Source organism: Prosthecobacter sp., from assembly GCF_044227185.1.
GTDB lineage: Bacteria > Verrucomicrobiota > Verrucomicrobiia > Verrucomicrobiales > Verrucomicrobiaceae > Prosthecobacter.
The window spans coordinates 517,327-744,700 of sequence record NZ_JBGAFO010000002.1 but is presented as its reverse complement, the minus strand read 5'-3'; the positions used below and the strand labels follow the sequence as shown (position 1 = coordinate 744,700).

185 protein-coding genes, 2 pseudogenes and 1 riboswitch (1 of these 188 cut by a window edge) are annotated in these 227,374 nt (G+C 62.3%); of the genes and pseudogenes, 71 read left to right on the top strand and 116 right to left on the bottom strand.

Annotated elements, in window-relative coordinates:
- The 3 genes from ACILSQ_RS07475 to ACILSQ_RS07465 all read right to left on the bottom strand — a co-directional run.
- A protein-coding gene (locus ACILSQ_RS07475; protein ID WP_395742969.1) for an FAD-dependent oxidoreductase crosses the window boundary here: on the bottom strand, nt 1-1,410 show its 5' portion. The gene continues 624 nt to the left of window position 1, outside the view; only the first 1,410 of its 2,034 coding nucleotides appear in the window; its start codon is at nt 1,408-1,410; its stop codon lies beyond the left edge, outside the window.
- Between the two features lie 77 nt (nt 1,411-1,487).
- Nucleotides 1,488-2,462 (bottom strand): PmoA family protein, encoded by a 975-nt coding sequence (locus ACILSQ_RS07470; RefSeq protein ID WP_395742968.1) that lies wholly within the window; start codon nt 2,460-2,462, stop codon nt 1,488-1,490.
- 50 nt (nt 2,463-2,512) lie between these two features.
- Nucleotides 2,513-3,304 carry a TatD family hydrolase gene (locus ACILSQ_RS07465; protein ID WP_395742967.1) on the bottom strand — a complete coding sequence of 264 codons (792 nt, stop codon included), beginning with the start codon at nt 3,302-3,304 and terminating at the stop codon, nt 2,513-2,515.
- 87 nt (nt 3,305-3,391) lie between these two features.
- On the opposite strand from ACILSQ_RS07465, the gene ACILSQ_RS07460 reads away from it, so the two are divergent.
- The 4 genes from ACILSQ_RS07460 to ACILSQ_RS07445 all read left to right on the top strand — a co-directional run bounded on the left by ACILSQ_RS07460 (nt 3,392) and on the right by ACILSQ_RS07445 (nt 7,297).
- Nucleotides 3,392-4,870, top strand: coding sequence for a hypothetical protein (locus ACILSQ_RS07460; RefSeq protein ID WP_395742966.1), 1,479 nt, complete (start codon nt 3,392-3,394; stop codon nt 4,868-4,870).
- 69 nt (nt 4,871-4,939) lie between these two features.
- A complete protein-coding gene (locus ACILSQ_RS07455; protein WP_395742965.1) occupies nt 4,940-5,752 on the top strand; it encodes an MlaE family ABC transporter permease in 813 nt (270 codons plus the stop codon).
- Between the two features lie 70 nt (nt 5,753-5,822).
- On the top strand, nt 5,823-6,548 hold the full coding sequence (locus ACILSQ_RS07450; RefSeq protein ID WP_395742964.1) for an MIP/aquaporin family protein: 726 nt from the start codon (nt 5,823-5,825) through the stop codon (nt 6,546-6,548).
- Between the two features lie 71 nt (nt 6,549-6,619).
- Nucleotides 6,620-7,297, top strand: a complete 678-nt coding sequence (locus ACILSQ_RS07445) for a hypothetical protein (protein ID WP_395742963.1) — start codon at nt 6,620-6,622, stop codon at nt 7,295-7,297.
- 17 nt (nt 7,298-7,314) lie between these two features.
- Here ACILSQ_RS07445 and ppk1 read toward each other — a convergent pair whose 3' ends face one another.
- The 4 genes from ppk1 to ACILSQ_RS07425 form a co-directional block, all read right to left on the bottom strand.
- Nucleotides 7,315-9,468 (bottom strand): polyphosphate kinase 1, encoded by a 2,154-nt coding sequence (gene ppk1 / locus ACILSQ_RS07440; RefSeq protein WP_395742962.1) that lies wholly within the window; start codon nt 9,466-9,468, stop codon nt 7,315-7,317.
- Nucleotides 9,443-10,999: a hypothetical protein gene (locus ACILSQ_RS07435; protein WP_395742961.1), complete on the bottom strand. Its 1,557-nt coding sequence runs from the start codon at nt 10,997-10,999 to the stop codon at nt 9,443-9,445. The genes ppk1 and ACILSQ_RS07435 overlap by 26 nt, the downstream gene beginning before the upstream one ends.
- A 34-nt stretch (nt 11,000-11,033) precedes the next feature.
- Nucleotides 11,034-12,059: an ROK family protein gene (locus ACILSQ_RS07430; protein ID WP_395742960.1), complete on the bottom strand. Its 1,026-nt coding sequence runs from the start codon at nt 12,057-12,059 to the stop codon at nt 11,034-11,036.
- 72 nt (nt 12,060-12,131) lie between these two features.
- On the bottom strand, nt 12,132-13,385 hold the full coding sequence (locus tag ACILSQ_RS07425) for an acetylxylan esterase (protein ID WP_395742959.1): 1,254 nt from the start codon (nt 13,383-13,385) through the stop codon (nt 12,132-12,134).
- A gap of 77 nt (nt 13,386-13,462) precedes the next feature.
- Here ACILSQ_RS07425 and ACILSQ_RS07420 point away from each other — a divergent pair, with 77 nt between their 5' ends.
- Nucleotides 13,463-14,839: a lysostaphin resistance A-like protein gene (locus tag ACILSQ_RS07420; protein ID WP_395742958.1), complete on the top strand. Its 1,377-nt coding sequence runs from the start codon at nt 13,463-13,465 to the stop codon at nt 14,837-14,839.
- 127 nt (nt 14,840-14,966) lie between these two features.
- Here ACILSQ_RS07420 and ACILSQ_RS07415 read toward each other — a convergent pair whose 3' ends face one another.
- From ACILSQ_RS07415 to ACILSQ_RS07405, 3 genes are all read right to left on the bottom strand, one after another.
- On the bottom strand, nt 14,967-16,535 hold the full coding sequence (locus ACILSQ_RS07415; RefSeq protein WP_395742957.1) for an ammonium transporter: 1,569 nt from the start codon (nt 16,533-16,535) through the stop codon (nt 14,967-14,969).
- Between the two features lie 193 nt (nt 16,536-16,728).
- Nucleotides 16,729-17,256 (bottom strand): hypothetical protein, encoded by a 528-nt coding sequence (locus ACILSQ_RS07410; protein ID WP_395742956.1) that lies wholly within the window; start codon nt 17,254-17,256, stop codon nt 16,729-16,731.
- Nucleotides 17,257-17,292: 36 nt separating this feature from the next.
- Nucleotides 17,293-17,760 carry a plastocyanin/azurin family copper-binding protein gene (locus ACILSQ_RS07405; protein ID WP_395742955.1) on the bottom strand — a complete coding sequence of 156 codons (468 nt, stop codon included), beginning with the start codon at nt 17,758-17,760 and terminating at the stop codon, nt 17,293-17,295.
- A 155-nt stretch (nt 17,761-17,915) separates the two neighbouring features.
- Between ACILSQ_RS07405 and ACILSQ_RS07400 the strand changes: the two genes are divergently transcribed.
- The gene (locus tag ACILSQ_RS07400; RefSeq protein ID WP_395742954.1) at nt 17,916-19,274 is read left to right on the top strand and encodes a DUF1552 domain-containing protein; all 1,359 of its coding nucleotides are present in this window, start codon (nt 17,916-17,918) and stop codon (nt 19,272-19,274) included.
- Nucleotides 19,275-19,297: 23 nt separating this feature from the next.
- Here ACILSQ_RS07400 and ACILSQ_RS07395 read toward each other — a convergent pair whose 3' ends face one another.
- The 3 genes from ACILSQ_RS07395 to ACILSQ_RS07385 all read right to left on the bottom strand — a co-directional run bounded on the left by ACILSQ_RS07395 (nt 19,298) and on the right by ACILSQ_RS07385 (nt 23,357).
- Nucleotides 19,298-21,313, bottom strand: a complete 2,016-nt coding sequence (locus tag ACILSQ_RS07395) for a hypothetical protein (RefSeq protein WP_395742953.1) — start codon at nt 21,311-21,313, stop codon at nt 19,298-19,300.
- Between the two features lie 230 nt (nt 21,314-21,543).
- Entirely contained in the window at nt 21,544-22,707 is a 1,164-nt protein-coding gene (locus ACILSQ_RS07390) for a hypothetical protein (protein WP_395742952.1), read from the bottom strand.
- Nucleotides 22,704-23,357 carry a TPM domain-containing protein gene (locus tag ACILSQ_RS07385; RefSeq protein ID WP_395742951.1) on the bottom strand — a complete coding sequence of 218 codons (654 nt, stop codon included), beginning with the start codon at nt 23,355-23,357 and terminating at the stop codon, nt 22,704-22,706. Before ACILSQ_RS07385 ends, ACILSQ_RS07390 begins: the two co-directional genes overlap by 4 nt.
- A 187-nt stretch (nt 23,358-23,544) precedes the next feature.
- Between ACILSQ_RS07385 and ACILSQ_RS07380 the strand changes: the two genes are divergently transcribed.
- Nucleotides 23,545-25,116, top strand: coding sequence for a hypothetical protein (locus ACILSQ_RS07380; RefSeq protein WP_395742950.1), 1,572 nt, complete (start codon nt 23,545-23,547; stop codon nt 25,114-25,116).
- Between the two features lie 100 nt (nt 25,117-25,216).
- Here the strand turns inward: ACILSQ_RS07380 and ACILSQ_RS07375 are convergent, their stop codons facing one another.
- The 3 genes from ACILSQ_RS07375 to ACILSQ_RS07365 all read right to left on the bottom strand — a co-directional run bounded on the left by ACILSQ_RS07375 (nt 25,217) and on the right by ACILSQ_RS07365 (nt 28,154).
- Nucleotides 25,217-25,702: a Fur family transcriptional regulator gene (locus ACILSQ_RS07375; protein ID WP_395742949.1), complete on the bottom strand. Its 486-nt coding sequence runs from the start codon at nt 25,700-25,702 to the stop codon at nt 25,217-25,219.
- A gap of 39 nt (nt 25,703-25,741) precedes the next feature.
- The gene (locus tag ACILSQ_RS07370) at nt 25,742-26,695 is read right to left on the bottom strand and encodes a prolyl oligopeptidase family serine peptidase (protein WP_395742948.1); all 954 of its coding nucleotides are present in this window, start codon (nt 26,693-26,695) and stop codon (nt 25,742-25,744) included.
- A 325-nt stretch (nt 26,696-27,020) separates the two neighbouring features.
- Nucleotides 27,021-28,154 carry a leucine-rich repeat domain-containing protein gene (locus ACILSQ_RS07365; protein ID WP_395742947.1) on the bottom strand — a complete coding sequence of 378 codons (1,134 nt, stop codon included), beginning with the start codon at nt 28,152-28,154 and terminating at the stop codon, nt 27,021-27,023.
- 77 nt (nt 28,155-28,231) lie between these two features.
- On the opposite strand from ACILSQ_RS07365, the gene ACILSQ_RS07360 reads away from it, so the two are divergent.
- Nucleotides 28,232-28,513, top strand: coding sequence for a putative quinol monooxygenase (locus ACILSQ_RS07360; protein WP_395742946.1), 282 nt, complete (start codon nt 28,232-28,234; stop codon nt 28,511-28,513).
- 1,194 nt (nt 28,514-29,707) lie between these two features.
- Here ACILSQ_RS07360 and ACILSQ_RS07355 read toward each other — a convergent pair.
- Nucleotides 29,708-30,766, bottom strand: coding sequence for a methyltransferase (locus ACILSQ_RS07355; RefSeq protein WP_395742945.1), 1,059 nt, complete (start codon nt 30,764-30,766; stop codon nt 29,708-29,710).
- A gap of 794 nt (nt 30,767-31,560) precedes the next feature.
- Here ACILSQ_RS07355 and ACILSQ_RS07350 point away from each other — a divergent pair.
- Nucleotides 31,561-32,721, top strand: coding sequence for an ISAs1 family transposase (locus ACILSQ_RS07350; protein ID WP_395742944.1), 1,161 nt, complete (start codon nt 31,561-31,563; stop codon nt 32,719-32,721).
- Between the two features lie 203 nt (nt 32,722-32,924).
- Here ACILSQ_RS07350 and ACILSQ_RS07345 read toward each other — a convergent pair whose 3' ends face one another.
- The 5 genes from ACILSQ_RS07345 to ACILSQ_RS07325 form a co-directional block, all read right to left on the bottom strand.
- The gene (locus tag ACILSQ_RS07345) at nt 32,925-34,133 is read right to left on the bottom strand and encodes a TolC family protein (protein ID WP_395742943.1); all 1,209 of its coding nucleotides are present in this window, start codon (nt 34,131-34,133) and stop codon (nt 32,925-32,927) included.
- Between the two features lie 374 nt (nt 34,134-34,507).
- Nucleotides 34,508-35,488, bottom strand: coding sequence for an efflux RND transporter periplasmic adaptor subunit (locus ACILSQ_RS07340; RefSeq protein ID WP_395742942.1), 981 nt, complete (start codon nt 35,486-35,488; stop codon nt 34,508-34,510).
- Between the two features lie 236 nt (nt 35,489-35,724).
- Entirely contained in the window at nt 35,725-38,901 is a 3,177-nt protein-coding gene (locus ACILSQ_RS07335) for an efflux RND transporter permease subunit (RefSeq protein WP_395742941.1), read from the bottom strand.
- Nucleotides 38,902-39,041: 140 nt separating this feature from the next.
- Nucleotides 39,042-39,359 carry a PadR family transcriptional regulator gene (locus ACILSQ_RS07330; protein ID WP_395742940.1) on the bottom strand — a complete coding sequence of 106 codons (318 nt, stop codon included), beginning with the start codon at nt 39,357-39,359 and terminating at the stop codon, nt 39,042-39,044.
- 259 nt (nt 39,360-39,618) lie between these two features.
- Nucleotides 39,619-42,444 carry a PSD1 and planctomycete cytochrome C domain-containing protein gene (locus tag ACILSQ_RS07325; protein WP_395742939.1) on the bottom strand — a complete coding sequence of 942 codons (2,826 nt, stop codon included), beginning with the start codon at nt 42,442-42,444 and terminating at the stop codon, nt 39,619-39,621.
- Nucleotides 42,445-42,691: 247 nt separating this feature from the next.
- On the opposite strand from ACILSQ_RS07325, the gene ACILSQ_RS07320 reads away from it, so the two are divergent.
- A complete protein-coding gene (locus ACILSQ_RS07320) occupies nt 42,692-43,828 on the top strand; it encodes a M20 family metallopeptidase (RefSeq protein WP_395742938.1) in 1,137 nt (378 codons plus the stop codon).
- A gap of 196 nt (nt 43,829-44,024) precedes the next feature.
- Here ACILSQ_RS07320 and tnpA read toward each other — a convergent pair whose 3' ends face one another.
- The 5 genes from tnpA to ACILSQ_RS07295 form a co-directional block, all read right to left on the bottom strand.
- Entirely contained in the window at nt 44,025-44,471 is a 447-nt protein-coding gene (gene tnpA, locus ACILSQ_RS07315) for an IS200/IS605 family transposase (protein ID WP_395742937.1), read from the bottom strand.
- Between the two features lie 590 nt (nt 44,472-45,061).
- Entirely contained in the window at nt 45,062-46,480 is a 1,419-nt protein-coding gene (rpoN, locus tag ACILSQ_RS07310; RefSeq protein ID WP_395742936.1) for an RNA polymerase factor sigma-54, read from the bottom strand.
- 169 nt (nt 46,481-46,649) lie between these two features.
- Complete coding sequence (locus ACILSQ_RS07305; RefSeq protein ID WP_395742935.1) at nt 46,650-47,702, bottom strand: hypothetical protein; 1,053 nt, start codon at nt 47,700-47,702, stop codon at nt 46,650-46,652.
- 420 nt (nt 47,703-48,122) lie between these two features.
- A complete protein-coding gene (locus ACILSQ_RS07300; RefSeq protein WP_395742934.1) occupies nt 48,123-50,090 on the bottom strand; it encodes a phospho-sugar mutase in 1,968 nt (655 codons plus the stop codon).
- A gap of 130 nt (nt 50,091-50,220) precedes the next feature.
- Nucleotides 50,221-50,799: a hypothetical protein gene (locus ACILSQ_RS07295; RefSeq protein ID WP_395742933.1), complete on the bottom strand. Its 579-nt coding sequence runs from the start codon at nt 50,797-50,799 to the stop codon at nt 50,221-50,223.
- Between the two features lie 193 nt (nt 50,800-50,992).
- Here ACILSQ_RS07295 and ACILSQ_RS07290 point away from each other — a divergent pair, with 193 nt between their 5' ends.
- The gene (locus ACILSQ_RS07290; protein ID WP_395742932.1) at nt 50,993-52,078 is read left to right on the top strand and encodes an SPFH domain-containing protein; all 1,086 of its coding nucleotides are present in this window, start codon (nt 50,993-50,995) and stop codon (nt 52,076-52,078) included.
- A gap of 219 nt (nt 52,079-52,297) precedes the next feature.
- Here ACILSQ_RS07290 and ACILSQ_RS07285 read toward each other — a convergent pair whose 3' ends face one another.
- The 3 genes from ACILSQ_RS07285 to ACILSQ_RS07275 all read right to left on the bottom strand — a co-directional run bounded on the left by ACILSQ_RS07285 (nt 52,298) and on the right by ACILSQ_RS07275 (nt 76,241).
- Complete coding sequence (locus ACILSQ_RS07285) at nt 52,298-52,864, bottom strand: hypothetical protein (RefSeq protein ID WP_395742931.1); 567 nt, start codon at nt 52,862-52,864, stop codon at nt 52,298-52,300.
- Nucleotides 52,865-53,005: 141 nt separating this feature from the next.
- On the bottom strand, nt 53,006-75,520 hold the full coding sequence (locus ACILSQ_RS07280) for a beta strand repeat-containing protein (RefSeq protein ID WP_395742930.1): 22,515 nt from the start codon (nt 75,518-75,520) through the stop codon (nt 53,006-53,008).
- A gap of 10 nt (nt 75,521-75,530) precedes the next feature.
- Entirely contained in the window at nt 75,531-76,241 is a 711-nt protein-coding gene (locus ACILSQ_RS07275) for a PEP-CTERM sorting domain-containing protein (RefSeq protein ID WP_395742929.1), read from the bottom strand.
- Nucleotides 76,242-76,526: 285 nt separating this feature from the next.
- On the opposite strand from ACILSQ_RS07275, the gene ACILSQ_RS07270 reads away from it, so the two are divergent.
- Nucleotides 76,527-77,192 carry a hypothetical protein gene (locus tag ACILSQ_RS07270; protein ID WP_395742928.1) on the top strand — a complete coding sequence of 222 codons (666 nt, stop codon included), beginning with the start codon at nt 76,527-76,529 and terminating at the stop codon, nt 77,190-77,192.
- A gap of 6 nt (nt 77,193-77,198) precedes the next feature.
- On the opposite strand, the gene ACILSQ_RS07265 is transcribed toward ACILSQ_RS07270, so the two are convergent.
- From ACILSQ_RS07265 to ACILSQ_RS07240, 6 genes are all read right to left on the bottom strand, one after another.
- Complete coding sequence (locus ACILSQ_RS07265; RefSeq protein ID WP_395742927.1) at nt 77,199-78,281, bottom strand: SAM-dependent methyltransferase; 1,083 nt, start codon at nt 78,279-78,281, stop codon at nt 77,199-77,201.
- Nucleotides 78,282-78,352: 71 nt separating this feature from the next.
- On the bottom strand, nt 78,353-79,051 hold the full coding sequence (locus tag ACILSQ_RS07260) for a response regulator (RefSeq protein ID WP_395742926.1): 699 nt from the start codon (nt 79,049-79,051) through the stop codon (nt 78,353-78,355).
- Nucleotides 79,048-80,301: a PAS domain-containing protein gene (locus ACILSQ_RS07255; protein ID WP_395742925.1), complete on the bottom strand. Its 1,254-nt coding sequence runs from the start codon at nt 80,299-80,301 to the stop codon at nt 79,048-79,050. The genes ACILSQ_RS07260 and ACILSQ_RS07255 overlap by 4 nt, the downstream gene beginning before the upstream one ends.
- Before the next feature lie 10 nt (nt 80,302-80,311).
- Complete coding sequence (locus ACILSQ_RS07250) at nt 80,312-80,965, bottom strand: hypothetical protein (RefSeq protein WP_395742924.1); 654 nt, start codon at nt 80,963-80,965, stop codon at nt 80,312-80,314.
- A 24-nt stretch (nt 80,966-80,989) separates the two neighbouring features.
- Nucleotides 80,990-81,211: a hypothetical protein gene (locus tag ACILSQ_RS07245; protein WP_395742923.1), complete on the bottom strand. Its 222-nt coding sequence runs from the start codon at nt 81,209-81,211 to the stop codon at nt 80,990-80,992.
- The gene (locus tag ACILSQ_RS07240) at nt 81,208-81,591 is read right to left on the bottom strand and encodes a DUF2934 domain-containing protein (RefSeq protein WP_395742922.1); all 384 of its coding nucleotides are present in this window, start codon (nt 81,589-81,591) and stop codon (nt 81,208-81,210) included. The genes ACILSQ_RS07245 and ACILSQ_RS07240 overlap by 4 nt, the downstream gene beginning before the upstream one ends.
- Nucleotides 81,592-81,753: 162 nt before the next feature.
- Between ACILSQ_RS07240 and ACILSQ_RS07235 the strand changes: the two genes are divergently transcribed.
- Nucleotides 81,754-82,827, top strand: coding sequence for a nucleoid-associated protein (locus ACILSQ_RS07235; protein ID WP_395742921.1), 1,074 nt, complete (start codon nt 81,754-81,756; stop codon nt 82,825-82,827).
- Nucleotides 82,828-82,844: 17 nt separating this feature from the next.
- Here the strand turns inward: ACILSQ_RS07235 and ACILSQ_RS07230 are convergent, their stop codons facing one another.
- Nucleotides 82,845-83,177 carry a type II toxin-antitoxin system RelE/ParE family toxin gene (locus ACILSQ_RS07230; RefSeq protein WP_395742920.1) on the bottom strand — a complete coding sequence of 111 codons (333 nt, stop codon included), beginning with the start codon at nt 83,175-83,177 and terminating at the stop codon, nt 82,845-82,847.
- Nucleotides 83,174-83,404, bottom strand: coding sequence for a type II toxin-antitoxin system ParD family antitoxin (locus ACILSQ_RS07225; RefSeq protein WP_395742919.1), 231 nt, complete (start codon nt 83,402-83,404; stop codon nt 83,174-83,176). The genes ACILSQ_RS07230 and ACILSQ_RS07225 overlap by 4 nt, the downstream gene beginning before the upstream one ends.
- A gap of 99 nt (nt 83,405-83,503) precedes the next feature.
- On the opposite strand from ACILSQ_RS07225, the gene ACILSQ_RS07220 reads away from it, so the two are divergent.
- On the top strand, nt 83,504-83,791 hold the full coding sequence (locus tag ACILSQ_RS07220) for a translation initiation factor (RefSeq protein WP_395742918.1): 288 nt from the start codon (nt 83,504-83,506) through the stop codon (nt 83,789-83,791).
- A gap of 4 nt (nt 83,792-83,795) precedes the next feature.
- Here the strand turns inward: ACILSQ_RS07220 and ACILSQ_RS07215 are convergent, their stop codons facing one another.
- From ACILSQ_RS07215 to ACILSQ_RS07205, 3 genes are all read right to left on the bottom strand, one after another.
- Complete coding sequence (locus ACILSQ_RS07215; RefSeq protein WP_395742917.1) at nt 83,796-84,737, bottom strand: glycosyl hydrolase family 18 protein; 942 nt, start codon at nt 84,735-84,737, stop codon at nt 83,796-83,798.
- Between the two features lie 6 nt (nt 84,738-84,743).
- Complete coding sequence (locus tag ACILSQ_RS07210) at nt 84,744-85,463, bottom strand: class I SAM-dependent methyltransferase (protein WP_395742916.1); 720 nt, start codon at nt 85,461-85,463, stop codon at nt 84,744-84,746.
- A gap of 134 nt (nt 85,464-85,597) precedes the next feature.
- Nucleotides 85,598-86,845 (bottom strand): hypothetical protein, encoded by a 1,248-nt coding sequence (locus tag ACILSQ_RS07205; RefSeq protein WP_395742915.1) that lies wholly within the window; start codon nt 86,843-86,845, stop codon nt 85,598-85,600.
- A 158-nt stretch (nt 86,846-87,003) separates the two neighbouring features.
- Between ACILSQ_RS07205 and fabV the strand changes: the two genes are divergently transcribed.
- A complete protein-coding gene (gene fabV, locus ACILSQ_RS07200) occupies nt 87,004-88,197 on the top strand; it encodes an enoyl-ACP reductase FabV (RefSeq protein ID WP_395742914.1) in 1,194 nt (397 codons plus the stop codon).
- Nucleotides 88,198-88,353: 156 nt separating this feature from the next.
- On the opposite strand, the gene ACILSQ_RS07195 is transcribed toward fabV, so the two are convergent.
- Together ACILSQ_RS07195 and ACILSQ_RS07190 are read right to left on the bottom strand one after the other, a co-directional pair.
- Nucleotides 88,354-89,598 (bottom strand): lactonase family protein, encoded by a 1,245-nt coding sequence (locus tag ACILSQ_RS07195; RefSeq protein ID WP_395742913.1) that lies wholly within the window; start codon nt 89,596-89,598, stop codon nt 88,354-88,356.
- 8 nt (nt 89,599-89,606) lie between these two features.
- Nucleotides 89,607-91,253, bottom strand: a complete 1,647-nt coding sequence (locus tag ACILSQ_RS07190) for a CocE/NonD family hydrolase (RefSeq protein ID WP_395742912.1) — start codon at nt 91,251-91,253, stop codon at nt 89,607-89,609.
- Between the two features lie 197 nt (nt 91,254-91,450).
- Here ACILSQ_RS07190 and atpD point away from each other — a divergent pair, with 197 nt between their 5' ends.
- Genes atpD through ACILSQ_RS07145 form a run of 9 tightly spaced genes read left to right on the top strand, consistent with a single transcriptional unit; the run spans nt 91,451 to nt 98,170 of the window.
- Nucleotides 91,451-92,911 (top strand): F0F1 ATP synthase subunit beta, encoded by a 1,461-nt coding sequence (gene atpD, locus ACILSQ_RS07185; protein WP_395742911.1) that lies wholly within the window; start codon nt 91,451-91,453, stop codon nt 92,909-92,911.
- Nucleotides 92,908-93,297, top strand: coding sequence for a F0F1 ATP synthase subunit epsilon (locus ACILSQ_RS07180; protein WP_395742910.1), 390 nt, complete (start codon nt 92,908-92,910; stop codon nt 93,295-93,297). Before atpD ends, ACILSQ_RS07180 begins: the two co-directional genes overlap by 4 nt.
- The gene (locus ACILSQ_RS07175) at nt 93,290-93,640 is read left to right on the top strand and encodes an AtpZ/AtpI family protein (RefSeq protein ID WP_395742909.1); all 351 of its coding nucleotides are present in this window, start codon (nt 93,290-93,292) and stop codon (nt 93,638-93,640) included. Before ACILSQ_RS07180 ends, ACILSQ_RS07175 begins: the two co-directional genes overlap by 8 nt.
- Nucleotides 93,633-93,932 (top strand): ATP synthase subunit I, encoded by a 300-nt coding sequence (locus tag ACILSQ_RS07170; protein ID WP_395742908.1) that lies wholly within the window; start codon nt 93,633-93,635, stop codon nt 93,930-93,932. The genes ACILSQ_RS07175 and ACILSQ_RS07170 overlap by 8 nt, the downstream gene beginning before the upstream one ends.
- The gene (locus tag ACILSQ_RS07165) at nt 93,916-94,605 is read left to right on the top strand and encodes a F0F1 ATP synthase subunit A (protein WP_395742907.1); all 690 of its coding nucleotides are present in this window, start codon (nt 93,916-93,918) and stop codon (nt 94,603-94,605) included. The genes ACILSQ_RS07170 and ACILSQ_RS07165 overlap by 17 nt, the downstream gene beginning before the upstream one ends.
- Before the next feature lie 14 nt (nt 94,606-94,619).
- Complete coding sequence (locus ACILSQ_RS07160; RefSeq protein ID WP_395742906.1) at nt 94,620-94,901, top strand: F0F1 ATP synthase subunit C; 282 nt, start codon at nt 94,620-94,622, stop codon at nt 94,899-94,901.
- Between the two features lie 4 nt (nt 94,902-94,905).
- A complete protein-coding gene (locus tag ACILSQ_RS07155) occupies nt 94,906-95,700 on the top strand; it encodes a F0F1 ATP synthase subunit B (protein ID WP_395742905.1) in 795 nt (264 codons plus the stop codon).
- On the top strand, nt 95,697-97,256 hold the full coding sequence (locus ACILSQ_RS07150) for an alternate F1F0 ATPase, F1 subunit alpha (RefSeq protein WP_395742904.1): 1,560 nt from the start codon (nt 95,697-95,699) through the stop codon (nt 97,254-97,256). The genes ACILSQ_RS07155 and ACILSQ_RS07150 overlap by 4 nt, the downstream gene beginning before the upstream one ends.
- Entirely contained in the window at nt 97,253-98,170 is a 918-nt protein-coding gene (locus ACILSQ_RS07145) for a F0F1 ATP synthase subunit gamma (protein ID WP_395742903.1), read from the top strand. Before ACILSQ_RS07150 ends, ACILSQ_RS07145 begins: the two co-directional genes overlap by 4 nt.
- Here ACILSQ_RS07145 and ACILSQ_RS07140 read toward each other — a convergent pair.
- The gene (locus ACILSQ_RS07140; RefSeq protein WP_395742902.1) at nt 98,167-99,561 is read right to left on the bottom strand and encodes a sugar transferase; all 1,395 of its coding nucleotides are present in this window, start codon (nt 99,559-99,561) and stop codon (nt 98,167-98,169) included. The genes ACILSQ_RS07145 and ACILSQ_RS07140 overlap by 4 nt on opposite strands.
- 60 nt (nt 99,562-99,621) lie before the next feature.
- On the opposite strand from ACILSQ_RS07140, the gene ACILSQ_RS07135 reads away from it, so the two are divergent.
- The 4 genes from ACILSQ_RS07135 (at nt 99,622) to ACILSQ_RS07120 (ending at nt 104,797) form a co-directional block, all read left to right on the top strand.
- Nucleotides 99,622-100,332: a type I 3-dehydroquinate dehydratase gene (locus ACILSQ_RS07135; RefSeq protein WP_395742901.1), complete on the top strand. Its 711-nt coding sequence runs from the start codon at nt 99,622-99,624 to the stop codon at nt 100,330-100,332.
- A complete protein-coding gene (locus tag ACILSQ_RS07130) occupies nt 100,333-101,400 on the top strand; it encodes a D-alanyl-D-alanine carboxypeptidase family protein (protein WP_395742900.1) in 1,068 nt (355 codons plus the stop codon).
- A 138-nt stretch (nt 101,401-101,538) separates the two neighbouring features.
- Entirely contained in the window at nt 101,539-102,282 is a 744-nt protein-coding gene (locus ACILSQ_RS07125) for a platelet-activating factor acetylhydrolase IB subunit (protein ID WP_395742899.1), read from the top strand.
- A 31-nt stretch (nt 102,283-102,313) separates the two neighbouring features.
- The gene (locus tag ACILSQ_RS07120; protein ID WP_395742898.1) at nt 102,314-104,797 is read left to right on the top strand and encodes a c-type cytochrome; all 2,484 of its coding nucleotides are present in this window, start codon (nt 102,314-102,316) and stop codon (nt 104,795-104,797) included.
- Nucleotides 104,798-104,868: 71 nt separating this feature from the next.
- Here the strand turns inward: ACILSQ_RS07120 and ACILSQ_RS07115 are convergent, their stop codons facing one another.
- Nucleotides 104,869-105,123 (bottom strand): hypothetical protein, encoded by a 255-nt coding sequence (locus ACILSQ_RS07115; RefSeq protein WP_395742897.1) that lies wholly within the window; start codon nt 105,121-105,123, stop codon nt 104,869-104,871.
- 94 nt (nt 105,124-105,217) lie between these two features.
- The gene (locus ACILSQ_RS07110; RefSeq protein WP_395742896.1) at nt 105,218-106,486 is read right to left on the bottom strand and encodes a Gfo/Idh/MocA family protein; all 1,269 of its coding nucleotides are present in this window, start codon (nt 106,484-106,486) and stop codon (nt 105,218-105,220) included.
- A gap of 129 nt (nt 106,487-106,615) precedes the next feature.
- On the opposite strand from ACILSQ_RS07110, the gene ACILSQ_RS07105 reads away from it, so the two are divergent.
- A complete protein-coding gene (locus tag ACILSQ_RS07105; RefSeq protein WP_395742895.1) occupies nt 106,616-107,776 on the top strand; it encodes a C2 family cysteine protease in 1,161 nt (386 codons plus the stop codon).
- A gap of 81 nt (nt 107,777-107,857) precedes the next feature.
- Here ACILSQ_RS07105 and rplQ read toward each other — a convergent pair whose 3' ends face one another.
- From rplQ to ACILSQ_RS07090, 3 genes are all read right to left on the bottom strand, one after another.
- Nucleotides 107,858-108,352: a 50S ribosomal protein L17 gene (rplQ, locus tag ACILSQ_RS07100; protein WP_395742894.1), complete on the bottom strand. Its 495-nt coding sequence runs from the start codon at nt 108,350-108,352 to the stop codon at nt 107,858-107,860.
- 48 nt (nt 108,353-108,400) lie between these two features.
- Nucleotides 108,401-109,522, bottom strand: a complete 1,122-nt coding sequence (locus ACILSQ_RS07095) for a DNA-directed RNA polymerase subunit alpha (protein WP_395742893.1) — start codon at nt 109,520-109,522, stop codon at nt 108,401-108,403.
- A gap of 358 nt (nt 109,523-109,880) precedes the next feature.
- A complete protein-coding gene (locus ACILSQ_RS07090; protein ID WP_395742892.1) occupies nt 109,881-111,197 on the bottom strand; it encodes a Trx7/PDZ domain-containing (seleno)protein in 1,317 nt (438 codons plus the stop codon).
- A gap of 127 nt (nt 111,198-111,324) precedes the next feature.
- Here ACILSQ_RS07090 and ACILSQ_RS07085 point away from each other — a divergent pair, with 127 nt between their 5' ends.
- Genes ACILSQ_RS07085 through ACILSQ_RS07065 form a run of 5 tightly spaced genes read left to right on the top strand, consistent with a single transcriptional unit; the run spans nt 111,325 to nt 116,322 of the window.
- Nucleotides 111,325-112,395, top strand: coding sequence for a zinc ribbon domain-containing protein (locus ACILSQ_RS07085; RefSeq protein ID WP_395742891.1), 1,071 nt, complete (start codon nt 111,325-111,327; stop codon nt 112,393-112,395).
- 5 nt (nt 112,396-112,400) lie between these two features.
- Nucleotides 112,401-113,525, top strand: a complete 1,125-nt coding sequence (locus tag ACILSQ_RS07080) for a sugar ABC transporter permease (protein ID WP_395742890.1) — start codon at nt 112,401-112,403, stop codon at nt 113,523-113,525.
- A 5-nt stretch (nt 113,526-113,530) separates the two neighbouring features.
- Nucleotides 113,531-114,418: a uracil-DNA glycosylase gene (locus ACILSQ_RS07075; protein ID WP_395742889.1), complete on the top strand. Its 888-nt coding sequence runs from the start codon at nt 113,531-113,533 to the stop codon at nt 114,416-114,418.
- A gap of 15 nt (nt 114,419-114,433) precedes the next feature.
- Nucleotides 114,434-115,060 (top strand): hypothetical protein, encoded by a 627-nt coding sequence (locus ACILSQ_RS07070; protein ID WP_395742888.1) that lies wholly within the window; start codon nt 114,434-114,436, stop codon nt 115,058-115,060.
- Between the two features lie 41 nt (nt 115,061-115,101).
- Complete coding sequence (locus tag ACILSQ_RS07065) at nt 115,102-116,322, top strand: molybdopterin-dependent oxidoreductase (protein ID WP_395742887.1); 1,221 nt, start codon at nt 115,102-115,104, stop codon at nt 116,320-116,322.
- Between the two features lie 5 nt (nt 116,323-116,327).
- Here ACILSQ_RS07065 and ACILSQ_RS07060 read toward each other — a convergent pair whose 3' ends face one another.
- Both ACILSQ_RS07060 and ACILSQ_RS07055 read right to left on the bottom strand, forming a co-directional pair.
- On the bottom strand, nt 116,328-118,511 hold the full coding sequence (locus ACILSQ_RS07060) for a response regulator (RefSeq protein ID WP_395742886.1): 2,184 nt from the start codon (nt 118,509-118,511) through the stop codon (nt 116,328-116,330).
- Between the two features lie 10 nt (nt 118,512-118,521).
- Nucleotides 118,522-120,924, bottom strand: a complete 2,403-nt coding sequence (locus ACILSQ_RS07055) for an ATP-binding protein (protein ID WP_395742885.1) — start codon at nt 120,922-120,924, stop codon at nt 118,522-118,524.
- Between the two features lie 241 nt (nt 120,925-121,165).
- Here ACILSQ_RS07055 and ACILSQ_RS07050 point away from each other — a divergent pair, with 241 nt between their 5' ends.
- Nucleotides 121,166-121,495 (top strand): H-type lectin domain-containing protein, encoded by a 330-nt coding sequence (locus ACILSQ_RS07050; RefSeq protein WP_395742884.1) that lies wholly within the window; start codon nt 121,166-121,168, stop codon nt 121,493-121,495.
- Between the two features lie 2 nt (nt 121,496-121,497).
- On the opposite strand, the gene ACILSQ_RS07045 is transcribed toward ACILSQ_RS07050, so the two are convergent.
- Nucleotides 121,498-122,295 (bottom strand): phthiotriol/phenolphthiotriol dimycocerosates methyltransferase, encoded by a 798-nt coding sequence (locus ACILSQ_RS07045; RefSeq protein WP_395742883.1) that lies wholly within the window; start codon nt 122,293-122,295, stop codon nt 121,498-121,500.
- A gap of 104 nt (nt 122,296-122,399) precedes the next feature.
- Here ACILSQ_RS07045 and msrP point away from each other — a divergent pair, with 104 nt between their 5' ends.
- Together msrP and ACILSQ_RS07035 are read left to right on the top strand one after the other, a co-directional pair.
- Nucleotides 122,400-123,365: a protein-methionine-sulfoxide reductase catalytic subunit MsrP gene (gene msrP, locus ACILSQ_RS07040; protein WP_395742882.1), complete on the top strand. Its 966-nt coding sequence runs from the start codon at nt 122,400-122,402 to the stop codon at nt 123,363-123,365.
- 5 nt (nt 123,366-123,370) lie between these two features.
- Nucleotides 123,371-123,988 carry a sulfite oxidase heme-binding subunit YedZ gene (locus tag ACILSQ_RS07035; protein ID WP_395742881.1) on the top strand — a complete coding sequence of 206 codons (618 nt, stop codon included), beginning with the start codon at nt 123,371-123,373 and terminating at the stop codon, nt 123,986-123,988.
- Between the two features lie 19 nt (nt 123,989-124,007).
- Here the strand turns inward: ACILSQ_RS07035 and ACILSQ_RS07030 are convergent, their stop codons facing one another.
- Nucleotides 124,008-124,751 carry a hypothetical protein gene (locus ACILSQ_RS07030; protein ID WP_395742880.1) on the bottom strand — a complete coding sequence of 248 codons (744 nt, stop codon included), beginning with the start codon at nt 124,749-124,751 and terminating at the stop codon, nt 124,008-124,010.
- A 101-nt stretch (nt 124,752-124,852) separates the two neighbouring features.
- Between ACILSQ_RS07030 and ACILSQ_RS07025 the strand changes: the two genes are divergently transcribed.
- From ACILSQ_RS07025 to ACILSQ_RS07010, 4 genes are all read left to right on the top strand, one after another.
- Nucleotides 124,853-125,194 carry a zinc ribbon domain-containing protein YjdM gene (locus tag ACILSQ_RS07025; RefSeq protein WP_395742879.1) on the top strand — a complete coding sequence of 114 codons (342 nt, stop codon included), beginning with the start codon at nt 124,853-124,855 and terminating at the stop codon, nt 125,192-125,194.
- Nucleotides 125,195-125,227: 33 nt separating this feature from the next.
- Nucleotides 125,228-126,247: an SAM-dependent methyltransferase gene (locus ACILSQ_RS07020; protein ID WP_395742878.1), complete on the top strand. Its 1,020-nt coding sequence runs from the start codon at nt 125,228-125,230 to the stop codon at nt 126,245-126,247.
- An 80-nt stretch (nt 126,248-126,327) separates the two neighbouring features.
- A complete protein-coding gene (locus ACILSQ_RS07015; protein ID WP_395742877.1) occupies nt 126,328-127,806 on the top strand; it encodes an efflux RND transporter periplasmic adaptor subunit in 1,479 nt (492 codons plus the stop codon).
- Nucleotides 127,806-129,392 carry a DHA2 family efflux MFS transporter permease subunit gene (locus ACILSQ_RS07010; protein ID WP_395742876.1) on the top strand — a complete coding sequence of 529 codons (1,587 nt, stop codon included), beginning with the start codon at nt 127,806-127,808 and terminating at the stop codon, nt 129,390-129,392. The genes ACILSQ_RS07015 and ACILSQ_RS07010 overlap by 1 nt, the downstream gene beginning before the upstream one ends.
- An 11-nt stretch (nt 129,393-129,403) precedes the next feature.
- Here ACILSQ_RS07010 and ACILSQ_RS07005 read toward each other — a convergent pair whose 3' ends face one another.
- Entirely contained in the window at nt 129,404-129,862 is a 459-nt protein-coding gene (locus tag ACILSQ_RS07005) for a DUF5069 domain-containing protein (protein WP_395742875.1), read from the bottom strand.
- Nucleotides 129,863-129,885: 23 nt separating this feature from the next.
- Between ACILSQ_RS07005 and ACILSQ_RS07000 the strand changes: the two genes are divergently transcribed.
- The 3 genes from ACILSQ_RS07000 (at nt 129,886) to ACILSQ_RS06990 (ending at nt 131,070) form a co-directional block, all read left to right on the top strand.
- Nucleotides 129,886-130,128: a hypothetical protein gene (locus ACILSQ_RS07000; protein WP_395742874.1), complete on the top strand. Its 243-nt coding sequence runs from the start codon at nt 129,886-129,888 to the stop codon at nt 130,126-130,128.
- Nucleotides 130,129-130,216: 88 nt separating this feature from the next.
- Nucleotides 130,217-130,429 carry a hypothetical protein gene (locus ACILSQ_RS06995; protein WP_395742873.1) on the top strand — a complete coding sequence of 71 codons (213 nt, stop codon included), beginning with the start codon at nt 130,217-130,219 and terminating at the stop codon, nt 130,427-130,429.
- Entirely contained in the window at nt 130,426-131,070 is a 645-nt protein-coding gene (locus ACILSQ_RS06990; RefSeq protein WP_395742872.1) for an SGNH/GDSL hydrolase family protein, read from the top strand. Before ACILSQ_RS06995 ends, ACILSQ_RS06990 begins: the two co-directional genes overlap by 4 nt.
- Here ACILSQ_RS06990 and ACILSQ_RS06985 read toward each other — a convergent pair.
- Nucleotides 131,067-132,011 carry a class I SAM-dependent methyltransferase gene (locus ACILSQ_RS06985; protein WP_395742871.1) on the bottom strand — a complete coding sequence of 315 codons (945 nt, stop codon included), beginning with the start codon at nt 132,009-132,011 and terminating at the stop codon, nt 131,067-131,069. The two genes, ACILSQ_RS06990 and ACILSQ_RS06985, sit on opposite strands and share 4 nt — an antisense overlap.
- Before the next feature lie 103 nt (nt 132,012-132,114).
- On the opposite strand from ACILSQ_RS06985, the gene ACILSQ_RS06980 reads away from it, so the two are divergent.
- On the top strand, nt 132,115-132,579 hold the full coding sequence (locus tag ACILSQ_RS06980; RefSeq protein ID WP_395742870.1) for a hypothetical protein: 465 nt from the start codon (nt 132,115-132,117) through the stop codon (nt 132,577-132,579).
- Nucleotide 132,580: 1 nt separating this feature from the next.
- Here the strand turns inward: ACILSQ_RS06980 and ACILSQ_RS06975 are convergent, their stop codons facing one another.
- Genes ACILSQ_RS06975 through rlmN form a run of 3 tightly spaced genes read right to left on the bottom strand, consistent with a single transcriptional unit; the run spans nt 132,581 to nt 134,149 of the window.
- Nucleotides 132,581-132,751, bottom strand: coding sequence for a hypothetical protein (locus ACILSQ_RS06975; RefSeq protein WP_395742869.1), 171 nt, complete (start codon nt 132,749-132,751; stop codon nt 132,581-132,583).
- Nucleotides 132,744-133,043: a cupin domain-containing protein gene (locus ACILSQ_RS06970; RefSeq protein WP_395742868.1), complete on the bottom strand. Its 300-nt coding sequence runs from the start codon at nt 133,041-133,043 to the stop codon at nt 132,744-132,746. Before ACILSQ_RS06970 ends, ACILSQ_RS06975 begins: the two co-directional genes overlap by 8 nt.
- Complete coding sequence (gene rlmN, locus ACILSQ_RS06965) at nt 133,040-134,149, bottom strand: 23S rRNA (adenine(2503)-C(2))-methyltransferase RlmN (protein WP_395742867.1); 1,110 nt, start codon at nt 134,147-134,149, stop codon at nt 133,040-133,042. Before rlmN ends, ACILSQ_RS06970 begins: the two co-directional genes overlap by 4 nt.
- 120 nt (nt 134,150-134,269) lie before the next feature.
- Here rlmN and ACILSQ_RS06960 point away from each other — a divergent pair, with 120 nt between their 5' ends.
- On the top strand, nt 134,270-134,941 hold the full coding sequence (locus ACILSQ_RS06960) for a hypothetical protein (RefSeq protein ID WP_395742866.1): 672 nt from the start codon (nt 134,270-134,272) through the stop codon (nt 134,939-134,941).
- 69 nt (nt 134,942-135,010) lie between these two features.
- On the opposite strand, the gene ACILSQ_RS06955 is transcribed toward ACILSQ_RS06960, so the two are convergent.
- The 14 genes and pseudogenes from ACILSQ_RS06955 to thiC form a co-directional block, all read right to left on the bottom strand.
- Complete coding sequence (locus ACILSQ_RS06955; protein WP_395742865.1) at nt 135,011-135,481, bottom strand: FKBP-type peptidyl-prolyl cis-trans isomerase; 471 nt, start codon at nt 135,479-135,481, stop codon at nt 135,011-135,013.
- Between the two features lie 122 nt (nt 135,482-135,603).
- A pseudogene (locus tag ACILSQ_RS06950) lies at nt 135,604-136,376 on the bottom strand (zinc-dependent peptidase).
- A gap of 219 nt (nt 136,377-136,595) precedes the next feature.
- Nucleotides 136,596-137,360 (bottom strand): SDR family oxidoreductase, encoded by a 765-nt coding sequence (locus ACILSQ_RS06945; protein WP_395742864.1) that lies wholly within the window; start codon nt 137,358-137,360, stop codon nt 136,596-136,598.
- A 115-nt stretch (nt 137,361-137,475) separates the two neighbouring features.
- Nucleotides 137,476-137,961 (bottom strand): VOC family protein, encoded by a 486-nt coding sequence (locus ACILSQ_RS06940; RefSeq protein ID WP_395742863.1) that lies wholly within the window; start codon nt 137,959-137,961, stop codon nt 137,476-137,478.
- 197 nt (nt 137,962-138,158) lie between these two features.
- Entirely contained in the window at nt 138,159-138,743 is a 585-nt protein-coding gene (locus tag ACILSQ_RS06935; protein WP_395742862.1) for a hypothetical protein, read from the bottom strand.
- A gap of 596 nt (nt 138,744-139,339) precedes the next feature.
- The gene (locus ACILSQ_RS06930) at nt 139,340-139,702 is read right to left on the bottom strand and encodes a hypothetical protein (protein ID WP_395742861.1); all 363 of its coding nucleotides are present in this window, start codon (nt 139,700-139,702) and stop codon (nt 139,340-139,342) included.
- A gap of 226 nt (nt 139,703-139,928) precedes the next feature.
- Nucleotides 139,929-140,510 carry a hypothetical protein gene (locus ACILSQ_RS06925; RefSeq protein WP_395742860.1) on the bottom strand — a complete coding sequence of 194 codons (582 nt, stop codon included), beginning with the start codon at nt 140,508-140,510 and terminating at the stop codon, nt 139,929-139,931.
- 275 nt (nt 140,511-140,785) lie between these two features.
- The gene (locus ACILSQ_RS06920) at nt 140,786-140,935 is read right to left on the bottom strand and encodes a hypothetical protein (protein WP_395742859.1); all 150 of its coding nucleotides are present in this window, start codon (nt 140,933-140,935) and stop codon (nt 140,786-140,788) included.
- Nucleotides 140,936-141,166: 231 nt separating this feature from the next.
- Entirely contained in the window at nt 141,167-141,592 is a 426-nt protein-coding gene (locus ACILSQ_RS06915) for a hypothetical protein (RefSeq protein WP_395742858.1), read from the bottom strand.
- 38 nt (nt 141,593-141,630) lie between these two features.
- A complete protein-coding gene (locus tag ACILSQ_RS06910; RefSeq protein WP_395742857.1) occupies nt 141,631-142,731 on the bottom strand; it encodes a YhcG family protein in 1,101 nt (366 codons plus the stop codon).
- Between the two features lie 21 nt (nt 142,732-142,752).
- Nucleotides 142,753-143,007 (bottom strand): hypothetical protein, encoded by a 255-nt coding sequence (locus ACILSQ_RS06905; RefSeq protein WP_395742856.1) that lies wholly within the window; start codon nt 143,005-143,007, stop codon nt 142,753-142,755.
- Between the two features lie 75 nt (nt 143,008-143,082).
- Nucleotides 143,083-143,820: a hypothetical protein gene (locus ACILSQ_RS06900; RefSeq protein WP_395742855.1), complete on the bottom strand. Its 738-nt coding sequence runs from the start codon at nt 143,818-143,820 to the stop codon at nt 143,083-143,085.
- Nucleotides 143,817-145,160, bottom strand: coding sequence for an AAA family ATPase (locus ACILSQ_RS06895; RefSeq protein WP_395742854.1), 1,344 nt, complete (start codon nt 145,158-145,160; stop codon nt 143,817-143,819). The genes ACILSQ_RS06900 and ACILSQ_RS06895 overlap by 4 nt, the downstream gene beginning before the upstream one ends.
- 36 nt (nt 145,161-145,196) lie before the next feature.
- On the bottom strand, nt 145,197-147,107 hold the full coding sequence (thiC, locus tag ACILSQ_RS06890) for a phosphomethylpyrimidine synthase ThiC (RefSeq protein ID WP_395742853.1): 1,911 nt from the start codon (nt 147,105-147,107) through the stop codon (nt 145,197-145,199).
- A 61-nt stretch (nt 147,108-147,168) separates the two neighbouring features.
- Nucleotides 147,169-147,280: riboswitch (TPP riboswitch) on the bottom strand.
- A 238-nt stretch (nt 147,281-147,518) separates the two neighbouring features.
- Between thiC and ACILSQ_RS06885 the strand changes: the two genes are divergently transcribed.
- The 3 genes from ACILSQ_RS06885 (at nt 147,519) to ACILSQ_RS06875 (ending at nt 150,979) form a co-directional block, all read left to right on the top strand.
- On the top strand, nt 147,519-148,877 hold the full coding sequence (locus tag ACILSQ_RS06885) for a vanadium-dependent haloperoxidase (RefSeq protein ID WP_395742852.1): 1,359 nt from the start codon (nt 147,519-147,521) through the stop codon (nt 148,875-148,877).
- 29 nt (nt 148,878-148,906) lie between these two features.
- Nucleotides 148,907-150,094, top strand: coding sequence for a serine hydrolase domain-containing protein (locus tag ACILSQ_RS06880; protein WP_395742851.1), 1,188 nt, complete (start codon nt 148,907-148,909; stop codon nt 150,092-150,094).
- Nucleotides 150,095-150,166: 72 nt separating this feature from the next.
- Nucleotides 150,167-150,979 carry a superoxide dismutase gene (locus tag ACILSQ_RS06875; protein WP_395742850.1) on the top strand — a complete coding sequence of 271 codons (813 nt, stop codon included), beginning with the start codon at nt 150,167-150,169 and terminating at the stop codon, nt 150,977-150,979.
- 52 nt (nt 150,980-151,031) lie between these two features.
- Here the strand turns inward: ACILSQ_RS06875 and ACILSQ_RS06870 are convergent, their stop codons facing one another.
- The 4 genes from ACILSQ_RS06870 to ACILSQ_RS06855 are packed head-to-tail and all read right to left on the bottom strand — an operon-like array spanning nt 151,032 to nt 155,064.
- Nucleotides 151,032-151,607, bottom strand: coding sequence for a hypothetical protein (locus ACILSQ_RS06870; RefSeq protein ID WP_395742849.1), 576 nt, complete (start codon nt 151,605-151,607; stop codon nt 151,032-151,034).
- Between the two features lie 13 nt (nt 151,608-151,620).
- On the bottom strand, nt 151,621-152,670 hold the full coding sequence (locus ACILSQ_RS06865; RefSeq protein ID WP_395742848.1) for a hypothetical protein: 1,050 nt from the start codon (nt 152,668-152,670) through the stop codon (nt 151,621-151,623).
- Nucleotides 152,670-154,280, bottom strand: a complete 1,611-nt coding sequence (locus ACILSQ_RS06860) for a hypothetical protein (protein WP_395742847.1) — start codon at nt 154,278-154,280, stop codon at nt 152,670-152,672. The genes ACILSQ_RS06865 and ACILSQ_RS06860 overlap by 1 nt, the downstream gene beginning before the upstream one ends.
- 10 nt (nt 154,281-154,290) lie before the next feature.
- On the bottom strand, nt 154,291-155,064 hold the full coding sequence (locus ACILSQ_RS06855; protein ID WP_395742846.1) for a metallophosphoesterase: 774 nt from the start codon (nt 155,062-155,064) through the stop codon (nt 154,291-154,293).
- A gap of 83 nt (nt 155,065-155,147) precedes the next feature.
- Between ACILSQ_RS06855 and ACILSQ_RS06850 the strand changes: the two genes are divergently transcribed.
- Complete coding sequence (locus tag ACILSQ_RS06850) at nt 155,148-155,909, top strand: ABC transporter ATP-binding protein (protein ID WP_395742845.1); 762 nt, start codon at nt 155,148-155,150, stop codon at nt 155,907-155,909.
- 327 nt (nt 155,910-156,236) lie between these two features.
- On the opposite strand, the gene ACILSQ_RS06845 is transcribed toward ACILSQ_RS06850, so the two are convergent.
- The 4 genes from ACILSQ_RS06845 to ACILSQ_RS06830 form a co-directional block, all read right to left on the bottom strand.
- Nucleotides 156,237-156,650 (bottom strand): endonuclease domain-containing protein, encoded by a 414-nt coding sequence (locus ACILSQ_RS06845; RefSeq protein ID WP_395742844.1) that lies wholly within the window; start codon nt 156,648-156,650, stop codon nt 156,237-156,239.
- A gap of 308 nt (nt 156,651-156,958) precedes the next feature.
- Nucleotides 156,959-157,486, bottom strand: a complete 528-nt coding sequence (locus ACILSQ_RS06840; RefSeq protein ID WP_395742843.1) for a DsrE/DsrF/DrsH-like family protein — start codon at nt 157,484-157,486, stop codon at nt 156,959-156,961.
- Nucleotides 157,487-157,508: 22 nt separating this feature from the next.
- Nucleotides 157,509-157,820: a TusE/DsrC/DsvC family sulfur relay protein gene (locus ACILSQ_RS06835; RefSeq protein ID WP_395742842.1), complete on the bottom strand. Its 312-nt coding sequence runs from the start codon at nt 157,818-157,820 to the stop codon at nt 157,509-157,511.
- 21 nt (nt 157,821-157,841) lie between these two features.
- Nucleotides 157,842-159,071, bottom strand: a complete 1,230-nt coding sequence (locus ACILSQ_RS06830) for an NAD(P)/FAD-dependent oxidoreductase (protein ID WP_395742841.1) — start codon at nt 159,069-159,071, stop codon at nt 157,842-157,844.
- 86 nt (nt 159,072-159,157) lie between these two features.
- Between ACILSQ_RS06830 and ACILSQ_RS06825 the strand changes: the two genes are divergently transcribed.
- Nucleotides 159,158-159,616: a thioredoxin family protein gene (locus ACILSQ_RS06825; protein ID WP_395742840.1), complete on the top strand. Its 459-nt coding sequence runs from the start codon at nt 159,158-159,160 to the stop codon at nt 159,614-159,616.
- Between the two features lie 4 nt (nt 159,617-159,620).
- On the opposite strand, the gene ACILSQ_RS06820 is transcribed toward ACILSQ_RS06825, so the two are convergent.
- The 5 genes from ACILSQ_RS06820 to ACILSQ_RS06800 all read right to left on the bottom strand — a co-directional run bounded on the left by ACILSQ_RS06820 (nt 159,621) and on the right by ACILSQ_RS06800 (nt 162,195).
- On the bottom strand, nt 159,621-160,304 hold the full coding sequence (locus ACILSQ_RS06820) for a class I SAM-dependent methyltransferase (RefSeq protein ID WP_395742839.1): 684 nt from the start codon (nt 160,302-160,304) through the stop codon (nt 159,621-159,623).
- Nucleotides 160,305-160,386: 82 nt separating this feature from the next.
- Nucleotides 160,387-160,731, bottom strand: coding sequence for a hypothetical protein (locus tag ACILSQ_RS06815; RefSeq protein ID WP_395742838.1), 345 nt, complete (start codon nt 160,729-160,731; stop codon nt 160,387-160,389).
- A 183-nt stretch (nt 160,732-160,914) separates the two neighbouring features.
- On the bottom strand, nt 160,915-161,397 hold the full coding sequence (locus ACILSQ_RS06810; RefSeq protein ID WP_395742837.1) for a DsrE family protein: 483 nt from the start codon (nt 161,395-161,397) through the stop codon (nt 160,915-160,917).
- Nucleotides 161,394-161,819, bottom strand: a complete 426-nt coding sequence (locus ACILSQ_RS06805) for a rhodanese-like domain-containing protein (protein ID WP_395742836.1) — start codon at nt 161,817-161,819, stop codon at nt 161,394-161,396. The genes ACILSQ_RS06810 and ACILSQ_RS06805 overlap by 4 nt, the downstream gene beginning before the upstream one ends.
- Before the next feature lie 25 nt (nt 161,820-161,844).
- Complete coding sequence (locus ACILSQ_RS06800; protein WP_377163073.1) at nt 161,845-162,195, bottom strand: ArsR/SmtB family transcription factor; 351 nt, start codon at nt 162,193-162,195, stop codon at nt 161,845-161,847.
- Nucleotides 162,196-162,306: 111 nt separating this feature from the next.
- Here ACILSQ_RS06800 and ACILSQ_RS06795 point away from each other — a divergent pair, with 111 nt between their 5' ends.
- The 4 genes from ACILSQ_RS06795 (at nt 162,307) to ACILSQ_RS06780 (ending at nt 167,123) form a co-directional block, all read left to right on the top strand.
- Entirely contained in the window at nt 162,307-162,513 is a 207-nt protein-coding gene (locus ACILSQ_RS06795; protein ID WP_395742835.1) for a DUF2892 domain-containing protein, read from the top strand.
- A 69-nt stretch (nt 162,514-162,582) separates the two neighbouring features.
- Complete coding sequence (locus tag ACILSQ_RS06790; RefSeq protein WP_395742834.1) at nt 162,583-163,599, top strand: efflux RND transporter periplasmic adaptor subunit; 1,017 nt, start codon at nt 162,583-162,585, stop codon at nt 163,597-163,599.
- Entirely contained in the window at nt 163,596-166,883 is a 3,288-nt protein-coding gene (locus tag ACILSQ_RS06785; RefSeq protein WP_395742833.1) for an efflux RND transporter permease subunit, read from the top strand. Before ACILSQ_RS06790 ends, ACILSQ_RS06785 begins: the two co-directional genes overlap by 4 nt.
- A 6-nt stretch (nt 166,884-166,889) precedes the next feature.
- Nucleotides 166,890-167,123: a DUF2892 domain-containing protein gene (locus tag ACILSQ_RS06780; protein ID WP_395742832.1), complete on the top strand. Its 234-nt coding sequence runs from the start codon at nt 166,890-166,892 to the stop codon at nt 167,121-167,123.
- A 73-nt stretch (nt 167,124-167,196) separates the two neighbouring features.
- Here the strand turns inward: ACILSQ_RS06780 and ACILSQ_RS06775 are convergent, their stop codons facing one another.
- Both ACILSQ_RS06775 and ACILSQ_RS06770 read right to left on the bottom strand, forming a co-directional pair.
- Nucleotides 167,197-167,559, bottom strand: a complete 363-nt coding sequence (locus tag ACILSQ_RS06775) for an RNA recognition motif domain-containing protein (RefSeq protein ID WP_395742831.1) — start codon at nt 167,557-167,559, stop codon at nt 167,197-167,199.
- A 197-nt stretch (nt 167,560-167,756) separates the two neighbouring features.
- Nucleotides 167,757-168,695, bottom strand: coding sequence for a glucosamine-6-phosphate isomerase (locus ACILSQ_RS06770; RefSeq protein ID WP_395742830.1), 939 nt, complete (start codon nt 168,693-168,695; stop codon nt 167,757-167,759).
- Nucleotides 168,696-168,836: 141 nt separating this feature from the next.
- Here ACILSQ_RS06770 and mazG point away from each other — a divergent pair, with 141 nt between their 5' ends.
- The 6 genes from mazG (at nt 168,837) to ltrA (ending at nt 175,389) form a co-directional block, all read left to right on the top strand.
- Nucleotides 168,837-169,628: a nucleoside triphosphate pyrophosphohydrolase gene (gene mazG / locus ACILSQ_RS06765; RefSeq protein WP_395742829.1), complete on the top strand. Its 792-nt coding sequence runs from the start codon at nt 168,837-168,839 to the stop codon at nt 169,626-169,628.
- A gap of 30 nt (nt 169,629-169,658) precedes the next feature.
- A complete protein-coding gene (locus tag ACILSQ_RS06760; RefSeq protein WP_395742828.1) occupies nt 169,659-169,904 on the top strand; it encodes a ribbon-helix-helix protein, CopG family in 246 nt (81 codons plus the stop codon).
- Nucleotides 169,901-170,296 (top strand): PIN domain-containing protein, encoded by a 396-nt coding sequence (locus ACILSQ_RS06755; RefSeq protein WP_395742827.1) that lies wholly within the window; start codon nt 169,901-169,903, stop codon nt 170,294-170,296. The genes ACILSQ_RS06760 and ACILSQ_RS06755 overlap by 4 nt, the downstream gene beginning before the upstream one ends.
- Before the next feature lie 4 nt (nt 170,297-170,300).
- The gene (locus ACILSQ_RS06750; protein WP_395742826.1) at nt 170,301-173,027 is read left to right on the top strand and encodes a DEAD/DEAH box helicase; all 2,727 of its coding nucleotides are present in this window, start codon (nt 170,301-170,303) and stop codon (nt 173,025-173,027) included.
- Between the two features lie 168 nt (nt 173,028-173,195).
- A complete protein-coding gene (locus ACILSQ_RS06745; RefSeq protein ID WP_395742825.1) occupies nt 173,196-173,549 on the top strand; it encodes a hypothetical protein in 354 nt (117 codons plus the stop codon).
- A gap of 529 nt (nt 173,550-174,078) precedes the next feature.
- Nucleotides 174,079-175,389 carry a group II intron reverse transcriptase/maturase gene (ltrA, locus tag ACILSQ_RS06740; RefSeq protein ID WP_395742824.1) on the top strand — a complete coding sequence of 437 codons (1,311 nt, stop codon included), beginning with the start codon at nt 174,079-174,081 and terminating at the stop codon, nt 175,387-175,389.
- A 32-nt stretch (nt 175,390-175,421) separates the two neighbouring features.
- Here ltrA and ACILSQ_RS06735 read toward each other — a convergent pair whose 3' ends face one another.
- Nucleotides 175,422-177,011: an MFS transporter gene (locus tag ACILSQ_RS06735; RefSeq protein ID WP_395742823.1), complete on the bottom strand. Its 1,590-nt coding sequence runs from the start codon at nt 177,009-177,011 to the stop codon at nt 175,422-175,424.
- Between the two features lie 3,168 nt (nt 177,012-180,179).
- On the opposite strand from ACILSQ_RS06735, the gene acpP reads away from it, so the two are divergent.
- Nucleotides 180,180-180,551, top strand: a complete 372-nt coding sequence (gene acpP / locus ACILSQ_RS06730) for an acyl carrier protein (protein WP_395742822.1) — start codon at nt 180,180-180,182, stop codon at nt 180,549-180,551.
- Nucleotides 180,548-180,991: a hypothetical protein gene (locus ACILSQ_RS06725; RefSeq protein ID WP_395742821.1), complete on the top strand. Its 444-nt coding sequence runs from the start codon at nt 180,548-180,550 to the stop codon at nt 180,989-180,991. Before acpP ends, ACILSQ_RS06725 begins: the two co-directional genes overlap by 4 nt.
- 1,536 nt (nt 180,992-182,527) lie before the next feature.
- Here ACILSQ_RS06725 and ACILSQ_RS06720 read toward each other — a convergent pair.
- The 8 genes and pseudogenes from ACILSQ_RS06720 to ACILSQ_RS06685 form a co-directional block, all read right to left on the bottom strand.
- Nucleotides 182,528-183,760 (bottom strand): integrase core domain-containing protein, encoded by a 1,233-nt coding sequence (locus ACILSQ_RS06720; protein WP_395742820.1) that lies wholly within the window; start codon nt 183,758-183,760, stop codon nt 182,528-182,530.
- A 91-nt stretch (nt 183,761-183,851) separates the two neighbouring features.
- Nucleotides 183,852-184,715 carry a hypothetical protein gene (locus tag ACILSQ_RS06715; protein ID WP_395742819.1) on the bottom strand — a complete coding sequence of 288 codons (864 nt, stop codon included), beginning with the start codon at nt 184,713-184,715 and terminating at the stop codon, nt 183,852-183,854.
- A gap of 27 nt (nt 184,716-184,742) precedes the next feature.
- Nucleotides 184,743-185,732: a BsuBI/PstI family type II restriction endonuclease gene (locus ACILSQ_RS06710; RefSeq protein WP_395742818.1), complete on the bottom strand. Its 990-nt coding sequence runs from the start codon at nt 185,730-185,732 to the stop codon at nt 184,743-184,745.
- Entirely contained in the window at nt 185,722-187,119 is a 1,398-nt protein-coding gene (locus ACILSQ_RS06705; RefSeq protein ID WP_395742817.1) for an Eco57I restriction-modification methylase domain-containing protein, read from the bottom strand. The genes ACILSQ_RS06710 and ACILSQ_RS06705 overlap by 11 nt, the downstream gene beginning before the upstream one ends.
- Nucleotides 187,120-187,503: 384 nt before the next feature.
- Nucleotides 187,504-188,880, bottom strand: coding sequence for a 1-acyl-sn-glycerol-3-phosphate acyltransferase (locus tag ACILSQ_RS06700; RefSeq protein WP_395742816.1), 1,377 nt, complete (start codon nt 188,878-188,880; stop codon nt 187,504-187,506).
- Between the two features lie 37 nt (nt 188,881-188,917).
- Nucleotides 188,918-190,084, bottom strand: a pseudogene (locus ACILSQ_RS06695) (MFS transporter); the annotation flags it as partial.
- A 97-nt stretch (nt 190,085-190,181) separates the two neighbouring features.
- The gene (gene ispD, locus ACILSQ_RS06690) at nt 190,182-190,856 is read right to left on the bottom strand and encodes a 2-C-methyl-D-erythritol 4-phosphate cytidylyltransferase (protein WP_395742815.1); all 675 of its coding nucleotides are present in this window, start codon (nt 190,854-190,856) and stop codon (nt 190,182-190,184) included.
- A 153-nt stretch (nt 190,857-191,009) separates the two neighbouring features.
- Entirely contained in the window at nt 191,010-191,462 is a 453-nt protein-coding gene (locus ACILSQ_RS06685) for a GatB/YqeY domain-containing protein (RefSeq protein WP_395742814.1), read from the bottom strand.
- Nucleotides 191,463-191,953: 491 nt separating this feature from the next.
- On the opposite strand from ACILSQ_RS06685, the gene ACILSQ_RS06680 reads away from it, so the two are divergent.
- A complete protein-coding gene (locus ACILSQ_RS06680; RefSeq protein ID WP_395742813.1) occupies nt 191,954-192,802 on the top strand; it encodes a PIG-L deacetylase family protein in 849 nt (282 codons plus the stop codon).
- A 276-nt stretch (nt 192,803-193,078) separates the two neighbouring features.
- Here ACILSQ_RS06680 and ACILSQ_RS06675 read toward each other — a convergent pair whose 3' ends face one another.
- Nucleotides 193,079-193,666 carry a peptidylprolyl isomerase gene (locus ACILSQ_RS06675; protein ID WP_395742812.1) on the bottom strand — a complete coding sequence of 196 codons (588 nt, stop codon included), beginning with the start codon at nt 193,664-193,666 and terminating at the stop codon, nt 193,079-193,081.
- Between the two features lie 164 nt (nt 193,667-193,830).
- Nucleotides 193,831-194,958 carry an efflux RND transporter periplasmic adaptor subunit gene (locus ACILSQ_RS06670; RefSeq protein WP_395742811.1) on the bottom strand — a complete coding sequence of 376 codons (1,128 nt, stop codon included), beginning with the start codon at nt 194,956-194,958 and terminating at the stop codon, nt 193,831-193,833.
- A gap of 527 nt (nt 194,959-195,485) precedes the next feature.
- Between ACILSQ_RS06670 and ACILSQ_RS06665 the strand changes: the two genes are divergently transcribed.
- Nucleotides 195,486-197,798, top strand: a complete 2,313-nt coding sequence (locus ACILSQ_RS06665; protein ID WP_395742810.1) for a tetratricopeptide repeat protein — start codon at nt 195,486-195,488, stop codon at nt 197,796-197,798.
- 165 nt (nt 197,799-197,963) lie between these two features.
- Here the strand turns inward: ACILSQ_RS06665 and ACILSQ_RS06660 are convergent, their stop codons facing one another.
- The 10 genes from ACILSQ_RS06660 to ACILSQ_RS06615 form a co-directional block, all read right to left on the bottom strand.
- Nucleotides 197,964-198,560, bottom strand: coding sequence for a hypothetical protein (locus tag ACILSQ_RS06660; protein ID WP_395742809.1), 597 nt, complete (start codon nt 198,558-198,560; stop codon nt 197,964-197,966).
- 2,744 nt (nt 198,561-201,304) lie between these two features.
- A complete protein-coding gene (locus ACILSQ_RS06655) occupies nt 201,305-203,872 on the bottom strand; it encodes a M16 family metallopeptidase (protein WP_395742808.1) in 2,568 nt (855 codons plus the stop codon).
- A complete protein-coding gene (locus ACILSQ_RS06650) occupies nt 203,869-204,282 on the bottom strand; it encodes a Minf_1886 family protein (RefSeq protein ID WP_395742807.1) in 414 nt (137 codons plus the stop codon). The genes ACILSQ_RS06655 and ACILSQ_RS06650 overlap by 4 nt, the downstream gene beginning before the upstream one ends.
- Before the next feature lie 265 nt (nt 204,283-204,547).
- Nucleotides 204,548-205,837: a glycosyltransferase family 4 protein gene (locus ACILSQ_RS06645; RefSeq protein WP_395742806.1), complete on the bottom strand. Its 1,290-nt coding sequence runs from the start codon at nt 205,835-205,837 to the stop codon at nt 204,548-204,550.
- A gap of 365 nt (nt 205,838-206,202) precedes the next feature.
- The gene (locus ACILSQ_RS06640) at nt 206,203-206,562 is read right to left on the bottom strand and encodes a hypothetical protein (protein WP_395742805.1); all 360 of its coding nucleotides are present in this window, start codon (nt 206,560-206,562) and stop codon (nt 206,203-206,205) included.
- A gap of 1,147 nt (nt 206,563-207,709) precedes the next feature.
- Nucleotides 207,710-208,255 carry an acetolactate synthase small subunit gene (gene ilvN / locus ACILSQ_RS06635; protein ID WP_395742804.1) on the bottom strand — a complete coding sequence of 182 codons (546 nt, stop codon included), beginning with the start codon at nt 208,253-208,255 and terminating at the stop codon, nt 207,710-207,712.
- Between the two features lie 5 nt (nt 208,256-208,260).
- Nucleotides 208,261-209,067 carry a DNA-methyltransferase gene (locus tag ACILSQ_RS06630; protein ID WP_395742803.1) on the bottom strand — a complete coding sequence of 269 codons (807 nt, stop codon included), beginning with the start codon at nt 209,065-209,067 and terminating at the stop codon, nt 208,261-208,263.
- A 42-nt stretch (nt 209,068-209,109) separates the two neighbouring features.
- Nucleotides 209,110-210,837: a biosynthetic-type acetolactate synthase large subunit gene (gene ilvB / locus ACILSQ_RS06625; RefSeq protein WP_395742802.1), complete on the bottom strand. Its 1,728-nt coding sequence runs from the start codon at nt 210,835-210,837 to the stop codon at nt 209,110-209,112.
- Between the two features lie 122 nt (nt 210,838-210,959).
- A complete protein-coding gene (locus tag ACILSQ_RS06620) occupies nt 210,960-212,423 on the bottom strand; it encodes a hypothetical protein (protein WP_395742801.1) in 1,464 nt (487 codons plus the stop codon).
- Nucleotides 212,424-212,568: 145 nt separating this feature from the next.
- A complete protein-coding gene (locus ACILSQ_RS06615) occupies nt 212,569-212,817 on the bottom strand; it encodes a hypothetical protein (protein WP_395742800.1) in 249 nt (82 codons plus the stop codon).
- A 202-nt stretch (nt 212,818-213,019) separates the two neighbouring features.
- On the opposite strand from ACILSQ_RS06615, the gene ACILSQ_RS06610 reads away from it, so the two are divergent.
- The gene (locus tag ACILSQ_RS06610) at nt 213,020-213,451 is read left to right on the top strand and encodes a universal stress protein (RefSeq protein WP_395742799.1); all 432 of its coding nucleotides are present in this window, start codon (nt 213,020-213,022) and stop codon (nt 213,449-213,451) included.
- Between the two features lie 73 nt (nt 213,452-213,524).
- Nucleotides 213,525-214,799 (top strand): putative Na+/H+ antiporter, encoded by a 1,275-nt coding sequence (locus ACILSQ_RS06605; protein ID WP_395742798.1) that lies wholly within the window; start codon nt 213,525-213,527, stop codon nt 214,797-214,799.
- 14 nt (nt 214,800-214,813) lie between these two features.
- Here the strand turns inward: ACILSQ_RS06605 and ACILSQ_RS06600 are convergent, their stop codons facing one another.
- From ACILSQ_RS06600 to ACILSQ_RS06585, 4 genes are all read right to left on the bottom strand, one after another.
- Nucleotides 214,814-216,097 carry a PQQ-binding-like beta-propeller repeat protein gene (locus tag ACILSQ_RS06600; RefSeq protein WP_395742797.1) on the bottom strand — a complete coding sequence of 428 codons (1,284 nt, stop codon included), beginning with the start codon at nt 216,095-216,097 and terminating at the stop codon, nt 214,814-214,816.
- 196 nt (nt 216,098-216,293) lie between these two features.
- Nucleotides 216,294-216,782 (bottom strand): SecDF P1 head subdomain-containing protein, encoded by a 489-nt coding sequence (locus ACILSQ_RS06595; protein WP_395742796.1) that lies wholly within the window; start codon nt 216,780-216,782, stop codon nt 216,294-216,296.
- A gap of 557 nt (nt 216,783-217,339) precedes the next feature.
- Nucleotides 217,340-219,385: a carbon starvation CstA family protein gene (locus ACILSQ_RS06590; protein ID WP_395742795.1), complete on the bottom strand. Its 2,046-nt coding sequence runs from the start codon at nt 219,383-219,385 to the stop codon at nt 217,340-217,342.
- 112 nt (nt 219,386-219,497) lie between these two features.
- A complete protein-coding gene (locus ACILSQ_RS06585; protein WP_395742794.1) occupies nt 219,498-220,442 on the bottom strand; it encodes a ThuA domain-containing protein in 945 nt (314 codons plus the stop codon).
- An 89-nt stretch (nt 220,443-220,531) separates the two neighbouring features.
- On the opposite strand from ACILSQ_RS06585, the gene ACILSQ_RS06580 reads away from it, so the two are divergent.
- Complete coding sequence (locus ACILSQ_RS06580) at nt 220,532-221,047, top strand: peptidoglycan endopeptidase (protein ID WP_395742793.1); 516 nt, start codon at nt 220,532-220,534, stop codon at nt 221,045-221,047.
- The gene (locus tag ACILSQ_RS06575; RefSeq protein ID WP_395742792.1) at nt 221,044-221,514 is read left to right on the top strand and encodes an RNA pyrophosphohydrolase; all 471 of its coding nucleotides are present in this window, start codon (nt 221,044-221,046) and stop codon (nt 221,512-221,514) included. The genes ACILSQ_RS06580 and ACILSQ_RS06575 overlap by 4 nt, the downstream gene beginning before the upstream one ends.
- 157 nt (nt 221,515-221,671) lie before the next feature.
- Here the strand turns inward: ACILSQ_RS06575 and ACILSQ_RS06570 are convergent, their stop codons facing one another.
- The 3 genes from ACILSQ_RS06570 to ACILSQ_RS06560 all read right to left on the bottom strand — a co-directional run bounded on the left by ACILSQ_RS06570 (nt 221,672) and on the right by ACILSQ_RS06560 (nt 224,736).
- A complete protein-coding gene (locus ACILSQ_RS06570) occupies nt 221,672-222,079 on the bottom strand; it encodes a hypothetical protein (RefSeq protein ID WP_395742791.1) in 408 nt (135 codons plus the stop codon).
- A gap of 186 nt (nt 222,080-222,265) precedes the next feature.
- Entirely contained in the window at nt 222,266-223,375 is a 1,110-nt protein-coding gene (gene recA, locus ACILSQ_RS06565; protein WP_395742790.1) for a recombinase RecA, read from the bottom strand.
- Between the two features lie 368 nt (nt 223,376-223,743).
- On the bottom strand, nt 223,744-224,736 hold the full coding sequence (locus tag ACILSQ_RS06560) for a type II secretion system F family protein (RefSeq protein ID WP_395742789.1): 993 nt from the start codon (nt 224,734-224,736) through the stop codon (nt 223,744-223,746).
- A gap of 132 nt (nt 224,737-224,868) precedes the next feature.
- Here ACILSQ_RS06560 and ribD point away from each other — a divergent pair, with 132 nt between their 5' ends.
- A complete protein-coding gene (gene ribD / locus ACILSQ_RS06555) occupies nt 224,869-225,933 on the top strand; it encodes a bifunctional diaminohydroxyphosphoribosylaminopyrimidine deaminase/5-amino-6-(5-phosphoribosylamino)uracil reductase RibD (protein ID WP_395742788.1) in 1,065 nt (354 codons plus the stop codon).
- 65 nt (nt 225,934-225,998) lie between these two features.
- Here the strand turns inward: ribD and ACILSQ_RS06550 are convergent, their stop codons facing one another.
- Nucleotides 225,999-226,589, bottom strand: coding sequence for a hypothetical protein (locus tag ACILSQ_RS06550; RefSeq protein WP_395742787.1), 591 nt, complete (start codon nt 226,587-226,589; stop codon nt 225,999-226,001).
- Between the two features lie 101 nt (nt 226,590-226,690).
- Between ACILSQ_RS06550 and ACILSQ_RS06545 the strand changes: the two genes are divergently transcribed.
- Nucleotides 226,691-227,242, top strand: a complete 552-nt coding sequence (locus tag ACILSQ_RS06545) for a D-glycero-alpha-D-manno-heptose-1,7-bisphosphate 7-phosphatase (RefSeq protein ID WP_395742786.1) — start codon at nt 226,691-226,693, stop codon at nt 227,240-227,242.
- The last annotated feature ends 132 nt before the right edge of the window (nt 227,243-227,374 follow it).

Below are 227,374 nucleotides of genomic sequence, written 5' to 3'. Positions count from 1 at the left end.
CACGGGCACGAGGAGGTTTTCACACTCGCTGCGTTTGGGCACGAGGCTGCGGTAGGGGATCTGGTAGGGCAGCGCCGGCGTGTCCTGAAAGCTGCCCTCGTCACGCACGGTGCCGTCTTCCGCGAGAATGCGCTGCACGATGTGGCAGTCGATGAGGAAAGAGCCCATGCCGACACCGTCGTTTTTGAAAATGTCGGTCTGAAGGTCCTTCTGCACCATCACGTATTCGCCGATCATGCGGCGGCCTTCGCGGATGTAGAGCGCGTAGGGCCAGAAGGCGTTGTCGGCAAACTCGTCTTTGCACAGGCCCCAGGAGTTGGTCTGCTCGCGCAGGCTCAGCGGCACGCGCTCATCGTGACCGAGGAACCACAGCATGCCCTGGATGAAATCCGTGTGGTCCTGCCAGATGCGGGCACGGGTGGCCGCGTCGCCATCGGGATAGTCGAAGTTCGCGCCGGGGTAGTCCGTGGAGAAGAGACCCTGGGCATTGAGGTCGTATTTGCCGTTCGCGACATTGCCGAGATGAAACAGGCGGCCGAAGCGGATGCCGGGAAAAGCCTGGATGAGGCGCAGCAGGAGTTCGTACTTCGCGGCGTCATAGCTGGCCGGTTTTGGAAAAGGGACTTTGATGTCCGCGCGCTGCGTCACGCAGATGCGGAAGTTGTAGCTCTGGGTGAGCTTGTCGGCGCTGCCAGGGGCCAGCTTTGACGCAGGAAACACGCCGTAGATGGGCTTTCCCTGCGCGTCCACGCCGGAGATGCTGATGGGGGTGCCGTGGATGTAGGCGGGACCTTTTCCGCCGAGGCTGGGGCAGTCGCTCTCCATCACCTCGACCGTGCGCGGACGAATGGGCATGGGGTGATAACCCGCCAGCGGCTCGCCATACTGCGCGGTGCTCTCGCGCCCGACGATGTAAGTCACCTTCGCCGCCGCCATGAGGTCACCCTCATAGGTGGCGTCGATGAAGACCTTGCCTTGATAGCGGGTGCCGTCGGCCGTGGTCAGGCTGGTGATGCGTGAGCCTTCCTTGGTGATGGATTTGAGCGTCTCCCCGGGGACCACCTTCACACCTGCTTCTTTGAGCATCGTTTGAAACGCCGCCATGTTCGCGCTGGGCTCCGCATACCACATGGGCGTGTCCGGCTTCAAGGCGGCGGCGCGGGCGAAGAACTCGCGCGGAAAGCCGCCGATGGTCTCCTCCTTGCCCACGTCGGATTTGCACAGCCCGCCAGTGACCATGCCGCCGATCCACTGCGTGGGCTCGATGACCACCACGGAGGCGCCTTCACGCGCGGCCACGATGCCCGCGCTCAGTCCGGATGGCGTGCCGCCGTAGATGACGAGGTCAAAGTCTGCCGCGGCAAGAGACGAGGAAAGGCCGAAAAAGAGGAGAAAACGCTGAAAAGACATGGGGCGAAAAAAGAGCAGGCAGCAACGCCGTGCATCTCTTTTCGCCCCGGATATGGGTCAATTGGGTGACGATCTGCTTATTCTTTAGCGAAGGCTTCGTAGGCTTCGGCTACTTTGCCTTCCTTCTCATCGCCCTTGTGGAAGAAGAAGAGGTGGCGCAGGAGGGTGTATTCACCTTTCTTCAGCTCGTAGGTGCCATCAGATGCGTTTTTGTCGAGAGACTTGGTACCGAAGGGGTTGGCGGTGAAGAGGCCGTAGGTGCGGACGTGCCAGGGGGTGGGAAAGCGGAAGCTGGAAGGGTGGTTCAGCATGGCCACGCCAAGCTTCTCACCGCCGACGATGCCGTAGTAGTCGCACCACTTGGCGCGCTTGCCCCAGGCGTCCACGTCTGTGATGCCTTCGCTGTTGATGATGTGGCCGCTGCCTTTTTTACCCTTGCCGATTTCAACGGCCATCTCAGTCGGCACGCGGATGCTGAGACCCGCGTCCTTCTTGTCTTCAAACGTGGCGGGGCCTTCGGTCGCCAGCAGGATCTGCTTCATCTCGATGCTGCGTGTGCCTTCGCCCACGCGGAAGATCATGGTGCGCTCTTCTTCCAGGTATTTTTTTCCCTGGGGGTCGAGGTAGTCAATGATGGAGACGAGGACGGCGGAGTCGGGCTTGGCCTCCAGCGTCTTGAACTCACGGTGTTTCTCGCTGCCAAGGTGGGTGGTGCGCTCGGCGCTCTTGGGTGAGTCGCCAAAGGTGGAGCGCTCGGCCCAGGACTCCACGCCGTTGATGCCCTCGCTGCCGAAGCAGATGCCGCGGTGGTGCGGGTGGTCGTGCTGCTCGCCTTCGATGGTCTTCATCGGGTAGTTGCGGGTCATCTGCTTGCCAGTGGGGCCGAACACCGGGGCAAGGTAGGGCTTGTTGGCCTGATCCACGACGTATTCGGCGAAGACCTGCCCATCCACCTTCACGATGGCACCACCTGTGGCGGTCTTTTCAACGGTGAACTGGGCGGCGCTGGCCAGCGACGCGAGGAGGAAGGAGGTGGCAAGGAGGAGTTTCATGGTGGTGGTGGCAGTGAACGTGGATGAGATTGGAATGCTTTCGGCGGAGATCAATCCCAGCCGCGGAAGAAATCGAGGGCGGTGCGGGTGGTGCTGGCCGCCACTTGTTCCACGGGCTCGCCGCGCAGGGCGGCGATGGCGCGCGCGGTGTCCGCCACGTAGGCCGGTTCGCAGCGCTTGCCGCGGTTGGGCACGGGAGCCAGGTAGGGGGCGTCCGTTTCGATCATGTAGCTGCCCGCAGGCACCAGGCGCGCCGTCTCGGCAATGACACCTGCGTTTTTGAAACTGACGATGCCGGTGAAGGAAATGAGGTGGCCGCGCTCCAGCAGCGGCTGCGCCTGCTCCAGCGTGCCGGTGAAGCAGTGAAACACACCCCGCAGCCGGTCGCTGTAGGGCCGCACCAGCGCGGTCAGGTCCTCCCAGCTCTCGCGGTTGTGCAGGATCACATTCAGCTTCAGCTCCGCCGCCAGCTCCATCTGCGCGGTCAGCACGCGGGCCTGGTGCGCCCGCCAGTCGTCGAGGGTGAAACCCTCCGCCGGCGCATGAAAGTAATCGAGACCGATCTCGCCGATGGCGCAGACCTTGGGGTGTTGGGCGAGCTCACGCAGCTCGTGGACCCAGGCATCACCGTTGACGGAATCCACATCGCAGGGGTGAATGCCCACGGCCACGCGCACATCGGGTTCGTTTTCAGCCAGGGCGAGGAGCTTGCGCGCGTTCTCTAAATCCGTGGCAGGCGCCACCATGCGGGTCACGCCCGCGGCGCGTGCGCGTGTCAGCACGGCGGGCAGGTCGCCGTCAAACTGTTTGCTGCCGAGGTGGGTGTGCGTGTCGAAAAACATGCCCTGCGCCTTCGCATTTGGAAGGCGGGTGTCAAGCGCCTGAATTAGTCCTTTCCACACGCGGCGAAGTCATGGTAAACCACCCGCATGTCTCTTCGCCGCCTGCTTCTGGTTTTGTTCTGTCTGCCGGCGTTTCTGGGTGCCGCGCCGGAAGATTATTTTGGCATTCATGTGATCGATGAAAACACCGGGCGCGGCGTGCCGCTGGTGACGCTGAAGACCACGAACCACATCGCCCTGACGACGGACAGCGCGGGCTGGATCGCCTTCAATGAGCCCGGGCTGATGAACCGTGTGGTGTATTTCAGCATTGAGGGACCTGGTTATGCGCTGCCAAAGGATGGCTTTGGCTTTGTGGGCGTGCGGCTGACGCCCAAGGCCGGGAAATCCGCCGAGGTCAAAATACTGCGCACCAATCTCGCGGAGCGCCTGTGCCGGCTGACGGGGCAAGGCATCTACCGCGACAGCACGCTGCTGGGCCATGAGCCGCCTCTGCCGAGCCCGAACCTGTCTGCAGATGTCATGGGCCAGGACTCCGTGCAGGTGGTGCCATGGAAGGGGCGCTACTTCTGGATCTTTGGCGACACGCTGCGGCCGAACTACCCGCTTGGAAACTATCACTCCACCGCCGCATGGAGCGATGCGCCGGACACCGGCGGCCTGGATCCTGAGCACGGCATTCACTTTGAGTACATCACCGATGAAAACGGCGCCGTGGCGAAGATGCTGCCAGTGGAGGAGCCCGGTGCGGTGTGGCTCTTCGGCATGCACACGGTGATGGATGGGCAAAGCAAGGAGCACCTCATGGCGCACTACTCGCGCTGGAAGGATCTGGGCAAACGGCTGGAGCACGGCCTGGCGGAGCTGGATGAGGAGAGCGGGCGCTTCCGGCGCATCGCGGTGCTCGGAGATGAGTTCTCATGGCAGCACCCGCAGAACAATGCCGTGCGGGCCAAGGGGGGGAACGGAGACATGATTTACTTCGCCACGCCTTTCTGCCAGACCCGCGTGAAGGCCGATTACGACGCGGTGCAAAACACCTCCGCCTATGAGGCCCTGGCGTGGTCCGCGGAGCATGGGGATTACGTCTGGCAGAGCGTGCTGCCGCCCACCACCCAGAAGGAGGAGGAACGGCTCATCGCCGAAAAGAAGCTGCCGCCGGAGAAGGCCCGCATGCAGGTGGTGGACGCGCAGACCGGCAAGGCGGTGCATCTGCATGCCGGCAGCGTGCATTGGAACAAACACCGCGAACGCTGGATCATGATCGCGGTGCAGCAGGGAGGCGGTGAATCCTTTCTGGGAGAAGTCTGGTATGCGGAGGCCTGGCAGATCGACGGCCCCTGGCGCAAGGCGGTGAAGATCGCCACGCATCCGAAGTACAGCTTTTACAATCCCAGCCACCATGCGTTTTTCGACCAGCAGGACGGGCGCATCATTTATTTCCAGGGCACCTATGCCGAGACCTTTTCCGGCAATCCCGTGCCCACGCCCCGCTACGACTACAACCAGATCTTGTACCGCCTGGATCTGGATGATGAGCGTCTGAAGGCGGCGCACGAGGACTGAGGAAAGCGTGACGAAAAAGGCACAGCGTCATGCCTTCACGCAGCATGAGGACTGGGCATGCATGGCGGCATGGTTTTACCGCGATGCACGGACTGGCTGGCCTTCACGGGCAGGCTGTTCCTTGCCTTCCTGTCGTGGCTGGGGCAGATCGCGGCGCTGATGGGGGAGCTCATGGTGGGCCTGCGGAGCTGCCGCTGGCGGCTGAAGCTGGTGGCGCAGCAGATCGTGTCGATCGGCTATGGGTCACAGCTTGTGGTGGTGGTCACGGGGGCCTTCACCGGCGCGGTGTTTGCCTTTCAGTCGTTCGCGAAGTTCAAGGAGTTCGGCATCGAATCGACCGTGGGCGCCATCGTCTCGGTGGCGCTGTGCCGCGAGCTGGGGCCCGTGCTGGCGGGACTGATGGTGTCCGGGCGCGTGGGGGCCGCAATGGCGGCGGACATCGGCACCATGAAAGTCACCGAGCAGATCGATGCCCTGCGCGTGATGGGCGTGCACCCGGTGGACTACCTGGTGCTGCCGCGCTTTCTGGCCATGTGCGTCTCCATGCCGCTGCTGGTGGCGGAGAGCATCGGCTTCGGGCTGATGGCCTCGTATGCGCTGATCGTGTACGGCTTTGATGTGCCGGGCGGCTGGTTCTGGCAGCATACCCTGGACCATACGGAGGCGATGGATGTGGGCATCGGCATGATCAAGGGGCTCGTCTTCGGAATCATCATCACGCTGATCAGTTGTCATCAAGGACTGGCGGCGGAGAACGGCGCGGTGGGCGTGGGCCTCGGCACCACGCGCGCCGTGGTGTTTGCCTCGCTCTCCATTTTGATTTCGAATTTCTTTCTGACCATCGCGCTGAACTATGTCTCGCCGATGGGGGCGGGGGGCTGAATCTCCATGCTTGCTCTTTTTCGGGCGGCCCGCTAGCCTGCGCGGAAATTCAACCTAAATCAGCACCGCCATGTCCGCTTATCTCGCAGAACTCCTCGGTACCATGATCCTGGTCCTCCTCGGCGACGGCGTCGTGGCCAATGTGGTGCTGAAACAAACCAAGGGCAACAATGGCGGCTGGATTGTGATCACCGCCGGCTGGGGCCTGGCTGTGGCGATTGCGGTTTACTGCACCAACGCGATCAGCGGCGCGCATTTGAACCCCGCCGTGACGCTGGGACTGGCATCGATCGGCAAATTTGGCTGGAACGACGTGCCTGGCTACATAGGCGCGCAGATCGCGGGAGGGTTTCTCGGCGGCGTGCTCGTCTGGCTCGCCTATCTGCCCCACTGGCCGGTGACCGAGTCCAAGGGCGACAAGCTGGCCGTCTTCAGCACCGGGCCGGCGGTCCGCCACACCCCGGGCAATCTGATCTGCGAGGCCATCGGCACTGCGATGCTGATGATTGGCCTGCTGGCGATTTTGTCTCCTGCCAATCTGCTGCCCAACTCCGGCTGGGACAAAGGTTTCGCACCCGCCATCGTCGGCATGCTCGTGGGCGCGATCGGCCTGTCTCTCGGCGGCCCCACCGGCTATGCCATCAATCCCGCCCGCGACCTCGGCCCGCGCCTCGCCCATTTCGTGCTGCCAATCCCCGGCAAAGGAAACTCCGACTGGGGCTACTCCTGGATTCCCGTCGTCGGTCCGATCATCGGCGGGATTGGAGGGGCGCTGATTTACAAGGTGATCTGGTGAGCGGGGGCATGTCAGCATGAGAGCTTGCGCAGACTGACTGATCAACTATCTTTCAATCAACTCGTTGGAGGATGCAGCATGAATCCGGAGCAATTTGCAGCCCAAATGCGTCAAGCACGCTTGAAGTCGCCCTTGAAGACGCGCGCGGAGGCACTGAAGCAATTCTCCGAGGTGGAGGTTTATTTGCAACGACACGCCTTGCTGCCGAAATCGAATCGCTCCGGCGCTGGTCAGAAAGAAGCGGAGGCGGTCGCGACTTCGAAGAGCTGAGAAGGCCACCAGATGCCTTTGGGTTCGAGCATGAAGTCTGGTTCCCAAAAGTGAGTGTGGAGAGGCCGCGTGTGTTGAAGGCAACTTACGACAACTCATTTGGAGTGATGGCTGATGGCAGCGAAGCAACTCCAATCAAATACCTTGAACGCCTGCTGCTTCAGAACCAGGTTTTTGGCGATGATATTGAACTGGAAGGTGTGGTCGAACCGAGCTTTGCGTTGATTCGAATCATCACATCACAACAAGCAATCCAGGGCCGGCCGGCCGAACTGGAGGAGATCGAGGTGTTTTTCAGTCAGCGCGATTTCAAACGTTGTTTTTGGCGTGGCAGGAACATCTGGTTTCGAAACGCCGACAGGATCATCTGTGCAGACACCCATGGGGGCAACATACTCGTGACCCAGGATGGCGAGATGGCCGCCATTGACGTTCCTGCCATGCTGGCCCCCGATGATTTTTCGTTCCCGCCGCCATGACAATGGCTGACATGACTTCACTTCGGCGTATGCGGCACCAGCACGTCCGGTGATTCATTCGCCTGCCGGGCACGTTTGGCCATTTCGCGGGCGAACTGCTCCTGGGAGCGGTGCTTTTTGGCGGCCGTGACCTGGGGGAGCTGCCAGGCGCCGTCGGCTTTGAGGATGCGGCCCCGGGCGGTGTCGGCAAAGTGGATCTCCAGGATGCGCAGCAGGCGTTTGCGCGCCTCCTTGTCCTCGACCGGAGTGAGCAGCTCCACGCGCTTGGAGAGATTGCGGTTCATGAAGTCCGCGCTCGCGATGAAGACGGCGGGCTTGCCTCCCTGGCGGAACCAGAAGATGCGCGCGTGCTCCAGATAGCGGTCGATGATGCTGACGACGCTGATGTTTTCGCTGATGCCCTTGATGCCGGGGCGCAGGCAGCAGATGCCGCGCACATTGAGGCGGATCTTCACGCCCGCCTGGGAGGCCTCGTAGAGCGCCTCGATCATCTGGCGGTCTTCGAGCGCGTTCATCTTCAGCATGATCTCGGCGGCCTCGCCCTGGCGGGCGCGTTCGGTTTCGCTGCGGATGAGGGAGAGCAGGCGCTCACGCAGGCCATAGGGGGCCATGCTGAGCTTGCTGAAATGCACGAAGCGCGAGCGCCCGGTGACGGTGTTGAAAAACGCGGAGGCGTCCGCGCCATAGTCGGCCCGGCAGGTGAGCAGGCTGATGTCCGTGTAGAGCTTCGAGGTGGCCTCGTTGTAATTGCCCGTGCCGAAGTGCATGTAGCGCGTCATGTGGCCGGATTCCCGGCGCATGACCAGGCAGACCTTGGCATGAGTTTTCAATCCGGCGACGCCGTAAATGATCTGCGCCCCTGCGTTGATGAGGTCATTGGCTCGTTCCAGATTGCGGGCTTCGTCGAAGCGCGCCTTCAGCTCCACCAGCACGGTCACGTGCTTGCCCGCCTGCGCGGCGCGGATGAGTGCGGAGATGATGCGGCTGTTTTTGGCGGTGCGGTAGAGGATCTGTTTGATCGCGATGACATTCGGATCTGCCGCGGCTTCTTCGACCAGCGCGAGAATGGGATCGAAGCTTTCATAAGGATGATGCAGCAGAATATCGCCACGCTTGATCGCGTCGAAGATGCTCTCGCCGGGCGTGATCGCCGTGCTCAGGTGGCTGTCCCACGGATCGACCTTGAGCTCATCAAAGCCCGAGATGCCGGCGATCTGGAAGAACGCGCGCAGGTCCAGCTCGCCGGGAATGTCATAGATCTGCGCGGTGCGCGCTCCGCAGAGGTCGCGGATGATGCGGGTGTGCTCACGCGAGGCGCCCGCCTCGATTTCGATGCGGATGGCCGGGCTTTGCAGGCGCTTTTCCAGCACTTCCTCCATCTCGCTGGCGAGGTCAAAGGCGCTCTCGTCATCCACGGTGATGTCCGTGTTGCGGCTCACGCGAAAACGGGCGGGCGCGGTGACCTTCTCCGCCGGGAAAAACTCGCCGATGAACAGCGCGACGACATCTTCCAGATTCACATAGAGATACTGGCCGCCGTCCGGATCAGGAATCAGCACATGCCGCGGCAGGTTGGCCGGCAGCGGCAGCAGCACGTGGCGCTTCTCCGCCTCGCCGCTGTCACCACCGCTGACGGTGCAGAGCAGCACGATGTTCAGCGCGGGGATGGCCGCGCGCGCGCCGCTGTCATCCACCACCACGGGGGAGAGCACGGGAAAGATGTGCTCGTCAAAGTACTCGCGCAGCATGGTGCGCTGCACCGGGGTGAGCTCGGTGTTCAGCAGGCGGCGGATGCCCTTCTCTTTCATCAGCGGCACGAGCTGCTGCTGCAGGATGTCATACTGGCGGGCCACAAAGACGGCGGTCTGCTGGTGCACCTGCTCCCACTGCTGCGTGGGGGTGAGGCCGGCATTGTCGCGCACGCGCCGGCCCTGCTCGCGCAGGAGCTGCAGGCCGCCGATGCGGACCATGAAAAACTCATCGAGGTTCGAGGCGGTGATGGCCAGGAACTTCACACGTTCCAGCACGGGCAGGTCTGTGCGCGCGGCTTCATCCAGCACGCGTGAGTTGAAGGCCAGCCAGCTCAGCTCGCGGTTGATGAAGTGCTCCTCGGTCAGGCGCAGCTGCGGCGGTGCGGGTGGTGCTTCAGGATTTGGCGAGGAGGATGTCATAACCGTAAATTTCGCGGAAGAGCCCGCACTTCAGATCGATGGCAATCTGTTCAATGGTGGTGTCGTCCGCGCCCTGCGTCAGAACGTTGAGCCGGGTGCCCTCGGGGCGGAGCTGGATGGTCTTGATGCGCTGCGCATGGCTGCGGTCCAGCGAGTCCGCCAGGCGCAGCAGCGCGGCCAGCTTTAGCACGATCATGCGCTCCTCGCGGGAGAGGTCGGAGAAGTAGGGGTGGTTCGGCTCGGGATCATAGCGGCGGTGGTACCGCGCCAGCAGGGCCACCATCACGCGGTCGCTGGAGCTGAGGCCGAAGAGCTCCGTATGCATCAGGATGTAAAGGCTGTGCTTGTGGTGCTCGCGCGGGCTGATGAACATGCCCACCTCATGCAGTGTGGCGGCCACCCGCAGCACGAGCTCGTACTTGGCGTCCAGGGCGTGCAGGTGCTGCAGCTCGCGGAAGAGCTGGCGGGAAAAATTGGCCACGTGGTCGGCGTGCTTGCGGTCGGTCTTGTACCGCAGGCCCACCTCGCAGGCGGCCTGCATCACCTCCTCCTGGAAGATCGCCGTGCGCGAGCCGGAGGTCATCAGATCCAGCATCAGCTCGAGCTGGAAGTCGCCTTCCGGCACCCACAGGGAATCATCGCCAAAACGGCGTGCCAGCGCGAGATTGGTCTGCAGGGCGGGGACGATGCCTTCACCCCCGGTGTAATGCACATGCAGTTCGCGCACGAGTTCATCGGGGCTCAGGCGCGCCAGCTTGTCCGTGAGCCGCGCCAGATCAGGCTCCAGCACACGGTGGGCTCCATGGCGCGCCCTGCCCAGCAGCGGCGCCACGCTTTGGATCTCCGCGCCGATGGCCACGTGATGATCAATCTTCACGTCCGAGTAGTCCTGGGCCAGGTGGTCCACCACACCGCGGATGTGCTCCTCCAGATGCACCATCTGCTGCCGCGCCTCGTCATCCTGCGTGGCCACGGCCTCGCGCGCGCGGAAGATGCCCAGCCGGTAGTTGGTGTACGTGGCCAGACGCCCCTCCTTGAAATAGATCGCGCGCGTGTTTCCCGGCCCGATGTGGGACACCACGGTGTTCCCCTTGGCCAGCAGCGGATTTTTCAGCAGCATGCGCTGCGCGATCTGGTACACGAGCCGGGTCATGTTGCCGTCGTCGATGAGGCTCGGAGCCACGCCGCTGTGAACCTGCAGGCGGTTGAGGAAGATCTCATGGTTCACCGCCTCCGCGAGAATGTTGGAGGTGAAGAGGCGCAGTTGTGAAGACGGAATGCCATACTCGCGCATCGTCTGCAAAAAGTCGCGGAGGATGGCCGCCGCCTGATCCACGGTGTTGCGCGAGATGCTGCGGGCGCGGAAAATATCCCGCGCCACCGGCAGCGGACGGTCCAGGCTTTCGATGCGCGTGAACTGCCCTTTCTCATCCTTCCGGCCAATCACGAGCGAGACCGAGGCCGCGCCCACGTAGATCACGGCATGTTCCGGCGGCGTCTTGAACGAGAAAGGTGGTGTCGCTTCACTCATGGTATGGATTCGAAATGAAACGTGCCGGAACGAATCATGGCTTTGAATTTCGCATCCATGCCACCGCACCGGCGGCCACGGCCTGGCCGCCCAGTTTGGCCAGCGAGTACTTCACGCCGCGGGCCAGCTCAGGGATGGCGTAGTGCTCCACCTCCTCCTTGAGCAGGTTCAGGTAAAGGCCCGGGAGTTCTTCCACCAGCCCTCCGCCGAGCGTGATGCGGTCCGGCGCCAGCAGGTTGACCACGGTGGCCACCCCCATGCCGAGATAGCGGATGGAGTTGCGGAACATGATCATGGCCGCGTCTTCCCCGCTGCGGAAGGCATTGGCCAGCGCCTTGCTGCGGATCTGGCGCAGCGCCCCCTCGGTCTTTTTATCGAGCTCGGGAAGCTGGCCGCGGTAGCAGGCCAGACCCGCCTGCGAAGCCAGCGCCAGACGGCTGGTGAGATCTTCCAGCGTGACGGTGCCAAAAACAGGGCTGCCAATGTGCGTGCCGGGGAAAAGAATATTCCCCAGCTCCATGGCGGAGATGGCGCGGCCCATCACGATCTGGCCGTTATAAACGAACCCCGCGCCCACCCCCGTGCCCGGAAACACCCCCAGCAGGGAGCGCGCGCCCTTGCCAGCGCCCAGCGCGTACTCGCCATAGGTGCCGGCATCCACGTCGTTCAGCACGGTGATGGGGCATTTGAACTGGTTTTGCAGCAGCTTGCGCAGGGCCATGTTCGTCCAGCCCAGATTCGGCGCGAAAATGAGGATGCCCTTGTCAGGATTCACCAGCCCGGGACAGCCGATGCCGATGCCCTGAATCCCCTTCGGATTCACACCCGCCTCCGCGATGGCCTCGTGGATGGCCTTGACGATTTTGTTCCGCCCCTTGGCCGCGCCGTCGGAACCATTGGTCGATTTGCGCGCGGAGCCGAGCACGTTGTAGTTCGCATCGAGCACCGAGGCCATCATCTTCGTGCCGCCGAGATCAAAGCCGATCCAGAAGGGCACGTTGCGAAGTTTTTTGGACGGTTTCTTGGGCGCGGATTTGGTTTTCGCTTTTTTGGCGGGCATGGCGTGGAAAGGACATGCCCAAGACACACGGGCTTTGGGATGCGGCAAGCGACAATGTTTGCGCCCGCTGTCTTACTTCGCCCAATGCCGCGCGGCAAAGTTCAGGTACTGCGTCCAGTCGTAGTCGGTCACGTCGTGTTTGCCCGTGCGGTTGTGGTAGCCGACGAAATCGCCCACAGGAGTGTCGATGGCGGGCTGCTCCTCCACGCCCACGCCCTTTTTGCCGAAGAGGGCATACACCGGGCTGGCAAACTTGCCGGAGAGGAATTCGCCCTTCTGGTCCGCCCAGTGGTCTTCGCCGGCGCTGGCGATGTAGATGGGGCGTGGAGCCGCCAGGGCGATGAGCATGTGCGCATCCACCGGGCAGGCGGCGGCGTTTCCGGCGAAGCTTTTGTAGGTGGGGGTGAACCAGTGGGGGAAGGCCTTGGTGATGATGGCCGTGGTCTCGCCAAAGTCGCGCCGCATCAGGGCCGCCCCGCCTTCACCTGAGTCATTGGAAATGACGATGCCAAAGCGCTCGTCCTGCGCACCGGCCCAGAGGGAGGTCTTGCCCAGACGCGAATGGCCGATGACGGCCAGGTGCCTGCCATCGACCTGCGGGTCGGTCTGCAGGTAGTCGGCGATGCGGCTGAGCCCCCAGGCCCAGGCGCCGATGGCTCCCCACTCGCCGTCTTTCCACACGGTGTTCGCGCCCTCCTTGCTCACGGCGGCGCGCAGACCCTCCTTCCAGCCGTCGGCGTGGTCGGGCTCGATGTCACCGTAATAGGCGGTGGCCACGGCAAAGCCGCGCTTGAGGATCATCTCCAGCGGCCAGCGGCTGCTCTCCGTGCCGCGCGTGGCCTCCGTGGCATGATGCTCCACGATGTTCTTCTCCTTGCTCTCACGCATCCAGCGCGTGCTCAGCGGCACATCGGGCTCGGTGCTTACGGCATGATTGCCGCCAAAGCTCAGGCCGACGAAGCAGGGGGCGGCTTTGACGTTGTTGGGCGTGTAGAGCATCACGTCCATTCCCGGCCATGCGGGACGGTCCGGCAGCGAGATGTGAATGAATTTCCGTGTGGCCAGGCCGCCCAGCGCATCCGTTTTCGTTGCGGTCACCTCAAACTTCGGCGCGCCGATGCCAGCGGGAGTCTTGCCATAGACGTTGTCCTCGAAGAGCTTCAGAATCTCCGGCCGGCGCTTCTGCGTCCACTCCTCGGCGGTGGTGAGTTTCAGATCCGGCAGCGGATCGCTGCCCACTTTGGCTTCATCATAGTTCACCCCAGGGCGCGGGGTCTGGGCCAGGGCGGCGGAGGCGGCGAGCAGGAGAAAGAGAGGGGTGCGCATGGTTGGAGAAGACGGAACGTGGCGGCGGCACAGAATTGTGCGTGCCATTGCTGGAAAGGCGTTGTTTCATCGGCGGCATGACAACATCCATGAATGACTCCGCCCTGCCCCCGCCGCTGCCTGTTTCGAAGCCCGGCTTCTCCCCACGCTGCTCGCTGCTGGGGGCGGTGCTGGCGGTGGCCGTCATCGCCGCATGCGTGGTGTTTGTGGTGCGTACGCACGCGTCCCATCGGAAGGGGGAGGGCGCTGGGGAGCATCCGAACCGCATGCTCGAGCTGATGGCGCGCTACGTCGTGGGAGTGAAGGAGCTGATGCGCGCCACTCAGCAGCCGGATGGCGGACTCATGGAGGTGGTGGCGCAGGACATCACCAAATATTCGCTCACGGATGAGGATGCGCTGCGTCTCATGATCTTGAAGGGCTGGCTGAAAGGTGCCTGGCCTGCGGAGGATGCGCTCGACGCGGTCGCCGCGAAGAACGCGGGCTTGCGTGCGGATGTGGAGACGCTGCGGCAGATGAAAGCAGGTCATGGTGAAGCGCCGGCAGAGGCCTGGAAGAAGCTGCGTCAGCGCCATGGCTGGCTGGCCGAGCTGGCCCGTGCGCAGACGGGGGATGACAAGGCGAAGCAGACTGTGGCGGAGCAGGGGCTCCAGACCGCGGCGGTCTTGTTCGCCGTCAGTCTGCTGGGCATGCTGGCGGCCGTGGCCGGTCTGGGAGTGCTGATCTGGGGCATCGTGCGCTGGCAGGGCGGGAAGCTGCGCCTGACACTGGCGCTGCGCAGCCGGGGTGAGGGCGGCGTGCTGCTGGAAGGGTTCGCGATTTATCTGGCCTTGTTTTTGTTGGTGCCCTGGCTGCTGCGGCAAATGTTCACCTCGCTGCCATACGGAGCGGCCTATGGGCCTGCATTGGTCGTCCTTGTCATTGGCATGATGTGGCCCCGCGTGCGTGGCATGCAGCGGGCTGAGTGGCGTGAGGCTCTGGGCCTGCATCGCGGACAGGGGTGGTGGCGCGAGATGGGCGTGGGGATCCTGGTCTGGCTGGCCTCGCTGCCACTGCTGGTGGTGGGAATGATCGCCGCGTCCTGGATCATCAAGGTCACGGGAGAGTTTCCCTCGCATCCCATCGTGGATGTCTTTGCCGGCAGCGGCTGGGCAAAGTTTGCCGCCATCCTGCTGGCCGTCGTGTGGGCGCCGGTGTCTGAAGAGATCATGTTCCGCGGGCTGCTCTTTCCCGGACTCTCCGCCTGGCTGCGCTCGCTGCTGGGGGCGTTGCTTGGCGCTTTTGTCTTTGCTGCTGTGCATCCGCAGAGCTGGGCGGGCGTGCCGGCCATCATGGCTCTGGCCTGTTCCTTCTCTTTCCTGCGCCTGTGGCGGCGCAGCCTCATTGCTCCGATGACGGCCCACGCGCTGAACAACGGCATCATGTGCGTGGTGATGCTGATCCTGTGGTCCTGAGTCCGGGACCCGCTCAAATTCCCCGGAAGAGCGCCCGGAGGCGAAGGATGCGGGATGCGTGCATAAAAAAAGACCGGGCTGATCGCTCAGCCCGGTCTGAGGGTTAAAGGAGCTCGTCCTGCCAGAATCAATGTTCGTAGCCGGATTCGCCGTGTTCGGCGAGGTCGAGGCCCTGGCTTTCCACTTCAGGCTCGGGACGCAGACCCACGACGATCTTGACGATGATGGTGATCACCAGCGTGGCGGCGACGCTCCACGCGATGGTCACACCCACCGCCTTGAGCTGCTCGCCGAGGAGGCCTGGGAGCAGGGGTTCGATGCCGGGATTGGCCTCCTTGCTGGCAAACACACCAGTCAGGATGGCACCCATCGTGCCGCCGACGCCGTGAACGCCGAAGGTGTCGAGAGCGTCGTCATAACCGAGCAGGTTCTTCAGGTAAGCCACCGCAAGGAAGGGCACGACGCCAGCGGCCACACCCATGATCATCGCCGAGTTGGCGGTGACGAACCCCGCAGCGGGGGTGATGACGACCAGGCCAGCGACGATGCCGGAGCAGAAACCAAGCACGGAGGGCTTGCCTTTGAGAATCCATTCGGCGACGGCCCACACGAAACCAGCGGTGGCGGCGGCCAGCGTGGTGGTCATGAAGGCATTGGCGGCGATGCCGTCAGCACCGAGGGCGGAGCCTGCATTGAAACCATACCAGCCGACCCAGAGCATGCCGGTGCCAACGGCGCAGAGCACCATGCTGTGGGGAGCCATGGGCTCCTTGCCGAAACCTTTGCGCTTGCCCAGCAGAAGGCAGAGCACCAGGGCGCTCCAGCCGGATGTCATGTGAACGACCGTGCCGCCCGCGAAGTCGATGGCCTTGATGGCGGCGCCGGCGCTGTTAAGCGGGCCGCACATCATGCCGGTGCTGCTCCACACCATGTGGGCGAAGGGGAAATAAACCGCGAACATCCACAGGGTGACGAAGACCAGCACCGCAATGAACTTCATGCGTTCGGCGATGGCGCCGATGATGAGCGCGGGCGTGATGATGGCGAAGCTGAGCTGGAACATGCACCACATGGCGTCTGAGATCCAGTAGTAGCCGGCGCCGGCGGCGTAAGGAGACACGCCGTTCAGCATCTTCATCGAAAGATCGCCGATGTAGGCATTGCCCGCGCCGAAGGAGAGGCTGTAACCACAGGCCCACCAGAGGATGGTGACCAGGCCGGCGATGCCCATGCACTGGGCGATGACGGAGAGCACGTTCTTCTTGCGCACCAGGCCGCCGTAGAAAAGGAAGAGGCCGGGGAGCGTCATGAAGATCACCAGCGCGGTGCTGACCATCTGCCACGCATTGTGGCCCGGGCCAGGCTGGCCGCCGATGTTGGACTTCCACTTGGTGGGGCCGTCTTCACCGGCCTTGCCATTGAGAACATACTTTTCCAAGTCGAACACACGCTGCTCCATGGTGGCGGCGGGCGGCTCGGCCGGGGCGGCAGGTTCAGCAGCAGCCGCTGGAGCCGGAGCCGGGGCGGGCGTGGGCGTGGGCGCTGCCGCAGGGGCAGCCGGGGCGGGGGCGGCAGCGGGTGCCGGTGCTGCAGTCTGACCGCGGGCGCTGCCGGGGTTGAATGCGAGGGTGGTGAGGGCAACTACCGCAGCAATTGCCATGCTGCGCCAGGTTCGAGTGTGGTTGAGTTTCAGCATAAGTCAGGGTGTGGAATTTAGCTCCGGTCCCAAGCTCAAGCATGGCGCGTGCCAAGTCCTCTTTTGTTTTTGCCACCCCTGTTTTTTAAAGCCACTCCATGTTTCGGCCGCGATTTTGTCTAATATATACGAAAAAGCGGGTGGGAAACCCCACCCGCCTAAGGCAAAACAACCTGATGAAATGAGCCGTTGCTTATTTGGCGAACGGACTGAGCACGATCTTTTTGAAGTCCTCCGCCAGCTTCGCGATGGCGTCCTTCGGCCCCGTGAGTTTCACGAAGATGTTGGATTCCCCGGCGGGCACGATGGCGGCGATGAGCGTGTAGTTCTCGCGGGGAGTCTTGGCGCCCATCGGAGGACCGTCATTGTAGGTGCCCGTGGCGGTCACCAGGGTGATCTTCTTGTCTCCGGCGGGAAGTTCTTCACGCTTGGACTCCGGCGTGCCCTGAAACTGCCCCAGCCAGCGCTTCACATTGGCTTCGGTGTCGCCCCCGCCTCCCGGGCCGGGGAAGCTGTAAAACACGGCTTCCACCGGCTTCTCGGCGCCTTCCACCTTGGCTGCCAGAGTTCCGGCACGAAACATGCCGGTGCTCTGGATTTCACTCCAGGGGGAGGAGAACTTGAAGCCCAGGCCGTTGACGTCCAGCTTGCCCTCCTCGCCACGAACGACGGAAGTGAGCGAGAGCAGGGCGATGAACGTGGGGATGAGGAGGTATTTCATGAGTTTGCGTGTGCGTGGGTTGGGTGAAGAATGAGGTTACTTGGTCACGTGCATCACACCGCGCATCAGCAGCCAGTGGCCGGGGAAGGTGCACATGTAGGGGTAGTCGCCCGCTTCCGCCGGAGCGGTGAATTCAATGGTGTCGCTCTGGTTCGGCTGCACCAGCTTGGTGTGGGCAAGGATGTCGGCCTTCGCGCCGTCGGGAATGTAATTCTTGGCCGGGCCCTGAGGATCTGTCATCATGACATTCGCCATTGCTCCCACGGCTTCGATCTTGCCGGGCTTCAGCAGGAGGAAATTGTGTGCGAGCGGAGCGACGCTGCCCGTGTTGTTGAGCGTCAGCTTCACCTTCTGCCCTGCCTTGACGGTGAGCTCGGTCTTGTTGTAGCCCATGGGGTTCATCGGATCCGGCTTGAGTTCGATGACCGCGACGCTGGCATCCTGGGCGAGGCCGGTGAGGGCGAGGGATGCGATGGAGGTGAGAAGGAGGCAGGTATGCTTCATGTTTTTTATTGGAGGATTTTGTGGGGGAAGCTTAATCGGGCCGCGTCGCCCGGGAATTTCAACTACTTTCGTGGGGGGGCATGCCGGGAATGCCTCTGTCTGGCACGAAAGTTTCTGTGAGCCGCTCCCGTAGTTACATTGTATAGTACCCCTGTATGAACGAATTCCGCGAAACCTCCCTCGCCGCCCATTCCCTCAGCCGCCGCCAGGTTCTGCGGGGGCTGGGTTCCGTCATTTCACTGCCCTTTCTGGAATCTTTCGGCGCACGAGCCTTTGCCGCGACCAGGCCGGCGGCCAAGCCGATGCGCGCCGCATGGATGTACATTCCCAATGGCGTGAATGTGGAGCAGTGGATGCCGAGTGGAGAAGGCACGGCCTACGAGCTCTCACCCTCCCTGAAGCAGATCGAGCAGTACCGCAATGACTTCATGGTGGTCTCCGGGCTCATGCAGGATTTTGCCCGCAGTCATGGCAATGGCGGCGGCGACCATGCACGTGCGACGGCCACGTTCCTCACCGGCTGCATGCCGAAGAAAACGGCGGGCGCGGACATTCATCTCGGCATTTCGGTGGACCAGATCGCAGCGCAAAAAATCGGCCATCTCACACGGCTGCCCTCGCTGGAGCTGAGCACGGACGGCCAGCGCAGCTCGGGCAAGTGCGACTCTGGCTACTCCTGCGCCTACCAGTTCAATCTCGCCTGGAAAAACGAGACCATGCCCATGGCGCCTGAAATGGACCCGCGCCTGGTGTTTGAGCGCATGTTTGGCCTCGGCGCCACCGCGGGCAAAGGGCCGGAGGCTGCCCGTGCCAGACGGATGCAGAAGAGCATCCTCGACACCGTGCTGGACGAAGCCAAAAGCCTGCAGGGCAAGGTGAACGCGGGAGACCGCCGCAAGCTGGACGAATACTTCACCTCGGTGCGTGACATCGAGCTGCGCATCGAGCGCGCGGAAAAATTTTCGGCACAGATCCCCGATGTGAAAATCCCCGATGGCATTCCTGATTCCTACGAGGAGCACATCCGCACCATGTTTGACCTCATGGTGCTGGCGTTTCAGACTGACACCACGCGGCTTTCCACCTTCATGCTGGCGCATGACGGCAGCAACCGCAGCTTCCCCGAACTCGGTGTGCCGGACGCGCATCACTCCCTCTCGCATCATCAGAGTGATCCGCAGAAGCTGGCGAAGATCGCAAAGATCGACCAGTTCTACCTGCGGCAGTTTGGCTACTTCCTCGACAAGATGAAATCGGTGAAGGAAGGAGACAGCACGCTGCTGGACAACTCCATGATCGTGTTCGGCGGCGGCATCGGCGATGGCAACCGCCACAATCACGACAACCTGCCCATCCTGCTGGCCGGACGCGCCGGCGGCACGCTGACCCCGGGCAAACGGGTGCTGCTGCCGGGCGAAACGCCAATGACAAACCTCTACCTCTCCATGCTGGACCGCCTCGGCGTGCCTGCGGAGAAGGTGGGAGACAGCACGGGCAAGCTGGAGATCAGCTAAGTTCCGTCCGCGGCTTTCTCCTCTCAGCGGCCTGCAGGCAGCGGCCGCTTGATGGTGGGAGGCAGGTCTGGCGAGGATTTGCGGATGCCCGGAGGAGGCATGTTCCCGCCGGACGGCGCGCCGGATTTGCTGCGGCTGCCGTTTTTCGAAATGCCCGGGGGAAGCTCGTCTGACTCAGGCGCTTTCTGCGCCGTGGAAATGTTTCTGGGAGCCGGGCCCGGAGCCATGGGCAGGGAGTACCAGTGCATCTGCGGCACGGCGCTCAGTTCCACCCACTGCTGGGAGCCGAGCTTTTTCCATTCCAGCTCCACCACGGCCCACACGTGCGTCTCCCACGGCATGCGGGTGCGCAGCTCCTGGGCGAGCTCGGAATCCTTGTCCAGAAACACCGAGGCCTGGAAGGAGTTGGGCGGCGCGGGGCCCACACGGAACGCATCTTTGCGGTCCAGGTTTGGCACGTCGTCCGTGAAGTAGTGATGGCGGATGATGCCGACGTGGAAGCAGGCCTTGCCGGTCTGGTAGGTCTGGAAGAATTTCTCCAGCATGCGGTCCTTGAACTCCACAAAGGCGACCCAGTCCACCTTGAACCCGTCCGCCTTCTCCTCCAGCATCACCGGCACGGCAAACTCCCAGGTCTTGTTCTCCAGGCTGAAGATGCAGTGCTTGCCGGAACCGAGCTCGGGATTCGGATCCATCCGCACAAACTGGATGCGGTCCACCGGGATGGGGCCGTCAGGCATGCGGGAGTAATAACGCTCCATCAGCGGTTTCATCAGGTCGGCGCCAAGAGTGTGCTGCAGACGTTCTTCGAGGGACTTGGACAGGAGGAATTTTTTGAGCGCCTCCACCGCGGGCTGGGCTGCGGCGGGCACGCCTTCCTCTTCGATCGTTTGCGACTGCACCATGCTGGCGGGGGCGGGGTTGGATGCGCCGCCGGCGGGCCCCAGATTCGTGTTGGGTTTGGCGGGCACCTCAAGCAGCGCACCGGCTCCCGGCGGCGCTGCAGGTGTGGTTGCGGATGGTGGGACGAGGCTGGTCGCTGCAGGCGGACTGGAAGGCTGCACCGCAGCCATCGGGTTCGCAGGTGCGGCAGGTCTGGGTTGCGATGCGGTCGGTTCTTGAGGATCGAAACCAACCGTGATCGGCGCAGGCTTTGGCGGGGACAACGGCGCAGTTTCTGGAGTGGCGGCCGGTTTTTCCGCTGTCACGGGATTGCTGGCCATGATGCCGGAAGCCGGATTGGAAGGCAGGGGTGCCTGCGTCGGCGGCGCTGCGTCTTCCTTGGAGACTTCTTCAGCCACGTCATGGCCCGCCAGGCCGGGGAACAGGCCGGAAAGATGGTCTTTCAAGAGAAACCCGACGAGCCCCAGAAACCCGAGCAGGAAAACGGCGGCGAAGGCAAGCCGGATGAAATTTGTGCCGCGTGGTGCCCGCAGGCTGGCGATGCTGCGCCCTGCCGGCAGCGGGGACTTGGGCCCTGAAGCGCCGCCGTCATGCCCAAGCGCGCCTCCAAGGCTGAGGGAAGGAGCGCCCAGGGCCTGCAGAGGCTGTGTCACCGGGGAGGAGGGCGCTGGGGGTACATCCCGGCCGAGCAGCGAAGAGCCGGGCAGCATTCCAGGCATTCCACCACCGCCACCCATGGGAGACATGTTGGGCAGGGTGGGGGCACCGGGAATGAAGCGGGACTGATTGGGCATCCCCGTTCCCGGGAGACCACCGGCACCGTCAAGAGACCCCAGAGGAGGCATGGCTGCGGGAGACGCCGGAGTGGAAGCCCATGGAGGCGGGCCGCCCGGAGGAGTATTGAGCGCGGCGCTGAGCGGCGGCTGCCCTGGCGCCCGTTTTGGCGGCAGCCCGGTGTTGAGATTGTTGAGACTGCCAGCGGGCATGCCCATGCCTGGCATCTCTCCCAGCATCGGAGAGGGCGGTGCAGGGGGCCAGGATGGCTGCGGGGCTGGTGCGGGTGCCGGTGCGGGCACCGGAGCCGCCATGGGAGCTGGAGACCACTGCGGCACCTGGGCCACCACAGGCGCAGGCATGGGGGAGGTGACCGTCTGACCACAGCTCGGACATGGACCCGTGACCCCTGCCATTTGCGCAGGCACTGTCAGGGTCGTACGGCAAAAACCGCACTGGAACTGGATCACGTCCGGGTTCATCACATCAGGTCATTATGGTCAATTTCACTAATTATCATTCAAGGATTGGTTTTGACAAATTGAAGTTGAAAAACTGACGCAGTTCTTACGCCAGAAAGGGCGGAAAACAGTCATCCGTAGCGGATCATGCCCCCGCCGCCGCCCGTAAAGGCTCCGCCCAGCCGAGGCACCGTTTCAGTCTCTGCCAGCATCCAGATGCGGCGACGCCTCCTGAGCTGCAGATGACGCAGAAAGCGGCGGCTGCCAGCGCCCGCCAGCCCCAGCAGCACCAGGCCTCCGGCACTCCAGTTCAGGACAGAAGTCAGATTCACGCCTCCGGAAGCAGCGCGCGCTTTCGCTGGCGCGCTGAATTCAGCCAGGGACTGCCCTTTGTCCGTCGGGTGAGCAGGATCAATTTTCAGGGCTTTCTGCAGCCAGAACAACCGTGTGGAAAGGTGAATGGTGTAGCGCCGCAGTTGATCCTGCTCGTTGCTGGTCTGCAGAGCTTCATTCAGGCATGCCTGAATCGTCTCATGGAGAAACGGGGTGGAGATCTGGTCGTGAACAGAACCGCTGACGAACAGACGCGTCCGCCAGGGCTCGCCCAGGGGATAGACCAGCAGGCAGGCGTCAGACTGCAGCAGACCTCCGGAGGCGATTTTTTCGAGCTCGGCACCTTCCGGCAGCCTTTGATCGCGCGCCATGATCAGCACATACAGCTTGATGCGGGCATCCTGCGCATGGAATTCCAGCAGACGCATCAGGTCATGATTCTGGATTTCAGGCACAAGCTGGTCGGGATCGATGAGGTACTCCCGGGGCAGGCTTTGCGCGCAGGCGGCGAGAAACTCGGGGGAAACGTCCTTGAGCGATGCGAGCGAAGTCGGCTGCTGCACCGGGCCCGGGCGGCTTTCCAGGGGCTGGCCCAGGATGGCTTCCGGCAGGAACAGCCGCATGTCCGCGGCCTGCAGGCGCGGTGAAAGCTCGCTGTCGTGAGGATCGAAAAAATGATCCAGCCGGGGACCGCTGGAGAGAGGGGTGCGGATCAGGTCATTGATGTCGGAGGCCACCTCCCCGTTGCTGGGCAGCGCCCCGGGGCTGTTGACGTTGGGAAGGCTGTCGCGAAATGCCTTGAGCTCCTGCTCGCTCCAGCGGGGCAGCGGCAGTGCGTGCTCCTCCGCTTTTTCTGCCTGCTGCGCGACTTCACCTGAGGCCGCCGGCGCGCAGAGCAGCGCGAACAGCGCCAGGCACAAAGCTCTGGCGGCTGCCACGGAATCTGGAGACGACCTGCTCATGCCGGTGGTGCGGGGTGCCCCGCGAGAGGGCGGGATGGCTGCCGGTGTCCGCCACGCAGCGGCTGCAGCCCGATGTCAGAAACGGAGTCCGCAATGCCGGCGGCTTCAGGCTTCCACTGCATGCGGCGGGCGTGCTTCCGCAGCACCTCGCCGGCACGAACACAGGTGGCCTCAATGGCCATGCCGAAGGCGCCTTTCCGCAGATGGCTGCCGAGAGTCTGCATCATGCGGGACATGATTTTTGCACTGAAACAGTTTTCAATGGCATATCCCAGAGTGATGCAGGCAGTTTGTGCGGCAGGATCCACCACCAGCACCATGCCAAAATCATTGCGCCGGCTCACGGAGTGGGTGTTGAAGGCCCCTTGATTGAGGAGCCAGAAACCCAGCTCGGCAACGCTCAGATTACTGGGTAGAGTGCCTAGGTAAACAGCAAAAAAAGCTTGTGGGAAACTGCGTTCAAAATCGTCCAAAACGACTTCCGCCCGGCGGCTGTCCTCCAGCCGCAAACAGTGAGCGGCGTCGGTGATGCGCTCCAGCCTAACCCATTGATTTCCAAGATAACTATGAAGCAACCGCGCTGAAAAGCCGCAGGCAGGGCAGGAAGTCTGCTCTGGCTGAACGCTTGCGTGGCAGCGTGGACATTTCATGATTCTAGAATATATGGAATATACAATCAATCAAGCCTTATTTCATCACTCATGACACAGAAAAAATGTTTACACCGTCTGCCCTTTGTGGTGTAACTATGGGAGATTGCATAAATAAAAACGAACGTTGAATCCATCGGCCGTTCCAACCTCGCAGTTCAACGTTCAATTTTTCCATTACCTGATCATGAAGCTCGCCCCCACCATTATCATCCTCGGCAGTCTGCTGACTGCAGGTTCTCTCCAGGCCAAATGGTCGCGCATTCCAATCATCAAAGAAAAGCCAGTCAATACCATCACCGGCCCTGCGAGCAATGCCTCTCTCGACAGTTCCTCCGGCTTTGGTCATGTGGATTCCATTCTCTCCAGCGACATCACGGCGTCGTCCACAGTGTCGGCCGGAAAGAGCTTTGTGCTGGTGAACCTGGGCAAGCCGGTGCTGATTTCTTCTTCTTCGTTTGTCAATGACGGCATCGAGGGGCGCGCCACACTTTCCGCGAGCGCTGACAAAAACGGCTGGGCGGTTCTTGAAGAAAAAGTTTTCTCCGCGGCGGATCGCACGGTGGAGTTCAAATTTGCCGGCATCCAGGCCAAGTTTGTGAAGCTTGAGCTGGCTCTTTCCAAGGGCGGCATCATTCGCTACCTGCAGTTCTTCGGTGCCGCGAGCGACAAAGGATATGCCGTGAAGCAGTCTGCGGATGGCAAGGGCGGCAAGCCCACCGACCTCATCAACGGCCTGGGTGGTGCGCGTGTGATTTACGCAGCGCCGAAACCTGCCAACGGTCTCGACACCGCCGTCACCTACAACAAGTTCGCGTTCCCCGAGTCCGATGAAAAGTACCGCACCATCATCTATGATTTCGGCCAGCTCCGCATTCTGAACGAGTTTGCCTCCGTCCACTCGCCACGTCCGGTGCGCTTCGAGGTCTTTGCCTTCGACAATCTTCCGGAGAAGGAAGACTGGCGCGGCCGCATGGCGTTTGACCCGAATGACTTTGGTAACAAGGCTCCGGTGGCCGTGGCCGAGGACACCCGGGGCACCGGCTCGCTCAAAGCCAAGCCTGCCAAGGCGGTGAAGACCCGCTATCTGGCGCTGCGCTGGGAGCCTGAATTCAACCCGCCGGACTTCCAGTGCACGGGTGCCGCCGAGGGCAACGTCATCAACATCGTCACCACCAACACTGTCACCATCACCAACTCTGACGGTACCAAAACCGTGGTGACCGTGACGGTGGGTGATGCCCATGGTGCTGGTGCTGCCACCAGCGACGTGACTCCTGAAAATGCCGGCCAGATGATCGCCCAGGGCACTGCCACCAGCAGCGACACGACGGTGGTCACCACGGCAACGTTTGCCGCAGGCGTGGATCCGTCCGCACCGGGTGCGCAGCCGATCAGCTCAGTCACCACCACAGGGACCTCGACGGTGACAGTCACCACACAGTCCGATGGCACAGTGGTGACGACGAGTCAGTCAAAAACCGTGGACACGACCACAGGTACCACAGTCACCACCTCCATCACGGAGACCAAGGCACCTGATGGAACGACCACTACCTCCACGTCACAGACCACTACTGACGCCGGTGGGAATTCCACCACTCAGCAGGGCACCAATGTGAACGTAAGCCAGACGAGCAGCACGAGCTCGAGCAGCAACGGCAACCTGGCTGGTGGCAGTTCGCCTTCTCCGAGCGGCAACGGTTCAACCAGCGCCAACGTGACCAACACGATCTCGACTGCGGCGACTTCGCCCTAAAACGGATTGAGTTCTTTTCGATCCCGCGTCGGCTGTGAGGCTGGCGCGGGATTTTTTTTTGACCTGACCTGAAGCGTCAAAGATTTGGGGTACGCAAGACTCAGCCTTTGGCCGCGCACTGCGGGCACAGGCCGTAGAACTCCAGCTCGTGGTAGAGCTTCTTGAAGCCGGATTCTTTTTCGATCTGCTTTTCAAGAGCTTCGACGGGGCAGGCGATGTCGAGGCGCTGGATGCGTCCGCACTGGGTGCAGATGAGGTAGTCGTCATGCACGCCGGGCTGGAGCAAGGTGTAGTAGGCGCTGCGGTCGTGGAGGCCCAGACGGCGGATGAGGCCGAGCTCCTCGAGCTTCACTAGCACGCGATAGACGGTGGCTTTGTCTGCGCCGCTGGTGAGATCGCGGGACTCTGCGATGTCTGCTAATGAGAGGGGCTGATGAGAGTGGACGAGGATGGAGAGGACGTTTTCCAGAGCTTTGGTGCGGCGGAGGCCGGCTTCGCGGGCGCGTTCCATCATTGTGGCCGCCAGCTCGCGAGCTGAGTCCGCATCGTGATGCTGGCAGGTGGCGGAGTGGTGATGATGGAGCATTTGAATGTGTCGGATTCCGCAATGAGGGGCGGGTCAAGCTCAGTTTGCGGGAACAGAGGATTTTTTTTGCTGGAAGAGCCATTCGTGCAGATCGGCCCGTGGATATACGAGTCCGGTGATGCCGTGGCCGGCGCCTTCGAGCTCGGTGTATTTCATGAGCTCGCCGCCCGACTGTTTGACGGCGGCGACGATGGCGCGGGAGCGTTCGACGGGGACCATGTCGTCCTTGTCGCCGTGGAAGACCCAGAAGGGGGTGGTTTTGAGGATTTCGGCGTTTTTGACGTCGCCGCCGCCGCAGAGGGGGATGCAGGCGGCGAAGACGCCGGGGTATTTGGCGGCGATGCTGAAGGTGCCGAAGCCGCCCATGGAGGAGCCGGTGAGGTAGAGGCGGTCGGAGTCGATGGGGAGGTTTTCGGTGAGGTCGGCGATGAGGGCGAGGAGGTTGGCGGCGACCTGGTTTTTCCAGCCGATGTCGGCGGAGGGGCACTGGGGGGCGAGGAGGAAGCAGGGGGCCTTGGCGAAGTTTTCTTCACTGGTCCAGATCTTGGGGGCGCCGCCGAGCTGGGACTGGTTGTCGGTGCCGCTCTGGCCGGAGCCGTGGAGCCAGATGACGAGGGGGTAGCGCTTTGTACCATCGAGCGAGGGGCTGCCCCAGAGCTGGTAGTTGAGGCCCTGCTTGGAGACGCCTTTGACGAACTGGCCGGTGATCTTTTCGGCATAAGCGCCTTCCTTCAGGCCGGCATCGCGGCGCTTTTCGCGCAGGAGGCCGCGGATGTAGTCCTGGTCTTCCTGGGAGAGTTTGTCGAGGGGGAGGCGGAACTGGTTGAAGTCGGTGCTGCGGCGGATTTTGACTTCTTTGTCGGAGAATTCGAGCAGGCTGCCCATGAACTTGGATTTGCCGTCGCTGGAGGTCCATTGCCGGGGTGTCTCGGCGGCCTGTGCGCTGGAGAGGAGGAGCGCAGCGAGGGCGAGGAGGCGGAGGGGCGCGTTCATGGCGGGCATGCTAAGCCGCGCGTGGTGTGGGCGGCAAGCACTTTGCGTGGGCGCGGGGGTGAGGGGCTTCGCCGCCTTAGAGAGGGCTGCGGACGACGGAAGGGGCGGGGGGGGGGGGGCGCTGGGCTCATCTCGGCGGAGCGAGATGAGTACTATGGGGGGCGGCTTCGCCGCTGCGCGGGGGGGGGGTGATGGGGAAGGAGGGGACGGCTCTTGCTTTGCGAGGGGTGTGGAGCTTCGCAGCCTGAGGTGGGGCTGTGGACGACGGAAGGGTTGGGACTGGCGGGGGCGCTGGGCTCATCTCGCGGAGCGAGATGAGTACTTTTTAGGGGAGGATGCGGGCGCCGGCTTTTTTCATTTCATCGACGGATTTTTTGGAGGGGTCGTCGATGGGATTGCCTTCGATGAAGATCTGGCAGTAGGGGGCCCATTCGCGGGGGCCGTCGTTGTCCTTCTTCCACATGCGGTAGAGGGGGGAGAGATCGGTGATCTGGTTGTTTTCGAGGAAGAGGAACTGGAGCTCGGTGAGGGGTTCGAGGGGGGAGATGTCTTTCACGCCGTTGCCCTTGAGAGAGAGCATGGAGAGCCATTTCATGGCGCCGATGCCGGAGATGTTGGAGACTTGATTGCCTTCGAGGTAGAGGGTCCAGACTTTGGGCAGCTTGAACAATGCGGAGGCGTCCTTGATCTGGTTATTGGCCAGATAGAGGGAGGTGAGCGCGGGAATGCCGCCGAGGGCGGAGACGTCCGTGACCTTGTTGCCGGTGAGCTCGATGTATTGCAGGGCCTTGCAGGCGGCCAGAGGGGAGATGTCGCTGATCTGGTTGTTGGAGACATCGAGGAACTGCAGGCGCTCCAGGCCCTTGATGGGGGAGAGATTGGTGATCTGATTTTCCGGGAGGGTGAGGGAGGCGAGGGAGGTGCATTTTTCCAGGCCGGTGAGGTCCTTGATGCCTGCTTTCTTGGCTTCGATGATGGAGACGCTGGCCACATCTTCGGCGGTGATGACTTCCTGGGTGTCGCGCTTGGCGAAGACTTGTTTGCGCACAGCGGCTTCGAGCGCTTTGTCAGTAAAGATGGGGACTGGAGCGGGCTTTGGCGGTGTGGGCGCGGGCTTGGCTGCTGTGGCTGCGGCTGGGGTGGGTTTGGCGGGAGGGGGGGCGGGCTTGGCCGGGGGCGTGGCCGGTTTTGCAGGTGGCGTGGCCGGTGCTGGTGCTGGTGCGGGTTTTGCGGGAGCGGCGGCGGGCTTGGCGTCTGCCTTGGCGGGAGGAGTGGCGGGCGCGGGTTTCGTTTCCACTTTGGCTGGAGTGGCGGGCGTGGGGGCGGGAGCGGGCTTCGTCTCCGTCTTGGGTGCCGCTGGGGCGGGTGGCGTCGCTGCTGGCGCGGGTGCCGCTGGTTTGGCATCTTGCGCGTGAAGACTGAGGGCGAACAGCGCTGGGAGGACGAGTCGGAGTTTCATGGCTGGGGGAATGATAAGGCCATGATACGTAGAACGCAGGTTGCATGTTAGCCAAAAATCGCCTCCATCTTGCTGTCATGGTCAACGTTATTGTCATCCTCGAGATCGATCCGCAGAAGATCGATGAATTTCTTTCTGTGATTCTGGAAAACGCGGAGGCTTCGCGGCAGGAGCCGGGGTGCATCCGGTTTGAGGTGAGCCGGGACAACGAGCAGGCGAACCTGTTTGCGCTGAGCGAGAGCTATGTGGACCAGGCGGCGTTTGACCAGCACTACACGACGCCGCATGTGGCGAAGTGGCGGGCGAAGGGGCCGGGGTTTGTGCTGAAGCGCTGGGCGGTGAAGGGGCCGGTGTATTGAGGGGGCGAAGAGGGAGTTGGCGGTGGTTTGCTGTTGTTTGCGATGGTTTGCCGTTGTTTTGTTCTTTGCGAACGCTGTGAGGTAACTGCGGATTTGGGAAGCGAAGGCATGGCCGGGATTTGCACTGCGGAGAGGGGGCCGGATTTGAGTGCCTACGGAAGACACGGAATACGCGGAAGAGGGATCAGATGGGATGCGAGCGCGGGGGGAATGGGTGGCGCTGGTTTGACAAAGGAATGAAGGAGCAAGGGAATGGTCGGAGATTGCACCGCGGAGATTTGGAGAACGCGGAGAGGGCCGGATTTGAGTGCCTACGGAAGAAACGGAATACGCGGAAGCGGGATCAGGTGGGATGCGAGCGGGGGGGAAGGGTGGCGCTGGTTTGACAAAGGAATGAAGGAGCAAGGGAATGGCCGGAGATTGCACCGCGGAGATTTGGAGAACGCGGAGAGGGACAGAGGTTTGAAGCACCGTTTTAACCGCTGATGAGACGCTGACATGACGCTGATGCGGAGATTTTGAGATGTCTCTGATGAGCGTTCTGTTTGCGCTCTGCGAGGTGCAGAAATATGCGAGGCCGGTCTGTCCTAGCGCTAACCTTTGCGTTCCAACCGATTTTTTGTCCGTCGTGGTGAACGGCGTCTGTGGGCGGCGATGCGCGGTGACTGCGGCGGCGGGACGGTGAGACGCTGCTGGAGGGCTCGGTGTGGTTAAGGAAGCGCTGGCTTTGCTTTCCGGAGAGGGTGCGAGCTATCCAGGGATGGCGCTCGCTACGCGAGCTGATCCCTGGCTACCGGCTGTGATCCCTACGGGATCAGTGACACGCCATGTAATAGCGTGAGCGATGTGGTGCCGTGAGCGATGTGGTGCCGTGAGCGATGTGGTGCCGTGAGCGATGTCATGCCAAGGGAGGGGGGAACAGGCTGATGCACACGATCCAAACCAGAAAGCGTGATTCGGCTGACGTTTGGTCCATCTCAACGGAGCATGGTATGACGGGCGGTCGAATGTGGTGCTGGGAAGGGATGATTCTGCGGTCACCTCGTGACGCAACAGGAGGTGTCAATCTGACGATGGACACCTTAGCCGAGTGCCATTCGTGGCCGACATCTTTCGCCTTCGACCGTTGCCATAGGGCGCCGCTCCACGCCGCCGCGTAAGCGCCGCGGCGGGAGGAGAGGGCGGAGAGCGGGCTCAGAGGCTGGGCTGTGAGGGGGGCTGGGTGTTGACGGGGATGCCCTGGGGCTGCTTGAAGCCGATGACCATGGAGTCGGGGCCGATGAGGTGCTCGACGCGGCAGCTGGTGAAGCCGGCTTCCTGGAGCCAGCCGATGCAGTCGGCGCCGGTGTAGTCGAAGCCGCCGGGGGTTTCGATGAGCATGTTGAGGCTCATGAGGAGGCCGAAGGCGTTGTGGCGGCGTTCGTCGTCGATGATGGAGTCATAGACGACGACGGCGCCGCCGGCGGGGACGGCGGCGTAGGCTTTGCGCAGGAGCATGCGCTTGGTTTCGAGATCCCAGTCGTGGAGGATGTGGCCGAAGAGGAGGACGTCTGCGTGGGGGAGGTCGTCGGTGAAGAAGCTGCCGCCGTGGAAGCGGACGCGGGCATCGAGGCCGTTGGCGACGATGTACTCCTGGAAAATGGGGCCGACTTCGGGGAGGTCAAAGCCGATGCCCTGGAGGTGGGGCTGCGCGAGCGTGATCTGCGTGACGAGGTCTCCCTGCGCGGTGCCGATGTCGGCACAGGTTTGATACTGGGCCCAGGGGAACTTTTGCGCGATGGCCATGTTGGCACCGCGGCTGACGCCTGACATGGCGCGGAGGAACTCGCGCAGTTTCGCGGGGTCTGCGTAGAGCGCGGTGAAGGGGTTCTGCCCGCCCTTGGATTCGTTCTGAGGTTCGCCGGTGCGCAAAGCCTCGGTGAGGCCGCCCCAGAAGGGGAAGAGGCGGTGGTTGGCCATTTCGAGAATGCCGCCGATGTAGGAGGGCTTGGACTTGTCCAGGAACAGAGCCGTTTCTGGTGTGTTGTGGTAGAGGCCGTCTTCAGCGCGCTGGAGGAAATTGAGGGCCACGAGGGAGTCGAGAAAATCGCGTGCGCCGCGTGGGTGCAGGCGCAGGCGGGACTGCAGGGTGGGGAGGTCGGCGGGGGCCTGGGCCAGCGCGGTGAAGAGCTCCATCTCCACGGCGCTGAGGAGGGCTTTGGAACTCCAGAAGGCGAGGCCGGTTTGCAGGATGTGATCGGGGGTGGGAATCATGGGGGGAGTTTGGAGAAGTGGAGGCGGGGTGCAACTGGAACGCGGGGGCCATCCTGGAGTGATGGCGGGGCGAGTGGGACGTTCGGGTTTGCCGCAGAGGAGCAAAGAGGCAGAGGGGGCAGATTTTTTTATGACTTACGGAATGGGCGGAAGACGTGGAAACCGGGGTTTAGAACAGCTCTCAAAAACCTTGTCACATTGCCCGGACGGCGGAGCGGCCCCATTGGCTGCGTTGGTCGCTTGCCTGTTATTTTCAAATAGCAGACGGCGCTCCCGCCTTGCCACTGGGGCCGCTGCGCTCGCCGGTCAAAATGACAATCTTTTTGAGAACTGGTCTATGATTTGGGGCGGTGGGAGAAAAGGTGTGTTTGTTTTTGGCAAAGGAATGGAGGGCAAAGGAATGGCCGGGGGCAGGAGCGGGGGGGATGGGTGGAGTGAGGGGTTTATTTTTAACCACAGAGTCCAAGCCGAGGAGCACGGAGGTTTGATACGGTCCATCGTTGAAGAGGGGCTCGGGGGGCTGTGGTGAAATGGGACTGAGGGCATCAAGCCACGCAACTGGCTCTCCTTGTTTCAAGGACGGCGAACCTTTTTCAGCGCCCGCGACGCTGCAGACCCGAGACTTCGGCCGCGACACAGCGCGGCCCTACCAGCGCTGCTGCACGCGCGGAGCATGCAGATCTGTTTCCGGCAGGGCTTACGCATGAATGGAGCGATTGAGTATGGGGAATAGACTTTGAGGTCTTGGGATGCTTTTGCTGTACAAATTACCATAATGGGTGATGAGGGTATGGATGCACCCCATCGATTCGCCCTCTTGCAAAGATACACTGCAGCACACCTTGAAACTGCTGCAGGCCCGGTTCGCCCAGATTCCAGACATGCGCCAGCAGGGCAAGGTTCTCCACCGACTTGACGAGGTGATCATGGTGGCGCTCTGCGCCATGATCTGTGACTGCGAAAGCTTCACCGGCATGGAGGACTTCGCCCAAACCCAGCTGGTCTGGCTGCGTGGTTTTCTGGTGCTCAAGCATGGGGCGCCCTCGCACGATGTGTTCCGCAATGTGCTGCTGGCCCTGCGCCCGCAGGCGCTGCTCGACATCCTCACCGGATGGTGCGGCGAACTCACCGGCAAGCATGTTGCCATTGACGGCAAAACCCTGCGCGGCACCTACAGCGCCGAGCAGGGCAGGCATCTGGTGCATCTTGTGCGTGCCTGGGTGGATGAATGTTCGCTGAGCGCGGGGCAGGTCGTCTGCGCCGAGAAGAGCAACGAGATCGAGGCCATCCCACGCCTGCTTGACTCGCTGAGTCTCTCTGGTGCCACCGTGACCATCGACGCCATGGGCACGCAGGGAGCCATCGCTGAGCAGATACATGCGGCGGGAGCTGACTATGTGCTGGCGCTCAAAGCCAATCAAAAAGGCGCCCTCCAAGCCGTGGAAGCGCACTTCAAAGAACAGATGCAGACCAGCGCCACAGGCATCCGCCAGTGCCGGAGCGAAACACTCGAACTCTCGCACGGACGCTGCGAGAGGCGCAGCTACGCCATGACCGACCAGCTCGACTGGTTCCACAAGAGCTGGAAATGGGCCGGGCTGCAAAGCGTGGCCGAAGTGCGTCGCAGCATCCAGCGCAACCATGAAAGCCCGCTGCTTGAGGAGGTGCATTACTTCCTGTGCAGCTTCAAAGCCGACGTGCTAAAGCTCGCAGCGCTGGTGCGCGGCCACTGGAGCGTGGAGAACCGCTGCCACTGGGTGCTGGATGTGACCTTCGGTGAAGACCACTGCCAGGTACGCGACGTTAACGGTGCGCACAACCTCTCCATCCTGCGTGAGATGACCCTTAAAGCCCTGCGCACCGAGCCTTCAAAGCTCAGCCTGCGCAGAAAACGCCGCCGCTCAGCCCTTGACCCCGCTTTTCGCCTCCAAATCCTCTCGCACCTTCATACGTAAGCCCTGTGTTTCCGGGTGCTCGTGGTGAAATGTGGTTGATAGGCAACAAGCCAAGCAACTGGCTCTCCTTGCTTCAAGGACGGCGAACCTTTTTGAGCGCCTGCGACGCGGCAGACCCGAGACCTCGGCCGCGACACAGCGCGGCCCTACCAGCGCTGCTGCGCGCGGGGGGCATGCAGACCTGTATTCAGGTGTGCCTGATGTTATTTTCCGACGGCGCGTTTGAGGGCGTGCTGGGCTTTGTTGAAGTCGGTGACGGAAATGACGCGGCTCTGGCGGGCGCGGGTGAGTTCTTCGCGGGCGAGGAGGTACTCGAGGACGACGCCGACCTGGCTGGCCTGGCGCTCTTTGGCGAGCTTGGTCATTTCTTCGGCGGCGGCGACGGCTTCGTCGTTGATCTTGATCTGATCGTTGGCGGACTGGGCGCGGGTGGCGGCTTCGACGACTTCGCGGCCGATGGCGGCTTTGACCTGGTCGGTCTGGAGGGAGGCGCTTTCTTCGCGGGCGTCGGCGAGTTTCTGGCGCTGGCGGTCGAAGAGGCCGCCGGGGCCGATCTTCCAGCCGATGCCGAGGTAGTAATCCTGCTGGCTGCCGAAGTTGCCCCATTGATTGCCGACGCCGGGGCCGCCGCCGAAGCCGCCGGTGGTGTAGCCTGCCTGGACGCTGGGGATGAGGGGCGCGACGTGGGCGCGGTCTTTCTCGGCATTCATGGAGCTGTGAATGGCCTTTGCGGCGTGAACTTCGGGACGGTGCTGGTGCGCGAGGGAGATCATGGTGGCGACGCCCTTGCCGGAGATCATTTTGACGGGCACGAGATCTGACTTTGCGGGGCGCAGGGCGGCATCTGGCGTGAGGCGGAGGATCTCCGCGAGGCGGGCGACGGCGAGGTCGCGCTGTTCTTCGCCCTGGCGGATGGACAGTTTTGCGCGGCTGATCTGGGACTTCACGCGGAGGAGATCGGCGCGGAAGGCGGTGCCAGCGGTGACGGCGCCTTCGAGCTGCTTGCCGTAGTCTTCGGTGAGGTGGAGATCGTCCTCGATGATGGTGAGGGTGGCTTCGGCGGCGAGGAGGTCGTAGTAGCGCTCGACGGACTGGGTGATGATGTCGATGCGGGCTTTTTCGGCGAGGTGCTCGGCGGCGAGGGCGCGCTGCTTTGCGGCGAGGGCGGCGTAGTAGATGTCTCCGGGGGACCAGTCGATCATGACGCCGGTGCCGACGTTGTAGGACTGCTTGTTTGCGTTGAAGACGTTGCCGGCGATGTCCTGCAGGCGGCCTTCGTGGCCGCGATAGCCGGCGGCGAGGCTGAGAGCGGGCCAGAAGCGCTGCCAGGCCTGCTTGGATTCGGCGAGGGCTTCATCGTGCCTGGCACGGGCGAGCTGGATTTCGTCGTTATTGGCGCCGGCGAGGCGCATGACGGTGCGGAGATCGACGAATGACGGCGCTGCTGCTGCTGCGGCGGCGGGACGGAAGGTGAGGGAAGCGAAGAGGAGAAGGAGGAGCGCCGAATGACGAAACCAGAATGAGGAATGACGAATGACGGAGCAACTGAACGCAAGGCGGCTGGACGGTGGAATGGAGAGGAACTGAGGACATTCGACGAAGCCGGCGCCAAAAGGGGGCGCTGTTTTTTGGCAAAGGAATTTTTTGGCAAAGGAATGGCCGGAGACTGGCACCGCAGAGGCTGGAACGCCGCAGAGATTTCTTCTGAAAAACCCTGTGGGCTTCCCAACTTGCGATGCGGGGATTCGGTAGGGCATGGCGGCTGCGTGGTTGGGTTGGAGTTGCGTCATTTCACGGTGACGGGCTGTTTGTCGGTGAGGAGGGTGGTGCCGGGGAGGAGGATGAGGTCGTCGGGTTTGAGGTCGGGGATTTCGACGTGGGTGCCGTCGTTGAAGGCGGGTTTGACGGGGGTCTTGACGGCTTTGCCGTCGAGGTGTTTGAAGACGAAGGCGTTGGTCTTTTCCATGACGAGTCCGGCGACGGGGATGAGGGTGGCCTTGTCGTGTTTTTCGACGGCGATTTTCGCCATGGCGTACATGCCGGGGCGGAGTTTGAGGTCGGGGTTTTTGAGATCGGCTTCGGCGAGCATGGTGCGGGTGGCGGGATCGAGGGCGTAGGCGATGCGGGAGATGGCGGCCTCGACAGGGGCGGGGCCGCTGGCGTCGATCTGCGCCTTCACGGGTTTGCCGACGGCGACGAGGGAGGACTCCATTTCGGTGACGGGGATCTGGAGGCGGAGGGTGCTGGCATCGACGATGTCGATGATCTTGCTGGTGTGGGCGGTGACGAGGGCGCCGGTGTCCGCGTGACGCGCGGTGACGATGCCGTCGAAGGGGGCTTTGATTTCGGCGAAGGCGAGGAGGGTGGCGGTGCGATCCATGCCGGCTTTGGCGATGGCGAGCTTGGCTTCGGCGTCATCGACGGTTTGCGGGAGGACGAGGTCGGGGGACTTGGCGCGGGCTTCGTGGAGGCGCTTCACTTCGATGCTGGCGGCGGCGACTTCGGCTTTGCCTTTGGCGAGGTCGGCCTGGAGTTCGGGGACTTCAATGCGCGCGATGACCTGACCGGCTTTGACGGAGTCGCCTTTATCCACGGAGATGGTGGCGATGTAGCCGGTGACTTTCGCGTGCAGAACGACCTGCTGCCAGGGGGCGAGGGTGGCGGGGAGAGAGACCCAGCGGTGGATGGTGCCGGTGGTGGGTTTGGCGGCGGGGAGATCGAGTGCGGATGCGGCGGTGGCGAAGAGGAGGAAGAGAAGACTGCGCATGCGGCGGAGGGGGAGTTTACTGTGGTTTACAGTTGTTGACGGTGGTTTACGGTTGTTTGGAAAACCGGAGTGATGGAGAAATGGAGTGCCGGTGATGCGGGCGCGAGTGTGGTGCCTTGGATGTGACGAGAAGGGGCTGCGAGATGGAGGGAACGGAAGGACTGAAAACTGAGAACTGGGAACTGAAAATTTTAAATTGGCCGGAGGTGGTGGGCTGTGGCGACTGGGCTGTGGTTTTAGATTTCGAGGGGTTCTAAGGAAGCGGGTTTGGCGGTCTTGGTGGCGAGGAGGGCGTAGATGGCGGGGAGGACGAGGAGGGTGGCGGTGGTGGCGAGGGCGAGGCCGCCGATGGTGGCGATGGCGAGGGGGCTGGTCTGAGATCTGGCGAGGGCCATGGGGATCATGCCGGCGATCATGGCGAGAGTGGTCATGAGGATGGGACGAAGGCGGGTGGTGGCGCTTTCGAGTGCGGCGTCGCGCTTGCTCATGCCGGCGAGCTGGGCGCGATGGGCGAAGGTGACGAGGAGGATGGCATTGGCGACGGCGACGCCGACGGACATGATGGCGCCCATGAAGCTCTGTAGATTGAGCGTGGTGCCGGTGAGCATGAGGGCGAGCACGACGCCGAGCAGCGCGGCGGGGATGGTGGTGAGGACGATGAAGGAGAGGCGGAGGCTTTGGAAATTGGCCACAAGCAGGAGGAAGATGGTGACGATGGCGATGAGGAGGCCGGTTTGCAGACCGCTCTGGAGTTCTTTGAGGGGAGGCACCTGGCCGCGCAGCACGACGCTGACGCCTGCGGGCGCGGGATTGGCTGCGATGATTTTTTCCACCTCTTTGGCGATGCGGCCGAGGGGCTGGTCGTGGAGATTGGCGGTGATGGAGATGGAGCGGGCCATGTTGTAGCGGTCGTACTGGCCGATGACGCTGCCTTCGGTGATCTTGGCGATGTTGCGCAGGGGGACGGGTGGTTTGTTTTGCGCGGTGACGGGGACGTTGCGCAGGTCTTCGAGGCTTTTCATGAGGGGCTGCGGGACCTGGACCTGGAGCGAGTAACTGACGCCGGTCTTGGTATCGGCCCAGAAGATGGGGACGGTGAAGCGGCTGCTGGTGGTGGCGGCGACGAGGCTGCGGGTGGCATCGCTCATTTTCACGCCGAGGAGGCCGGCGCGCTCGCGGTCGATCTGCACATCGACGCTGGGGTAGTCGAGGGTCTGGCTGAACTGGACATCGCGGAGGTCTTTGAGTTCGGCGAGTTTGGCTTTGAGGAGTTCGGCGTGGGCGCGGCTGGCGGCGAAGTCTTTGCCGCTGACGGCGACTTCGACGGGTGTGGGAGAGCCGAGGGCCATGACGCGGGAGACGATGTCGGCGGGCTCGAAGGAGAACTGCACCTGGGGGAACTCGGCGGTGAGACGGGCGCGAAGTTTTTCGCGAAGTGGTGCGATGGCGACGCCGCTGCCGTCTTTGAGCTGGATTTGAAGGATGGCCTCCTCGGGGCCGCTGTTCCACTGGTGGATGAGATTGACGGGGTAGTTCGGCGCATGGACGCCGATGAGGCCCATGCTGGTGGCGACTTTGCCGGAGCCGCTTTCTTCATCGATGAGGGCGAGGGTGCGGAGGGTGATCTGCTCGGTGGTTTCGAGGCGTGTGGCGGTGGGTGCGCGGAGGCGGAGCTGGAGCTGGCCGGCATCGATCTGCGGGAAGATTTCTGTGCCGAGGAATGGGAGGAGGATGGTGATGGCGAAGATGACGCCGATGAGGTAGGCGGGGACGAGGAGGTGGCGGAGGGTGATGGAGGGCTTGAAGAGGAGGGCGAGAGGATGGTTGGAAGAGATTCGTGCAACCGGGACGGTTGCACTACTGGACGCAACCGGGACGGTTGCGCTACGGGGTGCGCTGCGGTGCCACCAGATGTTGAGGATGGGGACGAGGGTGCTGGAGAGGAGGTAGGAGGCGATCATGCTGAAGCCGACCGCGAGGGAGAGGGGGAGGAAGAGGGCTTTGGCGGCGCCGGTCATGAAGAAGCTGGGGACGAAGACGGCGAGGACGCAGAGCATGGAGAGGGAGCGCGGGCCGATGGTTTCTTCGGAGGCGTCCAGGACCAGGCGGGCGAGGGAGACCGCGCTCCCCTGAGAATTGCGGGCAAGAGTGCCCGCATCACTTTGCTTCATGTGGCGGTGGATGTTTTCGATTTCGACGGTGGCTTCATCGACGAGGATGCCGACGGCGAGGGCGAGGCCGCCGAGGGTCATGAGATTGATGGTGTGGCCGCCGATCCAGAGCGCGAGCACGGCGGCGGCGATGGCGATGGGGATATTGAGCACGACGATGAAGGCGCTGCGGAGATCGCGCAGGAAGAGGAGGACCATGAGGCCGGTGAGGGCGGCGCCGAGGATGCCTTCTTTGACGAGGTCGCGGATGGCGCGGATGATCCAGGGGCTTTGATCGAACTCGAAGGTGACGTTGATGTCGTCAGGACAGGCGGCTTTGAATTTGGGGAGGTTTTGCTTCACCAGCTCGACGACGCTGAGTGTGGAGGCGTCGCTGCGTTTGGTGACGGGCATGTAAACGGTGCGCTTGCCGTTGACGATGGCGATGCTGTACATCATGTCGCTGCCATCGCTGACTTCGCCGAGGTCGCGCACATAGACGGCGCCTTGGTCGGTGACCTTCACGGGGACGGCGGCGAGGTCCTGGATGTTTTTGACGACGGCGTTGGTGGGGACGATGGGGAAGCTGTTGGGGAGGGAGAGATTGCCGCTGGGGCTGATGGTGTTTGCCGCGGCCATGGCGGAGACGATGTCATCGGGAGAGAGGCCGTAGGCGCGGAGGCGGTCGGGTTTGACGTTGATGAGGATGGTGCGGGCGCTGCCGCCGAAGGGGGGAGGAGCGGAGACGCCGGGGAGCGTGGCGAAGAGGGGGCGCACCATGTTCAGCGCGGCGTCCTGCATCTGGCCGACGGTGCGCGCGGGGTTCTCTGTGGAGAAGACGAGATTTCCCACGGGGACGCTGCCGGCATCGAAACGGGTGACGAAGGCACCAGGTGTGCCGGGGGGCATGAAGGAGCGGGCGCGGTTTACATAGGCGATGGTTTCCGAGAGCGCGGCGGACATGTCTGTGCCGGGATGAAACTGGAGCTTCATGATGGAAGCGCCCTGGATGTTCTTTGACTCCACGTGCTCGATGCCGGCGATGTAGAGGAAGTGGTACTCGTAGTAGTAGGTGAGGTAGCCCTCCATCTGCAGGGGATCCATGCCGCCGTAGGGCTGGGCGACGTAGATGGTGGGAATGCCGAGGGTGGGGAAGACATCGCGCGCCATTTTTTCCCGGGCCTGCCAGGCGCCGAGGAGAACCGCCACGACGATGACGATGATGGTCCAGGGGTGGCGGAGGGCTAGGCGGGGGAGGGACATGAGGGGGAATGACGAAACCAGAATGAGGAATGACGAAGGCTGGATGACGGCAGGCGATTACGGGGACCGTAAACGGGGGGCGGACAAGTTCTTTTCGAGGAAAGATTACTTGCGTGTGCGGGCAAATTTTGGAGGGCGGCTCAAGCTTTGCCGACTTCGACGCCGAGCTCTTTGAGCTGCTTGCGGACGATCTTGAGGACGGCGCGGCCTTCCCTGGTGATGGTGTAGGCGCGGGGGGCCTTGGGGCCGCGGGAGGCGTCCGCCTTGGAGGTGAGCCAGCCGTTTTTCTCCATGCGTTTCAGCAAGGGGTAGAGCGTGCCGGGGCTGACCTCGTAGCCGTGGTGGCGGAGCTCCTTCAGCATCCACTGACCGATCACCTGGCCTTCGGCGGCATGGTGCAGGACGTGCACCTTCCAGAAGGACAGGAGGATTTCGCGGTTGATGAGCTTAAGGTCCACGGCGGTAACAACGTAGTCCTCCAAAGCGGAGGCTGGTCAAGCGACGACTGGGGGAAAGAGGGGGCGTGGGTGGTTTTTGATCATTGAGCCATGCGCGCGGGATGATGTGACATGCTCTGCGTGCGATGATGTGGCGCGCGTGCTATTGGTGTTTGCGGGTGCGCTGGGCTCATCTCGGCGGAGCGAGATGAGTACTGTACGGAAGGCGCTGGCTGCTGGCGTGAGCGCTGACCGACGGTCAGGAGTGACCATCGTACTTTTAGCGCAGGTAGATGAACTCGTTGCTCATCATGAGGGCCTGGCAGAGGAGGGACCAGGTCTGGTGTTCCCGCTTGGTGCTGTCCTGCTGGCTGGAGTTCAAAGAGGCTTCGGCTGCGGTGAGGTAGTTTTCGGCGCGGCGGAGGTCTTCGGGGGTGGCTTCGCGGGCGAAGGCGAGGCGGTAAGCGGCGCGGAGGCGGGCGGATTTGTCCGCTGCGAGCTTGAAGACGCGGGTGGCGAAGTTTTCAGCGGCGGTGGTGGCGAGGTCGCTGTTCATGAGGAGCAGGGCCTGGGGAGAGACGACGGAGCTGTGGCGCAGGCCGGTGCTGGTGGCGGGATCCGGATAGTCGAACTGCTGGAAGAGGTCGTAGAGGTTGTTGCGGATGATGGGCAGGTAGAGCGCGCGGCGGGTGCTGTCGTAGCTGGTGAAGTCCTTGGAGGTGTGATTGAAGACGAACTCGCGATTGCGACGAGGGATGGTTTTTCCGCCGATGGAGGTGTCGAGGGTGCCGGCCACCTGAAGGAGGGCATCGCGGATTTCTTCGGCCTCGAGGCGGCGCAGGGGGAAGTGATGGAGGAGGAGATTTTCGGGATCGGCGGCGTCGCCCTGGGCGGTGGTGGCGGAGCTCTGCTGATAGGTGCGGGAGCTCATGATGAGGCGGTGCATGTCCTTGAGGCTCCAGCCGTTGGTGGTGAACCAGCGGGCGAGCCAGTCGAGCAGCGCGGGGTGTGTGGGCTGCTGGCCGAGGAGGCCGAAGTTGTCCGTGGTGGGTACGATGCCCTGGCGGAAATGCCAGGACCAGATGCGGTTGGCAATGACGCGGGAGGTGAGCGGGTGATCTGCACTGGCGAGCCAGCGGGCGAGCTCAAGGCGACCGCTTTGGTTTGCAGGGAACTCGGGCTTTGTTTTCAGCGATGCCTGCACGACCTGGATGACGCCGCGCGAGACGGGCTTGCCAAGGGCGAGGTGGCTGCCGCGGATGTGGACGGGCAGCTCTTTGAGGATCTTGGGCGATTCAGAGACGGCGAGCGTGGTGGGGAGGTCTGGGAGATTGCTCTCCGTGGTCATCATGGTGTCCTTGAGGGCGCGGACTTTTTCGGCGACGTCTTTGGGGAAGAGGATGATGGGCTCGGGCGGGAGCGCGAGGAAGCCTGCGGGAGCATCCAGCGCGGCGCGGGCCTGCTGGGCGGGTGTGTATTCTTCGGCCGGGGCTTCGACCTTCTCCGCAGGCTGCGCCTTGGCTTTCTTCGCCTTGGGTTTCGGTGCGGGCGTGACTTTTTCGGCGGCGGCGAAGAGGGCGGCGTAGTGTTCGCGCAGGGTGGAGACATCGCCCTTCTTTTCAACGATGTCCTGCCAGGGCTTGAAGAGGGGGAGAGTTTCGTTGGCGGCGAGATAGACGCGGCAGTTGAGCAGGACGTGGGGACGGAGGCCGAGGGGCTCTGCCACGGGACGGACCTGGCTGAGGGTGGGAGTTTCGGGCAGCTTTGCGGCGGCCATGAGGTAGTCCACCGCATGGTCGCGCACTTCTTTGCGCAGGTCGGCGATGGCGGCGGCCTCAGCTTTGGCGACGGCGGCCTTCTGGTCTTTGAGGATGCGCTCGGAGGATTTGACGGCGGCGAAGTCTTCGAGAGAGCCCATGGGGGCCTCGTAAGCGGTGCTCAGGGCGCCGATGCGGTCCACGCTGAAGCTGCGCGTGCTTTTGAAGATGGCAGCGAGGGAGTAGTAGTCGTCCTGCGGGATGGGGTCGAACTTGTGGTCGTGGCAGCGGACGCAGCCGAGGGTGAGGCCCATGAAGGCGCGGCCCATGACATCGATCTGCTCATCGACGACGTCCATGGTGAGCTTTTCTTTGTCGGGCTCGGCGAGGACCTTGGCGCCGAGATTGAGGAAGGCGGTGGCGGTGGTCTGCTCCTGGCGGGTGGGGAGGTCTTTGGATTCAAGAAGATCGCCGGCGATCTGCTCGATGAGGAACTGGTCGAAGGGTTTGTCCTTGTTGATGGACTGCACGACGTAGTCGCGGTAGCGCCAGGCGGTGCCGAGGGCGATGTTTTCATCGAGGCCGTTGGAGTCGGAGTAGCGGGCGACGTCCAGCCAGTGGCGGCCCCATTTTTCGCCGTACTGGGGGGAGCGGAGGAGGCGGTCCACCACTTTGGCGAAGGCGTCGGGGGAGCTGTCTGCGAGGAAGGCGTCCACTTCCTGCGGAGTGGGGGGAAGGCCGGTGAGGTCGAAGGTGGCGCGGCGGATGAGGGTGCGTTTGTCCGCAGGGGGAGCGAGCTTGAGATTTTTCTCGGCGAGCTTTTCAGAGATGAAGGCGTCGATGGGATTGGATGTGTCCGCTGCTTTGGGAACGGGAGGCTGCGCGATGGGGCGGAAGGCCCAGTGTTTGGCGCCTTCCTTGAGATCGATGATGCGCGGTGCGCTGGGTTTGCCGGAGATGACGGCCTCGCGTGGATCTGGGGCGCCCATTTTCACCCACTCTTCCAGGGCCTTCACCTCGGCGGCGGGCATGGCGCCTTTGGGAGGCATCTGCAGGTCCTGATTTTGATAGCGGACGGACTCGATGATGTGGCTCTTGTCGGGATTTCCCGCGACGAGGGCGGGGCCGCTGTCGCCGCCTTTGAGGATGGCGTCGCGGGAGTCGATGAGGAGGCCGCCCTTGCTCTTGCCGGCCTCAACGGAGTGGCACTCGTAGCAGCGCTTGATGAGGATGGGGCGGATGTTCTTTTCGAAGAAGGCGATCCTGGCATCCTCTGCGGACGCGGCCGTGGCGCTGCGGGAGAGCAGGGCGAGGGCGAGTACGAGAGCGATGGACGAAAGGGGCTTCATGAAGACAATCAGACTGGGGGACAATCAGATGGGGAGAGGGGGGCAGCAGGAGTACGGCCAGGGTGGGGTGGTTCTTGCTGGGGGGCTCTTGCTGCGCGGGAGGCGGCTGAGGGCTTCGCCGGGACAGGGGCTTGAGTTTTTTTGAGAGTGGCGAGCGTGGAGGGGGCGCTGGGCTCATCTCGGCGGAGCGAGATGAGTACTGTACTGATCCAGTTGCGGTGTAACGGGGCTTCTTTACTGATGGCGGATGGCTCCTGTTCTTGAAACTCTGGCGGATCTCGTGCGCATCAACAGCATCAACAGCTCGTATGAAGGCGGGCCGGGGGAGAAGGAGGCGGCGGCGTATGTGCGGCGGTTCTTTGAGCAGCGGGGAATTGAGGTGTGGGAGCAGGAGGTGTTTCCGGGGCGGAACAATGTGATCGCGCGGGTGCCGGGGCGGAATGCGGAGCGGCGGATTGTGTTTGAGGCGCACATGGACACGGTGTCGATCAAGGGGATGACGATTGATCCGTTTGATCCGGTGGTGCGGGATGGGAAGATGCATGGCCGCGGGTCCGTAGATGACAAGGCGGGGCTGGCGGCGATGATGCATGCGGTGGCGGACATCCATGCGAGCGGCGAAGCGCCGCCGTGCGAGGTGTGGATGGCGGCGGTGGTGGATGAGGAGTATTCGTTTCGCGGTGTGGTGAAGCTTTGCGAGGGATTGAAAGCGGATGCGGCGGTGGTGGCGGAGCCGACGGAGTTTAAGTGCGTGATCGCGAGCAAGGGGGTGCTACGCTGGCGTATCCGCACGAAGGGGAAGGCGGCGCACAGTTCGAAGCCGCACCTGGGCGTGAATGCGATTACGGCGATGGCGCGAGTGGTGCTGGCGCTGAATGAGGACCATGAGCACATGCAGGCGGTGAAGCATCCGCTGCTGGGACCGGGCACGTGCAACGTGGGCGTGGTGCACGGCGGGGTGCAGGTGAACTTTGTGCCGGATGAGGCGGTGATCGAGATCGACCGTCGGTTGCTACCTGGGGAGGAGGTGCCGGAGGTGCTGGCGCATTATCAGGTGCTGCTGGATGCGCTGATGAAGCAGCACCCGGAGGTGCTGGCGGAGATGGAGGAGCCGATGCTGCAGGACTGGCCGTTTCAGACGGGAGAGGATGCGCCGATTGTGAAGCTGGCGCGTGAGGTGCTGGGTGAGATGGAGCGTGATGACGGGGTGTGCGGCGTGCCGTTTGGGAGTGATGCGAGCAAGTTTTCACGCATGGGCATTCCCACGATTTTGTTTGGGCCGGGGAGCATTGATCAGGCCCACGCCGCAGTGGAGTATGTGGAGTGCGCGGAGGTGGAGAAGGCGCTGGGGGTGTATCGGGAGATTGCGCGGAGGTTTGTTTGAGGGGAGGGGAGTTGACGGTGGTTTACGGTTGTTTGGGGAACCGGAGCGGAGGTGGTGCGGAGGGGGAGGGGATGGCGGAGCCATCCTAGGTTGTGGCGAGGGGTTAAGCGAAGCGACACCCCTCAAATGGGAAGGGCCACACGCATCGCGTAGCGATGCAAGCACAGGCGTCCTCGACGCCGACATCGCGCTTTTTTCAATCGAGGTACTTTGGTTCAAAGCTCACGCCGGATTTTTTCAGCATGATCTCCAGCTCTTCGCGAAAAGTGCGTGTGCGATGATGCTCCTCCTGGTCATGGACATATGCGATCACCTCTGGGAGGACGGAGGTGCTTACGGTGAAAGCCGCGTAGCCGTCCTGCCAGGCAAAGTCAGGGATATGCATTTCCTCGTGAACCCATACGGAAGATGCTTTCTTCAACTCCTGGAGCACTTTGGAGAGGGTGTGCGTGGGTTTGAGCGAGACGAGGAGATGTACGTGGTCCGCGACGCCACCGGTTTCATGGGAGTGCGCGTTCAATCCGCGAAGGGTGCCACCGAGGTATTCGAACAGACGCGGGCGCCATTCACGCGAGATCCACGGGGTACGGTTTTTCGTGGAGAACACGATGTGGTAATGCAGGCTTGTGTAGGTGTTGGGCATGGCGTTGGGATGCGAGTGCTGGCATCGCTACGCGATGCGTGTGCTGAGAGGAGGAGGTGTAAGATTACGAGGGGTGTCGCTTCGCTCAACCCCTCGCTACAGGCTGGGATGGCTCCGCCATCGAGGAAGAGCGTGCGGAGGCATTGGGAGGTGAGTGCTGGCATCGCTACGCGATGCGGGGGCCTGATGGGGGAGGCGGGGGTGTTTACGAGGGGTGTCGCTTCGCTCAACCCCTCGCTACAGGCTGGGATGGCTCCGCCATCCGGTGGGCGCGCGGGAGGGGTGGTGCATGCCGGGTGGTGTGCTTGTGAGGGGGCATAGGTCCGTCATCGGATGGGGCATGCCGGAGCGGTGGGATGCAAGTGCTGGCATCGCTACGCGATGCGGGGGCCTGATGGGGGGAGGCGGGGGTGTTTACGAGGGGTGTCGCTTCGCTCAATCCCTCGCTACAGGCTTTGATGGCTCCGCCATCCACCGGGGGTTGGCCCCGTCACAGGAACTGAGGCGCTCCGCCATCCAGGCTCAAGATTCTTCGGTCACCATCGGGTGAGTGTGCGCTGGGCTCATCTCGGCGGAGCGAGATGAGTACTTTAGGAGAACGATTTGCGCAGGTGGCTGGGGAGGATGTTCAGGGCTTCGCGGTATTTGGCGACGGTGCGGCGGGCGACTTTGATGCCTTGTCCATCGAGGAGTTTGGCGAGTTTGTCGTCGCTGAGGGGCTTGTGCTTGGGCTCGTTTTTGATGAGGTCGGCGATGGCGTTTTTGACGCTGGTGTTGCTGAGGTCGTCGCCGGATTCGGTCTTCACGCCGTGGGAGAAGAAGAACTTCATGTCGAACACGCCATGGGGGGTGGCGATGTATTTGCCGGCGATGGCGCGGCTGACGGTGGTCTCGTGCACGCCGACTTCATCGGCGACGGTGGCCATGTTGAGGGGGCGGAGGAAATTGGTGCCTTTCTCGAGGAACTCGCGCTGGTACTTGAGGATCTGCGTGGCGATGCGGTGGATGGTCTGCTGGCGCTGATGGATGGAGCGGATGAGGAACTTGCCGCTGCGGATTTTGTCGCGCACGTAGTTGCGGACTTCGCCGTTGTTGCCGGGCTGGCTGAGGAGGTCCTTGTAGGTGTTGCTGATGCGGAGGTGCGGGAGGTCGTCGTTGGTCATCACGGCGACCCACTCGCGGCCCTGGCGCTCGACGACGACGTCGGGGGTGACGTAGTTGTTGGAGGAGACGGCGAAGCGCTGCGCGGGGCGGGGATCGAGGGTGCTGATGAAGTCGGCGGCGCGGGAGATCTGCTCGAGCGGGACGCCGAGCTTGCGGGCGAGGATGGGGTAGCGCTTGTTGGCGAGGTCGTCGATGTACTGATCGACGAGACGCCAGGCGAGGCTCTGCTTTTTGCCGAGGCGGTCGAGCTGAACGAGGAGGCACTCGCGGAGGTCTTCGGAGCCGACGCCGACGGGGTCGAAGCTCTGCAGGAGCTTTTTGGCGGCCAGGAGGGAGTCGATGGGGATGCCGTGGTTCAGGCTGAGGTCATCGATGCGGGTGTTGAGGAAGCCGCGGTCGTCGAGATTGCCGATGAGGAACTCCACCTGCTGGGCGACGGCGGGTTTGGCATCCGAGGTGTGAAGCTGGGAGAGGAGGTGCTCCTGGAGGGTGGTCTGGGCCACGATGGAGTCCATGAGGAACTGCCAGCGCTCCTGGTCATCGCTGCGGCGGGTGGCGGTCTGCTGGCGGCTCTGCTGCCAGTACTCGCGCCATTCGTCGTCCATCTGGGTGAGGGCGTCGATGTCGCTGTCGTCCACGCTGCGGTCGTCGGGGTCGTCGGGGATGGCGTCCTGGATGGAGGTTTCGGGGGCCTCGAGCTCGAGGACGGGATTGACCTCGATCTCCTGCTGTATGATCTGCCGGAGCTCCAGAGTGGGCGCCTGCAGGATCTGCAAACTTTGTTGCATCTGCGGCCCGATGGCGAGCTTTTGAGTCTGTAACTGCTGGAGTCCGTGGTCGGCCATGAAATGGTTGGAAGAGAGCCAAGCGCTGTCCCACCCCTTTAGCAAGCAAACATCAGGCCAGGAGGTGGTTTAATTTGGTTTTCAGGAAAAGAGATGCGGATGGCACAAAAAAAGAAATCCCGGCGGAGGGCCGGGATTTCCAAAGATGCCAGCGCTGAAGCGCCGGTGATCAGGGCACCTCAAAGACCTTCTGCGTGGTGGGGTCCAGCGCGAGAGAGCCGCTTTCGAGGCCGGTGATGTCGAGCTCCTTGTAAGGCGGGTAGGGGCTGATGACGCGGCCGGGCTTGGAGGTCTTTTTGCCTTTCAAGAACGAGCCGGAGGCACCGCCGGTGGAGGCGGTCGTCGTGGAGGAGGAGGTGGTGGTGGAAGAAGGAGGAGGAGTCTCCTTTGGCGTGGTCTCAGAACGACGGGGGGCCGGCTGAGGCGTGGACGTGGGCGGCGGGGAGTCGGCCTTTTTGGAATCTTTTTTGGAGGAGGTGGTGGAGGTCTTGGAAGGCGCCTTGGTGGGCGGCGGTGAATCGTTCACCTTGGGCGGGGTGTATTTGCGCGAGCTGGTGGAGGAAGAGGACTTGCTCTGGGCCGGCGGTGTGGTGGTGGAGCTTTTGCCAGACTTGCTGGCGGGCGGAGTGGAACGCTGCTGCTGCTGGCGGGACGAGGTGGTCTGCTGCTGCGGAGGCTGGGTGGTGTGGCGCGACTGCTCCTGGTGCTGCGGCTGCTGCTGTTGCTGCGGGGGATACTGATAGCCTGGCTGCTGCTGCTGGGGAGCGTAGCCGGTACCGGGGAGGGGATAACCCTGGGGAGACTGCTGCGGGTAGGGAGGTGCGGCCTGCGGGCGCGGGCTGGAGTCCAGGCTGTAGCCACCACCGCCCTGGCCGTAGCCGGGAGGAGGGTAGTCATAGCCGGTGGGATCTTTTCCGTAGAAGAGACGGCGGGCCATTTCGCTCATGCGCTGGCCGAACTTTGGCAGGAACTGCAGCGGGCTCTCATAGCGGGTGGGCGGCGGCGGCTGAGGGGAGCCATAACCGGGAGGCGGCTGCTGATAGCCAGGCGGAGGAGAATACTGCTGCTGCTGCGGATAACCACCCTGTGGAGCGGGGTAGCCCTGGGGCGGCGGATAGTAGCGCTGCTGCTGCGCCATGGCGGTGGATGCCATGAAGAGAACGGCGCACCAACCGAGACCGATAGAGCTGTAAAGCCCCTTGTGAGCGGTTCGAGGATTCATAATGGTCAATAGTTCTTAACTTCCAGTTAACTGCAAGCCGCAATTTCAGGCCGAATGGCGGTGATTTTAGGTTGCAATCGGATAGACGGATGCGGCTGCTGTTTGTTCAGCGTTGTTTGCAAAAGTGTTTCGAATCTGACGGAGATGGAGGATGTGCGGCGGGCGCGGCACCCTGCGAAGAGAAAGTGGTAAAGCGGGGGTGATGTGTGGGTAAAGAGAACGCGCCGGGCCTTTTCCGGAAAAAATGTACTGCGGGCACGGAGCTGCGCGGGGCAGCTCCTCCGCGGTGTGCGAGGGCGGCTTGTTTTCCTGCTCTTGCTCCTGGGTGCAGGCGTTCCCTTCATCCCCGGAAAGGGGGAGGAAGAGGAAGAGTCGGAGGAAGAGGAGGACTGATCGGGGGCGCTGGGCCGACTTGAGGGATCAGGCTGCGAGGCGGGTGTCGATGTCTTTGTCGAGCCAGGCCCACATGGAGGCGAGGCCGTCTGAGACTTTGGCCTTGGCGGCGGCGAGTTCTTCGGCGCTGAGGCTCTTGCCTGCGGCGGGGACGCTGCGGCCGAACATGTAGTACTTGATCTTGGGCTCGGTGCCGGAGGGGCGCACGGCGAAGCTGCGGCCATCGGCGAGATCGACGAAGAGCATTTTTTCCTTCAGCACGATGTCGCCTTCTTCGTCTTTGATTTCGTCTTTGCGGAAGTCGCGGACTTTGACGACGGCGGAGCCATCCACCTCCTTCGGAGGATTGCTGCCGTAGCTGTCGGCGAGCTTGGTGATCTGCGCGGCGCCAGTGGCGCCTTCGAAGACCTTGCTCTCATTGCGCTCCAGGAAGTAGCCGACTTCGCAGTACACCTGATCAAGCAAACCGGCGACGGTGAGGCCGAGGCTGGCGGCATAGGCGGCGAGCTCTGCGAACATGACGACGGCGCCGTTGCCGTCCTTGTCGCGGCTGAAGTCATCGCCCATGTAGCCGTAGCTTTCCTCGCCGCCGAAGATGAGGAACTTGCTGTGCTTGAGGCGGGCGGCGCGGCTTTCGAGGTTGTTGAGGTCGCGGTAGCGGGACTGGATGTCGGCAGGGAGGGCGGCCTCGTATTTGGAAAGCTTGGCGCTGATCCATTTGAAACCGGTGAGGGTGTTGACGCAGCCGACGCCGAATTTTGCGGCGATGGCGTCCTGAAGGGGGCTGGTGACGAAGGTCTTCAGCAGCACGGAGCGGCCCTTGTTTTCGGGAGTGAGGATGCCGAGATCAAACATGGTCTTGGTGCGGTACCAGGCCATGAGGGAGCCGACCTGATTGCCGGTGAGGAGGACCATTTCTCCCTTGGAGTCGCGCACGCCCACGCCCATGCGGTCGCAGTCGGGATCTGTGCCGATGATGATGTCCGCGCCTTCCTTATTGGCGAGATCGACGGCCATTTTCAGAGCGGAGGCGTTTTCCGGATTGGGGGACTTCACGGTGGGGAAGCGGCCATCGCGCACGTCCTGCTCGGGGACGGTGAGGAAATTGAAGCCGAGCTTTTTGAGCAGCACGGGGACGAGCACGCCGCCGGTGCCGTGCAGGGCGGTGAAGACGATCTTGAGCTTCCTGGCCTCCTCTTTCTGGAGGAGCTCGGGCTGGAGCATCATGGTCTCCACGCGGGCGAGGTACTTCTGGTCCATGTCATCGCCGAGGGTGGTGATCTTGCCGCGCTCGGCTTCCGGAAGGGCGGTGTATTCCTCGCCCTTGATGGCGTTCACTTCCTTGATGATGCCGGTGGCGTGGGGCTCGACGATGCCGGCGCCGTCATTGAAGTTTACCTTGTAGCCGTTGTCATGGGGAGGGTTGTGAGAGGCGGTGAGCATGACGCCGGCATCCGCGCGGAGCTGGCGGACGGCGAAGGACATCTCCGGCGTGGCGCGGCAGCCATCGAAGAGGTACACATTGGCGCCGTGGTCGGTGGCGATCCTGGCGCAGAACTTCGCGAACTCCGGGGAGAAGTGGCGGGTGTCGTGCGCGAAGACGATGCTGGGCTTGCCGGAGAGCTTGGCGGCGGCGCGGTAGTTTTTAAGGTAGGTGACCAGACCGCGGGTGGCGCGGCTGACATTGTAGAAGTTCATGGCGTTCGTGCCGACGCAGGGGTGCTCCGGGCGCTGGTCTGCGGGAGCGCTGCCGCGCTCTGCCTTCGTGACATTGCGCGCGACGGTGCGACCGCGCAGGCCGCCGGTGCCGAACTTGAGGGCCTGGAAGAAACGGTCGTTCAACTCCTCCCACTGTCCGGCGGAGGCGAGCTCCTCGATGCTGGCGCGATAGAGAGGGCTGTCGCTGGCGGCGAGGAGGGCGCGGATGTTGTCGTGGCTGGCGGCGAGGAGTTGGCCGGAGGAGGCGGCGGCTTGGAGTTGATCGGCAAGGGACATAGGTGAAATATCAATGTGAACCGGACCTTTAAGGAATCAAACGGCAAAGCGCTCAGCGGGGGCTGAGGGTAGCTTTATCGAAGGCAGAGACCGAACAAATGCTGCCACGCCTGGAAGGGGCGCGCAGGTTTCAGCGCGGCAGGTTTTTCGGCGTCTTGGTCACCAACTGCATGAGGGCATTGCCATATTGGAAGTCGTAAAGTCCTCCACCCTGCAGCTTTTCCAAAGGACCCTGGATGACGCCGCGCCAGAGCGATTTGTCCAGACGGTTCTGCCACACGATTTCACCGTCCGCGATGCGTACCAGGTAGGCGGAGAGATCGTATTTGAACCGCGTTGCGGCGCTGGCAAACTCCCAGTGAGAAACCACGATGGCGAAGGCGTACTGCTCGCCTTTGTTTGGGATTTTTTTCAGCACCGCGCGGTTGGCGGCCGCCAGATCCTGGGGGGTGAAATTGGCCCGCAGCCCCTCGTTGGCAGCCTGATGGACCACGCACTGGATCTGCCCGCCGAGGAAACGTTCTGAAATGGGGCGGGCTGCATCACAGCTCAGCTTGGTGCTCTTGTCCGTCCGGAGATCGAAGAGGGGGAAGACGACGGCCTGAGGATGAGTGGCAGGGTCGGTCGGAGCGGACATGCCGCGCATGGAGGCGGCGCAACTGGTGAGCAGGAGGGTGGCTGCAATGGCCGGGAGAAGGGAGAGATGCATGGTTGTGGAAGCCGCGTATGGATAAAAGACTCCCCCGGTCGGCCGCTTCTTTCAAAACCGGCGCAATGGCGGGCGGGCGCCCGCTTTACAAAGTGGCGCATAGAATTGCACTCGCCAAAGCAAGCGCTGCTCTCTACACTTGATTTCGTTTTTACTGGCAACCCACTCACACAACCTCCAAGCATTCACGACCATGGGCCTGATGGATTATCTCAAAGGACAGTTTCTGGAAATCATCCAGTGGACGGACGATTCACGCGACACGCTGTCCTGGCGCTTTCCGGATGAGGACAAGGAGATCAAGCGGGGCGCGCAACTGATCGTGCGCGAGTCGCAGATCGCGCAGTTTGTTTACCTGGGGGAGTTCGGCGACACGTTTGGTCCGGGCAAGCACACGCTGAGCACGGAGAACATTCCGATTCTTTCCACGCTGAAGGGGTGGAAGTATGGCTTTGAGTCGCCCTTCAAGGCGGATGTGTATTATGTGACCACGCGCCTTTTCACGGGCAACAAGTGGGGCACGAGCAACCCGATCATGATGCGGGATGCGGACTTTGGCATTGTGCGGGTGCGGGCGTTTGGCACCTTTGATTTCAAGATCAGCGAGCCGAAGCTCTTTCTGAAGGAAGTGGCGGGGACGGACAACCAGTTCCGCCTGGATGAGTTTGCCGACACGATGCGCAGCCGCATCGTGAGCGTGTTTACGGATGCGCTGGCGAGCGCGAAGGTGCCGGTGCTGGACCTGGCCACGCGCTACTCGGAGCTGGGCGAGGCGCTGCTGCCGATCATCAACCCGACGACGCAGGGGAAGTATGGCATCGAGATCACGAGCTTCATTCTGGAAAACGCCAGCGTGCCGCCGGAGGTGGAGGCGGCGATCGACAAGCGCAGCAGCATGGGTGCGATTGGCAATCTGAACGACTATGTGAAGTTTCAGATGGCGGAAGGACTCGCGAAAGGTGGCGGCGGCCCGGCCGGGTCTGCGGCGGAGATCGCGATGGGATTTGGCATGGCGCAGAACATGATGAACCAGGGGGCGTTTAACATGAACTCCGCCGCTGGTGGTGTGCCAACGCCGGCGGTGCAAGGCGGTGCGGCGCCCGCTCCCACCGCAGCTCCCGCGGCGGACATTCTCACGCCTGCGCAGGTGGCGCAGACGCTGGGGGTGAGCGAGGCGGATGTGATCGCGAGCATTGAGAGCGGTGACATCAAGGCGAAGAAGATTGGCTCGCAGTACCGCATCACGAAGGCGGCGCTGGATGAGTTTCTGGCGCATTGATGGAGGGGGAGCATGCCTCCCCCGTGTCTTTCCGAGGTGACGAGGGGGAAGCATCAAAAAATCGATGGTTCGTCGTTCGTCAATCATGCCGCCGTTGAGATACTGTGGCGTGCGTGATTGAGGATTGTCGAACCATCGGTTGTTGATTTTTGAGGCGATGATCCTTGATGGGTGCATGGCTTGGTTTTGCGCATGCACCCATCGGAGCAAGTGCCCGGCTTACCAGCGGAAGCGCTCGCGGAGGGTGGGCTGGTGGTGGTGGGAGAGGCCGAGGAGGGCGCCGAGGGTGAGGCCGAGGGCGAAGGCGCCGAGGACGGAGGGCACGGGATTTTCGCGCACGTATTTTTTGGACTGGTCCAGGGTCTGTTCGGCGCGGGCGGCGGCGGTGTGGTAGAGATCCTCGGCGCGGTGTGCGGCGGAGTGGTAGAGATCTTCCGCGCGGTGTGCGGCGGATTGATACAAGTCTCTGGCTGCCTGACCGGCATTCTGGACGGCATCTTTGGCGGCGGAGTAACCGTTTTGCGTGGCGTCTTTGGCGGCAGTGTAGCCGTTCTGGGCGGCTTCCTTGGCGGCGGAGTATCCGTTCTGCGCGGTCTCTTTGACCGTGTTGGCGGCGTGCTGGGCCAGATCTTTGGCGGCGTAGCCGGCCTGCTGGGCGGCGTCTCTGGCATTGGCAGCCGCCTCCTGAGCGAGGTCTTTGGCGGCCTGGGAATGCTTGTCGTAGGCGAGGGTGCTGGTGTCGGTGTTCATCAGTGGTGGGCGGTTGTTCGTGCAGAGATCGTGCATGGCCGCGGAGATGAGCGTCTCGAAGTGTGTGCGCCGCAGCCCTGATGTGTGATTAAGGGAGGACACCGGGGCCTGTGGCGCCGCACGCACGGGCTTGCGACCTCAGCGCGTTTTCTCGTCGTTCAGCTGCGATGCTTCACCTCACCACGGTGCGGTTTGATTTAGCTGGAGCGGGGCGGTGCGGATGAGGAAGTAGCCGTGGAAGGGCTGGATGGTGGCGGCGGGGGCGGGAGTGGTTTGTGGCAGCCAGGTGGCGGGGGTGGTGGTGCCGTCGAGGTAGTAGCCGGTGTAGCTGGTGGCTTCGGGGGTGGTGTCGCCGTCCCAGAGGCGGAAGCGGTCGGCGGTTTCGGGGCTGAGGCCGGAGGTGAGGCCGGTGACGGGGGCGGCGGTGGCGACGGGCCAGCCGGGGGCGACGAGCTGAGTGCCTGAGACGAGCGGGGTGACGAAGTTTGTCAGGCGGACTTCGCCGGTGAACATGAGGACGGTGCCGGCGCCGCGGATCTGGACGAGGGCGGCTTCATGCGCGGCAACCGGGCGGGCGTTCATGCTGAGGACGTCGCTGAGCCAGCCGCTGCTGTCGTGGGTGAGCGTGGTGTAGCTGCCGGCGGCGGAATCAAAGAAGAGCACGCGGTCGTCAGCGGTGAAGGCGGCGGGCGGCAGGAGTTGAGCGAGAGTGTGGTGCAGGCGGATGGCGACGTGCGCATTGACGAGGCCGGCATAGGATTGCGTGGTATTTTGCAGCACGATGGTGTTGCCGGAGGAGGCGGCGCTGTCGATGTCGAAGCGCTGACCGGCGAGCGGGCCGTCGAGGGCTTCGAGGTAGAGCGAGCCGGCGGGCAGAGCCACGATGGCGGGCAGCATGATCTCGTTGGCGCTGGCGGAGACGGCGCGGCCGGTGAAGAAGGCGGCATTGAGCAGGGGCATGCTGAAGGTGCGGGAGCCGGTGGCGAAGGTCTGGCGGCCCCAGCCCTGGACGGCGGAGGTGACGGTGGCTTCAGGGACGCCGTCGCGGTTGGCGTCGAGGTCCACATGGAGACGGATGTATCCGGCGTCGAGGCCCTTGAAGACGAGGAGGTTTTCGAGGTTCGAGTAGGAGCGGGTGAGGGTGCCGTCTGCATTGATGGTGGTGGAGGAGGCCATGGTGAGCTTCTTCCAGGCGGAGGCGTCAGCGGCCTTGGTGAGGTCGGTGAGGGTTTCGATGGAGATGGTGAGGTCGTCGTGAGTGGCGGTGGGCTGGGTGAGCAGGGCGACGAGGCTGCCATGGAATGCGAGGGAGAAGCGGTTCGCCTGCAGCGGGCTGGCGGGATCAGTGCCGAGGGCGTATTCGAGGAGATTGGGGATGCCGTCTTCGTCAGGATCGTCGGTGGCGCCGCCGATGTCGCTGCCCTGGCTCCAGGTGGCGAAGGTGCTGGCGCCGGGGAGGACGCTGGCGGTGAAGCCGCCGGTGACGATGTAGCGGCGGATGGCCTCGCTGGCGGCGAAGCCGGTGCCGGCCGGAGCGACGACACCGAGATCGCGGGTGAGATCGACGCGAGCATCGATAGCGTCATCGACACTGCCTTCCGCGCCGGATTCGGCGGCACCGACGGGGCAGAAGCCAGGGCGGAGGGTGAAGAGGCCGGTGCTGGCGCCGTTGACGGCGGGGTTGTTGTTAAAGATGAGATCCTGGCCGACGTCGTCATCGCCCGCGACGACGGAGGACATGGGCAGCAGGCCTTCGAGCGGGGAACCGGTGGTGAACTGGGAGGCGGGGATGTGGAGGAAGTAGGTGCCGGGGTTCAGGCCGTCGAGGTAGTAGCGGCCTTTGCAGGAGCAGCCGGAGGTGCCGGCGCTGACGGGGTCATCCACGCCTGGGGTGGCGCCCTGTGCGTAGAGCTCCACGTAGATGCTGCCGAGGCTTTCGCCTTCGTTGCGGACGCCGTCGCCATTGATGTCGAGGAAGATGAAGTTGCCGACGGCGACGCTGGACCAGAGGCCGAAGTCCACGGTGAGGTTGGTGTCGGGGTCGGTGTCGCCATCGGTGGTGGATTCAGCACCGCCGGAGAGAGTGATGACGGGGCTGAAGAGAGGAGTGCCGGAGCCGCCGGGCTGGGCGCCGTCATTGTTGTTGTCCACGTTGTTGTCCGAGGTGGTGGCGGTGCCGCCGGTGAAGAGGTAGTCGGCAGGAGGCGTGACCTTGACGTAGTAGTTGCCGGCGGGGAGGAGGCTGAAGAGATAGGCACCGGTGGAGTCGGTGGTGAAGTCGGCGCCCATCTGTGTGTCGGCGGCGGTGCCGGAGCCGCCGATGGCGTTGTCATCACCGGTGGCGAAGAGCTGGACGGTGGCATTGGCGACGCCGGGTTCGCCGCTGTCCTTAAGGCCGTTGTTATTGGTGTCTTCAAAGACGAGGTTGCCGATGCTGAGGGTGTGCACCTGCAGGGTGAGGTTGAAGTTCTGCGCGCAGGCGTTGGCATCGGTGACACGGACGGAGACAGGGAAGGAGCCCTTGGCGGTGGGGGTGCCGTTGAGCGTGCCGGAGGTGGAGAGGAGGACGCCGCCGGGGAGGTCACCGCTTTGCAGGGCGAAGGTGTAGGGCGCGGTGCCGCCGGAAGCGGTGAGGATCTGCGTGTAGGAAGCGCCGAGGTAGGCGACGGGCAGAGTGGTGGTGGGGGAGAGGCTGAGCGTAGGGCAGACCGGAGTGAGAGTGTAGGAGGCGGTGCCGGAGCAGCCGTCCGCAGCGGTGGCCTTCAGACTGAAGGTGGCGGTGGCGGAGCTGGTGGTGGTGCCGCTGAGGGTGCCGCTGCTGCTGAGGCTGAGGCCGGAAGGCAGGGAGCCGCTGGCAAGGGTGAAGGTGTAAGGTGAGACGCCGCCGGAGGCCGTGATGGTCTGCGAATAGGCAACGCCGATGACCGGAGCGGCGGGCGAGGCGGGGGACTGGGTGATGACGGGGCAGATCTTGATGGAGACCACGGAGCTGCCCTGGCAGCCGTTGGCATCGGTGGTGCGGATGGTGACACTGACGCCGGTGCCGTTGGAGGTGGTGGGCGTGCCGCTGATGACACCGCTGCTGGGATTGAGCGTGAGGCCTGCGGGCAGCGTGCCGCTGGTGACCGTCCAGGTGGTGTAAGGAGCGATGCCGCCGGAGCCGCTGAGAGTCTGGGAGTAGGCCACGCCGACAGCGCCGGTGGCGAGAGTGGAGGGGCCGACGGTGATGACCGGGCAGGCAGGAGTGATGGTGAAGGTGGTGCTGCCGGTGCAGTTATTGGAGTCCGTGGCGCGGATGGTGAAAGTAGTCGCGGCGGTGCTGGTGGGAGTGCCGGAGATGACGCCGGAGGTGGAGTTCAGGCTGAGGCCCGCAGGGAGGCTGCCGCTGCTGACGGCAAAGGTGACGGCGCCGACACCACCGGAGGAGGTGACCGTCTGCGAGTAGGCGCTGTTCACGGTGCCATTGGGCAGCGAGGCCGGGCTGACGGTGATGGTGGGGCAGGCCGGCGTCATGGAGTAGGTGCGCGAGCCGGGGCAGCCGTTGGCATCCGTGGCGGTGACGATGAAGGTGGCGGAGGCGGTGCTGGTGGGAGTGCCGCTGAAGACACCGGAGGAGCTGAGGGAGAGGCCGGCGGGCAGCGTGCCGGTGGAGACGGTGAAGACATAGGGCGAGACACCGCCGGAAGCTGTGAGGGTCTGCGAATAGCTGGTGCCCGCCGTGCTGGTGGCGAGGGTGGTGGGGCTGAGAGCGACGACGGGGCAGACCTTCAGGGAGATGGTGGCGCTGACCTGGCAGCCGCGAGCATCGGTGGTGCGGACGGTCACGGTGGTGGCGGGACCCGTGGAGGCGGTGGGAGTGCCGGAGATGACACCCGATGAGCTGAGGCTGAGACCGGCAGGCAGCGTGCCGCTGGTGACGGTCCAGGAGCCGTAGGGGCCGGTGCCGCCACTGCCGGTGAGAGTCTGAGAGTAGATGGCGCCCACGGTGCCGGTGGCCGCGGTGAGCGGAGAGATGGCCATGGCGGGGCAGGCAGGCGTGATGGTGCAGCTCTGCGTGGCGCTGCAACCATTCGCGTCTGTGGCTTTGAGTGTGAAGGTGGCGCTGTTCGGGCTGTCCGGAGTGCCGCTGAGCACGCCTGCGGAGGTCAGCGTGGCCCAGGTGGGCAGGGTGCCGGAGGAGACTGAGTAGGTGTATGGCGCGGCTCCGCCGGCGGCGGTGAAGGTCTGCGACCAGGCGGTGCTCACCACGGGGACGGAAGGCGTGGCGGGGGAGATGGTGATGACGGGGCAGATTTGGAAGGTGATGGCCTGGGTGCCCTGGCAGCCGTTGGCATCATTCGCACGGATGGAGACGCTGACGCCGGTGCCGTTGGAAGTGGTGGGCGTGCCGCTGATGACGCCGGTGCTGGAGTTGAGGGAGAGGCCGGCGGGGAGCGTGCCGCTGGTGATGGTGAAGGAGCTGTAAGGCGCGGTGCCGCCGGAGGGCGTCAATGTCTGCGAGTAGGCGCTGCCCACGATGCCCTGGGTGGCGATGGTGGGAGCGAGGGTGATGACCGGGCAGTTTGGCGCGAGGGTGCAGCTCATGGTGCTGGAGCAGCCATTGGCGTCGGTGGCGCGGACGGTGAAGGTGGCGGGAGTGCCGCTGGTGGGCGTGCCGGTGATGACGCCCGCGGTGCTGAGGGAGGCCCAGGCGGGGAGGGAGCCGCTGGCAAGGGAGAAGCTGTAAGGCGAGGCGCCGCCGGAAACGCCGAGAGACTGGGAGTAGGCGCTGCCGATGACAGGCGCAGGGAGAGTGGTGGGCGAGAGCGTGATGACGGGGCAGATCTGCAGCGTGACTGAGCGCGTGCCCTGGCAGCCATTGGCGTCATTCACGCGGAAGGTGAGGGTGGTGGCCGGGCTGGCGGTGGCCGTGGGCGTGCCGCTGATGACCCCGGTGGAGGCATTGAGGGAGAGGCCCGCAGGCAGAGTGCCGGAGGTGAGGGTCCATGCGCTGTAGGGCGCGGTGCCGCCGGAGGCGGAGAGCGTCTGAGAGTAGGAGGCGCCGATGACACCCTGCGTCAGAGAGGCCGGAGAGACGGTGATGGCGGGGCAGACCGGAGTGACGGTGTAGCTGAGCGTGCCGCTGCAGCCGTTGGCATCCGTGGCACGGACGGAGAAGGTGGCGGCGGTGGTGCTGGTGGGAGTGCCGCTGAGCACGCCGGAGGAGGAAAGCGTGGCCCATGAAGGCAACGAACCGCTGGCGAGCGCGAAGGTGTAAGGAGCGGCGCCACCGGAGCCGGCGAGAGTCTGCGAATAGGCCGTGCCAACCGTCGGCGCCGGCAGCGTGGCAGGCGTGAGCGTGATGGCGGGGCAGATGATGAGAGTGATGGTGCGGGTGCCGGTGCAGCCGTTGGCATCGGTGGCGCGGAAGGTGAGGCTGACGCCGGCCCCGTTGCTGGTGGTGGGAGTGCCGGAGATGAGGCCGGCGCTGATGCCGCTGGTGGTATTGAGCGTGAGGCCGGCAGGGAGTGTGCCGCTGGTGAGAGAGAAGGTATAAGGAGCCGTGCCGCCGGAGGCACCGAGGGTCTGCGAGTAGGCAGTGCCCACGAGACCGCCGGGCAGCGTGGACGGAGTGACCGTGATGGCAGGGCAGACCGGAGTGACGGTGTAGCTCTGCGTGCCGGTGCAGCCGTAGGCATCGGTGGCCTTGATGCTGAAGGTGGCGGCGCTGCTGCTGGTGGGAGTGCCGGAGAGCGTGCCGGTGCTGCTGAGAGAGAGGCCGGCGGGCAGAGTGCCCGCGCTCACGGCATAGGTGTAAGGAGCCATGCCGCCGGAGGAGGTGACCGACTGCGAGTAAGCGGTGCCCACGGTGGGAGTGCTGAGCGTGGTGGGAGAGAGGGCGATAGGCAGACAGGTGATGGTGACGAGGCAGTCCTCGACCTCGCCCATGCCGCTGGCGCCGACGGAGGTGGGAGTCTGCGTGCTGGTGAGGCGGAAGCGGGCGCCGCGCTGGCCAGGCACGGCATTGACGGGCACGACGAAGTTCACCGTCTGCGGGACGCCATTGGTGCCGGTGGCGATGACGGTGCTGGCAGCGATTTGCTCGCCGGCATCGGCGAAGGAGCCGTTGTTGTTGAAGTCGATCCAGGCATTGAGGTAGCCCGGCGCGCCGCTGTTGTTGGTGACGACGACGGAGGCGCTGCCGGCGGTGCCGGGCGTCTGGCTGCCGATGGTGACGCCGTCCTCGTCATCGCTGCCGGTGGTGTCGTCACCGGTGGCGGTGGCATTGAGGGTGGAGATGTACTCGGTGTCCGCGAGCGCGCCCATGCGGAGATTGGAGCTGGCGAGGCTGGAGGCGTCCGGCGCGCCATCCCAGTCACCGAAGTCGGTGGTGGGGACGGCGATGGAGGTGACGTAGTCTTCGACTTCACCGTTGCCCGCAGTGCCGGTGATGCCGGGGGAGGCGACATCCGTGAGGCGCACGCGCACGCCGACATTGGAACCGGTGACAGCGCCAGCCGGGACGGTGATGCCGATGTTTTTGGTGGTGCTGGTGGTGCCGGAGGCGACGATGACATTGGAGGCGATCTGCTCGCCGGCATCGGTGAGGACGCCGTTGTTGTTGTAGTCGATCCAGATGTTGAGATACGCGGTGGAGCCGGAGGTGTTGGTGACGACGACGGGAATGGTGGCGGGAGCGCCGGCGGTCATGGAGGGAAGGGTGACGCCGTCCTCGTCAGCACTGCCGGTGGTGTCGTCACCGGTGGCGGCGGCGTTGCGGGTGGAGACATATTCGGTGTCCACCAGGGAGCCGAGGCGCAGCGCGGTGGTGGCGTTGGAGGCGGCATCGGCGATGCCGCTCCAGTCACCGTAATCGAGAGGCGGTGTGATGATGCTGACGACGTAGTCCTCGACTTCACCGGTTCCGGCAGCGCCGACCGGACCGGGGGAAGACACGGAGGTGAGGCGGGTGCGAACGCCGAGACTGGTGCCGGTGACCGCGCCAGCCGGGACAGTGATGCTGAGATTCTGGGTGCTGCCGGTGGTGCCGGTGGCGATGCTGACATTGGTGGCGACCTGCTCGTTCGCGCCGCTGAGATCGCCGTCGTTGTTGTAGTCGATCCACATGTTCAGGAACGCGGCCGAGCCAGTGGTGTTGGTGACGACGACGGGGATGGTGGCGGGAGCACCGGCGGTCATGGAGGGGAGAGTCACACCGTCTTCGTCATCGCTGCCGGTGGTGTCGTCGCCGGTGGCGTCGGTGCTGGAGGTGGCGGCGTACTCCTTGTCCACCAGGGTGCCGAGGCGCAGGGTGGTGTTGGCGATGCTGGAGGCGGCGGCAAAGCCGCTGAAGTCGCCAAAGTCCGTGGTGGGTGCGGCGATGTTTGCCACGTAGTCCTCCACTTCGCCATTGCCGCCGCCGGTGCCGGTGGAGCCGGGGCTGCTGGCGGAGGTGAGGCGGAAACGGGCGCCGAGATTGGTGCCGGTGACGGCGGCGGGGGGGACGGCGATGCTCAGATTGAGGGTGGAATTGGTCAGACCCGTGGCGACGGTGACGTTGGAGGCGAACTGCTCGCCGGCATCGGCGAAGGAGCCGTTGTTGTTGAAGTCGATCCAGGCATTGAGGTAGGCGGAGGCGCCGCTCGTGTTGGTGACGGTGGCGGGAATGGTGAACGTGCCGCCGGCGGTGAGAGCAGGCAGGGCGATGCCATCTTCGTCATCGAGGTAGGTGGTGTCATCCCCGGTGGCGGTGGCGTTTTTGGTGGAGCTGAACTCGGCATCTGTGAGAGCACCGAGACGGAGGGTGGAGACGACGGTGTTGGAAGCGTCAGCGATGCCGCTCCAGTCACCATAGTCTGTGGTGGGGCCGACGATGGTGACGACGTTGTCCTCCACTTCGCCGATGCCGGACGAGGTGCCGGTGGAGCCGGGAGAGGAGATGGAGGTGAGCCTGACGCGCACCCCGACCGGCGTGCCGGCCACCGCACCCACGGGCACGGTGAAGCTGATGTTCTTGGTGACGTTGGAGGTGCCGGTGACAATGACGGTGTTGGTGGCGATCTGCTCGCCGGAGTCGGTGAGGCTGCCGTTGTTGTTGTAGTCAACCCACGCGTTGAGATAGGCGGAGGAGCCGCTGGAGTTGGTCACCTTGGCGGAGATGGTGGCGAGGGAGCCGGCGGTGAGGGTAGGGATGGTGACGCCGTCTTCGTCATCGCTGCCGGTGGTGTCGTCACCGGTGGCGGTGGTGTTCATGTTGGAGGCGTACTCGGCGTCCACCAGGGAGCCGATTTTGAGCCTGCTGTTGGCGGTGCTGCCGGCGCTGTCAAAGCCGCTGAAGTCGCCGAAGTCGATGGTGGGCGCGGCGATGGTGACGACGTAGTCCTCGATTTCACCGATGGCGGGATTGGAGCCGGTGGGGCCAGGGGAGGTGGGCGCGGAGAGGCGGAAGCGGGCGCCGAGACCGGTGCCGGTGACGGCGGAGAGAGGAACGGTGACGTTGATGTTGAAGGTGGCGCCGTCGCTGCCGGTGGGGATGTTGAGATTGGAGGCGATCTGCTCGCCTGAGTCGGTGAGGCTGCCGTTGTTGTTGAAGTCGATCCAGGCATTGAGATAGCCGAGAGCGCCGCTGCTGTTGGTGATGACGACGGGGATGGTGAGCGACTGGCCGGCGGTCATGGAGGGCAGGGTGACGCCGTCTTCATCGTCGCTGCCGGTGGTGTCATCGCCGGTGGCGGTGGTGTTGCGGGTGGAGACGTACTCGGCGTCCACACTGCCGCCCATCTGCAGGGTGGGGCTGACACCCTGGGAGGCGTCAGCAAAGCCGCTGAAGTCGCCGAAGTCGGTGGTGGGGGCGGTGATGGTGATGACGTAGTCCTCGATTTCACCGGTGCCCACATTGCCGCTGAGGGGGGGAGAGGAGGCGCTGGTGATCATGACACGCGCGCCGAGAGGAACACCGGTGAGGGCGGTGGCGGGGATGGGGATGGCGCCGCCGATGGCGCTGCCGCTGGTGCCGGTGGCGATGGCGATATTGGCGGCGATCTGCTCGCCCGCATCGGTGAGGGAGCCGTTGCCGTTGTAGTCGATCCAGGCGTTGACGTAGGCGGTGGAGCCGGTGGTGTTTGTCACCACGGCCGAGATATTGGCGGAAGCGCCGGCGATCATGGGGGCGAAGGTGACGCCGTCCTCGTCATCGCTGCCGGTGATGTTGTCGCCGGTGGCGGTGGCGTCGGTGGTGGCGACGTATTCGGTGTCCACCAGAGCGCCGAGACGCAGCCTGCTGTTGGCGGTGCCGCTGACGGTGGCGAAACCATTGAAGTCGCCGAAGTCGGTGGTGGGCGCGGCGATGGTGACGATGTAGTCCTCGACTTCACCGACACCGCCGGCGCCGGAGGAGCCCGGGGAGATGTCATTGGAAACACGGACGCGCACACCGACGCCGGTGCCGGTGACCGCGGCGGCGGGAACGGTGGTGCTGATGTTGAAGGAGGCGTTGGTGACGCCGGTGGCGACGTTGGTGTTGGTGGCGATCTGCTCGCCGGAGTCGGTGAAGACGCCGTTGTTGTTGAAGTCGATCCAGGCGTTGAGATAGGCGGGGGCGCCGGAGGTGTTGGTGGCGACGACGGGGATCGTGACCGGAGCGCCCGCGGTCATGGAGGGCAGGGTGACGCCGTCTTCGTCATCGACGCCGGTGACATCATCACCGGTGGCAGTGGCATTGGTGGTGGCGGCGTATTCGGTATCGACGAGCGCACCGAGGCGCAGATTGGTGCTGGCGGTGTTGGAGACGCTGGGTGCGCCGCTGAAGTCGCCGAAGTCGGTGAGCGGGGCGAGGATGACGACGGCGTGGTCTTCGACTTCGCCGATGCCGACGCCGCCGGTGGAGCCGGGAGTGGCGACATTGGTGAGGCGGAAGCGGGTGCCGATGAGGGAGGCGGCGGTCACGGCATTGGTGGGCACGGTGAAATTTAGCGTGAGCGTGCCGCCATTGGTGCCGGTGGCGACGTTGACATTGGAGGCGATCTGCTCGCCGGCATCGGTGAGGACGCCGTTGTTGTTGTAGTCGATCCAGGCGTTGAGGTAGGCGGTGGAGCCGGTGAGATTGGTGACGGTGACGGGCAGGCTCATGGGCTGGCCCGCTGTCATGGAAGGGAAGGTGATGCCGTCTTCGTCATCGCTGCCGGTGTTGTCGTCGCCCTGGGCGCTGGAGTCCTTGGTGGCGCTGCCTTCGAGGTCGATGAGGGAGCCGAGCCTGAGGTTGGAGTTGCCGGTGCTGTAGGCGTCCGCGAAGAGGGAGAAGTCGCCGTAGTCGGTGGTGGGAGCGACGAAGGTGGCGACGTTGTCCTCGACTTCGCCATTGCCGGTGGCGCCGGTGGGGCCGGGGGAGGCGGTGGAGGTGAGGCGGACACGTACGCCGGAGCTGCCGAGAAGCGCGGCGGCGGGAGCGGTGAAGGAGATGGTCTTGTTGGCGTTGGAGGTGCCGGTGGGGATGACGGTGTTGATGGCGACCTGCTCGCCAGAGTCGGTCAGCAGGCCGTTTTGATTGTAGTCGATCCAGGCATTGAGATAGGCGGTGGCGCCGCTGGTGTTGGTGACATTGACCGTGAAGGAGCCGGCAGCGCCCTGGGTGAAGGAGGCGGGAAGGGTGACGCCGTCCTCGTCATCGCTGCCGGTGGTGTCGTCACCGGTGGCGGCGGCATTGGTGGTGGCGGAGGCTTCCACATCGGTGAGCGAGCCGATGCGGAGGGTGGCATTCATGCGGCTGCTGGCATTGGTGAAGAGGCTGAAGTCACCGAAGTCGGAGTCCGGCGCGGGGGTGATGGTGCATGGGAGCGAGGCGCTGCAGCCGTTTGCGTCCGTGGCGGTGACGGTGAAGCTGGCGGCGGAGGTGCTGGTGGGAGTGCCGGAGAGGAGACCGGCGGAAGTGAGGGTGATGCCCGCGGGCAAAGTGCCGCTGGTGAGGGCGTAGGTGTAGGGAGATGCGCCGCCGGAGGAGGTGAGCGTCTGGGAGTAGGAGGAATTGATGGTGCCGTTTGGCAGGGTGGAGGGGGAGATGGAGATGACGGGGCAGACCTGCAGGACAACGGCCTGCGAGCCGGTGCAGCCGTTGGCATCCGTGGTGCGGAAGGTGACGGTGGCGCCGCTGCCATTGGCGGTGGTGGCCGTGCCGCTGATGACGCCAGTGCTGGCATTGAGAGAGAGGCCGGCGGGCAGCGTGCCGCTGGTGACGGTCCATGAACCATAGGGCGCGAGGCCGCCGCTGGCAGCGAGGGTTTGTGAATAGGCGACACCGACGGTGGCGCGCGTGGCCGTGGCCGGAGTGACGGCAATGAGGGGGCAGGCCGGGGCGAGGGTGTAGGAGCGCGAACCGGGGCAGCCATTGGCATCCGTGGCGGTGATGGTGAAGGTGCGGCTGGTGGTGCTGGTGGGTGTGCCGCTGAGGACACCGGCGCTGCTGAGAGTGAGGCCGGCGGGCAGTGTGCCGCTGCTGACGGTATAGGTGTAGGGGGAAGCGCCGCCGGAAGAGGTGATGGTCTGCGAGTAGGCGCTGTTTACCGTGGCGGTGGCGAGAGTGGTGGGACTCAGAGTGACGACGGGGCAGATCTGCAGGGTGATGGCCTGCGAGCCCTGGCAGCCGTTGGCATCGGTGGTGCGGACGGTGAAGGTGACGCCCGCCCCATTGCCGGCGGTGGGAGTGCCGCTGATGACGCCTGAGCTGCTGAGCGTGAGGCCCGCAGGGAGCGTGCCGCTGGTGACCGTCCATGAAGCGTAGGGCGAGGCGCCGCCGCTGGCGGTGAGGGTCTGGGAATAGGCGGTGCCCACGGTGCCGTCCGCGAGGGAGGCAGGAGAGATGGAAAGCGTGGGGCAGGACATGACCACGCTGAAGGCCTGGGTGGCGGAGCAGCCGTTGGCATCGGTGGCGCCGAGGGTGAAGGTGTAGGTGCCGGCGACATTGGGCGTGCCGCTGAGCACACCGCTGCTGGCATTCAGCGTGACGCCCGAAGGCAGTGTGCCGGAGCTGAGGGAGTAGGTGTAGGGCGCGGTGCCACCGGTGGCGGCGACCGTCTGCGAGTAGGAAAGGCTGAGAGTGCCATTGGCCAGGGACGCGGGGCTGAGAGAAAGCGTGGGGCAGGTGGTGTTGACGAGATAGTCTTCGACCTCACCATTGGTGGCGATGCCGAAGGCACCCAGCGATGAGGCGGTGGAGAGACGCACGCGGAGACCGATCTGCGCGAGGACGGCGGAGCCCGGCACGGTGCCGGTGACATTGACGCTTTGCTGTGAAGAGCTGCTGCTGACGGAGACGGAACTGACAGCCTCCGAGGGATCGAGGAAGTCGCCGTCGTTGTTCCAGTCGAGGAAGACAAAGACATTGGCGCTGCCGCCGGTGTTGTTGAAGACGGAGACGGGGATGGTGAAGGATTTGCCACGGGCGAAGACGGGCAGGGAGGAGATGCCGTCTTCGTCGTCCGTGCCAGTGTTGTCGTCGCCGGTGGCGGTGCTGTCGGGCTGGCCGTCGGATTCGATGTCGAGGGTGGCGCCGAGGCGCAGGTTGGTGTCGCGATAGTGGGAGGGGCCGCTGTCGCTGCTGGTGGTCTGGTAGTTGGCGGTGCCGGTGCCGATGCCGGTGTCTGGGAGGTCGCCCCAGTCACGGTTTCCAGCAATGACGACGGTGAACTGCCTGGTGGCTGTGGTGGTGGAGGCGACGGTGGGGATGAACTGGATGTCATCGATGGCCGCGCCATCGAGACCGTAGGAGAAGACGATGCTGGAGGTCTGGGGGACGAAGGGGATGTCGAGCGTGGCCCAGTTGTCGTAGTTCGCGCTGGCGGGCGCGGGGAAGTTCACATTGGCGGGACCGAAGAGGCTGGCGGCGGAGCCATTGTAACCGGCGATCCAGAGGGAGTTGCCATAGAAAGGCGGCTGGGCTTCCGTGGTGGAGGGATTGGTGAAGGCGCCGCGCATGGCGTAGCGCAGGCGCAGGGTGTAGGGGCGGCCGACGGTGAAGCCGCTGACGGTCTGGGAGGCCCAGGAGTCCACAAACGGCGAGGCGAGATACTGCGAGCCGGCGGGGGTGTCTCCGAGCTGCGAGTTATTGGCGTTGGAGTTGTTCACGCCGTAGAGCTGGACGGCGGTGGTGGTGCCGGTGAGGGCGCTGCTGCCCAAGGTCCAGCCGGTGACGGAGGTGCGGGGTGTGAAGGTGACCGCGCTCCAGGCGTCTGTTTCCACGGAGCCGTTTGTCACCGTGACGCTGGCAGGAGTGACGAGGGCGTCATCGACGGCGACGGTGAAGACGTAGGTGCCGGGGGAGGTGGGAGTACCGGAGAGGACGCCGGTGCTGCTGCTGATGGAAAGACCTGCGGGGAGAGAGCCGGTGCTGACGCGCCAGTTTTGATACGGAGAGGTGCCGCCGGTGGCGGCCAGGGTGGTGGAGGTGTAGGCGGTGCCTTCGGTGCCATTGGGGAGCGAGGCCGTGGTGATGCTCATGGCGGTGGTGACGCTGAGCTGGATGGTGGTGAAGCCCTGGCAGCCGCGAGCGTCCGTGGCGCGGATGGTGATGGCACTGGTGCCCGTGGTGGAGGTGGTGCCGGAGATGACGCCGGCGGTGGACATGGAAAGCCCGGAAGGCAGGGCGCCCTGAGTGATGGCGTAGGTGTAGGGGCCGGTGCCGCCGGAGGTGCTCAGGGTGGTGCTGTAAGCCACGCCGGAACTGACGGCGGGAACGGTGAGGGGAGTGATGCCGAGGGCGGGGCAGGGGCGGAGACCGAAGTCGATGGTGTACTCATCGCTGCCGAGATTGGAGGTGCCGGGCTCGGTGGCGGTGGCGAGGGTGAAGGGCATGCTGAAAACAGCGGCGCCGACACCCGCGACGACGGCATCGCCGCTGCCGGTGAAGGAGCCGGTGGTCTGAACGCCGTTGCTGTCATTGTCGATGCCGTTGTCCACGAGGACGGAGGTGGAGCTGGCGAGAGGGAAGTCGAGATTGAGGCTGTAGGTGGTGGAGCCGGAGCCGTATTTGCTGGAGAAGACCGTCTTGTTTGGCGGAGTGATTTTGAGATAGAAGACGCCGGTGGGGAGGGAGGTGAACTGATAGGCGCCGGTCCAGTCCGTGACGGCGGTGAGGGTGGAGTAGCCGGAGGCGATGGAGCCGTACGAGCCCGCCGCGAGCATGCCGCCGGAGGAGAGGGTGGAGGCGCTGCCGGAGGTGACGGGCTGGTCGTCCGCGGAGTTCACCTTGCCATCGGCGCCCGCGCTCCAGATTTCCACGGGCACATTGGGAATGCCGCGCTCGGTGGCGTCTTTGAGGCCGTTGTTGTTTTCGTCAAAGAAGACGAGATTGCCGACGCTCATGCCGCCGGAGCCGACGCTGATGGTGTAGCTCTGGGTGGCGGAGCAGCCATTGGCATCCGTGGCCTTGACGGTGAAGACGTAGGCGCCGCTGGCGCTGTTGACCGTGCCGCTGAGAAGTCCGGCACTGCTGAGGGTGAGGCCGCCGGGAATGGCGCCGGTGGTGATGGTCCAGGTGTAGGGCGCGGTGCCGCTGGCGGCGGTGAGGGTCTGGCTGTAGCTGGCGTACTGGGCGGTGGCGGGGAGGGAAGCTGGTGTGATGGCGATGATGGGGCAGGCGCCGGTGACGATGTAGTCTTCCACTTCACCGTCGGCGGTGGTGCCGGTGGAGGCGAGGGTGGAGGCGGTGGCGAGACGGAAGCGCGCGCCGAAGGTGCCGAGGGTGGCGGTGCCGGGAGTGGCGCCGGTGATATTGACGGTCTGCGGCGAGGAGGAACTGCTGACGGCGACGGCGGAAAGGGTTTCGCCGGAGTCAGCGAAGTCGCCGTCGTTGTTCCAGTCGATGAAGGCGAAGATGCGCGCGGTGGAGCCGGTGTTGTTGAAGACGGAGACTGGGATGGTGTAGTTCTGGCCGCGGTAGAAAACGGGCATGGCGGTGATGCCGTCTTCGTCGGAGCCGTCGCCGGTGGCGGTGGAGTTGGGCTGGCCATCCGCTTCTGTATCGATGGTGGCACCGAGGCGGAGGGTGGTGCTGGTGGCGGTGTGGGAGGGGCCGCTGTCGCTGCTGAGGGTCTGGTAGTTGCCAGTGCTGGTACCGGCGCCGGTGTCCGGAAGGTCACCGAAGTCGAGCACGAAGGTATTGACGGTGATGGCGTAGTCTTCGACCTCACCGCGGAGGGTGGAACTGCCGCTGAAGGAGGGAGCGGTGGAGCCTTCGGTGGCGATGATGCGGAGGAACTTGGTGCCGGCGGTGATGCCGGAGGGCGGGCTGAGGGTGGCGGTGATGGTGTTTGTGCCGGTGACGAGGCTGCTGGTGCTCAGGGACACGATTTCATTGGTGCCGGTGACGGCGTTGTCGCCGTTCCAGTCGGCCCAGACAGCGATCTTGCCGGAGGTGACGGGGCTGGCGAGAGTCACGGGAATGGTCAGCGTGCCGCTGCTGCCGGCGAGCAGGGTGGGCATGGTGAGATCTTCGTCATCGGTGCCGGTGGTGTCGTCCACGGTGGCGTTGCCGGAAATGGGGTTGCTGTTGTCCACGTCGGTGGCGTTGGTGCCGATCTTGATGGCGGTGCTGGCGACGCGCGATGCGGAGGGGAAGCCGGGGTTGTCGCCAAAGTCCACGGTGGAGACGTTGACGGTGATCAGGTAGTCTTCCACCTCCCCCGTTCCGACGACGCCATTGGAGGCGGGGATGGTCTGGCTGGCGAGGCGGACGCGGAGGCCAAGATTGGCGCCGATGACGGCGGTGCTGGGCACGGTGAAGTTGAAGTTGAAGGAGCCGCCGCTGGTGCCGTTGGGCACGCTGATCTCGCTGCCGAGCTCTTCGTCGGCGCTGAGGTTGCCGTCGTTGTTCCAGTCGATCCAGGCCTTGAGGAAGCCGGCGGAGCCGAAGGTGTTGGTGGCGGTGACGGTGAGGGTGGCGGGGACGTTTTGAGTCAGCGTGGGCAGGGCGGCCACGCCGTCGTCGTCGGCACCGTCACCGGTGGCGGTGGAGTTGGGCTGGCCGTTGCCTTCGGCATCGACGGCGGCGCCGAGGCGGAGATTGCTGTTGGCGGTGTGGGCGGGGCCGTTGTCGTTGGAGAGGGTCTGGTAGTTGCCGGCGCTGGTGCCGATGATGGTGTCCGGCAGGTCGCCGTAATCCAGGGTCGGCGCGGTGACGGAGATGGCGTAGTCTTCGACTTCACCCTTCGAGGTGGAGGCGCCGCTGAAGGAGGGAGCGGTGGTGCCCTCGATGGCGATGATGCGGAGATATTTGGTGCCGACCGTGGTGCCAGCGGGAGGGCTGAAGGTGGCGGTGACGGTGTTGCTGCCGCCAATGACACCGGAGCCGGTGACTGTGACGGATTCATTGGCGTCGAGCGTGTCGCCGTCGCCATTCCAGTCCGCCCAGACGGCCACGCGGCCGAGGGTGGTGCCGCCGCTGAGGGTGACGGGGAAGTCAAACTTCAGCTCACCGCCGGAGACGACGGAGGGGATCACGAGGTCTTCGTCATCGGTGCCGGTGGTGTCGTCAGCGTTTGCGGAACCGGTGGCGGGATTGACGGGCTCGACGTCCGTGGCGTTGGTGCCGATGCGGATTTCCGTGCTGGCGGTAAGGGAGGCGGAGGCAAAGGCGGGGTAGTCGCCGAAATCAGTCACCGGAGGATTGGTGGTGATGGAAAGGGAGCGCGTGCCGGAGCAGCCGTAGGCGTCCGTGGTCTGGACGGTGAAGGTGGAGGTCCCCGTGCTGGTGGAGGTGCCGCTGAAGACGCCGGTGGTGGCGAGGGTGAGGCCCGCGGGCAGCGAGCCGCTGGTGACGGAATAGGAGTAGGGAGCGACGCCGGAGGACGAGGCGAGCGACTGGCTGTAGGGAGCGCCTTGAATCGCTGCCGGAAGGGTGGTGGTGCTGACGCTGATCACAGGACAGACCAGGATATTGAGGGGCAGCGTGGCCTGGCAGCCGTTGGCGTCGGTGACACGGAAGGTGACGGTGGTGCCGGAGCCGTTGGTGGCGAGGGGCGTGCCGGAGATCACCGCGGTGCTGCTGTTGAAGGTCAAGCCCAGCGGCAGAGTGCCCGAAGTCAGAGCCCAGGTGTACGGAGCGGTGCCGCCGCCGGCGCTGAGAGTCTGGGAGTAGGAAGCGCCCACTGTGGAGGGAGAGGGGGTGGGCACGGTGATGGAGGGACAGGCGATGGTGGTGACGTAGTCCTCGACTTCGCCATTGCCGGTGGTGCCGGTGGAGCCCGGAGTGCTCACTGAAGTGAGGCGGACGCGAACCCCGGCGGCGCCCAGGGAGGCGGTGCCCGGGACGGTGTAGTTGACGGTGCGGTTGGCCTTGGAGGTGCCGTTTGGAATGATGACATTGCTGGCGATCTGCTCACCGCTGTCTGTGAGCACGCCGTTGCGGTTGAAGTCGATCCAGACATGGAGGAAGGCGGAGGCGCCGGAGGTGTTCGTGGTGGTGATGGTGAGGGAGCCGGAGGTGCCGACGTAGATGCTGGCAGGCACGATCGTGCCGTCTTCATCCGCGAGGCCGTTGAGATCGTCGCCATTGGCGCTGGAATTGGTGAGAGGGGAATACTCGGAGTCGATGAGGGAACCGAGGTAGAGGTTTGCCACGAGCGAGCTGCCCGCGCTGCCAAAGGAGGCGTAGTCGCCGTAATCCACGGCGGTGAGCAATCCGAAGTCGATGGTGTCTTCGACGTTTCCTCCGCCGGAGGCGAGGTTCCCTGGCTCAGCGACCTGGGTCAGGGTGACGATGGGGCTGTAAACGGTGGTGGCGCGTCCGCCGGGCTGCGAGCCGTTGTTGTCGCCGTCCACTCCGTTGTCTCCCGCAGCGGTGCTGCTGACCACGGAGTAAACGGTGGGGGGAGTGACCGTGACGAAATATTTTCCGGCGACGAGCCCGGCGAAGCTGTAAGCTCCGGTGCCGTCTGTGGTGGTGGTGGCGGCCAGGGCGTCCGCAGCGCCGCCGGTGCCGCCGATGGCGTTGTCCGTGCCGGGGGTCCAAAGCTGCACGGTGACACCACCGATGCCGCTTTCTCCGGAATCCTGCAGGCCGTTGTTGTTCACGTCATTCCAGACGGTGTCGCCGATGGAAAGAGTCTGGGAGAGGCCGAAGGTGGCATTGACGACGCCGACGCTGCCGACGGTGACAGCGAGGCTGCCGTCAATGGTGCCGTCACTGCCCGCGCCGGAGCCGAGGAACTCGCCTGCATTGAGCCAGCCGGTGGGAAGCGCCGACGTGGGAGCGGCGGACCCGAGGCTGCCGTAGGAGGTGCTCAAGACCACCTTGTAGGAGGTGTTGGCGGTGGCGCCGCCGAGGATGAAGGTGCCGTCGCTCTTGACGGGGAAGGAGTCCACCAGATTGCCGGAGGAGTCCACGAGCATGGCATAGAGGCGGCCGCTGGCGTTGGTGCCGGTGCCGCTGATGATGCCGTCGGAGAGGCCGTTGGTGTCATAGTAAACGATGCCTTTGACGCCGAGAGATGTGACGGAGGAGGAGATGCCTTCGGAAAGGTCGGTGTAGGAGGCGCTGGGCAGGGGGCCGACTTTAACGGCATTGGGGGAGGAGGTGTCGTACCTGTCGATGCGGTAGATGTTGGAGCCCGAGGAGCCGAGAGCATAGAGACGGGAGACACCACCCACGCCTGCGATCTGCACCGAGCTGTTGCTGGAATAGGGGATCTGGGCGTCCACGCTGGCGGTGGTGGCCGAAGGGCCGGAGGAGTTTGTGCCGTCGCTGATGAACTGGTTGAACAGAGTGTTGGCGTTGCTGATGACGGTGGAGGTGACGAGGAGGCCGTCCTGCGGGCGGATGACGAAGTCACCGCCGTTGAAGGTCTGGGAGAGATGGAAGAAGTTGGTGTAGTCATTGTAGGCGGGCGAGGCCATGCCCGTGCCGGCCGCGTTCAAATGCCAGACTGCCACGTTGTTGCTGAGCTGGCCGCCCGCGTAGTATTCGCCGTTGTAGAATGCGGCACGGGGGAAGGCGCCAGAACTGGCGGTGGCCGAGGAGGGAGTGCCGCTGCTGAACGAGACGTTTGACAAGGCCGACCCCGTGACGAGCTGGTAACTCCAGGTCTTGGTGACGTTGTTATAGTTGGCGGTGTAAAGGCTGGCGTTGTAGCCATTGGAGCCGGTGGAGGTGGCGAGCCAGTAGAAGCGGCGGTTGAGCCAGTCCAGCGCCAGGCCGTTCATCCACGCATCAGTGGCGCCGGTGTTAAAGCCTGGGGAGGCGGTGTTGAGATCCAGGATGCCCTGCGTGACCGATACAGTCGGCGTGGAGGAGTTGGGATTGTAAACGGAGATTTCGTCCAGGTAGAAGTGGGTGCCAACGGCGCGGATGGTGTAGAAGTAGTCGCGGAAGTTCGACGAAGGAGCCACGATGGAACTGGTGTAGTCCTCCACCTCGCCGTAGCCGCTGGCGCCGGTGGGGCCGGGGGACGCCACGGAGGTGAGACGGAAGCGCGCGCCAGCCGTGCCGATGGTGGCGGTGCTGGGAACGTCGAAGTAAAAGGTCTGGAAGTCTCCGGAAGTGCCGTCGTCCACGACGGCGTCGGCGATGACCTGCTCGCTGGCATCGAGGGTGCCGTTGTTGTTAAAGTCCACCCAGCCGTTGAGGTAGGCGGGTGCGCCGGTGGTGTTGTTGAGCTTGACGGTGACGGCCACGCCGGCCTGACCCTGCACGAGAATGGCCTGCAGGGTGACGCCGTCTTCGTCGTTCACATTGGTGATGTCATCGCCCGTGGCGGCGAGATTGGTGACGGGAGTGATTTCCGTGTCCTCCAGATCGCCGATGCCGAGGGCGCTGGTGTTGTAGCTGCTGGCGTCTGCAAAGCGTGAGAAGTCGCCGTGGTCGGAGGCGGGAACGACGGTGAGAGCGTAGTCTTCCACTTCACCCGTGCCCGAGATGCCGCTGTCTCCCGGGGAGGCGGTGGAGCTGAGCCTGAAGCGCACGCCGATGGCGCCGGTGGCCGCCGCGCCCGGCACGGTGAAGGTGTAGGTGCGGGTGGCGCCGCTGGTGCCGGTGCTGACGACGTCATTGACGACGATCTGCTCGCCTGCGTCGGTGAGGAGGCCGTTGTTGTTGAAGTCGATCCAGCCGTTGAGGAAGGCGTCCGCGCCGCTGGAGTTGGTGAGGTTCACGGAGATGCTCACGCCGGACTGCCCCTGAATGACGGAGGCGGGAAGGGTGACGCCGTCTTCGTCGTCGCTGCCATTGGTGTCGTCACCTGTAGCGGCGGCATTGGCAAGGGTGGAGACTTCACTGTCCACCAGAGCGCCCATGCGGATGGAGGTGGAGGAGGTGCTGCCGGCGATGGCAAGACCGGAGTCATCCCCGAAGTCGGTGGGGGGGAGGATGGAGACGAGATTGTCCTCCACCTCACCGTTGCCGCTGGCTCCGGTGGAGCCGGGGCTGCTGGTGGAGGTGAGACGCACACGCACGCCCACGGTGCCGGTGGCCGCTGTGGCGGGCACGGTGAAGGTGAGGGTCTTGTTGATGTTGGAGGTGCCGGTGGCGATGGTGGTGTTGGTGGCGATCTGCTCGCCGGAATCTGTGAGGACGCCGTTTTTGTTGTAGTCGATCCAGGCGTTCAGGTAGGCGGTCGCGCCGGTGGTGTTGGTGACATTGACCGTTATCGAGTTGGAAACGCCCTGGATGAGGTAGGCTGGAACGGTGACGCCGTCTTCGTCAGCGAGATCGCTGAGGTCGTCTCCGGTGGCGCTGCTGTCAGTGACGGCGGAGGGTTCGGCATCCGTGAGAGCTCCGATCCGCAGGGTGGAGACCACGGTGCTGGCGGCGGAGGGAAGGGCGGCGTAGTCGCCGAAGTCCGTGGGGGAGGCCGGTGTCAGAGTGTAAGAACGGGAAGAAGAGCAGCCGTTGGCGTCAGTTGCGGCGATGGTGAAGGTGGCGGCAGCCGTGGAGGTGGGGCGGCCGGAAATGAGGCCGGTGTCAGTGTTCAGAGAGAGGCCGGCCGGCAAGGAGCCGCTGGTCAGCGCGAATCCGTAGGGCTGCATACCACCAGTCGCGCTGAGGGACTGACTGTAGGCGGAGTAAACCATGGGTGCGGGGAGAGAAGACGGGCTGAGGGTGATCGCAGAGCAGGTGGTGACGCTGTAATCCTGAGTGACGCTGAAGCCGGAGTTGTCGGTGGCACGAAGAGTAAAGTTTGCGACAGAAGCGCTGGTGGGAGTGCCGCTGAGCACACCTGTGCCCGAATTGATCGTGAGACCCGCGGGCAGGGAGCCGGAGGCTACGGCCCAGGTGTATGAAGGAGATGAGCGGACGACGCTGAGTCCGTCTGATGCGCCGACGAGCTTGAAGGACGAACTGAAGGAGGACAGAGTGCCGGCGGCGGCAAACAGCTCGATGGCTTCACCGCCTCCCAGTTCAAAGAAAACAAGCTCGATGGTGTGAGTCCCGGCAGTGAGGTTCACCGTGCCGAATTTGTCCGTCACGGCATGCTGAGTGTCGTCGTTGATGACCGCGGTGCCGTCGATTTTCACGCGGGCGCCATCGTCAGAAGAGGTGGCAAAGGTCCATGCGCCTGCGGTCGGGATGGTGATGATGCCGGTGGCTTTGAGGGCAAAGTTGTCGCCCGGACCCGCAGGGAAATCAGAATCTGTGAAGTGGCCGCCACCTGCGCCGCTGCTGCTGAAAGAAATGACGGAGGCGGAGCCGGTCCAGTTGCTGGTGCGATTGGTGCCGGCGAGAACGGCATCTGCCGCGGCCAGGGTGCCCACGGAGGTGGATGAGAACGCCTGCTGGACGTCAAAGCCCGACTCCCTGGCGCTCATCGTTTGCGAGTATGCGGTGCCGACGGTGGGAGGCGGCAGCGAAGTGGGAGTGATGAACCTGTAATTCCACACCTGGATGGTCTGGGTGGTGGAGCCCTGGCAGCCGGAGGCGTCCGTGGCGGTGAAAGTGAGCGAGGCGCCGCCGTTGGCGGAGGTGGGCGTGCCGGAGATCACGCCAGTGGAAGCATTCAGCGTGAGACCCGAGGGAAGCGTGCCAGAGGCCAGCGCCCAGGTGTAGCTGCCATTGCCGCCGCTGGCCGCGAGCGTCTGCGAGTATGGCCTGCCCACGACGCCATCATCCAGGGCGGAGGTGGTGACGGTGATTGTGGGACAAACGATCGAGACAATGTAGTCCTCCACTTCGCCATTGCCGCTCTGGCCGGTGGAGCCGGGGCTGCTGGTGGAGGTGAGGCGGACGCGCACGCCGGCCGTGCCAATGGAGGCGGCGGCCGGAACGGTGAAGGTGATGGTCTTGCTGGCGTTGGACGTGCCGGTGGCGATGGTGGTGTTGCTGGCGATCTGCTCGCCGCTGTCCGTCAGCACGCCGTTGCGGTTGTAGTCAATCCAGGCATTGAGAAAGACGGTGGCGCCGCTGCTGTTGGTGACCTTGACCGTGAGGCTGCCGCTGGTGCCCGCGACGACGCTGGCTGGAACGGTGACGCCATCTTCGTCATCGCTGCCGGTGATGTCGTCACCGGTGGCCGTGGTGTTTGCGGTGATGGAAGTTTCGCTGTCGGTGGTGGTGCCGATCTTGATGGTGCTGACCACCGTGCTGCTGGCGCTGCCGAAGCCGGAATAGTCGCTGAAGTCGGTGGCTGCGCTGGCGGCGGAGGCGGCGATGAAAAGGCAGCAGATGGAAACGATGAAACGTGCCGCTGGGAGGCGGCACGTCAGACCGGTGAATCGTGATGCGTGTTCCCTCATGGGGTTGGCTTCAGAGCAGGGGCATGCGTGAGAGACGGCGTGCGCGGCGGGTCAGATGGGCGGCTGCTGCGGCCAGCAGGAGAAGGGCTGAGCCGGGCTCTGGAACCACGGCGGTCTGCAGGCTGAAAACACTTGGAGTCGTGGAATAACCTCCAGGGCCCTGAACGCCATTGGCACCGCCGATGACGGCAGAGTTGGCATCGGTGAGCTGCCAGTTGAAGGAGCTGCTGGTGTCCGCAGGATCAGGAATGATCCAGTCGTCCGCCGAGTCGCCCACGGGAGAACCGTCGGTCACGAGGGCCCATTCGCTGCCGGGAACGATGGAGAGGGAGTTGTAAACCCACAGGTAAACCACATCGCCCTGGGTGAAGACATCGGCGGGATTGGCGTCCGGGGAGTCGGAGGTGCCGTCCGTGTTGAAGCCGACGGTGCCGACGAAGAACTGCTCCGTGGAGTTCCAGCCGTTGGAGTCGGGATCGAAGGCGCGGTCGATGACATGCCAGTTGGCCTGCCATTGATCGATATTCTGGTAGGTGGGGACGAAGGTGCCAAAGGACCCGATTTCAAAGGAGTAGGTGGAGTCCAGCGCATTGCCGGAGCTGTCGTAGAGGTTGTCATTGAAATTGCTGCCCCAGAAGACCGTGCTGGCCTGGGCGCCGTGGGTCCACGCCAGCGCCAGGGCGAGGCAAAAGAGCCGGGGGAGTAAGGAGGGCGTTTTCATTCGGGGCGTTTTGGGCTGAGGAGAAAAAAATGGGATATTCGTTGTGATATATCACATATATTATAATTATAATAACAACAAAGCCAGCAAACAAGTCTGAATTCCGATTTATTTGGAAATCCTGACTGTTCGGATTTGATGACCCGTTCTTCAGACCTGGAGGGGGGCTTTAATGGGGTGTTCCGAGTGGCAGAAAAGAGAGAGACGGGCTCTGGACGGCACCTCCCGCCGGAGGGAGTTTGCAGAATCTCGTGGCAGGGGCCGATGCGGCGGCTACTGGAGACAATGAAATTGGAGCAAGGACAGATCTGGAAGAAGGGGGAGGACTACCTCCGCATCGTGGAATGGGCGCGGCTGTCCATCGAGTACAAGCGGATGAAAGACCCGCTGACCAAGCAGGGGACGCTGCACAAGGTGACGAAGAAGGAATTTTGCCGTCTGCTGAAAGGGGCGGTGCTGCTGAAGCCGGAAGATCTGCCGCAGGCGGAGGCGCCGGTGAATGAGGAAGAGGAGGAGGAATTCTCTCCCGAGCTCGAAAACGCGATCAGCCAGAGCATTGCTGCTGACCTGCAGTTCATGCGGAATGCCAGCAACGAAGGTGAAGCGGAGGCGGTGTTGGAGGCTTACGAGCGGGTCAAAGCCGCTGTCTGCATCGACGATCTTCCTTTGCTGCTGGAGGCGATGAAGTCGCCTGAAAATAATTTCTGGTCACGGGAGCTCATCGCACTGCTCGTGGCGGAAATCGGCGGCCTGGACTGCCTGGAAGATTTGCTGGAGGCTCTTGCCGCCGGCTTTGCCGACGGACATGACAACGATGGATTGCAGAGCGATCTCACCGAACTGGCCGAGCGGGAGCCGGAAAAATGCCGGCGCAAACTGCTCGAACTGAAGGCCAGGCCAAATTTTAAAAACCAGGAGGCTGTCGAGTGGCTGCTGACCTTCATCCCCTGAGGGACTTCAAACGGTTTCAAAGAACAGCGTCAGCTCGTGACGGTTATAGGTCAGGTGTGTCTGCGCAAACAGGTGCAGCCCGGCAGCTTTGGACATCGATACAATGAGGCGGAAGAGCTCGTTGGGTTCGTCCAGCGAATCGATGCGCGGCACTTTGAGCGTGAAGACGACGAGGCCGCCGGGTTTGAGAAAACGTGAGAGGCGGATGACCTGCTCGATGGACTCTTCGGGCGGGCCGTTCATGTCGCACAGAAGCGCGTCATAGGTGGTGCCAGCGCGGGGCTGGAAGGCGGCGACGTCTTCGAGGAAGAACTTCAGGCCGGACCGGCCATCGAGGCGTTTGTCCAGGGGAGCGCGGTCGATGGCGGTGACGCGCTGATGGCGGGCGAGAAGCTCGGAGGTCATGCCGCCGGGGCAGGCGCCGAGCTCAATCCAGTGGCTGCCCTCCTGCAACGGCGGGCGGTAGAGCAGGAGGTAATGCAAGGCCTCGGCGATCTTCGCGCCGGCGCGGCTGATGGTGTCGGGGGAGTCCTGATCGATGTACTTGCTGCCACCGGCGTAGAGGCCGTTGGAGGCGCGCGGACTTTGCATGCCGCAGAAGAGGCCCTCTTTGCCGACGAGGCAGAAGAGGGTTTCCGCCGCGGGGTCCTGCTCCTCCACGGTAGCTGCGGGGAGTTTGGGAAAGAGCTGCAGCACGCGGCCGCGGAGATTTGACGCGAGGCTTTTGTAATACTTGTCAGGCGAGGTGGGCTGAAGGGTGCCGATGAAAATGCCCTGGGGACTGCGCGGGCCGAATTTTTTCAGCAGCGTCTGCGCCGCCTTTTCGATGAAGCCGTCCATTTTTTGGGGATTGCAGGGCCAGGTGTGGTCCATGGGAAGATTCCAGCGCAGGAATTTGGCGGCATGGGAGTGGCGGATGGCTTCGGGCGTGGCGGTCTTGATAAGGTAATAATCCTGCCCCAGCCGCGTGCTGGAAACCGCGCCGAGCTGCTGCAGGGCGGCAGGGGCGATCCCTTCCAAAATTTCAGGGATGCGCACCAGCCAGGGGCGGGGGGCTGTGGGGGATGCGGCTGTGGCGCTGTCAGTCATGGGGTGCCTGCACTCGCGCTGCATGGCGGCGTCTGCAAGCGGAGGAGTGGGGCTGAGCGGAAGGAAGAGGCTCAGCCGTCCAGGGTACGACTGGTCACCCACTCGACCGCAGCGCGGACGAGGGCGGGCGCCGTGGCGAGGCCGAGCTTGGTCTTGATGTGGGAGCGGTGGGCTTCGACGGTTTTGACGCTGAGATGGAGATCGTGGGCGATCCTGGTGGTGCCGAGGCCTCTGCCCAGGTGCTCGAAGATTTCCAGCTCGCGGTCACTGAGGGATTCGACGGAATTTTTGCCGGTTTGGCCGCGCCCTGAAACGAAGGTGTTCAACATGAGGAGGTTTGCCGCGGAGCTGAGATAGAGCTCTCCGCTGAGGACTTTCCGGATGGCGGCGACGACCTGGTCCGGCGGGGCCTGCTTCATGAGGTAGCCGCGTGCGCCGGCACGCAGGGCGCGCTCTGCGTAGAGGGACTCATCGTGCATGGAGAGAACGAGCACGGGAAGCGCGGGCTTGAGCGCCTTGAGGGATTTCACGAGCTCGATGCCATTGACGTCTTTCAAGGAGATGTCCGCAATGACGAGGGAGAAGGAGTAGCGCTCCACCATGGTCATGGCCTGGGCGGCGTCTTCCGCCTCCGCGGCGATGCGGATGTCCTCCTCATGCTCGAGCAGCATGGCGATGCCCCGGCGAAAGATGGGATGGTCATCGACGATGAGAATGCGACCGTGGCCGTCCTCTTGGCTGCGCGGTGGCTTGGAGGGTGCGGTTTTCATCGTGGCTGCGGAGAGTGAAGTGGAGGAGAGGCGGCCATGCGGAGCCGGCAGGTGATGCGGGTGCCGTGATTTTTGCGACGGCCGATGGAAAAATCCGCGCCGATGACATCGGCGCGGTACTTCATGAGCCGCAGACCCATGCCCTGGCTGGCGTGAATGACCTCGGGCAGTCCGCAGCCATCATCCGCGACGCTGAGGGTGAGGAGATCCTGCCGCAGCTTCAGACTCAGGGTGATGGCGCGCGCGCGGGAGTGTTTCAAGGCATTGGTGACGGCCTCCTGGGCGATGCGATAGAGGTGCAGAGCCACGGCATTGTCTGTGATGGGGACCATCTGCGTGCAGCGCAGACGGCAGGCGATGGTGCCGCTGCTGCGGGCCGCGAGCTCGTGCAGGGCGGAGACCAGACCCTCGGCATCCATGACCACGGGGTGGAGGCCCTTGGCGATATTGCGCGACTGCTCCAGAGACTGGTGGAGCAGGGCGGCGAGATGAGCGGCCTCAGCGGCGGGACCGGGGAGATGCTGCGCCTGGAGGGTTTTGGTGAGAGAGCGCGCCATGAAGGCGAGGCCGGAAAGCGACTGGCAGAGGCCGTCATGGAGATCCTGGCCGAGGCGGCGCTGCTCCTGCTCGGAGACGTGAAGCAGGGTGTTTTCGAGGCGGGTGCGCTCCGCCATCTGCGCGGTGAGTTTTTCATTGGCGGCGAGCAGGGCGGCGGTGCGCTCTGCCACGCGCTGCTCCAGCTCCTTCTGGGCGTGGCGGTGCTCGGTGATGTCCGTGGCGACGCCGAGCACCTTTTCGCAAGTGCCATCCGCCTCAAACAAAGGGACTTTGCCGGTGCTGAACCAGCGCACCTGGCCGTCTGCCTGGGTGATTTCCTCCTCGGGAATGAGGATGGTTTTCCCGGTGGCCATCACGTCGTGGTCGATCTGCTGAAAGTGAGCGATCTGCTCCGGTGTGCGGTGAAAATCGGCGTCTGTTTTGCCGGTGAGCTTTTCGACGGTGGTGCCGCAACTGCGGGCGAGAGCGGCATTGCCGAGGAGGAAGCGGCCGTGACGGTCCTTCACAAAAATCAGGCTGGGGGTGGCATCGATGACCTGGCGGAGGAAGGCGCGCTCGCGTTTCAGCTCTTCGGCGATGCGGTGATGAGTGCGTGCTGGTGCGCCGGAGGTGGAGGGGCGCTGCTTTCCCATGCTTCCGGATTTTGCCGGAGAGCCCGCCGCCTTGGCCTGCCTGTGGGAAGAACGAGGCATGAGGCACAACCTATGGACTCAGGATGCCGGCTTCAATCGGAATCGGCGGGCGGAGGGTGGGAGGCGAAAGGCTGGCGGAGCAAGGCATCTGCCGCTCCAGCAGGCTCTGCAGGCGCTCTGTCTGCCGGCCTTCGTCCATCAGCATGGTCCAGTGTCTTTCGCTGCCATGCCAGCGGCAGGAGATCTGGAATTTGGCGCAGTGGCCGGGGCAGGCGCGCAGCGTCAGCTGGTGCTCGATGGACCAGTGGAGGATCTGCTCCGCCCGGAGGATGCCGAGACCGGAAATGTGCAGCCTCCCATGTTTGTAGCAAATGTAACGCGGGGCGGCGAGGCAGGTGAACAAAGCGAGGCGCAGCATGGCCATGATGAACCAGCCGGAGATGGCGCCGCAGAACCAGCGCCCCGGGGAGACGGCCCCGCCGTGCTGTGCCTTCCACCCGAGCACGAGCAAAACGATGGCGGTGAGCAGAGCCGCCACGAGATGGAACTTTCCATGGAGGCAGCGTGTGACGTGCGCGTAACGTGCGAGGTGGAAACGGAGGGGCTCCTCGATGCGCAGGGGGGAGTCGTCCGCATGCCTGACGGTGGGCGGAGTGAGGCCGTGGTGCAGGGCGTCAGTGAGCAGCACACCGGCGGAAAGACGGGTTCCACGGACGGGTTTCATGCCAGCCTCCTGTCATTCGCAGAGCTATTCGTTGAGGCCGCAAAGGTGCCAGTGCTGGCCGGTGCGGCGGGCCAGGCGTACGCTGCCTGTGAGACGCATGACTCTCTGCGCGATGTCCGAGCTCGAAACCGCATTGACATGCGGCTGAAGCACCGACACGGAGCTGGTGGACTCCATGCCGGCGGGTTTGATCCGGCGGACGGGCTCCGCCATCACGGTGGTGTGAGTTGTTAAGGATTCGTTCATGACCAGCCTTTCGTTGCAAGTGAGTGTTCGCTGTCCACGGCATATCGGGAGGCCGCTTCCATTTCCTGTACCCAAAATTCTTCGAGCCGCTCTGAATCGGCGGGAGCAAAAACCGTGCCTTTTGCATAGGCTGCATTGAGCTCCTTCTCCGCAGTGAGCCAGTGCTCGGGGCGGAGGTGCGTGCAGCCTTCCTTTTTCCAGTGCTCGAACGCAAGCAGGGCGATCTCCGTATCGGAGGGATGCGGACCGGGCCTGGGGGCGGGGGCGGTCGAAGGAGGAAGGTACGCAGGGGCATTCATGGCTTTGGGAGGGAAGTCAGAGATGAAATGCAAACTGGCTTTTTGTTCCCGCCATTCTGACTGTTTCTTTTTTTCATGCAATCGGTACGGCCCTGCTCGTGACATCGGGGAATCCCCGAAGGGGGGTCGGTGAAGGGCCGGGCGGGCCGCGACGGCTGCCGTGGGGGCGCAATTCCATGCCTGGAAGGCCCTTTAATCCTTTGCCAAACGCATTCCCTTTCTACTCTCCGCGCCCCACTTCGCATGTCCGTCAAACTCCGCCTCAACACCGCCACCGCCACCCAAGTCGTTCTCGCCAAGATCGGCAATCCTCTGCGTGAGGAGCCGCTGCAAACCTCGCGCGAGGTGTTTCAGATTGCCGAGGGAGACCAGGAAACGCTTACTGCCTTGTTTTTGAAGCCTTTCAAGGCGTGCATCGCCCACCGCTTCACGCACCATGCCTCGCTCAAACAGCATGAGGTGAACAACTGTGCGAAGGCGATCTTTGCCGATGAGGGGCAGCTGCTGGCCAAGGGCATCGAGATCGCGCAGCGGCTGTACGCGAAATCCAACCACCCGAACATCAAGGCGGGGGATCTCTGCATCAGTCTGCTCAAGGAGATTCACATCGAGGGAGAGCTGGTGAACGGGCTGTGCATCCTGAAGAGCGACAGCGTGGTGCCGTTTCTGACCATCACTCCGCGCAACGGGGACCTGCAGCTCAGCACGGAGCATGGCATCAATCCGGACAAGATCGACAAGGGCTGCCTGATCCTCAACTACTGGGCGGAGAAAGGGTATTACGTGCTGACTTTTGACCGCAGCGGCGGGGACACGCGCTTCTGGGTGCGTGAATTTCTCGGGGTGGAGGCAGTGCCGGACTCCGCCTTTCTCACCAACGCCTATGCGAAGATGGCGGTGTCCTTTCTGGAAGAGCAGCAGCCCGCTGATGATGACACGCCGCCGTGGGAGACGGCCACCGCCGCCAAGGACGCGCTCGATTACTTTGAGGACCGCGAAAAGTTTGACCTGGAGGAGTTCGGGCAGACGGTGCTGAAGTCGCCGGAGGTGATCGCGAAATTTGACGAGCACCGGGCGCGCATGGAGGAGGAGCAGGGGCAGCCGCTGGAGACGAACTTTGAGATTTCGAAGAAGGACCTGACGAAGGCGAAGAAGCGCATCGCCGCCGTGCTCAAGCTGGACACCGGGGTGGAGATTCACATCAAGCCGGGCAACACCGAAAGCGATCCGCAGCTCGAGCGGGGTTTTGACGACGGCAAGGGGATGAAGTATGTGAAGGTGTACTACAACAAGGACCTGTCTGCGGCGGAGAAGTGACGAAAGGAGGCCCGTGATCAGCCTTCAGGTTCTTCCAGAAGGCGACGGGGCAGATCACGTGCGCCATGCATGATGCGCTCGATGCTGAGGTGATCCTCAGCTTGATAGAAGATGAGGTGCTTGTGAAAGGGGCGGGCCGCTTGAAAGCTGCGGATGCCGGCAAGTTCTGACGACTGAAAATGTCGGCGGAGTCCAAGCTCTGGATGCGCGGCAAGACGCTGAATCGTCTGGTCAACGGCCATCAAATATCGCTCTGCCACCTCCTCATCTTCGGCATTTTCCAAGTACCAACGATGTTGCAGGGCCATGTCCTGTTCTGCCCGCTGAGCAATGACAATCTGCAAACTCATGCGCGCGCGGCCTGGCGAATCCTGTCCAAGGTCGAGGCATCGTAAGCGCGATGCGGCGAATGAACGCCTTCGAGCAGGGCGGCCTCCAGGGCCGGGGATTCATCGAACTCCTGATGCTCCAGAACTCGCAGAGCTTCGCGTACCACTTCGCCTTCATCGGCATAACGGCCGGTGTGAACGAGCCTCTCGACAAGCTGGCTGAGGGCGGGGGGCAGAGCGATGGTCATGGTTCAAAGTATCCGAGGGGTCGGATTTGTCCACAGGCTGTCTTAAGTGCGCGGTGGCGCGGTCTGGCATCAGGGATTACATGCATTGCAATCCACGACATGAATCCGAAATCCGACCCCAACTCACCGCAACGCCTTTGGAAAATGGGGCGTGTGGTGCTTCAGCGTGAAACGGCGCACCGCGGGGGCAAGGTGGTGATTGTCATCAAGGACTTTGCCACGCATCTGCCGGTCTCGGTGATTGAGACGATCGCCAAGCGGGTGCGGTCTGCCTGCGGCTGTGGCGGGACGGTGCGGGACAAACGCATCGAGATCCAGGGGGATCAGGCGGACAAGGTGCGTGCGGTGCTGGAGGCGGAAGGGTTTGAGGTGCGTGGTCTGAAGTGACTTTTTATTTTTGCAGCGCCGCATGCAGCGCTGAGAGCAGTGAGTTCTCGCCCTGAGCATCGGAGTCGAGGGACCAGATCATGATGCCGCCGAGGGCTTGATCGAGAACCAGCTTGGCCTTGGCCTGGATGGTGGGGAGGCTGTTGTGCCAGATGGTGTCGCCGATTTGATCTGCGCGCGTGGCGTCGGGATACTGCTTCACCAGATCAGCATAGCGGTATTCGTTGTCGCGGAAGGCTTTGCCAAAGCCCCAGCCGTAGAAGGGGACACCGAGGATGAGTTTGTTCTTTGGCAGGCCGCGCTGAAGCCAGTAGTCCACATTGGCCTGGGCGAATTCCAGGGAGGAGTGGTGGCCGGGTTTCCTGGGCTGCCAGGGGCCGGTGGCGTCGTAGGCCATGGCGTTGATGAAATCGAAATGCGCCAGTGCGGCATCGGGCACGTCTTTGGCGCCGTAGCCTTTGGAGAGCGCGGCGGTGAGAAGCTTGCCTTTGGGCTTCAACGTGGCGGAGAGCTCTGCGATGAAAGCGCCGTAGTCGCTGTTGATGGCGGGGCCTTCGAGATCGATGTCGAGGCCGTCGAGGTTGTGGGCGCTGACGTATTCGGCGAGCCGGGCGACAAAGCCCGCGCGTTTTGTAGAACTGATGAGGTCAAACCAGAGGGCGCGTTTGTTTTTGTCCTCAGAGGCGGAACCGCCGCCGACAGAGACGAGGATCTTGACACCGTGTGCATGCGCCTGGGTGATGAGGAGGTCGTCCTCTGCATGAAAGGAGAGAGCTCCTTTTGCATCCGTGGGATTTTCAAAGGCGATGTTGATGTGGGTGAGCCTGGCGTAGTCGATCTGCGGTGCGAAGGTTTTGAGGTCGATCCAGTTGGGGACGTAGGCGACGATCCTGGTCTGGGCATGCAAGGTGGCAGCCGTCAGCAGCAGGAAAAGAAGGGGTTTCATGCGGGATCAATGCCCCACATGCACACGCGTGTCATACTCAAAGCAGACCTGGCCGGAGACTTCATAGACATCAAAGATGCGGCGAAGTTCGGCGAGCATTTCTTCGTGGCGCGGCTGGCCCGGGCCGGGGGCGTAGGAGCTGGAGAGGAGGCGGCCTTTGAGGCCTTCGAAATCGAAGCGCTGTTCGTTGGCAAAGGTGAAGGTCTCATAGGCGCCGCTGAAGAAGGAGCTGAGCGCGGCGGGGGAGACGTTTTCATGACGGACCGCCGTGTAGTCGGTGCCGAAGGTGAGGAGGAGCTGCTCGAAGGCCTGGAGGAAGGGCGTGGAGTCGAGCCGGCGCTCATTCCAGATGAGCACGATGTGGCCGCCGGGCTTGAGGATGCGGGTGAACTCGGCGCGGGTCTCGGGCGTGTTGAACCAATGGAAGGCCTGGGCGGCGACGATGAAGTCCACGCTGTGGTCCGGGAGCGTGGTGGCCTGGGCGCTGGCGTCGATGCTGTGAAAATTGGGGAAGTGGGCGAGCAAACGCTCCGCCGCGGCGCGCATTTCGCGGTTGGGTTCCACGGCATGCACGACATTGCCGGCGTGCAGAAAGAGCTCGGCGGAGATGCCGGTGCCGGAGCCAACATCGGCGATGATGGATTGAGGGACGAGGGCGGCTTCGCGTTGCAGCAGGGGAATGACTTCCTGCGGGTAGCCGGGGCGGTAGCGCACGTAGTTTTCCACGCGGTCGGAGAAGCGCTGTTCGGGGGACGGGGCAGGAATGCCCCTGTTACTGGAGTGCTGCTCGGGGGACGGGGCAGGAACGCCCCTGTTACTGGAGCGCTGTTCGGGGGCGGAGGAAGGAGGGGACATCGTACCTACTGCATTACGTGGAAGGTGGCCTTTTCGTTGCCCTCTTCGCGGAAGCTGCTCCAGGTGTAGTCGAAAAAGTATTCTGCTTTGCGGCCGTCTGCCCAGGTGATGCGCATTTTGTTGCTGGCCAGCGCCTCCCACTGGGGCAGGCCTTCAAAGCCGTAGCCGGTTGCGGTGTGGTCGGCGTGGAACTGCAGCTCTCCCTTTTCAGCCCGCCAGCGGGTTTCAGGCAGCCATTTGGCCAGCTCCGGGCCATCCTGCGGACCGTAGAAGGTCTCCGCCAGCACGTGCTCGTTTTCATAGCGGCGCACTTCGTGGCGTACGCCGTCCTTCACATAAGCGATCCAAAGGCTTTTGTTCCAGTAGGGAATGGGATCGATGCCGAGCGCGGAGGGAGTGACGGCAAACCAGGTCTTCTTCTGCTCAACGAACTCCTTCAACTTCATCGTCACATCGGCATTTTTATCGCCGCTGCCATACATGCCGTAGAGGATCTGCACCGGCCAGCGTTTGGGGGTGAGCATTTCCCTGGGTGCTGGCGCTGGCTCCGGCGCGGGCTTTGCGGGAGTGGAGGGGGAAGTCACTTCCTTGGCCGGCACGGTTTCCACGGGAGGGAGCGACACCGGTTTGGAATGATTCTTCGGCGCGACGAATTTGATCCAGGTGGAGGCTGCGCCGCCCCAGAGTGATTTGCCCGAAAATCCAGCGCCGGCGTTCTGACGCATGTGCTCGTCTCCTTCCTCCCAGGGCTTGGCGATGGGGCTGGCGCGGACCTCGGTGCCTTCATCGCGGCGGCGGATGAAGTCGCGGACACGGTCGGGGTCATCGCATGCGGACCATGCCTGGGAGGCGGGGTCGGAGACGAAGCCGAACTCATTGTCTCCCAGCATGCCGGACACGGCGAAGTATTTGGATCCATCCCAGCGCATGCGGTTGCTGACCACGTGAAACACCAGCCAGTCGCCGGGGCGCACCTCCACATTCATGCGCTCCACGGTGGCGCCGAAGATTTCATTGAGCAGGGTGCGCTGGCCATCCTGAATGCGCACGCCGTTTTTGTAGGCCTCGACGACGAAGTCATCCGTCACGGTGATGAGATGCCTGGCGAGCAGGTTCTTGGCGTGTCTGGCCTCTTTTGCGTCTGTTCGTGTGGCGGCGGTGGTCTCCGGGGAGCTGAGGGGGGCGACCTCAGCACTGAGCGGAACGGCGGCTCCCAGGCAAAGCGTGAGAGACAGGAAAAGAGCGGTTTTCATCGGGGAGATGGGTTTGGACTTCATTGGCAGTTTATCAGGGGTGGCTCTCCAATACACGAATTCATTTGCGCTTCTCTTGGGGGAAGGCGGAGGGAAGACAGGCGGGGAAAACCAGTTGCCAGCCCCCCTGCGGCTGCTAACGCTCAGCACACCCAACTATGATCGTCACCCCTAAAATCCGTGGATTCATCTGCACCACCGCGCATCCCACCGGCTGTGCCAAACATGTCGCCGAACAGATCGCCGTCGTGAAGTCGCGCGGCCCCATCGCCAACGGGCCGAAGAAGGTGCTCGTGGTGGGTTCGTCCACCGGCTACGGCCTTTCCTCCCGCATTGCGGCGGCGTTTGGCTCCGGTGCGGCCACCATCGGTGTGTTTTTTGAGAAGCCCGGCGAGGCCGAGCGCTGCGGCACCGCGGGCTGGTACAATTCCGTGGCCTTTGAAAAGGAAGCAAAGGCCGCCGGACTGTATGCGCGCTCCTTCAACGGGGACGCCTTCTCCGACGCGATGAAGGCCACGGTGATCGAAGCGATCAAGGCAGATCTCGGCCAGGTCGATTGCGTGATCTACAGCCTCGCCTCCCCGCGCCGCACGCATCCGAAGAGCGGCGAAGTCTTCAAGTCCGTGCTCAAGCCCATCGGCTCCGAATCCTACACGAACAAGAACCTCAACACCGGCAACGGCGTGGTGAATGAAGTGACCATCGAACCCGCGAACGAAGATGAGATCGCGCAGACTGTGGCCGTGATGGGCGGTGAAGACTGGGAGATGTGGATCGATGCACTGCAGAGCGCCGGTGTGCTCGCCGAAGGCGTGCAGACGGTGGCCTACAGCTACATCGGGCCGGAAGTGACCTGGCCGATCTACAAGAACGGCACCATCGGCCGTGCGAAGGAAGACCTGGAGCGCGTGCAGCGCGTGCTGGACGGCAAGCTGGCCTCGCTGAAGGGGAAGGCCTGGGTGTCCGTGAACAAGGCGCTGGTCACGCAGGCCAGCTCGGCGATTCCCGTGGTGCCGCTGTACATTTCGCTGCTGTACAAGGCGATGAAGGCCGAGGGCACGCATGAAGACTGCATCGAGCAGATGGACCGTCTCTTCCGCGAGCGCCTTTACAATGGCAACCCGCAGCCGGATGAAGCCGGACGCATCCGCGTGGACGACTGGGAAATGAAACCCGCACTGCAGGAGCTGGTGGGCAAACGCTGGGCCGAGGTGAACACCGAGAACCTGGCGCAGCTCGGAGATTTCGAGGGCTACCAGAGCAGCTTCCACCGCCTCTTCGGCTTCGGGCTCGAAGGCGTGGACTACAATGCCGAGGTGGATGTCAGCGTGGGCGTGCCTTCACTCGCTTGATCTTCGGACATAGAGTTCAAACGGCTTGAGGCTTTCAGAGGGTGAGGCGAGAGCCTTGCCCGTCCATTTGTAGCGCCGCTGCGTGTTTCAGCGGCGAAAAATGACGACGTGCGCGAGTTGTGGCGAAACTTGTAACGAGGCAGGATGCCGCCTGGCTCACTTTCCTTTCGCGAGGTCCAGAAACACGATGTGCGAAGGATTGCCGACGGCGGCGTAGTTTCCGGTGAAGGTGAGGGCGCCGGTTTTATGGTCGATGCGGAAGACGGCCACGTTGTCGCCGCGCTGATTGCAGCAGAAAAGGAAGTTTCCGGTGGGATCAAAGCTGAAGCTGCGCGGGTAGTCGCCGTGGGTCCACTCTTCGCCGGTGAAGGTGAGCGTGCCGTCCGCGCCGATGGCGAAGAGCGCGATGCTGTCGTGCAGGCGGTTGCCGGCATAGACGAAGCGGCCGTCCGAGGAGACGAGGATCTCGGAGCAGAAATTGCTGCCGGCAAATCCGGGCGGCAGGCTGGAGATGGTCTGGCGTGAGGTGAGGCGGCCTTTTTCGGTATCGTAATCAAACAGCACCACCGTGGAGCCTTCTTCCTGCAGAGAGTAGAGCCAGTGGTGATTGGGATGAAACGCGAAATGGCGCGGTCCATCGCCGGGAGGCAGCGAGACATGAGGCGGATCGTTGGGGGTGAGCGTGCCTTTTTGATCATCGAATTTCCAAACCAGGATCTGGTCCAGGCCGAGATCCACGGAGAGCACATGGCGTCCCGAGGCAGCGGCTTCGATCATGTGGGCGTGGGTGCCATCATGTCCGCTGAAGGCAAAGCTGCCGGGAGGGGCATTGGCGGCCTTTTTGGGACCCACGGTTCCGGCATCCTGCTTGAAGTCAGAGGCATCGCCCAGGCCGCCATCGGCCTTGATGGGCAGGACCGAGACTGAGCCGCCGAAGTAGTTTGCCACGAGGAGGAAACGTCCGGACGGATGCAGGCTGATGTAGGTCGGCCCTTTGCCGCCGGAACTGACGGTGTTCATCAGGGTCAGCTCACCGTTCTTGGGATTGATGGCGAAGGCGCTGACAGATCCGGCTTCGTTCTTGCCGGCGTGATCGGTTTCATTGGTGGAATACAGAACCGTCTTTGTGGCATTGAAGGCGAGGCAGTTGGGGCTGGTGCCTGTTTGGTACAGACCGCAGGGTTTCATGGCGCCTGTTTCGCGGTTCACTTCAAAGAGGTGGATGCCCTGGCCGTTTCCGGGCGGCAGATCCACCTGAGTGGCCTTCATGTTTTGCAAGGGCGAGGTGAAGGTGCCGACGTAGGCGATCAACGGTGCGGAATCTTCTGCCTGCACGCTGAGCGTGGCAGCGGCGGCGATGGCGGTCGTGAAAAAGGAGCGGCGTGAGAAGAGTGTGAGCATGAGAGAGATTATTTGATGATGGGCAGAATCACACGCGAGGCATGGGCGGAATCATGCCAGATGGTGTTGATGGCAGGAACGCCGGGGCCGGTGATGAAGTGGCTGATGGGCCCGCCTGTCTGCGGATTGGGCTCGTAGTAGGGCGCGCCGGTGCTGGCGATGGTGATGCGGATGCGGTGGCCTTTGTTGAAGATGATGCTGGTCCAGCCAATGTCCCAGGCGAGCTTGGTGATCTCTCCGGGCACGAGGAGTTTTTGATGATCGAAGCCTTCGTGATAGCGCGCGCGCAGAGGGTAGTCCACCAGCAGGATGGAGCGGCCATCGGGATAGACATCGGTCACGCGCAGGAAGAAATCCGTGTCCTTCGCGGTGGAAGAGACGAAGACCTCGGCCTTGATGCGGCCGGTGACTTCCAGGGGTTCTGCCAGCACCTCGCTCGTCCAGGTGCGCACCTCGGCCTGCTCTTCAAAACCGCGCGCATCGCGTGCGCCTGGGAAACCCGTGTAGGGGAGGCTCATGGGGTGCTCCGGATCGCTGGCGTAGGAGGTGCTCGCCCTGGCTGCGCCGGGTTTGCCCGTGGTGAGTTTGCCGTCCGGCTGAAGGAACCAGTCGGCGGCCTTGCTGGCAGGCGGGAAGTCCTTGGCCTCGCGCCATACGTTGCCGGGTGCGCCTTCCTCGCCGGTGGCACCCATGACGTAATACTTCACGGGCGTGTCTTTCTCGATGCCGTTGTCCTCGCCTTTGAGGTAGTGGTTGAACCAATTCGTCATGTGGGCGTAGACGTCGAACATAGCATTCTCCGGGAAGACCAGTTCGCCGATCTTGTTCGACTTGGGATAACCACCATGCAGCCAGGGACCGATGATGAGCTGCTGGTGGCCGCGTGAGTGCGGGCCGCCTTGCTGATTGCGGCCAATGAAGCTGGCGACGCTGCCCTGGCACATGAAGTCAAACCAGGAGCCGATGGTGAAGCAGGGGTAGTTCATTTTGTCGAAGTGGAGGGAGGCGTCCTCATCCTTCCAGTAGGCGTCGTAGTCCGGGTGCTGGTCCCACTCGCGCAGCATGTCCTCGTTGTCCTTGATCTCGCGGGCCACGGCGCCGCCTTTGATGAAGCGCTGGGGCTTGGTGGCGCCGCCGATGCGATAGCCCTCCTGGTAGAGGCTCAGGCCGGTGTCCGTCATGTACTGCGCCACGAGGTGTGGGGGCTGCGTCACGGCCAGGTAGTTCTGCGCATAACCTGCCTGGGAGCCGCCATAGGTGCCGATCTTCCCGGTGCACCAGGGCTGGGCGGCCAGCCATTCACAAACGTCGTAGCCATCGCGCAGCGGGCCCCATTGCAGGCCACGGTAGCCGCGGTAAACGCCCTCGCTTTCATGCGTTCCGCGGTAGTTCACCAAGGCGATGACGAAGCCGCCCTCGGCAAACTTTGCGGCGGCCTTGCGTGATCCGGCGCTGCTGATGTCTGCGTAGCGCTGCTCAAAGATGGCGGGCCATTTGCCCTCGCCTTTGGGAAAGAAGACGTAGGCGGAAAGGCGCTTGCCATCGCGCATGGGAATCATGAGGTGCTCCTCACGGACGGAGCCGAAGTCGAGCTTGGCAGGAGTGGCGGCGTGCAGGGAGGCACAGGCGGCGAGGAGGAAAAGAGCGTGGCGCATCAAGCCACTACGGGCTCCGTGCACCGCACGTTTCACGCAACTGCCAGGAGGGAAAGCCTCATTAGCCTCCTCCTCATGACTCCCGTCGTGTGTAGGTGGCGGGCCTAACTGTCAGGACATAATATGCGCGTGGCATGCCATTGCGGGCACACAAGAGGGAACGATCATTGAGCCTCGGACAAGAATCAAAGATACGAATGAACGCGCCGGCTTTGGACCTTCACCCTCCAGCAGAGGAAGAGCACGCCTCTTCAGAGCCGGGAGTGGTCACCGCCGTGCGTGGCAGCGTGGTGGACGTGCGCTTTGATCATCATCTGCCGCCGATTCACACGCTGCTGCATGCGGGCGCGGAGGGAGAAATCATCATCGAGGTGCTGGCGCAGCGTGACGCGCGGCATGTGCGTGGCATCGCATTGACACCGACACAGGGGCTGGCGCGTGGCATGCAGGTGAAGGATACGGGCGGCCCTCTGAAAGCCCCGGTGGGCAAGGCGCTGCTTTCGCGCATGTTTGATGTGTTTGGAAATGTGATCGACCGGCAGACGCCGCCGGCGGATGTGAAGTGGCGGCCGGTGCACCGCGCACCACCTGCGCTGGCACGACGCTCCACGAAGTCCGAGATCTTTGAGACGGGCATCAAGGTGATCGATGTGCTGGTGCCGCTGGAGCGTGGCGGCAAGGCGGGGCTTTTTGGCGGCGCCGGTGTGGGCAAGACGGTGCTGCTCTCCGAGATGATCCACAACATGGTGGGCCATCAGGAAGGCGTGAGCATCTTCTGCGGGATCGGCGAGCGCTGCCGCGAAGGCGAGGAGCTTTACCGCGACATGAAGGAGGCCGGTGTGCTGCCGAACATGGTGATGGTCTTTGGCCAGATGAACGAGCCGCCCGGCAGCCGCTTCCGCGTGGGGCACGCTGCGCTGACGATGGCGGAGTACTTCCGAGATGACGAGCACCGCGATGTGCTGCTGCTGATGGACAATATTTTTCGCTTCATCCAGGCGGGCATGGAAATCTCTGGTCTGATGGGGCAGATGCCCGCGCGTCTGGGCTACCAGCCCACCATGGGCACGGAGCTCTCCGGGCTGGAGGAGCGCATCGCCAACACGGACACTGGGGCGATCACTTCGATCCAGGCGGTGTATGTCCCCGCGGATGATTTCACCGATCCGGCGGCGGTGCACACTTTCTCGCATCTGTCCGCCTCGGTGGTGCTCTCGCGCAAGCGTGCGAGCGAAGGGCTGTTTCCGGCGATCGATCCGCTGCAGTCGAGCTCGAAGATGGCGACACCGGGCATCGTGGGAGAGCGGCACTACCGGCTGGCGCAGGACATCCGCCGCACGCTGGCGCAGTACGCGGATTTGAAGGACATCATCGCCATGCTGGGGCTGGAGCAGCTCTCGCCGGAGGACCGCCATGTGGTGGCGCGTGCGCGCCGGCTGGAACGCTTTCTCACGCAGCCGTTTTTTACCACCGAGCAGTTCACCGGCCACTCCGGCAGGCTCGTCAGCCTGGCGGACGCACTGGATGGATGCGAGCGCATCTTGAACGATGAGTTTAAAGACCACCCCGAAAGCGCGCTCTACATGATCGGGACGATCGATGAGGCGAAGGAGAAGCTGAAAGCTCAACCGGAGGCGAAGACCGGGCACGATTCATGAACTTGAAGATCCTGCTGCCGTTCCAAGTTTTCGCCGATCAAACCGGTGTGAAGCGCATCGTCGCGGAGACGCGGGAGGGGTCGTTCGGAATGCTTCCGCAGCGGCAGGACTGCGTGGCCGCGCTGTGTCCCGGCATTCTGGTCTATGAGACGGAGGCAGAGGGGGAGGCTTATGTGGCGGTGGATGAGGGCGTGGTGGTGAAGACAGGGCCTGATGTGCTGGTGTCTGTGCGCCGTGCGATGGCCGGACGCGACCTGAGGCAGCTGCGCGAGTCGGTGGAGAAGGAGTTTCTGGAACTGGATGAAGAAGAGCGCAGCGCGCGCTCCGTGATGGCGAAACTGGAAACCGGATTCCTGCGGCGATTTGCCAATTTCAAACATGCGTAAGCAGCCTCCAGCCCCTGACACCCAAGGCGAACCCACGCTGGCCGAGCGGGTGGGTGTGAAGGCGACGCGCAAGCTCCGGGCGCGGCGTCATTCCACCTCTCCGGTGTGGTTTGGCCTGGGCATGATGGGGCTGGTGGGCTGGTCCGTGGTGGTGCCCACGCTGCTGGGGGCGGCGCTGGGCCTGTGGCTGGACAAGCACCACCCTGGGACGCATTCCTGGACGCTGGCGCTGCTGGTGGCCGGACTGGTGCTGGGCTGCGCGAACGCCTGGCGCTGGATCGACAAAGAGGACAAGGCCATGGGCGAGGAACAGAAAAAGAAGGAGGAAAACGATGATGAATGACCCGCTTCCTGCAGCGCTTTGTCTGGCGGCGGGCCTGCTGCTCGGTGCGATTTTTTACGGCGGCCTGTGGTGGACCGTCCGCAAAGGCCTCAGCTCGCCCCATCCCGCCACGCTGTTTCTGGGCAGCGCGGTTCTGCGCATGGGGCTGGTGCTGGGGGGCTTCTACTGGGTCTCAAACGGCCAGTGGCAGCGCCTGCTGGTTTGTCTGGCGGGATTCATCATCGCGCGTCTGGCCGTCACCTGGCTGACACGCGGCAAACCCAAGGAGGAGCGCCATGCGTCTGAGTCCTGATGAGATGCTTTTCTGGCAGTACGGCTGGTTCAAGCTCAACGGCACCATTGTTTTCACCTGGGGCATCATGCTGCTGCTGGCGGCGGGGGCAAAGCTCATCACGCGCCATCTCACCACCGCGCACCAGCGTTCGCGCTGGCAGAATTTGCTGGAGATCATCGTCACGGCGATGCAGCAGCAGATCAAGGATGTGGGGCTGCGGCAGCCGGAGAAGTTCATCGGCTTTCTCGGCACCTTGTTTCTGTTCGTGGCCACGGCCGCGCTGTGCACGGTCATTCCGGGGTATGAACCGCCCACGGGCTCGCTTTCCACCACGGCGGCGCTGGCGCTGTGTGTGCTGATTGCGGTGCCGATGTACGGCATCTCGGACCAAGGCGTTGCCGGCTATCTCAAGTCCTACATGGAGCCCACGGTGGTGATGCTGCCGTTCAACATCATCAGCGAGATCTCACGCACGCTGGCGCTGGCCGTGCGGTTGTTTGGCAACATGATGAGCGGCGCGATGATCCTGGCCATTCTGCTGACGATCACCCCTTTTCTCTTTCCCATTCTGATGATCCTGCTGGGTCTGCTCACGGGCATGGTGCAGGCCTACATCTTCAGCATTCTGGCCGCGGTTTACATCGCGGCCGCCATGAGCACTCACGAAGAGAAGCCACCCGCCACAACTTAACCACCGCACCCACCATGGATGACACCACCCTCATAGCCATCGCCTCCATCGTCACCGCCGGGCTCACCACCGGCTTCGGCTGCATGGGGCCTGCCTTTGCCGAAGGCAGGTCAGTTGCCACCGCGCTGACATCACTGGCCCAGCAGCCGGACGCCTCCGCCACCATCACGCGCACGTTGTTCGTCGGCCTCGCCATGATCGAGTCCACGGCCATCTACTGCTTTGTGGTCTCGATGATCCTGATCTTTGCCAATCCGTTCTGGAATCATTTCATCACGCAAACCGTCGCCAGGTAAAGCCATGCTCATCGACTGGTTCACCGTCGTCGCCCAGACGCTGAATTTCCTCATCCTTGTGTGGGTGATGAAGCGCTACCTCTACCAGCCCGTGCTGCGTGCCATTGATGCACGGGAGAAGCGCATTGCCGCGCAGATCGCCGATGCTGACAGCCGGGAGGCGGCCGCTGTGCGGGAGAAGGAGGAGTTCCAGCGCAAGAACGCGGAGTTCGACCAGCAGCGAGCCGGCATGCTGGACAAAGCTGCCGAGGATGCGAAGGCGGAACGCCGGCGATTGATCGAGGAGGCGCGTCAGGCTGCGGATGCGCTGAGCGTGCGACGCGATGAACTGCTGCGCAGCGAGGCGAAGAATCTGCATGACTCGATTGTCCGCCGGACCCAGGAGGAGGTGTTTGCCATCGCCAGAAAGACACTGATGGATCTGGCCGGCGTGAGCCTGGAGACCCGGGTGGCGGAGGTGTTTGCCAGCCGTCTGCGGGCGATGGATGATGCAGTGCGAGGCAGCCTGGCCAAAGCGCTGAAAAACTCCGCGGAGCCAGCGCTCATCCGCAGCGCGTTTGAACTTCCACCGGTGCAGCGCGGCATCCTGCAGCAGGCCGTTAACGAAGCTTTTACTGACGGCATCCCTCTGAAGTTTGAAACTGCGCCTGGGATGGTCAGCGGCATTGAGCTCAGGGCCGGAGGGCAAAAGGTGGCGTGGAGCATCGCTGGCTATCTGGACAGTTTGGAGCGCGGGGTCGGTGAACTCCTGGCAAATGCAACCCCCGCAGGTAAAGCTGACGAAGCAAGCCCGGCATGAATGCAGCGCCTGAAACATTGGGCGGTGTTTTTGACCGCCTGTTCACGAGCCTGAGGCAGACGCGCGAAACCCTGACGCCGCAGCTCTCGCTGCATGAAGTGGGGGCCGTCACGAATGTCTCCACCGGCATCGCCAAAGTTTCAGGGCTTCCAGGCGTGGGGTTTGATGAACTGCTGGAATTTCCCGGCGGCGTCTCCGGCATTGCCTTCAATCTGGACGAAGATGAAACCGGCGTGGTGCTGCTCGGCGACTACGCGGATCTCCGCGCGGGGGATGAAGTCAGGCGCACCGGACGCGTGATGGATGTGGCTGTTGGCGAGGGGCTTCTCGGGCGTGTCATTGATCCTCTCGGGCGGCCGCTGGACGGGCTGGGCGCGGTCGCCACCACTGCGCGCCTTCCGGTGGAACGTCCGGCGGTGCCCATCATGGAGCGATCTCCCGTCACGGTTCCGCTGCAGACGGGGCTGAAGGTGGTCGATGCGCTCATCCCCATCGGGCGGGGGCAGCGTGAGCTGATCGTGGGAGACCGCCAGACTGGAAAAACAGCCATCGCGCTGGACACCATTCTCAATCAGCGCGGCAAAGATGTGCTGTGTGTTTACTGTGCCATCGGGCAGCGTGCGTCCGCGGTCGCGAAGGGCATCGCGGTTCTGCGTGAGCACGGGGCACTGGAGTACACTGTCGTGGTGGTGACCGAGGGCAACGATCCCTCGGGGCTTGCCTTCATTGCCCCCTATGCAGCCACGAGCATCGCCGAGCATTTCATGGAGCAGGGGAGGGATGTGCTCATTGTCTATGACGACCTCACGCAGCATGCGCGTGCCTACCGCGAGCTTTCCCTCCTGCTGAGACGGCCGCCGGGGCGGGAAGCCTTTCCGGGGGACATCTTCTACATCCATTCGCGTCTGCTCGAACGCGCCACCCATCTCTGTGAAGAGCGCGGCGGCGGCTCGCTCACGGCGCTGCCCATCATTGAAACGGAGGCGCAGAACATCTCCGCCTATATTCCGACCAATCTGATCTCCATCACGGACGGGCAGCTCTACCTCTCGCCATCGCTGTTTGAGCTTGGCGTGCTGCCCGCGGTCGATGTCGGCAGGTCCGTCTCCCGTGTGGGAGGCAAGGCCCAGCGCGCCACCTACCGCGCCGTGGCGGGAGATCTGAAGCTGGCCTACGCGCAGTTTGAAGAACTTGAAACCTTTGCCCGCTTTGGCGCGCGGCTGGATGCGGCCACGCGCCAGACCATCGAGCATGGCAGGCGCATCCGTGCCTGTTTGAAGCAGGCCGAGAGCACACCCGTGCCCGTGCCGGCGCAGATTGCCGTGCTGCTGGCCCTTACTGCCGGTCTGTTTGATGCGGTGGCGCTGGAACGAATGACCGAGGCTCAGCACGCGGTGCAGGCCGCCGCCGCCAGCATCCCGCCCGAGATCACAGTTCAATTTGAGAGCGATCAGAAACTTCGGGATGAAGACCGCGAGGTGATCATCGGCATCGCCCGTGAGGCAGTGAAATCCTTCCAGCCTGCGGAGAATTCCAAAACCCTCGGCAAAGCATGAGCGACACCATTTCCAGCCTGCAGCGCCAGATCCGCAGTGCGGGTGATCTGCAGTCGGTGGTGCGCACGATGAAGGCGCTGGCGGCATCGAGCATCGGCCAGTATGAGCATTCGGTGCATGCGCTGGCGGACTACTGGCGCACGGTGGAGCTGGGCCTGAGCGTCTGCCTGCGCCAGGGCGGGCGCAGCGCGGAGAGCAGGCGGCCTCCGAACTCCAAGTGCTCCGGCGTGACCGGTGCCATCGTGTTCGGCTCTGACCAGGGGCTCGTCGGCCAGTTCAATGACATCATTGCCGACTATGCGATCAAGACACTGGCCGCGCTGCCCGGCAGGCCGCAGGTGTGGGCGGTGGGGGAGCGCGTCCATGCCCGCCTGGCGGATGCCGGGCTCACCATGGCGGGCTGTTTTTCCGTGCCCAGCTCGGTCAAGGCCATCACGCCGCTCATCGCGCAGATCCAAATTCAGAGCGAAGCCCAGCTCGCCCGGCTTGGCTGCGAAGAGGCTTTCCTCTTTCACAACCGTCCGCAGGCGGGCTCGCTCTACGAGCCCGTGAGCCAGCGCCTGCTGCCGCTGGATGAGATCTGGCAGAAGGAGCTGACACAGGTGCCGTGGCCCACGAAAATCCTGCCGGAGGTGCTCCATGATCTTCCCGCAACACTGAGCTCCCTCATCCGCGAATACTTGTTCATCTCGCTCTTCCGAGCCTGCGCCGAATCCCTGGCCAGTGAAAACGCCAGCCGCCTGGCGGCCATGCAGCGGGCGGAGAAGAACATCGACGATCTGCTGGAGCGCCTTCATGGCAGCTATCATCGTCTGCGCCAGAGCTCGATTGATGAGGAGCTGTTTGACGTGGTCTCAGGCTATGAAGCCCTTGAGAAAGACGGCAAAAACGGGCATGCCGCCGCAATGTTTTAGCTTGCGCCTATTCCACGGATCACGGCCGGCAGGGTCTGCACGAGGATGCGGAGGTCGAGCCAGAAGGACCAGTTGTCGATGTATTTGAGGTCCAGGGCGACCCACTCCTCGAAGTTTTTGATGCCGTTGCGGCCGGTGACCTGCCAGAGGCATGTCAGGCCGGGCTTCACACTGAGGCGGCGGCGCTGCGCGTGCTTTTCGATGCGCTGGATTTCATAGACGGGCAGGGGGCGCGGACCGACGAGGCTCATCTCCCCGCGCAGCACATTGATGAGCTGGGGAAGCTCATCGATGCTGGTTTTGCGCAGCCAGCGGCCGAAGGAGAAGATGCGCGGGTCATTGGTGATTTTGAAGACAGGGCCGTCCATCTCATTTTGCGACTCCAGGTCCATGCGCTGGGTCTCCGCGCCATGGTGCATGGTGCGGAATTTCCACATGATGAAGGGCCTGCCGTAATGACCGGCGCGCTCCTGCTTGAAGAAGACCGGGCCGCGCGAGCCCATGCGGATACCGATGACCGCCACCGCCCACAGGGGCAGCGAGAACAGCAGCAGAATGAGCGCGCCGACGCGGTCCACGATGCTTTTGAAGAGCAGCTCCCAGGAGGCCTGGGGGGTGGAATGAAACACCAGCATGAGACGTCCGCCCAGCATGTCAAAGGTGGGGCGGGCGATGGCGGTCTGGAAGAAATCCGCGGCGATCCATGCCTCCACGCCTTCCGTCTCGCAGGCCTGCACGGCCTCCTCGATCTTGCTGAAATGAACATGCTGCGCGGCAAAGAGCACGCGGCTGATGCTGTGCTCATGCAGGGCGGCGACGAGGTCGGAAACCGGATTTTGCATGATGTCGATCTGGCCCACCACTTCGATCTCAGAACGCTGCACGGAGGTCATGCCGGACATGAAGGCATCGAGGTCGGACTGGGCGCCGGCGATGATGACGCGCTCACGGCCTTTGCCGGAGGTCATCTGCCGCCGCAAGATTTCGCGCTGCCAGGCCTCGCGGAGCAGGAGGGACAGGGCGCCGAGCGCAACGGAGAAGACGACCATGGCGCGGCTTTCCACCGACCATTTGAAGAACACCATGCAGAAGGCAATGCACATGCCGATGATGACCAGGGCCTCCACGAGCTGGCGGATGGAGCGGCCGGCCGTTTTATTGTAAATGTTTGAGTAAAAGCCGCGGGCCTCCAGAACGATAGGCGTGAAGGGCGCCACGACTGCGATGACCCAGTAAAACTTGTCCATCGTGGGAATCTCAACCGCCTCAGGAAAGAAGACCGGCACCAGATCTGCGCGCAGGAAGTGCCCGAACCAAAGACAGAACGCCAGGAGGGCGCTGTCGAGCAGTTCCGTGAGCTGCAAATTGATTTCTTGCTTCCGGCCTAGCATAATGATGGATAGAATGCTGAATTTTATTCAGAATTATTAAAATTATACTACGCCTAGCCAATGGCACAACTTGTTTCCTCTAAAAACCTGCTTTTCTCCACCAAGCCTCTGGCGGTGGGGGTGGTGGCGGATGCCGCTGCGTTTGAACATTTTACGTCGATCGACGCCACCGCTCGCGCGAACTTATGTGATGTGGCCGAGCTGCGGCTGGATCAGTTGCAGATGCCAGCGGCGGATCTGCGCGCCGCTCTGACGGGCAACACGCTGCCGCTGCTGCTGACGGCGCGGCATCCAGCGGAAGGCGGACAGGCGCCGGAAGACCCGACGGCGCGCGCGGCGATGATCGAGCCGTTGCTGGACATTGCCACGCTCATTGATCTGGAACTGCGCAGCGCGGCGCAGATGCAGGGCACGATTCAGAAAGCGCGTTCCGCTGGAGTGCCGGTGGTGGGGTCCTTTCATGATTTCCAGGCGACGCCGGCGGACGAGGTGCTGCGCGGGGCGGTGAATTTCGCCCAGCAGGCGGGGCTGGATGCCGTGAAAATAGCCACCTACCTGAACACGCAGGATGACCTGGCACGCCTGATGAAGCTGGCGGGGGAGACGCACCGGCTGCGCCTTTCCGTCATGGGCATGGGGCCGTGGGGGCGGGTTTCGCGGCTGGTGCTGGCTAAATGTGGCAGCCTGTTGAATTACGGCTTTATTGGTGCTTCGAATGCTCCCGGCCAGTGGCCCGTCGCCCGCCTGAAAGAACTCCTCGCTGAACTTTAAATGATCACCCCCCGCCAGTCTCACCGCCTCCGCCATGCCACGCTCGCAGGTCTTCTCTGCATTTCCATCACGGGCTGCGGCGACCCCAAGCGTGAGCAGCAACTGCAATGGCGGGAGGAGGAGGTGGAGGCCAAGGCCGCCGCCATCGCCAAACGCGAGCAGGAATTTTCGGGTGAGAAGCAGATGATCGCGCAGGCGAAGGCGGACATCGCCGCGCGGGAGGCGGCGGTGGAGCAGCTCAAAAAGAAGCTGGAGACACAGCTTGCCGATGAGATCGAGAAAACCAAGAAGGTGCGGCGGGAGATCGAGATCAAAAATCTCCGCGGCTCCATTCCGCAGATCAATGCGGGACGCTGCATCGTGATTGATCCGGAGACGGATGACGTGCTGTTTGAAAAGAATCCGGATCAGCGCGGAGCGATCGCCAGCACGACGAAGATCATGACCGGGCTGCTGGTGGTCGAGGCTGGAGATCTGGACAAGGTGGTGACGATTGAACTTGCGGACACGCAGTGCGCGCCTGTGCGCATCGGCCTGAAGGTGGGGGAGCAGTACACGCGCCGCCAGCTTCTGACCGCCATGCTGGTGAAAAGCTCCAACGACATCGCCCAGGCGCTGGCGCGGGACAATGCGGGGAGCGTGGCCGCCTTCGCGGAAAAGATGGACGCCCGTGCGCAGGCGCTCGGCCTGAAGAACACGCATTTCGTCAACCCGCACGGCCTGCCATCGCTGACTGACGAGGATCCTTACTCCACGGCCCGTGACCTGGCGATGATCGCCAAGGAGGCGGACAAGCTTCCGGACATTCGCGCCATCGTGAAGCTGCAGAGCTTCAAGTTCACCAAGCCTGACGGCAAGTCCATCGATCTGGCAAACACCAACCGCGTGCTACGGACCGCCAGCTACTGCGACGGCATGAAGACCGGCTACACGGAGGCCGCCGGCTACTGCCTGGTGGCCACCGGTCAGCGCAACGGACGCCGGCGGATTGTGGTGGTGCTCAATGACAGCAGCGAAGGCGTGTGGCGCGATGCGCAGGCTTTGCTGGACTGGGCGCTGAAGGCGTAAGCAGACAGCCAGGCGATTGACGGGAACTGCATGCGTCGGCTGACTCTCCGCGCCCACTCTGCGGGCCCTTCGGTCGTCTGTCTCGATTCTCTCGGCTCGACATTCTGCATTCGTCATTCAGATTTCATGTCTCTGACCATGAAATCCTGTACTCTTCTTCTCGCCTCCCTGTGTGTCGCCATTTCCGGCTTTGCTGAAACGGCCAAGAATCTGGCCATCGATCCCAAGCCGCGTGAGGGCGGGTGGGTGAAGGCTCACGAAAGCTTCAACGAAATCTCCAAGAAGGGTGAGGCGCAGCTGGTGTTTCTGGGGGACTCGATCACCGCAGGCTGGGCGAAAAATGGCAAGGAAGTGTGGGATAAAACATGGGCGCCGCTGAAGGCGGCGAACTTCGGCATCGGCGGGGACCGCACGGAGCATGTGATCTGGCGGCTGCAAAACGGCAACTTTGACGGGCTGAAGCCGAAGCTGGTGGTGCTCATGATCGGCACGAACAACACGGGACATCAAAGCCGGCCTGCAGCCGAGCACGGCGGTGTGCCGTATGCGAGCAGCGCCGAACAGACCGCCGAGGGGGTGAAGATGATCCTGGACATCCTGGGCAAGAAGCTGCCGGAGACGAAAGTGCTGCTGCTGGGAATCTTCCCACGAGGCGCGACCAAGGAGGACGCCATGCGCAAGCAGAACGTGGCCACGAACAACCTCATCTCCGGTTTTGCGGACAACAAACGCGTCTTCTACATGGACATCGGCAACACCTTCCTGCAACCCGATGGCACCCTGCCGAAGGAGATCATGCCCGACCTCCTGCACCTCAGCCCGCAGGGCTACCAGATGTGGGCCGACGCCATCGAAGGCAAGGTGAAGGAACTCATGAAGTAAGCCATCAGCATCCGCCTTTCATTCTGCTCCCATGAAAAACGTTCTCGTTCCTCTTCTCATCGCGACTTCATCGTTCGCGCAACTGGCCGACCACGCCACACCGGCGGACAAGGTCAAAATCGCCAAAGGCTTCAAGGTGGAGCTGCTGTACTCCGTGCCGAAGGAGCAGGAGGGATCCTGGGTGTCCATGACGCAGGATGACAAAGGGCGGCTGATTTGCAGCGACCAGTATGGGGCGCTGTATCGCATCACCCCGCCGGCGCTGGCGGGCAGCCCGGGTGAGACCAAGGTGGAGAAGCTCAGCATCGACTTTGGACATTGCCAGGGGCTGCTGTACCATGCGGGGGCGCTGTATGGCGTGGTGAATGATGATGCGTATCAGGGGCGCGGCCTCTACCGCTGCAAGGACACCAATGGCGATGATCAGTTCGACACGGTGGAGCTGCTGCGCTCCTTCCCTGGCAAGGCGGGCGAGCACGGGCCGCATGGTGTGATCGCCTCGCAAGATGGCAAAAGCCTGTATGTGATGTGCGGCAATCAGACACCCGAGCCCAGTTGCGAAACGAGCCTGGTGCCACGGCACTGGTCGGAGGACCAGCTTTACCCCATGCTGCTGGGCCGCGGCTTCATGCGCGATGTGCTGGCCCCGGGAGGCTGGCTGGCGCGTACGGATCTGGACGGCAAAAAGTGGGAGCTGGTGAACACCGGCACCCGCAACACCTATGACATCGCCATGAGCCGTAGTGGCGCCATTTTTGGCTTTGATGCCGACATGGAGTGGGACACCGGGATGCCCTGGTACCGCCCCACCCGTGTGTGCTTCATGCAGAGCGGCGGGGAGTTTGGCTGGCGCACCTGCAGCAAGAAATGGCCCGTGCGCTGGGAGGACAGCCTGCCGCCCGTGGTGGACATCGGCCCCGGCTCGCCCACAGGCGTGGCCTTTGGCTACGGGGCGAAGTTCCCGGCCAAGTACCAGGAGGCGCTGTACATCTGCGACTGGAGCTATGGAAAAATGTACGCGGTGCATCTCTCGCCGAATGGCGGTGGCTACACCGGCACCGCCGAGGAGTTTATGAGCGCTTCTCCGCTGCCGCTGACGGACATTGAGGTGTCGAAGAAAGATGGCGCGATGTATGTGAGCGTGGGCGGACGCAAGGTGCAGTCAGGACTTTATCGTGTGACTTATACCGGTGGTGAAAGTGTGAGTTCCAATTTGCCCATGCTCAAGGCTGATTCAAAATCAATCCTGCTCAACAACTGCCAGTTGTTCCACGGCAAACAAGATCCCAAGGCCATTGAGTATTGCTGGCCTGCTCTGGGAAATACAGACCGCAATGTGCGCTTCGCCGCCCGGATCGCGGTGGAGCATCAGCCTGTCGCTTCATGGAAAGACAAGGCGCTCAATGAAACCAATCCGCGTGTGGCTTTGACCGCACTCATGGCGCTGGCACGCAGCAGCGGGGGAGACAAAGCTTTGCAGCAGCCGCTTCTGGCCGCGCTGAACAAGATCGACATGAAGGCGCTCAAGGGCATCGACCGCGTGACGCTGGTCCGTGATTACATGCTGGCTTTCACGCGGATGGGCGAGCCGGATGCCGCCACGAAAGAGTCGCTCATCAAGCATCTCTCGCCGCTGTTTCCCACGAACGACCAGGCGCTGAACCGGGACCTGTGCGAAGTGCTGGTGTATCTGGGAGACAGCAGCATCGTGGCCAAAGCCGAGCCGCTGGTGAATGGCTCGCCGACTCAGGAGGAGCAGATCGACTATGCGCGGATTCTGCGGTTTGCGAAGACCGGGTGGACGAAGGAGCTGCGGGCTGATTACTTCCGCTGGTTCCTGCGCGCCGCGAACTACAAAGGAGGCGCCTCGTTTGATTTGTTCATTGGAGAGATCAAGCAGAACGCGCTCTCCACAATGACGGAGGAGGAGAAGCTGGCCATCAAGGATGTGCTGGATGCCAAGCCGGAGATCAAGGCGCCGTCGTTTACGGTGAAACCGATGCAGTTTGTGAAAGCGTGGACCCTGGAGGAGCTGAGCAAATCGCTGGGGGTGGGCCTGGAGGGGAACCGCAACTTTGCCAACGGGCGCAACATGTTTGGTGCCGCCACCTGCTTTGCCTGCCACCGCTTCAACAATGAAGGCGGTGCGGTGGGGCCTGACCTGACCAGCGTGGCCGGGAAATACAGCCCGCGGGATCTGCTGGAGCACATCCTCAATCCCAGCAAGGAGATCAGCGACCAGTATGGCAGCACGGTTTTCACGCTTCAGGATGGCAGCACGGTCATCGGCCGCATCGCCAACATGAAGGGCGACACCATGATGGTCTGCACCAACATGATGGATCCGAACAACTTCACCAATGTGGATGCAAAGAAGGTCGTGAAGACTGAAGAGAGCAAGATCAGCATGATGCCGCCCGGCCTGCTCTTCATGCTCAAGGAAGACGACATTCTGGACCTGATGGCCTATCTGCTGAGCAAGGGCAATCCGGATGATCCGATGTTCGTGAAGTAACTTGTGCCGCAAAAAGAAAGGCCCCGGTTCTCGCGAACCGGGGCCTTCATCTTTAAAGAGGGTGAGGAAACTTACTTGGCCTTCTTGTCAGCAGAGGCCTCGCCCTTCTGCTTGGCCCAGCGGCGGCGTTGGGCATCGGCGATCGCCTTGCGGGCGGCGGCGGACATGACGCGCTTCTTCCGGGCGGGCTTTTCAGCAGCCGAAGAAGAGGAGGAGGCGGAGGCCTTGGCGGAGCCGCCAAGAAGCTTTGCAAGCTCGTCCTGCATGGCTTCGATTTTTTCCTGAAGTGCAGCGGCGCGGCGCAGTTGGGATGAGGATAGGGTCATTTTTGTTTATGTTGTTGGATTACAACGCCTTGTTTATGGAAGGCCTAGTCTAAAGTCAAGCATTTAACTTAAGGCCACCGGGCGGAATAAACATCTACAAAGCCTTGTTGTAGATGTTTTGGAATACTTCAGGGGAGTTGGGATCAATGATGGTGATGCCGTCTTTCCCAAAGCGTGCGGTCACGGTCGCGCCCTTGCCTTCCTGCATGTACTTCCAGTTAAGATCACGCACGCGGGCGGCGGCATCCACGATGGCGCAGGTGATGCGGGCTTCCTCCGCCGTGGGATAGAGTTCCGCCACAGCGTCGCGGGACTCTTTGGCAAACTTGACGCGGCACACGGCGACAAGTCCTACCGTGAGACTATCCACTCCGTAGCCGATGTAACCTTTGCTGCCGTCCGGCCGCGTAACTTCGCGGGTAAAGTGGTTGTTGCTGGTGCGGGAGCCTCCGCCCTGGTTCCACCAGCGGAAGCCGCGGTACTGCTGGTCGCTTTCCACCTTGCCGTCCGCACCGACGATTTCATGGCCTTGATTCACCGGACCTTCGAAGTCGGCGGGGGTGACCCAGTTGTTGTGGAAGTTGATGGACATGCCGTTGTCAAAGTCCACGCGCACCTGCACGGCGTCGAAGGCATTGATGCCGTCGCGCACCAGGCGTTTCTTCTGGCCCACAGCGGTCAGGGAAACGGGCTTGCTATGGTAGTAGCTCCAGATGAGGTCTGTCCAATGCGGGCCCACATAGCTGAAGGGGTCGCTGCTTTCCACCCACTTGAAGGTGCTGGTGCTGACTTCGAGGGGTTCTTCCAAATAGGCGGTGCCGTAGAGCGGCGCGCCGATGCGGTTCTGGATGTCATCGCGAATGCGCAGGTGGTCGGGGTCGTAGCGCTTGTGCATGTCCACGGCGACGATGAGGTTGTTTGCCTTCGCGGCGGCGATGATTTCGTCCGACTCTTGAATGGAGAGGCACATGGGCTTCTCGGTCAATACGTGGACTCCTTTGGCGAGCGCGGCGAGAATGGGCTGGGTATGGAGATGATCCGGAGTGGCCACGGCCATGACGTCGAGGTCAGGGAAGGCGGCGAGGATGTCGGTCCAGGGTTCATCACCGTGGAAGGCGCGGGGCTCGTGGCCGGTGATGTCCTTGAAGGCGGCGGCGGCCTTTTTTGCGGATTTCTCGCTGCGTGTGGCCACGGCGACGAGGTCAAACTTCACCCCGGCGAGTTCACGGGAGTATTTGTCCAGGCCGACACGGGCGAGCTGGCCGGCGATGCCGAAGCGCTGCAGATCCGCGTAAGCACGCGCGTGAACATCTCCGCCGAACATGCCGGCGCCAACGAGGGCGATCTTGATGGTGGGTTCCATGGTGGCCGGCACGGAACGCGAAGTCCGGCGGCATGCAACTGGTCTGCATGATACACGAATGCCGGGTTCGCATGTTTTGGTGAGCCCGTCATGTTTGAGCGGACGGGTTTTCGTCGTACTTTCGGCGGCATGAAACGGTCCCTCCTTATTGCCGGTCTGACAACCCTCACGTTCCAGGCTTATGCGGCACCTGCTTTTTTGAATGAGGTGGACGCCCATTTCGCGGCGTGGGACAGGGACCATGACAAGGTGCTTTCCAAGGCGGAGATCGATCATGGAGTGGCGTCTCCGAAGTTCAAAGGGCCCGCAGCGGCGGCGATCGCCAGCCTCAGGCGTGCGGTGCACACGAAAGAGTACAAGCTGCCGCCTCTGACGCAGGAGGGCATTCACAAGCTCGTTCCGAAGCCAAAGGACCGCAAAGATGTGCCGGATCTGGAGGAGATGTTTGAGGCGGCGTTGAAGAAGATCGCAAACGGGAACCCTCCGCTGGTGGGGGCCATCCCGCCGAATCTCGAAGACCTGCAGCAGGGAAAGCTGGGGGACTGCTTCTGCCTGGCACCGCTGGGGGCGATGCTGGCAAGCCGGCCCGTGGAGGTGGCGAAGATGTTCGGCAGGACAGGGGACGGCGGTGTGACGGTGACGCTGGGCGGCGGACGTGTGTTGACGGTGCAGCCACCCACGGATGGAGAGCGGGCGCTGATGGCGACCACGGACAACAGCGGCCTGTGGGCGAACTGCTATGAGAAGGCCGTGGGCCAGATGAAAATGAAGAAGGACAACCCGGAGCACACGACGGAACTGAACGTGGTGACCCGCGGAGGCTCAGCGGGCACCATGCTGTCCATCCTGACCGGGCACGAGATCGAACGCGCCTCGTGCGCGCCGTTTCGGGACAAAAAGACCACGGAAGAAACGAAACAAAAGCTGCTGGAGGAAATACGGCGGCAGATGACCACCACGCAAGCCGCGGGGCGGCTGATCTGCGGCGGCACCGCTTCAGGAAAGACCGCTCAGGGACACAAGCCGCCCGGTATTCACGGGCCGCACGCCTACGCGGTGCTCCACTATGATGCGAAGTCGGATGTGGTGACGCTGTGGGACCCGCATGGAGATGAGTACAAACCCGCCGAGGAGCCGGCCGGAATCAAAAACGGCTATGTCCGCAGCCAGGGGCGCATGCAGGTGCCTCTGACGGAGCTGGTGCAGTGGTTTGGGGGCTTCTCCTTTGAGACGACGCAGCCGCTGAAGGACAAGGACGGCTCTCCCCCACCGAAGGAGACGACTCTTTAAAAGCGAAAAGGAAACGAGCCAAAAAAACGCGGGAGTCTTTCGACTCCCGCGTTCGGATGGTTCTCGATGAGAGAGGCCTGCTTATTCAGCGGCGGCTTCTGTCTTCTTGGCGGCGGCCTTCTTTTTGGCAGGAGCCTTTTTCTTGGCCGGAGCGGCTTCCTCAGCGGGAGCGGGCTCGGCGGCGGCTTCCGGCGCAGGGGCGGCGGCAGCCTTTGGCACGTAGGCGTCCACCCACTCGATGTAGGCCATCGGGGCGGAGTCGCTGCGGCGCTGGCCGAGCTTGGTGATGCGGGTGTAGCCACCGACGCGGTCCTTGGAGGCCACGGCGATCTCTTCGAAGAGCTTCTTCACCATGTCTTTGTGACGGAGTGAGGAGAGGGCGGTGCGGCGGGCATGCAGGGTACCGCGCTTGCCGAGGGTGACGAGCTTCTCAGCGTAGGGGCGGAGAGCCTTGGCCTTGGCCAGCGTGGTGCGAATGCGACGATGCTCGATGAGGGAGCAGGTGAGATTCATGAGCAGCGCGTCGCGGTGGTCCTGCTTGCGCTGAAGTTTGACGATTTTTCTTCCGTGTTTCATTGTCCTAAAATTCTAACTAAATGTGTCTTCTGTTACCTGTGATTTTGATTACTCGTCTTCGTCATCTGCGTCAGGCAGGTGGCTGTCCACCAGCTTGCTGAAGTCGAGGGAGTCGGCCTCTTCATCGTCGTCGCCGATCATGCTGCTGCGGGCGAGGAGGGAGACACCGCCAGGGGTGGCCTCAAGCAGCGCAGGATCGAACTTCATGCCGAGAGACAGACCCAGCTCTGCGAGCTTTTCCTTGATCTCGGTGAGGGACTTCTTGCCGAAGTTGCGGTAACGAAGCATTTCGCCTTCGGTCTTCATCGCGAGCTGGCCCACGCTGGTGATGTTGGCGTTGTTCAGGCAGTTGGCGGCACGGACGGAGAGCTCGATCTCGTTGACGCTCATGTTCAGGAGCTTGCGCAGCTCGCTGTTCTCCTCGCTCTGGGCTTCCGGCGCGGCTTCGAACTCGATGGCCTTGTCGTCGTAGTTGACGAAGACGTCGAGGTGGTGGCGAAGGATGGCGGCGGACTGCAGGAGGGCGTCCTGCGGGGTGATGCGGCCGTCCGTCCAGATGTCGAGCACCAGCTTGTCATAGTCGGTGTTCTGACCGACGCGGGTGTTTTCCACAGCGTACTTCACGCGGGTGACGGGGCTGTAGATGGAGTCGATCGGGATGACGCCGATGGGGGTGTCAGGGCGCTTGTTTTCCTCCCAGGTGGAGAAGCCGCGGCCCACGCGCACTTCGAACTCGCACTCAAACTTGGTCTTGCGGTCCAGGGTGCAGATGACGAGGTCCTTGTTGATGACTTCGTAGTGGTTGTCTTCCTTGATGTCGCCGGCGGTCACGGGGCCGTCTTTGTCCACCAGGATGGAAAGCAAGCGGGGCTCCTTGGCGTCGCTGTGGTGCTTGAAGCGGACCTTCTTGAGGTTCAGGATGATCTGAACGACGTCTTCGAGCACGCCGGGAAGAGTGGTGAATTCGTGTTCCGCACCGCGGATTTTCACGGAGGTGATGGAGGCGCCTTCCAGGGAGGACAGGAGCACGCGGCGGAGGGAATTCCCAATCGTGTGGCCGTAACCTTTGTCGAAGGGTTCGGCGATGAACTGGGCGTAGGTTTCGGTTGCCGTGGCCTCGTTTTTCACAAGGCGGCTGGGCATCTCAAATCGAGCAAGACGGACTGACATAGGATATGTACTAACACTAACGGCCGGGTTACCTCCGGGCGAGAATCCTGCACATCTCGAAGAGAGGCAGGCGCGGAGACCAACGGCGAATGGATGACGACTCGCAGGGGGCGGGGAGTATGGAGGCCGATCCCTGGAATGCAAATGGGAATATCCGGGGGTAAAAGGCCGGCCAGGATGTGTCTTTTCCACCTGGCGGACTGCCCGCGTATCCCCAGGCGTTGAAATAGTTGAAATTGGTGAAGTTTTGGCGCTTCAGGCAGCGGAAGTCTCACCGCGTTGAAATGGTTGAAATGCTTTCCGAGGCACGGTGTTCCGGTTCTTACGCGGAAAAACAGCCTGAAATGCCCCTTTCCGGCTACTGCTGCGGCAGTTTCAGCTCCACCCGTTCCTGGCCCCGCAGCACCACGGCGGGGATCTTTTCTCCAGGAAGGTGGTGCAGGAGGAGACCGCCGATGAGGGCGCTTTCCGTGACGCGCTGCTTCAGGTCGCCGATCTGGATGATGATGTCGTCCTTTTTAAAGCCCTCTTTCTTGGCGGCGGCGTGCTGGCCAAACTCGCCCACATGGAAGATGCGCAGGGCCATCTGGCTCTTGTCCAGGCCGAGGGAGGCGCGCTCTTCATCGGGGATGTCGTCGATTTTCATGCCGCCAAAGGCCATGGCGCGCATGGGCCAGGTGCCCACGCGCTTGCCGATGTCCGAGCTCAGGCGCCAGCCGGCGGGAAGATCCAGGGTGACAGCCGTTTCCTGGCCGCCGCGCAGGAGGGTGGCGGGAAGGGTGCCGGTGTCTGGCGAGCGATGCAGCACCCAGCTCACGTCCGCGATGGAGACGAGGGGCTGCTGATTGAGCGAAGAAAAGCTGTCGCCGCTCTGGATTCCCGCCTTGGCCGCGGGTGAACCGGCGGCGACGGCCTCGACTTTGGCGATGTCATCGGTGGCAAGGGTGATGCCGAGGGTCTCGATGGAGGGCTGCGGGTAGATCCACTCCACAGGCACGGGCTTGCTCTGGCTGCGGTAGTAGGCGCGGAAGGCGTCCCCCACCATGTGACAGTGGACGCAGCTGGCCACGACCTTGCCGTTCCAGTCGAGCTTGCTCTGGTATTTGCCGGCGAGCGCGGGGAATTCGATGGGCGTGTGGTAGGGGGTGGGTCCGCCCTGCTTGCCGCTGAGCGCGGCGCGGTTGGCCGGGTAGCCTTGGTGAATGGCGAGGCCTGCCTCCAGCGCTTTTTTGAAGCTGGCCGTGGTCTTGTTCAGCGGGTCTTTTTGATGCACCCAGGAGCCAAAGCGGCCGTAGATGGTGCCGTCCCCATTGAAGAGGATGGCGGAGAAGGAGAGATCGTAGTCAAATTGGAAGCGGGAGAGGTCCAGGGCGTTGGCATTGATGACACGCACGCACACGAACTGGTCGAGCAGGGGGACGAGCTCCGGCTCCGCAAGGACGCTGGCGTCGATGCCGGCGCAGGACATGCAGGGGAGGCAGCGCAGCACCACGAGCAGAGGCTTGCCGGTGGTCTTCGCCAGGCGGAAGCCGCCATCGATGTCATTCCAGTTCCAGCGGGGGTCGTTTTCCATTTTTGCCTTGTCGCCACGAACGGCGCCCTCACGGTCTTTGACGGTCGCGGCCGGGGCGGAGGCGATCAGGAAAAGAAACGCGAGCAGCGGGAGGTGCTTCATGGCCGCATTCTGCGAAGTGAGAGGGGGACATGGCAAGCCAGGATTTTTTTTCGCCCGGTTTTTGGAATGGACAGGCTTCGGTTTTCTCCGGTTAATCGGGCCAGCTTCCACTCACCCACGCGCTTTTATGTCTGAAGTCACAGCCATTTCCAAATATGCCTGCCCGGCCTGCGGCGCTGAAGCCGTGTGGACGCCTGCCAAAAAGGCGCTGGTCTGCCCCTACTGCGGCACGGTGTCCCCCGCGGAGCTCAAATCTGACGGCGCTCTGGTGGAGGAGAGCGACCTGGTGGCGATGCTGCGCGCCATTCCTGACGACCAGCGTGGCTGGGCCGCGGCGCGCAAGACCGTGAAGTGCCAGAGCTGCAACGCCATCTCCGTCTTTGATGAAAAGCGAGTGGCGCAGAACTGCGACTTCTGCGGATCGCCTGCGATCATTGCGATGGATGACGTCGGCGCGCCTATCCGGCCGGGGAGCCAGCTTCCCTTCAAGGTTTCCCAAAGCCAGGTGCGGGAGGACATCCGCCGCTGGTACGGAAGCCATTTCTGGGCGCCGAGCGCCCTAGGCCAGAAAGCCATGACAGACACGCTGCACGGCATGTACCTGCCTTTCTGGACCTTTGACGCGCATGCGGAATGCCCCTGGGAGGCGGAGGCTGGGTATCACTATTATACGACAGACGACAAGGGAAACCGCACGCAGCACACCCGCTGGGAATACGCCTCAGGGCATGTGAGCAAGGACTTTGACGATGTGCTGGTGCCCGCCTCCAAGGGCGTGCGGCCGGCGCTGCTGGAAAAGCTGCAGCCCTTTCCCACCACCACGGATCTGCTGCCGTATGACCCGGGTTACCTCTCCGGCTGGGTGGTGGAGCAGTACCAGATCGACCTGGTGCAGGCGGCGGAGAACTCGCGCAAGCGCATGGACAACGCGCTGCGCCGCGAGTGCGACTCGCAGATCCCCGGAGACACCAGCCGCAATCTGCAGATTTTCCCCGTGTACAGCGGGCAGACCTTCAAGCACGTGCTGCTTCCCGTGTGGCTGCTGACCTACACCTACGGCACGAAGACGTATCAAGTCACCGTGAATGGCGCCACGGGCAAGATAGGCGGCGAGTATCCGCTGAGCTGGGTGAAGATCACCATCGCGATTGTGATCGTGCTGATCATCCTCGGCATCTTTTTTGCAGCCCAGAAGTAAGCCGCGTGAACCTGCGCTTTCGAGAACTGCCCATCGCCATCGCGCTGCTCGCGATCTGCGCATTCTTTGCCATGAGGGAGCCGGCGTTTCTTGGCGCGCGCAATCTTTCGATGCTCGCCACGGAGCTGTCCATCACCGCCACGCTGGCCATGGGCATGCTGCTCATTTTGCTGCCGGGGCACATTGACCTTTCCGCGGGCAGCGGCGTGGGCTTGCTGGGCGGCATCGCCAGTGTGCTGGTGTTTCATCATCACCTGCCGGCGCCCGCCGCGCTGGGGGTGGGATTTGTCTGCGGCGTGGTGATCTGGATGGCGATGGGCGCCTTCATCGTGTGCGAGCGCATGCCTTCCTTCATTGTGACGCTCGGAGCGCTGTTGATTTTCAAAGGGGCGTTTTGGCGTGTCATTGACAATGCCACCGTGCCCGTGGCTCCCGGTGGGCAGAGCAATCTGTATTCGCTGCTCACCACCTATTATCTTCCAGCGCCGTGGGGCTGGCTGCTGGCCGCGCTGCTGGTGCTCGCGCTGATCCTCACCACACTGGGCGCGCGCAAGCGCCGCATGGAGCATGGCTTTGCGGTGGACAGCAAGGAGATGGCGTTTCTGCGCCTGTTCATCGCAGCGCAGGCCATCGCCCTGTTTGTGCTGGTGACGGGGCAGTTTCGCGGCATTCCGCTGCCCTCGCTCATTCTCGGAGGCGTCACGCTGATCGTGTATGCGGTCACGCAGCACACGGCGCTGGGGCGGCATTTGTATGCCATCGGCGGCAGCACGGAGGCGGCGTTGGTTTCGGGCGTGCCGATGAGGCGCACGGTCATCGCCGCCTACAGCGGCATGGGAGCCATCGTGGCCATCACTGGCTTCATGCAGACGGCCTATGCGGGCTCCTCCACGACCACGGTGGGAGATTTGATGGAGCTCGACGCCGTGGCCGCCTGCGTGATCGGCGGTGTGAGCCTGCGCGGCGGGCGTGGGACGGTGCTGGGCGTGCTGCTGGGCGCCCTCCTCATCGCCTGCCTGCTGAATGGCATGACGCTGATGTCTGTGCAGACGGAGCAGAAATTCATCGCCCGCGGGGTGGTGCTGATTCTCGCTGTTTGGATGGACATGCGGCTCAGCCGGAGGCAATAATTCGCATGTCCGCCGCCAAGGAACTCCTCAAACAGCACCTGCAGCAGCGTCAGTTGCAGGGCAAAACGCATATCGCGCTGCGGCCTGATGCGCTGGCGAAGTTGAGCGGGCATGAGCCTGCGCCGGTGCTGCGTGCTGCTCCTGTTCCTGCCGCAGAACCGCGAAGGTCCGCAGTGCTGGCGTCCGCACCGGCGCCGCGTGTCGTTGCCGAAGCCCCGCCGGCTGAAACCAGGAAGGCCGGTTTGATCGAGGTCGCTGGCAGCACGGTGGAAGAAAAGCTGGAGGCACTGCGCGCGATGGCGGAGACCTGGGAGCCTGCGCTGGCCATGAACAGCCTGCGCAAGACGATGGTCTTTGCGGTGGGCAATCCCCATGCCAGCCTGATGTTTGTGGGCGAAGCCCCGGGAGCTGAGGAGGAGAAGCTGCGGGAACCTTTCGTGGGGCCCGCGGGCCAGAAGCTCACCGCCATCATCAAGGCGATGGGCCTGGACCGGCCGCAGGTGTACATCAGCAACATCTGCAAATTCCGCCCCGCGATGGACAACCAAGGGAGCGGCAATCGCAAACCCGAGCCTGCGGAGATGAAGGCCTGCCTGCCGTTTGTACTGACGGAGATCGATCTCATCAAGCCCAAGGTCATCGTGGCTCTCGGCGCCACGGCGGCTGAAGGGCTGGGCATTCCTGGCAGCGTGGGCAGCCTGCGCGGAAAGTTTCACAGCACCAGCGGCATCCCGACCATGGTCACCTATCATCCCTCCTACCTGCTGCGGGAGGAAAAAATGGGCGATGGCATCCGGGCGAAACGCGCCGTGTGGGAGGACATGCTCAAGGTGATGGAAAAGCTGGGGCTGCCCATCAGTGGCAAGCAGCGTGGCTATTTTCAGGCGAAGTAAACTCATCCGCATTCTATGAACAAGCATCTTGTCCTCCTGCTGGCCTCGGGGCTGTTTTTCGCGCTGGTCTGGCTGAACTGGCGGCCGACCGTGAAACAGCCTGCGGCAGTGTCCGAGAAACCAGCCCCCGTGCAGGCTGCCGCTCCCGCTCCAGCCGCCGCGGTAGAGGCGGTTTCCTCGGAAGAGAAGCCGGAGCCCAAACACTACCGGCCCAAGCCAGTATCTGAAGCTGTGAGGCGAAAGGTGGATGCCTTCATCCTCCGCTACAAAGACGCCTCTCCGGAGGCGCTGACCAACAGCGAGGAACTGGCACCCTACATGAAAAACTTTGAACGGGTATTCGAAACGCCCGAGTTTCAAAGTGAGATGGAGAAGCGCATGGACGCCATCAAAGCCGCCAGGGGAATGGAGCATGGCATGCTGTCCATCGGCCCGGGCAAACTCGACGGTCCGGAGAGCCGGGCCTGGCTGGAGGCAATGTTTTCTGATGACGCAGATATGTTGCAGGAGTTCATCCTCAACAAGCTGGACGGTGCCATCTTTGAGTTTGCCTTTGATCCCACTCTGGAAAACGCAGGCAATGGCGTGAAGGTGCAAGGCGCTCCGCCTCCGGCTCCGGCGGCAGACAAGCAGCCAGACTGAAAGCTTGTCTTTCGCAGGCAGTCTGGATTTAAATCACCCGCATGAAAGCCAAAGCATTTTCCCGCCGCGAATTGTTCAAGATCGGTACTGCGGGCGCCGCTGTGCTGGCAGATGCCGGACTGCATGCGGCGGGGAAGAAGGCGGGGCCGGTGTGTGAAGAAGGGGGCTGCTGCCTCACGCCATCGGGTGACTTTTACAATGTGGAGCGCGGCAATCCCCTGCCGTACAAGCTGCCGCTCGAAAAGCAGCGGGAGATCGGCATGGTGCGCGAGACGTGGCAGCTTGAAATCATCGCCGATGCGGGGAGCAACTCGAAGATCGAGCGTCCGATGCTGCGCAGCGATGGCACGGCGCTGACGTTTGAAAAGCTGATGGAGATCGCAAAGACAAAGGCGGTCAGTTATTTGAAGGTGATCACCTGCAACAACCTGGCGGACCCGCTGGGGCATGGGCTGTGGGAAGGAGTGCCGCTGCGCGATGTGCTGTGGCTTTGCGGGCCGGTGGAAAACCTGCGGCATGTCTGGTACCACGGGCACCACAACGAGGACCCGAAGCAGATCTTCAAATGCTACCTGCCGATGAACCGCGTCTTTGAAGACCCGCCCGGCGAACTGCCTGTGATGCTATGCTACAAGCTCAACGGCGAGTTTCTCACGGGCGAGCGAGGCGGGCCGGTGCGCATGATCGTGCCGGAGGCCTATGGTTTCAAATCGGTGAAGTGGCTGCAGCGCATCGGCCTCACCAATGCACACCAGTCCGACGACACCTACGCGAACGGCAACAACGACATCAACTCCTGGCTCAAGACCTTTGCGCGCTTTGGTGATCTGAAGGACAAGCTGGGAGCTCAGGAGGAACTCCTGCTGCATGGCAATGCGCAGGTGGGCATCTCAGGGCTCACGAAAGTGCAGTACTGGGTGCGTGATGTGAACACGCCGCTGCCGGCGAATGATCCCTATTTCTCCAAGGCCCCCTGGCAGGATGCGGAGATCGTGCCTTTTGAGGGCAGCGGCATTGCGGGTTTTAAAGGCGCGCCGCTGCACCCGGTGCAGTTTGATCCCGCGACGCGGAAGCCACGCGAGTGGCCGCTGCGGTACACGCTGTGCCGCTGGGTGGCGAAACCGGTCAAACTTGCGCCGGGCAAATATGAGCTGCGCTGCCGCACGGTGGATGCCAGCGGGAATGCGCAGCCACTGCCGCGACCGTTTCCGAAATCGGGGAAGAACAACCTTCAGAAGGCGCTGCTGGAAGTGGTGGCGTGAGGCGGCTACGCAGGAAGTGCGGGCTCCGCCTGGAGCACGGTGTTCAGGCTCTGGAGGAGGGTGTGCGTGGTGTAAGGCTTGGCGATGAAGTGATTCACGCCCGCGCGGGTGGCTTTGGCCGCATTGCTGCTGGTGCTCAGGCCGCTGGCGGCAATGATGCGGATCTGCGGATCGAGACTCTTCAGCGCCTGGATGGTGGCCGGTCCGTCCATGACGGGCATCATCATGTCTGTGAGAACCACCGCGATCTCGTCCCTGCGGCTGGTGTACATGGCCAGTGCCTCGGAGCCGTCCGCCGCCAGCAGCACCCAGTAGCCAAAGGCCTCCAGGATCTGCTGAACGACCTGCCTTACGTCAGCTTCATCGTCCACCACGAGTACCAGTTCGCCATTGCCGCGCGGCAGTTCCGCGGGAGGGCAGGCTTCCGCCACCGGGGCGGACACAGCCTGTGCCGGCAGATACACCAGAAAGCGGGTGCCTGCGCCAGGGGTGCTGTCCACATGGAGGAAGCCGTGATGACTTTTGATGATTCCCAAAGAGGTGGACAGGCCGAGGCCAGTGCCTTTGCCCAGTTCCTTGGTGGTGAAGAAGGGCTCGAAGATGCGCTCGATCACCTCTGGCGGCATGCCGGTGCCGGTATCCTTCACCTGAATGACCACATACGGGCCGGGATTTCCCTCTCCGTTGAGCCCCACGTATTTCTCATCCATCACCAGGTTGCAGGCGGAGAGCGAAAGCCTGCCGCCGCCGGGCATGGCATCCCGCGCATTGACGCAGAGATTGAGCAGCACCTGGTGGAGCTGGGTGGGGTCTCCCTGGACGGTCCACAAGTCCGCGGGGACATTGCTGCTTACCTGAATGGTTTTGAGGAAGGTCTCATTGGCGATTTTTTCGATCTCCTTCAGCAGGTGGCCGACCTGCACCACCACCTGCTTCCCTTCCAGACCGCTGGCGAAGGTGAGCAACTGCCGGACCATGCCGGCGCCGCGCTTGGCGCTGTTGTCGATGGTGGAGAGCACGGTCATGCCCTTGGGGTCCTTCTCCCGCAGCTTCAGGAGCTCGACGGACATGAGAATGGGGGTCAGCGCGTTGTTAAGGTCATGCGCGATGCCACCCGCCAGGGTGCCGATGCTGTCCATGCGCTGCGCACGGAGGAACTGCTGCTCGAGTTTTTTCTTTTCGGTGATGTCGGTGTTGATGGCGAGGATGCCCTGCGGCTGGCCGGCGGAATTGCGCAGGAGGGTCCAGCGGGCCTCCACCAGAAGCTTGGCACCGGCGCGGGTGACCTGCTTAATCTCGCCCGTCCATTCGCTGGTTTTGATGATGCTGGCGACAGCAGACTCGAACGTGGTGAACTCACGATAAAGCAGCTCCGGGGCGCGGCGGCCGATGACTTCCTCGGCGGTCCAGCCGTAAACTCTCTCCGCGCCTTTGTTCCAGTAGGTGATGCGGTGATCGAGGTCGCTCACGACGATGGCGTCGGTGGTTTTGTCCAGCAGGGCGGCCTGCTCGCGAAAGCGTTTTTCGAGGCGTCCGCGCTCCTCCATTTCATGGCGCAGACTTTCAAAAGACTGGCGTTCCTTTTCACGGCTGCGCACAGCCTCCTCCATCGAAGACTCCAGTTCCTTGGTGCGAAGCTGGACCCGTGCCTCGAGGTCGTTCATGAGCCCTTTGAACTCCTGCTGCAGCCGCCACTTCTCCGTCAGTGCGTTGGCCAGTTGCAGCACCTCCACGGTATCGAAGGGCTTTTTGAGGATGAGCAGCCGGTCACGCGGCTTGATCTGCACCTGCATTTCATTCCATGAATAGTCGGAGTAGGCGGTGCAGATGACGACCTGCAGGTCCGGGCAGATGGCCCAGATCTGCCGAGTGGTTTCGATGCCGTCCCAGCCCGGCGGCATGCGGACATCGACGAAGGCCATGGTGTAGGGGCGCTTTTCCTCCAGGGCCTTCCGGATGAGGTCCAGTCCTTCCTGCCCCTGGGAGGCGGAGTCCACCTCGAACACCTCGCCTGCGGCGCCTGAGGTGGGAGGTGCATCGCCGAAGATGGCAGCCTCGTCCTCCTCGATCCCGCTTGCGTGCGCGGGCACAGTTTCGGGAACGAGAATTTTGCGGAAGTCCTCGTGGATGGCGGGATTGTCATCAATGATCAACAACCGGCGGTTTGCGATTCGGGGGGCGGGCTGCATATGTGTTTGGTTAAGATGGGAGGGCTGCCGGAAGTTCGAGCGTGAAGCTGGCGCCGCGGCCAGGGCCTTCACTGAAGACACTGAGCTGGCCGCCCATTTCCCTGGCCGCATTGGCCGCGCTGTGCAGACCGAAGCCGTGGCCGTCCTTTCGTGTGGTGAAGCCGTGGCCAAAAATGCGCGTCAGGTTTTCCAGGGGAATGCCCACACCATTGTCGATGATGGAAATCCTGACGCGGCCGTCACCATTGGTGGAGCGCATGATCATGCGCTTGTCGGTGCGGCCGGACTCGTCGCAGGCGTATTTGGCGTTGCGGATGAGGTTAACCAGGATTTGGAGGACCTTGTGTTTTTCCACCGGCATCGGCGGCATGGGCGCAAACTCGCGGATGGTTTCGACGCCGTGGCGGTCCAGCGCGCTGGTGTTCATGCGCAGGGCGTCTTCGACAAGATCATTGATCTGCACTGTTTCCACCAGACCCGAGACACGGGCATACGTCTGCTGCATGGAGATGATCTCCTTGACGTGGTCAACGTTCCTGGAGAGCGCGGCGGATTCCTTGAGCAGCTTCTGGTTTTCGGCGTCGAGAAGGTGCGCCAGCTTGATGATGAACGGCGGCACGAGGCGGCCCTGGGGATGGGTGGTGAGGAATGCGGCCAGGTCCGCGCTGTGCTCGCCGAGCAGGCCGGCGATGCGGACGAGGCTGGAGGTCTTTGACTGGCGCAGGATGTCCTGCGTCTGCGATGCGGAGACATTCATGCTGTTGAGCACGTTGCCCACATTGTGCAGGACGCCGGTGGCGACTTCGGCCATGCCCGCCTGTCGGGAGGCGTCCAACAGGAGCTCGTGCATGTTCTTGAGCTCCTCCTCCGCGAGCTTTCGGTCGGTGATGTCCTGCGAAGTGCCAAACACCCTGGCAGCTCCCCTGCCATCCTCAGCCATCACCACTTCACCACGTTTGTGGATCACTTTTTCGCTGCCGTCAGGAAGCACGATGCGGTGCTCAAAACTGAAAGGCTGCCCGTCCTTCAGCGACCGGTTCATTGAGGCCGTCATCATGCCACGATCCTCCGGATGGATGAACTTCAAAATGGTCGCCTGGTTCACCGCCACCTGGCCTGGTTCCAGGCCGTGGATCCGGTAGTTTTCATCCGACCAGACGGCTTTGCCCGTGGCTATGTCCCATTCCCAACTGCCAACGCGGGCGATGATCTGCGCCGTCGCAAGCTGAGCCTGGCTGCGCCTGAGTTCTTTTTCGGTCCGCTTGCGGCCGGCTATTTCGATCTGAAGGCTTTCGTTGGCGGCCTGAAGCTCCTCCGCCTGCCTGCGCAGGGGGCCGCTGATGCTGCGGGTGATGAAGGTGACGAAACCGATGGCGGCGACCAGGGCAAGGGCCGCAACCATCAGGCTGCTGGTGCGGCGGTGCTCGTAATGCTCGATGCGCGTTTGAAGCAGGGTGTCCAGCTCTTCGGACGCGATTCGCCAGAGCTTGAAACTGGCCGCGCGGGCCTTGTCTCCCGCAGCCTCATAGTCTGACGCGGTCACGTCCATTTTTTCCATGCCGACCAGATGGTTCGTCAGGCTGATGAACTGCTCCGTGGCGTCGGCATATTCTTTGAGAGCGGAAGGCACTCTGCCCTGCAGGGTGGCGCTGTGTCCGTAAAAGTTTGCATCTTCATTCAGCGCGGTCTGCAGGCTGCCAATGATCCGGTTCATGTCCGCCTCCTTCAGCAAGGTGGCATGGATGGCCAGCTGCTGTCGTTCGGGATTCGAGGTGGTCTGCCGGTGGAGAACAGCCGACCCAAATGCCAGGACCGCCGCCAGACGATCCTGGGTTTGAGGGAGGCCCAGCAGTGTGACGTCCATCAGGTAGTAGCTGTCCAGGTCAGGGTCGAGGATGAGATTGGACTGGTCGCCTGCGTGAGTGATCATGGTGCGAACGTCCCCCAGCAGATGCAGATGCTGCGCGGCAATGGCCGCCGGCTGAAGCTCACGGAGCCCGGATTTCAGCTCCTCCCACTCTCTGCGGACCGTGTGGGCGCGGCAGTGCTCACGGTGGCGTTTGGCCAGCCCCTCGTCCGTGAACTGGAGGTCATTGCTGAGCCGCGCGTCCACGGCTTCCAATGCATTGAACGCCGCGTCTATTTGAGCCTGTTTCTTTTCGACCTGCTCGCGAACCGACGGATCGCCGGCGCCCGGGGCCTGCGCCAGCATGCTGTGCTGGGGAATCCACTCCAGCAGGTCTTCCAGAGGGCGCTGGTATTCGTTGCCCTTTTTCTCCAGCCGGGCGAACTCGATGTTCGCATTGATGCCCGTGATGAAAAAATAGAGCATCAAGGAATCCGGCATCACAAAAAAGATGCTGATGAGCATCAGCTTCTGAGAGACCTTCAAACTGGCGAACCATTGTTTCATCATTCAGGAGTGGAGAGGTGTTCTCCGGCAGGAGCTGCGGCGGGGGGATGCCGGCGGCCCTTCGCAAGGCCAAACACTTCACCTTCAAAAAGTTAATCCCAGGCAGCGAACGCGGGTGGTAAGTAAAGGCTTAAAAAAGAGGTGTTCTTTTCCCAAAGAGGACAGCGGGGGTGGTTTGCCGCGCGGTGACAGCAAAGATGATCGAGACCGGCCCGGATGCTGCTGTGCAGACTCCATTCCCATGTACCCGCCCTCTGTTCCCTGGAAAGTTTTGTCGGCCAGCGTTTCCGTGAGTGTTCTCACGGAGGGCTGGAATCTCGCCACGCCTGAACCCGGAGCCGAGGAGGAGATCCGCAAATTCACGGTGGATGTGATCTTTGACACGGCCTTCTCCTCGGTGCCGGTGGTGCAGATCGGGCTCAGCGGCTTCGACATTGATCAGCGGGACAGCGCCCGGCTCATCGTCAAAGCCGAATACATCAGCGAATATGGCTTTCAGGCGACCCTCATGACCTGGGCTGGCAGCCGAGTGTATGCCGCCGACTTCAACTGGTTTGCCATCGGGCCGTGAGCTCAGTTTTTGCGGAAGCACCAGGAGCGGTAGGACAGCTCGCCTGACTTCAGCGCCTCATACACTCGTGCTCCCGGCAGGCCGGCAAAATCGCGGCCCAGGGAGTGGAGGAATTTAGGCAGACGCTGGCAGATGAGGGCCTCGCTGCGTGCGGCATTGATTTCCATGCCGCGCAGCACTTCAGGGCGGATGTCCCGTGTCTGCACGATCTCGAGCGGTGCTTTCGCAATGGCTTGCTCCCACTCGGCCCACTGATCGCGGAAGCGGAAGTCGGCATAGAGGAAATGGCCGCCTGTTTTCAGCACGCGCGCCACTTGAGCCAGAAAGCCGGGGAAGTCGGGGTAGCAGTGCGAGGCCTCGACATTGATCACGGCATCAAACACCTGTGGCGGGAAGGGAAGGGCCTGAGCATCTCCCTGCACAAAGCGCAGGCCAGGAACCTGATGACGCTTTTTGCAGAAGGCGATGCCGGTGGGATTGAGATCGAGGCCGGTGTAGCTCGCGGGCTGCAGCGTGCGTGTGATCCAGGAGGCTCCGCCACCGTGGCCGCAGCTCACTTCCAGCACATCCTTTCCACGCAGATCCACCTGGGTGGCCACGTGATGGTAAAGCTGGATGCAGGCGCGGTTGGGTTCGTCAGCAGGTTCGAGCTCCAGACCCACAGGCGGATCGGTCTCGAAGGCGTAATTCAAGAACAGCACCTCTTCGCCGCGCAGCCGCCGCGTGAGATAGGGGTACCAGAGCTGCCAGATGGCTTTGCGGACGGGGCCGACGGAGAAGAGGCGTTCGAGGAGGGACATGACGTGCCAAACGCTGGGGGCTGATGCGGGCGGATGCAACTTGCAAGCTGGCATTCGTTGTGCGGGAATAGACCGGTTGCCCGCGCCTCACATTTGTCACCGTCATGCGAGACAGTTCCCACATTCCCTCCAGCGAGGTCACGCCGGAGGCGGCGTTCCTCAATCGGCGCTTCTTCATGAAGTCCGCCATCTGGGCGGGTTCCACGCTGGCCACGGCGGGGCTGTACCGCAGCTTCAGCCCGCGGCCGGAGGTGAAGAACACGGGCACGGCCATAGCCACGATCTCGGAGCCTTCCGTGCAGACGGCGCTGGCGGCGGATGAAAAGGTGAACTCGTTTGCCGACATCGCGGGCTACAACAACTTCTACGAGTTTTCGACCGACAAGTCCGAGGTGGCGGCAAAGGCGAAGAACTTTGTCACCGATCCCTGGAGCGTGCAGGTGGGCGGGCTGGTGCAGAAGCCTCGCACCTTTGATCTCGCGGAGCTGCTGAAGTTTGAATCCGTGGAGCGCATCTACCGTTTCCGCTGTGTGGAAGGCTGGTCCATGGTCATTCCGTGGGCGGGATTTCCGCTGTCCAAACTACTGAACCTGGTGGAGCCGCAGAGCGCGGCCACGCATGTGGCGTTTGAGACATACTACGACCTCAAGCAGATGCCTGAGTCGCGTTTCGCCGGCATCGATCTGCCGTATGTGGAAGGGCTGCGGCTGGATGAGGCCATGCATCCGCTCACGCTGCTGGCCACCGGCCTGTATGGCAAGACGCTGCCAAACCAAAATGGCGCGCCGGTGCGGCTGGTGGTGCCGTGGAAGTATGGCTTCAAGAGCATCAAGTCCGTGGTGAAGATCACCTTGACGGACCATGAGCCGACCACGACCTGGCGCCTGGCCAATCCGGGAGAGTATGGCTTCTACTCCAATGTGAATCCCACGGTGGATCACCCGCGCTGGTCGCAGGCGCATGAGCGGCGCATTGGAGAGATGGGCTCGCGGCCCACGCTGATGTTCAACGGCTACGCGGAGCAGGTTGCGCATCTCTACGCGGGCATGGACCTCACGGAGTACTTCTAAACGACATGACTCTGAGTGCAGACACACGCTTTCACCGGCAGCTCTTTCTTTTCAATGGGCTGCTGCCAGCAGTGCTCATCCTGATCGACGGCTGGCGCGGCAAGCTGGGAGTGAACCCCGTGGAATTCGTCACGCGCGCCACGGGTGTGCTGACGCTGGTCTTCCTCATGCTCACGCTGCTGGTCACACCGCTGCGCAAGCTCTGCGGCTTGAACTGGCTGCTGAAGCAGCGCCGCCTGCTGGGCCTCTATGCCTTCTTCTACGGTCTGGCGCATCTCCTGACCTATCTGGCCTATGACCGCGACTGGCAGTTCCAGACCGTGGTGGGAGATGTGTACAAGCGGCCCTTCATCGCCCTGGGGATGTTCAGCTTTCTGCTGATGGTGCCGCTGGCGGTCACCTCCACCAATGCGATGATCAAAAAACTCGGTGGCCAGCGCTGGACGCAGCTTCACCGCATGACGTATTACGTCGCCATCGGCGGGGTGCTGCACTACTGGGCCATTGTGAAGTCGGATGTCACCTATCCGCTGTTCTTCGCGGTGGTCCTGGCGCTGCTGCTGGGCTGGCGCATGGTGATGAGCATGAAAAAAGCGCGAGGTGCAGCACCCCGCGCTTCGTGAGATTTTACGGAGTGTTCGCTTATTTCGCAGGCGCCGCGTTCCAGACCTTGATGTCGTCAAACCAGCCGCTCTGGCCGGCCACGCCGAGTTCGATCTTGGATTTGGTTTCATGGCCGATGCCGGGGCTCTTGAGGAAGGCCACCGCCTTGCCGTCGATGCTTACGCGCATTTCATCGCCCACCGTTTCCACGGTCACCGTGTACTCCTTGTTCTGCTCCAGCTTCACGGGAAAGGTGGCGCTCTTGCCGGCCATGAGCTTGTTCACTTCGTCCTTCTTGGCGGGATCCTTGCGCAGTTCCTTGATGATCAAGTTCTGGCTGCCTTCGCGCTCATCCATGATGGTCACCTTGTCCAGGCGGATCTGGGCGCGGCAGAGATGGCCATAGTGGGCGGCGGTGTATTTGCGGTCGTCAAATTCCACATCCATCATCGTGCAGCCGTCGAAGCGCATCTTCACCTCCACCACGCTGTCCTTGGTGGGGACTTCCAGGCCATACACGGCGGCGTGGGCGGTGATGATGGACTTGCCATCCTTGGAGGGCGTGTCCTTCACGCGGGTCTGCGTGCCTTTCAGCGCATCCTTTTCAAACACGAAGGTGTCCACCACGCGGTGCCAGCGCTTGTCGTGCTCGCTGCCGGTCATCTCATCGGAGAAGAGCAGCTCTTTTTTTTCAGCGATGGGCTTGGAAGGAATCTTGGGCGCGTCGGCTGCAAAGGCGGCGCTGATGAGGAGGCAGGAGGAAAGAAACAGGCGGATTTTCATGGCGAGATGTAACGGGACGATCCTGCGCGTTCATGCGCGGAAATTGCCGAATTCAAACCGGGACTTGAGTTAACGATCGCGGGCGTGTCTGCTTCACGCCTATGAGCCAACCTGCCTGCCCGATGTGTGAGATGAATGATGTGCTGGACCATGCCGACCGCTTTGAATGCATGACCTGCGGCCACGAGTGGCCAAAGGAAGCCGCGGCCGATGAGCCGGAGGCCGGACGCGTGGTGAAGGATGCCTATGGCAACGTGCTCGCAGATGGCGACATCGTGGCGATGATCAAGGATCTGAAACTCAAGGGATCCAGTGAAGTGCTCAAGGTGGGCACGAAGTCTAAGCCCATCCGTCTGGTGGACGGCGATCACGAAATCTCCTGCAAAATGGATGGCATGGCGATTGGCCTGAAGGCTTGCTTTGTGAAGAAAGTGGTCAGTTAGTGGGGCGAATCGTCCCCACAACTCACCACCGCCATGTCCGCTACTGACACCACCGCCCCGTCCCCGCAGCTTTTCTTTGAAACGATCAACGCTTTTCACAAAACTGCCGCGCTGAAAGCGGCGGTGGATCTGAATCTCTTTGCCGCCATCGGCGATGCACCCGCCACCGCGGCGGAGGTTGCCGCGCGGTGTCAGTGCCCGGAGCGCGGCATCCGCATTCTGGCGGACAATCTGACGATCCTGGGCTTTCTCACGAAGGATGGGGCGGGCTATGCGCTCACGCCGTCTTCGGCCACATTTCTGCTGCCGCAGTCGCCGGCCTACATGGGCGGGGCGGTGAAGTTCCTGCTGGCACCTGGGCTTACGGAGGCCTTTGATGATCTTGCGGAAACCATCCGGCGCGGACGCCTGCATACCACGGAGCAGGGCACCACGGCGCCGGATCATCCGGCCTGGGTCGAGTTTGCCCGCGCCATGGGGCCGATGATGGTCCCCACCTCGCAGGGCGCCGCGGAGCTGGTGCCGCTGGATGCCTCCCGTGACACCCGCGTGCTGGACATCTCCTCCAGTCATGGGGCTTACGGCATTGCCTTTGCGAAGAAGAACCCGCGCGCGCATCTCGTGGCGCTTGACTGGGAGGCGGTGCTCGCTGTCACGAAAGAAAATGCAGCGGCGGCTGGAATCGCGGACCGCTTCAGCACCATCACCGGGGATGCCTTCACCGTGGATCTCGGGAAAGACTACGACGTGGTGCTGGTGCCGAATTTTCTGCATCATTTCAATGTGGAGGAATGCACCCGCTTCCTGAAGCGCGTGCATGCGGCGCTGCGCCCGGGAGGCAGGGTGGTGATCGTGGAGTTTGTGCCCAATGAGGACCGCATCACTCCGCCGCCCGCTGCCGGGTTCAGTCTGGTCATGCTCGGCACCACGCCGGAGGGGGACGCCTACACTTTTGCGGAGTATCAGCAGATGCTTGCGAAGACGGGCTTCAGCGATCCGACACTGCATCTGCTCCCGCCGACCATGCAGAGCGCGGTGGTGGCGGTGGCGTAAAAATACACCCGCAATGCGGCGGATGGGAAGTCCGCGGGCGCGCCGCCAGCCGAACAAGACAGGACGGCCGATCCTGACTTATGAAAAACGAGACATCCCCGCCCGAGGGCGAAAATTCCGCGCCCGGGAAAGCCGCGGAAACGCCACCGCAGCAGCATGCCGCCGTGCCAAAGCCGCCGGGCAGACACCGCAGGCTTTTCATCGTGGGAGGACTCGTCGTGGCTGGCGTCGCGCTCATTTTTCTCATACCGTGGATCGTCCACAGCATGCACACGGTCTCCACGGATGACGCCTATGTGAACAGCTACGTGACCTTTGTGACGCCGCGCGTCTCCGGGCAGGTGACCCGCGTGCTGGTGGAAGACAACAACCGCGTGAAAAAGGGCGACGTGCTGGTGCAGCTAGATCCCGAGCCCTACCGGGTGAAGGTGGCGGTGACGGAGGCGGCGCTGGAGGTAGCACGCGCAGACCTGGAGGCAGCCCGGGCCAGCACGCTGGGGCTGCTGGCGCAGGGCCGCGGGGCACGGTTCAAACTGCAGCATGCCATTGAAGATGTGGACAACCAGGTGGCGCTGCTGCGGCAGCGTGTGGCGCAGATAGATGAGAGCAAAGCCACTCTGCACCTCGCGGAAGTCCAGGCGCAGCGCGCGGAGACTCTGGTGAAGCAAAACGCGGTGAGCGCCCAGGAGGTGGACCAGCGCCATGCGGACCTGGAAGTAGCGAAGGCGCGGGTGAAGGAGATGATGGAGGCCATCCGTCAGGCAAGGGTGGCGCTGGGGCTGCCCGCCGAGCCTGCGGACGGCAAAAAGCCCGACGATGTGCCGGCGGATCTGGACCAGAATTTTTCCACCGTGCGCGAAGCCCTGGCCAATCTCATCCATCAGGGCGCGCAGCTCGGGGTGCGTCCTTCATCACTGAACCTGACTCCGCGCCAGACGCTGGAGGAATTCTACAAGCGCGATCCGCAGGGTGACATCGACAAGATCTATGCGGACATCATGGCGAAGGCACCTGCAGTGAAGCAGGCTGAAGCGCGGGTGAGACAGGAAGAGCGGAATGTGGAGCAGGCGCGGCTGGACCTCAGCTACTGCACCATCAAGTCAGAGATCGACGGCGTGGTCACGCGGCGAAATGTAAATCCGGGGAACGGTGTGCAGGTGGGGCAGAGCCTCATGGCCGTAAGATCACTTACCGATGTGTGGATCGATGCGAACTTCAAGGAGACGCAGTTGCACGACCTGCGCATCGGCCAGCGCGTGGAAATGAAAACAGACATGTATGGCGGCCGCCAGATTTTCAAAGGGCGCATCTCCGGCTTCACAATGGGCACGGGCTCCACGCTGGCCCTGCTGCCGGCCCAGAATGCCACCGGAAATTTCGTGAAGGTGGTGCAGCGCCTGCCGGTGCGGATTGAACTGGTGGACTACGACCCTGCGCGTGCGCCTTTGTTTGTGGGGCTTTCCGTGGAGCCGGAAGTCGATCTGGTCAGCGCGCCCACCGGGCCGAATGCGGGGCAGTTTCTCCAGGCCCCGCTCACTTCATCCGCGGAGGGCCGGTGATGAACGCGGCGCCCAGAGCGATCAACCCCTGGCTGGTGGCGCTGGCGGTGGTGGTGCCCACCTTCATGGAGGTGCTGGACACCACCATCGCAAACGTGGCGCTGCACCACATCGCAGGCGGCCTTTCCGCGGCGCAGAGCGACAGCGAGTGGGTGATCACCAGTTATCTGGCGGCAAACGCGCTGGTGCTGCCGCTCACGGGCTGGATCACCGCGCATCTGGGGCGGAGGCGCTACTTCATGCTTTCCATCACGGTGTTCACCATTGCCTCCATGCTGTGCGGCCTCTCCACAAATCTGAACATGCTCATTGCCTGCCGTGTGCTTCAGGGGCTGGCGGGGGGCGGACTGCAGCCGTGCAGCCAGGGCATTCTGCTGGACACCTTTCCAAAAGAGAAGCAGGGCGCCGCGCAGACCTTCTTCGGCATCGCCGCGGTCATAGCCCCGGTGCTGGGCCCCACGCTGGGCGGGTGGATCACGGATCAATATTCATGGCGTTGGATCTTCTACATCAATCTGCCTGTGGGCATTCTGGCCTGGGTGCTGTGCTCGAAGTGGGTGTGGGATCCGGAATACCTGGTGCAGGAGCGCGAGGAGCTGAGCAGGCAGCCGCTGCGCTTTGATTTTCCCGGTTTGAGCCTGCTCACTCTCGTCATTGTCGCCTGGGAGATCCTGCTGAGCAAAGGGCAGGAGTGGGACTGGTTTGGCGATCCCTTCGGACGCATTCAAACGCTGGTGGTCTTGTTTGTCGTAGGCCTGGTTTCCCTGATATGGTGGGAAGGCAGAACCGCACGCCCGATTGTGAGTTTCAAGCCGATGCATGACCGCAATTTTGGCGCGGCAAGTCTCATCGTTTTCTGTGCCTTCGCAGTACTGTATGGCTCCAGCACGCTGCTGCCCGGCATGCTGGAGACGCTGCTCGGCTATGATGCGCTGCACGCGGGCCTGGTGCTTTCGCCGGCCGGGTTCTTCACCCTGCTGACCGTTATGGTCGTCGGCCGCCTGCTCGGCCTGGGCACGGACGCGCGCTGGCTGATCGCCTTCGGGCTGACGCTGCTCGCCTGTGGAAGCTACTGGATGTCGCACCTGAATCTGGAGATTGCCCCTCATCAGGTGATCTGGCCGCGTGTGGTGCTCGTCATCGGCCTGGGGTTCATCTTTGCGCCGCTCAATGTGGCGGCCTATCTCTACATCCCGCAAAAGATGCGCGGCGCGGCGGTGGGCCTCTTTGCCCTGCTGCGCAATGAGGGTGGGAGCTTTGGCACCTCGCTGGGACAAACGCTGACCCAAAGGCGGGAGCAGTTTCATGCGCTGCGGCTGAATGAGGGGCTCGATCCCTTCAATCCTGCGCTGGCGTCCTTCCTCGACCAATCCAAGGCGCAGATGCTGAAGCAAACGGGAGATCCCGCCGCCGCCACGCAGATGTCACTCCAGGCCCTGGCCGGCATGCGCGATACACAGGCGCTGGCCCTGGCCTACTTTGACTGCTTTCTGATCTTTGCCGTGGCAGGTGCCGTGCTGGCGTTCTTTGTGCTTGGCATGCGCCGCTCCGTGGCAGAGAAGGGCGCGCACGTGGGTGCAGAATGAGCAGACGCACTTCAGTTCGCGCCCGGAGTCAGCCGGCCTTCATCAATGTCGATGAATTCAAACATCGTCTGCACCGTGCCCGGAGGCAGGCCGATCTCCTCCAGGCGTTCGTTCAGGCGCTGGGTGCCGGCATCGCGCCATCCACGTTTGAGCATGAAAGAATTCCAGACCTCGATCTCCTGCTCGGTGGGCTGACGGCCGCTGGCATAGGCCCAGGCCAGCAGGCTCTCATCACTGCCGCCTTTGAGCGTTTCAGCTTCGAGCGCGGCATAGTCGATCTTCAAAAACTCGCAGCAGCGCCAGTCAAAGCTGCCCTTCGCATTGCCACGCATGGGCTGCCAGCCTTCAGGAAGCTTGCCGGCGGCACTGAGGCGGATCTTGTCCAGCATCCGGCCAAAATAAACGAGGCCATTGACCGTGGCGGAAGGGGCGCGAAGTCCGGGAATGATCGTGGGGTAGGGGAGTGCCATGCGGAAGATATGCACGGCCTGCCGTGGGCTTCAAGAAAGCGCCCTTTGCAAAGCGGGATTTTTTAAATATATCGCAGCACATGAAAAGTCAGAAGATCAACAACCGCAGCCCCCGGCCTTTCAAAACCAAGGCGGACCGCTGGTCGGGCGGCCGTGATCAAAAAACATTCTTCACGCCGGCCAAGCCCGCCGTGCGCATTGCCAAGCCGGCTGCTGCGGAAACTGCGGATAAGAAATCAACGGACTCAACGAGTGAAGGCAAGTGACGCCTGACGGTGGTTACAGGCGGCATGAGGGTTTGTATTCCACCGTTTTTCGGTTGCCAGTTCCACGTGGCAGCGGTGATCGTACTGCATGGCTTCTCCTGAAAATGTGCAACTGGCCGCGAATTTCGGTCTCTTCATGCTCGCTGTGGGCATGCTGGGCTTGTTGAGCGGCGCCACGCTGGGCCGTGGCGGCATGGTGCGCCGTGCGGACACGCCGGGGCAGTTCTACCTGGTCTGCTGCTGCCATCTGGCCGTGGGCGCTTTCTGCTATTTCGGCCAGTATTTCGCACGCACTGCATGACACGCCTCCTTTTCATCTTTCTCCTTCTGAGTTCGGGCCTCTTCGCCCAGGAGACTTTGCGCAGTGTCATCATCTTCGGCGACTCCATCACCGCTGGTGGAGCCCTGTCCAAGGAAGAACGCGATCAGCTCTGGGTGACGCAGGTGCAGCAGCAGTCGGCGGGTGAACTCACGCTGATCAACGAAGGCAAGGGCGGGCGTCCGACAAATTCGCTGCCCGAATTCGATGCGATGCTCACACGCCATCCGAAAGCGGATGCACTGGTGATCGCCCTGGGCATGAATGACTCCCGCGACATCACCCCGCAGTGCGTTCCCAAGGCCGTCGCGAATGTGAAGGCGATGATCGAGAAAGCACGCGTGGCCTATGGCGCAAAGCTTCCCGTGCTGCTCGTCGGCCCTTCGAACATCAACAAAGCCGCGCTGGGGCCGACCAAACCCATCGCGAACGAGCGCGAGACGAAGCTGCGTGAACTCAACACCGCCTTTGAAAAGCTGGCTGCTGAGACAAAGTGCGGATTTGTCAGCCTCTTCGGCATCGTGCCAGATGCCTCGCTGCTGAAGGATGGCGTGCATCCGGATGGCGCGGGAAACACGGCCCTCGCGAAAGTCATCGGGCCGCGGGTGAAGGCGCTGCGTTAGCGCAGCATCATCCACAGTGTGCTCGATCCATGACCGGGTGGGAAATCCACTGGCGTACCGAGTTTGACGTAGTCGGCGCTGCGGCGTTTGCCTTTGGCACACCAGCGCGCACGGCGCTCCAGCGCGGTGGGGTCGAGCTTGGTGCAGTTGGTGGAAAGCAGGATGGAGCACTTCGGCGCGGCGACGGCCAGCGCGGCATCGAGCAGATCTTCGAAATGATCCTCCACCTGCCAGCGGCGACCCGTTTTGCTGCGGGAGAAAGTGGGCGGATCGAGAACGATGGCGTCAAAGCGCTCGCCACGCGCCGCCTGCTGCGCGAGCAGCTCCATCGTGTCATCCGCGATGAAACTGTGCCTGCTCTCGTCGATGCGGTTCAGTTTGAAATTCTCCCTGCCGCGGTCCAGCGACTTGCGGGAGAGATCCACGCTGACCGTCTCCGCACCCGCCAGTGCGGCCACCACGGAGAAACTGCAGGTGTAGGCAAAGGTGTTGAGCACACGCTTGGGTTTCAGTGAGTGGAGTTTGGCGCGGTTCAGGCGCTGATCCAAAAACAGCCCGTGACTGTAGCTGGCGCCTATGTCCAGGCCGTAGCGGATGCCTGCCTCCGTCACCACCGTGGTCAGTGGCAGCGTGGCGTCGCCGCTGTGCAGCACGGGCGAAATGCGGTCCGCGTTTTTGATGGGCATGTGGCGATGAAACACCCGCACGGGCTGCCAGCCGGCCTTCGCGCACCAGCTTGCCAGACCCGCCGCCATTTCATCGCGCGCCGTGTCTTGCTTGTAGGAGATGATTACGTCGTCTCCCAGCCGCTCCACCCAGCCGCCAGGGCCCGAGGCCAGGCGATAAGCCGTGGTGCCTGCGGCTTCGATCACCTGGCACTGGGCAGGTGTCATCCAGATGAGGGAGGAGATGGCAGGCGCGGGACGAAAGGAGGGATTCACAAGAAGGTCTCTTGCCGCAGAATGGACCGGCAGGCAATCGCGCTTCATCTTCGCGTGAATTCTCTTTCTCCATCGCGGATCATGGCGCTAGATCACCGCCTCTATGCCCCACCTCTTTCGCACCACAGACGGCAGGCTCTGGAAGGCCAGCCAGCCGCTGGACCTCACCTTTGCCGATGGCTCCAAAGCGGAGGCCGTGTGGGGAGGCTCCGCGCAGGAGGAAAAGCTCGACTGGTGGCTCAAGAAGCCCGGGCATCAGCTCACACAAACGGCGGAGGTCGCCGAAGTGGCCGTGAGAGACGACGAGACCCAGGACATCGCCTGGGGGCCCGCACCCGCGGGTGCGCGTTTGTTCTTTGTGCTGGAAGCATCGGTCATTGGGAAAAACGGACTGCCCTACCGCATCGCCAAGATGGTGACCACCGCCACGACGGAGGCGGAGTTTGCGTATTTTCGCGACACACGCTTCGCGCTCTTTGGCACGCTGCAGCCGGACGGCAGCATCCGCAAAATTCCCCCGCTGCCGCCACCTCCGCCCAAGCCACCGGCGCAGGGCGAGTTGTTCTGACTCAGTCCTTCGGCGGCCATGCCGCACCTGCGAGCTCCTTCGGAAGCTGTGTTGGATCAGCAGGGTAGATGAGCTTCATGTCCGGCTTGTGGGCTGAGCCGGGCAGCAGCTCCGTCTCCTCCGGTGCGCCGATGATGAGCCAGAGCACTTCTTCAGGAGTGTCGTTAAACACCTGGCGCAGTTGATCCGGGCCCACGAGCACGCCGCCGTGTTTGGGCACGGTCAGTGTCTCGCCCCCCCACGCGCAGGCGGCCGGTGCCTTCCAGCACAAAATAAAACTCTTCGGCACGGATGTGCTTGTGCAGCGTGTTGGCGCTCATGGGCGGCATGCGCCAGAGGCGCGCGCCCAGATTCTCGCTGCCGGTGCGCTCCAGAAAATCCGCGTTTGGAATACGCATGAGATTGGACAGGCGCCAGGTGAGATCATCTGGCGTGATGAGGTGGCAGCCTTGCACGGCATTCATGGTGTGGCGCATGATTGCGCTACCACGCGCCTGCGCAACTGCCCGCAGGCCGCATCGATGTCCGGCCCGCGTGCACGCCGCAGATGCGCCACGGTGCCATGCGCCCGCAGTTCTGCCAGAAAGGCCTCTGTCCGCGCCATGCTGCTGGGCGCATAATTGCGGCCGCGCAGGCTCAGGCCGGTGGCGTTGTAGCGCAGAAGATTCACATGCATGCGCCGGCCATCGAGCAGGCGCGAAAGATCGCGCGCCTGCGCCGGCGAATCATTCACGCCGTCCAGCAGGCAGTACTGAATGGTGGTGATGCGGCCGCTGCCGGCCTGATAACGGTCCACGGCGGCGAGCACGTCCTGCACATCAAAACGTTTTCCCATGGGCAGCAGATCGGCGCGCGTCGCGTCATCCGGCGCATGCAGGGAAAGCGCGAGGTGCACGCCGAGATTTGCCTCCCGCAGTTCATCGATGCCCGGGACGATGCCCACGGTGGAAACTGTGATCTGCCGCCAGCCAAAGGCGCCCAGACCGGGATCCGCGATGCGCCGCACGGCCGCGAGCACATTTTTCAGATTCAGCATCGGCTCGCCCATGCCCATGAAAACGATGGTGCGCAGCGTGCGGCCCGCGGCGCGTGCCTCGCGCCGCAGATGGATGAACTGCTCCACAATCTCGCCGGAGGTGAGATTTCGCTCAAAGCCGGTCTGCGTGGTGGCGCAGAAATCGCAGCCCATCGCGCAGCCTACCTGGCTGGAGATGCAGCCCGCAGCGCGCTCCGGGTGGTAGTCCGGCATCAGCACGGACTCCACCGTGCGCCCGTCTGGCAGACGCAGCAGCAGCTTGGTGGTGCCGTCCTCAGAGACCTGCCGCAGGGCGAGCTCAGCCGCGGCGGTGGGAAACGCCGACCGCAGGCGCTGCGAGAGATCCGCGGGCAGCAGCATGCCGGGCCGCGGAGTGCTCCTGCCGCCATTGGCTTCCAGAAGCGCCCGCAGCATTCGCGGTGCATGCGAGGCCTTGAATCCCTGCGCCGCCAGCCATGCGCCCAGCTCCTCGGTGGAGAGGTCGGGCAGGGGACGCGGAGAGCTGGCAGGCGGAACCATGAAGAAAGCAGACATAAAGGTGTCCAGTCGCGCCGCAACTGGAGTTCTGACCCTTCTTGTCCTTGCCGCTTCAGTTGCGACGCAACTGCGCAACTTGGCGAAAACTCCGCGCACCGGGCGCGTTTCAGCCCTGCCATGATCACACCTCTCCGCCTTGCCACCTTTGTTTTTGCTTTCACCGTACTGCCCGCGCCTGCGCAAACCGCGGATGCGGAATACAAGCCGGAGCTGTTTCAAAGTGTGAAACTGGTGTACGCAGACACCTTTGACTCCGGCACGCTGAACACGGAATTCTGGGAGGTGCGGCAAAGCACCACCTGGGCGGTGAAGGATGGCGTGCTCTCCGGCAGCCCTTCATCCAAGGAGTTTCAGGACAAGAAGAAAGCGAGCGACGATCCCTCCCACGCGGGACTGAAGCCAGTGATCTGGCTGAAAAAAGTGCCGGAGAATTTCGTCTGCGTGATGCGTGTGCGCTACGATGCGCCCGCCTACCAGAAAGGATTTCCTCTGTTTGATCTCGGGCACCACATCCACACACTGGTCTTCAGCGAAAAAAGCACCACGCTGACGATCAAAAAGAAGGTGGAGAGCCTGCCCGTGGAGCAGCCGCTGTTTGCGCTGAATCAGTGGCACGATGTGGTGCTTGAACTGAAGAAGGGCACGATTTTGCTCAGCATCGATGGCAAGAAACACCTCTTTGAGAGCAAGAACATCGACATGGCCGGCCAGGCGCAGATTGACTTCAAAGCCGTCGATTTCGGCACCTGCCAGATCGACTCCATCCGGCTGTGGGAGGGAGTAAAGTAGGCCGGTGGTGCTAAGGCTGGAGGGGCGTTTCAGGCCCGTTGCGGCGAAACGGGTCAGCCTGGCCCCGCCTCACGGCGCGCCATTCACCTGCAGCAGGTGGATCTGGAAAATGAGGTCGCTGTTCGCGGGGATGCTTCCCGTGGCCATGGCGCCGTAGCCGAAATTGGACGGGACGTAGATCAGCCACTGGTCGCCGGGCTTCATGAGCTGCAGGGCCTCCGTCCAGCCGGGGATGACCTGCCCCACGCCCAGCGTGATGGGCTGGCCGCGGTCATAGGAGCTGTCAAAGACGGTGCCATTGGTCAGCGTGCCTTTGTAATGAACCGTGACGGAGTCGTTGATCGTGGGAGATTTTCCGCCCGTGGGGCCTGATGCCAGCACCTGGTAGCGCAGGCCGCTGGGAGTGGTGACCACGGGCCCGGGCGCGCCCGCATGAATGGCCGCCGCTGTTTTGGAGGCTGGTGATGTGTCCGTTTGGCAGCCTGGTATGAAGATCATCAGGACAGTGGAAAGGAGAAAGGAGAGAGAGCAAAATTTCATGGTGACTGCGTGTGTGGGGGGGAGCAGGGGCGTGCCGGACCGTTCGGTATCGGGAAAGGTGGGTGGGAAACCGGATGCGCGCAACCGGGATGCATGCGCGGACCAATGGTTCTCACCGGTCTTTATTTCAACCATTCGCGTGGATCGAGGTGGTAGTGTCTCTTCATTTCCGTGTACATTTCCGGCCGCTCATCATAGAGCTGCTGCGGCTTCTCAAAAAAAGACTCGGTGGCCACGGCAAAAACTCCGCGGGATTGGTGGCGCCGTAGGCATTTAATACGGTCTCTGTGCCCTCTTCCGTGCGCTGCAGGAAGTCGGCGTAGTTGTCATGAAACACGCGGGACCACTGGCGGTAAGCCGTGTCACTGGCCAGAGCTGGGGCACCATCAGTCGGGCCGTCTTCGTGATCGAGCTGATGGGCGAACTCATGAAATGTCACATTGTCACCATCCGTGATGCAGCGCGCCCCTTGCAACACGGAATCCCAGGCCAGCACCACGGTGCCCCATCCCCAGGATTCTCCCAGCCGGCTCACCCTTCCCTCTGTCACGATGCCGTGGGCATCCACGTTCTTCCGCACTGAGCTGAAGGTCGTGGGGTAGAGATACACGGCGCTCAGCTTTGGGTAGGGTTTCCCCTCCCGCTGCACCACCAGCAGGCATGCCTGCGCGGCTACGGTGAGGATCATGGCCTCGGTAAGCTCCAGCCCGCCACAGCCTTCAAACCGGATGGTGGCGATGAACTGCGCGATCCTTTCGTGAAGCCTCAGCCGCAGATCCTCCGGCAGCCTCGCATACAAGGGCACGCTCTTCTTCAGCAGCGCGATCCACTCGTCGTGGAACACTGCCGCCTCCTGCGTCTCTCCGCCAAAGAATGCCTTCAGTTTCTGCCACATCATGACGCGGAGGTTAGACGATGCAGCCTGCACGGCCAGAGTATTTTTTTGGACGGTGTGGCTTTGCAGGTCGCTGTGATGCGGGGCGAATGCGCTCTCGATCTGGCGTGTTATCGCGGTCGTGGCGTTGCACATGCATGCGCAGTCTGCGGCCCGCGCTGGTTGCGTGAAGTTTTTGCTGCTGCTCGGGGCGGCTGCTGTGCCTTTCTGCAAGGCTCGTCAGTGCAGCATGGAGTTCAGGCCCTCAAACACCTTGGCGTAATTTTCGGCGCCTCCTGCCACGGCGAAGCGCAGGGGTTCGACACGCTTCACCAGGATCTCCTGGGGCGTCGGCTGCGTTTTGAAGAGTTCCATCACTTCGGAAATGAAATCTCCCAGCGGCATGGCGCGCGGGTCTTCCGCCTGCTGCTCACCCATCAGGTGAGTGGCCACATAGGGCGGGGCCAGCTCCAGCACCTCCACCGCCGTTTCGCGGAGCTGATGGCGCAGAGATTCGGTGTAGGAATGCAGCGCGGCCTTGGTGGCGCAGTAGGTGGGTGTCATCGCCAGCGGGATGAAGGCCAGCCCGGAGGTCACGTTCACCACCGTGGCCTGCGGCTGCTTTCGCAGCAGCGGCAGCAGGGCGCTGGTCAGACGGATCGGTCCGAGAAGATTGGTCAAAATCATGGCCTCGGCATCTGCGGTGCCGGACTCCGCAGACAGCACATTTTCAGGCCGCATGATGCCGGCGTTGTTGATGAGCACATTGAGCTTCGGGAATTCCGCCCCCAGCTTCGCGGCAAACGCGCGGATGCTTTCCGCATCCGTCATGTCCACCGTGAGGGACTTCATGCCGGGATTCGCCGCGGTGGTTTCGTCCAGCGTCTTCGCGCTGCGGCCGGAGATGATGACTTGATTACCCAAAGCGTGAAACGCTTCCGCCAGCGCGCGGCCGATGCCGGAGCCGCCGCCAGTGATGAGGATGGTGTTGTCTTTCGTGTTCATGGGAGGGGAAATGGGGAGTGGTGGGCGAATGAATACGCGCCGTCACCGCCGCAAGGCTGCCATTTCGGCTGCTTGCCAGGCATTGATTCAGACTCCTTGTTCCGCAGCCACAGGACTACCTTGGGCGGTCGCCCCCGGCGGCGCGCTCGATGGTGGTGATGTCGATCTTCACCATTTCGGTCATCGCTTTCATCGCACGGTAGGAGCGGCCCGGGTCAGAATCGCGGAGGAGATCCAGCATGCGGGTGGGAGTGATCTGCCAGAAGAGGCCATACTTGTCCTTCAGCCAGCCGCAGGCCACGCCCTCGCCGCCATCGGCGGTCAGCGCAGCCCAGAGGCGGTCGGTTTCAGCCTGGTCCTCGCAGGCGATCATGAAGGACACGGCCTCCGTGAAGGTGAAGCCCGGCGTGTTTAGCGCGATGTAGGGCCTCCCCGCCAGCGTGAACTCGACAATGAGCACCGTGCCCGCCGCGCCGCCGGGGGTGTCCATGGGAGAGCGCGTGATGCGGTCGATGCGCGAGTCTGGCAGCAGCGAGACATAAAACTTGGCGGCTTCCTCGGCTTTGCCGTCGAAGGATAAGAAGGGAGTGACTTTGTCCATGGTGGGTGCGGTGGTGAGACGTGTGTTTCAGCGGGATGGCTGGCTGCTGATGCGACACTGATAAAACGCTGCTAAATCAGAATCCAGCAGATCCGATTGTCTGCCATCAACGTCAGGTCAGCGCCTCATCAGCGGTTAAAAAACGGACTGCCTCGTGCGTCGTCGCCACATGAGAAGGGATCTTCCTCTGCGACCTCTCACTCCTTCGAGTCAGAGCACCACGCGTTCAGTGTGTTTTCCAGCGCCTGCTTCGCCACGGAGGTGTCGATGCGGGGATCGTCCTTTGCCAGCTCCTGCACCACCACTTCGGGGATGATTTTCGTGACGCCCATGATCAGGGGTGTCAGTTCCTTGAGGTGGCGCACGGCGGTGTCGGCCAGGGACTTCTGGCCGGTGGCCAGGGCGGTGGTGTGCAGCATCTCATAGGCCACGCAGGCCAGGGAGATGGCGGTGTAGTTGTCCCGCAGGATGCGCGAGAGCGGGTGCTTGCGCACCTTGCCATACAGTCCGGCCAGCGCGCCGGTCAAGGTCGTCACGGCCTCCTTCACGGCGGCTCCCACGCCGCCGCCCAGCTCCTCGGCATGGCGCTCCATCGCGGTGCGCTGCGCAGCCAGGGTCAGGTGCATGCCCTCGATGAGCGCCCGCACCGCCGGGTGGCTGCGCACGTCATCGTCCTGCCGCTGCTGGTCAAAGGCTCCCTCGATGTGCTTGGCCATCGCGGCCGTGTCGTTCACATACATGCGGAGGTTGTCGTTCTGGGTGTCAGTCGTCGTGGTGCTCATGAAGGGTTGGAGATGAGGGTTTCCAGACCATCGGGAGTGAAGAGCCACGCGGATGGGCGAGATCTTTTCAGGCGCGTGGCAGGCGGTGCTGGTGAGCGGCGCAAATCCACTGGCTCATCCTTTCCGGCCATGGCATGGTACCGGAGTCTGGCATGAGTTACTGGCTTTCAAAACGGCGTATCGAGACCCGCGTAAGATATGAGCGTGGCTGTGCCGCCTGCAAATACGTCTCCTTTGGGCTGCTGCGCTGTCCTGCCTGCGGAGAGATTTATCTGGCAGAATGGGAGCACGAATGGCTTTATTCGCGACGCGGTCTTCGCAAGGTGCCTGTCCGGCTGAGCCGCCTTTGGCTGCAAGGATGTCTGCAATGCGGCCACATCGACACCTCGAACGGCTGCAAAAAATGGGACATGGATTTGGAGCAAGTGCGTGCTTCCTGGTGGAAGTGGGCGCTGCCTGCACGTTTGCGGCGGAATCGTCACAAACGTGCGTCAAGGCAGAGGCGCGAGGAGAACGCAAGGATCATGGACAAAGCCAGGTCCCAGCCCTGCGACCGCTGCTACTTCGCTCTTTTTCCACCCGGGTGGGACCTCATGTCAATGGGTCACGGGGGTGGCCCGACGAACCTCGTATAGAGGCGGGGGGCTCGGCTTCCCGGTAGCCTGCACCGTCAAAGGCCCCACATACACCGACCCTCTCGGCGCGGAGTGGCGAATGGCCTGGGCGTGATAGAAGGTGTTGTCGTCCAGGCCGCGGTGATCGTAAACGAAAGGCGTGTAGAGCTTGGGGCTGTACTGCTGCAGCGCCACGCCATTGATCACGTACAGCGGAGCGATCACGCCGGGAGAGGGCGGCAGCACTCTGCCCGTGTGTACCCACTGGATCCGCGGTGGTACGGCACAGGCGGAGAGAGAGACGACGAGACCGGTCAGAGCAAGTAGGGAGAGAGCGCGTTTCATGAGGGTTGGTGGATGAGTGTGTGGGAGCAGGAGGTGGATGTGACACTCATTCCTGACAAATGACTCAAAGATGATCGAGACAAAGACAAGTGACGGACGGCGCGGGGTACCCCGAAAAGCATGTAGAGGCCACCGCCAGTACGCCTCTGACCTTCAAACTTGATTAATAGTCAGGCTCCGCCGCGTCGCCACGGCACCTCCGGCTTTGCGTTCTCAAAGCCTCCGCTCAATGACCGGCGTCCGCGTTTTGCCTCTCCAGCTCCCGGTTGATGACGGCGCTGAAATGTTTGGTCACGCATTTCGGGCAGATGCCGTGGGTGAACCGCGCCTCCGATCGTGAGGCCACGTAGTCTTCAATCTGCTGCCATTCGCCATTTTCGTCGCGGATGTCTTTGCAGTAGGAGCACGTCGGCAGCAGCCCCTCCAGCGTGCGGACGCGGGCGCGCAGCGCCTGGGTCTGCTCAGACAGCTTGCCGCATAGAAAGGTGATGAGATACAGGATGGCGAGACGCAGGACGGCATTGACGATGGCCACGGGCAGTGTGTAGGGAATGCCCCAGGCATACTGGATGCAGAAGCGGATGACGCACAGGATGGTCGCCAGCCACAGGGCCGTGCGCAGGCCGCAGTTCCAGGCCATCAGCGCCACGGGAATCACAAACATGAAGGGGAAGAAGACAATGGGGCCCGCCAAGAAGTCGCTGCAGGCCACCAGCAGCGCGATGCAAAACAGCACCCACCTGTTGTTCCAGGGATACCGTTCGAAAAAGTATTCAGACGGAGGTGGCGATGGCGGTGGTCCATTCATGGTTGTGGCTTCTTAAGATGCATGGAACAGACGCCGCACAAGCGCAAGTCATGCAGGTGGTTATGAATCAGTAACCTATGGAAACGGGGATGGTTTCCGTATGCAAGCCGCAGTTGGTTAAGGTTTCTTGAACGCGAAGGCCTGCGAATATCCAGGCACCGCGACTCGTGCCAATGCGCGGCCTGTTGCGTGATGAAGGGCGGGTGATCCCTGCCTGTTCATCGCCCACAGCCCCCAGATCGAGGATGGTTGATTTTAGAGGTGGAGCTCTGCCCCTACTTCGCCGGCTCCGCACTCCAGATCTTGAGGTCATCAAAGAACCCATCCTTGCCCATGCAGCCAAACTCCACCTTCGACTTCGTCGCGTGGGCGATGCCGGGAGACTGAAGAAAAGCCACGGCCTTGCCGTCGATGGAGGCGCGCATCGTATCGCCCACGGTTTCGAGGGTGAAGCTGTGCCAGGCCTGGGGATCGAGGCTGAGGGGGAAAAAGGGAAGGGACGGCCTACGGAAGGGGGGAGATGGCCTACGGAACACACAGAATACACTGAAAGAATTCTTCCAGACAGCCCACGCCAAAGGTGGAGCAATGGATTGATGCCGTTTGTCGGATTTTCCGTTTGTTCCGTGTCTTCCGTAGGCCTCCCTCTGGATTTGTTAGTTGCACTCGCGGTCGTCAAACTCCGCCGTCACCGACTGCGCTCCGCCCAGCCGGAAGCGGAACTCGATCACGCTGTCCTTCGTCGGGATGTCATTGCCGATCACGGCCTGGTGCCCCTTCACGGGCGGCTTGCCATCCTTCGCCGGTGCATCAAAGCGCATCTGAGTGCCCTTCAGCGCCCCGTTCTCCACCGAAAACGTCGGCACCACAATGGCCCAGCCCTTGTCCTTGCCCAGTTCGGTGCGCTCGAAGTCATCGGAGAAAAGCAGCTCCTTCTTCTTCGCCGTCGGCTCTGCGGGCTTGCGAAGCTCGCCGCTCATCTGCTTCTCTTTGGCAGCGGCAACGGCAGGCAGCTTCGGTGCATCAGCGGCGAAGGAGGAGACGGTGAGAAGGCTGGCCAGGGTGAGGAAGCGGAGGTTCATGGGGAGAGGGAACGGGTGGTGCGCGATGGTTTGTCAGCTTATTGAGTCTTGCGGGTCGTCTTCTTCGCGGCTTTGCCATCGCTCAAAGTGAGCCGCTGCCGGGCGCGGACGACGGCTTGGTGGAGCTTTCGTTCGAGCTGTTTCTTCGGCAGCAGTTGGGTCCAGTAAGTCGCCACGTGGATGCCGCTGCTGGCGAGTTCGAGCAGCTCGACGTGCTCATCGTTCTTGCCCGCGCAGAGGATCATGCCCAGCGGTGCTTCTTCGCCCGGCTCGCGGGCGTGGCTTTTCAGCCAGCCGAGATACAGCTCCATCTGCCCTTTGTCCGCCGCCTCAAAATCGCCAAGTTTCAGGTCAATCGCCACCAGCCGCTTCAGTTTCCGGTGGTAGAACAAAAGATCGAGATAGTAGTCCTTGGAATCAATCTGCATTCGCTTCTGCCGCTCCAGAAAGGCGAAGCCGATGCCGAGTTCGAGGATGAAGCTCTCCACCTCGCGCAAGATCGCCGCCTCCACATCCTTCTCGGCATAGGTGTCCTTCAGCCCGAGGAAGTCGAGGATGTAGGGATCGCGAAAGACGAGGTCGGGCGTGAGCTTGTCCTCGCTGCGCAGGGCGGCGAGCTCCTGCTTGATGAGCTTGTCCGGCTTCTTGGAGATCGCCGTGCGCTCGTAGAGCATGCTCTTGATCTTCTGCTCCAGCGTCCGCGTGCTCCAGTTTTCCATGCGGCACATCTCGGCGTAGAAGTCGCGTTGAAGCGGGTCGTCGAGGTAGATGATCTGACGGAAATGCGTCCAGCCCAATTTTGTCCGCAGTGCGGTCAAAATGTTCGGATCGGGGAAAGTCTCTGCACACTTCACCATCCGCGCTAGGTTCCGCTCGCCAAACCCACGGCCAAACTCCGCTTCCAATTTTGCAGACAGTGACTGCAAAATCTCGTCCCCGTAGCCTGCGCGTTTCTCTTGGAGAATGTCCCGGCGAATGCGAGTGCCGATCTCCCAATAGAGCAGCGTCAGACCGGCATTGACGGTCCGGGCAACGGCTTCGCGGGCCGTGAGGATGAGATCGCGCAGATCCGCAAGCAGCGGCGTGGCAGGGGCGGCGGGTTTGGGAGCGAGCGTGCGAGGCTTGGGCTTGGCGGGCATGGCTCCCACAGAGTAGCGCGGTCAGACGGCTTCGGGAAAGGTGAATTGTCTCCGCAGTGCGGAGCGAGTCCTCGTGCCATTCTCCACCGAAAACGTCGGCACCCCAATGGCCCATCCCTTGTCCTTGCCCAGCTCCGCGCGCTCGAAGTCATCGGAGAACAGCAGCTCCTTCTTCTTCCCCGTCGGCTCTGCGGGAATGGCAGGCAGCTTCGGCGCATCAGCGGCGAAGGTAGAGGCGGTGAGAAGGCTGGCCTGGGTGAGGAAGCAGAGGTTCATGGGGAGGATGAAATGCGAAAGCATTGTGAATTTGTAGGGGCTGCCTAAAAGTGATTATCTGGCTTTGCTGAGAAGTTACAAATTTGCTCTCAACATGGCCGAATATTCGGCTTTACCACTTTTGATTCGCCGTTGCCAAAGGCGTACTTCCCGCAGCGCCTCTTGAACTTCAGGCATGGGAGTAACGAATTTTGCTAAATCTCGCAAAGCTCGGAATAAAGCAAGTTTGGTTCGGCGGACCTCTGTCAGCCCATCGTCGTCCAGTCTATAGACCTCGATACTCTTTTTTCCCAGAATAGATTTTTTTTTCTCTCTAACGACCTCATTTACAAATTCGATATGCTTCTTTGGGTCCGTTCGCGTTGGATCTAATAATAACGGTTTTTCATTTGTAAGCCTAGCTCGGTGGCTTCTAGCTCGCTTTGTTGGTTGCTCTAGAGGAAATAACCGTCGCTTTGCTCGCGAGTTGCACCACTCGCAAGCAAGTAAAAGATTGGACCATTCATAGGCAAGCCAGTAATAACCAGGTTTTAACAAAGGTTCAGAAATACCTTGTTGAACTTCACCCTTCGGACGGAAGTGCTCCACATGTCCGGCTGTTGTTTGTGGAAGTAAACTCTCGCAAAACGCACACTTGCCGAGATGAATTTTACGCAATGCCTTGCGTACATCAGCAGCTCCGTAAATTTTGTTGTCAAAAACAAACTCCGTGACGCCGTTTGAGTATTGGCGTTTTAGTGTAATTGTGGCGGCTTTTCCTTTGACATTGAGCGTAGGAGGAACTGAAGCGCTTAACCTGTCTAACCAGATCATTTGTTTTCAATTTTGATTTTTTCGGCTGCTCGTCGAATGATGTCCAATGCTCGAATGTCATCTGGGTCGTCTGCGGTCGGGATCGTGGCGGCCCATGCGTTTAACGCGTTTAGCCTAGTCTTAGCTTCCTTGGAAAGAGTTGATTTGCTCAGCAAAATTCTCCTCTCCTCCAGCATATCATGGCTAACTGAATCTCTTGAAGGCTGTTCTTCGAATAGACCGCTAGCAATAATTTGATCTAATCTCCATCCTCGAACATCATCAGCGTTACGGGTGATCTTGACCCCCTCATTGTCTCTTCGTAAAACGACTATATTTGCGTCTGGCATTGCCAAGACCATTAGAGGACTGTGTGCAGTTACAATAAACTGTGTTGCCGGAAATGCTTTGGATAAGTCTTGTATCAATTGCCGTTGCCACTTTGGATGCAGGTGAGTATCAATTTGATCAACCAAAACTACCGCAGGTTCGGCAAAAGGGTTTTCACTATTTGGATAGCGGTCTAGCATGCGGGCAGCAAAGTCGGTGACCCATGCCATCGTGGCTCTGTATCCTGTACTCAATGATTTTACAGGGACCCAGCCATCCTGAGTGTTAGCTTCTGGGGTCGGAATATCCGCTCCGCTCGCCTTTATTCTTATGCTTTTTACATCGGGAAGAAATTCTGTGAGCAATCGACGAATATGCTCAAGCCTTTGTTGTGCTCTTGAGTCTTTGCTTTTGGTGGCAGCGTAATCAGATCGAAGAAGCCACTCTTCCACGTTAATAAGAGGTTCATTGTCTTCAAAAAGGGTCGCGCAAGAATCAGGATTCAATTCTGCTCCTAACTTTGTGGTTCCAAATCTCCGAAATGCGCCATACCCGCAAGGCTGTAATGACGAATAATCGTCAAAGATTAATTGGCATGAAGAGAAGTTTCCGTTGTGAAGTTCCAAAAAGGTGTCGCCACTTTTTTTGGAATTCTTTTTTGTTGGAATAGTGCCAAGATCGCAACCGGAACAAAAACTGACTCTAATCTGTGAATTCTTACTTCCTACTCGACCATATGCGGGAAGTGCTGCTGTATGTTTTGCGAGGTATCTTAGAACGCGAGGGGCGTGAGATTTAGTCCCTTTGGACTCGGGTGAAGGCGGGGGAGCAAAGGGACTAGTGAGATCGGCAGACATTTCCGCCAAGCATTGAAGAATTGTGGTTTTGCCTACTCCATTATCTCCTAAAAGGAGGTTCCACTGCGACAATTGACCAGCAGCATTCGTGAACTCAAGGAGTTGGGCAGGTTCACCAAATGCCTTGATGTTGGTCAACTCGATAGATTTGAAATAGCAACAGAGCGTGGACACAAATGAGCGGGTTATTGTTTGATAAAATGAGAAAGTTTAGGCGCTAGCATACACCTCCGCTCCCGCCTCCACAAACTCCTTGCTCTTCTCCGCCATCCCCTTGGCGAGCGCTTCCTCTTCGCTAATTGCCTGCTCCGCGGCGTATTTGCGGACGTCCTCAGTGATCTTCATGCTGCAGAAGTGGGGGCCGCACATGGAGCAGAAGTGGGCGCTCTTGGCTCCGTCCTGGGGGAGGGTTTCGTCGTGGAAGGAGCGGGCGGTGACGGGGTCGAGGCTGAGATTGAACTGGTCTTCCCAGCGGAACTCGAAGCGGGCTTTGCTGAGGGCGTTGTCGCGGTACTGCGCGCCGGGGTGGCCTTTGGCGAGGTCGGCGGCGTGGGCGGCGAGCTTGTACGTGATGACGCCGGCTTTGACGTCTTCCTTGTTGGGCAGGCCGAGGTGTTCCTTCGGCGTCACGTAGCAGAGCATGGCGCAGCCGATGTCGGTGGTGAGGGGCCCGAGGGTGTAGAAGGGGGCCTCGTGGCACCACTCGAGCTGCTTGGCCATGTTCTCTTCGATCATGTGCATGGGCACGTGGCCGGGGCCTTCGTTCATGACCTGCACGCCCTTGGCCCAGGCGCGCTTGGTCAGCTCGCCCTGCACTTCGAGTTCGCCAAACTGCGCCTTGTCATTGGCGTCCGCGATGGAGCCGGGGCGCAGACCGTCGCCGATGGAGAAGCTCACATCGTAGGCGGCCATGATGGCGCAGATGTCGTCCCAGTGGGTGTAGAGGAAGTTTTCCTTGTGGTGGGCCAGGCACCACTTGGCCATGATGGAGCCGCCGCGGGAGACGATGCCGGTCATGCGGGAGGCCGTCATGGGCACAAAGCGCAGCAGCACACCGGCGTGGATGGTGAAGTAATCGACGCCCTGCTCCGCCTGCTCGATGAGCGTGTCGCGGAAGAGCTCCCAGGTGAGGTCCTCGGCCTTGCCGTTCACCTTTTCCAGGGCCTGATAAATCGGCACGGTGCCGATGGGCACGGGGCTGTTGCGCAGGATCCACTCGCGCGTGGCGTGGATGTTCTTGCCGGTGGAAAGGTCCATCACGGTGTCGCCGCCCCACTTGGTGGCCCAGCGCATTTTCTCCACCTCTTCCTCGATGCTGGAAGCCACGGCGCTGTTGCCGATGTTGGCATTGATCTTCACCAGGAAATTGCGGCCGATGATCATCGGCTCCAGTTCGGGGTGGTTGATGTTGGCGGGGATGATGGCGCGGCCTGCGGCCACCTCGCTGCGCACAAACTCAGCGGTGATCTCGTTCGGGATGCGCTGGGGGAAGCGCTTGAAGATTCCCGGCGTGTACTCGTTCTGCACCTGGGAGGAGCCCACGTGCTGCTTGTCCAGATCATTGCGCACGATGTCCGTGGTGAAGTCGGCGATCTTCGCGCGCTTCATGTTTTCGCGGATGGCGATGAATTCCATCTCCGGCGTGATGATGCCCGCACGTGCATACGCGAGCTGCGTCACCACCTTGCCCGCCTTGGCCTTGAGCGGCTGGCGCTGGGCATTGATGGGGGCCTTGAGGGGGCTGAGAATGCCTTCGCGCTTGGCGGCGGCGTATTCGGCGTGGTTGGCGGTCAGGTAGCCGTTGTCGCGGGGCTCGATGGCGCGGCCTTCGTAGGCTTCCACGTCATTGCGGGCGAGGATCCAGTTTTTGCGCAGGGCAGGGAGGCCTTCTTCCACGGTGCCTTTGTAGGCGGGGTCGCCCCAGGGGCCGGAGGTGTCATACACGCGCACGGCGGCGTTTTCCTCGATGCGGCCGTTGAAGGCCTTGGTGGGGGAGAGGGTGATCTCACGCATGGGCACCTGCACGTCCTTGTGGATCTCGCCTTGGACATAGACGCGGGTGGAGGCGGGGAGCTGGTCGGAGGAATGGGGCTCGAAGGAGGACGTGGGGTCGGCGATCATGGGGGAAGTTTTGAGTTTCAGGTTTAAAGTTTCAAGTTGGGACAAACCTGAAGAAACCGAGATGAACCTCCGAGCGAACTCCCTTCGGCGGCATGACCCGCATCAGGTTCGGAGGGTTCGGGCCGAGGAAGGCCTGTCTCAGTCCCTGCGGCGGGACGCCCCTGTCGTGATGATATGTGGGCGTGATTGTCGGGGTGGCGGGGCGAAGGTCAAGGGGAGAAGAGGGAGTTGGCGGTTGTTTGCGGTGGTTGGCGATGGTTTGCGGTTGTTGGGGGAGGGGGCGCGATGGTCGTGGGGCAGGGCGGCGCTGGGGGGAGGGGGGAAGAAGGACGGCGGACGCACAGAGGAAAAGGCGAGAAAGTGGTTGGTTATCTATGAAAATTATAATAAACTTAGATGTTTTATCAGACGATGTTGCGTTTTCCGCCCCAGATTTCCGGCTTTTTCGGGAGTGTCGCCCTGCTGCTTGTCGCGGCCACAGGGGCGCGTGGGGACATTGTTTCAGACTGGAATGCCTTGGCGCTGACGGCCATGACGGGCACGGATTCCCCCGTGGTGGCGCATGATCTGGCGATCCTGCAGGTGTCCATGTACAATGCGGACCAGAGCATCGAGGGCACCTACGCCACCTACGGCTACGGGGCCTACCCGGCTCCCGGTGCGGGGCCTGCGGGGGCGGACTACCAGGCGGCCATGATCGCCGCGGCAAACACCGTGATGCAGAACCTCTACTCGGGCTCCAGCAGCAGCTTCACCACGCTCTACAACACCCAGCTCAGCGGCATTGCAGACAGCCAGGCCAAGACGGACGGAATCGCCTGGGGCGTCACCATTGCGAACAACCTGCTGAGCGCCCGCGCCACGGACGGCTCCGCCGATGCCGCCAGCACGCCCTACACACCGGTGGGCACCATCGGCTACTGGCAGCAGACCTCCGCCGCCGGCGCGCTGCTGCCGGGCTGGGGAAACGTGGGCACCTTTGCCATCGCTGGCACGGGGGCTTATATGACCACGCTGCCGGGCGGCTCCGTGACTTCGTATCTGCAGTCGTCCCAGTATGCGGCGGACTACAATCAGGTGAAGGATCTCGGCTCCGCCTTCAGCCTCACGCGCACCTCGGACCAGACGAATCAGGCCTACTTCTGGGCTGCGGGAGACGGCACGGTGAAAATGACGGGCATGTGGAATCAGATCGCCCAGACGGTGGCCACCAATGCCGGCCTGAGCACCGCGGACACCGCGCGCCTGCTGGCCACGCTGAATGTGGCGATGGCCGATGCCAGCACCACCGCCATGGCCACCACCTATGACCAGCAGTTCTGGCGGCCGGAGACAGCGATCGCGAATGGCGACATCGACGGCAATGCCAGCACGAATGTGGACGTCTCCTGGGCACCGCTCATCACCTCCCCCTCGCTGCCTGAATACGTGTCTCTGAACGCCACCATCAGCGAGGCCGCCGCCACCGTGCTGGCCTCTTATCTGGGAGACAGCGTCTCCTTCAGCCTGGGCAGCGACATCAATGGCGATGGCAGCATCGACCTCACGCGCAACTTCACCAGCTTCAGCCAGGCGGCGACCGAGGCCGCCATGAGCGGTGTGTATGGCGGCACTCAGTTCCAGACCTCCGTCGCCGATGGCCAGATCATCGGCTACAACGTGGCCAACGACGTCCTGGCCAATAACTTTGCCGTCGTGCCCGAGCCCGCGGGCACCGTGCTCATCCTGTGCGGTGCGCTCTTTCTCCTGGGCGTGCGCAGACGTCGTTAGATCAGACGCCGGCGTGGCGTTGTGTCACGATGAATCCCGTCATCGTACGCACCCTCTGTTCCGCCCTCCTCTTTTTCCCCTCGCTGCTGCCCGCGCTCGATCAGGCACAGCTCGCCGCCATCCATCCCGCCATGGAGGAGGCGGTGAAGGCAAAGCAGGCCGCGGGCATCGTCACGCTGGTGATGGAAAATGGCAAAGTGGTGCATCACGACGCCGCCGGCATGGCGGATGTGGCCAAAGGCCGGACGATGGAGAAAGATGCGTTGTTTTGGATCGCCTCCATGACCAAATCCATCAACGCCACCGCCGTGATGGTGCTGGTGGATGAGGGGAAACTCTCGCTGGACGCGCCTGCCTTACAGTGGCTGCCGGAGCTGGGCAAAATGAAGCTGGCCGATGGCAGCGCACCGGAGAAGCCCATCACGCTGCGCATGCTGCTCAGCCACACGGCCGGCATCGCTTTCCCGCGCCGTGCGCCATCGGATGGCGCCATCTCTCTGAAGGCCTACGTGGCCTCGCTGCTGAAGACCCCGCTGGCCTTTCAGCCGGGCAGCTCGTACGAGTATGGCTTCGGGCCCACGGTGGCGGGCCGCATCATCGAGCTCGCGTCCGGCATGAAGTATGACGCGTTTTTGCAGGCGAAGATCTTCGCGCCGCTGGGCATGAAGGACACAATGTTCAATCCCGACGATGCCCACCGCGCTCGCATTGCCCGCACGTACAAGATGGATGACGAAACGCATGAACTGGTGCCGGGCTACAACCCCTTTGTGACCAGCGACGCCAGCGTGACACACATGGTGGAGCCTTCCGGCGGCCTCTTTTCCACGGCGGCGGACATGGGGCGCTTTTACGCGATGGTCGCCAATGGCGGCGAGCTGGACGGCGTACGCGTCATCAGCGAAAAATCGGTCCAGGACATGACCACGCCCGTGACCGCCGGGGGAAAAACGCTCAACTACGCCTGCGGCTGGCAGGTGAACACCGACACGCAGCGCGTGAACTCGCAGATGCCCGCCGGCAGCTTTGGCCACGGCGGTGCTTTTGCCACGAACGGCTGCATCGAGCCCCAGAGTAAGATCGTCACGGTGTATTTGGTGCAAAATGTACTGGTGCCTGACAGCGGGAAGCCTAAGGATAGATTTCAGAATTTTGTGATGGCAGCCGCTGGTATTAAAGTGAATCCGCCGTCATCAGCGAAAAAGGGCAGGCCATGAAGTCGTCAAATCGACTGGGCGTGATTCTTGCTTGCCTTCGTGGCTGGTAATGACGTATTTCTTTAGCCCGACATGAGCAAGACCACTCTGAACCGCCGCGCTTTTATTTCGACAGGTTGTGCAGCCGTGACAAGTGCAGTGGTGGCAGCCGAGGAATTGGTCGCACCTCTGGGGATTCCAATGCGGCAGGAGCCTCTGCCGTTTGATTTTGACGCCCTGGAGCCGCACCTCGACGCGGCCACCTTGCGGCTCCACTACAACAGACACCATGCGGAGATTCTCGACAATCTGGTGGCCACGCTGCACCCTCTGAATCTGAGCGTGGGCAATGTCTCGGCCCTGCTGCCAAACATTCGCAGCCTGGTGCTGCCATCGAATCCGCGCAGGAGCGTGGTGCGCATGGGAGGGCCCCCTGAGACCCTGTCCGCCGAAAATCAGCAGGCCCTCCGCATGTATGCCGGGGCCCATGTCAATCACACCGCATTCTGGCGCTACCTGACGCCACCCGGCAGCGGCCCAGCGGGGCCGGAGGGGAGGGTGGCGGACGCGATCATGCGCGAATTTGGCGGCATCGCGGAGTTTAAGGCGGCTTTCACGGACGCCGCCATGAAGCACTTTGGCTCGGGCTGGGCGTTCGTGGTTTATCGCACGGATGGCAGGCTGGTCGTCACCACGACGAAGAACGAGGACAACCCCATGATGAAGGATTTTGTCAGTCCGGAGCAGCAGGGCCGCTTCATCCTCTGCCTGGACCTTTGGGAGCACTCCTACTACCTGAAGTATCGCAACGACCGCCGGAAATACATCGACGCATGGTGGAACGTGGTGAACTGGAATTTCGTCTCGCGTGCTTACGCCGTGGCCACTTCCAAGATGCGGGTGTGATGTGCGCGGCTGCGCTTGGTGAGGCAGATGGTCCGCGGCGGTCGGCCGCGTTTTACCGCCGCGTGGGATAGAGGTCGGGCATCAGCAGCGGGCGCAGCACCATGGGCGTGAGCTTCCAGGGCAGCGGCTTCCAGGGGTGCCCCTTGTCTTTCTTCAGCAGGCCCCACCAGAGACGGCCGCCATGGCGCCAGGGGTCGATCACCATGCCGTCTTCAAAGCGCTGGCCCTTGGCCGTGACGATGATGCCATGATGCTCCTGCCAGGTGCCGCGCTTCGAGGCGGTGAGGTGCAGGTCCATGGTCTTGAGGTTCAGGCGGAACAGGTGCGGAAACAGATCATCCCGCCATTGATAGCAGAGACCGCGCTTGCGCATGCCCATGTTCACGAGGCCGTTGTTCATCCACGGATGGACAAAGGGCTTGAAGTCGCCGGAGAGTTTGGCGGTTTCTTCGATGGCTGTGACCGCAAAACGGTCGGCTTCCTGGGCGCTCACCGTGGGGGCGAGCTGCTGGAGATCATGGCTCAGGCGGCGGGCTTTTTCCTGGCGCTCGGCAGGTGTGCCGGTGCTGACGCAGGAGGCGAGGGAGAGGGGGAGCAGCAGAAAGCAAAAACGGAAAGCGGGGGACATGCGGCGGAGGAAATCAGGGCAGGGGACCATGGGCGGCTTCATGCAGCGCTCGGGCCTGCTCCTGCCATTGCTCGCGGGCGGCGCGGTTTTTAAAAGCCAGCAGCTCGCTGAAGGCGCGCCGCTCGGCCTCGTCCCAGAGGGCAATCTGCCGCCAGGTGCGGATGCCGTGCGCGCGGAGCTGCTCGCTGATGACTTTTTTGATGCCCTTGATCTGCGTGAGATCATCATCGGGCGCGATGGAAATCGTGGCGGCAGCCTCCTCCACGCGGTGCAGCACGCGGGTTTGATTCTGCAGCCGCTCGATCTCCGTCGTGGCGGTGAGCAGGCGTTTTTCACTGTCCGCCAGACTGCGGCGGGCCAGGCCCAGGCCGGCGGGGTCTGGCGGAGATTTCTCCTCCAGCTTGCTGATGCGCCGCTGCCAGTCGTCCCGCTCCTGCGTCAGGGTGGCGAGACCCGCCTGGTGGGCGGAGAGCTGGCTTTCCAGCACGGCGATTTTTCCGCGCAGCGTGGCGGGGATTTCGGACGCGGGGGCCTTGAGCTTCACCGTGGGGCTGCGTTTGCGTTTGCCCTTGGTGGTTTCGGCGGGGGCTGCTGGAGGCCCGGCAACCTCCGCGGCTGGTGGCGCGCTGCGCAGGCTGGCCAGCTCTGCCTCGGCGGCACTGCGCGCCGCGCGGAGTTCATCCAGATCTGCCAGCAGGCGGGTCATTTCTGTTTCCAGAGCGCGCGCGGCTTCATGGGCTTTGGCGGCTTCGTCCTGGCGCAGGTGCGCCGTAGTCTGGGCGGCTTTCAGTTCATCCCGCAGCATCTGAAGTTCCTCTGCTTTCACGTCAGGAGCGGCGGGCATCTCGGGCGGGGGCGCGGCCTTGCTGAGCGCGAGCGCGGCGGCGTGCCCGGCCTCCGCCTGGCGCAGCGCGGCCTGGGCGCCGTTCATCTGCGCGGCCAGCTCATCGATGCGCTTCTGCAAATCACTCCCGCGCCACCGCCAGCCAAACCATGCGAAGAGGGCGGCGGTGATGCCGAGCAAGGGGGCGAGATAAAGCAGAAGCCAGAGGAAGGAAGACATCAGCGGAAGGCGGGAGGGGCTGGGCGCAGGCGAAGCTGCTCGATGGATTCGGCGGCCACATCCTCCACCGCGGCGGCGGGAATGCCGGCGGGCAGAAGGCCGGACCTGGCCAGACCACCGGCTTCGAGGAGCTGGCTCGTCACTGGAAGGAGCATCCAGGTGCCACCCGGTTTCGCGATGGCAAAGACGACGGGGCTTCTCGTGGTCGGCGCGGGCGGCAGGCTTTTGAGGGTGTTCAGGATGTTGTTGCTGGAAGGCGCGCAGTTTCCACGCACATGCACGTCGTCACTGAGCACCACGAGCCGCGGGCCGTAGGCCAGACGCACGGCTGCCACGAACTGGGCGCGCACCGCCTCCTCGGCGACCTGCCCCGAGGCAATGGCCTTTTCCCCAAACAGGGCCAGGGCCAGGAAAGGCGCGTCCATGGGCAGGAGTGGAGCGGGCGCGTGGGAGTCGTCCCCTTCCAGCCAGTGGCTCAGCAGGGTGGCGTCCTGCTGCAGTGGCCGGGCATCGAGGCCTGCGGGCAGGGTTTGTTTCCACGCCTGCTCACGCGGAGCGATCTGCCAGTCCACCGGCTTCCAGGCATCGTCGCTGAGGCTGAGGTGGCATGACTTGCCGCCACCGGTCTGGTCCGCCTCGGGCAGGAGAGCCGTGGTGAGAGGCCCAAAATCTCCGCTGGGCCGGCGCTGTGTGCTGACGCGGATTTCATCATGCAGGCGGTGCGGGGCAAAGGCGGTGAGCGCCTCCTGTAGAATCTCCTCCTTCATGGCCGCGCTGCCCACCTCCCCGCGGAGGATGATCTGCTCATCACGCACGGCCAGAAAGAGGTAGCCTGGAGGCAGCCGGGCCTGGCGCTCACTCTCGGCCTGCGCTAGCTGCTGCCGCAGTTGCTTGCTGCGCAGCTCGTGCAGGGCGGGCAGCACCTGCTGCCGCCATTCCGTTTCGCTGACCCCCAGTGCATTTGCTTCGGAGCGCAGCTCTGAGTCAGGCCTGCTCAGGGAAAGCTCCTTCCACCCCTGGCCGATGCGGACCAGCCAGGCCTGCACGCTGGGCTGCGGAGCCGGCAGCGTGCGCAGGGTGGCGGAGACGCTGGCGGCTTCATCGTGGCGGCCGGCATCCGTGCCCGGCGTGCCCTCGGTCATGCCTCCCTGCATGCTCCAGCTTTCCTGCACGCTGCGTGCGAGGTCGCGCGCTTCATAGTCATCGGCGGCGGTGCCCAGCAGGCGGGCACGCCCCCCCTGGGCGGCCAGCAGCATCCAGCCCGGCGGGAAGGGGATCACCTCCACTTCATTGCGCACGCTGCTCACAGGATTGAGACGCCGCGCCAGGCCGCCGGTGAGAGGTGCGGGGGCGCGCACCAGATCCTGCACGGCGGCCTCCAGGGTGCTGCGGTCCTGGGCGGTGCGCACACTGCCCGTGAGGCGTGCCTGCAGGCCGTCAAAGGCGAGCTGCAGCCCGCCCAGCCGTTCGTTCAGGGCGGGCTGCCGCGAGAGCGTTTCCCGCGCGGCGGTCTCCAGATCCCGCTGCAGGCGTGGCAGCAAGACCAGCGCGCCAGCCAGCCAGAGCGCGAAGAGCGATGCAGCAGAAAGAAGCCAGCGCGCGCGTGTCATGGCAGGGGGATCACTCTTTTTCGGTGAGCATGCGCACCTCTTCGAAACTGTAGCGCCGTGCCTCGCCACGCTGGTTCGTCTGCACCAGGGTTCCCGCGCCTATGTCCAGCGCGGTGAGCCACCCATCTCCATAAACCCAGGTGTCGAGGCAGATGCGGCCGGGCAGGATGCGGGGCAGTCCGTTTTTCTGCGCGGTGTGGCCGCAGATCAGTGTCTTGCCGGAGAAATGCGGATGGGAGTCATCAAAGCGCCGCCAGAACAGCCAGTCGTCACTCTGATCCGGCATGGGCAGCATGGCGTTCACATTCGCATGGGCGAAGATGTGGGTGTCGTTGGCATGCCAGCGGCGCAGGCGCTGGCTCAGGAAATCCCAGTGCTCCTGCGGGATGGCGTTCCAGTCCGGCGCATCCATGCAGCCGTAGGACTGCATGGTCTGCCTGCCGCCGACGCTGTACCATGAGCCCGGGTCCACCAGGTTGCTGCGGGCGTCGAGCATGAGAATTTCATGATTCCCGATCAGCGGGATGAGGTGGGAGCTCTGCTCCAGCTCCAGCAGCCGGTGCAGCACGCCGCGCGTGTCAGGCCCGCGGTCAATGTAGTCTCCCAGCGTCACAATCACGTCGTCGCGCCGGGGCGCCAGCTCCTGAAGCATGAGATCCAGCGCCGTCGAGCAGCCGTGGATGTCCCCAAGGACGAGCGTGCGTCCGCCGGAGCGTTCACGGGGAGGGAGTTTGACCCTCGCCGTGTGAATGTCGGGGGCGTCGTCGCTGACCAAAATGGGCATCGGTCATTCTTGCGCGATGAGCGCCGGACGCAACCACCGATCATCATGTTGGCACAATCCCTTCCGCCATGCAAAAGTAGGGCATGCCGAGCTCCACACTGACCAGCCCCCAGCCCGCCCGCCAGACGCCTGCGGGTGGCGGACCGCCGATCTTTGCCGCCCGGGGTCTGAGCAAAGTTTACCACACGGGCGATCTCAATGTCGTGGCGCTGCAGGGGGTGGACTTGGATTTCCATTCCGGGGAGCTCGCCGTGCTGCTGGGCGCCTCGGGCAGTGGCAAGTCCACACTGCTGAACATCCTCGGCGGCCTGGACATCCCCACCTCAGGCACCCTGCGCTACAAAGGCTGGGACCTCTCCGGCGGTGGCGAGCGCACGCTGACGCAGTTTCGCCGCAACTGCGTGGGCTTCGTTTTTCAGTTTTACAACCTCATCCCCAGCCTCACCGCGCGGGAAAACGTGGCCCTCATCACCGAGATCGCCCCGGACCCCATGAAGCCCGAGGACGCGCTGGACCGCGTGGGCCTGAGCCACCGGCTGGATCACTTCCCCTCCCAGCTCAGCGGCGGCGAGCAGCAGCGCGTGGCCATCGCCCGCGCCATCGCCAAAAAACCCGAAGTCCTCCTGTGCGACGAACCCACCGGCGCGCTGGACGTGACCACCGGCATCACCGTGCTGGAGGCCATCGAGCGCATCAACCGCGAGCTCGGCACTCTCACCGTGGTCATCACCCACAACGCCGCCATGTCCGCCATGGCCGATCGCGTGCTGCACCTCTCCGACGGCCACATTGTCAAAGAGAGCCGGAATGCGGAGCGCGCGGACGTCTCCAGCCTGCAGTGGTGAGGGCTGCTGAGCCGGAGCGGAAACACGGTCTGGTCCCTCACCCGGCCTTTGACTTCGTCTATCTCCGCTGCGCTATGGTTCCCCGCAGGCGTGCCGGGCAGAACTAATCCTCGACGGGGAGAGGGGAAATACGGTGAGCTCTTGCCACAGCTGCAGAGCGGTTCAAAGCGCAGCATGACCCAGCGCGAATCCCCTCTCCCCGCCCAAAACGGAGATACTCCAGAACGAGGTCGGGGAGAGGTCGGGTGAGGGGTCTCCTACGACGCCCTGCTGCGTAACTCAGAGGAATGTTTCCGTTGGCATGCGTAACGCCCAGCTCGCCTGCCATCATGCCTCCGAAGGCGAGTCTGGCGGGTGTTTTACCGTTTTCTTCCAGATCACGCTCATGACGCTGTCGGTGTGCCGCATGACGTCATCATTCGTAAACCGCAGTGTCTCGATGCCCAGAGATTGCAAATAGGCGTCTCGTGCCTTGTCGTGCTGCCTGCCTTCATCGGAGTTGTGCTGACCGCCATCCAGTTCGACCGCAAGCTTCAAATCGGCGCAGTAGAAGTCGAGCACATAGGGCGGCACCGGATGTTGACGACGGAACTTGCGTTGGTTCATCCGACGGCCACGCAGGCATCCCCACACTAGAGCTTCTGGATCTGTGGCATCCTGGCGGAGCTTGCGCGCAAATTCGATGATGGGCAGGCGTTCTTCGGTGATTTCATGACGAATGATCTCCAAGCGCGTGGGCATGGAGGAACTGCATCGAAGAGGAAGAGTGGGAGTCAAGGGGGCTTTTGCGCATCGTGGGCTGAGGGGTGGGGGTTCGGCAGTGCTGCGTGACCCCTCACCCTGCCTCTCCCCGCAGGCATGCCGGGCAGAACTAATCCTCGACGGGGAGAGGGGAAATACGCTGGGTACCCTGCACTGTGTAGGAGCAGTCTAGCGCGAATCCCCTCTCCCCGCCCAAAGCGGCGATACTCCTGGGTAGGGTCGGGGAGAGGCTGGGTGAGGGGCCGACATAACGCCCCGCATGGTCGCTCCCGAGCACTTCCATTCCCTCATGTAAACAAGATATGCGTGCCCGCTCCGGCACCCTCCTCATAAAACTGGCCCACGGTCAGCACGCCGTCCACGCGGTCCATCAGGTCTTCCTTCTTGAGCTTGAACATGTCCATGGCCAGTTTGCAGGCGAAGATCTTGCCGCCGGAGTCGGAGATGAGCTCCAGGAATTCGCGCACGGGCGGGATGTCCAGCTTCTCCATTTCTTTGTTCATGAGATGCGTGGCAAACGCGGAGACGCCGGGAATCGCGCCGAGCATCGTGGGGAAGGGCATCGTCATCGGCAGGCCGAGCATGGGCATGGCCATGTTCAGCGCGGCATTGCCCACGGTGGAGACCTTCATGTGGTCCAGCGTCTTGTTGGCCAGGCCGTTCAGGCCGAAGAAGGTGAAGAACAGGGAGGCCTCGATGCCCTCCATGCGCGCGCCATTGGCCATGATCAGCGCCGGGTAGATGCCATCCAGCGAGCCGCGGCTCACGATGATGCAGATCTTCTTCACCGGTTGTTTGTCGTCAGGAGTGTTCATACGCGAAGAGATTGAGAGTTGATTAAATGCAGCCGACGGGTTTGGGGATGCCGGCAATCTTGGAGGACTTCTTCAGCGGGCCGCCGGGAAAAAGATCATAGAGTTCCTTCGTGGTCACCACGCCGCTCTTGCCCATGCCGCGGATGGTCAGCGCGGCGCCCTTGGCCTGCTGCTCGCGCAGGTAGCGCACCACTTTCATGTGCGCGTCTGTGAGCGCTCCCACGCCTTCCTCCGCTGCGATGGCGGCGGCGATGGCTTCGTTCCATTGGGACATGTCGGTGAGGTAGCCCTCCTCGTTCACGTCCACTTCAGTTCCTGCGATGTTCTTTTTCATGATCGTTGTACGGGGTGATTTTCAAGGTTCGACGGGTTTCTTTTTCTGCCGGCTGATGCCCGGCAGCGGCCAGGCGCGCAGCAGCACGTTCCAGTAGATGTGGCGGAAGGCCAGCTTGCCCCAGTGGTTGATGCGGCTCTCCTCCAGCAGGCGCATGGGGCCGAAGGCGAAGGGAAAAGGGCCTTCGTGCGGCTCGTACTCGTAGTTGAAGTCAATCAGCAGCGCTTTGCCGTTGCCGGACTCGATGAAGCAGTTGGAGTGCCCGTCAAACTCCTCCTTGAGCGGCTCTCCGGCGATGTAGCGCAGGATGTTGTCTACCAGCGTTTCGCTTTCAAAGTGCGCCACCGATCCCGCCTTCGATGCCGGGAGGTTCGTGGCATCGCCGATGACGAACACGTCCTTGTACTCGATGGACTGCAGCGTGTGCTTGTTCGTGGCGATGAAATCGAGGTCGTCTCCGAGGGCGGAGCGGCGCACGGCCTCGTCGCCCATGTTGGTGGGAATGGTGACCAGGAGTTCATAGGGCACTTCACGGCCGTCAAAGCACACGAGCTTGTTGTTTTCCTGGTCGATCTTCTCCGCGACGAAATCTGTCACCAGCTCCACGCCCTTGTCTCCCAGCAGGTGGCCCAGCTTCTTGGACGCCTTGGGCTTGGTGAAGGCGCCGGACAGCGGTGTGACGTAGGTGAGCGTGACCTTGTCACGAATACCGCGTTCGCGGAAAAAGGTGTCCGCCAGAAACGTGAACTCCAGCGGTGCCACAGGGCATTTGATGGGCATCTCATTGATGTGCACCACCACGCGCCCGCCCTCAAATCTCTGCAAAAAGTCGCGCAGGGCGCGTGCGCCGTCCAGCGTGTAGAAGTCGTGCACGTTCACGTGCCATTTGGGGCCCAGCATGCCGGACGTCTCTTCGGGGGCGGTGCGGCAGCCGGTGGCCACAATGAGCAGGTCATAGCGCAGGCTGCGCCCGTCCTTGAGCTTCACCGCACGCTCCTCCGGCACCATCTGCTCCACCTCCGCCTGAATGAAGTCCACGCCCTGCGGGATGAAGTCGCGGGTCTCGCGGATGATGTCTCTCTCCTCATACTGGCCGAAGGGCAGAAAGAGCAGTCCGGGCTGGTAGAAATGCTTGTCCGAACGGTCCACGACCGTGATGCTCCACTCCTGCGCGGGCAGGCGCCTGCGCAGGCTGTTGGCCATGATGGTGCCGGCGGTGCCGCCGCCGAGGATGAGAAGGTGTCTGCTCATGAAGTTGTGGAAGGGTTGAGTTGCATTCCATCTATATGCGTGTATGCGTATATACAATAATTAATGTTCTCCCTTTCTTGTCATTTATGAGCTCTCACCTGACCGCCGACGAACGCGGCATCATTTTGCCCTGCCCGGCCTGCGGCACCGCCAATCGCATCGTTTACGCCAAAATTGCACAGCAGGGCCGCTGCGGCTCGTGCAAGACGGGCCTGCCTCACATCTCCGCGCCTGTGGAGATCGAAAGCCCAGCCAGCTTTTCCGCGCTGGTTTCAGGCAGCACGCTGCCGGTGGTCATCGACTTTTGGGCCCCCTGGTGCGGCCCCTGCCAGATGATGGCGCCGGAGTTTGCCAAAGCAGCCGCCATGGCCGCTGGCACGGCGGTCTTCGCCAAAGTAAACACCGACGAGCATCAGGACATCGCGCGCCAGTTCCGGGTGCAGGGCATCCCCGCCTTTGCTTTGGTGAAGAGCGGCCGCCTCGCGGCTCAGACTTCTGGTTTCCAGCCTGCGGAAAGACTGCTGGCGTGGGCGCGGCAGGGGTGACGCCTCACTTCCTCTTGAACCGCACGAAGTAGTTCTCCTTCAGCACGTCCTTCACCTCGCCGATCTTTTCGAAGCCGGCGGCGGTGACCTCGGCTTCAAAGACCTCCTGGCCTGCACGCACGTGGCCCATGACGAAGTCGCTGCTCACGCCGGGGATGCGCTTGAAGTCGATGAGCACCAGCTCGCCGCCGGGCTTCAGCGCCTTGTGCAGGCTGGCGAGGCTGGCCTGTGGGTACTCAAAGTGGTGATAAACGTCGCAGATGAAGGCGAGGTCGATGCTCGCCTCCGGCAGCTCCACGCTGCGGGGCGTGCACTGCACGGTGGTCACGTTGGACGCATGCGCCTGCAGAGCGCGGGCCTGGATGTGGGAAAGGAAGTTTTTGGCGATGTCCACCGCATAGACATGCCCCTTGGGCCCGACCGCCTGCGAAAAGGGCAGGGTGAAGAGCCCCGTGCCCGCGCCGATGTCGGCCATGGCCATGCCGGGCTTCAGCCCCACCGCCGCCACGATCTTCTCGCGCTGGTGGAAGATCTCGCGGCTTTCGGTTTCAAACTTCTGCGTCCATTCGCCCACCTTGAGGTTGGGGTCGAGAAACTTGTCGTTGATGCCAGGCTTCACACTCGCGTCCTGCGCGAAGGCGAATGAGACGGCGGCGAAGAGCGGGAGCAGGAGGTGGCGTTTCGTCATAGGGCTGGAAAAGGCGGATGCGGGAGATCGCTCATAGCCTGTGCGATCTTCCACGGCAATGATGGCGGAGGGGAGGCTCAGCTCACATCAACGCGGCATCGAGGGCATGCAGCGCCTGCATGATCCGCTCGTGGCGCGCCTTGGCGGCCTCGTGCGCATGCTTCTGCTGCGCGTGGTCCGCCTCGGCGTGGCGGTGGGCGGGGTTGGAGGCGCCGCCGGCTTTTTCGTGGGCGGCGATCTCGCGTTCATGTGCGGCTATCTCCACCTCGTGCGCGCGGATGCGCTCCTTGTGCAGAGCGAGCTCCTCCCGCACGCGTTTGAGGATGGCGGCGGCCTCCTCGTGGTCGGCGGCCCAGGCGGTGTGGTCGGCTTTCCATCCGGCGTGGTCCAGTTGGTCCTTGGCGTGTTCGGCGGCGGTGATGTTCATGGTGCTGGTTCCTGTGGTTGAGGGGGGAGCTGGCCGTGGTGGTGGCCGGCTTCATGTCACCCCAAGATGCCGGACGGGCGTTCGGACGTCGCGGTGCAATGCTGGGCCGATCTTGCGGTGGGGATGCCGGGAGTTACGCAGGGCAGGCGTGTTCACGCGCACGGCACGCTGGCTCGGATGCATCTACTCAAACTTGATGTACGCAAAGCCCTGCAGCTGCAGGTCGATGAGCCGAGGGAAGGCGCCCACCACGAGCTTCACGCCGGGCATCAGCTCGGTGGGTTTCACGCCTTTCTGCTGCATGGTGTTTTCACACAGCTCGATCTGCACGCCGCGCCGGATCAGCTCGGCGAGGATGTCGGCATTGGGATTGGGCGCATCCACGCCGAGGCGCTTGCGCGCCGCGTCATTCACCACGGCGGCGATGCCGGTGCCGTGATAGACGAGGTGCAGATGCACCTGACCGGCGGCGATGCCCTGCTTGTCGTAGGTGTTGATGAGTTTGCGGGCGTAGAAGAGGCCCTTGTTCACGCCGTCGTGCGCCACGTCATCGGTGACCTGATAGACGATGCGCAGGTTTTCGCGCACCTGAATGGGAATGACCTCCGGTTCGGTGGCAAAGGCGGCTGAGGAGATCAGGAGCAGTGGTAGAAGCAGGTGTTTCATGGTTGGGCATCGGGTTTCCACGACATGTAGCCGCGGTGGATGTGCTGGATGTTGCGGAAGCCGAGATCTTTGAGCACGGCCACTGCCTTGCGGCTGCGGTAGCCGCCCGCACAGTAAACGAGCACGGGTTTGCTTTTATCCAGTGCACCGGTCTTCGTCTCAAAGGCGGGATCGCCGATGGAGATGTTCACGGCTCCAGGCAGGGCGCCGTCGGCATATTCGCCGGAGGAGCGCACGTCGAGCACCTGCGTCTCAGGATGCGCATGCAACCAGGCATTGGCCTGTCCGGCGTTGAGATTGGCACAGGTGCAGCCTGGGGCGGCGGAGAAGAGCCGGCGGTCCCAGCTCCCCTCATACCAGAACCACAGGGCAGCGATGACAGCGAGGGTGATGAGTGTCCACATCAGGGTGCGCAGAATCATGGGGTTGATGTTCGAGGCCGCCGTCTCAGGCTCCGCCCAGCTTCTTCATCTGCTGGGAGAGGCGCTTGAGCAGGTTGGTGCAGACGTTGTCGCACAGCTCGGTGATGCTGGGGTCGGCGATGAAGCAGATGGCGGTCAGCCCCTCACGGCGGCGGCCCACCATGCCCGCCTCCACCAGCGACTGCACATGGCGCGAGACATTGGCCTGGGTCAGGCCGGTGGCCTCGACGAGTTCGGTGATGTTCTTCTCGCCCTCCTCCAGGGCGCGCAGGATTTTGAGACGGCTGGGTTCGGCCAGGGTTCGGAACCAGGAGGCGATCAATACGAGCGCCTCCTCCGAAACCGGCGGCAGGTTTTTTTTGCGTGCGGCGGGCATGAGTTGAAAAAGGGTTTGCAGGCATCTGCTATATGCGTATAGACTCATATAGTTGATAATGGATTATTCACTGAGCCGTCTCCGAAGTCAAACCCGAATCAAAACATCCTTATGAAACTCGAAAACGCCATCCGCGCCCTGGCCGGCACCATGATCCTCCTCAGCCTGGCCCTGAGCCACTACGTGAATCCGAACTGGATCTGGCTGACTGTCTTTGTGGGGGCCAATCTCCTGCAGTCCGCCTTCACCGGCTTTTGTCCCGCTGAAACCATCCTCAAAAAGCTGGGGGTGGGCGGTTCCTGCTGTGCAAAACGCTAAATAGGAGAAGCAGCGCCTGCACCGGCATCGCACACTCAGGCGGCAGGCTCCATCCGACTTATGACTCTCATGAAACCCTTGATCCTACTCTCCGCACTCCCGCTACTGGCCTCCTGCGGCAGGCATGAAGCAGCCACTCAGGAAGCAGCAGCTCTGCCTTCTGCCACGGTAAAGGTGCAGGTGGCCCGGCTGCTGCCACACACTGCCGCCGAGGAGGTGGTGGGCACCGTGCGCTCCAAACTCCGCGCCATGGTGGAGGCCAAGATCAGCGGCCGTCTTTTGGAATACACCGCGATCCCTGGCACGAAGGTGAAGAAGGGCGATCTCCTGGCACGCCTGGAGAATCAGGAGATCCAGGCCAAGGTGGACCAGGCCAAGGCCATGCTGGAGCAGGCGCAGAGCGACTTCTCCCGCCAGAAGGAGCTCATCGAGAGCAAGGCCACCACTCGGCAGGACTTTGACGCCGCCGAGGCGCGCGTGAAAGTGACCACCGCGGGCCTCGCTGAGGCGGAGACCATGGCGGGATACGCCCGCGTGACGGCCCCGTTTGACGGCGTGATCACCCGCAAGCTGGCAGACGTGGGAGACCTGGCCATGCCGGGCAAGCCGCTGCTGGAAATCGAGGCGCCCACCTCTCTGCGCTTTGAGGCCGACCTGCCCGAGGCCATGCTGGACCGCGTGAGCATGGGTGCCAGGATGCAGGTGCGCATCGCCGCGCTGCCGCAGCCGCTGGAGGCCATGGTGAGCGAGATCGCCCCGGTGGCTGATCCGGTGAGCCGCACGTTTTTGGTCAAGCTGGACCTGCCTGCTGCAGACGGCCTGCGCACCGGTCAGTTTGGCCGCGTGGCCGTGCCCGTGGCAGAGACCAAGCTGCTGGTGGTGCCCGCTGCCAGCGTGATCCATCGCGGGCAGATGGAGCTGCTCTTTGTGGCCAAGGACGGCCATGCGCTGCTGCGTCTGGTGAAGACGGGCAAAGCGCTCTCCGATGGCACCGAGATTCTCTCCGGTCTTGAAGAAGGGGAGCAGGTCGTGATCAACGGCACCGCCAAACTTACCGATGGTCAACCCGTGACGATCCAGCCATGAGCAATCCTGCCGACAACTCTCCCCATCTTGGCATCGCGGGTCGCATCGCCGCTGCGTTTGTAGACTCCAAGCTGACGCCGCTGGTCGTCATCGCCTCCGTCATTCTCGGTGCCGCCGCCGTCGTGCTGCTGCCACGCGAGGAGGAGCCGCAGATCAAGGTGCCCATGGTGGATGTGCTGGTGTCCATGCCCGGCTCCTCGGCCAACGAGATCGAGGAGCGCGCCACGCGCCCGATGGAAAAGCTGCTCTGGGAGGTACCCGGCGTGGAGTATCTCTACAGCACCTCGCGTGACAGCGAGAGCCTCGTCATCGTGCGCTTCAAGGTGGGCGAAGACCCCGAGCGCAGCCTGGTGAAGATCACGGAAAAGCTGCGCTCAAATTTTGACCGCATCCCGATGGGCGTCACCCCGCCGCTCATCAAGCCCAAGAGCATCGACGACGTGCCGATCCTGGCGCTGACCTTCCACAGTGCGCGGTATGATCACCTCACGCTGCGGCGGCTGGCCTCGCAGGTGGAGGAGTCGGTGAAGCAGGTGCCGCTGGTGGCGGAGACCACGCTGCTGGGCGGCTCACGCCGTGCTGTGCGCGTGATGCTGGACCCTGTGAAGCTGGCCTCGCGCAATCTCAGCCCCGCGGGCCTCGTGCCCATGCTGCAGCAGGCCAACCGCCAGTTCCGCGCCGGTGGTCTGACAACGGGCAACAATGAGGTGCTGGTGGAGACGGGTGCCTTCCTGCGCACCGCACATGAGGTGGGAGATGTGGTCATCGGCGTCTTCAGCGGACGCCCGGTGTACCTGCGCGAGGTGGCCGAAATCATCGACGGCGGCGAGGAGCCCACGCAGTACGTCTTTCACGGCAGCAAAAGCGCCGACGAGCCCGCCGTCACGCTCAGCATCGCCAAACGCCCCGGAGCCAACGCCATCAGCGTGGCCGACAAGGTGCTGCACAAGGTGGACCTGCTCAAAGGCACGATCATTCCCGCCGACGTGCAGGTCAGCGTGACGCGCAACTACGGCGAGACTGCGGCGGAGAAATCCAACGAGCTGCTGCTGCACATGGGCATCGCGGTTTTCAGCGTGGCCATTCTCATCTGGCTCACGCTGGGCTGGCGGGAGAGCGGCATCGTAGCGGTGGCCATCCCGGCCACGCTGGCGCTCACACTGCTCATCTTTTACCTCTACGGTTTCACGCTGAACCGCATTACGCTCTTTGCGCTCATCTTCAGCATCGGCATCCTGGTGGACGACGCCATCGTGGTGGTGGAAAACATCGTGCGTCATTTCCACCTGCCGCAGAACAAAGGGCGGAGCTGGTCCACCATCGCGGTGGAGGCCGTGGGAGAGGTGGGAAATCCCACCATCCTCGCCACCTTTGCAGTGATCGCCGCCGTGCTGCCCATGGCCTTTGTGGGCGGGCTCATGGGGCCCTACATGCGGCCCATCCCCATCGGTGCCAGTGCAGCCATGTTCTGGTCATTGCTCATCGCCTTCATCGTCACGCCATGGGCCTCCATTCGCATCCTGCGCTGGGGCGGCAAGTACTCCAAGCTCACGGAGGGCAAGGCTGTGGACGATGGCCACAAGCACCTGGCCTCCGAGCATGAGGAGGATTTTTTCACCAAGCTCTATCGCCGCATGATGGGCCCGCTCATTCACCACACCGGTTCGCGCTGGATGTTTCTCATCGGCATCACTGTGCTGCTGCTCGGTGCCATGGCCACCGTGGGCCTCGGCTGGGTGAAGGTGAAGATGCTGCCCTTTGACAACAAGAGCGAGTTTCAGGTGATCCTGAACATGCCTGAGGGCGCCTCCCTGGAGCAGACCGCCGCCGTGGCGCGCGAGATGGCCGCCGTGATCCGCAAGGAGCCGGAGGTGACCGACTACCAGATCTACACCGGCGTGGCCTCACCCTACAATTTCAACGGCCTCGTGCGCCACTACTTCCTGCGCCGTGGCGCCAATGTGGCGGACATCCAGGTCAATCTGGTGGGCAAGCACGAGCGCAAGGCGCAGAGCCACGACATCGCCAAACGTGTACGCCCTGCCGTGGCGGAGATCGCCGCGCGCTACGATGCACGGGTGGCCATCGCCGAAGTGCCGCCCGGCCCGCCCGTGCTGCAGACGCTGGTGGCGGAAATCTACGGTCCGAATGAAGAAAGCCGCCTCAAGATGGCGCGTGCCGTGAAGGACATCTTCAAGGCCACGCCCGGCGTCGTGGACGTGGACTGGTATGTGGAGGCCGACCAGCAGAAGGCGCGCTTCATTATCGACAAGGAAAAGGCCGCTCTTCACGGCATCAGCGCCGCTACCATCTCACAGACCCTCAAGATCGCCGTGGATGGCGAGTCCGTGGACCTGCTGCACCAGCCGCAGGAGAAAGAGGATGTGAACATCCGCCTGGAGCTGCCACGCTCTGCCAAGACCACGCCGGAGGATCTGCTGGCGCTGCGCGTGCGCTCTGGCGATGCCAATGCACTGCCTGAGCCCGGAGCCAGCGGCGCTCCTCTGGTGCCCCTGCGCGAACTCGTGAAGGTGGAGCACGTACCGGTGGAGAAAAGCCGCTACCACAAGAACCTCATGCCCGTGACCTACGTCATCGGCGATGTGGCCGGCGTGGTGGAGAGCCCCGTGTACGCCATCTTCCAGATGAACGAGGCTTTGAAGAAACTCGACACCCGCACCTTTGGCGGCAGCGGCGCAAAATTGAAAATTCTCAATGCCAGCATGCCATTCAGTGATGCCGAGCCCGCCATGAAATGGGACGGCGAGTGGCACATCACCATCGAGGTCTTTCGCGATCTCGGTGCTGCCTTCGGTGCCTGCCTGATCCTCATCTACGTGCTCATGGTGGGCTGGTTCCGCAGCTTCATCACGCCCGCCATCGTCATGGTGGCCATCCCGTTCTCGCTGGTGGGCATCCTGCCCGCGCACGGGCTCATGGACGCCTTTTTCACCGCCACGAGCATGATCGGCTTCATGGCAGGAGGTGGTATCGTGGTGCGCAATTCCATCATCCTCGTCGATTTCATCGAACTGCGCATTCAGGAAGGAATGCCGCTGAGCGAGGCCGTGATCGACGCCGGTGCCGTGCGCTTCCGCCCCATGCTGCTCACCGCCATGGCGGTCGTGGTGGGTGCGGCAGTCATTCTTGCAGACCCCATCTTCCAGGGCCTCGCCATCGCGCTCATGGCCGGGGAGATCGCCAGCCTCTTCATCAGCCGCATGGCTGTGCCGGTGCTCTACTTCATGGCGAACAAACATTCACATCCTGAACCCAAACCATAAACGCATATGAAACCAAACATTGGAACCGTGGACCGCGCACTGCGTGTCATCATCGGCCTGGGCCTCATCGCCTACGGCATCGTCAATCATACCTGGATCGGTGCCATCGGCGCCGTGCCTCTTCTGACCGCCTTCGTGCGCTTCTGCCCGCTCTACGCACCCTTCGGCATCAGCAGCTGCGGCAAAGGCGGCAATGACAAGGGAGGCGGCTGCTGTGGTGGCGGCGGGTGCTGCGGCTAGCACGCCGTGAAATGAAAAAGCGGCATCCCGTTGCCAGGATGCCGCTGAAAATGGCTTGGTTGCCAGGGGCTGCTTAGTAGCGACCGCCGCCGCCACCACCACCACCATAGCCGCCACGGCCGCCGCCTTTGCCGCCGTAACCACCACGGCCACCGCCGCCGCCACCATAGCCGCCGGAAGGACGTTCTTCCTTCGGACGGGCTTCATTGATGGTCAGGTTGCGACCGCCGTAGTCTTTTTCGTTGAGGCCGCGGATGGCTTCATTCATGGCGGTGGGGGAGTCCATGGTCACGAAAGCAAAGCCACGTGGACGGCCGGAGTCGCGGTCCATCGGAAGGTGGATGTCAGTCACGGTGCCGTAGTCGGAGAAGAGAGTGCGGACGTCGTCTTCAGTGGCGGAGAAGGGCAGGTTGCCCACATACATTTTGGTATTCATATCGATTTCTTCAGTTCAGCCAGCCTCAATGAGGGCTGAGTAAGCTCCGAGATCGGATTTAAGAACATCAAAGAAACAACCTGATGAACGACTTAGCTTAGCCTTTATCAGGTTAACTTGCGGCCGCACTATTCGCCCTCATCGGCGGAATGGCAAACGTTAGTTGGGAATCTTTCAGAGACGCAGGCTCAGGCAGCTCAGTGCATTTCCACTTCGCATTGGCCGAGGCCGCCGCGGAAGTAGTTGAACTGCACATTGGGGTGGTCCGCCAGGAGAGACATGGGCACGGAGGTGTCCGCGAGACGCTTGGAGATCATGAGCGCGGTGAGCCTCTGCCCCAGCGCATTGTCATGCTGGCCGGCATGCCAGATGCTGACCTTCTCCGCCATCCAGGTTTCCTTGGGACCCACGGTGATGGCCTTCTGCGGCACCATGGTGATGTTGCCACCGCCGGAGGTGCGGGCATTCTGCATGAGCGTCACGGGATGCAGATCCACAATGCGGGTGGTCAGCTTGCGGAACTCGGCAGGAGGAGGCGGTTCGTTCTTGAACTTGCCGGCACGTTTGGGCGGATCATTGAAGGCCCAGTGCTTGATGTCGCCCTGCCCGCCCTGCATCACCGCGCAGCGCACACCGCTCTGCCAGCTCTTGATGTAGGCGGCGGTGTCCGCCTTGGGGAAATGCAGTTGTGAGTCCGGCATGCAGAGCTTTTTCTGCATGCGGTCAAAGCAGAGCTCGCGGTCGGCCCTTTCAAACGACAGCGGGTGCTCCATGGTCACCTCCTTCTTGGTGTGCTCGTCATACCACTCATCCATGCCCCAGAAGTGGCCGTCTTTGATGGAGATGCCGAGATCATTGACGAGCCGCGCCACCAGCGGGAGCTGCTCCGTGGGGCCGATGGGGCCGCAGATGCCGGCGGGATTGTCCGGCGTGGCCTGCTTCCAGGCGTGGATGTACTCCAGCGCCTCGGCCAGGTAGAAATCCTCCAGCGTGTCATACATCACCACCTTGAATCCGGGGCGGGAGAGCTGCCTCAAATCCCGTTCGGTGAGCCGTGCGGCGTCGTTGATGAGGTCGTCTTCCAGCGTGGTGTAGTCCCACCAGTCCGGTGCGATGTGGCTGATTTTGCGCGGCATGGTTTGATTAGGTTATTGGCGGATTGTCCAAGAAAACGCCCGTTTTGCCAAGCTCTCATCACCGAAGGCGAAAAAATTCACGATGAGACAGGTCAAAGTGGATCATCTTGACCATCTTGCGCCACCGAACTACCTGCCACCATGGAAGAAATGCTCAACCACCCCGACCCCATGACCCGCCTGCGCTACGTGGTGCACCGCCTGCGCGCCCCGGGCGGCTGCCCCTGGGACATGGAGCAGACCCACACCTCCCTCATTCCGCATGTCATCGAGGAAGCCTACGAAGTGGCGGACGCCATCCGCGGTGGTGACCCCGGGCAGATCTGCGATGAACTGGGGGACATCCTGCTCCAGCCCGTGCTGCATGCGGAGATCGCCAGCGAGACCGGCGCCTTTGATCTCGACAAGATGGCGCATGGCCTGACCGAGAAGCTCATCCGCCGTCACCCCCATGTCTTTGGCGACACCAGCGCCGCCACCTCCGATGCCGTGCTGAAACAGTGGGACGCCATCAAACGCACCGAAAAAGGCACCGAGCATGAAGGCCTGCTGCACGGCACCGGCAACGGCCTGCCCGCGCTGATGCGCGCGCACAAGCTGCAGAAAAAAGCCGCCCGCGTGGGCTTCGACTGGCCGGACGCCACACCCGTTTTTGCCAAGATCCGCGAGGAAGCCGCGGAGCTGGAAGAAGCCATCGCCAAGGGTGACAAAACGCACATGGAGGAGGAACTGGGGGACCTGCTCTTCAGCGTCGTCAACCTTGCGCGCAAGCTCGGCATCGAATCCGAGCCCGCGCTGGCGGCGGCCAATGAGAAATTCACGCGCCGCTTCCACGCCATGGAGGAGCATCTGCGCGCCCAAGGCCACGAGCTGGGAAAACTGTCGCTGGAGCAGATGGACGCGGCGTGGGACGAGGTGAAGCACAGCGTTTGACAGCCATCCGGCGGAAGGCACCTTTGAGACATGCATACTATCGAGATTGATGATGAAACCTACGCCAGCCTGGAAGTGCTGGCGAAGAAGGAGCATACCAGCGTCAGCAGCGTGGTGAAGGGCGCGCTGAGCCGGCTGCCCGGTCTGCGGAAGACAGCAGCTCCGGTGAAGATTCCGCATGGATACAGAATTCCTGTTTCCGAGGGAAGCCGTCCGTTTACTTCGGAGGATGTCTATGCCGCGGAAGATGAAAACGACTTGCGCGGACTTTCATGACCTGGCTTGTGGACGGCAACATTTTGGCGGCTTATGCCGTGAATACTCACGCGCAACATCAGCGCGCTGTGAGCTGGTTTAACTCGCTGACAGAAACTTTTGTCACGTGCTCGGTCACACAAGGGACTCTGCTGCGATTGCATATGAAGTTCGCGGCGGATCAAAGCGCTGGAGCTGCCTGGAAAGCTTTGGAAGGCTTTCTTGCTCATCCTGGTCATCAATATTGGGGCGATGATCTGCCATACAGCGAAGTGCCGCATCGGCAGATTCAAGGGCATCGCCAGGTCACAGATGCCTGGCTGGTGGAACTGGCGCGTCGCAACGGCGGAAAGGTGGCTACGCTCGACCAGGGGATGGTGGCGACTTATCCCAATGACGTCGTTTTGATCTGACTCGATGGATCTTGGTGATTTCTCATTTCCCAAGCTCTGGGCGCAGGTGCGCTCAAAGTCGTGGCTGTGGCTGTTTCGGCGGCAGCAGATCGAGGAGGGCGGACGGCTTTTTAAGCATGGGGACATCGGGCTCGCAGGCGTGCATGTGTGCGCGGAGAACGAGGTGGAGATCATTGCAGGGATTGGCACCGGCTTGTTCAACTCGGCCTCGGTGACGGTGCATCTGCGGCTGCGTGATGATGGCAGCATGGCGATGACCTCCCACTGCACCTGCGCGGTGGGGACGCTGTGCCAGCACGCGGCGGCGCTGATGCTCATGCTTGATGTGGAAGAAGGGCGCAGGCGCATTGAAGCGATGGCACGTGTGCGTGAGAAAACCTCGGTGGCTGCGGATGCTGAATCTGCGAATGCTGAAGTAAAAGAGATCGAGCTTCCGCCTTCGGAGCCCAAACCCGTTTTGCTGGTGCGGCGCATGATGGTGGACATGCCGCAGATCACGGCGAAGCGAAACATCGGCGGATGGGCGCCGCGCAGCATTGCCTTCATCCAGCCCTGCGCGGAGTATGATGACTGCCCGCTGCGCTTTGAGATGCTGGTGCGCAGCCCCGCGCATCAGTGGAAGGACGAAAACGACACACGCCGCACGTTGGTGCGCAATCTGCGCTCTGAGCGCCTGCTGCTGACGGATCTGTCCACGCTGGGGTTTAAATCTTTCGCAGAAGCGCTGCCTGGAGCCAAGGCGCCGGAGTCCACATTGGGATTCATGGCGGTGCCGGGGGATCAGGCTTTGTTCTGGTCGCAGTTTCTCAAGGACCAGGTGCCGAAGCTGCGGGAAAGCGGCTGGCGTGTGGAGGTGCCGGAGGACATCGGCTTTCACATTCATGAAGCGGATGAGGATGCGTGGTTCACGGACCTCTCGGGAGACCAAGGCGGGCGTGAATGGTTCTCGCTGGATCTTGGCGTGGAGATCGAGGGGCGGCGCATTTCCATGGTGCCGCTGCTGGTGGACTGCATTGATCAAGGGCTCACGTCCGCAGTGCTGGAGAAAAATCTGGATCAGCGCTTTCTGCTCTCTCTCGGCGGAGATGCCGGAGATGTGCTCTCCGTGCCTGCGCATCGTCTGGTGGTGCTGCTGCGCTTCTTTGATGAACTGCTGGCCACACGGCCGGTGAGGAAAGACGGGAAGCTTCAATTGGACAAGCTGCGCGCTGCGCAGCTTGCGACGCTGGATGGCATGCCGATTCGTGCGCCTGCGGAGCTCACGGCATTGAGCCGGCAGCTTGGGAGTTTTCGTGAGATTGGGCTCATCGCACCGCCGGCGGGATTGAAGGCGAGCCTGCGTGATTATCAGCGTGAGGGGGCTTCATGGATGCAGTTTCTGCGCGAGTTTGGACTGCATGGGATCCTGGCGGATGATATGGGGCTGGGCAAGACCCTCCAGACGCTGACGCATGTTCTCATCGAGAAGGAGAGCGGGCGCATGAAGCACCCCTGCCTCATCGTGGCGCCGACGAGTGTGCTGCGGAACTGGATCAATGAGTCGATCAAGTTCACGCCGTCGCTGAGCCTGCTGCTGATGCAGGGGCAGTCGCGCAAGAATGATTACAAGCATCTGAAGCAGTATGATCTGGTGGTGACGAGCTATCCGCTGCTGGTGCGCGATGCGGATGTGATGCAGGCGCAGGAGTGGCACATCGTGGCGCTGGATGAAGCGCAGAACATCAAGAATCCGAAGAGCCTGGCTGCGCAGACGTGCAGTGGTTTGAAGGTGAAGCACCGTCTGTGTTTGACGGGGACGCCGATGGAGAATCATCTGGGCGAGCTGTGGAGCTTGTTTAATTTTCTGATGCCGGGTCTGCTGAGTGATGCGGACACGTTTCGGCAGCATTATCGCAATCCCATCGAGCGTGATGCGGATGCGGAGAGGCAGAAGCAGCTGAGCACGAGGATTCAGCCGCTGCTGCTGCGGCGTACGAAGGATGCGGTGGCGAAGGAGCTGCCGCCGAAGACGGAGATTTTGCACTCGATTGAACTGGGGCAGGCGCAGAGGGATTTGTATGAGACGATCCGTGCGGCGATGGACAAGCGGGTGAGGGAGGCGATCGCGGTGAATGGTCTGGACAGGTCGCAGATCGTGGTTTTGGACGCGCTTTTGAAGCTGCGGCAGGTGTGCTGCCATCCGCATTTGCTGAAACAGGAGACGGCTTTGAATGTGTCGGATTCGGCAAAAACGGGGTATTTGATGGACGAGCTTCTGCCGGAATTGATCGAGGAGGGGCGGCGGATTTTGATTTTTTCGCAATTTACGGAGATGCTGGCGCTGATTGAGGCGCGGCTGAAGAAGGATGGGGTGGGGTATGTGAAGCTGACGGGGAGCACGAGGGACCGGGAGACGCCGATTCAGGAGTTTCAGGCGGGGAAGGTGCCGGTGTTCCTGATCAGCCTGAAGGCGGGTGGTGCGGGGATCAATCTGACGACGGCGGATACGGTGATCCACTATGATCCGTGGTGGAATCCGGCGGCGGAGGCGCAGGCGAGTGACCGGGCGCACCGGATCGGGCAGAAGAATCCGGTGTTTGTGCACAAGCTGATCTGTGAGGACACGATCGAGGAGCGGATATTGAAGATGCAGCAGAGGAAGGCGGCGCTGGTGGAGGGGCTGCTGGCGGGGCGCGCGGACAAGCTGCAACTGACGCAGGCGGATATTCAGGCGCTGTTTATGGCGGAGTGAGCGGGGTGGGGAGTGCGGGGAGAAGAATCAGGACAGCGCGGATTGCGGGAGGGCAGTGTTCAATCGTGGGCGCACGAATGCGCAGCGACGATGCGGAGCGGCGGTGAGACGCTGCTGGAAGACGCGGCGTGTGGCGAAGGGCTGGGTTTGCTTCCCGGAGGTGAAGGCATGGGACCCTGGGCGATGCCCAGGGCTGCGATAGGCCGCACCTTTGGTGCTCAAGAGGCGGAGGGCTTCGCAGGGATCGAGGGTTATGGACTGCGGGAGGTGGCGGGGGCGCTGGGTTCATCTCGGCGGAGCGAGATGGCTGCTGTACTGCGGAACGGGCAGGAGGTGGCGGGGGCGCTGGGCTCATCTCGGCGGAGCGAGATGGCTACTGTACTGCGGAACGGGCGGGAGGTGGCGGGGGCGCTGGGCTCATCTCGGCGGAGCGAGATGGCTACTGTACTGGGAGCGCCGGGCTTCGACGGCGGCGGACTGGGGACAGTCCGCCCTAGTGTGCTTGGCATGAACATGAACTAATCAGATGAAAGGAACTGATCGGAAGCGATGGAAGCTAACCGTAGCCGAAGGACAAGGCAGCGGCCGCGAGGCCGTGGCTGAAAGAAGTCCGAGGCAAACTCTCGACCATAGGAACACGAAGGGCCAGCGAGGCCGGGTGCGGGCGACAAGCGTGCTAGGAAACGCGAAGTCCGAAGACCATCAAGACGCATCAGGTAGAGGCCCGTGGCACGAGGGGAAAGCTCATGTTCTTACCCAAGGAGATCTGTTCGGCGAGAGCCGGGCAGAAGTCAGCAGAGGCCATAGTAGCGAAGATGCCATGCGAAAGCATGGAGGAGCAAAGGGCCGAAGGAACGACTGCAAAGCGACCCGGGAGCCTGTGACCCGCGCACAACCCGCCCAGACGTCAGCCGACCGCAGCGCCGCAGGCGCGACGCCCGGCACGAACCCGAACCGTCCCGATGGTGCAGCCATCTCCACCGGCGAGGGGAGCGGCACTGCGGAGACCACGCGACACCCAGGGAACAAGCCAGCGATGCAGGAGGCAGGAATGGAAGCAGCCGTCGAGGCGGGCAACTGGGAGGCGGCGCTTTGCGCGGTTGAGCGCAACGCGGGCGCCCCCGGCCCCGACGGCATGAGGTCGAATGAACTGAGGGATCACCTCGCAAAGCACGGAGCCGGGATCAGGGCCAAGCTGCTCAAAGGCAGCTACCAGCCCGGAGCCGCGCGGCGCAAAGAGATCCCCAAGCCCAATGGCGGCATCCGGCCATTGAGCATCCCCAATGTGCTGGACCGCTTCGTGCAGCAGATGCTGCTGCAAGTGATGCAGCCGATTTTCGAGCCCCGCTTCAGTGAAGCGAGCCATGGGTTCCGACCCGGACGCGGCGCGCATGGAGCCATCGGGGCCGCGCAAAGGCAGGCACGGGAAGGGAGGGAGTGGGTGGTGGACATGGACATCACCGCGTTCTTCGACCGAGTGAACCACGACATCCTCATGACGCAGGTCAGCCGCGTCGTGCGGGACAAACGGATGCTGCAGCTCATCGGGCGGTTCCTGCGTGCAGGGATCGTCCTGCCAGAAGGATGCAAAGTCAGCAGCACGGAAGGCACGCCGCAGGGCGGGCCGCTCTCACCGCTGCTGGCCAACATCTACCTGGACAAGCTCGACAAGGAGATCGAACGCCGAGGGTTAAAGCACGTCCGCTATGCCGACGACTGCAACATTTACGTGAGCAGCCAGCGCGCTGCGCAGCGGGTGCTGGAAGTCATGGGCCAGTGGATAGCGAAGCATCTGAAGCTGGAGGTCAACGCAAAGAAGAGCGGCATAGGACGGGTCTGGGAGCGCAAGTTCCTCGGCTTCATCCTCACAGCAGCCCTGCTCATAGCTGCGTCACCACAAGCCATCGCGAAGTTTAAAGACCAAGTGAGAGCGAAGTGGGATGCACGTCAGTCCTTGAGCAGCGAGCAGTTGCGCGACCAGTGGAGCAACTATCAACGCGGCTGGTGGGCCTACTATGGCCGGGCGGAGGAGCAGAAGAACATGGTGCAGTTGAGCGGCTGGATACGCCGGCACATGCGCAAGTGTTTTTGGCAACGCTGGCACAATGCCAGCGGACGCCTTGCCGCTTTAACCCGGTTGGGGATACCGCCATCGCGAAGAGAAGTGGCCCGAAGCAGTCGCGGAGCCTGGCGCATGGGGAGACACCCCGTGCTACAGGAAGCGCTCAACAACCGCACCTTGAAGAAGTATGGGCTGATCACGCCAGCCGACCTGGCCTCGCGGGACAAGCCCCGCGTCGTCTCCAACCGCCGGATGCGGAAAACCGCACGTCCGGTGGTGTGGGAGCCTCGACGGGTCTAATCCCGTCGGGGCCACCCGATCCTGCGCTGGGGCTATTCCTTGCCTTCTTCCTTCATGCGGATGAAGGGGCGCAGGAGGAGGAGGAGGAGGGGGGCGAGGAGCACCAGGCCGCCGACGATGCTCCACATGGTGGCGGTGTCGCGGGGGCCTTCCTGGGGGCAGTAGCGGATGAGGAGCCAGCCGAAGATGGTGCCGGTGGCGATTTTTCCCATGAGGAGGGGCACGGCGGAGAGGGCGGCGTAGCTGGCTTCCTGGCCTTTGGGGGCGATGGAGACGGCGTATTCGTAAACACGTGGGGAGTAGAAGGCTTCGCCGATGGAGAAGACGACCTGCCAGAGGACGACGGTGAGGAAGAGGGGATGGGCGGGACCCTGCCAGGCGAAGTAGCCGCGGATGATCCACTGGCCGAGCGGGCCGTCGGCGAGGTCCTGGAAAACGGACTGTGGCAGGGCGAGGAAGATGAAGGAGAGGGCGGTGATGAATCCGCCAACGATGACCATGGGGTATGCGGGGATCTTGCGGGTGAGGATGCCGGCGATGGGGGCGAGGATGAGGATGAGGACGCTGTTGACGGCGTTGGCGCGGCCGGCGCGCTGGCCGCCTTCGACACCGAGCTCGCGCTCAAGGAAGGTGGGCAGGACGCCGTCCATGATGCTGAAGACGATTTTGAGCAGGCCGATGACGGCGAGGAACATGAGGAGGCGGTGAAAGCCTGGATGCCTGAGAAGCATGGAGAAGAGATGGGCGGATTTTTTGACGGCGCCGCCGACGGTCAGTGTCTGGGGCGGGGCGTTCCCGGCTTCGGTTGCGGTCTCGCCTATGCCGTTGTTTTCGCCTGGGGCATTGCGCTCGCGGAGGAGGAGGAGGACGGGGAGCATGAGGAGCTCGATGCCGGCGCTGACGGCGAAGAGGACGCGCTGGATGCTGTGGTCTCCGAACCAGGTGTGGACGGTGGCGCCGCCGCCGCCGTGCTGCTTGATGCCGTCGAAGATGAAGTACCCGGCCATGAAGCCGAGATTGAGGAGGGCGTAGAAGACGGAGAAGGCGACGCTGCGCTGCTCTGAGGTGCTGAACTTGCGGGTGGCGGCGACGAGCACGGGCGTGCAGAGGGCCTCGCCCACGGCGACGGGGATGAGGCCTGCGGTGAGGGCGAGCCAGGGCTGCGAGACGGAGATCATGATGAGGCGGGCGAGGACGGCGAGGGTGACGCCGAGGGTGAGGGTGCGCCGCAGGCCGATGGCGTCGGTGATGGAACCGGCGAGGAGGGTGCTGCCGGACATGAGGAGACCGAGGAGGAGGTAGCCGTGCTGGGCTTCTTTGTCGCTCATGCCGCAGTCCTTCATGAGGTAGGAGACCATCACGACCATCATGATTTTGTAGCCGGTGACGCTGAGGAGCTTCAGGGCAAACGTGACCCAGAGGCCGGCGGGGGCGTCCTTGAGATTGGCGATGGCGTAGAGGCCGATGCCGAAGGTGGCGCCGCCGATGACCCAGCCGGCGACGGCGCCGAGCGCGAGCTTGGTCATGGCCATCCAGCCGACGGCCCAGCAGAAGAGGGCGAGCACGCCGCCGCGGAGGGCGGTTTGGGGGAGGGAGGAGGGCGCAGCGGGGGTGTCGTGCATGGGGTGAGGGGAACCGCTTTATGCCGTGGGGTCAAGTTCCATGGTCTTGAAATGGCGGGGCGGCCCTGGGCCCTGGGGGATGGGGGTGCTGATTTTTACTCCGCAAGAGAGGAGAAGACCGGGTTCCAATCCTGATGAGCTGAAAGACTGGGAGAAAAGGCGGATTTGACTGCCTACGGAATGCACGGAATACGCGGAAGTGGGATGGGATTTGAGGCTGGGGTGAAAATGGGGCGCTGGTTCTTGGGAAGGGAATGGCCGGAGGTTTGCACCGCCCATCCTTCGCTAAAGCTACGGAGGACTGGAGAAGCTACGGAGGGCAGGCGGAGATTTGGAGGACGCAGAGGGGCCGGAGATTTGGACCTCGGATGGCACGGATTGACACGGATGCCGGAGGGGATCTGAGGCTGGGGTGAAAAGGGGGCGCTGGTTCTTGGGAAGGGAATGGCCGGAGGTTTGCACCGCCCATCCTTCGCTAAAGCTACGGAGGACTGGAGAAGCTACGGAGGGCAGGCGGAGATTTGGAGGACGCAGAGGGGCCGGAGATTTGGACCACGGATGGCACGGATTGACACGGATGCCGGAGGGGATCTGAGGCTGGGACGAAAATGGGGACGCTGTTTTCTATGTCCGGGGTGGAGTGGGGCTTCCTTGAGGGAGGAGACCGTTTGAGGTGTGCAGGAAGACGTTTTTTAACCGCTGATGAGACGCTGAGATGACGCTGATTCAGAGTTTATGAAATGAGGTGGGATGAGTGCCGAAGAGTTTTTGGGTTCTGTGGTTCATTGGGGCTGCTCTTTTTTTACCATGGAGGACTCGGAGGGGCGCAGAGGATGGAACTGAGGGGTGGCGGAGTTGGAACCACGGATTGCACGGAATACACGGATGTCGGAACGGATTTGGGGGGCGAAGCGGGGTGGTTTCGGTGGTGGTGGGGATGGTCGATTTTGCCGCAGAGGGGCGGGGAGGCGGAGGGGGCAGAGATTGAGATTGGCGGAAGGTAGAACAGAGTTTTTAACCGCTGATCAGACGGCTAATCCATCCTTCGCTGAAGCTTCGGAGGACGAGTGAGACGCTGATAAAGGCAGTCGGAGAATCCGGAACTTCACCACAGAGGCACGATGGAACACAGAGTTTTTGAATTGGATCTTGAGAGGAGTTTCAGCTTCCAGGTCTGAAAACTGACCACGGAGCCGAGCGATAGCGAACCGGAGCGCAGCGGAGATAGCCGAAGGCAAACAGACGAACGCAGTGAGCCCGAAGGGTGAGCGCAGCGAATCAATACACGGAACCGAACCGAGTGAGGGAGAGGTGGGGAGGGGAGCGGTGGGCTGGGGCGCGCGGTTAATGCGGCGGCGGATTTGGAGGGGTGAGGAGAGGGTGGGAGGACGCTGGTTGAGATGATTCATCGGGTCGCCTGAGGGGAAGAACGGAGAGTGGATGAATTCTGAGGGTGCCCTGTGGCAGGGCCTGCGGGCGATCCGTTCCTGGCGTGGCAGGGGATGGGACGAAGCGGAGCAGTTATTTTGTCAAGAATTTGCACACTGACGCCCAGTTTCAGAGGGGTGTGGCTCTTTGAGAGAGTTCAGATCAAAAACCGGTTGCATTTGGAAAACGGGGCCCAATCGGATGTGGTAGTCCGTGGTAGGTGTTGAAGCCATTGGACGGCTGTTTGTCTTGTTCACTGCTTGTTTGTTCTGGTTATGACTTCTTTCTTTTTTGCTTTATCCCAAGTGCTGGTGAGGCTGTGGCTGTGGCTGATGCCGTTGCGGGCGCGGGGGGCTGTGAGGTCGTGGGGAATTGGAGCGGGTAAGGTGAAGCTGAGGAGGATTTTGGATTGCGGGGGTTTGGAGGAGGCTGCGAGGGAGAGGAGAGACGGAGAGCGGGCAGGAGCGGAGCGGAAGCAGCGGAAGGCAAATTTGGAGGGCGCAGAGGACCGAGTGGGCCGGAGATTTGAACCACGGAAGGCACGGAATACACGGGAGCCGGAGTGGATTGAGAGCTGGGGCAGAAATGGGGGCGGGGCGATGGGGCGTTGGGAGACGAAGGGACGATCGGGGTTTGCCGCAGAGCACCGGAACTCAAGGCGGCTTGATTGTGGAAAAGAGAGTCCTGAGGAGGTCAGATGCCGGAGAAAGGGCAAAAAGATTAAGGGTAAAAAAATTTCAGGGCACCGGAATGAGGTGCGACTCAGTTATTCGGGAGCAGCCGAACATCAAGCGGATGGATTGTGGAACGGGGAGTAACGACGGAGGCCAGTGGCGAAAGGGGGCGCTGTTTTTTGGCAAAGGAATTTCTTGGCAAAGGAATGGCCGGAGATTTGAGGCGTAGTTAGTCAGAAGGGGCGGAGAGGCAGAGGGAGCAGAGGTGTGGGTTTTATTTCTGCCGATGGAAGGGCTGAATGGTGGAGGTTGGGCAGAAAGATTTTGCTTTCTGGGGGTGCGGTTTGGGGGGTGGGATTGGATTGGTTGCTTGTTGTGACCACAGAGGCACGATGATCACAGAGGATCTGAAGGCCGGAGACCACGGATTACACGGAATACACGGATGTCAGGATGGCGATGGGTGGCGATGGGTGGCGAAATGAGGGGCGGGGCGATGGGGCGTTTGGGAGGCGAAGGGACGATCGGGTTTGCCGCAGAGGGGCGGAGAGGCAGGGGGAGCAGAGGTGTGGGTTTTATTTCTGCAGATGGAAGAGCTGAATGGCGGAGGTTGGGCAGAAAGATTTTGCTTTCTGGGGGCGCGGTTTGGGGGGTGGGATTGGATTGGTTGCTTGTTGTGACCACAGAGGCACGATGATCACAGAGGATCTGAAGGCCGGAGTTGAACCACGGATTACACGGAATACACGGATGTCAGGACGGCGATGGGTGGCGAAATGAGGGGCGGGGCGATGGGGCGTTTGGGAGGCGAAGGGACGATCGGGTTTGCCGCAGAGGGGCGGAGAGGCAGAGGGAGCAGAGGTGTGGGTGGGCTGAGGAGAGGCTGGGAGGACGCTGATTGAGATGATTCATCCGATCGGCTGATGAGGAGAATGGAGAGTGGATGAATTCTGAAGCGGACCCTGTGGCCGGGCGTGCGGGTGAACGGCGCCGTTGGTTTGGCGTTGCAGGTGATACTGTGTCAAGAATTGACTCCTGACCCTTTTCTTGCGTTAATCAAAGAGACATGACATCGAGAATCACCCATAGTTTTGCAGTGGGCGCCGCAGCGTTGACACTTGCCACCACGCTTGCCAGTTGCGGTAAAGTCAAATCATCGAGCACGCCACCGAAGGCAGCAGCGCCAGCAGCGGGACTTGATGCAGGCATTGTCACGAAAGTGACCAGGGAGGTTGCAGAGATTCTTGGCGTGGATGCTTCCAAGATTGGCCCAGACAAGGATCTTATTCGAGATTTGGGAGCTGATTCACTTGATGCCGTGGAGATTGTCATGGCTGTCGAGGAGGAGTTTAACATAACGATTGACGACGCATCCGCCGAGAAGATGCGGACAGTGGCGGACATCGCCAGATATGTTGCTGCCAAGACTCGGAAATGAAAGCGACCTCACTCCTGTTGCGATCAGACCGATTCGTCGTCGAATGGGGTGACAATGGCGACTCCAGTCCTCCTCCTGGACACGACTTTGCCGATGCACTTTTGAAGCGGATCCGACTGGCAGTTTGCGAATCCGAAATTGAGGCGCTGCCAATGGACTGGTGGGAGCATTCAAACTGGTTCTTCTCCGTCGCGTGGAGGAATAGGACCTACGACCTCACGCTCGAACCTTCCCCCGAGGATGCTTTGCTGCCGACTTGGGTCGTTGGAGTTTCCAAGAGCCTGGGAATACTCAAATCGCTCTTTGGAAAGAGGGCCCTCAGGTTCGATGTTGATGATGCATTCCTGCGTATTGTCGAAAATTGCACCAAGGAAGTCGCCGGAGTAGATTCAGCTGAATGGCTCACCGAAGACGAAGCAATAGAGCGGTTCTGGGGCTAAACGGATGCAGACGAAGGCAGATCTGGAGAGCGCAGAGGAAGGCCAAGTTGGACCACGGAATACACGGATGTCGGAACGGAGTTGGAGAATGTCGAGAAGGAGGCTGAAGGGGAGGCAGACTTGCACCGCCCATCCTTCGCTAAAGCTACGGAGGGCAGGCGGAGATTTGAAGAACGCAGAGGTTCCAGATTTGAGTGCCTACGGAATACGCGGAATACACGGAACGGATTTGGGGTGGGACGAAACGGGGCGGAAAGGAGGTAGAAAGATTAGGGGTAGAAAGATTTCAGAGGCTGAGGTGAGCCGGACTTTGCAGCGCAGCGCTGGAGCGAAGCGGAGGCAGCCGATGGCGAAGGGGAGCGCCGCAGCTCTGGGACGAAGCGGAAGCTGAAGAAGCCCCACTTTTTCTGAGTCTGGGTTTTGGGGATGAGCGCGCCGGGATGAACGAGTTTTTTGTGCTTGGAGCGCCTTGTCGGGAGCTTGGGGCTGTTCGCCGAGTGAATTTATACCAGAAACTGGTTGCGTTTGAAAAAGCGGGCCCAATTGAGTGTGGTGGCTGAGATGATGGTGAGGCTGTGGATGGAGGGAAATCTTATGAGCAATCTGTTCTGGTTATGTGTTCTCCTTGTGATTTCGAGGTTCGCGCTGGCGGAGGTGCTTTTGCCGTGGAGGGGCAGAGACTGGATCTGGCCGCAAGGAGGCGCAAAAATGCGCGGGGAATTGGGGGCAGAACGATTTCTGTCTCTGTGCCCCCCGGCTTGGGCTCTGTGGTTGAACAGGTTCCTTGCCTTTTTAACCACGGAGAAACACAGAGGAGGGCTGACTCCATTTCCCGGAGGTGAAGGGATAATCGGGTTTACCGCAGAGTGGCCAAGAGGCAGAGGGGGCGGAGGCTTTATGGATGGCCGCAAGGAGGCGCAAAAAGAGGCAAAAATTGTCGAACTTCAGAGGGGCTGAATTGCATGGGGCAACGGAGGCCGAAGGGGAACCGGATTTTGCACCGCCCATCCTTCGCTAAAGCTACGGAGGGCAGGCGGAGATTTGGAGAACGTAAAGGTTCCAGATTTGAGTGCCTACGGAAGACACGGAAGACACGGAAGACACGGAACCGAACCGAGTGAGGCAGACGTGCGGAGGGGGCGCGCAGTCAACGCGGCGGCGGATTTGGAGGGCTGAGGAGAGGCTGGGAGGACGCTGATTGAGATGATTCATCCGGTCGCCTGAGGGGGGGAATGGAGAGAGGATGAATTCTGAGGCGAGGCCTGTGGCCGGGCCGGGTGAACGACGCCGCAGGCTTGGCGGGGGGCGAAGTGGCGCGGTTATTTTGTCAATTATTTGCACCCTGACCCCATTTCCCCCGCAGATTCACCCGAGGGGTTTGAACTGGAACATGGGTTACACTCTGACCGGGAACATAGGTTACACTGCGTGCTCCGCATTTTGAGGTTGTTCCCATCCAGACAGCGAGCGCAGCGAGATGGGTGGATGGGAACAACCTCAAAATGCGGTCGCCCCCCTCCTCCTCTCCTCCTCTCCTCATTCGTGCTGAGAGGCGCTTTTCACCTCTCGGGCCACGATCTTCCGGCTCCCCCGTCTCTTCTTGAACGCTGTCGGTCTGATCCGGCCATAGGGGCACTCTCCGCCGATTTCGCCGAGCACCAGGTTGGCGAAGCGCACGCCCACCACTCTTTCATCGTCGCGCGGCTCAAAGACCACGCCTTGTCCGGCGAAGGCGTCCCCCACATGCCAGGCGCGCCCCTGCCACGACACGCTCCCGGTCTCGCTCACCGGATGGGTTTCCACCAGCGGCCCATACAGGTCCACCGCGATGCGGTCATCAAGCCTCACCGCGCTTTGACGATACACTTCGGCCGGTGTCCGCTGCCCGATGGCCTCATGCGGGCGCTCCTCGTTGAACTCATGCCGCCAGCGTCCAAAGCGCCGCTGCTGCGCCTCCCGGTTCGTGCTCGCAGGGGCGCAGCACTCGGCCTTGAGCGTGCGGTGCATGCGCTCATGGCTGCCGTTTTGCTGCGGGCTCGCGGGCTTGATGAACTCCACGTCGATGCCCAGGCTGATCCACCACACGCTGAGCTTGCTGAGCCCTCCGGGCCCGATGCTGCCGAAGGGCGCGCCGTTGTCCACGCGGATGATCTCCGGCAGCCCGCAGGTGCGAAAGAAGTGGGCGTAGGCCATGCGCGTCCACCTCTGCGTGGCCTGCGGCAATGCCTGCAGTCCGATGAGGTAGCGGCTGTGCAGATCGGTCACTGTCAGCGGATCGCAGCGCTCGTTGTCCTGCGTGCAGAACCAGCCTTTGAAGTCGGTGGCCCAGACATGGTTGGGGCGCTCTGCCTGTGTGAGTTCGCCGCGTTTGACCTCAAAGGCTCCGGGCCGCCTGCGCCGTGACTCGATGAGGCCGTTGCGCTTCAAAATCTCTCCCAGCGTGCTCACCGCAGGCGGCTGCTCGATGGCGTGCTTGCGCTCCAGCACCACGCGCAGCTTCTTCGGGCCCCAGGTCGGATGCAGCCTCCGCTCGGAGACCACCAGGCGCTCCAGGGACTCCTCGGTGCGCTGCGGCAGGGTATGGGGCGCACGGCTCGCGTCCACCAGCGCCCTGGCTCCGCCCTGGGCAAAACGCACCAGCCACTTGTGCCCGCATTTGCGGCTGACGCCGAACTGCTCGCACAGCTCGCTGGTGGTGAACCTGCCGCTGTTGGCGAGGGTGACAAACTTCAATCGCTGTTCCGGTGTGGGGGTGGTGTTCCATGGCATAGACCACCCGCAAAGTGTAACCTATGTCCCCGGTCAATCTGTTACCTATGTTCCCGGTTCATACCAAGGATGAAGACAACTATGACAGCATTCAAACACAATGCAGTTTTTGCCACTCCTTGAGTTGAGCATCAAACTGTCTGGCCTTGTAAACTTGTCTTTGCGGAAAGAGGCGCTTATCCGCTTTGCAAATGACGCGGCCCCAAAAACGTCGCCCAATAGTCTTTTGATGAGCTTTCGTGTCGTAAACCGCTCGATCTATAAACCATTTCAAATAAAATGGCAACCCACGGTTCCAGCTGTTGACATTGCCCGTTGATCCAAGGTTCAAATCCTGCGGAGCGGGAAGCTGTTTAACAGGGGGTAAGTTTCCGGCTGTAAAGAGGAGCATTATGCCGGGAAGAAATACGAGAAAAGCATGAGGTTCCCCGTCCTCCGCATCAAGAGGCCCTCCGCTATATGAAAGTGATAGAACGTGGTTTGTCCCAACAGCCAAATCACAAGTCTGGGTGATGGGGCTGTGGATGTATGGGTAAATGAACAAAGTTGTTCCCACCAAACTGAGATCATCAATTGCTCGTCTGGACAAATCTCTAAACTGCTTTGCTATAGGAGAATCACTTCGAGGAATGCTGGCTTCAAGGTGATGAATGGAATAGCGGAAGAGGATTGATAAAAGAAACTTAATCGCGCTTTCCTCAAACCACGAAGCTCCTGCATTATTCAATTTGTCAAAAACCGCATTTTTAAACCGGCCTTCCCATCTGCTGAATGTCACGTTGTCACAATCTTTGCAGAGATATGGTCCGATGTGGGCTGTGTGTTCTGGACAAGTTTGGAAAGAATTCAGCAGCAAACCACCACAAGAGTTCTTTTTCAAATATCGAACCATGAAGTCGGGGACAACATGGCTGTTTTTTATGGGGGGATTTGCCAAGCAGAATCGACATTTCATAACAGAGAACCTAAAACTCTTGCAATTTCACAACGGCATCGTGTCTGGATACGGGCCAAGGAACTTGTCGCCGTTGAAATGGATCATGTGGGCCGGGTCTTCGGCAATCCAGACTTCGGATTCCCAAGCGATAGAGGCAAGGAACGATTGCATGACGCGGCGCGTGTCGAATGCCGTGACAAAGACGAGGCCCGCTTTGCATCCGGCGAATAGTTCTTTGAGTTCCTTCCGGCGCTTTCCATCCACCGGCCCGGCACTGGTGACGGCTTCAATCAAAAGAAGCCAATTCCGCTTTGTGCAGTGAATAATCACGTCCGGCATCTTGGCTGCGCTATCAAGTGCCACACCAAGCCTGGCGAGGTAATCCGCTTCAAGATGTGCGAACTTGTTTTCCGTGTCCCCGATGTAGGCTACCACGCCGCCCGGCGCAAAGTGAGGGCAGAAGTCTTCAATAATGGCCTTGATTAGCGGGTTCTGTCCGCCCGGCGAAAGACCAACAGTCTTCCCATCCGGCAGTGTGACGGGAACGCGAGCCAATTCCCGATGCCGGGCAATCTCTCGCTTCACTGTCTCAACGGTAGTAAGATAGGTTGTGAGATTGTGCGCCCATTCCAGCGTTCCAAAGGTGCGAAGCAAGGCGAGCGCTGACGGCTCCACTTGATAGACTGTATCTTGGCTGGTGGTGGGACGCGAAAGGTTGTCTGGGTTTTTTAACAGCAAGCCCGCAGATAAAAATACCTTTACCCCATCGTCTCGCACTTGCTCGCGCGAATTCGGAGCGTAGCTGAAATCATAGTTTTCACGAATGAAATCCATGATTGGAGTAATCCCCATTAAAGGCGCTTCAGCTTCATTCCACCGCTTTCGAGGGACGAGATCGAGTAGAGCGAGCAAAATTCGCGCAGCAGGAACGCCCAGCTTCTTCCCCGAAATTTTTAAGGCACTCAGGGCCGTTATGGCTTCTCCGATTTTTGGATGGTATATTTTGGACGTTTCTGTGCGCTTTTTAGAAGCCATGAAGGTGAAGCTCTACAAGTTGGTCTAGTTCCTCTTGGGAAATGTCGGGCCGTGGAAGGGCTTTACCCATTGCTTCTAGTGTAGCACGGTCGGGGTAAGCCAGCTTGCGTAAATCCGTAGCGTTTACCTGTGTGTGACCACTGAAACAGCGGAAATAATGGTCAACCAAGGTGGAGTTCAGATAAACGAACAGGCCAAGTGCTAACGTCCTTTCCAGGCCTTTCCCGCTGGCGTGGAAGTAGTTTAAATGATTCTCAAAGCCCAGCCATTCCGCTTCAACGTGGGAAGGATCAAGGAGACAGGCCACCAAGCGACGCCGTTCTTCTTTAGACGTGAACCGTTTTGTGAGAAGGTAGATGCCGGATGGAACCAGCCAAGGGCGCGTTTCCTCGTTGTCCAAGATGGCGTTTGGCTTGCGGGCATCCAGCTTCGGCCAATGCACGGTTCCACCGTTGAAGTGGCAGGGGTAAAGCAACGGCACCGTTCCCGGCGCTGGCGCGGGCCTTAGCGCATCTTTGAGGCGGAAATCTACCACGCGCCCCGTGGAGACTGTGACCCCCAAGGACGCCAGCGTAGCGGGTAACTCTGAAAGCCTGTCTCGTGCTCTGGCATGGCCCGAATCGGCGGGAATGTGAATGAATCGCTCCGGGTCGTTGGGATGCACGATTTCCGCAAAGGGAAAGTCTTTTGCTGTGACGGTAGCTTCTGCTTCTCCGCTACTGGATGACACCGTAACGAGGGGCGGCTGTTTCCTACCTTTGGTGGCGTGGAAAATGATGTTCTCTTGCAACACGCTATCCCCACGGAAAGCGGCTTCTCGCGAATCGAAGACGTGAAGCCGTTGAAGAGCCATCAGTTCCAAAAAGGATTCCCGGAAGGGCTGGAAATAGGGACCGTTGCAGAAGCTCCGAGGGGTGATGGCTACGAGTTGCCCGTTGTCTTCCAGAAGACGCGCCAGAAGGCCCACAAAGCCCGTGTAAAGATTGCTTGTCTCCAAGCCAACTCTCCGCAACGCCAGCCGCTCTGGCGAGTGCGTGTTGATCTTCTTGTAGGGCGGATTGGCGATTGCCACGTTGAATGAAGGTGGCGCGGTGCTGAACAAATCACCTGACAGCTTCCCGGCCATTTCCTCAATGAAATCCGTTTGATACACCGAAGATGTGAAGGGGATTCCTCTCGCCCGGCAAAGGGATTTACACGCCTCCATTGTCTCCTGCAAAACCGGGATAATCAGCGGGTCTAGCTCGTAGGCCGTGGCATGAATAGACTCCACACCGGAACCCGGCATACATGCCCGCCGCACGAGAGCCAGAGTCAACGCCCCAGCCCCGGCTCCGGCGTCAATCAACCGCACGACACTCGGTAGGCCATCAAAGAGCGAGGCCATGAAATCCCCCGTAGGCGAGGGCGTTAGGAACTGCCCAAGGGCTTCCTGCCGCTCTCTGCCTTCCCGCATTTGGAACGAAGGGCTGACATCCGCAATCATGCCCTTACCATGGCCCCACCAACGGCATTCCGTCAACGCTTAGCTCGCTGCCTACGCCTGTCTCAACTCATGTCACTGGCCTAAGCCCTTGAATTCCATGGAAAGATGGAGGGGGTGAGAGATGCCCTGCCGCCGTCCATCTCTCTGATGTAGGGCATTTATGGGGTTACCAGAAATTTCTGTTCAGTCTTGGCTGCAAGTGCCTCCACCCCGAATGCGGTTCCTGAAAGGCTGAATTGGAAACGCGAATGGTTGGGAATAGCCGAGAATGACTGCGAATCAGAATCAAACCGTGACCACCAAAAAGCCCTGTTCGTCCATTTTGGCACCGGGGATGGTGGCGGTGAGGGGGGAGTCGGGGAGGAGGCTGCTGATGGTCACGCCTTCGGGGGGGGAGGCGATGGTGAGGCCGGGGAGGAGGCGGCCGAGGGTGTGGGGGCGGCGGCCGAATTGTTCGTCGTGGTGGGCCGGGGGCATCTGGGGGTCGGGGACTTCGGTGGTGAGGAGGATGCCGGTTTCTGAGTCGAGGTAGCCGCGGAGGGGGCGGGAGCCGGTGGGCGGTGAGGCAGCCTCCTTCGCTAAAGCTTCCTCCTTCGCTCTATGAGCTACGGAGGACGAGTCGGAGGCTACGGGAGGATTGGTGGGGAGAGGGGACTGAGAGGGGAATCCAGATCCAGATGAGGGAGGAGCCTCCTTCGCTGAAGCTACGGAGCCCACGGGAGTAAGAGGAGGAGGAAGAGGAAGATCAGTGGGCAGGGAGGGAGTCGGAGGACTGAGTGGGGGTCGGAGACCCCCACTCCTTGGGGCGTTCGCTTCCTCGTTCGCTAAAGCTACGGAGGACGAGGCGGAGGCTACGGGAGGATTGGTGGGAATTGGGGACTGAGAGGGGAATCCAGATCCAGATAAGGGAGGAGGAGTAGGAGTAGGAGGAAGAGGAAGATTGGTCGGAGAGGTGTCGAGGCAGAAGGCTAGGCGTTCTTGGCCGGTGAGTTGATTTAAGGTAGCGCGGGTGCAGAAGGCGACGGTGTGGGAGGCGGGGGCGTGGGTGGGGTGGTCGATGAATTTGGTGCCGGGGAGGACCTGGGTGAGGGCTTTGACGGTGCGGTGGAGGATGGTGCCCGCGGGCTCGAGGGAGAGGAAGACGTCGCCGGGGCGGTGCCATTCGACTTCGGCGAGGCGGAGGGCGTTGGCGAAGGGGACGAGGTCGTCTGCGGGGTCGGCGTGGAGCCAGCTTTTGCGCTGGTGGAAGGCCTCTGCGCTGAGGGCGTGCATGGCGTGGCGGACGACTTCGGCGGTGGCGGCGCGGGGGGGGAGGGGCTCTCCGAAGTGGACGGCGACGGGGTAGCGGAGGTGTTTGGGGCGTTTGGTGAAGAATTTGCCGCCTTGGTAGGAGAAGATGCTGCCGTAGAGGCCGTCGAGATAGACGGGGATGACCTGGGCGTCTCCCTGGCGGGCCATGAGCTCGAAGCCTTTGCGGAGTTCATTGATCATGCCGTGGCGGGTGATCTGGCCTTCGGGGAAGAGGCAGACGATTTCGCCTTCCTTCAGAGCGGCGGCGACGGCGCGGATGGCGTCTTTGGCGCGGGTGGCGGAGATGGGGACGGTGCCGATGAGGCGCATGAGCCATTTGAGCCACCAGAGATTGTAGAGGGCGTCCCACATGACGAAGCGGACGGGGCGGCGGCCGGCTGTAAACGGCGGCGAGGAAGGTGGGGATGGCGAGGAGGAGGAACTGGGTGGAGGCGCTCAGATTTGCGGCCTTCATGAGGGCGACGATGGCGACGGCGACGAGGGTGCCGAGGCAGTCCATGAGATTCATGCCGGCGTGGATGCGGGCTTTTTCATGCTTCTCGGCCTTGTCCTGGGCGTAGGCGTAGAGGGGGACCATGAAGCAGCCGCCGGCGGCGCCGGTGAAGATGATGCCGGCGTACATCCAACTGGAGCCGAGGGGGGCGAGGCCGGACCAGAGGAGGCCGGCGACGAGGCCGAAGCCGCCGAGGGGGATGAGGCCGAGCTCGATGCGGTGGCGGGAGACGTGGGAGGCGAAGAAGCTGCCGGAGATGACGCCGATGCCGAGGATGCCGGCGACTTTGGCGAGCTCCATGGGGCCGTCTCCATGGCCGGTGTCTGGGTGGAGCTCTTTGGTTAACGTGACGAGGATGAAGCTGAGGGCATTGGAGATGAACCAGAAGTAGGTGACGCCGAGGGCGGCGAGGCGGATGGAGCGGCGGCGGAAGACGATTTTGAGGCTTTCGAAGTGCTCGAGGGCCATGCCTTTGCGCCAGTGGACTTCGTGGTGGGCGGGGGTGGTCTGGATGCAGATGGCGGCGATGAGCTCGATGATGCCGAGGATGCTGATGATGATGAGGGGGCCGAGGGCGGAGCGCCAGGCGTCATGGGTGCGCTCATACTCGGTGCCGTACCAGATGCCGCCGGCCCACATGCCGCCGAGGATGCCGGCGAGCATGGTGACCTGGAGCCAGCCGGAGACGCGGCCGAGGCGGCGGGAGCCGGCGAGCTCTTTCATGATGCCCATCTTGGCGGGGCTGAGGACGGCGGCCTGGATGGCGAGGAGGAAGAAGCCGAGGAGGGAGACCTCCAATGAGCCGGGGACGCGCTGCATCCAGAGGGCGAGGGAGAGCCAGATGAAGCAGATGATCTGCATGACCTGCATCCAGAGGATGACGTTGCGCTTTGAGAAGCGGTCTGACCAGTAGCCGGCCAGGGGGGCGAGGAGCATGTAGGGGAGGGAGAAGATGGCGCCGAGCCAGAGCTCGATATGGCGGCCGACCCAGCTCTGCTCTGCGATGATGATGGAGAGGGCGATCAGCAACATCTTGACGAAGTTGTCGCTGAAGGAGTTCATGGCCTGGACGAAGAGCACGAGCACGATGGACGCCCAGTTTCGGCGTGGCAGATGCGGGGCGTTGTCGAGGGCGGCGGGGTCGGGCATGAAGGGTCGGTTAAGCGACGAAACGCTGGGCCAGCAGGATGTCTGCCGGGAACGTGATCTTGGGGTTGAGCTCGAAATTTTCGACGACGTGGACGGTGGCGCCGAGGTGCTGGACGGCGGAGACTTCATCGGTGACGAGGAGGCCGTCGCGGAGGATGGCGTCGTAGGCGCGGACGAGGAGGGTGCGCTGGAAGACCTGGGGGGTCTCCATGATCCAGGCGTGGGTGCGGTCGATGGAGCCGATGATGCGGCCTTCGGGGTCGCAGCGCTTGAGGGTTTCTGTCATGGGCCGGGCGCAGGCGACGGCGGTGTGGGTGCGGGCGGCCTGGATGCAGCGGGTGATCTGGGCGACGGAGATGAGGGGGCGGGCGCCATCGTGGACGGCGACGATGTCGCAGTCGGGGGAGAGTGCCTGGAGGCCGGCGTGGACGGAGAGGTGGCGCTCGGCGCCGCCGGTGATGAGGTGGGTGATTTTGGTGAGGGGGGCGGCGCCGATGGTGCGCCAGGAGTCGAGCTCGGGGCGGAGGGAGTCGCTGGTGACGACGATGATTTCATCGATGGCGGGGCAGGCCTGGAAGACGCTGAGGGTGCGGCGGAGGACGGGCTCTCCGGCGAGGGGGGCGAGGAGCTTGTTGAAGCCCATGCGGCGGCTGCTGCCTGCGGCGACGATGATGGCTGAGGTCATGCTGTTCGCTGTTCTCGGTTCGCTGTTCTCGGTTCAGGGTTCGCTGTTGCCGGGGTTGGAGGGCGACGAATTTTACACCGCGAGAGATTAGAAGACCGCAGAGAAATGCTTCTGAGTCTAGGTTCTAGTGCTGAGATTTTTCGTGTGCTGCGGTTAAGCGAGGCGTTTGGAGACTTCGGTGGAGAGGGTCTTGCTGTCTGCGCGGCCGGCGGAGCGCTCCTGGAGGGCTTTCATGACGGCGCCCATGTCTTTTTTGGAGGTGGCGCCGAGCTCGGCGATGACGGACTCGACGAGGGCGGAGACTTCGCTGTCGCTCATGGCGGCGGGGAGGTATTTCTGGAGGACGACGATCTCGGCCTTGGCGGCTTCGACGGCTTCGGGGCGGCCGGCTTTTTCGGCGCCGTCGACGGAGTCCTGGAGCTTTTTGATTTCTTTGCGGACGACGGCGATGGAGTCGGCATCGCCGAGCTCGCCGTCAGCGCCGAGTTTTTCGATGGCGGCGTATTTGAGGGAGGACTTGAGGTTGCGGATGACGTTGAGGGCCACGGTGTCCTTGGCACGCATGGCGTTTTTGAGGTCTTCGGAAATCTGGGAGATGAAGCTCATGGGAAAGGGGTCGGGGATGGGGGTGGGGAGGGAGGGGCGATCATGGCGGTGGGAGGGGGATTTGTCTAGATGCTAGATGCTGGGGGCTGGATGCTGGATGCTGGATGCTGGATGCTGTGGGGCGAAGGTGAGATGGGGGGAGCCGGTGAGTCAGTGGGGCAGTGGGGCAGTGGGGCAGTGGGGCAGTGAGTCAGTGAGTCAGTGAGTCAGTGGGCGGTGGGCGGTGGGCGGTGGGCGGTGGGCGGTGGGCGGTGGGTGCGGCGGAGTCGTGGGTGAGAGGGGGATTGGGGGCGATGAGCTTGTGGGGGCGGGGGACTGAAAATTGAGAAGTGAAAACTGGGAATTGGAAATGGGGGGATGGGATGAGAGGGCGTGGTGGGGTGGGGAGGGGAGTGTTTTGGCGGGGGTTTATGGGGGAGTTGGGGTGTTAGGCGGGGGCTAATGGGAATGAGGTTGGCAGTTTGGCGGAGGCGGTGCATGGTCGGGGTCCTGTGCAATTTCGACATCCCAAACACGACCTGTATATTCCTGACGAAACTGAACCGTGGACGGCGCTGCGGCGGGTGACGCATCTGGGGATTGTTTCGCACCAGGATGACCTGGAGATCGCGGCGTATCATGGGATCACGGAATGCTTTCACGACAAGGGCCAGTGGTTTGGCGGGGTGGTGGTGACGGACGGGGCGGGGAGCCCGCGCAAGGGGCCGTATGAGAGCTACACGGACGAGGAGATGCAGAAGGTGCGCCTGGTGGAGCAGCGGAAGGCGGCGTATGTGGGGGAGTACAGCATCATGGTGCAGCTGGGGTACCCGAGCGAGGACATCAAGAAGCCGAAGCATGCGCCTGCGGTGGCGGATTTGAAATTCATTCTGGAGCATGCGCAGCCGAAGATTTTGTATCTTCACAATCCGTGCGACCGGCATGACACGCATGTGGCGACGTTTCTGCGGTGCCTGGAGGCGATCCGTGAGCTGCCGGTGGAGATGCGGCCGGAGAAGGTGTATGGCTGCGAGGTGTGGCGGAAGCTGGACTGGCTGCTGTCTGACGACAAGGTGATGCTGTGGGTGGACAAGCACCCGCACATGCTGCGGCCGCTGCTGGGGGTGTTTGACTCACAGATCAGCGGGGGGAAGCGCTATGACCTGGCGGAGGAGGGGCTGCGGCATGCGAATGCGACGTATTTTGACTCGCATACGACGGACAAGACGAGCCTGCTAACGTTTGCGATGGATCTGACGCCGCTGACGCGGGATGACGGGATGTGCCCGGTGGAGTATGCGGTGAACTATGTGAAGCGGCTGGAGGGGGATGTGCGGGAGCGGGTGAGGAAGTTTATGTGAGGCGGTGGGGGGATGGGGGGAGGGAGTTTGCGGTGGTTGACGGTGGGATGCGAGAGGGGTGTGGGGGAAAGAGGGTGGTGGGAGGGCCTTGCCGTTGATGTGGCGGGGTGGGTGGGGGAGCGCGAGAGGTGTGGGGGGAAGGGGGCGCTGGGCTCATCTCGGCGGAGCGAGATGAGTACTGTTCATCTCGGCGGAGCGAGATGAGTACTGTACAAAAAAAATGCCAGCCGGGGGAGCGGCTGGCATTTGAAGGATTGAAGTGATGAAGGGCGGGGTTTACTCGGCGATTTTGGCGCTCTTGATGATGATGGGCTCGACGGGGACGTCGCCGTGGGGGCCTTTGCTGCCGGTGGCGACGGTGGCCATGGAGTCAATGACGTCCATGCCCTTGGTGACCTTGCCAAAGACGCAGTAGCCGAAGCCGTCGCGGCCGGGGTAGTCGAGGAAGCTGTTGTCCTTGAGATTGATGAAGAACTGGGAGGTGGCGCTATGGGGGTTGTTGGTGCGGGCCATGGCGATGGAGCCTTTGACGTTTTTGAGGCCGTTTTTGGCTTCGTTTTCGATCTGGCCGTCGGGCTCCTTTTGCTGCATGTCGGGGCTGAAGCCGCCGCCCTGGACCATGAAGTCAGGGATGACGCGGTGGAAGATGAGGCCGTCGTAGAAGCCTTTTTTGACGTATTTGACGAAATTGGCGACGGTCACGGGGGCTTTGGCGGCATCGAGTTCGAGTTCGATGGTGCCTTTGCTGGTTTCCATCACGACTTTAACGGGTTTGGCGTCACTCACGGTTTGGGCAGGGGTTGTTCCGGTCAGACCAGCAAACGTGAAGACGAGAGCGGCGAGAGTCGGTGCGATTGATTTCATAGTGGGGTTGGTAAGGACGGGGAATGAGCCACGAAGGCTTTGATTTGCAATGATCAAATCGTGACGTGGCCACGGGAAGACGCGGCACCAGGCCTGCCGGTGCAGGGGCGGGAGGCCGGCGGGGGACGGGGCCAGCGAAGGGAGAAGCGGCGGGGGAGGGGCGGCTATTCTTTTTTGAGGTGTGCGTATGCCACGGCGGGCTCTTCAAACTGGGAATTTGCGACCTTTTGTCCATCATGAGCCCGATGCACGCCTGAGATGATGATGGTGTCATTTTCGGTGACACCGCCGGTGATGACAAAGAGGCCTTCGAGCTCGTGAGTGATGGAGACGGGCTTCCGGTGGATGACGTGGTCTTTGTCCATGACATAGACGCAGCGCTGATCGGCGACTTCGAAGGTGGCCTGCTGAGGGATGAGCAGGGCGTTTTTGAGGGTGTCCTGGAGGCGGATGGTGCCGGCCTGGCCCTGGCGGAGGAGGTCGGCGGGATTGGGGAAGAGAGCGCGCAGGGTGACGGTGCCGGTCGCATGATGGAGCGCCGTTTTTTCGACGGGGACGAGGCGGCCGGTCTGATCAAACATTTTGCCGTTGGCCATCTTCAGGTCCACCTGCTGGGTGGCGGAGGCGGAGATTTCCTGATATTGTGCTTCAGGCACGTGGAACTCGGCCCAGATCTGGCTGTTGTCATGGAGGGTGGTGAGCACTTCGTCCTTTTTCACGAGGCTGCCCTTGGCGAGGCGGAGGCGGCCCATCAGACCGCTGAAGGGGGCGGTGATGATGGCGGAGCCTGGATGTGCCTGCGCCAGCCTGAGGTCCTCCAGCTTCTGGTCGCGCTTTGCAGCGGCGGTGGCGAGGTCTTTTTCGGAGGCCTGGCCGGCCTGGACCCGGTGCTGTGTGTTTTCATACTCGAGCTTTGCCACCTGGGCCTGCGCCTCCGCGCGTTTCAGCGCGGCCGTGCGATCTTGAGGCATGATCTTGAACATGAGCTCCCCCTCTTTGAGCCGGCGCCCGTCCTGGACGCTGACCTCCTCCAGATAGCCGCTCTCCGGCGCGCGGATGGCGACGTTTCGATAGGAACGAATCTGGCCCGCATAAGTGTGGGTGACCACGGTGTCGCGCCTGAGGGGCCTGGTGAGAACGGGAGGGGACGGCTGACGACCGCAGGAGGCGAGGGTCATCCCAACGAGCAGCGACGCGGTGATGCGGCGGGTGATGAGAGGTTTCCGATTTTCAAGGAGGCGGGCGGCAACTGCAAAGATCCTGCCCATGGCGGAGTGGTCTCTGTATCTCATATTATCGCGATACTAAGTGGGGCGAATTTAAAGTAAAAGAAGCAATGCGTGAAAACTAACATGACCAAGCGGATGGAGTAGTTAAAGACCAGGCCCGTGATAAATCGGCTGGTATTCCGATACTCCATGAGCTTACAGCCTATCGTGTGCGTGGAATGAGGCTTCTCTGCCATGGTCGCGTGAGGTGGTGAGGAGCCGTCTGTCTGCCCGTGGTTTGCGCTGGTGTCGTCGAAGATTTCGTGAGCCGGCGGCGAAGCGGATGTGGGCTTTTGGGTGGCCTGCGCTGTGTTTTTTGAGAGCTGTCCTGGCGGCGCGAGCTTTTTTGCGACGCGGACACGGAGGCGAACGAAGATTTGCGACAGGGAAGCTAAGCAGGCTGCCGTCGGAGCGGGGTGATGGTGCGCCGGGGGCGGGCGGCTTAAACCAGCGCGACCGGAGAGCTGATGCGACTGGGCGTGTTTCAAATGGCTGGTATTTTTCCGGGCCGTTATGTTACCTTGCAGCCTGAGCCTAGAGCCCATTTCTCCATGAAAGTACTTGCCGCCTTCCTTTTAATCTCGGCCCTCATGTGCGCCGGCGCAGACATCCCGGCTGCTGGGGATGCCAACCAGAAAGCGTATGATGCGGCCCGTGCGCTCGCCACTGCCGGCAAGTATGTTGAGGCGGAAAAAGCCTTTCAGGCGCAGGTGGATGAACTCACGAAAACGCTCGGCCCGGAGCACCGCGACACTTTGCATGCGAGGATGGGACTGGCGGCGACCCTGCTGGCGATGGACAAGCATGCAGCCGCGGAAGTTCAGATGCGGGACCTGCTTCCCGCACTGACGCGTGTCCTGGGTGAGGATGACCCCATCACCCTGAAGGCGCGCGGTAATTTTGCTGCGTTCCTGATCGAGCAGGGCAAGCTGCTCGATGCCGAGCCCGTGCTGCGCCAGGTGCTGGCCAGCAGTGAGCGGACGCTGGGCCCGGAGCATCGGGAGACCTTGCAGGATCGGGCCAATCTGGCGAATCTGCTGCTGAAATTGCAAAACTATGCCGAGGCCGAATCCCTGGCGCGTGCATTGATCTCCACCTCTCAGCGCGTGCTCGGCCGTGAAGACCGGGACACCTTGTACTGCCGCATGGTACTGGCGGCCGTTTTGGTGGGGGCCGAAAAATATGCCGAGGCCGAGCGGGAGATCCGCGTGGTGCTTCCCCTCCAAAAACGGGTGCTCGGGCCGGAGCATCCGGACACTTTGGCCAGCCAGGTCAACCTGGCCATAGTCCTGTCCAAGCAGGATAAAGACGCCGCCGCCGAGACGGAATACCGTGGCGTGCTGGCCGTCCGCGAGCGGGTGTCCGGCCCTGAGCATCCAGACACGCTGAGGGCCTGCTACTACCTGGCACGCTCCCTGGAAGCTCAGAAAAAAACAGAGCAAGCCGCCACCTATGCCAGACGCGCCTGCGCAGGCTGCCTGAGGGCGCTCGGCAAAGACGATCCGCTGACCCATCAGGCCCAGCGCCTGGTGGAGCACCTTTCAGGCACCACCTCCGGCTTCACCAAACCTCTGGAAGGAACCCTGGCCCACGCCGAAAACGGCGAGGCCAAATCGCAGTTTCAGATGGGCTACGCCTATCTGCAGGGCAAAGGTGTGGCCAAAGATGCGGCGGAGGGCGCCAGGTGGTTGCGCAAATCCGCCGATCAAGGATACGCCGAAGCGGAGGCCTACCTCGGCTACTGTTATCACGAAGGTGAAGGCGTGGGCAAGGACGCGGCTCTCGCGGTCAAGTGGATCCGACTCGCCGTGGAGCAAGGCGAGAATAACGCGCAGCGCTTTTTAGGCGAATGCTACTTCGAAGGGTTCGGCGTTGCCAGAGACGAAGCCGAAGGCCTGAAGTGGCTGCGGCTCTCGGCCGATCAGGGCAACAGCTATGCAGAGGCTGAGCTGGGCAGCCGGTTTCTCAAGGGCCAAGGAGTCGCGCAAGATCGCACTGAAGCCGTGAAGTGGCTGCGCCGCGCCGCCGAAGGCGGCAACCCCAGGGCCGAGTGCTACCTTAGCTACTGCTATCAACAAGGGTTTGGCGTGGCCAAAGACACCAAGGCAGCGGTCGAGTGGCTGAGCAAAGCCGCCGGGCGAAACTATCCGTATGCGCAGGCCATGCTGGGCCTCCGCTATTACTCAGGCAATGGAATGCCGCAGGACAGGGAGGAAGCCGTGAGGTGGCTGCGCCGAGCCGCCGAGCAGGGGCAGGACGAGGCGCAGTATAAACTGGGCATGTGCTGCTTCGAAGGCACGGGCACTGCCAAGGACGCCGCCGAGGCCGTGAGGTGGTACCGCCTCGCAGCCCAGCAGGGCAATGCCGAAGCGCAGTGCAGTCTCGGCTGGTGCTGCCTCCACGGCCGTGGCGTGGAGGCAGACGCCACGGAGGCCATGAAGTGGTATCACCTTGCCGCGGAGCAGGGCCTGGAGCCGGCCCTTTTTTGCCTGGGAGAGTGCAGCCTCAAGGGAGAAGGCCTGCCGAAGGATGCCGCCCAGGCCGTGCGCTATTTCCGCCAGGCTGCCGAGAAGGGCTTTGCGCTCGCGCAGCTCTGGCTGGGCATCCAGCATGAACGAGGGGAGGGCGTGGAGAAAGACATGGTGCGGGCGGCGATGTGGATCCGCCTGGCGGCCAGGCAGGGCAACAACGCCGCAGATGCGCACCTGGCCACGGTGGAACTTTCCATGACGGCGGAGCAGATCAAAGAAGCGAAGACGCTGGCTGGGGCGTGGAAGAAAAAGGAGGAAAGCAAACCGGTGAAGGCACCGCAGGGGATCGCGGAGCCGGTGCATGAAAAGGAGCGGCGGATTCAGATTGATTGAGCCGCCCCCTCTCGCCCGCGGGCCTGGGCAGCACGAACTGCTCTACAGTATGCGCTTGGGACAGCCTTGCGGTACGCCAGGCGAACGTGCAGTAGCCGGGCGCTTTTTGCGGATGTTCGCTTGTCGCCGTGGAGCGTGCGGCTAAGTCTGGTGGGGGGGACTTCGTCAGTCGTGAAGTCGCGATTCACTGGGGCCCGGACGCGCGTTCGGGCAAAGCGTCATAAACGCCTGCGCGAGGTGCCGCAGGCGGGCCCCTGGCAGCGAATTTCCTGCGAAGAGCCGCAGCAAGACGCGCCCGCCGGCATCGCGCAGTACCAGGAAGAACCAGTTTCCGCGCTGGTTGTAGTGCACGGTGGCCACGCCTGCCAGATCAAGGCGCTCCGTGGCGATCAGCTCCTCCCGAAACGACGAACGATAAATGTTCCCCAGCCTTTCCGTGCTCACCGTCACGTGGCGGAAAAGCTGGTACGCCAACTGGTTTCCCTCCACCCGGAACAACTGGACTCGTGCGACGCGCTGATTGGCGAAACGGTCGCGCGCGTTCTTCGGCCACGCCCACACTTGAATGCCTTCATTGGCGCACTCTGCGACGGCCGCGACGGCCTCCTGACGGCTGATGCGTGGCAGGCCGCCGACCTGATTGGGCAAGCTGCAAGAGGTGAGAAACAACGCAGCGAGAGAAAGCACGGCAGACAGAACCTGAACTGGGATGGTCTGGGAGGGGCTCGCCGGACCTTTTGTGGTGGTGGAGAAATGGCTCATGGTGGAGGGGGAGGGATGCGGCAGTGGTCCCTCGAACGTGGGAGGAAGCGGAAAATTGCACGCACTTCCTTTCCGGCCTGCAAGGGGACCGAGGTCCCGGACCTGAAAACAACTCGGCCCGGAAGGACCCAACCAAAATCCTTCCGGGCCTTTAGGTGACCAAGGAGTCCCAACCATGAAGCGACTCCCCAGCTCGTTGTGTGTTTCCTCAGGCGAACCTGAGAAATGTTTGTGAAGCTTGCGCCCCAACTGACTCTTGGATAGAGCAGGCTGCGGGCCAAGTTTGGTGGGGAAGATGGAGCGATGTGTAAAAGTTGGCGCCCATCGCGCGCAATAGAGGAAACATGTGCCTGGCATGAATGGCACTCGGTTAAGAGTTGTTATCGTGGATTTTGAAGACTGTTAGGAAGAAACGCGACAGCGTCTTGGCGTGCGGTGACAGAGATGCACGGCGCAAGCCTGCATCGACGACACCGCTTTCGCAGGGGCGTCGAGCGTTCTCAGGTCTTCCCACGCCGTCCGGCCTGCGAAAAGCGGCGTGGCGCTACGCTTCCCGCACGCACTCCAAGACGCTGTCGCGGCTCGCATGCGCCCCTGTCCGCCAGAACACCAAAAACCGCGACGACACGCCTTAACCGAGTGCCATTCGTGCCTGGCATCTGGTTTCCGGAAAAGCGGGCTGGGGCATTTCGAAGCTGGAGGGACGTTCGGTTTTTGCCGCGGAGCACCTGAACTCAAGGCGACTCGACTGTGGAACAGAGAGTAACGGCGGAGGCTGTTCGAGAAAGGGAGCGCTGTTTTTTGGCAAAGGAATGAAGGAGCAAGGGAATGGCCGGAGATTTGGACCGCAGTTAGTCAGAAGGGCGGAGAGGCAGAGTGAGCAGAGAATGAATTTTATTTCTGCCTCCTCTGCGCCGCTGCTGCTTTGCGGCAAACCGAAGCGGAATTGAGTTTTGAAAACCGCTTTGATGGCGGTGGCCGAGTGAGGCGATGCCGGTGTCTGGAGACAACTCGGCCCGGAAGGACCCAACCAAAATCCTTCCGGGCCTTTAGGTGACCAAGGAGTCCCAACCATGAAGCGACTCCCCAGCTCGTTGTGTGTTTCCTCAGGCGAACCTGAGAAATGTTTGTGAAGCTTGCGCCCCAACTGAGTGATGGATAGAGCAGGCGCTGGGCCAAGTTTGGATAGGAAATTTGGAAAATTGAAATTCGCCGCGGGTTTTTATTGAGGCTTGCTCAACAGGCTGACGCGAATGGTGAGGCTGCTCCGGCTGGAGCCGGGGCGTGATGTGTGGCGGAGGCACAAGCTCTCCCGCGGCGAAATAGCCGGGAGACGCTTCTGGAAGACGGGGCGCGTGAAGCAGATGATGGGTTCGCTTCCCGGAGTGGCTGCCAAAACCCAGGGGAGCACTCGCTAAAGCTCGGCACCCCTGGGCTGTATTGCGGAAGGCCGTTGGCCTTCAAGGCAAAGCAGTCAGTCTATTATGCAATCCTCAATAAATGCGGCTGCCGGAGATTTTGGATCACGCTGATGAGGGGATCCGCGAGGAGTGTGGCGACGAAGAGCGGATCTTCGCGAGCTTGGGATGGCCCCTCACCCTGCCTCTCCCCCAAGGAGATTTTGAGAGCATTGCCATGCCGTCGAGGGGGAGAGGGGATTCGCTTTGGGGTTGTGCGGAGGTGGCTGAGCGAGCGTGGGTAATGGAGCTGGCGGAGAGTTGTGCGGCCTGGGTGGCCTGGGTAAGAGGGAAGCACGGAGCTTGTTTAATGAATCGTGGTATTGAGTGGTATGCGGGTGATTGCAGCGGTGCCAGGGGGCACGCGGACTTGGGCTTGTGGGAGTTCCGGGGACGCGTGGGGGACGCGCTGGTGGTCGGACGGTTTGGCGAAGGGGGCTGTGGAACGTGGGAGGGGCTTTGCCGCCAAAGACATCCAACCTACGGGTGGAGAGCCAGGCCTGGGCTGGTATGGCGGATTGTGAAATTCGTTTCCGGAAGATGGAGTGCCGGGGTGGTGGAGTCCGAAGTGGACCGGTGTTTCGATGTGGACTCGGTGCTGACGCGGTATCGGAATTGCCTTCGGCTGTCTCCGCTTCGCTACGGCTCCGCGCTACAAAAAGGGCTGCGCGGCATGTGGAAGTGAGGTTTGGCAAACGCTGCAGAGTACCTGAACTCGAGGCGGCTGGATTGTGGATCGGGGAGTTACCTGGGGGAGCTTATTTGGGAACCGCTTGCACGAAGAAAGCTTCCAGATTCCGGCTGAAGCCGGTACTACAATACTTGCGCTGGCTGGTTTCGAATTTTGGGTGATGCGGGGCTTCCAGAACGGGCTGAAGCCCGAACTACGAACGGGGGGCCGGAACGGGCTGCTGCGCAGCCGCGAACTACGTGCGCAGACGAGTTGCTGAGACGTGGAAGTTATTGGGAGTGGGGGACAGGAGTCCCCCACGCCTTGGGGTGTGGTGGTTATTTCGCCTGGACGCGAATGTGCAGTACGGGGGCGGTGGTGTCCGATGTGGGGCGGTGTTTTGATGTCGATTCGGTGCCGACGCGGTATCGGAATTGCCTTCGGCTGTCTCCGCTTCGCTACGGCTCCGCGCTACAAAAAGGGCTGCGGCATCGGCATGCGCATTCTGGGAATGAGTTTTGGAGAATGCTGCAGAGTGGGGGACGGGAGTCCCCCAATCCTTGTTGGGGGACGGAGTCCCCCACTCCTTGGGGGAACGGAGTTCCCCCTGTCCTTGGTTACTTGGGGAGGACGCGGACGATGAAGGCTTTTTTGTCGCCGAAGTATTTGGCGGCGACGCGCTGGATCTCCTTGGAGCTGATGTCTGACATGATGCCGGGGAGCTTTTGGAAGTGGTCCCAGCCGAGGCCGTTGATTTCGTTCCAGGCGCAGACGTCCGCCATGCCGGTGTTGCCCTGCTGGGAGCGCAGCCAGGAGGAGCGCCAGGTGACGCGGGCGCGGTCGATCTCGTCTGACTGGAGGCCGTTGGTGGCGAGGTCGTTGATCTGGGCCATGAGCTCCTTTTCGGCGAGCTTCACTTTTTTGGGGTCGGTGCCGACGTAGAAGTAGAAGGCGCCGGCGCCCATGGCGGCGAAGTTTTGCGCGCCGACGTAGTAGGCGAGGCCGAGCTCTTCGCGGATGCGGTTGAAGAGGCGGCTGCCCATGTCGCTGCAGGCTTCGTCGATGAGATTGAGGGCGTGGACGTCGCGGTCTTCGAGGCCGACGGTGCGGAAGCCGACGACGAGGACGGCCTGCTCTTTGTCGAGATGTTCGGTCCAGGCGGCGGGCTTGGCACTGGCGTGGTATTCGCGGCCGAGGGCGATCTGGCGGTTGCCACGGGGGAGCTTGGCGAAGGCTTTTTCCACCTGGGCTTTCACGACTTCAGCCTTCACATCCCCAAAGACGGAGATGACGCCGTTTCCGGTGGCGAAGCTGGCGTGGAGCATGGCGCGGCAGTCGGCGAGCTTGAGGGCGGTGACTGTTTCCTCGCTGCCGAGAGCGGTGCGGTGGAAGGGCTGGCCGGCGAAGATCTCGCGGCGGGCCTTGCGCATGGCGACGGTGAGCGGGTCTTCTTTTTCTTCGAGGATATTGGCGATCTGGCGCTTCTTGACCTCGGCGAGCTGAGGCTGCGGAAGAGCGGGATTGAGGATGAGATCTGAGATGAGGTCGAGGGCGTCGGCTTCATCGCCACGCATGACGTCGGCGCCGATCATGTAGCGGTGGGCGTCCGCGGTGCAGATGAGGCTGCCGCCGCGGTTTTCGAGCTCGGAGGCGATCTCCGCGGCGGCGCGTTTTTTGGTGCCCTTGAGGAGCATCTGCGCGGAGATCTGCGTGACGCCGGCGGAGAGGTCCGTCTCGGCGAGGACGCCGGCGAGGAAATTGGTGCGGACGCTGACGAGCGGGAGGCGGGGGTTTTCGCCGACGACGAGGATGAGGCCGTTTTTGAGCTTGAAGCGCTGGATGTCCGGACGTGCGGAGTCGGTGGTGGCTTTGGCTTTGCCACCGGACTCGACTTCATCTCCCACGACGACGGTGCACATGTTTTCGGGCTGCAGGTAACGGCGGGCGGCATCGCGGATGAGCTCCGGCGTGAGGGCGGAGATGGCGGCGAGGAACTGAGTCTGGTAGTCCAGCGAGCCGGAGAGGAGCCAGCCATTGCCGAGGCTGCTGGCCTGGCCTTTGACGGTGCTGAGGGTGCGAAGCTGGCTGCTGAGGGTGGCGCGCACGGCCTTCTCGAGCTCGGCACGGCCGGGGCCGCTCTTTTGCATGACGGCGATGACTTCGAGCATGCCCTTCTTGAGCTTTTCAGCATCGGCGGGATTGCACTCGGCCTCGACATTGAAGAGGCCTACTTCGGGGGCGCACCAGGCGCCGGCCCAGATGTAATGGGCGAGGCTGCGCTTCTCACGGAGCTCCTGATAGAGGCGGGAGCTGCGGCCGGAGCCGAGGAGGAAGGCGAGGACATCGAGCGCGGGCTTATCCGCGTGGTTTTCTCCAGGGATCTGCCAGCCGAGGGCGATGCGGGTGAGCTCGGTGGAGAAGTTTTTGGCGGCGGTGCGGCTGCCACGCTGGGGCGGCTCCGAGGGGAGGAGGACGGGATCAAAGGCCCGGCGCTGCCAGTCGCCGAAATGGGTGCGGACGGTTTCGAGGATGGCGGCGGTATCGACATCGCCCGCGATGACGATGAAGGCATTGTTGGGCACGTAGTGGCGCTGGACGAAGCCGTACACATCGGCACGGGAGATTTGATCGAAAACTTCGCGATGGCCGATGATGGGGTGGCGAAGCGGGTGCTGGCGGAAGGCGGTGCCCTGCATGAGGTGCTGGATGACGCTGCCGGGGTCGTCATTGTCCATGGCCATCTCTCGACGGATGACTTCCTTCTCACGGGTGAGCTCGTCGGCATCGAACTTCGAATGGCGGATCATGTCGGCGAGGATGTCGAGATAACCCGCGGCGTGCTCGGCGAGGCCGTCGATCCAATAGACGGTGCGATTGAAGGATGTGTAGGCATTGACGTAACCGCCGAGGGCCTGGATGCCCTGGGAGATCTGCGCGGGGTCGCGCTTTTCGGTGCCTTTGAAAAGCATGTGCTCCACGCAGTGGGCGATGCCGGCGCCGGTGTGCTGCTCTTCGTGCATGCTGCCGGCCTTGATCCAAACCTGAACGCTGACGAGGGGGTGGGCGTGATCTTCACGCACGATGACCTCGAGACCGTTTGGCAGGGTGGTGACGCCGGCATCCAGGGAGGGGACGGAGAGGGCGCCCGCTTTGGCGGGGGCGGCACGAGAGAGGACTTTTTTCATGAGGATTTTGGCTCGCGGGCTTCACGCAGCGAGGCGGGGAGGAAGGGAGTGGTGAAGGCGTGCTGGAAATCGTAGCCGCCGGAGAAGTCTTCGATGCTGTCGCCGTCGTTTTTGCCGAAGTAGCCGCACTCGATGAGATTGTAAACGATGTTGCCGACGTCTTCGCCGCGCTGAAGGCCCCACTGGTCGAGAACGATGGTGGACATGGGGCCGTATTCGGAGAGGACGTGATCGCGGAAACCGGCGAGGAGCTCCTGGCCGCTGACGTGCTGGTCCTCGGCGTTTTCGTCGCGGAATTTTTTGGCGGCCATGTGCAGGGCATCACGCACGAGCTCGTAGGCTGCGAGATGGTAGCGGGGGTCTTTTTGGATGGAGCGCCGGACGGCCTCGCCAAAGCTGATGGAAGTCATGAACGGAGGGACAGGGGAGGGGTGAAGGAGGGAGGCAGAATGAGGAATGACGAAACCAGAATGAGGAATGAGGAATGAGGAATGAGGCGGTTGCGCGGGTGTTTCCGGAACTGGCTGAAGGCGGAACTTCGGTGCGAGGAAGGGGGGATGCGGAGTGGCGGGGGCTTGCGGGGCGGGGGGATCGAGGACGAGTTCGAGTAGGAGGACGAGGACGAGGACGAAGGGGAAGGAAGGGGTGGACGAAGGGGAGGCGCGTTCTTTTTAATTATTTGGTGATGGCCTGCTGGAGGATGGACTCGAAGCGTTCGGCCATGCGGGTGGCGGAGAATTCCTGGCGGACTTTGTTGACGCCGTTTTTGGAGAATTTCTCGCGGAGTTCGTCGTCGTTGAGGAGGGACTCGAGGGCGTCTGCGAGGGCCTTGGGGTCGTCGGGCTTGCAGAGGAGGCCGCCTTCGGTGGCGGCGATGAGCTCGGGGAAGGCGCCGTGATCGGGCTGGATGACGGGGACGCCGCTGGAGACGGCCTCGATGACGTAGAGGCCGAAGGCTTCGCCGTAGGTGGCGGGGACGCTGAAGACGGTGAGGTCGTGGAAGAAGTGGACCTTGTCCTTGAAGCTGATGTTGGGATGCCACTCGACGCGCTTGGTGAGATCCGCGGCTTTGATTTTGGCCTGGAGGCCGGCGATGTATTTGTCGTCGGCGGGAGTCTTGGCGCCGCCGATGCGGAGCTTCACGCGGGGGACGGTGCCGCGTTTGGCGAGGTCGATGAAGGCATCGACGAGGGTGGTGAGGCCTTTGCCGTGGATCATGCGGGCGAAGTAGCCGATGGTGGGCCAGTTTGGGTCCGGTGAAGAGGTGGTGAAGGCGGTGGTGTCGATGCCGTTGGGCAGGATGGTGATCTGGTCCGCGCGGAGATCGAGGCGCTCGCGCATGCGGTCGGCATAGAACTGGCTGGGGGCGATGAAGAGGCGGACGCTGCGGGCGTTTTTGCGCATGGTCTCCCAGGACTGGGTGCGGTAGGGCTCGGGGAGAGTATCGAGGAAGCTGTCTTCTCCCTGCAAAGCGCAGACGACGGGGATGCCGAGCTCTTTTTCAATGGAGGGGGCGAGGCCGATGAGGAGGCTGTTTGAGAGGGAGACGACATCGAACTTCCCATGGCCGCGGGTCCATTCGATGAGGCGGTTCCATTCGCCCCACTGGCGGCCATCGGTGCCGAGAAGGGCGCCGAGGGTCATCTCGCCGAGGACCTTGGGGCTGGTCATGCCCATGAAGCGGGAGGCGAGGCGGAGGTGGCTGGGCTTGTTGAGCCACTTGTGGAGGAAGCGGGGGAGCTTGTGAAACCAGGTAAGCTTCTGCTGGATGAAGAGGGAGATGCCGCCGATCTGGACGGGGAGCTCCTGGGAGCCGAATTCGCGATCAGTGACCAGGGGCAGGTAGAGGGGGGCCATGAGGGCATCATGACCGCGGACGCGCAGGGCTTTGATGAGCGCGTGGTCGCGCAGGCAGCTTCCGCAGTGGAAATTGCCGGTGCCGGGAGTCAGATGCAATATGCGCATGGAAGATGCCGGGGAGGGGAAAATGACGAAACCAGAATGAGGAATGACGAATGAAGGACGAAGCTCGAGAGCGCAGGGTGGGATACGCTGGTGGAACCCGCTTCGTCATTCCGATTTCGCCCGAGACCGGCGTTAGTCCAAGGGAATTTTTCGGTGTTCGGCAGACACTTTCGCGTGGGCCTTTCACCACAGCAGGGGATGGCGCGTGAGGCGCCAGCGGGGCTGTTTCTGCGGAACAGGGGAGGGCTGACGCAAACAGCCAGGCCGGCGAAGATCCGTGAACCCGGGGCGAGGCGGGGCGCATCCTTGGTGCACAGCAACAAGGCTGCTTTGTTTCCGCCTGGCGCGGGAGCGAGATCGGCGCCTCACCCGGCCTCGGCTTCCGGAGCGTCGAGTTCGGCTTTGGGGGTGAACTTGAGGTGGAGATTGAGGGGGCCGCTTTCTTCGGTGAGGCCGCAGTCGTCGCAGTTCAGCCAGAAGCGTTTTTCGTGCATGCCGAAGGCGGTGTTTTTGCCGCGGCAGTGCGGGCAGGAGAAGCGGAACTCGAAGAAATGAAGCGCGAGGGTGAGGAGGGCGGAGGTGACGCCGATGGCGCAAACTGCGATGAATGCGGTGCTGAGGACGAGGGTGATCCAGGGGACGCGGGGTAAGAAGAGGCCGACTCCGCAGATGATGAAGAGAAGGGGGAAGGCGATGCGGCAGATGCGGTGCCAGAGGATGAACATGAGGAGCGGAGGGTGGCGTGATGGAGTGGCGGGAGCTTAGCGTGGGGTGGCTGGGGGGCGTGTTATAAACTTAGGGCAGGATTCGACAGTGTGGGGGCCACCTCACCCTAATACCAAGAACCGTTGAAAACGGGTTTGTTCATGCGCCAGCCGCAGGGGGGGCTCTTAACGTGGTCCGCTCAGTCCTCAGAGCGGAACGCAGGCCGCAAAGCGGACGCATGCCTCCCTGACACTCACAGTCCGAACCTCTTCTTTCCTGGCTTGTTCGCCACACGCCCGCTCGTTCCGCTCAGAGGACTGAGCGGACCACTTTGCTGGCGCTCTCGCGCTGCCATGGGTGTCTATACTCCCTGAGGATGGAGAGGGGATTTTGATTTGTGGGCTTGCGGTGTTTTGAGGCACGAGGGCAATGAAAAAGCCAGGGCACGGTGAGGTGCGCTGGCTTTTCGATCATTCGACATTCGGGATTCCAGCGTAGGTTTAAGCCTATTTACGGCGGCCCACGAATGGCTGAGACAGGACCAATATAGGTGCCAACAATTCAGCGTGCCCGGCTTTTCTCTTTTGAAATTTCTTCGACTACAGTCTTCAAATATTCTAACATGGCAAATTCAGTTCAGACGAAGCCCCAGCCACTCATTAATTTAGTAGATCGTAACAAAATTATTAACACGCACGGGGGGCGCATTTTTACTAACCAGCGCACATCGAATGTCCTCCTCACTATACCCGTCTAATGTTATTAAAGATAGCACTACATCTTCGTTGATAAATCTCACAAAAACGCGTTGCTCTCCGTCATGCAGCTTGAGAGGAAAGTTCCCTCCAAAATGCACAATCTCGACATATATGTCCTCCTTTTTTTCAGCCAAAGGTGGCAAACCATGATGCCGACGCAGATTACACTTAATATAGCATAATAATTGTGCAGCTCTTATGCTGGGCTTATGCCCTAAATTGATATGTTTCGGGTCTGCGGCACAGCCCGTGAAACAAAATATTCCGGTTAGAACATAATTCCTGATATTCACATGCTGCCCTCCTTGCATTGGGTTTTTCTTGTTTGTAAGCAACAAATCCAATAAAAAGTAACCAATCTGAAGATTTGTTATCCCATTATGGGCAGGCGTCGTTCCCGCGAAGCGGGTCAGGTCTCGGTGAGGCCGCGGGCCATGACGACTTTGCCGGTGCGGACGGTTTCGACGATTTCGAACTTGGTGAGGAGGCGGACGGCGGCGTCGAGCTTGTCGGTGTTGCCGCTGATCAGGGCGATGAGGCTGTCTTCCTGAAGGTCAACGGTCTTGCCATTGTAGTGCTCGATGATCTGGAGGATCTCGGTGCGCTCGGAGGCGCTGGCGGCGACCTTGATGAGGACCATTTCCTTGGCGACGGCGTCGCGGTCGGTGTGCTCGATGCAGTGGATGACGTCGATGAGCTTGCTGACCTGGAGGATGATCTGGCTGAGGCCTTCAGGGTGGCCGCTGATGCCGATGGTCATGCGGCTGAAGCGGGGATCACGCGTCTGGGAGACGACGAGGGATTCGATGTTGAAACCGCGGCGGCTGAAGACGGCGCAGATGCGGCCGAGGACGCCAGGCTGGTTGTTCACCATGACGCTGAGCGTGTGAATGTTGATGATGTCGGCCTGCGGGGCGGGCTTTTTATCGGTGGTGACGGGGATGCGGTCGCTCATGGGATTTATGATTTACGATTTTTGATTTTTGATTTGGAAGAGGGAGCTGCGAGGCGCTTTTTGGCGATCTTGAAGTAGGTGGAGTCCTTCTCGATGCCGAGCCATTTGCGCTTGAGGACCTTGGCGGCGGCAGCGGTGGTGCCGGAGCCGAGGAAAGGATCGAGGACGAGATCGCCAGCATCGGTGGAGCAGGCGATGAGCTTTTCGATGAGGGCGAGGGGCTTCTGCGAGGGGTGGCCGCACTTTTCCTTGGAGATGCCCTTGAGGCTGGGGACGCGAAGGATGTTGGTGGCGTACTTGCCTTTTTCGAGATGGGCGCGGCGGGCGGCCTTGTCCTTGTAGCGTTTGTCGCGGAGGTAGGTCTGGATGGTGGCGGCGTCGTAGGGGATGCGGACGGAGCCTTTGTTGAACTTCACGGAGTCGCCCTTGCGGAGGACGAGGATCATTTCGTACTGCGGAGTGAAGCTGTCCCGGCGCTCGTCATAGCCCACGGCACGATCCCAGATGATGAGATCGTGAAACTGGTGCTGCTGACTGAGGCTGGACATGAGGTGGAGGAAGGTGTGCTCGCGCTTGCCTAGCTGGCCGAAGATGAAGGCGAGACCGTCATCGCGAAGGACGCGCATGGATTCGGCCACCCAGGCATCGCACCAGGCGAGGTAGTCTGCGGCTGTTTTCCATTGCGTGTCCCAGGCTTCATCTTCGAGGACGTTGAAATAGGGTGGGTCGGCGATGATGGCCTGAGCAATGTCTGCAGGGAGTTTTTGAAGTTCCTTGAGGGCATCGCCGTGGATGATGCGGTTGGTTTTCATCGACCAGATGAGAGGCGGACAGGAGTGTCCGCGCTCCCTTCATTACGTGGAACCGGTGGGCTTCTCCATTTTCTGCTTCGGAGCCTCGATGAGCATGTCTTCGAGAGCAGCACCGGCGGGGATCATGGGGAAGACGTTTTCAGTCTTGATGCACTCGGCTTCGATGATGCAGGGGCCGTCATTGTAGTCGAGGGCCTGCTGGAGGATGCGCTCCACATCGGCGGGGCGGCGGATGTGCCAGCCTTTGATGCCGTAGGCTTCGCCGAGTTTGACGAAGTCCGGGTTGCCGATGAGATCGACGCCGCTCTCGCGGTTTTCGAAGAAGAGCTCCTGCCACTGGCGGACCATGCCGAGGTAGCTGTTGTTCAGGACGAGGATCTTGATGGGAAGCTTGTGGATGGCGGCGGTGGCCAGCTCAAACAGGGTCATCTGGAAGCCGCCGTCTCCGGAGATGGAGACGACCGTCTTGTCCGGACGGGCAAGCTGTGCGCCGATGGCGGCGGGGAAGCCGAAGCCCATGGTGCCGGCGCCGCCGGAGCTGAGCCAGTGGTAGCTTTCGTCGTTCTTGTAGAACTGCGCGGCCCACATCTGGTGCTGACCGACGTCTGTGGAGACGATGGCCTTGCCCTTGGTGAGATTGTAGAGCTCATCGATGACCTGCTGCATGCGGAGGCCGCCCTGCTTCTTGTAGCCGAGGGGGTACTTTTTCTTGTAGCCGTCGAGGTGGGCGAGCCAGTCTTCGGTGGGGAGTTTTTCGACGTGGGGGAGGAGGTCGCTGAGGGCGGCCTTGGCATCGCCACGGATGGCGACGTCCACCTTGATCATCTTGTGGTGCTCGGCGGCGTCGATGTCGATGTGGATGAGCTTGGCATTGCGGCCAAACATGGTGGGCTTGCCGATGATGCGGTCGTCAAAGCGGGAGCCGACATTGAAGATGAGGTCGGCTTCGACCATGGCCTTGTTCGCATAGGCGGTGCCGTGCATGCCGAGCATGCCCAGCGAGAGCGGGTGGGTTTCCGGGAAGACACCTTTGCCCAGCAGCGTGGTGGTGACGGGGCAGCCGAGGGTTTCGGCGAGGGTGAGCAGCTCCTTGTCGGCACGGGCGATCATGGCGCCCTGGCCGGCGAGAATGACGGGGCGCTTGGCGGCGGCGATGAGGCGCGCGGCTTCCTTGATGCCAGCCTGATCGATCTTGAAATCCTCTTCAGGGTGGTAGCCGGGGAGGTCCATGGGCTCGTCAAAGGTGCCGGTGAAGGTGCCCTGGGAGATGTCCTTCGGAATGTCGATGAGAACCGGGCCGGGACGGCCGGTGGTGGCGATGTGGTAGGCCTCCTTGGCGATGCGGGGGAGGGAGTTGGTGTTTTTGACCAGGTAGTTGTGCTTAACGACCGGGGCGGTGATGTTGAAGATGTCCGCCTCCTGGAAGGCGTCCTTGCCCAGCATCCAACTGACGGTCTGGCCGCAGAGGACGATCATGGGGACGCTGTCCATCTGGGCGGTCATGAGGCCGGTGATGGTATTGCCAGCGCCGGGGCCGGAGGTGACGAGGACGACGGCGGGCTTGCCGGTGGCGCGGGCGTAGCCATCGGCCATGTGGACGGCACCCTGCTCGTGACGGACGAGGATGAACTTCATGTCCGTCTTCACGGTCTGGAGGGCATCGAAGATCGGGATGGCAGCGCCGCCCGAGTAACCGAAGACATACTCAACGCCGAGATCGGCGAGTGTTTTGATGAGGGCCTGTGCGCCGTCCATTTTTTGCTGGCTCATGATGGTTGGGGTGAAAATTGCGATTTGGAGAAGGTTTGAGCCTTTTGAAAATTGGATTTTTGGCTCCAAGTTTGAGCGGGATGACGAATGCCCAGCTCCACTTTGTTCTTCCAGCGGCGGGATCAGTAAGAGGTGGGCAAAACGCGGGCGGCGGCGGCGGCCTGCTCGGCACGGGCGGCACCCACGGCCTTGTTTTGCGCGCTGATGAAGAACTTCACGAAGTCGTAGGCTTTGGAGTCTCCTTCATTAAGCCAGAAGCCGCTGTGGCCGTTGATGATCTTTTTGCTGGTGGAGACGACCATGAAAGGAAGCAGCCCGGGATCGCCGGGATCGGTGACGATGTGCTTGTTTCCACGGGCGTCGGTGAAGTTCATGAGGTCTGGGCGCAGGGTTTTGAGGGGGAGGGACGTTGGCGCTCCGTTTGCGCCTTTTTTCAGGACGTTGAAATACGACTCCACCTTGGAGAGCCTGAACTGGCCGCTCTCCATCAGCTCCAGGTCATGCGTCCGGTAGAGAGGAAAGTGACCCAGCGCGGTGATGTTCTGGCGGGCTTCCTTGGCATCGTCGCGGCGGGCAAACCAGTCGCGGAAGCGGTTGCCGAGCGTCTCGCCAAAGGGCAGGAGGCTTTTGTTGGGGAGGTCGTTTTTGGCGCTGAGCACCATCATGAGCACCGGCTGCTTGGGGTCGTAACTGACCATGGTGTTGCTGGACATGGCGTAGTGGGTGGGGCGGTAGGGCAGGCTTTTGAGCGCGGGGTTGATAAGCAGCACGAGATCCCCCAGACCGGTGACGCGCTGCATGGTGGCCTGAGCCTGGGAGCCTTTGCCCTGAGCTCTGGGGAAGGAGCGTGCGGCCCAGTAGGGCGGCAAAAAGCTGGACTCCATGGTTTTGCCCACAGCGGCGTAAAGCGCCCGCCCGCCAAAACTGTGGCCGATGAAGACGAGGCGGCTGTTTTGAAAAATGTCCAGACTGGAGCCGCCCGCCCTGCCGGCGCTGGAGGCCACGAGCCAGTGAATATTGCGAATGCGCGCCAGCGGCTCCACCAAGCCCTGGCCAATGACCTCCGCCGTGCGGCCACGGCTCCAGTAGGTGAGGAACTTCTGCGGGATGCCGCTGAGAGAGCGACCGCGCCAGCTCAGGTACACACCCAGCACCCCGCGGTTTTGCCGCCTCTGCTCCGCGCCCAGATCGCTGAGCATCTGGCGGAAGTGATTGAGGTTTTCGTTTTTCTCCTGGGCGTTGTTAAACCAGCCATGGACAAACACGACGATGGTGATGCCCTTTTTAAAGAGGCTCCTGCCGGAGCGGGTGTCCTGATCGACCGCGGTCTCAAGCAGGCTCATCTGGGCAGGATCCTGGAAGGTGCCGTACTCGGTCATTTCCACATGGCCCAGCCAGAAATTGCCGTCTGAGTACTTCTCCAGGCACTCGTGCTCACGCCCTGGAGGCTGGGTGCGCTGATCGTAGGTGTGCAGTTCTGCATGTTTACCAGCCGAGACGGGACGGTAGGCGCTGCGTGTGGTGCACGCGGAGAGCAGGAGCAGTGACAGGAGGAGCGACACCGCTGGCTGAAAAGAAGTGCTCATAGATAGATGAGATCAAGTTCAGAGCACTTCCTTGCAATGCCGTCAAACCATGAGGCTGAGGACTTGGCCGCGGGCGGAGGGCGTTGAACCAGGAAACGCCGGACGATGCGGGGTCTGGGGATTGCGGGCGGGATGACGGCTGCTTTTATTCCCATGCCCACCAGGCGAGGCCTGCGGCGAAGGTGGCAAGGAGGAGCAGGATCAGGCAGCCCAGGCCGCAGTTTCTCCAGGAGCGGCGGGCTTCGCGGGCCTGGGGAGATTCGCCGAGGGGAGAGTTTTGGGTGAGGGACTGGTCGAGGCTGAGGATGCCGAGGAAGAAGCTGATCAGGGGATCGGCGATGGTGATGAGGACTTCGAACAAGTAGGCCAGGAAGAGGCAGATGGGTTCGAGCATGGGGCGATTCAGTCGATGGGCTGAATCTGCGGGGCGCGGGGGAGGAGCGCTATTACAATGCGGGGGCGGGGTTCCAGGGGGTGTCGGGGGCATGCGGGATGAGCGACAGGCAGGGAACAGGCAGACGGGACCAACTCTGCTTGCCATTGATGTTCTTCCCGCCAGCATGACCTTCAAACCTCGAACAGACCGCAACTCTCCCATGAGCACACCGAAACACTGGCAAAAAATCCTGATCCCGACTGATTTTTCGGACGACGCGCTGAAGGCGATCCGGCAAGCGATGCTTCTCCTGCAGCCAGGCATGGAGTTGGTGCTGGTGCATGTGACAGAACCTGCATTTGACGGGTTGCGGATTCATACGGGCGAGCTTCACAATGCGGTGCAGCAGGCGGCCCAGAAGCAACTGGAGGAGCTGGTGGAGGCACATTTCCCGGGGCATCGGGCGCAGGTCAGCACCGTGGTGCAGGAAGGGCGGGCTGGAGAAATCATCTGCGGACTGGCAGAGTCGCTCAAGGTGGATGCCATCATCATCGCCACGCACGGCATCACGGCGTTGAAGCACTTCCTGCTTGGCAGTGTGGCGGAGAAGGTGGTGCGGCACGCGCCATGCAGCGTCCTCGTGGCGCGCTGAGTCTGGCCTGCTTTGTGCTGGCCGGCGCTTCACGTGTGTACCGTATGAGCCCCCCCTTGAAAAGGCCCTTTCTATGAATGCCACCCCCATTGAAATCCTTGCCACCAGCCTCTTCATCCTGGCGGTGCTGCACACCTTTGCCGTCAAGCGGTTTGCGCACTGGGCACATCAGCACCGGAAGGGGTCCATCATGGAGAATCTTCTCCATTTTTTGGCGGAGACGGAGGTGGTTTTCGGACTGTGGGCGGCGGCGCTGTTTGCTGGCATTGCAGCCACGACAGGCTCCGTCCACGAGGCGGTCGTTTACATTGAGGGCCTGAACTTCACGGAGCCGAAGTTTGTCCTCATCGTCATGCTGGTGGCGGCCACGCGCCCGGTGGTGCGGCTGGCGGAGGATTTCATCGTCCTCACGGCCCGGCTGCTGCCTGTGCGGCAGAGCGTGGCCTTTTATGTGAGTGCGCTTTCCGTGGGGACGCTGCTGGGCTCCCTGATCACCGAGCCTGCGGCCATGACACTGCTGGCCATCCTCTTGAAGCGCCGCTATTTTGACCGCGCCATCAGCTCAAAGCTGGCCTACGCCACGCTGGGCCTGCTCTTTGTCAATGTGTCCATCGGCGGCACGCTGACCCATTTTGCCGCGCCTCCGGTGCTCATGGTCGCCGCCAAGTGGAAATGGGACACGATGTTTATGCTCACCCACTTCGGCTGGAAAGCCGCGGCGAGCTGTGTGGTTTCCACCGCCATGGTCGCGTTCGTGTTTCGCAAGGAGCTGCTGTCCATCGAGCCGCCGCAGAAGAAGCGCGATCCGATTCCCGTCTGGCTGACGCTGGCGCATGTGGGCTTTCTCGCGCTGGTGGTCGGCTTTTCCCACCATCCGGATGTGTTTTTTGGAGTCTTCATGCTCTTCCTGGGTTTGGTCTCCGCCACCCGGGAATACCAGGATGGACTGAAACTGCGCGAGGCGCTGATGGTGGGCTTTTTCCTCGCCGGGCTGGTGACCCTGGGGTCCCTCCAGTCCTGGTGGCTGCAACCGCTGATCGCAAGACTGGATGGTGCCACCCTGTATTTCGGCGCCACAGGACTCACGGCCTTCACCGACAACGCCGCGCTTACCTACCTGGGCTCCCTGGTGGAGGGCATCAGGGCGGACCTCCAGTACGCGCTGGTGGCAGGGGCAGTTACTGGCGGGGGCCTGACGGTTATCGCCAACGCGCCGAATCCCGCCGGCGTCGGCATCCTGCAAAACGCGAAGGCTTTTGGCGGCGAAGGAGTCAGCCCTTTGGGCCTCCTGCTCGGCGCCGTGCCACCGACCGCCGTGGCCATCGTGTTCTTCTGGTTCCTTCGGTGAACGCAGATGCTCTACTACTTCTTGATCCGGTATAGGTTTCCCTCCGTGCGGATGAGGAGGTCGGAGCCGATGATGGCGTAGGAGGCGAGGGAGCGTTCGGCGAGGTCGTTTTGGGCGAGGACCTGGAAGGTCTTGCCGGGCTTCACGACGACGCCGAGGCCTTTTTCGTCCTGGAGGTAGAGCTTGCCATCTGCGGAGAGGATGGAGGCGGAGATGGGGCCGGTACAGCGTTCGGAATAGTGGATGGCGCCGGTTTTGGCGTCAGCGCAGGTGAGGATGCCGTTGTCTGCGACGAAGTAGATTTCGTCACCCACGACGACCATGCTGGGATTGTGCGGGGCGGCTTTGTCGATGCGCCAGGCGAGGTTGGTGGGGGTGATGTCGCCTTTGGAGGAGGCGTCCACTTTGATGGCGTAGAGCACGGGTTTGTCGTAGCCGCTGGAGAGATAGATCATGCCGTGAGCGTAGATGGGGCGGGGGACGACGGAGTAGCCCTGGTCGTAGTTGAAGTGCCAGATTTCGGTGCCGGTCTTGGGATCGAGACCGTTCACGACGCCGCTGCCGGGGGTGATGAGCTGCTTCTGGCCGGCGACGTCGATGATGAGCGGGGTGCAGAAGGAGAATTTCTTTTTGGCCTCGGACTGGCGGGCGAAGGCCCAGCGCTGCTTGCCGGTGGTTTTGTCGAGAGCGATGACTTTGGGGTCGGTCTCGGCATCGGCGGAAAAGATGAGGAGGTCTTCGAAGAGGACGGGGCTGCTGCCGTTGCCGTGGACGGGGCTGTAGGCGTGCTCCTGGGTGGCCCAGATCGTCTTGCCGGTGGTGGCGTCGAGGCAGGCGGTGCCGAGGTGGCCGAAGTGGACGTAGAGCTTGCCGTCTTCATAGATGGCGGTGGGGCTGGCGTGGCTGTTTTTGCGGTGAGCACGCGGGGAACTGGCGGTGAAGAGCTCCACGTCCCACACGGCTTTGCCGGTGGTGGCGTCCAAGGCAAGGGCGTGCAGCGAGCGGTTCGCCTTTGGGTCCTCGACGCCGCCGATGGGCAGGGCGGAGGTGAGGAAGATGCGATCACCGATCACCACGGGGGAGGACCAGCCGACGCCGGGGATAGGGGCCTTCCACACGATGTGGGAGGTGGGGCTCCAGGTGAGCGGGAGATTGGTGGCGGCGGAGTGGCCCTGGGCGGCGGGGCCGCGGAATTCGGGCCAGTTGGCTGAGGCGGGAGCGGGGGCCGTGGGGGCGGCGCTGACGCTTAGCAGGGAGGTGGAAAGAAGGAGGGTGGTGAGGGCGGTGGCGGAGCGCATGGGAAGGGAGGCGGAAGACAATCGGACAGGGGGACAATCAGACAATCAGATGAGGAGAGACGAAGTGGTGGAAGGAACGGGCGCGGGGAGGGAACGTTTGCGGGAAAAGATGAAATCGTGAAGCGGGGTGGCGAACAGCATCCTGCGTTGGCGCTGATGTGCCGTCATCGAGTCGTGGCTCGTGGAAGCGGTTCGGCTATGGCTTTTCCTGGGGCTTGGGCTGAAGGGCGGTGGCCAAATCTTCGGCTTCTTTCTGCGTGGAATTTCCACTGATCTCCACGCTGCCGCTGAATTTGCGGGCGCGGACGATGGGGGCGGAGATGACTTTGCCATTGATGAGAATGGCGAGTTGTTCGCCAAAATGTTTGTCGGCTTGAGCGTCGAAACGTTCGGCGCCCTCGGGACTGAATCGCACTGAAACGGCCCATTCGGTACGGCTCGGATTGTCCAGGATGCGCGAAACGGTGGGGAAGGCTTTGATGACATCGGGATCGCTGACGACGATCTCGGGAGATAGCCAGAGGGTTTCGTCTTTGAACTTGGCTTTGATGGCGCCGGGCTCCTCCTGCTGGAGCACGTAGCGCATCTCCATCACGTTCTCCGCGAGCATGGAGGCGGGGAGAAGGAGAGTGGCGAGTAGAAGCAGCAGGCGCTTGAAGGTGGGGAGGGAGCGGGTGGTGCGCATGGTGGGGAGAGAACGTGGAGAGAGGGCGGGCGATTGCAGGGATTGAGGGGGGCGATGGGTGATCAGACAAGGAGACGGTGAGACAATCAGACTGGGAGGTGGTTGGGGGTGACGATTCGGGTGCGCCGGTGCGATGTCAGCCAATGTCTGTGTTGTGATTTGCAGGGCATCCATCGTTGTATTGGATGAACGCATGAATCTGAAACGGGAGGATGTCAGAATTGATCACCGTTACCTGGGGCCGGGAAAGGGAGGGCGGCTTGTGGCGAGGCATCGGCCGACAGGTTTGTCTGCGGAGGAAGAGATTCCGACGACGAAGTCAGCCCGCTCTGTTCAGCAGAGGGTTCTATCGGTGCTTGAGCAGAGGGTGCTTGAGTGAAGGAGCGTCAATGAACAGGCTGACGGGCGGTGCTTTTGGGGCAGGAGGGCGGGCTTTGGCTGGAGGGCGACTGGAAGCTACCGAAAGCGGTAGCTTCGATGCAGGCTTGCGCCTTGCATCTGCGCGACCGCACTCCAAGACGCTGGCGCGCGGCTTGAGTGCGCTGGGACGAAATTGATTATGCTCCCTCAGGAAGAGCGACGTAGGGCTCTTCATTGAGCACTACTTTCTTCGAGCCGCTCAGGAGCTTGATCCATTCGACGAGGCAGCCGAGGAAGATGATGGCGACGGCGAGGAGGAAGAAGGCGGTGACGACGGTGTCCACGGTGAAGTTGAACTTCTGGGCGGTCCATTCCTTGATCTGCTGCGGGGTGCCGTTTCCGGCGGCGAGCTTGGCGGCGTTGTCCTCGACGGCGGCGATGAAGCCCATCTTGGGATTTTTGTCGAAGAGCTTGATGTAGCCGGCAGCGAAGGTGGCGCTCATGAGGAAGAGCAGGGGAATGACGGTGACGAGGAGGTAGCGGGCCTTGCCCATCTTGATGAGGATGGTGGTGCCGAGGCAGAAGGCGATGACGGCGAGCAATTGATTGGCGATGCCAAAGAGAGGCCAGAGGGTGTTGATGCCGCCGAGGGGATCGACGACGCCTTGATAGAGGAAGTAGCCCCAGGCGGCGACGAGGAGGGCGCTGGCGAAGACGTTGGCGGGGAGGCTGCGGGTGTTGCCGAGGGGCTTCCAGATGCCGCCGAGGAAGTCCTGCAGGATGAAGCGGCCCACGCGGGTGCCGGCATCGATGGTGGTCAAAATGAAGAGGGCCTCAAACATGATGGCGAAGTGGTACCAGAAGGACATCCACGCAGGGCCGAAGGCGCGGGCGAACATCTGCGCCATGCCGACGGCGAAGGTAGGAGCGCCACCGACGCGGCCAAACATGGTCTTCTCACCGATGTCGGCGGCGAGCTTGTCCATGCCTGCGACGGTGACGGGGAATCCGGCATTGGAGACGACCTCAACCACCTGGGCGGGGGCCATGGTCTTGTTGATGCCGGCGTTGATGGCGAAGTACTCGCCGGGCAGGAGGGCGCTGGCGGCGACGAGGGCCATGAGGGCGACGAGCATCTCGGTGATCATGGCACCGTAGGCGACGCTGCGGATGTCTCCTTCGTTGTCGAGGAGCTTCGGCGTGGTGCCGGAGGAGATGAGGGCGTGGAAGCCGGAGATGGCGCCGCAGGCGATGGTGATGAAGACAAAGGGGAAGACGCCGCCGAGGAAGACGAGGCCGGTGCCATCAATGAACTTGGTGAGCTTGGGCATCTGCAATTCGGGGGCGACCCAGATGACGACGACGGCGAGAACGGCGACGGTGCCGATCTTCATGAAGGTGCTCAAGTAGTCGCGCGGGGCGAGGAGCATCCAGACGGGGAGCACGGAAGCGGCGAAGCCGTAGATCATGATGGACGAGGCGATAGTCTCGCCTTTGTAGTCAAAGTAGTGCTCGATGCCCCACTCCTTGAGATTGCTGCCGGCCCAGACGCTGACGATGAGGCCAACGATGCCGAAGATGGTGATGCTGCGCACGCTGACGCCGAAGATGGTGTGACCGAAGCCCATGATGAAGGCCAGGGGGATGGTCATGGCGATGGTGAAGAGGCCCCAGGGGCTCTCGGCGAGTGCTTTCACCACAACGAGGCCGAGGACGGCGAGGAGGATCGTCATGATGGCGAGGACGGAGATCATGGCGACGAGGCCGACGACGGGATTGACTTCTTCCTTGAGCATCTGGCCGACGGATTTGCCGCCTCGGCGGATGGAGGCAAACATCACAATGGCATCATGCACACCGCCGCCGAGGGTGGCGCCGATGAGGATCCAGAGCATGCCGGGGAGATAGCCGAACTGGGCGGCAAGCACGGGGCCGACAAGGGGGCCGGGGCCGGCGATGGCGGCGAAGTGGTGGCCGAAGACGACCCACTTGTTGGTGGGCACGAAGTCCTTGCCGTCCTTGTGCGTGACGGAGGGCGGGGCGCGGTGCTTGTCGAGGACGAGGACTTTGGTGATGAGCCACTTGCTGTAAAAGCGGTAGGCGACGGCGAAGGAGCAGAGGCCGGCGACGACGAGCCAGAGGGCATTGATGGTTTCACCTTTATGCAGGGCGGAGAAGGCAACGGCGCCGGCTCCGAGGAGGGAGATGGCGATCCAGATGAGAACTTGAAGGGGCTTGGGCATGGTTTGGGATAGTAGTCCAGTTGCGCTGCAACTGGATTTGGACAGGGAATTTTAGAAGGAAGAGAGAGGGACTAAACGGACCCAAAAGGGCTCCAGTTGCGGCGCAACTGGACTACTTTGCGGGAGCCGCATCTTTCTTCGCGGGCTTGGGCGGGGGCGGCGGGACGTAGGGGGGATTGGTCATGGCGCCGGGGGCGGTTTCCTTGAGGTTGGGCGGGACGTCGGCCTGGACGTCGCCGAGGGCCCACTTCACGCCGCCGATGAGGATTTCCTGGAAGGTGGGATTGGTCCAGACGTCTTCACGGTGGCCCATGGCGGTGTACCACACGCGGCCGTTTCCTTCCTTGCGTGCCCAGGTGCTGGGGTAGGCGGGACGCTCGTATTCCTTGCCCTCCATGGCGGGGGCGTCGATGACGCTGAGGACGTGGATGTCGGGGCTGAAGTCTTTGAGGGAGTACCACTCCTCCATGAAGCCGTAGGTGGGGCTGACTTTTTCGAAGCCGGGGAACTTGGGATCGGTGACGGTGTTTTTGGCGTCCTGCTGCTTGCCGTGCTTGATGAACTCGGCGCCGAGGAAGTGGACGTAGGCGTCGGCTTTTTCGCCGTGGTTGAGGTAACGCTCGGGGCCTTTCTGCGATTCGTTGTCGGTGTGGAAGGTGTCGCTGGCGGAGTGGGTGCCGATGAAGCCCTTGCCGCTTTTGACGTAGTCGAAGAGGGCCTGCTTGCCTTCGAGGGTCATGGGGGGATTTTTGTCGGTGCCCTCGCTGCAGAGGTCGCCGGTGGTGTAGAAGAAGACGGCGTCAAACTGGGCGAGGTAGTCCTTGCTGAACTTGGAGCCGTCCTTGGAGAAGGTGAAGTCCCAGCCGTTTTTTTCGCCGAGCTCGAGGAGGACTTTTTCCGCGTGGCTGGGCTGGCCGTTTTTCCAGGAGATGACGCTGTGCTCAAAGCCGCTGGACTTGGTGAAGAAGAGGATCTTGTGCCTGGCGGCGGGGGCGGAGAAGGCCACGACGCAGGCAGCGGCGGCCAGCATGAGGGGGGCGGCAAGGTGTTTGATCATGAGGGGCGGATTCTGGCGGGTTTTTGAAAACAAGGCAAGGCAGTGTTGCACGCCTTGTCATTTCCAGCAGGCCGAATACGATGGCGCGGATGATGCGTCTTTCCTGCCTGCTGATCCTCCTGCCCCTCTGCGTGCTGCTGTGCCAGTGCGGCTCCAGCGCGGGCTCTAGCTGGAACTACAAGTACGCGCCGGGGAAGACAGCGGTGCTGATCGGTGGGAGGGCGGTGCCGCCGGCGAATGCGCCAGCGGCGGTGATGCGGGCGATCTCCGCGGGGAACCGCATCTGCACCAAGCCTTACCGGCGCGGCGGGGGGCATGCGCACTTTGAGGACAGCGCCTATGACTGCTCCGGCACAGCCTCGTATGTGCTGCATGCGGCGGGGAAGCTGGACAAGCCGACGGTGTCCGGGGCTTTCCGCAGTTTCGGCAGCGGGGGGCATGGAAAGTGGATCACCGTGTATGCGCGCAAGGGGCATGTGTTTCTGGAGGTGGCGGGGCTGAGGCTGGACACGGGCTACAGTGATGCGGACAGCGACGGCCCGCGGTGGAGCAGCCGCTCGCGCCCGACGAAAGGCTACACCATGCGCCATCCTTCCGGCCTATGATCCCGCTCGATGCCATCGTTTACCGCCCGAATGTCGCTGCGATCCTGCAGCGGGAGAACGGGGATATTTTTGTGGCGGAGCGCCTTCACATCAAAAACGCCTGGCAGTTTCCGCAGGGGGGAATCGATGAAGGGGAGGATGCGGAGACGGCGTTGTTTCGAGAGCTGGAGGAGGAGATCGGCGTGAAACGGGAGCTGCTCCTGATCTTGCAGCGGCGGGAGGGGTACCGATATGCGTTTTCGAAGGGGCGGCTGAAGTACGGGATCTATGGAGGGCAGGAGCAGACGTACTTTTTGTGCCGCTTCACCGGCGCGGACACGGACTTCAATCTGGATGCGACGCACCGGGAGTTTGCGGGATTCAAGTGGATCAAACCGGCGGAGTTTCAGATGGACTGGGTACCGAAGTTTAAGCGAAAGGTGTACCGGCAGGTGATGATGGATTTTTTTGGGGTGGAGCTGGGGTAGAAGAGATTGACCGGAGGGAGGGCCTACGGAACACGCGGAAGGCACGGAAACCGGACAGAGAGGGGGGAGGGTTGTACTGCGCCGGTGGGGTGGCGAGGAGGGGAGGGACGCTCGAAAGCGGCGCTGAAGCGCCGCAGTCCGGGGACGCTGGCGCGGGTCAGTTTAGGCCGAAGCGGTGGAGACCTTTGAGGGGGGCGGTGCCCCAGCACATTTTGGAGCGGAAGGTGGGGGCAGGCGGGTGGTCGTCCAGGGCCTGCACGACAAGGAGGGAGACCTCGAAGCCGGTGGAGCCATCGGCGCGACGCTGCGGGGTGTCGGCGACGACGAGGCACTTGAGCATGACCCACTTCGAATGTGAGGCCGTCATGGCGAGCATGGCGGGTGTGAGGGCGGAGCGTTTGATGCGCACCTGAACTTCAGCGCCGATGTCGAAGCGCTGGCGGGACCAGAAAACGAGGCCGCAGGAGGTGATTTCGCAGAGTTCGACAACAGCCTGCCTGCCACCGCAGCCCGAATGGGTTTCGTTCGCGGAGGTTTCCTGCTGTTGCTGGCCGTGCTTAGCCATACGAATCGCGGAATGACCGCGAAAGGAGGCGCACGGGGAGGGGAAAGTCAAACGGCGATCCGAATGACGAAACCAGAATGAGGAATGACGAATGAATAACGAAGCCTGGAAGATGGTGATCTTCCTCTTCTTCCCAGCAGGCAGAAATGCCGGGGGGAAGAGAGGATGAAGAACCTCGAAAGGGAGTTACTCGTCGTCGGAGGAGTCGGAGGAGGGGCCTTTGGAGGAGGGTTTCTCGCCGGCGCCGGCTTTTTCGGCCTGCTTGGCTTTCACGGCGGCTTCGATCTCGGCATAGACGGTGGCGTCGTTGCGGAGGACTTCCTTGGCGGCGTCGCGGCCCTGGGCGAGCTGGGTGCCTTTGTAGCTGATCCAGGAGCCGCGCTTCTGCAGGATTTCGAAGTCCATGGCGAGGTCGAGGAGGGAGCCGACATTGGAGATGCCCTCGTTGTACATGATGTCGAACTCGGCCTCGGTGTAGGGAGGAGCGAGCTTGTTTTTGACGACTTTGACCTTGGTGCGGTTGCCGGTGACGGTGCCGTCGGTGGTCTTGATGGCGCCGATGCGGCGGATGTCCACGCGGACGCTGGCGTAGAATTTGAGGGCCTTGCCGCCAGGGGTGGTTTCGGGGTTGCCGAACATGACGCCGATCTTTTCACGGATCTGGTTGGTGAAGATGCAGCAGGTGCGGGCCTTGGAGATGATGGCGGTGAGCTTTCTCAGGGCGGCGCTCATGAGGCGGGCCTGGGCGCCGACGGTGGAGTCGCCGATCTCGCCTTCGAGCTCCTGGCGGGTGACGAGGGCGGCCACGGAGTCGATGACGATGACGTCGAGGGCGTTGGAGCGGACGAGAGTTTCGCAGATGCGGAGGGCTTCTTCACCGGAGCTGGGCTGGGAGACGAGGAGCTCGTCCATTTTCACACCCAGGCGGCGGGCGTAGGCGGGATCGAGGGCGTGCTCGACGTCGATGAAGGCGGCGAGACCGCCGGCTTTCTGCGCCTGGGCGATGACGGTGAGGGTGAGGGTGGTTTTACCGGAGGATTCCGGGCCATAGACTTCCACGATACGGCCGCGGGGGAAACCGCCGGTGCCAAGGGCCTGGTCGATGAGGAGATTTCCGGTGGGGATGACGCTGATGTCGGTCTTGGTGCCTTCGCCGCCCATGCGGAGGATGGCGCCCTCGCCGTAGTCTTTTTGGATCTGCTGGATGGCGAGGTCGAGATTGCGGCCACGAGCTTCCGCGAGCTTGTCGGGTTTGGCTGCGGAGGTTTCGGAAGTTTCTTTGGGTGCTCGGGCCATAATCAGGTGTGGTGTGTGGTTAAATAAAAGATGTTCGGGTGAACAGAAAACGCATTTAGGGCGCGGAGTAAAGAACTTTTCGCTGTTTTGAGGCGAATAGTTGGGGGGCGAGGCAGAGTCAGACTGCCGCAGAGAGCCCGAAGGGAGAAGGCAGTGACTCCAAGGAGTGGGGTGACGCGGACGACGCTCTGTGTTCGCCAGCCTGGGGCTTCCCCCTCACCCTAGCCTCTCCCCCAAGGATACTTGGGCGATAAAATGTCCTCGAGGGGGAGAGGGGATTCGCTTTGGTGCATGCACTGCCATGTGGCGAGGGAAGTTGCAAAAGCGTTTGAAATGCTCTGAGGGCAAATGCGCGAAGGGCACCGGTCTTACATGCCCTCGATCTGTTTGAGGATGCCTGCGTAGCCGCTGAGCATGCCGAAGATGCGATAGACCACGTACATGACGATGATGGCGTAGGCGATTTTGGGCAGCCACTGGGAGGCGCGCTGGACGGCGTCCGTGGCTTCGATGGTTTCGGCGGCGGCCCAGCGGTTCATTTCGTGATCCAGGGTGCCGGCTTCCTCGGCGGTGGCGACGCCGTGGACAAAGGTCATGGGAAAGCCGTGCACGTCTGCCATGGCGCCGGCGATGGTTTCCCCGGCGGCGATGCGCTGGGAGGCATCCCGCGCGGCGTGGGTGAGGAGGCCGCTGTGGGAGGCGCTGCCGGCGAGCTGCATGGACTCCGTCATGCGCATGGAGGCGAGCAGGCAGGCATGAAAGACCTGGGAGAAGCGGGCGAGGGCCCAGTGCCGGCGAACACTGCCGATGAGGGGCAGGCAGCTCAGCCAGCGGTCCACGAAGGCGGATTTGGCCCCGAGCCGGGAAAGCCAGCGCCAGAGCAGGAAGAGGGAGAGGAGGATGAGCCAGAGAATGGCCAGGGGCATGAAGATGCCGCCGGTGGTGAAGGGTTTGTCCTCCATGGTGGCGGTGACCATTTTCGGCAGTTCGGGCAGGATGATGCCGAGGTGGGCGAGCACGAGGGGATAGACCAGTGCGCCGATGGCCTGCCTGACGGCGATGTTCCAGGCTTCGAAGTAACGGGAGAGGTGGCTGAAGGCATCGCCCAGACGGCCGCTGCGCTCCCCGGCATCGATGAGGGCAAACTCCAGCGCATCTGAAAAAGCGCCGCAGTGCTCGGTGATGGAGGCGGCGATGCCCTTGCCCTCCTTCAGGCCGAGCTGCAGGCCCTGGAGCCAGGTGCGGCGAGCGTGGGAGGGCCGCTGCTTGAGCAGCAGGTCGAGCGAGCGGTCGAGATGAAAATTGGCCCCGACCAGCTTGGCCAGTTCACGATAGAGCAGGGCTTTTTCAGAGAGTTTCATCGGCGTTTTGAAACTAAGGCCAGCGGGTCCGGGACGGCGAGCATAAAAGTGTTCAGAGCAGGAACTGTCCCGATTGTGTGACACTCTTCTTGCTTCTCAGCTTCGTTTCGCCGCCTATGATCCCCCACCCGCATGCCGCCGCCCATCGCTCATAAAGAAACGCCCGACCAGCACTGGATGCACCTGGCCCTGGACCAGGCGAAGCTCGGCGTGGGGCTGACGAGTCCGAACCCGCCGGTAGGGGCGGTGATTGTGGCGCAGGAACGCGTGATCGGACGGGGATACCACCACAAGGCGGGCGAGCCGCATGCCGAGGTGGAGGCGATCCGCGATGCGCAAAAAATGAACTCGAAGCAACTGCGCGGCGCGACGATCTACGTGACGCTGGAGCCCTGCTGCACGCACGGGCGCACGCCGCCCTGCACGGAGGCCATCAAGGCCGCGGGGATCAAGCGCGTGGTGTTTGGCGCGCATGACCCCAATCCCAGCCATCATGAGCAGGCGCAAAATCTTCTGAGGCTGGCGGGCATCGAGGTGACGGCCGGGGTGCTGGAGGCGGAGTGCCTGGCGATCATCCGGCCGTTTGCGAAATGGATCACGACGGGCATTCCGTATGTGATTGCGAAGGCGGGGCAGAGCCTGGACGGGCGCATCACGCGTCCGGGGGAGGAGAGCTCCATCATCACCAACGACGCGGCGCGTGCGCATGGCCGCAGGCTGCGGATGCGGGTGGATGCGATCCTGGTGGGTGCGGAAACGATCCGCAAAGACAACCCGAAGCTGACGCTGCGGGACGGCAGTGCGGGCAGCGGCAAGCTGCAGCCGTGGCGCGTGGTGATGACCCGCAGCGGGGACCTTCCCCAGCACTCGCACATTTTCACGGATGAGTTCAAGGACCGCACGGTGGTGATGCATGGCAAGGACCTGCCTGAAGCGCTGGCGATTCTGGGGAAGCACGGCGTGCTCTCCGTGCTCATCGAAGGCGGGGGCATCATCCTGGGGCAGGCGTTTCGCGAGCAACTGGTGGATGAGGTGTACTGGTACATCGCCCCGCGCTTGTGCGGTGGCGGGCGGCCTTCTCTGGCGGGCGCTGCACTGCCGGCTTCGATTGAGCTGCAGGACGTGACGGTGCGGCCGATGGGAGACAATGTGTGCTTCCATGGGTTTCCGGTGTGGCCGGGTGCGGACAAAGAATGAGGCGGGCTGTTTCCAACCCGCCTCGTGGAAGAGACGCTGCGTGATGTCCGTGTGAGGCGGCTGCGCTATTTGGCAGGCTCCAGCTTGATGGAAGAAACGGAGCCGTTGGTCTCGAATTTTTTGCCAAAGGCGATTTCAGCCTTGGCATTGACGCCGGAGATGCCGGGGACGGTGACTGTGGGCGGGGTGGTGTAGCCGGCGCCGCCGCTGACGATTTCAAAGCCGGTGACGGCACCGTTTTTCACGAGGGCATTGGCGACGGCCGGGGTGTGCTTCCAGAGGTCGCGGCTGCCTGGCGGGTAGCGGTAGAAATTGGAGACTTCGTCGAGGCGGTCGTTGGTGATGCCGTATTTGCCGAGCTTGTCCATGAGCACTTTTTTATTGGCCTGGGCTTCTTCGCGGGAGGGGCCGCCTCTGCCGGGGCCGACGGGATGCACGCCGCTGAAGGCATCGCGGAAAATTTCGGCGGTGACGCCAAGGGCGGAGCCGATGAGGATGACAGGGCGGCCGTGGTCGCGCGGGTCGGTGTCATGCCCGCCGGAGAAGGTGACGGGGACGCGGGTGACGCCGGGAGGGAGCGGCGCTGTCTGCGCCTGGGCGATGGAGCCCGCGAGAGCGGTGGCGGCGAGGATGAGGGAGGGGAGGAGAAGTTTCATGGAGTGGCCGGGGCGTGATGACGAAACCCTGGGGATGCGTGTTTGTTACGTCATTAAATGAAATCGTGCGCGGGCGGTGAGCGTGGCTATGCATGTGGGCCATGCCTTCTGCCCCGCCACTCCGCCCTGCTGTGTTTTTTGACCGTGACGGGGTCGTCAATGTCTCGCCGGGAGACGGGTATGTGCTGCGCTGGGAGGAGTTTCATTTTGCGCCGGGGATCATCGAGGCGCTGGCGCTGTGCCGGGAGCGGGGGTATGCGACGGTGGTGGTGACGAGCCAGCAGGGGGTGGGCAAGGGGCTCATGACGATGGAGGATCTGAACGGCATGCATGCGCGCATGCAGGAGGAGCTGGCGCGGCATGGGGCGGCGTTTGACGGAATTTATTCATGCACGCACCTGGCGGGCACCTGCACCTGCCGGAAGCCGAGTGCGGAGATGATTCTGCGCGCGCAGGCGGAGCATGGGCTGGACCTGGCGCGGAGCTGGCTGGTGGGGGACCATGACCGCGACATCCAGATGGCGCACCATGCGGGGGTGCCGCGGACGGTGCGGATTTTAAGCCACCATGAGCCGAAGGTGGCGGCGGAGTTTACGCTGGCGGAGACGGTGGAGCTGGCGGGGCTGCTGCGGGAGAGGCTGCCGAGAGTGTGATTTAAAATGAGGAAGGCAGGAATGCAGGAAACAGAGAGAGGCAACCCGGTTGGATTTCCTGCTTTCGTGATTCCGGGCTGGGATCAGGAACTGGGACCAGGAATGGTCCCGGTACTAACGGAGGTCAGAGTG

Excerpts from the sequence above, each read along its gene's own strand:
- ACILSQ_RS07470 (WP_395742968.1), bottom strand. The coding sequence starts at position 2,462 with ATGAAACTCCTCCTTGCCACCTCCTTCCTCCTCGCGTCGCTGGCCAGC.
- ACILSQ_RS07465 (WP_395742967.1), bottom strand. The coding sequence starts at position 3,304 with ATGTTTTTCGACACGCACACCCACCTCGGCAGCAAACAGTTTGACGGC.
- ACILSQ_RS07460 (WP_395742966.1), top strand. The coding sequence starts at position 3,392 with ATGTCTCTTCGCCGCCTGCTTCTGGTTTTGTTCTGTCTGCCGGCGTTT.
- ACILSQ_RS07455 (WP_395742965.1), top strand. The coding sequence starts at position 4,940 with ATGGTTTTACCGCGATGCACGGACTGGCTGGCCTTCACGGGCAGGCTG.
- ACILSQ_RS07450 (WP_395742964.1), top strand. The coding sequence starts at position 5,823 with ATGTCCGCTTATCTCGCAGAACTCCTCGGTACCATGATCCTGGTCCTC.
- ACILSQ_RS07445 (WP_395742963.1), top strand. The coding sequence starts at position 6,620 with ATGCAGCATGAATCCGGAGCAATTTGCAGCCCAAATGCGTCAAGCACG.
- ppk1 (WP_395742962.1), bottom strand. The coding sequence starts at position 9,468 with ATGACATCCTCCTCGCCAAATCCTGAAGCACCACCCGCACCGCCGCAG.
- ACILSQ_RS07435 (WP_395742961.1), bottom strand. The coding sequence starts at position 10,999 with ATGAGTGAAGCGACACCACCTTTCTCGTTCAAGACGCCGCCGGAACAT.
- ACILSQ_RS07430 (WP_395742960.1), bottom strand. The coding sequence starts at position 12,059 with ATGCCCGCCAAAAAAGCGAAAACCAAATCCGCGCCCAAGAAACCGTCC.
- ACILSQ_RS07425 (WP_395742959.1), bottom strand. The coding sequence starts at position 13,385 with ATGCGCACCCCTCTCTTTCTCCTGCTCGCCGCCTCCGCCGCCCTGGCC.
- ACILSQ_RS07420 (WP_395742958.1), top strand. The coding sequence starts at position 13,463 with ATGACAACATCCATGAATGACTCCGCCCTGCCCCCGCCGCTGCCTGTT.
- ACILSQ_RS07415 (WP_395742957.1), bottom strand. The coding sequence starts at position 16,535 with ATGCTGAAACTCAACCACACTCGAACCTGGCGCAGCATGGCAATTGCT.
- ACILSQ_RS07410 (WP_395742956.1), bottom strand. The coding sequence starts at position 17,256 with ATGAAATACCTCCTCATCCCCACGTTCATCGCCCTGCTCTCGCTCACT.
- ACILSQ_RS07405 (WP_395742955.1), bottom strand. The coding sequence starts at position 17,760 with ATGAAGCATACCTGCCTCCTTCTCACCTCCATCGCATCCCTCGCCCTC.
- ACILSQ_RS07400 (WP_395742954.1), top strand. The coding sequence starts at position 17,916 with ATGAACGAATTCCGCGAAACCTCCCTCGCCGCCCATTCCCTCAGCCGC.
- ACILSQ_RS07395 (WP_395742953.1), bottom strand. The coding sequence starts at position 21,313 with ATGCCTGCGCCTGTGGTGGCCCAGGTGCCGCAGTGGTCTCCAGCTCCC.
- ACILSQ_RS07390 (WP_395742952.1), bottom strand. The coding sequence starts at position 22,707 with ATGAGCAGGTCGTCTCCAGATTCCGTGGCAGCCGCCAGAGCTTTGTGC.
- ACILSQ_RS07385 (WP_395742951.1), bottom strand. The coding sequence starts at position 23,357 with ATGAAATGTCCACGCTGCCACGCAAGCGTTCAGCCAGAGCAGACTTCC.
- ACILSQ_RS07380 (WP_395742950.1), top strand. The coding sequence starts at position 23,545 with ATGAAGCTCGCCCCCACCATTATCATCCTCGGCAGTCTGCTGACTGCA.
- ACILSQ_RS07375 (WP_395742949.1), bottom strand. The coding sequence starts at position 25,702 with ATGCTCCATCATCACCACTCCGCCACCTGCCAGCATCACGATGCGGAC.
- ACILSQ_RS07370 (WP_395742948.1), bottom strand. The coding sequence starts at position 26,695 with ATGAACGCGCCCCTCCGCCTCCTCGCCCTCGCTGCGCTCCTCCTCTCC.
- ACILSQ_RS07365 (WP_395742947.1), bottom strand. The coding sequence starts at position 28,154 with ATGAAACTCCGACTCGTCCTCCCAGCGCTGTTCGCCCTCAGTCTTCAC.
- ACILSQ_RS07360 (WP_395742946.1), top strand. The coding sequence starts at position 28,232 with ATGGTCAACGTTATTGTCATCCTCGAGATCGATCCGCAGAAGATCGAT.
- ACILSQ_RS07355 (WP_395742945.1), bottom strand. The coding sequence starts at position 30,766 with ATGATTCCCACCCCCGATCACATCCTGCAAACCGGCCTCGCCTTCTGG.
- ACILSQ_RS07350 (WP_395742944.1), top strand. The coding sequence starts at position 31,561 with ATGCACCCCATCGATTCGCCCTCTTGCAAAGATACACTGCAGCACACC.
- ACILSQ_RS07345 (WP_395742943.1), bottom strand. The coding sequence starts at position 34,133 with ATGCGCCTCGCCGGCGCCAATAACGACGAAATCCAGCTCGCCCGTGCC.
- ACILSQ_RS07340 (WP_395742942.1), bottom strand. The coding sequence starts at position 35,488 with ATGCGCAGTCTTCTCTTCCTCCTCTTCGCCACCGCCGCATCCGCACTC.
- ACILSQ_RS07335 (WP_395742941.1), bottom strand. The coding sequence starts at position 38,901 with ATGTCCCTCCCCCGCCTAGCCCTCCGCCACCCCTGGACCATCATCGTC.
- ACILSQ_RS07325 (WP_395742939.1), bottom strand. The coding sequence starts at position 42,444 with ATGAAGCCCCTTTCGTCCATCGCTCTCGTACTCGCCCTCGCCCTGCTC.
- ACILSQ_RS07320 (WP_395742938.1), top strand. The coding sequence starts at position 42,692 with ATGGCTCCTGTTCTTGAAACTCTGGCGGATCTCGTGCGCATCAACAGC.
- tnpA (WP_395742937.1), bottom strand. The coding sequence starts at position 44,471 with ATGCCCAACACCTACACAAGCCTGCATTACCACATCGTGTTCTCCACG.
- rpoN (WP_395742936.1), bottom strand. The coding sequence starts at position 46,480 with ATGGCCGACCACGGACTCCAGCAGTTACAGACTCAAAAGCTCGCCATC.
- ACILSQ_RS07305 (WP_395742935.1), bottom strand. The coding sequence starts at position 47,702 with ATGAATCCTCGAACCGCTCACAAGGGGCTTTACAGCTCTATCGGTCTC.
- ACILSQ_RS07300 (WP_395742934.1), bottom strand. The coding sequence starts at position 50,090 with ATGTCCCTTGCCGATCAACTCCAAGCCGCCGCCTCCTCCGGCCAACTC.
- ACILSQ_RS07295 (WP_395742933.1), bottom strand. The coding sequence starts at position 50,799 with ATGCATCTCTCCCTTCTCCCGGCCATTGCAGCCACCCTCCTGCTCACC.
- ACILSQ_RS07290 (WP_395742932.1), top strand. The coding sequence starts at position 50,993 with ATGGGCCTGATGGATTATCTCAAAGGACAGTTTCTGGAAATCATCCAG.
- ACILSQ_RS07285 (WP_395742931.1), bottom strand. The coding sequence starts at position 52,864 with ATGCACGATCTCTGCACGAACAACCGCCCACCACTGATGAACACCGAC.
- ACILSQ_RS07280 (WP_395742930.1), bottom strand. The coding sequence starts at position 75,520 with ATGAGGGAACACGCATCACGATTCACCGGTCTGACGTGCCGCCTCCCA.
- ACILSQ_RS07275 (WP_395742929.1), bottom strand. The coding sequence starts at position 76,241 with ATGAAAACGCCCTCCTTACTCCCCCGGCTCTTTTGCCTCGCCCTGGCG.
- ACILSQ_RS07270 (WP_395742928.1), top strand. The coding sequence starts at position 76,527 with ATGAAATTGGAGCAAGGACAGATCTGGAAGAAGGGGGAGGACTACCTC.
- ACILSQ_RS07265 (WP_395742927.1), bottom strand. The coding sequence starts at position 78,281 with ATGACTGACAGCGCCACAGCCGCATCCCCCACAGCCCCCCGCCCCTGG.
- ACILSQ_RS07260 (WP_395742926.1), bottom strand. The coding sequence starts at position 79,051 with ATGAAAACCGCACCCTCCAAGCCACCGCGCAGCCAAGAGGACGGCCAC.
- ACILSQ_RS07255 (WP_395742925.1), bottom strand. The coding sequence starts at position 80,301 with ATGCCTCGTTCTTCCCACAGGCAGGCCAAGGCGGCGGGCTCTCCGGCA.
- ACILSQ_RS07250 (WP_395742924.1), bottom strand. The coding sequence starts at position 80,965 with ATGAAACCCGTCCGTGGAACCCGTCTTTCCGCCGGTGTGCTGCTCACT.
- ACILSQ_RS07245 (WP_395742923.1), bottom strand. The coding sequence starts at position 81,211 with ATGAACGAATCCTTAACAACTCACACCACCGTGATGGCGGAGCCCGTC.
- ACILSQ_RS07235 (WP_395742921.1), top strand. The coding sequence starts at position 81,754 with ATGTCCGTCAAACTCCGCCTCAACACCGCCACCGCCACCCAAGTCGTT.
- ACILSQ_RS07230 (WP_395742920.1), bottom strand. The coding sequence starts at position 83,177 with ATGAGTTTGCAGATTGTCATTGCTCAGCGGGCAGAACAGGACATGGCC.
- ACILSQ_RS07225 (WP_395742919.1), bottom strand. The coding sequence starts at position 83,404 with ATGACCATCGCTCTGCCCCCCGCCCTCAGCCAGCTTGTCGAGAGGCTC.
- ACILSQ_RS07220 (WP_395742918.1), top strand. The coding sequence starts at position 83,504 with ATGAATCCGAAATCCGACCCCAACTCACCGCAACGCCTTTGGAAAATG.
- ACILSQ_RS07215 (WP_395742917.1), bottom strand. The coding sequence starts at position 84,737 with ATGAAACCCCTTCTTTTCCTGCTGCTGACGGCTGCCACCTTGCATGCC.
- ACILSQ_RS07205 (WP_395742915.1), bottom strand. The coding sequence starts at position 86,845 with ATGAAAACCGCTCTTTTCCTGTCTCTCACGCTTTGCCTGGGAGCCGCC.
- fabV (WP_395742914.1), top strand. The coding sequence starts at position 87,004 with ATGATCGTCACCCCTAAAATCCGTGGATTCATCTGCACCACCGCGCAT.
- ACILSQ_RS07195 (WP_395742913.1), bottom strand. The coding sequence starts at position 89,598 with ATGCTCACACTCTTCTCACGCCGCTCCTTTTTCACGACCGCCATCGCC.
- ACILSQ_RS07190 (WP_395742912.1), bottom strand. The coding sequence starts at position 91,253 with ATGCGCCACGCTCTTTTCCTCCTCGCCGCCTGTGCCTCCCTGCACGCC.
- atpD (WP_395742911.1), top strand. The coding sequence starts at position 91,451 with ATGAACGCGCCGGCTTTGGACCTTCACCCTCCAGCAGAGGAAGAGCAC.
- ACILSQ_RS07180 (WP_395742910.1), top strand. The coding sequence starts at position 92,908 with ATGAACTTGAAGATCCTGCTGCCGTTCCAAGTTTTCGCCGATCAAACC.
- ACILSQ_RS07175 (WP_395742909.1), top strand. The coding sequence starts at position 93,290 with ATGCGTAAGCAGCCTCCAGCCCCTGACACCCAAGGCGAACCCACGCTG.
- ACILSQ_RS07170 (WP_395742908.1), top strand. The coding sequence starts at position 93,633 with ATGAATGACCCGCTTCCTGCAGCGCTTTGTCTGGCGGCGGGCCTGCTG.
- ACILSQ_RS07165 (WP_395742907.1), top strand. The coding sequence starts at position 93,916 with ATGCGTCTGAGTCCTGATGAGATGCTTTTCTGGCAGTACGGCTGGTTC.
- ACILSQ_RS07160 (WP_395742906.1), top strand. The coding sequence starts at position 94,620 with ATGGATGACACCACCCTCATAGCCATCGCCTCCATCGTCACCGCCGGG.
- ACILSQ_RS07155 (WP_395742905.1), top strand. The coding sequence starts at position 94,906 with ATGCTCATCGACTGGTTCACCGTCGTCGCCCAGACGCTGAATTTCCTC.
- ACILSQ_RS07150 (WP_395742904.1), top strand. The coding sequence starts at position 95,697 with ATGAATGCAGCGCCTGAAACATTGGGCGGTGTTTTTGACCGCCTGTTC.
- ACILSQ_RS07145 (WP_395742903.1), top strand. The coding sequence starts at position 97,253 with ATGAGCGACACCATTTCCAGCCTGCAGCGCCAGATCCGCAGTGCGGGT.
- ACILSQ_RS07140 (WP_395742902.1), bottom strand. The coding sequence starts at position 99,561 with ATGCTAGGCCGGAAGCAAGAAATCAATTTGCAGCTCACGGAACTGCTC.
- ACILSQ_RS07135 (WP_395742901.1), top strand. The coding sequence starts at position 99,622 with ATGGCACAACTTGTTTCCTCTAAAAACCTGCTTTTCTCCACCAAGCCT.
- ACILSQ_RS07130 (WP_395742900.1), top strand. The coding sequence starts at position 100,333 with ATGATCACCCCCCGCCAGTCTCACCGCCTCCGCCATGCCACGCTCGCA.
- ACILSQ_RS07125 (WP_395742899.1), top strand. The coding sequence starts at position 101,539 with ATGAAATCCTGTACTCTTCTTCTCGCCTCCCTGTGTGTCGCCATTTCC.
- ACILSQ_RS07120 (WP_395742898.1), top strand. The coding sequence starts at position 102,314 with ATGAAAAACGTTCTCGTTCCTCTTCTCATCGCGACTTCATCGTTCGCG.
- ACILSQ_RS07115 (WP_395742897.1), bottom strand. The coding sequence starts at position 105,123 with ATGACCCTATCCTCATCCCAACTGCGCCGCGCCGCTGCACTTCAGGAA.
- ACILSQ_RS07110 (WP_395742896.1), bottom strand. The coding sequence starts at position 106,486 with ATGGAACCCACCATCAAGATCGCCCTCGTTGGCGCCGGCATGTTCGGC.
- ACILSQ_RS07105 (WP_395742895.1), top strand. The coding sequence starts at position 106,616 with ATGAAACGGTCCCTCCTTATTGCCGGTCTGACAACCCTCACGTTCCAG.
- rplQ (WP_395742894.1), bottom strand. The coding sequence starts at position 108,352 with ATGAAACACGGAAGAAAAATCGTCAAACTTCAGCGCAAGCAGGACCAC.
- ACILSQ_RS07095 (WP_395742893.1), bottom strand. The coding sequence starts at position 109,522 with ATGTCAGTCCGTCTTGCTCGATTTGAGATGCCCAGCCGCCTTGTGAAA.
- ACILSQ_RS07090 (WP_395742892.1), bottom strand. The coding sequence starts at position 111,197 with ATGAAGCACCTCCCGCTGCTCGCGTTTCTTTTCCTGATCGCCTCCGCC.
- ACILSQ_RS07085 (WP_395742891.1), top strand. The coding sequence starts at position 111,325 with ATGTCTGAAGTCACAGCCATTTCCAAATATGCCTGCCCGGCCTGCGGC.
- ACILSQ_RS07075 (WP_395742889.1), top strand. The coding sequence starts at position 113,531 with ATGTCCGCCGCCAAGGAACTCCTCAAACAGCACCTGCAGCAGCGTCAG.
- ACILSQ_RS07070 (WP_395742888.1), top strand. The coding sequence starts at position 114,434 with ATGAACAAGCATCTTGTCCTCCTGCTGGCCTCGGGGCTGTTTTTCGCG.
- ACILSQ_RS07065 (WP_395742887.1), top strand. The coding sequence starts at position 115,102 with ATGAAAGCCAAAGCATTTTCCCGCCGCGAATTGTTCAAGATCGGTACT.
- ACILSQ_RS07060 (WP_395742886.1), bottom strand. The coding sequence starts at position 118,511 with ATGCAGCCCGCCCCCCGAATCGCAAACCGCCGGTTGTTGATCATTGAT.
- ACILSQ_RS07055 (WP_395742885.1), bottom strand. The coding sequence starts at position 120,924 with ATGAAACAATGGTTCGCCAGTTTGAAGGTCTCTCAGAAGCTGATGCTC.
- ACILSQ_RS07050 (WP_395742884.1), top strand. The coding sequence starts at position 121,166 with ATGTACCCGCCCTCTGTTCCCTGGAAAGTTTTGTCGGCCAGCGTTTCC.
- ACILSQ_RS07045 (WP_395742883.1), bottom strand. The coding sequence starts at position 122,295 with ATGTCCCTCCTCGAACGCCTCTTCTCCGTCGGCCCCGTCCGCAAAGCC.
- msrP (WP_395742882.1), top strand. The coding sequence starts at position 122,400 with ATGCGAGACAGTTCCCACATTCCCTCCAGCGAGGTCACGCCGGAGGCG.
- ACILSQ_RS07035 (WP_395742881.1), top strand. The coding sequence starts at position 123,371 with ATGACTCTGAGTGCAGACACACGCTTTCACCGGCAGCTCTTTCTTTTC.
- ACILSQ_RS07030 (WP_395742880.1), bottom strand. The coding sequence starts at position 124,751 with ATGAAAATCCGCCTGTTTCTTTCCTCCTGCCTCCTCATCAGCGCCGCC.
- ACILSQ_RS07025 (WP_395742879.1), top strand. The coding sequence starts at position 124,853 with ATGAGCCAACCTGCCTGCCCGATGTGTGAGATGAATGATGTGCTGGAC.
- ACILSQ_RS07020 (WP_395742878.1), top strand. The coding sequence starts at position 125,228 with ATGTCCGCTACTGACACCACCGCCCCGTCCCCGCAGCTTTTCTTTGAA.
- ACILSQ_RS07015 (WP_395742877.1), top strand. The coding sequence starts at position 126,328 with ATGAAAAACGAGACATCCCCGCCCGAGGGCGAAAATTCCGCGCCCGGG.
- ACILSQ_RS07010 (WP_395742876.1), top strand. The coding sequence starts at position 127,806 with ATGAACGCGGCGCCCAGAGCGATCAACCCCTGGCTGGTGGCGCTGGCG.
- ACILSQ_RS07005 (WP_395742875.1), bottom strand. The coding sequence starts at position 129,862 with ATGGCACTCCCCTACCCCACGATCATTCCCGGACTTCGCGCCCCTTCC.
- ACILSQ_RS06995 (WP_395742873.1), top strand. The coding sequence starts at position 130,217 with ATGGCTTCTCCTGAAAATGTGCAACTGGCCGCGAATTTCGGTCTCTTC.
- ACILSQ_RS06990 (WP_395742872.1), top strand. The coding sequence starts at position 130,426 with ATGACACGCCTCCTTTTCATCTTTCTCCTTCTGAGTTCGGGCCTCTTC.
- ACILSQ_RS06980 (WP_395742870.1), top strand. The coding sequence starts at position 132,115 with ATGCCCCACCTCTTTCGCACCACAGACGGCAGGCTCTGGAAGGCCAGC.
- ACILSQ_RS06970 (WP_395742868.1), bottom strand. The coding sequence starts at position 133,043 with ATGAATGCCGTGCAAGGCTGCCACCTCATCACGCCAGATGATCTCACC.
- rlmN (WP_395742867.1), bottom strand. The coding sequence starts at position 134,149 with ATGTCTGCTTTCTTCATGGTTCCGCCTGCCAGCTCTCCGCGTCCCCTG.
- ACILSQ_RS06960 (WP_395742866.1), top strand. The coding sequence starts at position 134,270 with ATGATCACACCTCTCCGCCTTGCCACCTTTGTTTTTGCTTTCACCGTA.
- ACILSQ_RS06955 (WP_395742865.1), bottom strand. The coding sequence starts at position 135,481 with ATGAAATTTTGCTCTCTCTCCTTTCTCCTTTCCACTGTCCTGATGATC.
- ACILSQ_RS06945 (WP_395742864.1), bottom strand. The coding sequence starts at position 137,360 with ATGAACACGAAAGACAACACCATCCTCATCACTGGCGGCGGCTCCGGC.
- ACILSQ_RS06940 (WP_395742863.1), bottom strand. The coding sequence starts at position 137,961 with ATGGACAAAGTCACTCCCTTCTTATCCTTCGACGGCAAAGCCGAGGAA.
- ACILSQ_RS06935 (WP_395742862.1), bottom strand. The coding sequence starts at position 138,743 with ATGAGCACCACGACGACTGACACCCAGAACGACAACCTCCGCATGTAT.
- ACILSQ_RS06930 (WP_395742861.1), bottom strand. The coding sequence starts at position 139,702 with ATGAAACGCGCTCTCTCCCTACTTGCTCTGACCGGTCTCGTCGTCTCT.
- ACILSQ_RS06925 (WP_395742860.1), bottom strand. The coding sequence starts at position 140,510 with ATGAATGGACCACCGCCATCGCCACCTCCGTCTGAATACTTTTTCGAA.
- ACILSQ_RS06920 (WP_395742859.1), bottom strand. The coding sequence starts at position 140,935 with ATGCGCGCCTCCATCGACGGCAAGGCCGTGGCTTTTCTTCAGTCTCCC.
- ACILSQ_RS06915 (WP_395742858.1), bottom strand. The coding sequence starts at position 141,592 with ATGAACCTCCGCTTCCTCACCCTGGCCAGCCTTCTCACCGTCTCCTCC.
- ACILSQ_RS06910 (WP_395742857.1), bottom strand. The coding sequence starts at position 142,731 with ATGCCCGCCAAGCCCAAGCCTCGCACGCTCGCTCCCAAACCCGCCGCC.
- ACILSQ_RS06905 (WP_395742856.1), bottom strand. The coding sequence starts at position 143,007 with ATGAACCTCTGCTTCCTCACCCAGGCCAGCCTTCTCACCGCCTCTACC.
- ACILSQ_RS06900 (WP_395742855.1), bottom strand. The coding sequence starts at position 143,820 with ATGATCTGGTTAGACAGGTTAAGCGCTTCAGTTCCTCCTACGCTCAAT.
- thiC (WP_395742853.1), bottom strand. The coding sequence starts at position 147,107 with ATGATCGCCGACCCCACGTCCTCCTTCGAGCCCCATTCCTCCGACCAG.
- ACILSQ_RS06885 (WP_395742852.1), top strand. The coding sequence starts at position 147,519 with ATGTTGCGTTTTCCGCCCCAGATTTCCGGCTTTTTCGGGAGTGTCGCC.
- ACILSQ_RS06880 (WP_395742851.1), top strand. The coding sequence starts at position 148,907 with ATGAATCCCGTCATCGTACGCACCCTCTGTTCCGCCCTCCTCTTTTTC.
- ACILSQ_RS06875 (WP_395742850.1), top strand. The coding sequence starts at position 150,167 with ATGAGCAAGACCACTCTGAACCGCCGCGCTTTTATTTCGACAGGTTGT.
- ACILSQ_RS06870 (WP_395742849.1), bottom strand. The coding sequence starts at position 151,607 with ATGTCCCCCGCTTTCCGTTTTTGCTTTCTGCTGCTCCCCCTCTCCCTC.
- ACILSQ_RS06865 (WP_395742848.1), bottom strand. The coding sequence starts at position 152,670 with ATGTCTTCCTTCCTCTGGCTTCTGCTTTATCTCGCCCCCTTGCTCGGC.
- ACILSQ_RS06860 (WP_395742847.1), bottom strand. The coding sequence starts at position 154,280 with ATGACACGCGCGCGCTGGCTTCTTTCTGCTGCATCGCTCTTCGCGCTC.
- ACILSQ_RS06855 (WP_395742846.1), bottom strand. The coding sequence starts at position 155,064 with ATGCCCATTTTGGTCAGCGACGACGCCCCCGACATTCACACGGCGAGG.
- ACILSQ_RS06850 (WP_395742845.1), top strand. The coding sequence starts at position 155,148 with ATGCCGAGCTCCACACTGACCAGCCCCCAGCCCGCCCGCCAGACGCCT.
- ACILSQ_RS06845 (WP_395742844.1), bottom strand. The coding sequence starts at position 156,650 with ATGCCCACGCGCTTGGAGATCATTCGTCATGAAATCACCGAAGAACGC.
- ACILSQ_RS06840 (WP_395742843.1), bottom strand. The coding sequence starts at position 157,486 with ATGAACACTCCTGACGACAAACAACCGGTGAAGAAGATCTGCATCATC.
- ACILSQ_RS06835 (WP_395742842.1), bottom strand. The coding sequence starts at position 157,820 with ATGAAAAAGAACATCGCAGGAACTGAAGTGGACGTGAACGAGGAGGGC.
- ACILSQ_RS06830 (WP_395742841.1), bottom strand. The coding sequence starts at position 159,071 with ATGAGCAGACACCTTCTCATCCTCGGCGGCGGCACCGCCGGCACCATC.
- ACILSQ_RS06825 (WP_395742840.1), top strand. The coding sequence starts at position 159,158 with ATGAGCTCTCACCTGACCGCCGACGAACGCGGCATCATTTTGCCCTGC.
- ACILSQ_RS06820 (WP_395742839.1), bottom strand. The coding sequence starts at position 160,304 with ATGACGAAACGCCACCTCCTGCTCCCGCTCTTCGCCGCCGTCTCATTC.
- ACILSQ_RS06815 (WP_395742838.1), bottom strand. The coding sequence starts at position 160,731 with ATGAACATCACCGCCGCCGAACACGCCAAGGACCAACTGGACCACGCC.
- ACILSQ_RS06810 (WP_395742837.1), bottom strand. The coding sequence starts at position 161,397 with ATGAAACACCTGCTTCTACCACTGCTCCTGATCTCCTCAGCCGCCTTT.
- ACILSQ_RS06805 (WP_395742836.1), bottom strand. The coding sequence starts at position 161,819 with ATGATTCTGCGCACCCTGATGTGGACACTCATCACCCTCGCTGTCATC.
- ACILSQ_RS06800 (WP_377163073.1), bottom strand. The coding sequence starts at position 162,195 with ATGCCCGCCGCACGCAAAAAAAACCTGCCGCCGGTTTCGGAGGAGGCG.
- ACILSQ_RS06795 (WP_395742835.1), top strand. The coding sequence starts at position 162,307 with ATGAAACTCGAAAACGCCATCCGCGCCCTGGCCGGCACCATGATCCTC.
- ACILSQ_RS06790 (WP_395742834.1), top strand. The coding sequence starts at position 162,583 with ATGAAACCCTTGATCCTACTCTCCGCACTCCCGCTACTGGCCTCCTGC.
- ACILSQ_RS06785 (WP_395742833.1), top strand. The coding sequence starts at position 163,596 with ATGAGCAATCCTGCCGACAACTCTCCCCATCTTGGCATCGCGGGTCGC.
- ACILSQ_RS06780 (WP_395742832.1), top strand. The coding sequence starts at position 166,890 with ATGAAACCAAACATTGGAACCGTGGACCGCGCACTGCGTGTCATCATC.
- ACILSQ_RS06775 (WP_395742831.1), bottom strand. The coding sequence starts at position 167,559 with ATGAATACCAAAATGTATGTGGGCAACCTGCCCTTCTCCGCCACTGAA.
- ACILSQ_RS06770 (WP_395742830.1), bottom strand. The coding sequence starts at position 168,695 with ATGCCGCGCAAAATCAGCCACATCGCACCGGACTGGTGGGACTACACC.
- mazG (WP_395742829.1), top strand. The coding sequence starts at position 168,837 with ATGGAAGAAATGCTCAACCACCCCGACCCCATGACCCGCCTGCGCTAC.
- ACILSQ_RS06760 (WP_395742828.1), top strand. The coding sequence starts at position 169,659 with ATGCATACTATCGAGATTGATGATGAAACCTACGCCAGCCTGGAAGTG.
- ACILSQ_RS06755 (WP_395742827.1), top strand. The coding sequence starts at position 169,901 with ATGACCTGGCTTGTGGACGGCAACATTTTGGCGGCTTATGCCGTGAAT.
- ACILSQ_RS06750 (WP_395742826.1), top strand. The coding sequence starts at position 170,301 with ATGGATCTTGGTGATTTCTCATTTCCCAAGCTCTGGGCGCAGGTGCGC.
- ACILSQ_RS06745 (WP_395742825.1), top strand. The coding sequence starts at position 173,196 with ATGGGACCCTGGGCGATGCCCAGGGCTGCGATAGGCCGCACCTTTGGT.
- ltrA (WP_395742824.1), top strand. The coding sequence starts at position 174,079 with ATGGAAGCAGCCGTCGAGGCGGGCAACTGGGAGGCGGCGCTTTGCGCG.
- ACILSQ_RS06735 (WP_395742823.1), bottom strand. The coding sequence starts at position 177,011 with ATGCACGACACCCCCGCTGCGCCCTCCTCCCTCCCCCAAACCGCCCTC.
- acpP (WP_395742822.1), top strand. The coding sequence starts at position 180,180 with ATGACATCGAGAATCACCCATAGTTTTGCAGTGGGCGCCGCAGCGTTG.
- ACILSQ_RS06725 (WP_395742821.1), top strand. The coding sequence starts at position 180,548 with ATGAAAGCGACCTCACTCCTGTTGCGATCAGACCGATTCGTCGTCGAA.
- ACILSQ_RS06720 (WP_395742820.1), bottom strand. The coding sequence starts at position 183,760 with ATGCCATGGAACACCACCCCCACACCGGAACAGCGATTGAAGTTTGTC.
- ACILSQ_RS06715 (WP_395742819.1), bottom strand. The coding sequence starts at position 184,715 with ATGAAATGTCGATTCTGCTTGGCAAATCCCCCCATAAAAAACAGCCAT.
- ACILSQ_RS06710 (WP_395742818.1), bottom strand. The coding sequence starts at position 185,732 with ATGGCTTCTAAAAAGCGCACAGAAACGTCCAAAATATACCATCCAAAA.
- ACILSQ_RS06705 (WP_395742817.1), bottom strand. The coding sequence starts at position 187,119 with ATGGCCTCGCTCTTTGATGGCCTACCGAGTGTCGTGCGGTTGATTGAC.
- ACILSQ_RS06700 (WP_395742816.1), bottom strand. The coding sequence starts at position 188,880 with ATGTGGGACGCCCTCTACAATCTCTGGTGGCTCAAATGGCTCATGCGC.
- ispD (WP_395742815.1), bottom strand. The coding sequence starts at position 190,856 with ATGACCTCAGCCATCATCGTCGCCGCAGGCAGCAGCCGCCGCATGGGC.
- ACILSQ_RS06685 (WP_395742814.1), bottom strand. The coding sequence starts at position 191,462 with ATGAGCTTCATCTCCCAGATTTCCGAAGACCTCAAAAACGCCATGCGT.
- ACILSQ_RS06675 (WP_395742812.1), bottom strand. The coding sequence starts at position 193,666 with ATGAAATCAATCGCACCGACTCTCGCCGCTCTCGTCTTCACGTTTGCT.
- ACILSQ_RS06670 (WP_395742811.1), bottom strand. The coding sequence starts at position 194,958 with ATGAGATACAGAGACCACTCCGCCATGGGCAGGATCTTTGCAGTTGCC.
- ACILSQ_RS06665 (WP_395742810.1), top strand. The coding sequence starts at position 195,486 with ATGAAAGTACTTGCCGCCTTCCTTTTAATCTCGGCCCTCATGTGCGCC.
- ACILSQ_RS06660 (WP_395742809.1), bottom strand. The coding sequence starts at position 198,560 with ATGAGCCATTTCTCCACCACCACAAAAGGTCCGGCGAGCCCCTCCCAG.
- ACILSQ_RS06655 (WP_395742808.1), bottom strand. The coding sequence starts at position 203,872 with ATGAAAAAAGTCCTCTCTCGTGCCGCCCCCGCCAAAGCGGGCGCCCTC.
- ACILSQ_RS06650 (WP_395742807.1), bottom strand. The coding sequence starts at position 204,282 with ATGACTTCCATCAGCTTTGGCGAGGCCGTCCGGCGCTCCATCCAAAAA.
- ACILSQ_RS06645 (WP_395742806.1), bottom strand. The coding sequence starts at position 205,837 with ATGCGCATATTGCATCTGACTCCCGGCACCGGCAATTTCCACTGCGGA.
- ACILSQ_RS06640 (WP_395742805.1), bottom strand. The coding sequence starts at position 206,562 with ATGTTCATCCTCTGGCACCGCATCTGCCGCATCGCCTTCCCCCTTCTC.
- ilvN (WP_395742804.1), bottom strand. The coding sequence starts at position 208,255 with ATGAGCGACCGCATCCCCGTCACCACCGATAAAAAGCCCGCCCCGCAG.
- ACILSQ_RS06630 (WP_395742803.1), bottom strand. The coding sequence starts at position 209,067 with ATGAAAACCAACCGCATCATCCACGGCGATGCCCTCAAGGAACTTCAA.
- ilvB (WP_395742802.1), bottom strand. The coding sequence starts at position 210,837 with ATGAGCCAGCAAAAAATGGACGGCGCACAGGCCCTCATCAAAACACTC.
- ACILSQ_RS06620 (WP_395742801.1), bottom strand. The coding sequence starts at position 212,423 with ATGAGCACTTCTTTTCAGCCAGCGGTGTCGCTCCTCCTGTCACTGCTC.
- ACILSQ_RS06615 (WP_395742800.1), bottom strand. The coding sequence starts at position 212,817 with ATGCTCGAACCCATCTGCCTCTTCCTGGCCTACTTGTTCGAAGTCCTC.
- ACILSQ_RS06610 (WP_395742799.1), top strand. The coding sequence starts at position 213,020 with ATGAGCACACCGAAACACTGGCAAAAAATCCTGATCCCGACTGATTTT.
- ACILSQ_RS06605 (WP_395742798.1), top strand. The coding sequence starts at position 213,525 with ATGAATGCCACCCCCATTGAAATCCTTGCCACCAGCCTCTTCATCCTG.
- ACILSQ_RS06600 (WP_395742797.1), bottom strand. The coding sequence starts at position 216,097 with ATGCGCTCCGCCACCGCCCTCACCACCCTCCTTCTTTCCACCTCCCTG.
- ACILSQ_RS06595 (WP_395742796.1), bottom strand. The coding sequence starts at position 216,782 with ATGCGCACCACCCGCTCCCTCCCCACCTTCAAGCGCCTGCTGCTTCTA.
- ACILSQ_RS06590 (WP_395742795.1), bottom strand. The coding sequence starts at position 219,385 with ATGCCCAAGCCCCTTCAAGTTCTCATCTGGATCGCCATCTCCCTCCTC.
- ACILSQ_RS06585 (WP_395742794.1), bottom strand. The coding sequence starts at position 220,442 with ATGATCAAACACCTTGCCGCCCCCCTCATGCTGGCCGCCGCTGCCTGC.
- ACILSQ_RS06580 (WP_395742793.1), top strand. The coding sequence starts at position 220,532 with ATGATGCGTCTTTCCTGCCTGCTGATCCTCCTGCCCCTCTGCGTGCTG.
- ACILSQ_RS06575 (WP_395742792.1), top strand. The coding sequence starts at position 221,044 with ATGATCCCGCTCGATGCCATCGTTTACCGCCCGAATGTCGCTGCGATC.
- ACILSQ_RS06570 (WP_395742791.1), bottom strand. The coding sequence starts at position 222,079 with ATGGCTAAGCACGGCCAGCAACAGCAGGAAACCTCCGCGAACGAAACC.
- recA (WP_395742790.1), bottom strand. The coding sequence starts at position 223,375 with ATGGCCCGAGCACCCAAAGAAACTTCCGAAACCTCCGCAGCCAAACCC.
- ACILSQ_RS06560 (WP_395742789.1), bottom strand. The coding sequence starts at position 224,736 with ATGAAACTCTCTGAAAAAGCCCTGCTCTATCGTGAACTGGCCAAGCTG.
- ribD (WP_395742788.1), top strand. The coding sequence starts at position 224,869 with ATGCCGCCGCCCATCGCTCATAAAGAAACGCCCGACCAGCACTGGATG.
- ACILSQ_RS06550 (WP_395742787.1), bottom strand. The coding sequence starts at position 226,589 with ATGAAACTTCTCCTCCCCTCCCTCATCCTCGCCGCCACCGCTCTCGCG.
- ACILSQ_RS06545 (WP_395742786.1), top strand. The coding sequence starts at position 226,691 with ATGCCTTCTGCCCCGCCACTCCGCCCTGCTGTGTTTTTTGACCGTGAC.